166 protein-coding genes and 4 tRNA genes are annotated in these 187,460 nt (G+C 65.5%); 110 read left to right on the forward strand and 60 right to left on the reverse strand.

The genetic code is table 11. The features are described from left to right. Window positions 1-107 (forward strand): IS3 family transposase (locus VM621_RS06785; protein WP_325467336.1); only part of this gene is annotated, 107 nt, incomplete at its 5' end. A gap of 211 nt (window positions 108-318) precedes the next feature. On the opposite strand, the gene VM621_RS06790 is transcribed toward VM621_RS06785, so the two are convergent. The 5 genes from VM621_RS06790 to VM621_RS06810 all read right to left on the reverse strand — a co-directional run bounded on the left by VM621_RS06790 (window position 319) and on the right by VM621_RS06810 (window position 7,117). Beyond that, a complete protein-coding gene (locus VM621_RS06790) occupies window positions 319-1,047 on the reverse strand; it encodes a hypothetical protein (protein WP_325468211.1) in 729 nt (242 codons plus the stop codon). A gap of 19 nt (window positions 1,048-1,066) precedes the next feature. Then, window positions 1,067-2,851, reverse strand: coding sequence for a hypothetical protein (locus VM621_RS06795; RefSeq protein ID WP_325468212.1), 1,785 nt, complete (start codon window positions 2,849-2,851; stop codon window positions 1,067-1,069). Window positions 2,852-2,958: 107 nt separating this feature from the next. After that, the gene (hutI, locus tag VM621_RS06800) at window positions 2,959-4,197 is read right to left on the reverse strand and encodes an imidazolonepropionase (protein WP_325468213.1); all 1,239 of its coding nucleotides are present in this window, start codon (window positions 4,195-4,197) and stop codon (window positions 2,959-2,961) included. Next, window positions 4,194-5,549, reverse strand: coding sequence for a chloride channel protein (locus tag VM621_RS06805; protein ID WP_325468214.1), 1,356 nt, complete (start codon window positions 5,547-5,549; stop codon window positions 4,194-4,196). The genes hutI and VM621_RS06805 overlap by 4 nt, the downstream gene beginning before the upstream one ends. Next, entirely contained in the window at window positions 5,546-7,117 is a 1,572-nt protein-coding gene (locus tag VM621_RS06810) for a GNAT family N-acetyltransferase (RefSeq protein WP_325468215.1), read from the reverse strand. Before VM621_RS06810 ends, VM621_RS06805 begins: the two co-directional genes overlap by 4 nt. Before the next feature lie 54 nt (window positions 7,118-7,171). Between VM621_RS06810 and VM621_RS06815 the strand changes: the two genes are divergently transcribed. Further along, window positions 7,172-8,530: a formimidoylglutamate deiminase gene (locus VM621_RS06815; RefSeq protein ID WP_325468216.1), complete on the forward strand. Its 1,359-nt coding sequence runs from the start codon at window positions 7,172-7,174 to the stop codon at window positions 8,528-8,530. On the opposite strand, the gene VM621_RS06820 is transcribed toward VM621_RS06815, so the two are convergent. Next, complete coding sequence (locus VM621_RS06820; RefSeq protein ID WP_325468217.1) at window positions 8,494-8,922, reverse strand: hypothetical protein; 429 nt, start codon at window positions 8,920-8,922, stop codon at window positions 8,494-8,496. The two genes, VM621_RS06815 and VM621_RS06820, sit on opposite strands and share 37 nt — an antisense overlap. A gap of 267 nt (window positions 8,923-9,189) precedes the next feature. Here VM621_RS06820 and asnB point away from each other — a divergent pair, with 267 nt between their 5' ends. From asnB to treY, 15 genes are all read left to right on the forward strand, one after another. Beyond that, window positions 9,190-10,860, forward strand: coding sequence for an asparagine synthase B (gene asnB / locus VM621_RS06825; RefSeq protein WP_325468218.1), 1,671 nt, complete (start codon window positions 9,190-9,192; stop codon window positions 10,858-10,860). Between the two features lie 308 nt (window positions 10,861-11,168). After that, window positions 11,169-12,294, forward strand: a protein-coding gene (gene prfB, locus VM621_RS06830; RefSeq protein ID WP_325468219.1) for a peptide chain release factor 2 whose coding sequence is annotated in 2 segments (ribosomal slippage) — window positions 11,169-11,243 and window positions 11,245-12,294 — 1,125 coding nt in all. Because the reading frame shifts where the segments join, the coding sequence is not laid out codon by codon here. 57 nt (window positions 12,295-12,351) lie between these two features. Next, window positions 12,352-13,884 carry a lysine--tRNA ligase gene (gene lysS / locus VM621_RS06835; protein WP_325468220.1) on the forward strand — a complete coding sequence of 511 codons (1,533 nt, stop codon included), beginning with the start codon at window positions 12,352-12,354 and terminating at the stop codon, window positions 13,882-13,884. Between the two features lie 10 nt (window positions 13,885-13,894). Beyond that, window positions 13,895-14,194, forward strand: coding sequence for a YciI family protein (locus VM621_RS06840; RefSeq protein WP_325468221.1), 300 nt, complete (start codon window positions 13,895-13,897; stop codon window positions 14,192-14,194). Next, window positions 14,191-14,454, forward strand: a complete 264-nt coding sequence (locus VM621_RS06845) for a BolA family protein (RefSeq protein WP_325468222.1) — start codon at window positions 14,191-14,193, stop codon at window positions 14,452-14,454. Before VM621_RS06840 ends, VM621_RS06845 begins: the two co-directional genes overlap by 4 nt. Before the next feature lie 146 nt (window positions 14,455-14,600). Then, window positions 14,601-18,101, forward strand: a complete 3,501-nt coding sequence (gene smc, locus VM621_RS06850; RefSeq protein WP_325468223.1) for a chromosome segregation protein SMC — start codon at window positions 14,601-14,603, stop codon at window positions 18,099-18,101. Window positions 18,102-18,123: 22 nt separating this feature from the next. Further along, on the forward strand, window positions 18,124-19,194 hold the full coding sequence (gene zipA / locus VM621_RS06855) for a cell division protein ZipA (RefSeq protein WP_325468224.1): 1,071 nt from the start codon (window positions 18,124-18,126) through the stop codon (window positions 19,192-19,194). Next, window positions 19,194-19,832, forward strand: a complete 639-nt coding sequence (locus tag VM621_RS06860) for an FMN-binding negative transcriptional regulator (RefSeq protein ID WP_325468225.1) — start codon at window positions 19,194-19,196, stop codon at window positions 19,830-19,832. Before zipA ends, VM621_RS06860 begins: the two co-directional genes overlap by 1 nt. Before the next feature lie 188 nt (window positions 19,833-20,020). Next, window positions 20,021-23,293, forward strand: a complete 3,273-nt coding sequence (locus tag VM621_RS06865; protein WP_325468226.1) for a maltotransferase domain-containing protein — start codon at window positions 20,021-20,023, stop codon at window positions 23,291-23,293. A 3-nt stretch (window positions 23,294-23,296) separates the two neighbouring features. Continuing rightward, complete coding sequence (gene treS, locus VM621_RS06870; protein WP_325468227.1) at window positions 23,297-26,614, forward strand: maltose alpha-D-glucosyltransferase; 3,318 nt, start codon at window positions 23,297-23,299, stop codon at window positions 26,612-26,614. Then, window positions 26,611-28,797: a 1,4-alpha-glucan branching protein GlgB gene (glgB, locus tag VM621_RS06875; RefSeq protein ID WP_325468228.1), complete on the forward strand. Its 2,187-nt coding sequence runs from the start codon at window positions 26,611-26,613 to the stop codon at window positions 28,795-28,797. Before treS ends, glgB begins: the two co-directional genes overlap by 4 nt. Before the next feature lie 11 nt (window positions 28,798-28,808). Continuing rightward, entirely contained in the window at window positions 28,809-30,917 is a 2,109-nt protein-coding gene (gene glgX / locus VM621_RS06880; RefSeq protein WP_325468229.1) for a glycogen debranching protein GlgX, read from the forward strand. Continuing rightward, a complete protein-coding gene (treZ, locus tag VM621_RS06885; RefSeq protein WP_325468230.1) occupies window positions 30,914-32,665 on the forward strand; it encodes a malto-oligosyltrehalose trehalohydrolase in 1,752 nt (583 codons plus the stop codon). The genes glgX and treZ overlap by 4 nt, the downstream gene beginning before the upstream one ends. 3 nt (window positions 32,666-32,668) lie before the next feature. Further along, complete coding sequence (malQ, locus tag VM621_RS06890; RefSeq protein WP_325468231.1) at window positions 32,669-34,747, forward strand: 4-alpha-glucanotransferase; 2,079 nt, start codon at window positions 32,669-32,671, stop codon at window positions 34,745-34,747. Then, window positions 34,744-37,356 carry a malto-oligosyltrehalose synthase gene (gene treY, locus VM621_RS06895; RefSeq protein ID WP_325468232.1) on the forward strand — a complete coding sequence of 871 codons (2,613 nt, stop codon included), beginning with the start codon at window positions 34,744-34,746 and terminating at the stop codon, window positions 37,354-37,356. The genes malQ and treY overlap by 4 nt, the downstream gene beginning before the upstream one ends. Window positions 37,357-37,374: 18 nt before the next feature. Here treY and VM621_RS06900 read toward each other — a convergent pair whose 3' ends face one another. Then, on the reverse strand, window positions 37,375-37,635 hold the full coding sequence (locus VM621_RS06900; protein ID WP_325468233.1) for an acyl-CoA-binding protein: 261 nt from the start codon (window positions 37,633-37,635) through the stop codon (window positions 37,375-37,377). A gap of 125 nt (window positions 37,636-37,760) precedes the next feature. Here VM621_RS06900 and cmk point away from each other — a divergent pair, with 125 nt between their 5' ends. From cmk to galU, 8 genes are all read left to right on the forward strand, one after another. Beyond that, window positions 37,761-38,441, forward strand: coding sequence for a (d)CMP kinase (cmk, locus tag VM621_RS06905; protein WP_325468234.1), 681 nt, complete (start codon window positions 37,761-37,763; stop codon window positions 38,439-38,441). Window positions 38,442-38,610: 169 nt separating this feature from the next. After that, on the forward strand, window positions 38,611-40,284 hold the full coding sequence (gene rpsA / locus VM621_RS06910; RefSeq protein WP_325468235.1) for a 30S ribosomal protein S1: 1,674 nt from the start codon (window positions 38,611-38,613) through the stop codon (window positions 40,282-40,284). 57 nt (window positions 40,285-40,341) lie between these two features. Further along, window positions 40,342-40,641, forward strand: coding sequence for an integration host factor subunit beta (locus VM621_RS06915; RefSeq protein ID WP_046966709.1), 300 nt, complete (start codon window positions 40,342-40,344; stop codon window positions 40,639-40,641). 273 nt (window positions 40,642-40,914) lie between these two features. After that, a complete protein-coding gene (locus VM621_RS06920; protein WP_325468236.1) occupies window positions 40,915-41,175 on the forward strand; it encodes a LapA family protein in 261 nt (86 codons plus the stop codon). Further along, window positions 41,172-42,344, forward strand: a complete 1,173-nt coding sequence (gene lapB, locus VM621_RS06925; protein ID WP_325468237.1) for a lipopolysaccharide assembly protein LapB — start codon at window positions 41,172-41,174, stop codon at window positions 42,342-42,344. The genes VM621_RS06920 and lapB overlap by 4 nt, the downstream gene beginning before the upstream one ends. Before the next feature lie 5 nt (window positions 42,345-42,349). Continuing rightward, window positions 42,350-43,378: a glycosyl transferase family 4 gene (locus tag VM621_RS06930; protein ID WP_325468238.1), complete on the forward strand. Its 1,029-nt coding sequence runs from the start codon at window positions 42,350-42,352 to the stop codon at window positions 43,376-43,378. Beyond that, entirely contained in the window at window positions 43,365-45,266 is a 1,902-nt protein-coding gene (locus VM621_RS06935) for a nucleoside-diphosphate sugar epimerase/dehydratase (RefSeq protein WP_325468239.1), read from the forward strand. The genes VM621_RS06930 and VM621_RS06935 overlap by 14 nt, the downstream gene beginning before the upstream one ends. Further along, complete coding sequence (galU, locus tag VM621_RS06940) at window positions 45,263-46,138, forward strand: UTP--glucose-1-phosphate uridylyltransferase GalU (protein ID WP_325468240.1); 876 nt, start codon at window positions 45,263-45,265, stop codon at window positions 46,136-46,138. The genes VM621_RS06935 and galU overlap by 4 nt, the downstream gene beginning before the upstream one ends. Window positions 46,139-46,193: 55 nt before the next feature. Here the strand turns inward: galU and VM621_RS06945 are convergent, their stop codons facing one another. Further along, entirely contained in the window at window positions 46,194-47,780 is a 1,587-nt protein-coding gene (locus tag VM621_RS06945; protein ID WP_325468241.1) for an amidase, read from the reverse strand. Window positions 47,781-47,889: 109 nt separating this feature from the next. Between VM621_RS06945 and VM621_RS06950 the strand changes: the two genes are divergently transcribed. Beyond that, window positions 47,890-48,600: a c-type cytochrome gene (locus VM621_RS06950; protein WP_325468242.1), complete on the forward strand. Its 711-nt coding sequence runs from the start codon at window positions 47,890-47,892 to the stop codon at window positions 48,598-48,600. Next, the gene (locus VM621_RS06955; RefSeq protein ID WP_325468243.1) at window positions 48,597-49,817 is read left to right on the forward strand and encodes a cytochrome c; all 1,221 of its coding nucleotides are present in this window, start codon (window positions 48,597-48,599) and stop codon (window positions 49,815-49,817) included. Before VM621_RS06950 ends, VM621_RS06955 begins: the two co-directional genes overlap by 4 nt. On the opposite strand, the gene VM621_RS06960 is transcribed toward VM621_RS06955, so the two are convergent. Both VM621_RS06960 and VM621_RS06965 read right to left on the reverse strand, forming a co-directional pair. Beyond that, complete coding sequence (locus VM621_RS06960) at window positions 49,793-50,311, reverse strand: mismatch-specific DNA-glycosylase (RefSeq protein WP_325468244.1); 519 nt, start codon at window positions 50,309-50,311, stop codon at window positions 49,793-49,795. The two genes, VM621_RS06955 and VM621_RS06960, sit on opposite strands and share 25 nt — an antisense overlap. Further along, window positions 50,304-50,984 carry an ATP-binding protein gene (locus VM621_RS06965; RefSeq protein ID WP_325468245.1) on the reverse strand — a complete coding sequence of 227 codons (681 nt, stop codon included), beginning with the start codon at window positions 50,982-50,984 and terminating at the stop codon, window positions 50,304-50,306. The genes VM621_RS06960 and VM621_RS06965 overlap by 8 nt, the downstream gene beginning before the upstream one ends. Window positions 50,985-51,072: 88 nt before the next feature. Between VM621_RS06965 and VM621_RS06970 the strand changes: the two genes are divergently transcribed. Continuing rightward, window positions 51,073-52,218 (forward strand): mechanosensitive ion channel family protein, encoded by a 1,146-nt coding sequence (locus VM621_RS06970; protein ID WP_414674506.1) that lies wholly within the window; start codon window positions 51,073-51,075, stop codon window positions 52,216-52,218. Window positions 52,219-52,341: 123 nt separating this feature from the next. Here VM621_RS06970 and typA read toward each other — a convergent pair whose 3' ends face one another. Together typA and VM621_RS06980 are read right to left on the reverse strand one after the other, a co-directional pair. Then, a complete protein-coding gene (gene typA / locus VM621_RS06975) occupies window positions 52,342-54,186 on the reverse strand; it encodes a translational GTPase TypA (RefSeq protein WP_325468247.1) in 1,845 nt (614 codons plus the stop codon). A gap of 126 nt (window positions 54,187-54,312) precedes the next feature. Then, a complete protein-coding gene (locus VM621_RS06980) occupies window positions 54,313-56,502 on the reverse strand; it encodes a pilin (RefSeq protein WP_325468248.1) in 2,190 nt (729 codons plus the stop codon). A 125-nt stretch (window positions 56,503-56,627) separates the two neighbouring features. Here VM621_RS06980 and VM621_RS06985 point away from each other — a divergent pair, with 125 nt between their 5' ends. From VM621_RS06985 to VM621_RS07005, 5 genes are all read left to right on the forward strand, one after another. After that, complete coding sequence (locus tag VM621_RS06985; RefSeq protein WP_325468249.1) at window positions 56,628-58,379, forward strand: 3-hydroxybutyrate oligomer hydrolase family protein; 1,752 nt, start codon at window positions 56,628-56,630, stop codon at window positions 58,377-58,379. A 125-nt stretch (window positions 58,380-58,504) separates the two neighbouring features. Further along, window positions 58,505-59,011 (forward strand): peptidylprolyl isomerase, encoded by a 507-nt coding sequence (locus VM621_RS06990; RefSeq protein ID WP_325468250.1) that lies wholly within the window; start codon window positions 58,505-58,507, stop codon window positions 59,009-59,011. Window positions 59,012-59,285: 274 nt separating this feature from the next. Beyond that, window positions 59,286-60,485: a pyridoxal phosphate-dependent aminotransferase gene (locus VM621_RS06995; protein ID WP_325468251.1), complete on the forward strand. Its 1,200-nt coding sequence runs from the start codon at window positions 59,286-59,288 to the stop codon at window positions 60,483-60,485. Between the two features lie 37 nt (window positions 60,486-60,522). Beyond that, complete coding sequence (locus tag VM621_RS07000; RefSeq protein WP_046966726.1) at window positions 60,523-61,506, forward strand: malate dehydrogenase; 984 nt, start codon at window positions 60,523-60,525, stop codon at window positions 61,504-61,506. A gap of 266 nt (window positions 61,507-61,772) precedes the next feature. Further along, window positions 61,773-62,717, forward strand: a complete 945-nt coding sequence (locus VM621_RS07005; protein ID WP_325468252.1) for a cation diffusion facilitator family transporter — start codon at window positions 61,773-61,775, stop codon at window positions 62,715-62,717. 242 nt (window positions 62,718-62,959) lie between these two features. Here VM621_RS07005 and gnd read toward each other — a convergent pair whose 3' ends face one another. After that, window positions 62,960-63,964 (reverse strand): phosphogluconate dehydrogenase (NAD(+)-dependent, decarboxylating), encoded by a 1,005-nt coding sequence (gene gnd / locus VM621_RS07010; RefSeq protein WP_325468253.1) that lies wholly within the window; start codon window positions 63,962-63,964, stop codon window positions 62,960-62,962. Window positions 63,965-64,291: 327 nt separating this feature from the next. Here gnd and VM621_RS07015 point away from each other — a divergent pair, with 327 nt between their 5' ends. The 4 genes from VM621_RS07015 (at window position 64,292) to VM621_RS07030 (ending at window position 70,715) form a co-directional block, all read left to right on the forward strand. Next, the gene (locus VM621_RS07015) at window positions 64,292-66,244 is read left to right on the forward strand and encodes a M1 family metallopeptidase (protein WP_325468254.1); all 1,953 of its coding nucleotides are present in this window, start codon (window positions 64,292-64,294) and stop codon (window positions 66,242-66,244) included. Continuing rightward, a complete protein-coding gene (locus VM621_RS07020) occupies window positions 66,211-66,888 on the forward strand; it encodes a Pr6Pr family membrane protein (RefSeq protein ID WP_325468255.1) in 678 nt (225 codons plus the stop codon). Before VM621_RS07015 ends, VM621_RS07020 begins: the two co-directional genes overlap by 34 nt. Before the next feature lie 80 nt (window positions 66,889-66,968). Next, window positions 66,969-68,828 (forward strand): catalase, encoded by a 1,860-nt coding sequence (locus tag VM621_RS07025; RefSeq protein ID WP_325468256.1) that lies wholly within the window; start codon window positions 66,969-66,971, stop codon window positions 68,826-68,828. Window positions 68,829-68,882: 54 nt separating this feature from the next. Beyond that, window positions 68,883-70,715, forward strand: coding sequence for an ABC transporter ATP-binding protein (locus VM621_RS07030; protein ID WP_325468257.1), 1,833 nt, complete (start codon window positions 68,883-68,885; stop codon window positions 70,713-70,715). Here VM621_RS07030 and VM621_RS07035 read toward each other — a convergent pair. Then, window positions 70,712-71,590 (reverse strand): LysR substrate-binding domain-containing protein, encoded by an 879-nt coding sequence (locus tag VM621_RS07035; RefSeq protein ID WP_325468258.1) that lies wholly within the window; start codon window positions 71,588-71,590, stop codon window positions 70,712-70,714. The genes VM621_RS07030 and VM621_RS07035 overlap by 4 nt on opposite strands. Before the next feature lie 99 nt (window positions 71,591-71,689). Between VM621_RS07035 and VM621_RS07040 the strand changes: the two genes are divergently transcribed. Beyond that, window positions 71,690-72,592, forward strand: coding sequence for a DMT family transporter (locus VM621_RS07040; RefSeq protein ID WP_325468259.1), 903 nt, complete (start codon window positions 71,690-71,692; stop codon window positions 72,590-72,592). Window positions 72,593-72,660: 68 nt separating this feature from the next. Next, window positions 72,661-74,295: a serine hydrolase gene (locus tag VM621_RS07045; RefSeq protein ID WP_325468260.1), complete on the forward strand. Its 1,635-nt coding sequence runs from the start codon at window positions 72,661-72,663 to the stop codon at window positions 74,293-74,295. A 200-nt stretch (window positions 74,296-74,495) separates the two neighbouring features. Here VM621_RS07045 and VM621_RS07050 read toward each other — a convergent pair whose 3' ends face one another. Next, window positions 74,496-76,907 carry a DUF3772 domain-containing protein gene (locus VM621_RS07050; RefSeq protein WP_325468261.1) on the reverse strand — a complete coding sequence of 804 codons (2,412 nt, stop codon included), beginning with the start codon at window positions 76,905-76,907 and terminating at the stop codon, window positions 74,496-74,498. A 161-nt stretch (window positions 76,908-77,068) separates the two neighbouring features. Here VM621_RS07050 and tpiA point away from each other — a divergent pair, with 161 nt between their 5' ends. The 6 genes from tpiA to VM621_RS07080 all read left to right on the forward strand — a co-directional run bounded on the left by tpiA (window position 77,069) and on the right by VM621_RS07080 (window position 81,110). After that, window positions 77,069-77,821 (forward strand): triose-phosphate isomerase, encoded by a 753-nt coding sequence (gene tpiA / locus VM621_RS07055; protein ID WP_325468262.1) that lies wholly within the window; start codon window positions 77,069-77,071, stop codon window positions 77,819-77,821. A gap of 22 nt (window positions 77,822-77,843) precedes the next feature. Next, window positions 77,844-78,275 (forward strand): preprotein translocase subunit SecG, encoded by a 432-nt coding sequence (gene secG / locus VM621_RS07060; RefSeq protein ID WP_325468263.1) that lies wholly within the window; start codon window positions 77,844-77,846, stop codon window positions 78,273-78,275. Between the two features lie 32 nt (window positions 78,276-78,307). Then, window positions 78,308-78,392: transfer RNA gene (locus tag VM621_RS07065), tRNA-Leu, on the forward strand. Between the two features lie 186 nt (window positions 78,393-78,578). Next, complete coding sequence (locus VM621_RS07070; protein ID WP_325468264.1) at window positions 78,579-79,793, forward strand: ATP-binding protein; 1,215 nt, start codon at window positions 78,579-78,581, stop codon at window positions 79,791-79,793. Beyond that, entirely contained in the window at window positions 79,790-80,323 is a 534-nt protein-coding gene (locus VM621_RS07075) for a hypothetical protein (protein WP_325468265.1), read from the forward strand. The genes VM621_RS07070 and VM621_RS07075 overlap by 4 nt, the downstream gene beginning before the upstream one ends. Window positions 80,324-80,831: 508 nt before the next feature. Further along, entirely contained in the window at window positions 80,832-81,110 is a 279-nt protein-coding gene (locus VM621_RS07080) for a hypothetical protein (RefSeq protein ID WP_325468266.1), read from the forward strand. A gap of 54 nt (window positions 81,111-81,164) precedes the next feature. On the opposite strand, the gene VM621_RS07085 is transcribed toward VM621_RS07080, so the two are convergent. Next, complete coding sequence (locus VM621_RS07085) at window positions 81,165-81,944, reverse strand: hypothetical protein (protein WP_325468267.1); 780 nt, start codon at window positions 81,942-81,944, stop codon at window positions 81,165-81,167. Between the two features lie 276 nt (window positions 81,945-82,220). Here VM621_RS07085 and VM621_RS07090 point away from each other — a divergent pair, with 276 nt between their 5' ends. Together VM621_RS07090 and VM621_RS07095 are read left to right on the forward strand one after the other, a co-directional pair. Beyond that, window positions 82,221-82,649: a hypothetical protein gene (locus VM621_RS07090; protein WP_325468268.1), complete on the forward strand. Its 429-nt coding sequence runs from the start codon at window positions 82,221-82,223 to the stop codon at window positions 82,647-82,649. A 220-nt stretch (window positions 82,650-82,869) separates the two neighbouring features. Further along, complete coding sequence (locus VM621_RS07095; RefSeq protein WP_325468269.1) at window positions 82,870-84,723, forward strand: beta-galactosidase family protein; 1,854 nt, start codon at window positions 82,870-82,872, stop codon at window positions 84,721-84,723. Window positions 84,724-84,787: 64 nt separating this feature from the next. Here the strand turns inward: VM621_RS07095 and VM621_RS07100 are convergent, their stop codons facing one another. Genes VM621_RS07100 through VM621_RS07115 form a run of 4 tightly spaced genes read right to left on the reverse strand, consistent with a single transcriptional unit; the run spans window position 84,788 to window position 86,823 of the window. After that, window positions 84,788-85,123, reverse strand: coding sequence for a tRNA-binding protein (locus VM621_RS07100; protein WP_325468270.1), 336 nt, complete (start codon window positions 85,121-85,123; stop codon window positions 84,788-84,790). Window positions 85,124-85,143: 20 nt separating this feature from the next. Then, a complete protein-coding gene (locus tag VM621_RS07105) occupies window positions 85,144-86,124 on the reverse strand; it encodes an NAD(P)H-quinone oxidoreductase (protein ID WP_325468271.1) in 981 nt (326 codons plus the stop codon). Beyond that, window positions 86,121-86,489, reverse strand: a complete 369-nt coding sequence (locus tag VM621_RS07110; RefSeq protein ID WP_325468272.1) for a UBP-type zinc finger domain-containing protein — start codon at window positions 86,487-86,489, stop codon at window positions 86,121-86,123. The genes VM621_RS07105 and VM621_RS07110 overlap by 4 nt, the downstream gene beginning before the upstream one ends. A gap of 58 nt (window positions 86,490-86,547) precedes the next feature. Beyond that, window positions 86,548-86,823, reverse strand: coding sequence for a hypothetical protein (locus VM621_RS07115; RefSeq protein WP_325468273.1), 276 nt, complete (start codon window positions 86,821-86,823; stop codon window positions 86,548-86,550). 99 nt (window positions 86,824-86,922) lie between these two features. Here VM621_RS07115 and VM621_RS07120 point away from each other — a divergent pair, with 99 nt between their 5' ends. From VM621_RS07120 to VM621_RS07135, 4 genes are all read left to right on the forward strand, one after another. Then, a complete protein-coding gene (locus VM621_RS07120) occupies window positions 86,923-87,282 on the forward strand; it encodes a DUF1304 domain-containing protein (protein WP_325468274.1) in 360 nt (119 codons plus the stop codon). Window positions 87,283-87,363: 81 nt separating this feature from the next. Next, a complete protein-coding gene (locus tag VM621_RS07125) occupies window positions 87,364-87,888 on the forward strand; it encodes a tetratricopeptide repeat protein (protein ID WP_325468275.1) in 525 nt (174 codons plus the stop codon). Between the two features lie 169 nt (window positions 87,889-88,057). Then, on the forward strand, window positions 88,058-88,480 hold the full coding sequence (locus VM621_RS07130; RefSeq protein WP_325468276.1) for a hypothetical protein: 423 nt from the start codon (window positions 88,058-88,060) through the stop codon (window positions 88,478-88,480). 155 nt (window positions 88,481-88,635) lie between these two features. Continuing rightward, window positions 88,636-89,049 carry a PAS domain S-box protein gene (locus VM621_RS07135; RefSeq protein WP_325468277.1) on the forward strand — a complete coding sequence of 138 codons (414 nt, stop codon included), beginning with the start codon at window positions 88,636-88,638 and terminating at the stop codon, window positions 89,047-89,049. On the opposite strand, the gene VM621_RS07140 is transcribed toward VM621_RS07135, so the two are convergent. After that, the gene (locus VM621_RS07140) at window positions 89,050-89,748 is read right to left on the reverse strand and encodes an HAD family phosphatase (RefSeq protein WP_325468278.1); all 699 of its coding nucleotides are present in this window, start codon (window positions 89,746-89,748) and stop codon (window positions 89,050-89,052) included. Between the two features lie 160 nt (window positions 89,749-89,908). On the opposite strand from VM621_RS07140, the gene VM621_RS07145 reads away from it, so the two are divergent. Then, window positions 89,909-90,949: a DUF4105 domain-containing protein gene (locus VM621_RS07145; protein ID WP_325468279.1), complete on the forward strand. Its 1,041-nt coding sequence runs from the start codon at window positions 89,909-89,911 to the stop codon at window positions 90,947-90,949. On the opposite strand, the gene VM621_RS07150 is transcribed toward VM621_RS07145, so the two are convergent. Beyond that, window positions 90,916-91,950 carry a TraB/GumN family protein gene (locus VM621_RS07150; protein WP_325468280.1) on the reverse strand — a complete coding sequence of 345 codons (1,035 nt, stop codon included), beginning with the start codon at window positions 91,948-91,950 and terminating at the stop codon, window positions 90,916-90,918. The two genes, VM621_RS07145 and VM621_RS07150, sit on opposite strands and share 34 nt — an antisense overlap. Before the next feature lie 216 nt (window positions 91,951-92,166). On the opposite strand from VM621_RS07150, the gene VM621_RS07155 reads away from it, so the two are divergent. From VM621_RS07155 to VM621_RS07170, 4 genes are all read left to right on the forward strand, one after another. Continuing rightward, window positions 92,167-92,412 carry a hypothetical protein gene (locus tag VM621_RS07155; protein ID WP_325468281.1) on the forward strand — a complete coding sequence of 82 codons (246 nt, stop codon included), beginning with the start codon at window positions 92,167-92,169 and terminating at the stop codon, window positions 92,410-92,412. A 63-nt stretch (window positions 92,413-92,475) separates the two neighbouring features. After that, window positions 92,476-92,712, forward strand: coding sequence for a hypothetical protein (locus tag VM621_RS07160; RefSeq protein WP_325468282.1), 237 nt, complete (start codon window positions 92,476-92,478; stop codon window positions 92,710-92,712). Window positions 92,713-92,729: 17 nt separating this feature from the next. After that, entirely contained in the window at window positions 92,730-92,984 is a 255-nt protein-coding gene (locus VM621_RS07165) for a DUF3820 family protein (protein WP_325468283.1), read from the forward strand. Window positions 92,985-93,168: 184 nt separating this feature from the next. Then, complete coding sequence (locus VM621_RS07170; RefSeq protein WP_325468284.1) at window positions 93,169-96,036, forward strand: TonB-dependent receptor; 2,868 nt, start codon at window positions 93,169-93,171, stop codon at window positions 96,034-96,036. Between the two features lie 3 nt (window positions 96,037-96,039). Here VM621_RS07170 and VM621_RS07175 read toward each other — a convergent pair whose 3' ends face one another. Then, window positions 96,040-96,747, reverse strand: coding sequence for a Crp/Fnr family transcriptional regulator (locus VM621_RS07175; protein ID WP_325468285.1), 708 nt, complete (start codon window positions 96,745-96,747; stop codon window positions 96,040-96,042). Window positions 96,748-96,921: 174 nt separating this feature from the next. On the opposite strand from VM621_RS07175, the gene VM621_RS07180 reads away from it, so the two are divergent. Beyond that, window positions 96,922-97,122: a hypothetical protein gene (locus VM621_RS07180; protein ID WP_325468286.1), complete on the forward strand. Its 201-nt coding sequence runs from the start codon at window positions 96,922-96,924 to the stop codon at window positions 97,120-97,122. On the opposite strand, the gene VM621_RS07185 is transcribed toward VM621_RS07180, so the two are convergent. Genes VM621_RS07185 through VM621_RS07195 form a run of 3 tightly spaced genes read right to left on the reverse strand, consistent with a single transcriptional unit; the run spans window position 97,119 to window position 100,707 of the window. Next, window positions 97,119-97,268, reverse strand: a complete 150-nt coding sequence (locus tag VM621_RS07185; protein WP_325468287.1) for a hypothetical protein — start codon at window positions 97,266-97,268, stop codon at window positions 97,119-97,121. The genes VM621_RS07180 and VM621_RS07185 overlap by 4 nt on opposite strands. Before the next feature lie 46 nt (window positions 97,269-97,314). Beyond that, window positions 97,315-99,333, reverse strand: coding sequence for a hybrid sensor histidine kinase/response regulator (locus tag VM621_RS07190; RefSeq protein ID WP_325468288.1), 2,019 nt, complete (start codon window positions 99,331-99,333; stop codon window positions 97,315-97,317). 9 nt (window positions 99,334-99,342) lie between these two features. Then, window positions 99,343-100,707, reverse strand: a complete 1,365-nt coding sequence (locus VM621_RS07195; RefSeq protein WP_325468289.1) for an amidohydrolase family protein — start codon at window positions 100,705-100,707, stop codon at window positions 99,343-99,345. A gap of 150 nt (window positions 100,708-100,857) precedes the next feature. On the opposite strand from VM621_RS07195, the gene VM621_RS07200 reads away from it, so the two are divergent. Next, window positions 100,858-100,986, forward strand: a complete 129-nt coding sequence (locus VM621_RS07200) for a hypothetical protein (protein ID WP_325468290.1) — start codon at window positions 100,858-100,860, stop codon at window positions 100,984-100,986. 111 nt (window positions 100,987-101,097) lie between these two features. Here VM621_RS07200 and VM621_RS07205 read toward each other — a convergent pair whose 3' ends face one another. After that, complete coding sequence (locus VM621_RS07205) at window positions 101,098-101,988, reverse strand: YihY/virulence factor BrkB family protein (protein WP_325468291.1); 891 nt, start codon at window positions 101,986-101,988, stop codon at window positions 101,098-101,100. Window positions 101,989-102,027: 39 nt separating this feature from the next. Beyond that, window positions 102,028-102,213, reverse strand: a complete 186-nt coding sequence (locus VM621_RS07210; RefSeq protein WP_325468292.1) for a CsbD family protein — start codon at window positions 102,211-102,213, stop codon at window positions 102,028-102,030. 522 nt (window positions 102,214-102,735) lie between these two features. Between VM621_RS07210 and VM621_RS07215 the strand changes: the two genes are divergently transcribed. Further along, window positions 102,736-103,245: a DUF6496 domain-containing protein gene (locus VM621_RS07215; protein ID WP_325468293.1), complete on the forward strand. Its 510-nt coding sequence runs from the start codon at window positions 102,736-102,738 to the stop codon at window positions 103,243-103,245. A gap of 61 nt (window positions 103,246-103,306) precedes the next feature. On the opposite strand, the gene VM621_RS07220 is transcribed toward VM621_RS07215, so the two are convergent. Then, complete coding sequence (locus VM621_RS07220) at window positions 103,307-103,465, reverse strand: hypothetical protein (protein WP_325468294.1); 159 nt, start codon at window positions 103,463-103,465, stop codon at window positions 103,307-103,309. Window positions 103,466-103,960: 495 nt separating this feature from the next. Here VM621_RS07220 and VM621_RS07225 point away from each other — a divergent pair, with 495 nt between their 5' ends. The 4 genes from VM621_RS07225 (at window position 103,961) to VM621_RS07240 (ending at window position 106,825) form a co-directional block, all read left to right on the forward strand. Continuing rightward, a complete protein-coding gene (locus VM621_RS07225) occupies window positions 103,961-105,073 on the forward strand; it encodes an S-(hydroxymethyl)glutathione dehydrogenase/class III alcohol dehydrogenase (RefSeq protein WP_325468295.1) in 1,113 nt (370 codons plus the stop codon). Window positions 105,074-105,081: 8 nt separating this feature from the next. Continuing rightward, window positions 105,082-105,498 (forward strand): ketosteroid isomerase-related protein, encoded by a 417-nt coding sequence (locus VM621_RS07230; RefSeq protein ID WP_325468296.1) that lies wholly within the window; start codon window positions 105,082-105,084, stop codon window positions 105,496-105,498. A 64-nt stretch (window positions 105,499-105,562) separates the two neighbouring features. Then, complete coding sequence (locus tag VM621_RS07235; protein WP_325468297.1) at window positions 105,563-106,549, forward strand: MBL fold metallo-hydrolase; 987 nt, start codon at window positions 105,563-105,565, stop codon at window positions 106,547-106,549. A gap of 33 nt (window positions 106,550-106,582) precedes the next feature. Beyond that, a complete protein-coding gene (locus tag VM621_RS07240; RefSeq protein ID WP_325468367.1) occupies window positions 106,583-106,825 on the forward strand; it encodes an RNA-binding S4 domain-containing protein in 243 nt (80 codons plus the stop codon). Window positions 106,826-106,890: 65 nt separating this feature from the next. Here the strand turns inward: VM621_RS07240 and VM621_RS07245 are convergent, their stop codons facing one another. From VM621_RS07245 to lexA, 5 genes are all read right to left on the reverse strand, one after another. Then, a complete protein-coding gene (locus VM621_RS07245) occupies window positions 106,891-107,187 on the reverse strand; it encodes a hypothetical protein (protein ID WP_325468298.1) in 297 nt (98 codons plus the stop codon). A gap of 219 nt (window positions 107,188-107,406) precedes the next feature. After that, window positions 107,407-110,550 (reverse strand): error-prone DNA polymerase, encoded by a 3,144-nt coding sequence (locus VM621_RS07250; RefSeq protein ID WP_325468299.1) that lies wholly within the window; start codon window positions 110,548-110,550, stop codon window positions 107,407-107,409. A gap of 6 nt (window positions 110,551-110,556) precedes the next feature. Further along, a complete protein-coding gene (locus VM621_RS07255) occupies window positions 110,557-111,966 on the reverse strand; it encodes a DNA polymerase Y family protein (protein WP_325468300.1) in 1,410 nt (469 codons plus the stop codon). Between the two features lie 73 nt (window positions 111,967-112,039). Next, window positions 112,040-112,669 (reverse strand): translesion DNA synthesis-associated protein ImuA, encoded by a 630-nt coding sequence (imuA, locus tag VM621_RS07260; RefSeq protein WP_063571834.1) that lies wholly within the window; start codon window positions 112,667-112,669, stop codon window positions 112,040-112,042. A 2-nt stretch (window positions 112,670-112,671) separates the two neighbouring features. Further along, the gene (lexA, locus tag VM621_RS07265) at window positions 112,672-113,298 is read right to left on the reverse strand and encodes a transcriptional repressor LexA (RefSeq protein WP_325468301.1); all 627 of its coding nucleotides are present in this window, start codon (window positions 113,296-113,298) and stop codon (window positions 112,672-112,674) included. A gap of 295 nt (window positions 113,299-113,593) precedes the next feature. Here lexA and VM621_RS07270 point away from each other — a divergent pair, with 295 nt between their 5' ends. The 4 genes from VM621_RS07270 (at window position 113,594) to VM621_RS07285 (ending at window position 116,538) form a co-directional block, all read left to right on the forward strand. Continuing rightward, window positions 113,594-113,920 (forward strand): hypothetical protein, encoded by a 327-nt coding sequence (locus VM621_RS07270; RefSeq protein WP_325468302.1) that lies wholly within the window; start codon window positions 113,594-113,596, stop codon window positions 113,918-113,920. Window positions 113,921-114,016: 96 nt separating this feature from the next. After that, window positions 114,017-115,138 carry an MFS transporter gene (locus VM621_RS07275; RefSeq protein WP_325468303.1) on the forward strand — a complete coding sequence of 374 codons (1,122 nt, stop codon included), beginning with the start codon at window positions 114,017-114,019 and terminating at the stop codon, window positions 115,136-115,138. Between the two features lie 15 nt (window positions 115,139-115,153). After that, complete coding sequence (locus VM621_RS07280) at window positions 115,154-115,774, forward strand: HAD family phosphatase (RefSeq protein ID WP_325468304.1); 621 nt, start codon at window positions 115,154-115,156, stop codon at window positions 115,772-115,774. After that, window positions 115,771-116,538 carry a DeoR/GlpR family DNA-binding transcription regulator gene (locus tag VM621_RS07285; protein WP_325468305.1) on the forward strand — a complete coding sequence of 256 codons (768 nt, stop codon included), beginning with the start codon at window positions 115,771-115,773 and terminating at the stop codon, window positions 116,536-116,538. Before VM621_RS07280 ends, VM621_RS07285 begins: the two co-directional genes overlap by 4 nt. A gap of 288 nt (window positions 116,539-116,826) precedes the next feature. On the opposite strand, the gene ppsA is transcribed toward VM621_RS07285, so the two are convergent. Beyond that, window positions 116,827-119,199 (reverse strand): phosphoenolpyruvate synthase, encoded by a 2,373-nt coding sequence (gene ppsA, locus VM621_RS07290; protein ID WP_325468306.1) that lies wholly within the window; start codon window positions 119,197-119,199, stop codon window positions 116,827-116,829. Between the two features lie 186 nt (window positions 119,200-119,385). On the opposite strand from ppsA, the gene ppsR reads away from it, so the two are divergent. Further along, the gene (gene ppsR / locus VM621_RS07295) at window positions 119,386-120,201 is read left to right on the forward strand and encodes a posphoenolpyruvate synthetase regulatory kinase/phosphorylase PpsR (RefSeq protein ID WP_046966780.1); all 816 of its coding nucleotides are present in this window, start codon (window positions 119,386-119,388) and stop codon (window positions 120,199-120,201) included. A 27-nt stretch (window positions 120,202-120,228) separates the two neighbouring features. Continuing rightward, window positions 120,229-120,705, forward strand: coding sequence for a DUF1249 domain-containing protein (locus VM621_RS07300; RefSeq protein WP_325468307.1), 477 nt, complete (start codon window positions 120,229-120,231; stop codon window positions 120,703-120,705). 248 nt (window positions 120,706-120,953) lie between these two features. Here the strand turns inward: VM621_RS07300 and VM621_RS07305 are convergent. The 3 genes from VM621_RS07305 to VM621_RS07315 form a co-directional block, all read right to left on the reverse strand. Then, window positions 120,954-121,030: transfer RNA gene (locus VM621_RS07305), tRNA-Asp, on the reverse strand. 68 nt (window positions 121,031-121,098) lie between these two features. Further along, window positions 121,099-121,174: transfer RNA gene (locus VM621_RS07310), tRNA-Glu, on the reverse strand. Between the two features lie 11 nt (window positions 121,175-121,185). Further along, window positions 121,186-121,261 (reverse strand) — tRNA-Ala (locus tag VM621_RS07315). A gap of 204 nt (window positions 121,262-121,465) precedes the next feature. Between VM621_RS07315 and VM621_RS07320 the strand changes: the two genes are divergently transcribed. The 5 genes from VM621_RS07320 to VM621_RS07340 all read left to right on the forward strand — a co-directional run bounded on the left by VM621_RS07320 (window position 121,466) and on the right by VM621_RS07340 (window position 126,613). Continuing rightward, window positions 121,466-123,226 (forward strand): cation:proton antiporter, encoded by a 1,761-nt coding sequence (locus tag VM621_RS07320; RefSeq protein WP_325468308.1) that lies wholly within the window; start codon window positions 121,466-121,468, stop codon window positions 123,224-123,226. 165 nt (window positions 123,227-123,391) lie between these two features. Further along, complete coding sequence (locus tag VM621_RS07325; RefSeq protein ID WP_325468309.1) at window positions 123,392-124,171, forward strand: FKBP-type peptidyl-prolyl cis-trans isomerase; 780 nt, start codon at window positions 123,392-123,394, stop codon at window positions 124,169-124,171. 127 nt (window positions 124,172-124,298) lie between these two features. After that, complete coding sequence (locus VM621_RS07330; RefSeq protein WP_325468310.1) at window positions 124,299-125,648, forward strand: UDP-glucose/GDP-mannose dehydrogenase family protein; 1,350 nt, start codon at window positions 124,299-124,301, stop codon at window positions 125,646-125,648. Between the two features lies 1 nt (window position 125,649). Beyond that, window positions 125,650-125,853 (forward strand): SlyX family protein, encoded by a 204-nt coding sequence (locus VM621_RS07335; RefSeq protein WP_325468311.1) that lies wholly within the window; start codon window positions 125,650-125,652, stop codon window positions 125,851-125,853. Window positions 125,854-125,878: 25 nt separating this feature from the next. Then, window positions 125,879-126,613, forward strand: coding sequence for a DUF2058 family protein (locus VM621_RS07340; RefSeq protein ID WP_325468312.1), 735 nt, complete (start codon window positions 125,879-125,881; stop codon window positions 126,611-126,613). Window positions 126,614-126,889: 276 nt separating this feature from the next. On the opposite strand, the gene VM621_RS07345 is transcribed toward VM621_RS07340, so the two are convergent. Further along, window positions 126,890-128,947, reverse strand: a complete 2,058-nt coding sequence (locus tag VM621_RS07345; protein WP_325468313.1) for a 3-hydroxyacyl-CoA dehydrogenase NAD-binding domain-containing protein — start codon at window positions 128,945-128,947, stop codon at window positions 126,890-126,892. Between the two features lie 147 nt (window positions 128,948-129,094). On the opposite strand from VM621_RS07345, the gene VM621_RS07350 reads away from it, so the two are divergent. The 11 genes from VM621_RS07350 to recO all read left to right on the forward strand — a co-directional run bounded on the left by VM621_RS07350 (window position 129,095) and on the right by recO (window position 140,777). Beyond that, window positions 129,095-129,577: a hypothetical protein gene (locus tag VM621_RS07350; protein WP_325468314.1), complete on the forward strand. Its 483-nt coding sequence runs from the start codon at window positions 129,095-129,097 to the stop codon at window positions 129,575-129,577. An 8-nt stretch (window positions 129,578-129,585) separates the two neighbouring features. Further along, window positions 129,586-132,117 carry a bifunctional diguanylate cyclase/phosphodiesterase gene (locus VM621_RS07355; protein ID WP_325468315.1) on the forward strand — a complete coding sequence of 844 codons (2,532 nt, stop codon included), beginning with the start codon at window positions 129,586-129,588 and terminating at the stop codon, window positions 132,115-132,117. A 146-nt stretch (window positions 132,118-132,263) separates the two neighbouring features. Continuing rightward, entirely contained in the window at window positions 132,264-132,860 is a 597-nt protein-coding gene (rpoE, locus tag VM621_RS07360) for an RNA polymerase sigma factor RpoE (protein ID WP_325468316.1), read from the forward strand. After that, window positions 132,857-133,513, forward strand: coding sequence for a sigma-E factor negative regulatory protein (locus VM621_RS07365; protein ID WP_325468317.1), 657 nt, complete (start codon window positions 132,857-132,859; stop codon window positions 133,511-133,513). The genes rpoE and VM621_RS07365 overlap by 4 nt, the downstream gene beginning before the upstream one ends. 118 nt (window positions 133,514-133,631) lie before the next feature. Next, window positions 133,632-135,053 carry a Do family serine endopeptidase gene (locus VM621_RS07370; RefSeq protein WP_325468318.1) on the forward strand — a complete coding sequence of 474 codons (1,422 nt, stop codon included), beginning with the start codon at window positions 133,632-133,634 and terminating at the stop codon, window positions 135,051-135,053. Between the two features lie 130 nt (window positions 135,054-135,183). Next, window positions 135,184-136,974 (forward strand): translation elongation factor 4, encoded by a 1,791-nt coding sequence (gene lepA, locus VM621_RS07375; RefSeq protein WP_325468319.1) that lies wholly within the window; start codon window positions 135,184-135,186, stop codon window positions 136,972-136,974. A gap of 75 nt (window positions 136,975-137,049) precedes the next feature. Continuing rightward, window positions 137,050-137,952 carry a signal peptidase I gene (gene lepB / locus VM621_RS07380; protein ID WP_325468320.1) on the forward strand — a complete coding sequence of 301 codons (903 nt, stop codon included), beginning with the start codon at window positions 137,050-137,052 and terminating at the stop codon, window positions 137,950-137,952. Window positions 137,953-138,093: 141 nt separating this feature from the next. Then, on the forward strand, window positions 138,094-138,471 hold the full coding sequence (locus VM621_RS07385; RefSeq protein ID WP_325468321.1) for a DUF4845 domain-containing protein: 378 nt from the start codon (window positions 138,094-138,096) through the stop codon (window positions 138,469-138,471). A 6-nt stretch (window positions 138,472-138,477) separates the two neighbouring features. Further along, complete coding sequence (rnc, locus tag VM621_RS07390; protein ID WP_325468322.1) at window positions 138,478-139,131, forward strand: ribonuclease III; 654 nt, start codon at window positions 138,478-138,480, stop codon at window positions 139,129-139,131. Next, window positions 139,128-140,063: a GTPase Era gene (gene era, locus VM621_RS07395; RefSeq protein WP_325468323.1), complete on the forward strand. Its 936-nt coding sequence runs from the start codon at window positions 139,128-139,130 to the stop codon at window positions 140,061-140,063. The genes rnc and era overlap by 4 nt, the downstream gene beginning before the upstream one ends. A 21-nt stretch (window positions 140,064-140,084) precedes the next feature. Further along, a complete protein-coding gene (gene recO, locus VM621_RS07400; protein ID WP_325468324.1) occupies window positions 140,085-140,777 on the forward strand; it encodes a DNA repair protein RecO in 693 nt (230 codons plus the stop codon). Here the strand turns inward: recO and VM621_RS07405 are convergent. Further along, window positions 140,769-141,473 (reverse strand): response regulator, encoded by a 705-nt coding sequence (locus VM621_RS07405; protein WP_325468325.1) that lies wholly within the window; start codon window positions 141,471-141,473, stop codon window positions 140,769-140,771. The genes recO and VM621_RS07405 overlap by 9 nt on opposite strands. A 45-nt stretch (window positions 141,474-141,518) precedes the next feature. Here VM621_RS07405 and VM621_RS07410 point away from each other — a divergent pair, with 45 nt between their 5' ends. The 8 genes from VM621_RS07410 to VM621_RS07445 all read left to right on the forward strand — a co-directional run bounded on the left by VM621_RS07410 (window position 141,519) and on the right by VM621_RS07445 (window position 148,775). Continuing rightward, window positions 141,519-143,546: a hypothetical protein gene (locus VM621_RS07410; protein WP_325468326.1), complete on the forward strand. Its 2,028-nt coding sequence runs from the start codon at window positions 141,519-141,521 to the stop codon at window positions 143,544-143,546. Window positions 143,547-143,568: 22 nt separating this feature from the next. After that, window positions 143,569-144,180 carry a YdbL family protein gene (locus tag VM621_RS07415; protein WP_325468368.1) on the forward strand — a complete coding sequence of 204 codons (612 nt, stop codon included), beginning with the start codon at window positions 143,569-143,571 and terminating at the stop codon, window positions 144,178-144,180. 90 nt (window positions 144,181-144,270) lie between these two features. Further along, window positions 144,271-145,572 (forward strand): 23S rRNA (uracil(1939)-C(5))-methyltransferase RlmD, encoded by a 1,302-nt coding sequence (gene rlmD, locus VM621_RS07420; RefSeq protein ID WP_325468327.1) that lies wholly within the window; start codon window positions 144,271-144,273, stop codon window positions 145,570-145,572. A 16-nt stretch (window positions 145,573-145,588) separates the two neighbouring features. Continuing rightward, window positions 145,589-146,113: a CYTH domain-containing protein gene (locus VM621_RS07425; RefSeq protein ID WP_325468328.1), complete on the forward strand. Its 525-nt coding sequence runs from the start codon at window positions 145,589-145,591 to the stop codon at window positions 146,111-146,113. Beyond that, window positions 146,107-147,108, forward strand: a complete 1,002-nt coding sequence (gene nagZ, locus VM621_RS07430) for a beta-N-acetylhexosaminidase (protein ID WP_325468329.1) — start codon at window positions 146,107-146,109, stop codon at window positions 147,106-147,108. The genes VM621_RS07425 and nagZ overlap by 7 nt, the downstream gene beginning before the upstream one ends. Before the next feature lie 7 nt (window positions 147,109-147,115). After that, window positions 147,116-147,664, forward strand: a complete 549-nt coding sequence (locus tag VM621_RS07435; RefSeq protein ID WP_325468330.1) for a hypoxanthine-guanine phosphoribosyltransferase — start codon at window positions 147,116-147,118, stop codon at window positions 147,662-147,664. Window positions 147,665-147,668: 4 nt separating this feature from the next. Next, window positions 147,669-148,415, forward strand: a complete 747-nt coding sequence (locus tag VM621_RS07440; protein ID WP_325468331.1) for an S-methyl-5'-thioinosine phosphorylase — start codon at window positions 147,669-147,671, stop codon at window positions 148,413-148,415. 153 nt (window positions 148,416-148,568) lie between these two features. Then, on the forward strand, window positions 148,569-148,775 hold the full coding sequence (locus VM621_RS07445; protein ID WP_036117760.1) for a cold-shock protein: 207 nt from the start codon (window positions 148,569-148,571) through the stop codon (window positions 148,773-148,775). A 65-nt stretch (window positions 148,776-148,840) separates the two neighbouring features. On the opposite strand, the gene VM621_RS07450 is transcribed toward VM621_RS07445, so the two are convergent. From VM621_RS07450 to VM621_RS07460, 3 genes are read right to left on the reverse strand one after another with little or no spacing between them, the layout of a single operon-like run. Continuing rightward, window positions 148,841-150,103 (reverse strand): MFS transporter, encoded by a 1,263-nt coding sequence (locus tag VM621_RS07450; protein ID WP_325468332.1) that lies wholly within the window; start codon window positions 150,101-150,103, stop codon window positions 148,841-148,843. Beyond that, the gene (locus tag VM621_RS07455) at window positions 150,100-150,429 is read right to left on the reverse strand and encodes a hypothetical protein (protein WP_325468333.1); all 330 of its coding nucleotides are present in this window, start codon (window positions 150,427-150,429) and stop codon (window positions 150,100-150,102) included. Before VM621_RS07455 ends, VM621_RS07450 begins: the two co-directional genes overlap by 4 nt. Window positions 150,430-150,462: 33 nt before the next feature. Continuing rightward, a complete protein-coding gene (locus tag VM621_RS07460; protein WP_325468334.1) occupies window positions 150,463-150,915 on the reverse strand; it encodes a MarR family winged helix-turn-helix transcriptional regulator in 453 nt (150 codons plus the stop codon). Between the two features lie 217 nt (window positions 150,916-151,132). Between VM621_RS07460 and VM621_RS07465 the strand changes: the two genes are divergently transcribed. The 5 genes from VM621_RS07465 to VM621_RS07485 are packed head-to-tail and all read left to right on the forward strand — an operon-like array spanning window position 151,133 to window position 154,004. Continuing rightward, window positions 151,133-151,543 (forward strand): type IV pilus modification PilV family protein, encoded by a 411-nt coding sequence (locus VM621_RS07465; protein WP_325468335.1) that lies wholly within the window; start codon window positions 151,133-151,135, stop codon window positions 151,541-151,543. Next, window positions 151,525-152,055, forward strand: a complete 531-nt coding sequence (locus VM621_RS07470) for a hypothetical protein (RefSeq protein WP_325468336.1) — start codon at window positions 151,525-151,527, stop codon at window positions 152,053-152,055. Before VM621_RS07465 ends, VM621_RS07470 begins: the two co-directional genes overlap by 19 nt. Then, window positions 152,052-152,249 (forward strand): hypothetical protein, encoded by a 198-nt coding sequence (locus tag VM621_RS07475; protein ID WP_325468337.1) that lies wholly within the window; start codon window positions 152,052-152,054, stop codon window positions 152,247-152,249. The genes VM621_RS07470 and VM621_RS07475 overlap by 4 nt, the downstream gene beginning before the upstream one ends. A gap of 13 nt (window positions 152,250-152,262) precedes the next feature. Continuing rightward, complete coding sequence (locus VM621_RS07480; RefSeq protein WP_325468338.1) at window positions 152,263-153,282, forward strand: N(4)-(beta-N-acetylglucosaminyl)-L-asparaginase; 1,020 nt, start codon at window positions 152,263-152,265, stop codon at window positions 153,280-153,282. 2 nt (window positions 153,283-153,284) lie between these two features. After that, a complete protein-coding gene (locus tag VM621_RS07485; protein WP_325468339.1) occupies window positions 153,285-154,004 on the forward strand; it encodes a copper homeostasis protein CutC in 720 nt (239 codons plus the stop codon). A gap of 159 nt (window positions 154,005-154,163) precedes the next feature. Here the strand turns inward: VM621_RS07485 and pdeM are convergent, their stop codons facing one another. The 12 genes from pdeM to VM621_RS07545 form a co-directional block, all read right to left on the reverse strand. Further along, complete coding sequence (pdeM, locus tag VM621_RS07490; RefSeq protein ID WP_325468340.1) at window positions 154,164-154,820, reverse strand: ligase-associated DNA damage response endonuclease PdeM; 657 nt, start codon at window positions 154,818-154,820, stop codon at window positions 154,164-154,166. Continuing rightward, window positions 154,817-157,258, reverse strand: a complete 2,442-nt coding sequence (locus VM621_RS07495; RefSeq protein ID WP_414674504.1) for a ligase-associated DNA damage response DEXH box helicase — start codon at window positions 157,256-157,258, stop codon at window positions 154,817-154,819. The genes pdeM and VM621_RS07495 overlap by 4 nt, the downstream gene beginning before the upstream one ends. Next, complete coding sequence (locus VM621_RS07500; protein WP_325468342.1) at window positions 157,215-158,810, reverse strand: ATP-dependent DNA ligase; 1,596 nt, start codon at window positions 158,808-158,810, stop codon at window positions 157,215-157,217. Before VM621_RS07500 ends, VM621_RS07495 begins: the two co-directional genes overlap by 44 nt. Continuing rightward, window positions 158,810-159,832 carry a ligase-associated DNA damage response exonuclease gene (locus VM621_RS07505; RefSeq protein ID WP_325468343.1) on the reverse strand — a complete coding sequence of 341 codons (1,023 nt, stop codon included), beginning with the start codon at window positions 159,830-159,832 and terminating at the stop codon, window positions 158,810-158,812. The genes VM621_RS07500 and VM621_RS07505 overlap by 1 nt, the downstream gene beginning before the upstream one ends. Window positions 159,833-159,882: 50 nt before the next feature. Further along, window positions 159,883-161,646, reverse strand: a complete 1,764-nt coding sequence (locus VM621_RS07510) for an ABC transporter transmembrane domain-containing protein (RefSeq protein ID WP_325468344.1) — start codon at window positions 161,644-161,646, stop codon at window positions 159,883-159,885. Between the two features lie 55 nt (window positions 161,647-161,701). Then, on the reverse strand, window positions 161,702-162,298 hold the full coding sequence (locus tag VM621_RS07515) for a YigZ family protein (RefSeq protein ID WP_325468345.1): 597 nt from the start codon (window positions 162,296-162,298) through the stop codon (window positions 161,702-161,704). Beyond that, on the reverse strand, window positions 162,295-163,092 hold the full coding sequence (locus VM621_RS07520; RefSeq protein ID WP_325468346.1) for a hypothetical protein: 798 nt from the start codon (window positions 163,090-163,092) through the stop codon (window positions 162,295-162,297). Before VM621_RS07520 ends, VM621_RS07515 begins: the two co-directional genes overlap by 4 nt. Window position 163,093: 1 nt before the next feature. Further along, window positions 163,094-163,648, reverse strand: a complete 555-nt coding sequence (locus tag VM621_RS07525; protein ID WP_325468369.1) for an RNA polymerase sigma factor — start codon at window positions 163,646-163,648, stop codon at window positions 163,094-163,096. 221 nt (window positions 163,649-163,869) lie between these two features. Then, window positions 163,870-165,666 (reverse strand): VWA domain-containing protein, encoded by a 1,797-nt coding sequence (locus VM621_RS07530; protein ID WP_325468347.1) that lies wholly within the window; start codon window positions 165,664-165,666, stop codon window positions 163,870-163,872. 56 nt (window positions 165,667-165,722) lie between these two features. After that, window positions 165,723-167,207 carry a GGDEF domain-containing protein gene (locus VM621_RS07535; protein WP_325468348.1) on the reverse strand — a complete coding sequence of 495 codons (1,485 nt, stop codon included), beginning with the start codon at window positions 167,205-167,207 and terminating at the stop codon, window positions 165,723-165,725. Window positions 167,208-167,317: 110 nt separating this feature from the next. After that, window positions 167,318-168,052, reverse strand: a complete 735-nt coding sequence (locus VM621_RS07540; RefSeq protein WP_325468349.1) for an anti-sigma factor — start codon at window positions 168,050-168,052, stop codon at window positions 167,318-167,320. Next, window positions 168,049-168,606, reverse strand: a complete 558-nt coding sequence (locus VM621_RS07545; protein ID WP_325468350.1) for a sigma-70 family RNA polymerase sigma factor — start codon at window positions 168,604-168,606, stop codon at window positions 168,049-168,051. Before VM621_RS07545 ends, VM621_RS07540 begins: the two co-directional genes overlap by 4 nt. A 155-nt stretch (window positions 168,607-168,761) precedes the next feature. Here VM621_RS07545 and VM621_RS07550 point away from each other — a divergent pair, with 155 nt between their 5' ends. The 10 genes from VM621_RS07550 (at window position 168,762) to egtB (ending at window position 178,933) form a co-directional block, all read left to right on the forward strand. Then, window positions 168,762-169,523 (forward strand): hypothetical protein, encoded by a 762-nt coding sequence (locus VM621_RS07550; protein ID WP_325468351.1) that lies wholly within the window; start codon window positions 168,762-168,764, stop codon window positions 169,521-169,523. Between the two features lie 65 nt (window positions 169,524-169,588). Then, window positions 169,589-170,548 carry an acyl-CoA desaturase gene (locus tag VM621_RS07555; protein WP_325468352.1) on the forward strand — a complete coding sequence of 320 codons (960 nt, stop codon included), beginning with the start codon at window positions 169,589-169,591 and terminating at the stop codon, window positions 170,546-170,548. Between the two features lie 2 nt (window positions 170,549-170,550). Then, entirely contained in the window at window positions 170,551-171,816 is a 1,266-nt protein-coding gene (locus VM621_RS07560; RefSeq protein WP_325468353.1) for an NAD(P)/FAD-dependent oxidoreductase, read from the forward strand. Beyond that, window positions 171,813-172,577 (forward strand): DUF1365 domain-containing protein, encoded by a 765-nt coding sequence (locus VM621_RS07565; protein WP_325468354.1) that lies wholly within the window; start codon window positions 171,813-171,815, stop codon window positions 172,575-172,577. Before VM621_RS07560 ends, VM621_RS07565 begins: the two co-directional genes overlap by 4 nt. After that, window positions 172,574-173,827 (forward strand): cyclopropane-fatty-acyl-phospholipid synthase family protein, encoded by a 1,254-nt coding sequence (locus VM621_RS07570; protein WP_325468355.1) that lies wholly within the window; start codon window positions 172,574-172,576, stop codon window positions 173,825-173,827. The genes VM621_RS07565 and VM621_RS07570 overlap by 4 nt, the downstream gene beginning before the upstream one ends. Beyond that, on the forward strand, window positions 173,824-174,360 hold the full coding sequence (locus tag VM621_RS07575) for a DUF2878 domain-containing protein (RefSeq protein ID WP_325468356.1): 537 nt from the start codon (window positions 173,824-173,826) through the stop codon (window positions 174,358-174,360). Before VM621_RS07570 ends, VM621_RS07575 begins: the two co-directional genes overlap by 4 nt. Continuing rightward, entirely contained in the window at window positions 174,357-175,145 is a 789-nt protein-coding gene (locus VM621_RS07580; protein WP_414674505.1) for a DUF1295 domain-containing protein, read from the forward strand. Before VM621_RS07575 ends, VM621_RS07580 begins: the two co-directional genes overlap by 4 nt. Beyond that, the gene (locus VM621_RS07585) at window positions 175,142-176,224 is read left to right on the forward strand and encodes a cyclopropane-fatty-acyl-phospholipid synthase family protein (RefSeq protein WP_325468357.1); all 1,083 of its coding nucleotides are present in this window, start codon (window positions 175,142-175,144) and stop codon (window positions 176,222-176,224) included. Before VM621_RS07580 ends, VM621_RS07585 begins: the two co-directional genes overlap by 4 nt. Before the next feature lie 134 nt (window positions 176,225-176,358). Beyond that, a complete protein-coding gene (locus tag VM621_RS07590) occupies window positions 176,359-176,736 on the forward strand; it encodes a DUF427 domain-containing protein (RefSeq protein WP_325468358.1) in 378 nt (125 codons plus the stop codon). A gap of 25 nt (window positions 176,737-176,761) precedes the next feature. Beyond that, the gene (gene egtB, locus VM621_RS07595; protein WP_325468359.1) at window positions 176,762-178,933 is read left to right on the forward strand and encodes an ergothioneine biosynthesis protein EgtB; all 2,172 of its coding nucleotides are present in this window, start codon (window positions 176,762-176,764) and stop codon (window positions 178,931-178,933) included. A 12-nt stretch (window positions 178,934-178,945) separates the two neighbouring features. Here egtB and pgaD read toward each other — a convergent pair whose 3' ends face one another. The 5 genes from pgaD to VM621_RS07620 all read right to left on the reverse strand — a co-directional run bounded on the left by pgaD (window position 178,946) and on the right by VM621_RS07620 (window position 185,265). Beyond that, window positions 178,946-179,389 (reverse strand): poly-beta-1,6-N-acetyl-D-glucosamine biosynthesis protein PgaD, encoded by a 444-nt coding sequence (pgaD, locus tag VM621_RS07600; protein WP_325468360.1) that lies wholly within the window; start codon window positions 179,387-179,389, stop codon window positions 178,946-178,948. Then, window positions 179,386-180,636, reverse strand: coding sequence for a poly-beta-1,6-N-acetyl-D-glucosamine synthase (pgaC, locus tag VM621_RS07605; RefSeq protein WP_325468361.1), 1,251 nt, complete (start codon window positions 180,634-180,636; stop codon window positions 179,386-179,388). Before pgaC ends, pgaD begins: the two co-directional genes overlap by 4 nt. Next, a complete protein-coding gene (gene pgaB / locus VM621_RS07610) occupies window positions 180,633-182,507 on the reverse strand; it encodes a poly-beta-1,6-N-acetyl-D-glucosamine N-deacetylase PgaB (protein ID WP_325468362.1) in 1,875 nt (624 codons plus the stop codon). The genes pgaC and pgaB overlap by 4 nt, the downstream gene beginning before the upstream one ends. Window positions 182,508-182,512: 5 nt before the next feature. Further along, window positions 182,513-184,450, reverse strand: a complete 1,938-nt coding sequence (gene pgaA, locus VM621_RS07615; RefSeq protein ID WP_325468363.1) for a poly-beta-1,6 N-acetyl-D-glucosamine export porin PgaA — start codon at window positions 184,448-184,450, stop codon at window positions 182,513-182,515. 392 nt (window positions 184,451-184,842) lie between these two features. Next, complete coding sequence (locus VM621_RS07620; protein WP_325468364.1) at window positions 184,843-185,265, reverse strand: rhodanese-like domain-containing protein; 423 nt, start codon at window positions 185,263-185,265, stop codon at window positions 184,843-184,845. 89 nt (window positions 185,266-185,354) lie between these two features. On the opposite strand from VM621_RS07620, the gene ftrA reads away from it, so the two are divergent. Together ftrA and VM621_RS07630 are read left to right on the forward strand one after the other, a co-directional pair. Beyond that, a complete protein-coding gene (gene ftrA / locus VM621_RS07625) occupies window positions 185,355-186,326 on the forward strand; it encodes a transcriptional regulator FtrA (protein ID WP_325468365.1) in 972 nt (323 codons plus the stop codon). A gap of 160 nt (window positions 186,327-186,486) precedes the next feature. Next, window positions 186,487-187,203 carry a carboxymuconolactone decarboxylase family protein gene (locus tag VM621_RS07630; RefSeq protein WP_325468366.1) on the forward strand — a complete coding sequence of 239 codons (717 nt, stop codon included), beginning with the start codon at window positions 186,487-186,489 and terminating at the stop codon, window positions 187,201-187,203. The last annotated feature ends 257 nt before the right edge of the window (window positions 187,204-187,460 follow it).

Genomic DNA, 187,460 nt, shown 5'->3' on the forward strand with positions numbered 1-187,460 from the left:
AGCAAGGCATACGCCGTTACATCCACTACTACAATCACGATCGCATCAAGCTCAAACTAAAAGGCCTGAGTCCGGTTCAGTACCGAACCCAGGCCTCGGGTGCCTAGCGCCTAAACTGTCCAACTTCTTGGGGTCAGTTCAGCAGCGGCCTTTCCGGTACGAAACGCGGAGGACCTGTCTGAGCAGCGAGGGTGGGCACCGAAGGCTCTGCGCCGCCACGTCCGCGCTCGCCGCGGCATCAGCCGCTGAGTGAACCGATGCCTTCGGCGTCCCCGGACTTCCGCGATGAACCTTTTTGTTTGCGTCGCGTCCCTGTCCTCAGAGTTCGAGACGGTCGCCGAATTCGAAATGGCTGTCGGCAGGGGCGGCGATCACGTTCTGTTGGACGATGCCGGGGAAGATGTTGTCCTCGATGCCGGCAAAGTTGTCGCTGTTGTAGAGGTAGGGAACGTGCGACCACGCGCGATAGCCCAACGCCTTGATCGCGGCGATCTCTTCCGCGGCCTGCTCCATGCCCGAAAGGCGTACGTAGAGCAGCGGGCGATGCGCGCGCAGGGTCTCGCTGGCACCGGCCAGTGCATTGACCAGGGTGTCGGCAAGGTTGAATTTCATCATGTGCACGGCTTCCAGCTGGAGGCTGTCGATGGTGATCGCGCGGACCGGTTCTTTCGGGCCCAGGTGGTGCTGCCCTGCGCTTCGATCGAGCCAGGCGGGATGAGCGAAGACGTTGTCGAGCTGGTTGAGCGCGACATTCGCACACAACTGCTGGAAGCGCAGGCGGCGCGGTTCGACGACATGGACCTGGCCCAGGGGGCCTACGGCGTGGGCCATCCACAAGGCATGTGCCGCGAAGTCCCCGCCGAACTCGAGGACCGTCTGGCCTTCTTCGACGAGTCCGCTGAGCAGGTCGGTTTCGTGCTCGGCCCATTCCCCATAGAGCTGGAGGGAGCGCGTGACGACGTTGTCGGTAGCGACCGCGGCCGTGATGCCGTAACGCGTGTTCCAGAAAGAGGGCGGGTTGTCGTTGGGGGCGTGGGTAGAGCTCATCGGCGTACGGTGTTCCTGGTTAGAGTGTGGCGCGCGCGATCGCCAGCTGGCGTACGGCCTGGGCGAGCGCATGTCGATCGTGGCCGGTGGTGTCGGCGGTCTGGGTCCAGCCGCGACAGGCATCGCGCCAGAGATTGAGCAGGTGCGGGTCGCCGCCGCCGCTGCGCCATGCGGCCTCGCACAGCGTACTGGCCCCGGCGAAATCGCCTTCGCGCAGGCGTGTCGCTGCCATGGCCATGCGTGCGCCGACGGAATCGGCCTCCATCGATGCGAGCTCCCGCCCCAGCGAGGCGGCGACTTCGCCCTGTACGGCGCGGCCCGGCAGCGACTCGTACGTGAGCTGTACGGCAAGCCGGCATTCGAGGGCGTCCATACGCCATGCGGGATCCTGCTCGGCGAGGAAGGCATGCGTGAGCGCCAGGGCACAGGCGTCGACCGCCTCGTCGGAGGGCGGCAGCGTCATCGCGCGTTGGCGCGCGCAACGCGCCAGAAGCAGCGCGGTGCCGGCGTCGCCGCCCTGCATGTAGGCGTCTTCGAGCAAGGCCTGCGCGCGATCCAGGTTGGCCAGCCGTGTCGATGCTTTCTCGCCTTCGGCGCGTTGCAGGAAGATCTCGGCACGTCGGCGCAGCGCGCGCGTGGATGCCTCGAGGCCCAAGGCGGCAAGGCGGTCGCAAAGGGTTTCCGCTTCCGACTGGCGCGCCGCCGCCCCTCCGCCAAGCAACCAGCCGGCCCACGCCAGCTGCACGTCGATCCATGCATCCAGCACGGGTGCCGCTTCCACTCCGAGGTCGACGGCCTGGCGCGCTTGCAGGGCGCGCAGGGCGAACAATCGCGTGGCCCCGGAAAGGCGCTCGATGCGGGCCAGTTCAACGCGAATGGCGCGAGCGACCCAGTGCGCGCGTTCGTCGTCAGCCGCGCGATTCATGCCATCGCGAGTGCGCAGGGCGGCTTCTTCGAGCAAGGCCTCGGCATCCCGCCGCCGAAGGTCGCGTGAGCGCAACACGAGGACGGCCGGCGCGAGCCAGCGCGCGAGCCGGGCATCGTCTCCTTCCCCTGTGCCGGCCTGTTCGAGGATCGTTTGCCAGGCGTCCGCGCTGGTGGTGCCCTCGCCGACGCGACGGATTTCCGGAAATCGTTCGTCGCCGATGAGGTGAAGGGCTGGGCTGGCGTCGATGGCGTGAAGTTCCCTCAGCAGCGTGTCCTCTCGTGGCGACGCGCCGGATGTATGGGTGGGAGGCGGGCGAGTGTCGTTCGCTGGCACGAGGAGATCGACAGGATCGGGGACCATGTAGAGCGACGGCGTGGTGTACGAGGAGTCTTCATAGACCCACTCGGGTGTCTTGTGGTCGGTGGTCGCGGCAGGCGGTGCGGGGCTGTCGTCGGTGAAGAGGTCCGCGATGGACGGCGGCGGGATGTGCGCAGCGTGACGACGCTTTCGTCGGCGTCGCCACAGCATGCCGCCGACGCCGCTCGCAAGCACGGCGACAGCGCCGGTGGAAATGCCCGCGAGCCAGTCCAGGGAAGGCTTCGGCCCAACGGCTTCGGCCGACGAGGCTTCCAGAAGGCGCTTGCTCGCCGCGGCGACGGCGTTCGGCCCGGGCGCCGTGGCGCCCGGCAATGGCGGCTCCTCCATGGCATCGAGCATGCGTGACACATCCCTCATCTGCCGCGCGCGCGTGGCGCGTTCGGCGGCGGTCTCCTGTGGATCGGCGCAGCCGCCGAGCAGCGACAGGGCAAGCGCGAAGCTTGCGACGCGGCGGGACGTGGCGCGATTCCCGCAGCATGCTGGCGGTGTAGCGTTCAACGGTGTTCCTTACGACGCGCGGCGCGTGCCACGCGAGATCGACGTCGCCGATCTTAGGCGAATGACACTCGCCTATCGATGGAAGGATTCGGAAAATTCGGTCGGATTTAGCTTACGTCGAGACGCTCGCCGCGAAGCCTTACTTCGTGCAGCAGGCTACCGCCGATCCAGTAACAAAGCTCCGGCAGGTGGCGGATGTTCCAGATGGCGAGGTCGGCGCGTCGACCGGGCGCGAGCGTGCCGCGATCGTCCAGGCCAAGCGCATGCGCGGCATGGACGGTCGCGCCGCGCAACGCTTCTTCCGGGGTGAGACGGAACAAGGTGCAGGCCATGCCCATCGCCAGCCGTAACGAGAGCAGGGGCGAGGTGCCGGGATTGAGGTCGGTCGCCACCGCCATGGCCACGCCGTGGCGGCGGAACGCTTCGACCGGTGGCGGCCGTGTGTCGCGCAGGGCGTAGTACGCGCCGGGCAACAACACGGCGACCGTGCCGGCCTGGGCCATGGCGCGGACGCCTTCCTCGCTGGTCCACTCGAGGTGGTCGGCGGAAAGGCCGCCGTAGTGGGCGACCAGTGCGGCGCCGCCCAGGTCGGACAACTGTTCGGCGTGCAGTTTCACCGGCAGGCCGAGCGCGCTGGCTTTGCGGAACAGTCGGTCGGTTTCGGCATGGGTGAAGCCGATGCTTTCGCAGAACGCGTCCACCGCGTCGACCAGGCCTTCGTCGGCTAGCGACGGCAGCATGGTGTCGCAGACGAGGGCGACGTAGTCGTCGCGTCGGCCCGCGTATTCCGGTGGCAGGGCATGCATGCCGAGGAAGGTCGTCCGCACGTCGATGCCGAGTTCGACACCGATACGCCGTGCCACGCGGAGCATGCGGCGCTCCGCGTCGGGTTCCAGTCCGTAGCCGGATTTGATTTCCAGGGTGGTGACGCCGTCGGCCAGCAAGGCTCGCGCGCGGGGCAGGGACACGCGCAGCAACTCGTCTTCGCTGGCCGCGCGCGTGGCACGCACGCTGGAGACGATGCCACCACCCGCCCGCGCGATCTCTTCGTAGGTCGCGCCTTCGAGGCGTTGCTCGAACTCCTGGGCGCGGTCGCCTCCGAAGACGAGATGGGTGTGGCAGTCGATCAGCCCGGGCGTTACCCAGGTTCCCGGCAGGGACTCGACACGGTGCGCCAGGGTGTGGGGCTCTCCGGGCAGGTCGCCGCGTGGACCGGCGAACGTAATGACGCCGTCGCGCCAGCCGATCGCGCCGTCCGCGACGGCCCCGTAGGGCACGCCGTTGTCGACGAGGGTGGCAAGGCCCACGTCCAGTAGCAGGCCGTCCCAGCGGTCGTCGGTCGTCATGGTGTGCTTGTTCCTTCGGTGGTGGGCGATTCCCGGCGAAGGCGCTCCTCCTCGTAGTGGACGATCAGCACATCGGCCAACGCCTTGTAGACGGGTACGCGGCAGACCAGGCCCGAGACGGCCCGGGCCAGCAGGCACGCCGCCATGAGCGGCAGTGCCATCTGGTGGTTGGCCGTGAGCTCCAGCGAAATGACCACGGCGGTGAGCGGCGCCTGCGTGACGCCGGCAAGATAGGCGGCCATGCCCAGCAGCACGACCGCCGAGTTATCGGCGCTCGGCAGGAGCTGCGCGATATTTCCGCCTAGCCCCGCACCCACGGCGAGCGCCGGGGAGAAGATGCCGCCCGGGATACCGGCCCACGACGAGGCGATGTTACCGAGGAACTTCAATACGCCGAACAGCGGGCCGGTTTCACTGTGGCCCTGCAGGATGTCGCGCGCCTGCGCGTAGCCGGTGCCGTAGAGGCCGTTCGCGCTGAGCAGGCTGAGCAGCACCAGTGCGAGCCCACAGGTCGCGGCGAAGACGACGGGCTGACGCGCGCGAAGGCGCCCCATCGCACCGCGGAAGCCCACCGCGGAGGGAATGATCAGGCGTGCGAACAGGCCGCCGGCCAGTCCGCCCACCACCCCGGTCAGCAACACGGCGATCCATGCCCTGCCCAGCGGCAAGGCGGCGGCGACGTCGCCGAAATACGCATAGTTGCCGACGATGCCGAGCGAAACGACGCCGGCGACGACGATGGCGGTGAGCAGGGTGCCGCTCATGCGGTGTTCGAACGTCCCTGACATTTCCTCGATGGCGAAAACGACGCCCGCGAGCGGCGTATTGAAGGCGGCGGCGAGTCCGGCGGCCGAGCCGGCGAGGATGAAGCGTCCTGCGGCCGTGGGGTCGTCGAAGCCGAAGCGGCGGCCCATGGAATACAACAGCCCCGCGCCGACATGCACGGTCGGGCCTTCGCGACCGACCGACGCGCCACCGAGCAGGGCGGCGAGGGTCAGTGCCATCTTGCCCACCGCCACCTTCAGCGAAAGCAGGCGCGTGCGAAAGTCTTCATCCTCGACCTTCAGCGCGGCGATGGCTTGCGGAATGCCGGAGCCGCGGGTGGCCTTCAGCGCTCCCTGCGTCAGCCAGCAGAGCAGGGCGAACATGGCGGGCGTGATCAGCAGCGGGACCCACCAGCCGTGCGCGGCGACGCCGTGGAACACCGCGAAGGCATAATCCGCTGCCTTGGCGAAAAGTACGGCGGCAAGGCCGACCACGATGGCGCCGGTCCAGAACAGGAGACGTCGACGCCACTGCTCGGGGGACAGCCAGTCGTGCTGCCCGAAGGCTCGCAGGCGATCGAAGTTCACTTGCCCTCCGGCATGCGCGACCAGCGCACCTGATAGAGATCGAAGCGGCGGTCCTTCAGGTTGGTCACCGCACCGGAGTTGCGCGCGCGGGCGAGGTTTTCCAGGCGTAGGTCGGCGAACAACACGGTCTCGATGTTCGGTGTGGAGTCCGCGGCGATACCGTCCCTCGCGAAGGGCAGGTCGCTCGGGGTGAGGATGCAGCTCTGCGCGTACTGAATGTCGAAATTGTTTACCCCGGGCAGGTTGCCGACGTTGCCGGACAACACCACGTAGCACTGGTTCTCGATGGCACGGGCCTGTGAGCAGTAGCGCACGCGCAGGTAGCCTTCGCGCACGTCGGTGCAGAACGGCACGAACAGGATCAGCGCGCCCTGGTCCGTGAGGTGACGCGCCACCTCCGGGAACTCGGAGTCGTAGCAGATCATCACGCCGATCGGGCCGCAGTCGGTCTGGATCGTCGCCGCGGTATCGCCGCCGGTGATGTTCCACACGTTGCGCTCGCTCGGCGTGGGGTGCAGCTTCTCGCGTTCGTGGATCGAGCCGTCGCGCAGGCACACGTAACAGACGTTGTGGATATCGCCGTTGGGTTGGCGCGTCGGGTGCGAGCCGCCGATGATATTGATGTTGTAGTGCACCGCCAGGCGATGGAACATCGCCTTGACCTCGTCGGTGTACTCCGAGAGTCGGCGGATGGAATCGACCGGTGACAGCTCGGCGTTTTCGATCGAAAGCAACTGCAGGGTGATAAGCTCGGGAAAGGCGACGAAGTCGGCATCGTAGTCGGCGGCGATATCGACGAAGTATTCGACCTGGGTGGCGAACTCGGCGAAGGAGCCGATCCGTCGCTGCTGGTACTGGACCGAGGCCACGCGCACGGAGTCAGGCAGGCGATGGCTCTGGGAAACCTTGGGCGTATCCGGGTGATCGTGCAGCTGCGGGTTTCGCCAGATCAGGTGTGCCGCATAACCGAGCGACTCATGGTCCGACGGCACGTACTCGCGAAGCAGGCCGATCACTTCGAAGCCATTGCGCAACTGGAAGCTCAGCGTCGCATCGCGGCGGCTGCCGTCGACCACGGCCTGCACGTAGCCTTCCGCGCTGCCGTAACGGCCGATCGCGCGGGCGAGGCCCGGCATGCGGCCGCCGAAGACGATGCCGCGAAGCTTGAGGTCCGTGCATAGCCGCTTGCGGGCCATGTACAGGCGCTGGCCGATGCGCATGCCGCGGTAATCCGGGTGGACCACGATTTCCATGCCGTAGAGCCAGTCGCCCTTGGGGTCGTGGCGCGAGGCGAAGCCGCCGCCGGTGATCTGCATCCACGTGTGTGGCGCAAGCGCCACCGCCTCGTTGATGCGGAACGTGGCGCAGAAGCCGACGATCTTTCCCTCGTATTCGACCACGAACTGGCCTTCGGGAAAGTGGGTCTGCTGGCCCTGGAGCATCTCCGCCGAATGGCCCCACTCGGGCGTGTAGACGCGGGCGGTGAGGGCTACGAGTTCGGGCACGTCGGTCGGGCGGGCCAGACGAAGCAGCAGCTTCGGCGATTGAGCGGCGATGGTCTCGGTCATTCGCGCATTATGCCCGTCGGTTACCATGCCCGCTGGACTCCACAGGACACCCCTATGTCACACGCCACCTTCACCGCGGATTTCCTCTGGCAGGAAGGCAGCTGGCACGAGGGAGGGGCGGGCCTGGCCGTCGCCGGGGCGCGGTTCGCGCCAGCGGCCGATGGCGGTGGCGAGCGTATCGGCCGCTTCGTGCTGCCTGGTATGCCGAATCTGCATTCGCACGCGTTCCAGCGCGCCATGGCCGGCCTGGCCGAGCGTCGCGGTCCCGGCGAGGACAGCTTCTGGACCTGGCGCGAAACCATGTATACCTTCGCCGAGGCCATCGACCCGGACGACCTCAAGGCGATCGCCACCCAGCTCTACATCGAGATGGTGAAGGCGGGCTACACGCAAGTCTGCGAGTTCCACTACCTGCACCACGGCCCGCGGGGCGTCCCGTACGCCGAGCCCGCGGCGATGTCGCTGGCATTGATCGAAGCGGCGAAGGAGGCGGGTATCGGGCTGACCCTGTTGCCGGTGCTCTACATGACCGGCGGCTTCGATGGTCGTCCCTTGAACGAACGCCAGCAGCGCTTCCGTCACGATGTCGGCCAGTACGTGACCCTGCTCGAGCGCCTTGCACCGCTGCAGAACGACATGCTGCGCCTGGGTATCGCGTTGCATTCGTTGCGCGCCGTGCCGGAAGAAGCCATGCGCGCGTTGCTCGCCAGCGGCGTATGTCGCGAGCTGCCGATCCATATCCACATCGCCGAACAGATCGGTGAAGTACAGGACTGTCTCGCCGTGCGCGGCGCGCGTCCGGTGGAATGGCTGCTCGACCACGCGGAGGTGGATTCGCGCTGGACGCTCATCCACGCCACCCATCTCACCCCGCATGAAACCGATCGCCTGGCGAAAAGCGGCGCGGTGGCGGGGCTGTGCCCGACCACGGAAGCCAACCTGGGCGACGGACTGTTCCCGCTGGCCGCTTTCATCGACGCCGGTGGCACGCTAGGCATCGGATCGGATTCGCATATTTCCGTGTCGCCGGTGGAAGAACTGCGCTGGCTCGAATACGGCCAGCGCCTTATGACGCGTCACCGCAACGTGGCCGCGCGTCGACCGGAAGAGAGCGTGGGCACGGCGTTGTGGCAGCGTGCCCTGCAAGGCGGTGCCCTGGCCGCGGCAACGGATGTCGCCCGTCTCGGCGACGGAGCGCGTGCCGATCTCATCATCCTCGACGAACGTTCGCCGCTGCTTGCCGCGCGTGACGAGGCGGACGTGCTCGACAGTTTCCTCTTCGCCGGCAATACGCCGCTGGTACGCGATGTGATGGTGGGCGGAACGTGGCGCGTGCGCGACTTCGCCCATGTGGCCGAGCGCGCCGCGGCCGATGCTTACCGCGTCGTCGTCGAGAGGTTGGCCGCGGCCTGAGCCGCCGGTCCCGACGGACACTTCGACCTGCCGTAGAGACCTTCCGCGGCAGGCTCGTTGCGCTTGACCGCATCGGGCGAGGCGTACACGGTTATGCCGAGGTCGCAGTGATTGTCGCGAAGCGTGAAGCGGATCGTATCCATGCGCGTCGGCGGCGCGTCGTCGAGCGCACAGGTACTGCCCTTGGCCAGACGGATCGTCACCGTGTCGTCGCCGCTGTCGACGACCTCGAAGCCCGCGTTGCTGCAACCCTTCCAGCTGAGCGTGTTCTTGTCGACAGTGAGCATGCGCAGGCCGATGAACGCATTGCTGTACGGCTCCCAATCGCCGGCGAGCCAGGTGGGGGCGGCTTGGGCGGTCGAGAGCAGGGCGAGGGCTATCAGCGGGTGCATGGGGAATCCTCGAGGTCTTTGCTTCGCAGGAATCATCGGCGACAGGTGCTTGCATCGTCCCGCGGATCATGCTCTATTCAAGCCATGACTCGCCTCACCGCCAATAACGCCAATACCAATAATACCCGGAACCTCGGGAGGGTCGGCGTGTAGGCGGTTTCAGCGAAAGCACCCCACACACGAAAGGCCCGCCCTCATCAGGCGGGCCTTTTTCTTTGCGCGTTTCTCTTCATCGGCAACGTTCCAGCTACCAGGAGTGACAAGGCCATGTGTTCGATCTTCGGGATGTTCGGCCTCGCGGCCGGCGACGACCTGATCGCCCTGCGTACGCAGGCGATGGAGCTTTCCCAGCGGCAGCGCCATCGCGGGCCGGACTGGAGCGGCGTCTACGTCGACCAGGGCGCGATTCTCGTCCATGAGCGGCTGGCCATCGTCGATCCCGCCAGCGGCGCCCAGCCCCTGCGCTCGCCGGAAGGCGACCTCGCGCTGGCCGTGAATGGCGAGATCTACAACCATCGCGAACTGCGTGCCGCCAGCGACTATGCGTTTACCACCGCCTCCGACTGCGAAGTCATCAACGCGCTCTACCGCGAACACGGCGCGGACTTCCTCGGTCGGCTCAACGGCATCTTCGCTTTCGCCTTGTGGGACGCCGGTCGCCGACGTTTCCTGATCGCCCGCGACGCTCTGGGCGTTTGCCCGCTCTACTGGGGGCACGACCGGGCGGGGCGCCTCTGCGTCGCCTCGGAAATGAAATCCCTGGTCGGCGTGTGTGCGGACGTCGCGCCGTTTCCGCCGGGCCATGTGTACGACAGCGAGACGGGCCGGACGTTGCGCTACTGGACGCCGGCCTGGCGTGACTACGACGCCACCGTCGGCCACAGGATCGATCCGATGGCCCTCCGGGCCGCCTTCGAAGCGGCCGTGCATCGCCAGATGATGACCGACGTCCCCTACGGCGTGCTGCTTTCCGGTGGCCTCGATTCCTCCCTCGTCGCCGCCGTCGCGGCCAGCTTCGCCCGCCGGCGCATCGAAGAAGACGATCGCGGAGAGGCCTGGTGGCCGCGCCTGCATTCCTTCGCTATCGGCCTGGATGGCTCGCCGGACCTGAAGGCGGCCGACGTCGCCGCCGCGGCGCTCGGCACGGTGCACCACGGTTTCCGCTACACCTTCGAAGAAGGCCTCGATGCGCTGCCGGAAGTCATCCGGCATATCGAAACCTATGACGTCACCACGATCCGCGCGTCCACACCGATGTTCCTGCTCGCCCGGCGGATCAAGGCGATGGGCGTGAAGATGGTGCTCTCCGGCGAGGGCGCGGACGAAATCTTCGGCGGCTACCTGTACTTCCACAAGGCACCCTCGGCGCGCGCGTTCCACGAGGAAACGATCCGCAAGCTGGACGCGTTGCACTATTACGACTGCCTGCGCGCGAACAAGTCCATGTCCGCCTGGGGCGTCGAAGCGCGCGTGCCCTTCCTCGACACCGAATTCCTCGAAACCGCCATGGCCTTCGATGCCGAAGCCAAGATGGTCGCGCGCAAAGGCATCGAGAAGGGTGTCCTGCGCGAGGCCTTCGAAGGGGCGCTGCCGGAGGAGATCCTGTGGCGGCAGAAGGAGCAGTTCAGTGACGGCGTGGGTTACGGCTGGATCGACGGACTCAAGGCCCACGCGGAAGCCATGGTCTCCGATCGCGAGTTCGCGGCGGCGGCCGCCCGTTTCCCGCACAACACCCCGGCCACCAAGGAAGCCTTCTTCTACCGCACGATCTTCGAGAAGCACTTCCCGGGCGAGGCCTGCGCCGCCACGGTGCCGGGCGGCAAGTCGATCGCCTGCTCGTCGCCGGCTGCGCTCGAATGGGATCCCGCCTTCGCCGCAGCCGCCGACCCATCGGGCAGGGCAGTCCGCGGTGTCCACCAGGAGGCCCTGCCGGGCTGAACGGCCCTGCTACGCCACATGCTGGAGTGCCTGCTGTGGGAGCCGTTTCAGCGGCGCTGTGGGGGCGGCGCTGTGGGAGCCGCTTCAGCGGCGAACCCGCGCCAGCGGGCCGGGTGTCGTCGACACCCGTCGACACCCGTCGCCGCTGAAGCGGCTCCCACAAGGAGCGGGGCATCGCTGAGGCGGCTCGCACAAGGAGCGGGGCATCGCTTCAGCGGCTCCCACAGGGAGCAGGGCACCGCTGAATTTGTTACGATCAGCCGCTTTAGCCGGCGTGATCCCGCGCCGCATCAGCAGGCAAGCCAACCATGATCGAGACCAATCCGATCCTCGCGCAGATTGCGGACCTCACGGGCCGCGTCGAGTCGCTTAGGGGGTATCTTTGACTACGCAGTCAAGAAAGAACGCCTCGAAGAAGTAGCCCGCGAGCTGGAGAATCCCAAGGTCTGGGATGACCCCAAGCGCGCCCAGGAGCTGGGCCGCGAACGCTCCCAGCTCGACGGTATCGTCACCGGCATCGACGAGATGTCCGGCTCGCTCGCCGATTCGAAGGAGCTGCTCGAAATGGCCGCCGCCGATGGCGACGACGACACCGTGCAGTCCATTGTCGGCGACCTGGGCAAGATCGACGCTCGCGTGAGCAAGCTGGAATTCCAGCGCATGTTCTCCGGCGAGCTCGACTCCGCAGCCGCCTTCGTCGACGTCCAGGCCGGTGCCGGTGGCACCGAAGCCCAGGACTGGGCGGAAATCCTCCTGCGCATGTACCTGCGCTGGGCGGAATCGCGCGGTTGGAAAACCGAGATGATGGAAGTCAGCGCGGGCGATGTCGCCGGTATCAAGTCGGCCACGTTCCGCGTGGAAGGCGACTATGCCTACGGCTGGCTGAAGACCGAGATCGGCGTGCACCGCCTGGTCCGCAAGAGCCCGTTCGATTCCGATAACCGCCGGCACACCAGCTTCACCTCGGTGTTCGTCTCGCCGGAAGTCGACGACAACATCGAAATCGACATCAATCCAGCCGACCTGCGGACGGACGTCTATCGCTCGTCCGGCGCCGGCGGCCAGCACGTCAACAAGACCGAGTCGGCCGTGCGTATCACGCATATCCCGACGAACACGGTCGTCGCCTGCCAGACCGAGCGCAGCCAGCACGCCAACCGCGACCGCGCGATGAAGATGCTGAAAGCCAAGCTGTACGAGCTGGAAGTGCAGAAGCGCAATGCCGAAAAGGACGCACTGGAAGCGACCAAGTCCGACATCGGCTGGGGCAGCCAGATCCGCAACTACGTGCTCGACCAGTCGCGCATCAAGGACCTGCGTACCGGCGTCGAACGCTCCGACACACAGAAGGTGCTCGATGGCGACCTCGACGAATTCGTCGAAGCCAGCCTGAAATCCGGCCTCGAGGCCGGCTCCAAGCGCATCGATGCCTGATGTTCCCGGGGGCGCGCAGGCGCCCCCGTTCCAATTACACGAAGCCAGAAGCACACCATGACCGACGACACCAGCGCCGATACTCCCGTTACCGCCGCCGAAGAGAACCGCCTCATCGCCGAGCGTCGCGAGAAACTGAAATCGCTGCGTGCGCAGGGCATCGCCTATCCGAACGACTTCAAAGTGGACAGCTTCGCAGGCGACCTGCAGGCCGAGTTCGCCGACAAGGACAGCTGGACGGCCGAGGCCATCGAGGGCACACCGCGTCGGGTGACCGTCGCCGGTCGCATCATCCTGATGCGCGGGCAGGGCAAGGTCAGCTTCGTGCAGATGCAGGACGGCACCGGTCGCATCCAGCTCTTCGTCCACCAGGGCACGCTGGGCGAGGAAGGCTACGATGCGTTCAAGCGCTGGGATCTCGGTGACATCGTCGGCGCCGAAGGTGTCCTGATGCGGACCAAGACCGGCGAGCTGTCGGTCAAGGTCGAGTCGATCCGCCTGCTGACCAAGTCGCTGCGAGGCCTGCCGGACAAACACCACGGCCTGGCCGACGTCGAACAGCGTTATCGCCAGCGCTACGTCGACCTCATCGTCACCGAAGAGTCGCGGCGTACCTTCGCGCTGCGCTCGAAGATCATCAGCCATGTGCGTCGCTGGCTCGAAGCCGAGCCGCGGCGCTTCATGGAAGTCGAAACGCCGATGATGCACGTGATCCCCGGTGGCGCGACGGCACGCCCGTTCACCACGCACCATAACGCGCTCGATATTCCGCTGTTCCTGCGCGTGGCGCCGGAGCTCTACCTCAAGCGCCTGGTCGTCGGCGGTTTCGATCGTGTGTACGAAATCAACCGTAATTTCCGTAACGAGGGCGTGTCCACCCGACACAACCCCGAGTTCACCATGCTCGAGTTGTACCAGGCATACGCCACGTACCACGAGATCATGGACCTGACCGAAGGCATGATCCGTACCGCGGCGGCGGATGTCGTCGGCAACACCGTGATCGAATGGGACGGCGCGACGATCGATGTCGGCCCGGCCTTCCGTCGCTGGCGCATGGAAGACGCCGTGCTCGAACTCAACCCCGAGATCAAGCCGTCCGACTTGCGTGATCGCGATGCGATGGCCGCGCACGCGGCGCGTCTGGGTATCCATGTGAAACCGGGCTACGGCTGGGGCAAGCTTCTGCTGGAAGTGTTCGAGGCGACGGTGGAGCACACGCTCATCCAGCCCACCTTCATCACCGATCACCCCGTCGAAGTCTCGCCGCTGGCGCGCGAGAGCGACACCGACAAGGGCATCACCGACCGCTTCGAGCTGTTCATCAACGGTAAGGAGCTGGCCAACGGCTTCTCCGAGCTCAACGATTCCGAAGATCAGGCGGCGCGTTTCCAGGCCCAGGTGGACGCGAAGGACGCCGGCGACGACGAGGCGATGCATTACGACGCCGACTACATCCGCGCGCTCGAAGTCGGCCTGCCGCCGACCGGCGGTCTCGGTGTCGGCATCGACCGGCTCGTCATGCTGCTGACCGGTTCGTCGTCGATCCGCGACGTTCTGCTGTTCCCGACCATGCGCCCCGAGGCCTGAAGGAGACCCCATGTTCTACGCCATCACCGGTATCGATCACCCGAACTCGCTGGAAAAGCGTCTGTCCGTGCGCCCGGCTCACGTTGCCCGCCTCTCGGCGCTGAAAGAAGAGGGCCGCCTGAAGCTCGCCGGCCCGTTTCCGGCCATCGACGCCGAGGATCCGGGTGAGGCCGGTTTCACCGGCAGCCTGATCGTGGCGGAGTTCGAAAGCCTCCAGGCGGCCCAGGCCTGGGCCGACGCCGACCCGTATATCGGTGCCGGCGTGTACCGCGAGGTCACGGTCCGCCCGTTCAAGGTCGTCCTGCCGTGACCGTCGAGAAGGTCGAGCGCATCCGCCAGCGGTTGACCGAGGCCCTGGCCCCGGTCCAACTGGATGTCATCGACGAGGGTCACAAGCATGCCGGGCACGCAGGCGAGGGCAAGGGCCACTTCTTCGCCCGTATCGTCAGCCCGGCCTTTGCCGGGAAGAACCCGATCGAGCGGCACCGTATGGTCTACGCTGCACTGGGCGACATGATGCCGGACGGCATTCACGCCCTGGCGATCGAGGCAAAAGCTCCCGGCGAGTGATCGTTAGGCCGAAAAACAACGGGTTAGCGCTTTAACCTCATGCTGCTTCGCGTATTGCGCACCCCGCCCCCCTTTGGCAAAGTGACCGATCAGCCAGGGGGTGGCTCCCGAACGGAGCCCTCGGCCGCGTCCCAACGGAAACCATAATGCGTCTGACCACGATCAAGCTGGCGGGATTCAAGTCGTTCGTCGACCCCACCACGCTGCACCTGCCCACCAATATGACCGGCGTCGTCGGCCCTAACGGCTGCGGCAAGTCGAACATCATCGACGCCATCCGTTGGGTCATGGGCGAATCCGCGGCCAGCCGCCTGCGCGGCGACTCGCTCACCGACGTCATCTTCTCCGGCTCCAGCGCGCGCAAGCCGGTCGGCCAGGCGACGGTCGAACTCATCTTCGACAACAGCGACGGTACGATCCAGGGCGAATACGCGAGCTTCGCGGAGATCTCGGTCAAGCGCATCGTCAGCCGCGACGGCCAGTCGTCCTATCACCTCAATGGCGCGCGTTGCCGCCGCCGTGACATCACCGACCTGTTCCTCGGCACGGGCCTGGGCCCGCGCAGCTACTCGATCATCGAGCAGGGCATGATCAGCCAGATCATCGAGGCGGCGCCGGAAGAACTGCGTACCCACCTCGAGGAAGCGGCGGGCATCTCCAAGTACAAGGAGCGCCGCAAGGAAACCGAGAGCCGGATCAAGGCCACCCGCGAGAACCTCGATCGCGTCCGCGACGTACGCGACGAAGTCGAGAAGCAACTCGACCACCTCAATCGCCAGGCCCGCGCGGCCGAACGCTGGAAGGCCTTCAAGGAAGAACATACCCGCCGCGAGGCCGAGCTGCGGGCGCTGGAATACCGCACGTTGCATCGCCAGCACGAAGGCGAGGGCTCGGGCCTGCGCGAGGCCGAACTGGAAATCGACAAGCATCTCGCCGGCCAGCGCCAGATCGAGGCGCAGCTGGAAACCGTGCGCGAACGCCACCAGGGCGCCAGCGAACACCTGAACCAGGTGCAGGGCGAGGTGTACAAGGTCGGTGCCGAGATCGCCCGTGTCGAGCAGCAGGTGCGCCACAACCGTGACCTCAGCGAACGGCTTACCCGTTCGCGCGCCGAGACCGAGCGCGAATACGAAGAACTGCAGGGCCACATCACGGCCGACCGCGAACAGGTGGAAACCCTGCGCATGGCCTTGGCCGAGGGCGAGCCGAAGCTCGAGGCCCTGCAACAGATCCAGGACGAAACCGGCGAAGCACAGCGCGCCACCGAGGCCAAGCTGGCCGATTGGCAGCAGCGCTGGGACGCGCACACGCGCGGGGCCTCGGAATCCAGCCGCGCCGCCGAAGTCGAGCGGACCAAGCTGGCCTACCTCGATCGCCAGACCGTCGATCTCTCCCGCCGCCGCGAAGCGCTCGAAGCCGAACAGCGGGCGACCGATGTCGCCGCGCTCGACGCGGCATCCGAGCAGCTCGATGTCGAGCACGACACCCAGCGCGAGCGCGTCGAGCAGCTCGGCGGCGTGCTCGACCAGCACAAGGTGTCGTACGAGCGGGTGCTCGACGAAGAGCGCCAGGTGCAGTCGGCGCTCAACGAGGCGCGCCAGCAGTTGCAGACCGCGCGCGGCCGCCAGGCCTCGCTCGAGGCCTTGCAGAGCTCCGCCCTGGGCCAGGAGGAAACCGCCGCGAGCGGCTGGCTCTCCCGTCTGGGTCTGGATCGGTCGCGCCGCCTCGGCGAGTCGCTGCAGGTCGATGCGGGCTACGAATCGGCCGTGGAAACCGTGCTCGCCGGCGTACTCGACGGCGTGCTGGTGGATTCGATCGCCGCGCTGACCGCCGAATTCGAGGCGCTCGGCCAGGCGGACGTCGCGCTGTTCGCGAAAGACCAGGGCGGCCCCGGCGCCGCCGGGACGCTGGCCGCATACGTTCGCGGTCCGGTTGCGGCGATGTCGCTGCTGGCCAATGTCTTCGTTGCCGACTCGGTCGAGGATGCCGCCGCCCGCGTTTCCTCGCTTGCCGCGCACCAGTCCGTCATCACTCGCGACGGCGCCTGGATGGGCCCGGGCTGGGCGCGCGTGCTGCGCGCGCAGGGCAACCAGGTCGGCGTCCTCGCCCGCGAGCGCGAGATCCGCCAGCTCGCCGAACAGATCGAAACGCTGGAAGGCTCCAGCGAGGAATGGACCGAGCAGCTCGAGACCCTGCGCACGCGCAAGTTCGAGACCGAGCGCCAGCGCGACGACGCCCAGCGCGATCTCTACGCCGCGCATCGCCGGCTCTCCGAGCTGGCCGGCCAGCTGCAGAGTCATCGCGGCAAGATGGAAACCGCGCGTGCCCGCGCCGAGAAAGTCGGCGGCGAGATCAGCGTCATCCTCGAGCAGATCGACGAACTTGCCGGCCAGACGCGCGATGCGCGCTCGCGGCTGGATGAAGCCGTCGGCCTCATGGGGGATCGCGAAGACGAGCGTCGTGGCCTCGAGAACGAGCGCCGCGAACTGCTCGAAGCGCGCGAAGAAGCGCGCATCAACGCGCGCGAAGCGGCCGACCAGTCGCATCAGCTGGCCCTGGGTATGGAGTCCAAGCGTGCGGCGCTGACTTCGCTGGAGCAGGCACTGGCCCGTCTCGACACGCAGCTGCGCCAGGTCACCGCGCGCCGCGACGAAATCGACCAGCAGCTTGCCGCCGGCTCCGACCCTATCGCCGAACTGGAAGAAGAGCGCCAGACCTACCTCGACCAGCGCCTGTTGGTCGACAAGCAACTCGTCGAGGCGCGCCGTGCCCTGGAAGACTGCGACGCCGAGTTCCGTCGTCTGGAGCAGGAACGCCAGCGCACCGAACACGTCTTGAACCAGGTGCGCGAGAGCGTATCGGAGAAGCGCCTCGCCGCGCAGGCCCTGCAGCTTCGCGCCGAGCAACTGGCCCAGGCGATCAAGGCCTCGGGCCTCGAACTCGAAGCCCTGCTCACCGAACTGGCCGAAGACGCCGAGCCCGACCACTGGCAGCGTCAGCTGGTCGATCTGGCGCAGAAGATCGCCCGCCTGGAGCCGGTCAACCTGGCCGCGATCCAGGAACACGCCGAGCAGTCGCAGCGCAAGGAGTACCTCGACGCGCAGCTGGCCGACCTGGTCAGTGCCATGGAGACCCTGGAAGGCGCGATCAAGAAAATCGATCGCGAGACCCGGCAGCGCTTCAAGGAAACCTTCGACCGCGTCAACGCGGGCGTCCAGGAACTGTTCCCGCGCCTGTTCGGCGGCGGGCACGCTTACCTGGAACTCACCGGCGAAGACCTGCTCGATACCGGTGTGGCGATCATGGCGCGCCCTCCGGGCAAGCGTGTCAGCAACATCACGTTGCTCTCCGGCGGCGAGAAGGCGCTCACCGCGGTGTCGCTGGTGTTCGCGATCTTCGGCCTCAATCCGGCCCCGTTCTGCCTCCTCGACGAGGTGGACGCGCCACTGGACGAAGCCAACGTCGGTCGCTTCTCGGCCATGGTCCGTGAGATGAGCGAGAAGGTGCAGTTCATTTTTGTCAGCCACAACAAGGCCACCATGGAGGCCGCATATCAGCTGTGCGGCGTTACCATGCGCGAGCCGGGTGTGTCCCGCCTGGTTCAGGTCGACCTCGCCGAAGCGTCCAAGCTCGTCGGCGCGGCTTAAGCACTAAACAAGGAATCGAAGCATGAATCCCGCCATCGGCCTCGCCTGGAATCCCGCAGTAGGCATCCCGATGCTTTTCGTCGGTATCGTCGTCCTTGTGCTGATCTGGCTGTTCGGCCAGCCGCGCAAGGAACAGCAGGGTCGCCGCAAGCCGGCGCCGGAGGCGCAGGAGCGTTCGCGCGAGCGCCGCGAGCCCGTTTTCAACGATGACGGCGAGGAAGTCGGCGGGGCCGGCGGCGAATCGTTCAGCGCCCGCGACGATCGGGCGTTCGACACCCGCGACGACCGCGAATTCAGTGCCCGCGACGACGATGCCAACGATCCGCTGTTCCGTCCGTCGCCCAAGCAGGGCGAACTGGACGTGGACCTGCGCGCCGAACTGGAGCGCCTCGGCGCTTCGCTGTCCGGGGACCGCGCGGCCGTTCGACCGCCGGAGGCTCGCGACGAGCCGGTCTCGCCGCCGCCTGCACAGCATTCGCCCCAGCAACGCGTCGAACCGCGATTCGACCTGCCGTTCGACCTCGACGAGCCCGTCGCGGCCGCACCGGCTCGCCCGCCGGCGCCGGCGCCCGTTCCTGTTCCGGCGCCCGCACCCCCTCCGAAGGCTCCGCCGCGCTCCGACCTCGGGCGCCGTCCGGCGCATGCGCCGGTGGAGCGCATCGTCAGCCTCTACGTGGTCGCCCGCGAAGGCAGCAAGTTCCATGGCTCCGACCTGGTCGTCGCCGCGGAAAAGGCCGGCCTCGAATTCGGCGACATGGGCATCTATCACCGTCTCGTCGACGGTCATCCGGAGCAGGGCCCGATCTTCAGCGTGGCCAACCTGACCAAGCCGGGCAACTTCGACATGGGCCGTATCGCCACCTTGCAGACATCCGGCCTGTCGTTCTTCATGGCCCTGCCGGGTCCGGCCCCGGCACTGGACGCGTGGGACGCCATGCTGCCCACGGCACAGCGTCTGGCCGAACTGCTCGACGGCCTGGTCCTGGATGAGGAGCGCAACGCGCTCGGTCGCCAGCGCATCGCGCATATCCGCGATGAACTGCGCGGTTGGGATCGCGGCCATGAAGGCGAAGAGATCAAGTTCGGCCAGTAATGTACACGCCGACGTCTTTCGTCGAATCCCGTCTCCCCGTGCTGCACGAGGCGATTCGCTCGATCGCCTTCGGCACCCTGGTCACGGCGGGTGAGGGCGGCATCGAGGCCAGCCACCTGCCGTTCGTGCTGGTGCCGGACGAAGGTCCATGGGGCACGCTTTACGCCCATGTGGCCCGGCCGAACAATCACGTGAGCCGCCACGGCGGCGAGGTGCTGGCGATCTTTGCCGGCGCCCAGGCATACATCTCGCCGAACGGCTATCCGGGCAAGGCCACGCATCACCGCGAGGTGCCGACCTGGAACTATATCGCCGTGCATGCGTATGGTCGCGTCGAAACCTACGACGACCCGGCGCGGCTGCGCGCCCATCTGGTAAGCCTCACCGATCAATCCGAGCACGCGGCCAGGCAACCGGTTCCCTGGCAGGTCGACGACGCTCCCGACGATTACGTCGCCGCCAACCTCCGCGCCATCGTCGGCATCCGCCTGCCGATCGACCGCATCGAAGGCAAGTGGAAGCTTGGTCAGAACCGGCCCATCGGCGATCGCCTCGGCGCCGCGACCTTGCTCGGCGAACGGCCCGGTGACGACGAGCAGGCGATCGCACGGGCCATGATCGACAGCACCAAGAGCTGAGCGGATGGCTCGCGTCGCGAGCTCATGCCTGCACCGCCCCAGCGCCCACCCCGCAAAAACACACGTATTCACACTGCGGAAACACCCGTCTGCGTCACTGTGAATGCCTTCGCGTGTCCGGGTCGATTGGCACGACGCATACATCCGACCCGGCATGCTTGTTCCAAATTCCGAGGAACACGAGAGACATGTCGGCAAGCATGCGTGCGCCCCTTTGTATCTATTACCTGCATCCGCTGCTCGCGGGGCCGATGACCGCGTGGAACCCCTGGATCGAGCATGCGGCCTCGCTGGGCTTTCGACAGCTGTTGATCGCGCCGCCGTTCGAGGCCTCCGCGTGTGGGGACGTCTTCGTCACACGCGACTTCGATCGGCTCAACCCCGCACTGGCCGCCGATGGCGACGCCACGACCCGGCTCGGCCAGATCGCCAAGGCCTGCCGGGCGCAACACATGGAGCTGTGGCTGGACCTGCCGCTGGACGAGCTGGCCGCGGATTCGCCGGTGCGCATCGAGCATCCCGACTGGTTTCGCGCCATCGCCGCCGAGCACGGTACGCCGGATCCCCGCTGGACGCCCAGCGAGAGCGACAGCGCCCGCTGGCGCCTGAACGATCCAGCCGTCGCGGACGCTGCCACCCGGTGGTGGATCGACCGTCTTCGACGCTGGACGGCCGCCGGTGTGGCGGGCTTTCGCCTGATGCACCCGCAACGCTTGCCCGCGTCGCTGTGGAGGACCCTGATCGATGCCGTGCACGAGACCACGCCTGACGTAGGTTTTCTGGCCTGGACGCCAGGCAGCACGCCGGACGATCTGGCTGCGATGCGTGGCGCGGGTTTCGACGCCGTGGTGTCTTCCGCAGGCTGGTGGGATTTCCGCGCGCCCTGGTTTGCCGAGGAAGCGGCCCGCTTGCGGTCGATCGCCCCGGCGCTGGCCTGCCCGGAAGAGCCGTTCGCCACACGCCTGGGCGACGAACTCGGCGAAGAAAACCAGCTCGACCATGCTTACCGCCGTGCTATCGCCTTTGCCGCCACCGCGCCCGCCGGCTGGATGATGCCGGTCGGTTTCGAGTATGCGGTGCACGATGCGCTCGATCCGCGACGCGGTGCTGCGATCGCTCCCGCGGACCTGGCCGCCCACGCCGTTCTCGATGTGACCGCGACGGTGAAAGCGGCGAACGCCGCGATCGGCGAACACATCGGTAGTGTTCCGACCATCGTGACGCGCAAGGGTATCGCCGCTTTCCTCACGGTGGATGGTCCGGATCCGCGCACGGCCGCGGGTGCCACCTTGACCCTGGTCAACGCCTCGCTCGACCGCGAAGTTCCCGTGACCGCCGACGACGCCCTCATCGGCGACGCGTCCCATTTCGGTCCCTGGACCACTCCCGACGGCCGCAAGGTCTTCGACGAAGGCAATGGCGTCGTCATGCATCCCGGTGCCGTGCTGACGCTGACCGCCAGCACCGGCGTGCCGGTGAAACGCAAGATCGGCGCCTCCGCCCATAAGGAATTCATGCAGTCTGCTACCAAAGCTCCCCGCGTCGTCATCGAAGCTGTCCAGCCCAGCGTGGACGGCGGTCGTTTTCCCGCCAAACGCATCGTCGGCCAGGCCATCGACGTGACCGCCGATATCTTCATGGATGGTCACGAGGTCCTCGCCGCGCGCCTGCGCTATCGCGCGCTGGACGAGAAAGCCTGGCGTGAGGTCGTGCTCGAGCCGGTCAACAACGATATCCACACCGCCCGCTTCACGCCGACGCGCATGGGGCGCTACGAGTTCCAGATCGAAGCCTGGCGCGATCCGTTCGGCACCTACCGCCACGAGCTGGAGGTGAAGCACGAGGCGAAGGTGCCGGTCGCGCTGGAACTGGAAGAGGGCAGGCTGCTGGTCGAAGCGCGCGCGAAGGACGCCTCCGGCGCCAAGGCCAAGGGCCTGCGTGCGCTCGCCGCCGCGGTAGCCAAGGCCGAAGGTGACGACCGTCTGGAACTCCTCCTCGCCCAGAGCACGCTCGAACTCATGACGGCCACCGACCCACGCCTTCGTTCGACGGTCACCGAGTCGTTCCAGCTCGAGGTCGATCGCCGCGAGGCCGGTTTCGCCAGCTGGTACGAGTTGTTCCCGCGTTCGATGACCGACGACAAGGCGAAGCACGGGACGTTCCGCAACACCATCGCGCGCCTGCCGGCCGTGCGCGACATGGGTTTCGACGTGCTGTATTTCCCGCCGATCCACCCGATCGGTACGGCGTTTCGCAAGGGGCCGAACAATACCTTGACGCCGGGTCCGGACGATCCGGGCAGCCCCTATGCCATCGGCTCCGCGGATGGCGGCCATACGGCGATCCATCCACAGCTTGGCACGCTGGACGACTTCCGTGCTCTGCGCGACGCGGCGCACGAGCACGGGCTCGAAATCGCGCTCGATTTCGCCATCCAGTGTTCACAGGATCACCCGTGGCTGAAAGAGCACCCGGAATGGTTCGACTGGCGTCCGGACGGCAGCATCCGCTATGCGGAGAATCCGCCGAAGAAGTACCAGGATATCGTCAATGTCGACTTCTATGCCGACGGGGCGGTGCCTTCGCTCTGGCAGGCGCTCTGCGACGTGGTCTTGTTCTGGGCCAACGAAGGTGTCCGCACGTTCCGTGTCGACAATCCGCACACCAAGCCGTTTCCCTTCTGGGAATGGATGATTGCGCGCGTCCGTGCGAAGTATCCCGACGCGCTGTTCCTGTCCGAGGCGTTCACCCGGCCCAAGCCGATGTACCGGTTGGCCAAGGTGGGTTTCAGCCAGTCGTACACGTACTTCACCTGGCGTAACTCCAAGCAGGAGTTCATCGATTACCTGACCGAGCTGACCACCACGCCGCCGAAGGACTTCTTCCGGCCGAATTTCTTCGTCAACACGCCGGATATCGATCCGTACTTCCTGCAGACCTCGGGACGCCCGGGCTTCCTGATTCGCGCGGCGCTGGCGACGACGCTGTCCGGCCTATGGGGCATGTACTCCGGGTTCGAGATCTGCGAGGCGGCGCCTATACCAGGGAAGGAGGAATATCTGGATTCGGAGAAGTACGAGATCCGGGTCCGCGACTTCGACGCACCGGGCAACATCGTCGCCGAGATCACCCAGCTGAACGCCATTCGCCGCGCGCACCCCGCGTTGCAGAGCCACCTGGGCGTGCGTTTCCTGCCGGCGAACAATCCACAGGTGCTGTTCTTCGAAAAGCGCTCGGGCGACGACGTGGTGCTGGTGGCGATCAGCATGGACCCGCACAACGCCCAGGCCGCCGATCTTTCCTTGCCACTGGACGACTGGGGCTACGCCACAGACGCCCAGCTCGATATACACGACCTGCTTCATAACCAACCCATCGCCTGGCGCGGCGCCAATCAGCATGTGTGGCTCGGCCTCGGCCAGCCCTATGCGATCTGGCACGTGCGGCTACCCGGAGTCTGATCCATGGCTACACGCGCCAAAGCAAAAAAGCAGGCGACCGCACCCGACTTCTCGAGCGACCCGCTCTGGTACAAGGACGCGATCATCTACCAGGTGCACCTGAAGTCCTATTTCGACTCCAACGACGACGGCGTCGGCGACTTCCAGGGCCTGATCGAAAAACTCGATTACATCGCGGAGCTGGGTGTGAACACGCTCTGGCTGCTGCCGTTCTATCCCAGCCCGCGACGCGACGACGGTTACGACATCGCCGAGTACAAGGCGGTGCACGAGGACTACGGCAAGCTCGCCGACGTCAAGCGCTTCATCCATGAAGCGCACGCCCGTGGCCTGCGCGTGATCACCGAACTGGTCATCAACCATACGTCGGACCAGCACCCCTGGTTCCAGCGCGCACGCGCGGCGAAAGCCGGCTCGGCGGCCCGCAATTTCTATGTATGGTCCGATACCGACCAGGCTTACGACGGCACGCGGATCATCTTCCTCGACACCGAGAAGTCGAACTGGACCTGGGATCCGGTAGCCGGCCAGTACTTCTGGCACCGCTTCTTTTCCCATCAGCCCGACCTGAACTTCGATAATCCGGCCGTGCTCAAGGCCGTGCTCGATGTGATGCGCTTCTGGCTCGACATGGGCGTGGACGGTCTCCGGCTCGATGCCGTGCCGTACCTGATCGAGCGGGAAGGGACGAACAACGAAAACCTTCCCGAGACGCATGACATCCTCAAGATCATGCGCGCGGAGATCGACCAGCATTATCCCGATCGCATGCTGCTGGCGGAAGCCAACCAGTGGCCGGAAGACACCCAGGACTACTTCGGAAACGGCGACGAATGCCATATGGCATTCCACTTTCCGCTGATGCCGCGCATGTACATGGCGATCGCGCGCGAAGACCGCTTCCCGATCACCGACATCATGCGGCAGACACCGGCCATCCCGGAAAACTGCCAATGGGCGATCTTCCTGCGCAACCATGACGAGCTCACGCTCGAGATGGTGACCGACAACGAGCGCGATTACCTGTGGCAGACCTATGCCGCCGACAAGCGAGCGCGCATCAACCTGGGCATCCGTCGGCGCCTGGCGCCACTGCTCGAGCGCGATCGCCGTCGTATCGAACTGATGAACGCCTTGCTGCTGTCGATGCCGGGCACGCCGGTGCTCTACTACGGCGACGAAATCGGCATGGGCGACAACATCCATCTCGGCGACCGCGACGGCGTGCGTACGCCGATGCAATGGTCGGTGGATCGCAATGGCGGCTTTTCTCGTGCCGATCCGGCCAGCCTCGTGCTGCCGCCGATCATGGATCCGCTGTACGGCTACCAGGCGATCAATGTCGAGGCGCAGTCACGCGACCCGCATTCGCTGCTCAACTGGACGCGGCGCATGCTTGCCGTGCGCAAGCGTTACAAGGCGTTCGGTCGCGGCACGCTCAAGTTCCTGTATCCCGGCAATCGCAAGGTGCTCGCGTACCTGCGCGAATTCGATGGCGAACACGTGCTCTGCGTGGCGAACATGTCGCGCTCCCTGCAGGCGGTCGAACTCGACCTGGCGGCCTTCGACGGCCAGGTGCCGATCGAGATCATGGGTGGCTCCTCGTTCCCGCCGGTTGGCCAGCTGCCGTATCTGTTGACCGTGCCGCCGTATGGCTTTTACGCGTTCCAGATCTGCCCGAACGCGCAGATGCCGGAATGGCACGAGATTCCCGCCGAGCCCATGCCGGATTACGAGACCCTGGTCGTTCGCGGCGCGCTGGTCGAGGGGCCGGTGATGGCGCATCACCGCGGCGTCATCGAGAAGCAGGTGCTGCCGACCTACCTGGGCGTGCGCCGCTGGTTCGCGGCGAAGGACCGTGGCATCGAATCGGTGCGGATTCTCTACGCCGTGCCGTGGCCCGATCGCGGCGACGACCTGGTCTTCACCGAAATCGAAGCGACCCTGGCCGATGGCGGCAAGGAGCGCTACAGCCTGCCCGTGGGTATCGTCTGGGAGGACGAAAGCCCAACCGCACGCGCGCAACAGCTCACCCTTGCTCGTGTGCGCCGTGGCCGTCGTATCGGTCTGCTCACCGATGGGTTTTCGCTGGAAGCGTTCGCCTCGGGCCTGCTGATCGGTCTGCGCAATGAAGTGGAGCTGCCGGTCAATAACGGATTCGTCCGCTTCGAGCGCACCGACGCGTTCGACCCGGACGCATTCTCGACCGAGATCGAGAACCGCTGGATGACCGCCGAGCAGTCGAACAGTTCGATGATCCTGCACGACCAGGGCGTACTGAAGCTGTTCCGCCGCACCTCGGCCGGGATCAATCCGGAAGTCGAGATGGGCCGCTTCCTCACCGAGAACGGCTACGCCAATACGTCGCCGCTGCTGGGCGAGGTGGTTCGCGTGGACGAACATGGCGATCGCACGACCATCGCCGTGCTGCAAGGCTTCCTGCGCAACCAGGGCGACGCCTGGCGCTGGACGCTGGACTTCCTGCGCCGCAGCTACGACGAATACAGCCACTCCAACGACGACGAGCGCCGTGCCGAGATCGAAGGCGGTTACGACGCCTTCGCGGCCGCCGTGGGGACGCGCCTGGGCGAGTTGCATGCCTTGCTGGCCCGGCCGTCGGAGTTCCCGGCATTCGATCCGGAAACGGCGACCGAGTCCGTGGCCAATGCCTGGCGCGACGGCATCTGCGCGCAGGTTCGCCGCGCCATAGCGTCGCTCGACCACGCCACGGAGGTGTCCGAGTCCGTGCACGCCGAGATCGAAGCGGTGCATGGATTCGCCTCCGCGCTCGAGAAGCACATCGGCGATCTCGCGAGCTCGGGCAAGGGGGCGCTGCTGACCCGTACCCATGGCGATTTCCACCTGGGCCAGATCCTGGTGGTCCAGGACGATGCCTACATCATCGACTTCGAAGGCGAGCCCGCCCGCTCGCTGGAGGAACGTCGTGGAAAGCACACGCCGCTGCGTGATGTCGCAGGTTTCCTGCGTTCGCTCCACTACGCGGCGGCCATGGCGCGCCGGGGCGAGGATGGGCTGGCGCCGGTCGAGGACGAAGGCTTCGGCGACTATCTCGCCCGGTTCCGCGCCCGCTCGTCCAAGGTTTTCCTTGACGCTTATCGGAGGGTGCTCGACGCCGCGCCCGTGCGCTGGGTCGAGGCGGGCGCCCTCGCGCCCTTGCTGGAACTCTTCATCATCGAGAAGGCGGCGTATGAAGTCAGCTATGAGGCGGCGAACCGTCCCGGCTGGCTCGACGTACCGCTGCGCGGCCTGCTTCATGCGGCCCGCGGCGACACCGCCGCCGAGCTGAAGGAGGGTACGTGACCGACGCACGCAGCTACGGATTGAACGATGCCGCTGCGGTCGCCGCGCTGGTGGAGGGCCGCCATGGCGATCCGTTCGCCTTGCTGGGACCGCATACGGTGAACGGACGGCGCACGGTGCGCACCTTGCAGCCGGGCGCACTCGGCGTCGAGCTCATCGATGCCGCCGGCCGGCCGATCGCGGAGCTGAAGCGCGTCCACGACGATGGGCTCTTCGCCGGGTTCGCGCCCGACGAGGCGAGGTATCGCCTGCGTGTGCGCTGGCCCGGCGCAAGCCACGACACGCACGACCCCTATGCGTTCGGAACCCTGCTGGCCGACGAGGATCTCGGTCGCATGGCGGCCGGCACCCACGTCGAACTCTTTCGTGTGCTCGGCGCGCATCCGATCACGCTCGACGGAGTGCTGGGCGTGCGCTTCGCGGTATGGGCGCCGAATGCGCAGCGCGTGAGCGTGGTCGGCGACTTCGACAGCTGGGACGGCCGCCGTCACCCGATGCGCAAGCGCGTGCCCTCCGGCGTCTGGGAACTCTTCGTACCGGGCCTGCTCGCAGGGGCTCGATACAAATACGAGATCTGGGGTGCCGATGGTTCGCTCACCCAGCGTGCGGATCCGGTGGCGCTGGCGGCGGAACTGCCGCCTGCCACCGCGTCCATCGTCGCCGACCCGACCGCCTTCCACTGGACGGACGGCGAATGGCTGCGCAGGCGCGGCGCGCTTCATCACGCCGGCTCACCGCTGTCGATCTACGAGCTGCATGCCGGCTCCTGGCTGCGCGGCAAGGACAACGCCGAGCTGCACTGGGACGATATCGGCGAGCGCCTGATTCCGTACGTGGCCGGCATGGGCTTCACGCACATCGAATTGTTGCCGATTTCCGAGCATCCGTTCGGCGGCTCCTGGGGTTACCAGCCGTTGGGCCAGTTTGCGCCGACCTCGCGCTTCGGCACACCCGAGGCCTTTGCGCGCTTCGTCGACCGCTGCCACGAGGCGGGGATCGGTGTCATCGTCGACTGGGTGCCCGCGCATTTTCCGACCGACATCCACGGACTGGCGCACTTCGACGGGACGCCACTGTACGAGCACGCCGATCCGCGCGAAGGGTTCCACCAGGACTGGAACACCCTGATCTTCAACCTCGGTCGCAACGAGGTCTCGGGTTTCCTCGTGGCCAGCGCGCTGGCATGGCTTGAACGCTTCCATGTGGACGGCCTGCGCGTCGACGCCGTGGCCTCGATGCTCTACCGCGACTACAGCCGCAAACACGGCGAATGGGTACCGAACAAGTACGGCGGGCGCGAGAACCTCGAATCGATCGACTTCCTGCGCCGTGTAAACCAGCTCGTCGCCGAGCGCCACCCGGACTGCATGACCATTGCCGAGGAATCCACGGCGTGGCCGGGTGTGACCCAGCCGGTGGAGCAGGGCGGGCTGGGTTTCACCTTCAAGTGGAACATGGGCTGGATGCACGATTCGCTGGATTACATGACCCACGATCCGGTCCATCGTCGCTGGCACCACGGCGAAATGACCTTCAGCATGGTCTATGCGTATTCCGAGAAGTTCGTGCTGCCGCTGTCGCACGATGAAGTCGTACATGGCAAACGCTCGCTGCTGGGCCGCATGCCAGGCGACGAGTGGCAGAAATTCGCCAACCTGCGCGCCTACTACGGTTTCATGTGGGGCCACCCCGGCAAGAAGCTGTTGTTCACCGGGGGCGAGATTGCCCAGCACCGGGAGTGGAACCACGACGCGCAGATCGCATGGGAGCTACTCGATCATCCGATGCACCTCGGCGTGCAGAAGCTGGTTCGCGACCTCAACCATCTGTACGCGGCGACGCCGGCGCTGCATGCATGGGATTCGGATCCACGCGGTTTCCGCTGGGTCATCGGCGACGACGCGGAGCAGAGCGTCTTCGCCTGGCTGCGCATGGCCGAGGGTGGGCGCCCTGTCCTGGTCGTGAGCAACATGACGCCGACCCCGCGGCATGGCTTCCGCATCGGCGTTCCCGAAGGCGGGCGCTGGCGTGAAGCGCTCAATTCCGACGCCAGCGAATACGGCGGCTCCGGCATAGGCAACGAAGGCGAGCGTCACACCCAGGCGGTGCCTGCGCACGGCTTCGACCAGTCGCTGGTGCTGAGCCTGCCGCCGCTTGCCACCGTCGTCTTCGTGGCCGACTGACGAGGATACCGATGCCCGCACTACCCGAGCGCATGCAGTCCGGAATGCCGTATCCCCTGGGGGCGACCTGCGACGGCATGGGTACCAACTTCGCCGTGTTCTCCGCCCATGCGGAGCGCATCGAGTTGTGCCTGTTCGACCCCTCCGGCAAGCGAGAGATCGCGCGCTATGATCTGCCCGAATGCACGGACGAGATCTGGCACGGCTATCTGCCGCGGGTCCGCGGCGGGACGCTTTACGGATTCCGTGCGTACGGTCCCTACCAGCCCGAGGAAGGGCACCGGTTCAATCCGAACAAGCTGCTGCTCGATCCCTATGCGCGCCTGCTCCACGGGCAGGTGCGCTGGTCGGATGCCCTGCACGGGTACCGCGTGTCATCGCCGCGTGCCGATCTTTCCTTCGATCGGCGCGACAGTGCCGCCGCCATGCCGAAGGCCGTCGTCGTCGACGAGCCCATGCACTGGACGGGCGGTAACCGGCCGCATACGCCATGGAACGAGACGATCATCTACGAGACGCATCTGCGCGGTTTCACCCGCACGCTCAAGCGTATCCGTCAGAACGAGCGCGGCACCTTCATCGCGCTCGCCGATCCCTACGTCATCGACTACCTGGTCAAGCTTGGCATTACCGCGGTGGAACTGTTGCCGGTGCATGCCTTCGTGCAGGATCGTCGCCTCACCGAACTGAAACTTCGCAATTACTGGGGCTACAACACGCTGGCCTTCTTCGCGCCCGAACCGGGTTATCTGGCGGAGGGCGCGCTCAACGAGATCCGCGCGACGGTGCAGGCGCTGCATGCGGCGGGCATCGAAGTGATCCTGGATGTGGTCTATAACCACACCTGCGAGGGCAGCGAACTCGGCACCACGATGTCGTTCCGCGGCCTGGACAACAAGAGTTATTACCGGCTGATGCCGGACAATCCGCGTTACTGCATCAACGACACCGGCACCGGCAACACGGTCAATACGGCGCATCCGCGGGTGATCCAGCTGGTGATGGACTCGCTGCGCTATTGGGTGCAGACCTTCCATATCGACGGTTTTCGTTTCGACCTCGGCGTGAGCCTGGGTCGCGAGGAGCATGGCTTCGACCCGTGCTGTGGCCTGTTCGATGCCATGCGCCAGGATCCGGTGCTGGCCAACGTGAAGCTGATCTCGGAACCCTGGGATATCGGCCCCGGCGGCTACCAGCTGGGCAACCATCCGCCTGGCTTCGCCGAGTGGAACGGCAAGTTCCGCGACGATATCCGCAAGTTCTGGAAAGGCGATTCGAATATGCGCGGCACGCTTGCCGGTCGGCTCCAGGCCTCGGGCGAACTGTTCGATCATCAACGGCGCAAGCCGTGGGCTTCGGTGAACTTCGTGACCGCGCACGACGGCTTCACGCTGGAAGATCTGGTCAGCTACAACGACAAGCATAACGACGCCAACGGTGAAGAGAACCGCGATGGCGGCAACGATAACGAAAGCTACAACTACGGTGTCGAAGGCCCCACCGACGACCCGGCGATCCGGGTACAGCGCGATCGGGTGAAACGGGCGATGCTGGCCACGATGTTCTTCTCGCACGGCACACCGATGCTGCTCGGCGGCGATGAGTTCGGTCGCACGCAGCAGGGCAACAACAACGCGTACTGCCAGGACAACGAACTGTCCTGGTACGACTGGAAACTCGCTACGTCGGAGCAGGGCAGGGAGCTGACCGACTTCGTGGCCAGGCTGTCGCGTCTGCGCGAACAGCATCCCACCTTGCGCGCCGCCCACTTTCTCCGCGGCGACACCGAGGTCGCTCCCGGGATGCGCGAGGTCGCCTGGTTCGACGAAAGCGGTGCCGAGATGACCCAGGCCACGTGGGGCTACACCGAGGGGCGTCTTCTCGCCCTCCGCAGGGCCCAGGCTTATGGGGAGAAACGGGCCGACGTCACCCTTGTCCTGATCAATGCCACCCCTGAAACCCATGTCTTCCATCTGCCTCAACCGACCGTCGGCTGGCGAATGCGCTGCAACAGCGCCTCACCTAGTGCGACCGAAGTCGCCTGGACGGACCCGACGATCGCGGTGGCCGGACGAAGCGTGATCCTGCTCGGTGCGATCGTCCGGACCGAACCGGCATGAGCGCAGGCTACGTACATGCGATGCCCTACGGCGCCAGATCGCTGGGCGATGGGCGTACCCGCTTCCGCTTATGGGCGCCGGATCTGGACGCCGTAGCGCTGGAATGCGACACGGGTCATACGGCCGCCATGCGTTCCCTCGACGACGGCTGGTTCGAGTGCATTTGCCCGGCCGAGGTCGGCGTAGGCTATCGGTTTCGCATCGATGCATCGCTGGCCGTGCCGGACCCCGCCTCGCGCCGTCAGCGAGGTGGCGACGTTCACGGCTACAGCGTGGTCACCGATCCGCTTTCTTTCGCATGGCGCAACACCGAGTGGAAGGGCCGACCCTGGCGTGAAGCGGTCGTCTACGAACTTCACGTCGGCTTGCTCGGTGGTTTCCATGGCGTCGAGATGATCCTGCCGCACCTGGCCTCGCTCGGGGTCACGGCGATCGAGCTGATGCCGATCGCGCAGTTCCCGGGAGAGCGGAACTGGGGTTACGACGGTGTGCTGCCGTACGCACCGGCCGCTGCCTATGGCTCGCCGGAAGACCTCAAGGCGATGATCGACACGGCGCACGATCTCGGCTTGATGGTGTTTCTGGACGTGGTCTACAACCATTTCGGTCCGGATGGCAATTACCTCGGCGCGTATGCGTCGCGGTTCTTCGATGAGAGCGTGCATACGCCGTGGGGCGCGGCCATCGGCGTGTCGGCGCCGCAGGTGGGCGACTACTTCGTCCACAATGCGCTGTACTGGATCCAGGAGTTCCGCTTCGACGGTCTGCGTTTCGACGCCGTCCATGCCATCGGCAACCCCGGTTGGCTGGCATCACTGGCCAGTCGCGTCCACGCGGCGGTGGGGCCGGACCGGCATGTCCACCTGATCCTCGAGAACGAAGCCAACCAGGCGAACCTGCTCGGCCGGGGACGCTTCGACGCACAATGGAACGACGACTTCCACAACGCACTCCACGTCCTTCTCACGGGCGAGAAAGAGGGTTATTACGCGCACTACGAGCCCGCGATGGAGAAGCTGTTGCGCACGCTTCGCGAGGGCTTCGCCTTCCAGGGTGACATGATGGGCTCGCGCCGCCGCGGCGAACCCAGTGGCCATCTCGCCCCGTCGCGTTTCGTCAACTTCCTGCAGAACCACGACCAGGTCGGCAACCGCGCGTTCGGCGATCGGCTGACGACGCTGGTCGACGCCGCTACCATGCAGGCCGCCCTGGCCCTGTTGCTCCTCGCACCATTCGTGCCGATGCTGTTCATGGGCGAGGAGTGGGCGAGCCGTACGCCCTTCCTGTTTTTCACCGACTTCACCGACGACGACCTTCGCGATGCGGTGCGCGACGGCCGTCGCAAGGAGTTCGCCGCGTTTGCCAGCTTCGCCGGGGAAGAGATTCCCGATCCGAACGAGTACGACACCTTTACCGCTTCGATCCCCAGGCGCGACAGCGCCGAAGGCGAGCACCGGCGCCTTTTCATTCGTGACCTGATCGCGCTGCGCCACAAGTACGTGGCGCCCTATATCGACGACGCGCGCAGCCTTGGCGCGGAGTCTCTCGGGGAGCGTGCGTTCAGGGCGTCCTGGTCGCTCGGCGGTCAGGCGCTGACCTTGTTCGTCAATCTCGGCGACGCCGACGTCACCATCGCGCAGCCACCATCGCCTTCGGCGGCGTGGCTTCATGGCGATGCCGCCGAGATTGCCTCCGTATCGCGCGGCCTGCTTCCCGCACGCCGCACCGTCGCCTGCCTGGAGTCCTGAGCCGTGAACGCCCCCCTCGACGATCGTCTCGCCCTGCTAGCGGAACAGGCCGGCGTGGACGTGTATTGGCGCGACGCGCTGGATCGTCCGCAGGCCACGCCGGCCGACACGTTGCGCGCCGTCCTGCGCGCCCTGGATCTTCCGGCGGATAACGCCGACGATATCGAAGCCAGCCTGCGGCGCATCGAACAGGAGCGCAGTGGCCGGCAGCCGCCGCGTCTGCTCACAGCCGATGCGGGCGAGCATGTCATCTTGCCCGCCGCGCCGCGCGGTCGTGTATGGAAGCTGCTCGCGGACGACGGCACGCGGGTCAGCGAAGGCCAGTTGCCCTCCGGCGAAGGGCAGCTCGATGCGCCGTCGATTCCCGGCTATTACACGCTGCTGGTGGACGATGACGAGGTGACGCTCGCCGTCGCGCCAGCGCGCACCTTCGGGATCGGCGACATCGCCGGCGCGCGCCGGCCCTGGGGCATGGCGGTACAGATGTCGGGCCTGCGCCGCCCGGGCGACGGCGGCATCGGCGACTTCACCGCACTCGAGACCTGCGCCAAAGCCGCCGCGGAGAAGGGGGCTGATGCGCTTGCGATCAGTCCGTTGCACGCCTTGTTCGCCGCGGCGCCCGAGCGGTACAGCCCTTATGCGCCGTCGAGTCGGCTCTTTCTCAACGGGCTCTACATCGACCCGGTGAGGACCAGCGGGGAGCAGACCGTGCGCGCGGTGATCGACACGCACAACTTGCGCCAGGAGCTCGCCGAACTCGAATGGCTGGATCTGATCGACTGGCCGCGCGCCGCGCGAGCGCGCATGACGATCCTGCGCTCGCTCTTCGAATCGGCCTCGGTGGATCTTGCCCATTCCGAACGCTTTGGTGCTTTTCGTCGCGAGCAGGGCGAACCCCTGGAACGCCACGCTCGGTTCGAGGCGTTGCACGCGGACTTCAGCGCCCACGGTCGCCCGGGTGGCTGGCAGGGCTGGCCCACGGAATTCCACGACCCGGGAAGTCGCGAGGTCGTATCGTTCGCTCGGGAGCATTCGCGCGAGGTCGGTTTCCACGCCTGGCTGCAGTGGCTCGCCGTTCGGGGACTGGAGGGCGCGCAGAAGGCGGCGCGCGATGCCGGCATGGCGATCGGCCTGGTCGCGGACCTCGCTGTAGGTGCCGACGCCGGCGGCAGTCACGCGTGGGCTCACCAGGCCGAAATGCTCAAGGGGCTCTCCGTCGGTGCGCCGCCGGATGCGCTCAACCGGCTGGGCCAGGACTGGGGGCTCACCACGTTCTCGCCGCGCGGGCTGCGCGAGACCGGCTTCAAGGGTTTCATCGGCATGCTGCGCGCCGCGCTCGCCCATGCCGGTGGTGTACGCATCGATCACGTGCTCGGGCTGAAACGTCTGTGGATGGTTCCGCATGGTGCCGGTGCGACGGAAGGCGCGTATGTGCGTTATCCGCTGGCCGACATGCTGCGCCTGATCGCGCTCGAATCGCATCTGCATCGCGCGATCGTCATCGGTGAGGATCTGGGCACGGTGCCCGGCGATTTCCGCCAGGTCATCGGCGAGAAGGGCGTGTTGGGTATCCGCGTGCTCTGGTTCGAGCGCGGCGCCGATGGTGGCTTCGTTTCGCCGCGCGAGTGGTCGGACAAGGCGATGGCTACGACCAGTACGCACGATGTACCGACCGTCGCCGGCTGGTGGAGCGGACGCGACGTGGAGTGGCGCAAGAAGACCGGTCTGGACGATCCCGCCGTGGACGAGAGCGTTCAACGCCAGCATGACCGCATCCTGCTCTGGCGTGCGATGTGTGCCTCGGGCTCGGCGTGGAACGAAGATGCGCCGCCGGCTCCGGACGATATTTCGCCTGTGGTTGTCGCCGCGGCCAAGCACGTCGCCCAGGCACCCGCACCGCTCGCGATCTACCCGGTCGAGGACATTCTCGGCCTGCACGAGCAACCCAATCTTCCCGGCCCGACCGATGCCATCCACCCGAACTGGCGGCGGCGCATGCCCGACTCGTCGTCCCGCCTGTTCGATGGCCCGATCGCCCATGCGGTCTGCGATGTCATCGACAAGACACGGAACCGTACGTGAGCCCGCCGCGCGCCCTCGCACGCCTGCAGTTCCATGCGGGCTTCACGCTCGACGACGCCGTGCCCATCGTCGGCTATTACGCGCGGCTCGGCGTCAGTCATATCTACGCTTCGCCGATCCTGCGCGCGCGTGCCGGCTCGACGCACGGCTACGACGTGGTCGATTGCCATGAGGTCAACCCCGAACTTGGCGGTGAAGATGCGCTGCGCCGCCTGATCGCCGCCCTGCGCACGCACGGCATGAGCCTGGTCGTCGATATCGTGCCCAATCACATGGGCGTGGGTACGCAGAACGCCTGGTGGATGGATGTGCTGCGCAACGGGCGCGACAGTCGCTACGCGAACTATTTCGACATCGACTGGCAGGCGCCGGATCCGTTGCTGCGCGGCCGCGTGCTGTTGCCGATCCTCGGTGCGGGTTACGACGAGACCCTGCGCGCAGGCCATCTGCGTCTCGCCCGGCGCAAGGAAACGTGGGTGTTGCGGCTGTACGACGATTACCTTCCGTTGTCGCCGACGTCGGTCGCGGGTCTGGGCGAGGATGCCGCGGCGAAGCACGACCCGACCAACGACGAGGGCAGGGCGGCCTTGCATGCGCTGATCGAGCGCCAGCACTATCGGCTGGCGTTCTGGAAGCTGGCCAGCGACATGGTCAACTACCGTCGCTTCTTCGACATCAACGAACTCGCCGGCCTGCGCATCGAGCGGACGGCCGTTTTCGAAGACACGCACAAGACCATCTTCCGGCTCTATGCGGAAGGTCTCATCGACGGGCTGCGTTGCGATCACGTCGACGGTCTCGCCGACCCGCGGCGCTATTGTCGGCAGTTGCGCCATCGGCTGGACAAGCTTCGCCTTCAGCGTCCGCCGGGCGCACCGCGCGACGGCGCCTACCTCGTCGTCGAAAAAATCCTGGCCGAAGACGAATCGTTGCGCCTGGACTGGCGCACGGACGGCACCACGGGCTATGAGTTCATGGACCAGGTGTCCGCCGTGCTGCACGACGCTGCCGGCGAGGCGCCGCTGACCGAACTCTGGCGCAATCTCACCGGCGAGTCGGCCGACTTCGCGACGCAGGCCGTCCGTGCCCGGCGCCAGATCCTCGTCGACAGTTTCGAAGCCGAGCTGGACCGGACCGCACGCGCGTTGTTCGCCTCGGCGCGTGCCGACGTCGCCACACGCGACGTCTCGCTGGCCGCCATCCGTCGCGTGCTGGTCGAGCTGCTCGTGCACTTCCCCGTCTACCGGACATACGCGGGCGGGGCGGGGCGCGATGCCTATGACGAAGCGATCTTCGCGCGGGCCGTCGAAGGCGCGCTGCGTACGATCCGGATCGAGGACGCCGACCTGCTGCACATGGTCGCCATGTGGCTCGGTGGCATCGCGCCGCGCAGCCTGCCGCCCGGCCCGGTGCGACGTGCACGGGAGCGGGCGATCGCGATCTTCCAGCAGGCCACCTCGCCGGTCGCCGCCAAGGCGGTGGAGGACACCGCTGGCTATCGCTACGGGCGCCTGCTCTCGCGCAACGAGGTCGGCGTGGACGCGGCCCACCTCTCGATGACGCCCGAGGCTTTCCACGCACGCTGCATGGATCGCGCCGCTACCTTGCCGCACAACCTGCTGGCGACGGCAACGCACGACCACAAGCGCGGCGAAGACCTGCGCGCGCGTCTGGCCGTGCTCTCCGAAGTGGCCGAGCGCTGGGTGATTACAGTGGAGCGCTGGCGGCTCCGCCACGCCGACCTCCGCCAGCGCGCGGAAGGCAGGATGGCGCCATCGGCCGGCGACGAACTGATGCTCTACCAGATGCTCGTCGGCGCCTGGCCATTGCACCTGGCTGCGGACGATGTCGATGGCCTGGAGCAGTTCGCCACGCGTATCGCCGCATGGCAACGCAAGGCCCTGCGCGAAGCCAAGCGCTGGACGCGCTGGACCTCGCCGAACGAACCCTACGAGGACGCCTGCGAGGATTTCCTCCGCGCCGTGCTATCCAGTGACGCCGCGGCCGAGTTGGCCGCCTTCGCCGCATACATCGCGACGCCGGGCGCCGCCAACGGTCTGGCCCAAACGGTGCTGCGCCTGACGACGCCCGGGGTGCCGGACCTTTACCAGGGCACCGACTATTGGGATTTCAGCCTGGTCGACCCGGACAACAGGCGTCCGGTCGATTTCGTGCAGCGGGCGGCGTCGCTCGATCGCGCGCCCTCGCCGCGGGACGCGCTCGCGAACTGGCGCGACGGCAACATCAAGCAGGCCGTCATCGCCCGGCTGCTCTGGGCCCGGCGCGAGCACCCCGAGTTATTCGCCCGCGGCAGTTATCGGCCGCTGGATGTCGACGGTCCCGCGGCAGGACATGTGCTTGCCTTCGTCCGTGAGCATCGGGGGCAGCGTCTGGTCGTCGCGGTGGCCAGGCATACCGCTGCGTGGTTGGCCGGCGCGTCGGCCCCGGCGATCGCTGCCGGGCACTGGGCCGGAACGACGGTCGACCTGCCTGGAGGGCGGTGGACGGGGGTGTTGGCGGAAGGGGAGCTGCTGGGTGGGACGGTGGCGACGGCCGACGTGTTCGGCGAGTTGCCGGTGGCCGCCTGGCTATCCCATGGCGCCTCCTAGGCGCCCGGAACGGTCGGTTCACCCGCCGATCGAGCGCACCAGATCGATGTACAGGCGCATCGCCGTGTCCCGGGGCGTGCCGGCCAGTTTCGCCCAGGCCTCGTACTTCGCCGTGCCGACGAAATCGAAGAATCCGGGCTTATCGCCATGAAAGTCACCCTCGGAGCCCTGCTTGTACAGGGCATAGATCCGCAGGAGGGTGTCGTTGTCCGGTCGGTGGCCCAGGCGGGTTATGTCCAGGGAAGCCTGTTCGAACTGGCTCTGGAGGTCGTCGGACATGGAGCTGCTAACCCGCGGGTGTGGAACGTTGGGGGCTTGTAGCACGCTGCCGCGAAAGCTGTCCATGGGACCAATTCGCCTGCCGTGACGCGATATCATGCCCGTTTCGCGAGAGAGCTATCCCCATGCCCCATTCGGCTGTCGCCCCTGTCCTGACCATCGACGGCCCTTCGGGCTCCGGCAAGGGCACCATCAGCCGCCTGGTCGCCGAGAAGCTGGGCTGGCACCTGTTGGATTCGGGCGCGCTGTACCGCGCCGTGGGCTATGCGGCCGCGGAAGAGGGCATCGACCTGTCCGATGTGGACGCCGTGACCCGTTGCGCGCAGACCGTGAAGATTCGCTTCCGCGCCAGTCCAGACCACAGTGAGACGCATATCCTGGTCAACGGGCACGACGCGACCGACGAACTGCGTACGGAGACCGCCGGTGCCGCGGCGTCGGCCATCGCCGTGATCCCCTCGGTTCGGCAGGCCCTGGTGGAAATGCAGCTGGGCTTTCGCAAGGGGCCGGGCCTGGTCGCCGACGGCCGGGACATGGGGACGGTGATTTTCCCCGACGCCGCCCACAAGGTATTCCTTACCGCCAGCGCCTCCGAGCGTGCGAAAAGGCGCTATAAGCAGTTGAAGGATAAGGGTCTGAGCGTTACACTTGCAGGCCTCCAGCGAGAAATCGAGGCGCGCGACGAGCGGGATGCGTCGCGCCCCGTCGCCCCGTTGAAGCCCGCCGAAGGCGCCGTGGTCATCGATACCACTGGCATGCCGATCGAGGTGGTGGTGGCAAAAGTATTCGCCGTGGTGCGTCCGTAAGGGGCATCCGGCACAACGCTCGCGCAGTGTGCGCGGGTTCTTGGCAACGGCACGGGGCGCTCCCATCTGGGTGTGCTCGATGTGCCCACAACCGGTGGGTCCCCTGTCCGCACGCGTTAAAGAATGTACGCAAGCGCCTGGTACGACCTTTCATAACCCTGGAATCAACATGACTGAAAGTTTTGCCGAACTGTTTGAACAGAGCCAGCAGGCTATTTCCAAGCTGAAGCCCGGCTCCATCGTCACCGGTATCGTTGTGGAAATCCGCAACGACGTGGTGGTGATCAACGCCGGCCTGAAGAGCGAAGGCATCGTCCCCATCGAGCAGTTCAAGGACGAGTCCGGCGCGCTGGAAGTGGAAGTGGGCGACGAGGTCAAGGTCGCGCTCGACGCGCTCGAAGACGGCTTCGGCGAGACCAAGCTCTCCCGTGAGAAGGCCAAGCGTTCGATGGTGTGGGACGACCTCGAGCAGGCGTTCGACAAGGAAGAGACCATCACCGGCAAGATCTCCGGCAAGGTCAAGGGCGGCTTCACCGTCGACATCAAGGACGTCCGCGCATTCCTGCCGGGCTCCCTGGTCGACGTGCGTCCGGTCCGTGACCCGGTCTACCTCGAGGGCAAGGACCTCGAGTTCAAGATCATCAAGCTCGATCGCAAGCGCAACAACGTCGTCGTCAGCCGCCGCGCGGTTGTCGAGACCGAGTTCTCCGAAGAGCGCGAGAAGCTGCTCGAGCGCCTGACCGAAGGCGCGGTCGTCAAGGGTGTCGTCAAGAACCTGACCGATTACGGCGCATTCGTCGACCTCGGCGGCATCGATGGCCTGCTGCACATCACCGACATGGCGTGGAAGCGCGTGCGTCACCCGTCCGAAGTCGTCAACGTCGGCGACGAGCTGGACGTCCGCGTGCTCAAGTACGACCGCGAGCGCAACCGCGTTTCGCTCGGCCTCAAGCAGCTCGGCGACGACCCGTGGGTCGCCATCGCCCGCCGCTACCCGGTCGGCAGCCGTCTGTTCGGCAAGGTCTCCAACGTGACCGATTACGGTTGCTTCGTCGAGATCGAGCCGGGCGTCGAAGGCCTGGTGCACGTGTCGGAAATGGATTGGACCAACAAGAACGTCAACCCGGCCAAGGTCGTGCAGGTCGGTGACGAGACGGAAGTCATGGTCCTCGACGTGGATGAAGAGCGTCGTCGTATCTCCCTCGGTATCAAGCAGACCCGCTCGAACCCGTGGGAAGCGTTCGCCGCCATGCACAAGAAGGGCGACAAGGTTTCCGGTCAGATCAAGTCGATCACCGATTTCGGTATCTTCATCGGTCTGGACGGCGGCATCGATGGTCTCGTCCACCTGTCCGACATCTCGTGGCAGGCCTCGGGTGAAGACCTCGTCCGCAACTTCAAGAAGGGCGACGAAGTCGAAGCCGTGGTTCTTGCGGTCGACCCGGAGCGTGAGCGCATCTCCCTCGGCATCAAGCAGATGGAGCAGGATCCGTTCGGTCAGTTCATGGCCACGAATCCGCGCGGCACGATCCTCAACGGTACCGTCCGCGAAGTCGACGCCAAGGGTGCGGTGATCGATCTCGGCGAAGGTGTCGAGGGTTACATCCGTGCGAACGACATCGCCAAGGAACGCGTCGACGACGCCACGCAGTACCTGAAGGTTGGCGACGCCGTCGAGGCGAAGTTCACCGGCATGGACCGCAAGGGCCGTCAGCTGCAGTTGTCCATCCGTGCCAAGGACGAGGAAGACGTGGCCGATGCCATGGCTGACTACGCTTCGGCTGCCGGTGGCACGACCAAGCTCGGCGCGCTCCTCAAAGAGCAGATGAACAAGGCCGACTAACCGTCGGGCGAGGGGCGGTTCGCCGCCCCTCGCTACGTATAGAAAAACAGGGGACCCATGACAAAGTCGGAATTGATCGAGGCGCTGGCGCGGCGTCAGACCCACCTTGCCTTCAGCGATGTGGAACTAGCCGTCAAGAGCGTGCTCGAACAGATGAGCCAGGCCCTTTCAACGGGCGAGCGCATCGAGATTCGTGGGTTCGGAAGCTTTGCGCTGCACTTCCGTCCGCCGCGCATGGGGCGCAACCCCAAGACCGGTGAGGCTGTTGCCCTGCCGGGTAAGCACGTACCGCACTTCAAGCCTGGCAAGGAATTACGCGAACGCGTGAACCTGGCCGAGGAAGACGCCGCGCTTTGACGCGGCGTTTTTTTGCCTTCAAAGCCCGGTCACGCCGGGCTTTTTTTATGGCACGTGCCTGAGCCCTGGCGAGACTTGGCGCTATGTGGGAGCCGATTCATCGGCGATCCCGCGGCAGCGGGCACGCTCGACGCAACCTCCAGTCGCGCGGCGAGCACCTATTGCCGATGAATCGGCTCCTACATAGAGCACATCCCAAGGGGGCCGGCGAACCTGTACGGATCGCCAACCGCGCCGCACCATCGTGTTCAGGATTCGGGTACAGTCGCGGCTATGCGTCTAATTGCCATCCTCTTTCTCCTATTGTTCGTGGCCGCCGGCATCGTCTTCGGTGCGCTGAATGCCGATCTCGTGCCGTTCGACCTGGGCTTTGCACGGATGTCCCTGCCCAAGGGTGGCGCGATGCTGGCCGCGGTCCTGGTGGGTTGGGTTCTCGGCGGCATCACCGCCTGGCTCGGCACCTCGTTCGCCCAGCGGCGCAAGCGTCGTGGCGAACGCGGCGATCGCAAGGTAAACAACGCGACGACCGCATGAATCCGATCTGGTTGCTGGCGCTCGTACCCCCGTTGGCGTTTGCCTGCGGCTGGTGGTTGGCCCGTCGCACGCACACGCGGCGTTCCGGCGAACGGGTGAACGCGCTTTCCTCCGACTACTTCCGGGGCCTCAACTACCTCCTCAACGAGGAGCAGGACAAGGCGCTCGAGGTGTTTCTGCGTCTGGCCGAATACAACCGGGATACGGTCGAGACCCATCTCGCCCTGGGCAACCTGTTTCGCAAGCGCGGCGAGGTGGATCGGGCCATCCGCCTGCACCAGCACCTGGTGTCCCGCCAGGGCCTGTCCGATGAAATGAAGACGGTCGCCCTGCTCGAGCTGGGTGAGGACTACATGCGCGCCGGTCTGCTGGACCGCGCCGAGACGCTGTTCTCCGACCTCGTCGCCATGGACGCGCTGGCGCCTTCCGCGCTGCGCCATCTCATCTCGATCTACCAGCACGAACGTGAATGGCATAAGGCCATCGACCACGCGCGCCGACTCGAAGCGATGAACAGCGAAGACGAGTCACCGATGATCGCGCAGTTCTATTGCGAGCTGGCCGAGCAGTCGCGACAGCACGGCGCCCGCACCGAAGCGCGCGACTATGTCCGCGAAGCCTTCGTATGCCAGCAGGACTGTGTACGCGCGCATATGATTGCCGGACGTCTGTCTGCCGAAGACGACGACATGGCCGCGGCCATCGACTCCTACGAAGCGGCCATTGCCGCCGACATCGCCTTCGTGCCGGAAATCCTTCCGCCCCTGCTCAATTGCTACGCCCGTTCGCAACAGATGGATCGCGCCGAAACCTTCCTGCGCGAGATCATGGAGCGCTATCACGGTATTTCGCCCGTACTGGCCCTGACCCGGCTGTACGAAGGCAGGGACGGCGAGCGCACGGCCATCGACTTCCTGACAGGGCAGCTGCGCAAGCGGCCGTCGGTGCGCGGCCTCATGGCGCTCATCGACGCCACCATGGACAAGGTCTCGGGCGAGGCGCGCGAGAACTACCTGATCCTGCGTGACCTGACCCGCAAGCTCCTCGAGGGGCAGGCCATGTACCGCTGCAGCCGTTGCGGTTTCGGCGCCAAGGCGCATCACTGGCAGTGCCCGAGCTGCAAGAACTGGGGCACGGTGCGGCCGATCCACGGTGTCGCCAACGAATGACGCCCATGCTCGCCAGCCCCGCTTCCCTGATCGTCGGCAGCGCCGTGCTGTCGTTCGTCGTTTCCTTCGCCAGCGTGCGTGTGGCGATGGCTTACGCGCAGCGACGAGGGATGCTCGACGCCCCCGGACACCGCCGCTCGCATAGCATGCCCACGCCACGCGGCGGCGGCATCGGCATCGTGATCGGGATGCTGGTGGGAGCGCCTTCGGCGTTGCTGCTTCTTCCTGTCTCACCTGGCGCTGCGACGACGGCGGCCTTCAGCCTCGCGGTCATCGCGGTGGCGGCGATCGGCTGGCTCGACGACCACGGATCGCTGCCGATCCGGCCCCGTCTGCTCATCCAGGTGGGCGCGACCTTTCTGTTGTGCCTCGCCGTGGCGGCGCTCACCTCGAGCCTGCTCTGGGCCATGCCCTTATTGGTCGCCGGTGTCTGGTGCATCAACCTGCACAATTTCATGGATGGCATCGACGCCCTGGCCGCCCAGCAGGCCATGTTCTTCGGCGCGGCTTACGCGGCCCTGGCCTGGTCCGCCGGCAGCCCGGCCCTCGCCGGTGCGGGCCTGGCGCTGCTGGGTGCGGCCGCAGGATTCTGGTGGTTCAACCGGTCGCCGGCGCGGATCTTCATGGGCGACGTGGGCAGCGCCACCGTCGGTCTGATCGTTTTCGCCCTGTCGGCGATGTTGTGGGCATTTCGCACGAACTTGCTGTGGCCTGCGCTGATTTTCTCGTCGGCCTTCGTCGTCGACGCAACCTTGACGCTGCTCGTGCGAATGCTGCGTGGTGCACGCTGGTACACTCCGCATCGCGAGCATCTGTACCAGTGGCTCGTGAGGCGGGGTGCATCGCACCGAAGGGTAGCCCTGGGGTACTTCGCATGGAACGTGGTCGTCTGCGTTCCTGTCGCATGGATGGCGTTCCGCTGGCCGGCGGCAGCACCCGTGTGCTTCGGGGCGACCTACCTGCTGGGGGCAGCGGTCTGGCGTACTGGCAAGCGTTACGGCTTGCGTCGAAGGGAGCGACATGTTTCTGCGTAAGTTCATCGGCATCATCCATCCACGTACGGCGGTCGTCGCGCACGATCTCGCCATGGCGGCTCTCGCGTGGTGGATAGCCAAGACGCTCCGTTACGCGCTCATGCCGGACCTCGCACCGGTGACCTACCTGCCGATGGAGTTCCCCATCGTCCTGCTGGTGCAGGGCGCGGTGTTCAACTGGACCGGCCTGTACAAGGGCGTCTGGCGCTTCGCCAGCCTTCCCGATCTCTGGAACATCATTCGCGCCACGGTCATCGGCGCACTGATCATCGGCCTGGCCATGGTCATGTATGCGCGACTGGACGGCGTACCCCGGTCGGTCCTGCTGGTCTACCCGGTGGTGTTGGTGGTGTTGCTCGGCCTGCCGCGTCTTAGCTACCGGTTCTGGAAGGACAGCCGCATCGACCTGTTCCAGTCGGCGCCGACCAAGCGCGTGCTGATCGTCGGCGCCGACCGCGCCGGCGAAGCCCTTTCGCGCGACCTTCGCCGCGACAGCCGCTACAGCGTCATCGGTTTCGTCGACGACAACATGGCCTTGCGTGGCGCGCAGATCGGCGGCATTCCCGTGCTTGGTACCGTGGACCAGCTGGCCGAACTGTCCAAGGCCGTGGCGGTGCAGATGTTGCTCATCGCCGTGCCGGGTGCCACGACCGCGCAGATGCGCCGCATCGTCGCCTTCTGCGAAAGCACGGGGCTGCCTTTCCGCACTGTGCCGCGCCTGGAAGATGTCGTCGCCGGACGCGCCCAGTTCAACGAGATCAAGGAAGTGGCGATCGAGGACCTTCTCGGCCGCGACGCGGTGGAACTCGATTGGACCGCCATCCGCGAAAACATCAGCGGCCGCCGCGTGCTGGTCACCGGCGGTGGCGGTTCGATCGGTTCGGAGCTTTGCCGTCAGGTCGCGCGCCTCGGCGCGAGTTCGCTGACCGTGGTGGAGATGTCCGAGTACAACCTGTACCGCATCGGCCAGGAGCTGACTTCGGCCTATCCGGAGCTGATCTTCAACGGCGTGCTCGCCGATGCGCGCGAGACGGTGGCGGTCAACCGCCTGTTCGAGGAAACCCAGCCGCAGATCGTCTTCCACGCTTCCGCGTACAAGCACGTGCCGATGCTTCAGGGCCAGCTGCGCGAAGCGTTCCGCAACAACGTCATGGGCACGCGCGTGGTCGCCAACGCGGCCGTGCGCTGCGGTGTCGAGTCCTTCGTTCTGATTTCAACCGACAAGGCCGTCAACCCGACCTCGGTCATGGGGGCCTGCAAGCGCATGGCCGAGATCTGGTGCCAGAACCTCGCCGCGCATACGTCTACACGTTTCATCACCGTTCGTTTCGGTAATGTGCTCGACTCCGCCGGCTCGGTGGTCCCCTTGTTCCGCCGGCAGATCCGTCAGGGCGGTCCATTGACGATCACCCATCCGGAAATTTCGCGCTACTTCATGACCATTCCCGAGGCCTGCCAGTTGATCCTGCAGGCGGCGAGCCTGGGCAAGGGTGGCGAGATCTTTGCGCTGGACATGGGCGACCCGGTCAAGATCCGCGACCTTGCCGAGCAGATGATCCGTCTGGCTGGCAAGCGTCCGGGTTCGGACATCCAGATCGTCTACACCGGCCTGCGCTCCGGCGAGAAATTGTTCGAAGAACTGTTCCACCCGTTGGAAAACTACACGAGCACCACCCACGCCAAGATCTTCCAGGCTCAGCATCGCCAGGTGTCGTGGGAAATGCTGCAGACCCAGCTGGCTCGCGCCGAAGAGGCCGCGGCCACGTTCGATGAAGACACCCTGCGTCGCTGCGTGTCGCAACTGCTGCCGTCGTTCCGCTGGACCGACGCGCAGGCCGACAACGTCGTGCCGCTACGCCGAAACGAAAACGGAGACATCGCATCATGACCCAACCCCTGCGCAAGGTCGTATTTCCCGTCGCTGGCCTCGGTACGCGCTTCCTTCCGGCGACCAAGGTGGTGGCGAAGGAAATGCTGCCCGTGCTCGATCGTCCGCTCATCCAGTACGCCGTGGACGAAGCCGTCGACGCGGGTGCCGACACGCTGGTGTTCGTCACCAATCGCTACAAGCACGCCATTGCCGATTACTTCGACAAGGCCTACGAGCTGGAAGAAAAACTGGCCGAGAAGAACAAGGAAGAGTTGCTCTCGATCCTGCGTGGCATCCTGCCGCGTCACGTGCGCTGCGTTTTCGTCACCCAGCCCGAAGCCCTCGGCCTCGGCGACGCCGTGTTGCGTGCGGCGCCGGTGATCGGCGACGAGCGCTTCGGCGTCATGCTTCCGGATGACCTGATCTGGAACAAGGGCAAGGGCGCGCTGCGCCAGATGAACGAAGTGGCGGACAAGTACAGCGCCGGCGTCATCGCCGTCGAGGAAGTACCCGAGAAGGACACCGACAAGTACGGCATCGTCGATGCGAAGGACACGCTGGACGATCGCACCTCGGTCATCACCCACATGGTCGAGAAGCCGAAACCGGCCGATGCGCCTTCGACGCTCGCCGTCGTGGGTCGCTATGTGCTGCCATGCGAGATCTTCAACTACCTGCGCAACACGCGCGAAGGCGCCGGCGGCGAGATCCAGCTGACCGACGCTATCGAAGACCTGCTCAAGGACAAGGGCAAGGTGCTGGCCTATCGCTTCGAAGGCACGCGCTTCGATTGCGGCAACAAGGCCGGGCTCGTCCGCGCGACCATGGCGATGGCCATGGAAGATCCGAAGCTCGCCCCGATCGTCCGCGAGTTCGCCAACAAGGCGTAAGGGTAGGCGGCTCCACAGGAAGCAAAGAGGGTCCGCATGTGTGCGGACCCTTTCTTTATCGACGAACCGGGAGCGTCGGCAGGAACGTTGGCCGCCGGTAGGCGTTGGCTTTTTGCTCGACACCATACGCGATCGCGATCAACGTGGGTTCGCTCCACTTCGCACTGAAGAACACGACGCCCACCGGCAGCTCATGGGCGAAGTCCACCGGCAGGGTGATCGATGGATAGCCGGAGATCGCCGCCGGCGCGGAGACGCCGCCGACGGTTGGATCGCCGCTGACCACGTGATCGCCCAGCACCAGGTCGTTGACGAACGCGGGTCCCCAACTGGGGGCGAGCAGGGCGTCGAGGTGATCCCTGGCCAGCGCCGCGTCGATACCCTCGGGCCCGGCGAGCCGCTGATTGCGATCGCGGATCTCGATGTATGTCGGATCGGCGAGATCGGCTTTCGCCTGCGCCTGCAAGAACAGCTCCTGGCCGAACCAGGGCATCTCCTTCGAAGCTTCGCGCGTGTTGAAGGCGATGAGGTCGGCGAGCGTCTTCATCGGCTGATCGGGGCGGCCCGCCAGGTAGGCGTCGATATCGTGCTTGAACTCGTACAGCAGCACGTCGAGCTCGTGCTCGCCCAGTTCCTTCAAATGCGGAATCTCCACCGGATCGACGACGGTCGCACCCTGGGCCTTGAGGATCGCGATCGTCTTTTCCAGTGCGCGATCCGCATTGGGTTCGATGCCGGCGAGCGCTCTCACCACTCCGATACGCTTGCCGCGCAGGGCATTCGGATCGAGGAACTTCGTGTAATCGGTGGCGTGCTTGTCCGCGTCTTTGGTCGCCGGATCGCGAGGATCACTGCCGGCGATCGCGCTGAGCACGGTCGCCGCATCGGCGACACTGCGCGCCATGGGGCCTGCGGTGTCCTGGCTGTGCGAGATGGGGATGATGCCCGTACGGCTGACCAGTCCGACCGTGGGCTTGATGCCGACCAGCCCCGTCATCGAGGCAGGGCAGATGATCGATCCATCGGTCTCGCTGCCGATCGCCACGGTGGCGAGGCCGGCGGCGACCGCCGAACCGGAGCCGGCGCTGGAACCGCAGGCGTTGCGGTCGAGCACATAGGGATTCACGGTGAGCCCGCCGCGTCCTGTCCAACCACTCGTCGCGTGGTTGCTGCGCATGTTGGCCCATTCGCTGAGGTTGGTCTTGCCGAGGATCACGGCGCCGGCCTTGCGCAGCTTCGCGGCGACCGTCGAGTCGCGTGGCGCGGGCTTGCCGACGAGCGCGAGCGAACCTGCCGTCGTCTGCATGCGGTCGCCGGTGTCGATATTGTCCTTGAGCAGGATGGGGATGCCGGCGAGCGACCCGGTCTTGCCTGCCTTGCGTGCGATGGCGAGGGCGTCGGGATTGGTTTCGAGCACCGCGTTGACTGTCGGCCCTGCCTTGTCGATCCTGGCGATGCGCGAGAGGAAGAGGGTGGTCAGGCCTTCGGGCGTCAGTGCACCCGACGCGTATGCCTGACGAATCGTCGCAATCGATGCGAAGGCATCGTCGTCGTTCGCATCGCGCGCCTGCACGACGCCAGTGGACAACGTGGCGGCGAGGGCCAGCGTCAGTGCGGCCGGCTTGATCCATACATGCTGCATATGTCTTTTCCCCCTGGCGGTGTCGTAGCGACTGCATGCAATCTACCGCATACCCGCGCGTGGCTATACTGTCCGCAAGCCTCGCCCACGAAACGCCAGGGAGTGCCACATGCGTCGTCTCTTCCGCCGGCTGGCCGTCATCGCCGCCGCGTTCTGTGCCATGCAGGCCCTGGCCGCGGATACGCCTCCGGTTCCCGACACGTTGTTGCAGCGCATCGCGGCCTGCACCAGCTGCCACGGTGAGCATGGCGAAGGCGGGAGCAACGGCTTCAATCCGCGGCTGGCCGGCAAGCCGGCGGGTTATCTCCACCGACAGATGCAGGACTTCCAGCGCGGCCTGCGGCACTACCCGATCATGGAATACACGGTGGGACCGCTCACCGACGACTACATGCGGGAGATCGCCGAGTACTTCTCCTCGCAAGACGTCCCCTACACCCTGCACGATGTCCCCGCGACCTCGCCGGCGGCGATGACCCGCGCCGAGCAACTGGTCAGCAAGGGTGACGCGGCACGTGGCATTCCGCCTTGCATGGCGTGTCATGGTTCGAACCTCACCGGAGTCCAGCCCGACATCCCCGGACTGGTCGGCCTGCCGTACGACTACATCAGCGCACAGCTCGGTTCCTGGCGCACGAATACGCGCAACACCGTCGCGCCGGATTGCATGAAAACCATTGTCGGTCGCCTCAGCGATGCCGACATCAGCGCCGTCTCGGCGTGGCTCGCCCAGCGGCCGGTACCCGCCGATGCGCATGCGGAGCCGGAGGGCAGCCTCAAGCCGCCCCTGCATTGCGGCGTACTGGGGAGCGGCACATGAAGCGTCTCCTTCGTTTCTTCGGCATGCTGGCACTGGCCGGCATGGCTTGCGCCGCCCATGCCGACGAGCTGGTCGCCCGCGGGCGCTATCTCACCCTTGCCGGCGATTGCGCCTCCTGCCATACCGCGCGCAATGGGCAGTCGTTCGCGGGCGGTCACGTGGTGCCGACACCGTTCGGCGCGATCATGGCGCCCAACCTCACCGCCGACCGCGAGACCGGTCTGGGCGGCTGGACGGCCGACGATTTCTACCGCGCCATGCATTCGGGCAAGAGCCACGACGACACGTCGCTGTATCCGGCCTTTCCGTTCACCTCGTACACCAAGGTCACGCGGGCGGATACCGATGCGATCTTCGCGTATTTGAAGACCCTTCCGCCGGTGAAGCTTGCCAACACGGAGCCAGCGCTGCGCTGGCCCTACAGCATGCGCTCGCTGCTGGGGTCCTGGCGGATGCTCTACTTCGACGAAGGCGAGTACCGGCCGGATCCGAAGCGGTCGCCCGCATGGAACCGCGGTGCCTACCTGGTCCAGGGCCTGGGCCATTGCAACGAGTGCCACTCCGGTCGCAATACCTTCGGCGCGATGGTCACCGAGCCATTTCTTCCCGGCGGGCTCATACCGGTGCAGAACTGGTACGCGCCCGATCTCTCCATGGGCCCGAACGGTGGACTCAGCGGATGGAGCGAGGCCGATGTCGTCGCATTGTTGAAGACCGGCCGCTCGCGCAAGGGCAGCGCTTTCGGCCCGATGGCCGACGTGGTGATCCAGAGCACGCAGCATCTCGACGACAGCGACCTGGCCGCCATGGCCACGTACCTGAAGTCGCTGCCCGAGCGTCCACCGCCGCGCCAGCGTGAATCCGCCGCCGACGCCGCCGATCTCGCCAAGACGGGGCAGAAGGTCTACGCGGACCAGTGCGCCGGCTGTCATGCCGCCGATGGCCGCGGCAAGGGCGAGGCGTATCCACCGCTGGACGGTAACTCCTCCGTCGTCGAGCCGACCGGCATCAATGCCATTCGCATCGTGCTGTCCGGAGGCTTTGCGCCGGCGACGGCGGGTAACCCGCGTCCTTATTCGATGCCACCGTTCTCGCAGACCTTGTCGGACGACGATGCGGCTGCGGTGGTCACCTATATTCGCCAGGCCTGGTCGAACAAGGCGCCCTCGGTGTCGCCGAACGACGTGCGCGCTTACCGCTCGATTCCGGGCGGCTGAGCGCGAACTAGGTCGGCCAGTTCCTGCCATATGCCGAGGTTCCACGAGCGCCGTGCCTGGCCGGAAGGCGAGGGCAGCACGAACAGTTGCGTGTTGCCGAACGTGGCTTGCTGCAAGCCATAGGCAAGAGGCTTGCCCAGTGCCGATGACGCACCGTGCTTGCTGGTGAAGGCGAGGATGCGGGGTGCGAAGGTCTCCACTTTCGCGCGCAGCGCGGCAACGTCGAAGGCATCCACGGGTAGTTCGTTGTCGTTGCCGTAGTGGAACTTGGACAGATCGGTGAGGCCGAGGCCGAAGGCCGGCATCGACGGAAATTCCGCGGGTGCGAGCAGGCGCGGCGTGAGGCCGACCGTGAATACCGTGCGCCAGAACATGTTGCCCGGATGCGCGTAGTACGCGTGTTCCCGCGCGGAGCGTGTGCCTGCCGCCGTGCCGCAAAAGACCACCGACAAGCCCGGTTCGAGCACATCGGGCAGGACGAAGGGCTCAGTCATCGAGAAGGAAGTCGGTGTACTGGAAACGTCCGTCGCGCAGCAGCGACTCGCCACGTGCAAGGCGCATGTCGTGTGCGAACAGCGGGCCGCCAAAGCTCAGCGTGTGAAACTCGCCGTTCTCGCCGCACGGATCGACGCCTTGCGGCAAGGCGTCGAGCAGGGCGCCGTCGTAATCGCGGCCGCAGAAACCGGCGTCGAGCTGTGTCGTATCCACACAGCAAAGCGCCGCGCGGTGACCTGCGGTTACGAAGTGGCGCCCAAGGGATGCGGTGTCTTCGCCCCAGAGCGGGTACACCCCGGTCCATCCGCCGATACGCGCAAGCTGTGCGTCCCGGTAAGCCCGTACATCGGCGAGGAAGAGATCGCCAAAAGCGATATGGGCCAGATCCGTCCAGCAGCCCCTTGCCGCGGCGAGGGCGGTCGAGAAGGCTTCCTCGTAGGCGTCGTTGTGGCTCGGCCAGGTCAACACGGCCTCGATCACGGGCAGCCCCAGGGCGGCGCCCTGCGCGGCCAGCACGGAGCGGCGTACGCCGTGCATGGCGATGCGGTCGTGGTTGGCGGTGACCGTGGTCAGCAGGCCGACGACGTGCCACGCCGGGTCGGCACGGAGCCTGCCCAGGGTCATCAGGCAGTCCTTGCCGCCACTCCAGGAAACGATGATCGGGGTTGGCATAGGTGGACTTTACCTCTCTATTGCTGCGCCACAACATAACGTGGACATCCCGGCCGTTAGGCTGGGAACCATGACACCTTCCGACTGGATGCCAGATTTCGCGCATCCGTGGACGCGTTTTGCGTTGATCGTGGTGATCGCGCTGGCCGTCGCGGGTCTCCTTCGCCGTGTGGTGAAGTTCTTGCTGCGCCGCTTCGCCGTGGGACACCCGGCCGGAGCGAGCATGATCGCCCGGGCGAACGCTCCCATGGAAGCCATCGTGCCTTTGGCGATGCTGCTGATCGCGTTCCGCGCGGCGCCGGACGAGCCTGCGACACTCATCGACGCACTCGAACATGCCGTCAGCCTGGGGTTGATCGGCGCCTGTACCTGGTTTGTCGTTCGTTGCATCGGTGCACTCGATGCCACGGTCTCGCGGTTCAACCCGATCGACCTGGAAGACAACCTGCGTGCGCGTCGCGTGCAGACGCAGGCGCGTGTCCTGAGCCGTACCGGCAGCGTCGTCGCGGTGGTGCTCGGCATCGGCGTGGCGCTGATGACGTTTCCGACGGTCCGGCAGTTCGGCGCCAGCCTGCTCGCGTCGGCGGGGTTGGCGGGCCTCGCGGTCGGTCTGGCTGCGAAACCCGTCCTTGGCAATCTCATCGCGGGGCTGCAGATCGCGCTCACCCAGCCGATCCGCCTCGACGACGTCGTCGTGATCGAAGGCGAGTGGGGCAAGATCGAAGAGATCACCAGTACCTACGTCGTCGTACGCATCTGGGACGAGCGGCGCCTCGTCGTGCCACTGCAGTACTTCATCGAGCATCCGTTCCAGAACTGGACGCGCACGAATTCGCAGGTGCTCGGCTCGGCCATGTTGTGGTTCGACTATGGGCTGCCGCTCGATCCGCTGCGCACCGAACTGGAACGACTGTGCAAGCAGGCGCCGGAATGGGACGGCCGCGTCTGCGTGCTGCAGGTGGTCGACACCAACGACAAGGCGATGCAGTTGCGCGCGCTGGTGAGTTCGTCCAACTCGAGCAAGTCGTGGGATCTTCGCTGCAAGGTGCGCGAAGGGCTGATCGCCTTTGTGCAGCGCGAATACGGCGGTTTCCTGCCGCGATTGCGTGGCCGCTTCGAATACGACGTCGATTCACCGGCTGTGGGAGCCGATTCACCGGCTGTGAAGGCTGATTCATCGGCTGTGGGAGCCGATTCATCGGCGATCCCGCGGCAGCGGGCCAGGTCGCTGTAAACGCCTGTCGCCGCTGAAGCGGCTCCCACACAAGGCGGAAACATCCAACCCGCAGATCATAAAAAAAAGGGTCCGGCGTGAGCCGGACCCTTTTTTGCTAGCGCCTAACGCTACCTGGACAAATCAACCGCGCGAAGCCTTCTTGCGGTCGTTTTCGGTCAGGTGCTTCTTGCGCATGCGGATTTCCTTCGGGGTGACTTCGACCAGCTCGTCGTCGTCGATGAAGTCCAGGGCCTGCTCCAGCGTGAACTTGGTGGCCGGGGTCAGCTGGATCGCATCGTCCTTACCGGAGGCGCGCATGTTGGTCAGCGGCTTCGGCTTGATCGCGTTGACGGTGAGGTCGTTGTCCTTCGCGTGAATGCCGATGAGCTGGCCTTCATACACGGAGTCGCCTTCGGCGGCGAACAGCTTGCCGCGGTCCTGGAGGGGCCCGAGAGAGTAGGCCGGGGTGGTGCCGCCGGCGTTCGCGATCATGACGCCGTTCTGGCGCTTGGCGATCGGCGCCGGGGTGTACGGACCGTATTGCTTGAACACGTGGAACAGCAGGCCCGAACCCTGGGTCAGGGTCTTGAACTGGTTCTGGAAGCCGATGAGGCCACGTGCCGGGATCTCGTACTCGAGCCGCACGCGACCGTTGCCGTCGGACACCATGTTCTTCAGGTCGCCCTTGCGGATGCCGAGGCGCTCCATGACGCCACCCTGGTGGACTTCCTCGATATCGATCACCAGTTCTTCGATCGGCTCCATCTTCTGGCCGTCGATTTCCTTGAGGATGACTTCCGGGCGCGACACGGCCAGCTCGTAGCCTTCGCGGCGCATATTCTCGATCAGCACCGACAGGTGCAGCTCGCCGCGGCCCGAGACCAGGAACTTGTCGGCATCGGAACCGTCTTCGACGCGAAGGGCGACGTTGTGCACCTTCTCGCGGTCGAGACGCTCGCGCAGCTGACGGCTGGTGAGGAACTTGCCGCCCGACAGGTCCTTGTTGCCGACGAACGGCGAATTGTTGACCTGGAAGGTCATGCTGATCATCGGCTCGTCGACGCTCAGCGCTGGCAGCGCTTCCGGCGTATCCGGCGAGGTGAGGGTATCGGAGATGGTCAGGTCGGGGATACCCGAGATGGCGACGATGTCACCTGCCTCGGCGGAGTCCTGCTCGATGCGCTCGAGGCCGAGGAAGCCGAGCACCTGCGCGACCTTGCCCTGGCGCTTCTTGCCTTCACGGTCGATCACGGCGACCTGCATGCCCTTCTTCAGGGTGCCGCGCTGCACGCGGCCGATGCCGATGACGCCGACGAAGTTGTTGTAGTCCAGCTGGCTGATGCGCATCTGGAAGGGGCCTTCCGGATCGACGTCCGGTTTCGGCGCGTGCTTCATGATCGCTTCGTAGAGCGGGGTCATGTCGCCTTCGCGGACGCTATCCTCGAGCGAGGCGTAGCCACCGAGGGCCGATGCGTAAACGATGGGGAAATCGAGTTGCTCGTTGGTCGCACCGAGCTTGTCGAAGAGGTCGAACACCGCGTCGACGACCCACTGGGGGCGTGCAGCTGGACGGTCGATCTTGTTGATGACCACGATCGGCCTGAAGCCCATCGCGAACGCCTTCTGGGTCACGAAGCGCGTCTGCGGCATCGGGCCGTCCATCGCGTCGACCAGGATCAGCACGGTGTCGACCATCGACAGCACGCGCTCGACTTCGCCACCGAAGTCGGCATGTCCCGGGGTGTCGACGATGTTGATGCGGTTCTTCACACCCGTCTTCTTGTCTTCCCAGGTGATGGCCGTGTTCTTGGCCAGGATCGTGATGCCACGCTCCTTTTCCTGGTCGTTCGAATCCATGACGCGCTCGGCGAGCACGGTGCGCTCATTGAGCGTGCCGGACTGCTTCAGAAGCTGGTCGACGAGGGTGGTCTTGCCATGGTCGACGTGAGCGACGATGGCGATATTGCGCAGGAATTCGATCGACATGCGGTATGCGCCGGCGTAAAGCCGGATCGCCTCTTTGGTTTGGGAAGCCGCCGATTATAAAGGAAAAGAACGACTTTCGCATGACGGGCGAGGTCCGCCTCGATCGGACCCCGCCCGTAGCGCTTTTCAGGGCGAGATCGGCTCGTCCCGGCAGCTCTGGGGCAGGTTCTTGGCGTCGATGCCGTCGGCCGAACAGGTCCAGGTGATGGTCTTGCCATCCACTTTCGGGGTCAGGATCAACTGGCCGGAATCCAGCTTGGGGTCGGTCTTGTGCGGCGGCGTGGTATCGAGGGTCACCACGATCTCGCCGCCCTGGCCGACCTCGACCGAGCCCGCGTACTCGTTGCCCAGCGTCTCCGGCTTGCCCAGTCCGGCCGCCGCATTGTTCGCCGGGAACTTGCCCGTCGCCAGGCGGCGCTCGGTCACGGCAACCTTGGCGGGGTCGGCTGCCATCAAGGCGGACGAGACCTGGCTGCGGAGGACGTACTGCTGGTATTGGGGGATGGCGATGGCGGCCAGGATCGCGGTCGTGCCGAGCGCACCGGCCGAACCCATCTGGCCCACGAGCTCCATCGGGCTCTGCTCGTAGGTGAAGGAGATGGACAGGGTGTCGGTGTCCGCTTCGATCGCCGCGCCGACCACGCCTTTCTCGGGCAAGCCGAGCGTATGGGCCGCCGGGAGGCGGGCGATGTCGAGATCGGTCCCGGCCATGCCACCCATCATCTGCAGGATTTCGATGTACGTGTAGTAGGCGTCTCGCTGGGCGTCCCGGCTGTTGGCCGTGTACCCCATCAACACCTGCGAGCCTGGATAGGCGCGGCCCTTGAACCAGTCCTCGAGCGAGGTATCCGGCTTGGCGGCGGCGCGGTCGGCCAGCGCCTGGGGAATCTTGGCCAGGACGATCCAGTCGCCTTCCTCGACCCAATACATGCGGCTGCCGAAACGCCGCATCAGGGTCATGAAGGGGACCAGGGCCTGTTGTTCGGGATGGTCGACGTCCGGCTCGTACGGCGCGCCTGGCATGAACAGCCAGTGCACCTTCGCGTCGTCGACGGTCATCTCGCCGGTGCGCCAGCGACCCGCCTTGGTCATCTCGTCGATACGCGCATGCCAGGCTTTGAGGTCGCGGGCGCGAATGGCGACGAACTGGCCGGCGTCATCGGCGAAGACGATGGATTCGGGACCCATCCACTTCGTGTAGTCGGCGACGTCGAAACCGTACGTCGCCCGCATCTTCGCCAGGCCGTCGCGAATCGTCTTCGCGCGGTCGGCGCCGAAGTCGAGGTTGAGGTTGTCCTCGAACGCTTTGTATCCCTCGGCGTTGGGCAGTGCAAAGGTCATCGCCCAGCGCGGCTCGCCCGCGCTCTTGACGGTCGGCGCGAACGAGCGCGGCGCCGCGTACTGGAGCACCCGGGCCTGCGGCGAATGCACGACCATGCGGAACTGGCCGTGGCCGTCCACCGTGCCACTGCCGAAGGCGAAGGCATCGGCCTTCGACGCGAAGTCCGTGGGCAGTTTGCCCAGCGGCGATTCCCCTGCCTGGTTCGCGGCGACCGCGCCAATGCCACGGATGGTCGCCCAGCCGAACAGGCCTTCACCCGAGGTATCGATATGCGCTTCGAGCGCGCTGAGCGTGGCCGGTGCGGTGGTCACGGAAGACTTGGCGAACGTCGCAATCAGTTCGTCGATCGTGTGCCCGTCGCTGGGCTGCTGCATCGACTGGGTGACCCACAGGCGATGCTCGGCCACGACGTAGCGGACGCTACCGCCGGAGGCGAGCTTGCCATTGCCCTGCGCATCGAGCGGCGCCACCAGCAGCGGCGCGTCGAGCGACGCCAGGCGCGCGTTGAACGCGGCGACGGAATCGAACGAAAAGGCGCCGGTCGCTACCAGCCGCGAGGTCGGCGACGGGATACCCAGTGGATCGAGGAGGACGACCTCGAGCGGCGAACGCAGGTCGCCCAGCAAGAGGTTCAGGGCCGGACCGATCTTCGCGTCGGCCAGCACTTTGTCCTTGGCGATGGTCTCGCGCAGCTTCGCCACGGCATCGAGGTTCGCCTTCGCGGAGAGGGCGGTATCGAGCGGTCGGCCACTCGGCACGCCACCGATCACGGCCCAGGGCGATGGCAACCGCAGGTAGGCCACGGCCTGGGCGGGCAGGTGCTGGCGCAGCCATGCCGGCGACGAAATCGCGGCTTGCGCGGCGGCGACGGCCTTCGGATCGGCGGTGGGCGCTTCGTCTTTCTTGTGGCAGGCGGCGAGTCCGAGGGCCGCGGCGATCGCGGCGGACAGCAGTACGGTACGGCGGGCAATCATTGCTCTATATCCCCTTGGGTTCCTCCGGCTCCTGCCGGGAATCGGAGGATAGCAGCGCCCGCGAACCGCCGATCACCGTGAGGACCGACTTGCCATCGGCCATCCATTCACGCATGGTCTGCCGCATGCCAGTCAACGACACTTTCGGCGACGTACGCATCACCACGCACCGCGACAACGACGACCTGCTGAGTGCCGGACTCGGGCTGCGTGGCCTGGCGGGCACCGCGACGCGCTTCGTCCAGCCAGCCTCGCCGACGCCCGAAGAACTGCGCCGGCGCGCCATCCAGTCCAGCTGGAAGGGCATCGCGGACCTGGGTCCGCGCGGCGGCTTCGGTAGCGTTTACGGCAGCATCCCGCACGTTCCCGGTCGGGAATTCACCAGCTTTGCCTACTTGCCGGGTGCGCGCGCCTCGCATCGCGTTCTGCTGCAGGTGCCCGACGAGTTCGATCACGAGCGACGCTGCCTCGTAGTGACTGCTTCGTCCGGTTCGCGTGGCATCTACGGTTCCATCGCCGTGGCGGGCGGCTGGGGCCTGCCGCGTGGCTGCGCCGTCGCCTATACGGACAAGGCCGGGGGCGCCGGCTATTTCGACCCCGCCGACCGGACGGGCGTGCAGCTCGACGGAACACGCGTCAGGGCGGGATCGGCACCCCTCGAGTTCGAACCGCAAGGTCTGGCGGCGGATGCCGGTATCGCAGTGAAGCACGCGCATTCGGGCGATAACCCCGAGGCGGACTGGGGGCGCCACGTCCTGCAGGCGGCGCGCTTCGGCCTGGCGATGCTCGATCGCGCCTTTCCCCACGAGGCACCCTTCACCGCACAGAACACGACGATCATCGCCACAGGGCTTTCTAACGGCGGTGGCGCGGTGTTACGTGCCGCGGGAGACGACAAGGACGGCATGCTCGCCGCCGTCGTCGCGATGGAGCCCAATATCCATGTCCGCGGGGGCCGTTCGTTTTACGACTACGCCACCGAGGCAGCCCTGTGGCTGCCGGCCGCCTTATCGGCGCGCCAGTTCGATGACGTGCCTTTCGCCCGGGTCGGCGCCGCCTCGCCGCCGGCCTGGATGCTGCGCGGGGCGGCGCTGCGAGCGCACGGCCGGCTTACCTCCCTGATGCCGGGGGCGCAGGCCGAGGAGGCGCTGGCCATGCTCAGGGCAGGGGGCTGGACCGACGAGGTACTGGCGACGGCCGCGTCGTCGACGTCGCTGGACCTTTGGCGCGCGGTCGCGGTCGCCTACGCGTCGGCTTACCTGAAGCGCGATGCCGCTCATATGCCTGGCGGTTTTTCTTACCGGCTGCAACACGCGGCCGGTGTGGCCGGGCCCATCGATGCCATCGTCCGCGCAGCGTGGTGGGCGGACGGCTCCGGGGTGCCGCCCGGAACGGGCATCTCGCTCGATGGCGGCACGGACCTGTCGCTCGACCCGACGCTCCCGGGCGTGTTGACCTTGCGTGACCTGCAAACCGGCCACGGCGCGGACGCGGATCAATTGCGCGCGGCCGTCGACGCCACGGCGGCGGAGCTCCCTCGCGAAGGCTTGCCGATCCTCATCGTCCACGGCGCCCAGGATGGCCTTATCCCGGTGGCCTTCAGCTCGCAGCCCTATGTGAAGTGGCTGCGCGACGCCGGCCGTACACCGGTGTTCTGGAAGGTGCCCTACGCCCAGCACTTCGACGCCTTCCTGGCGTTTGCCGACTTCGGCGACCGGCATGCGCCGTTGCTGCCCTTCGGTTATGCGGCCCTGGACCGCGCCTGGGCCCATGTCGCCCAGGGCAGGGCGCTGCCCGAGGACGCCGCCGTCCGCGAGACGCGCCCCCGCGGGGCGGGTCCGCTGACCGCCGCAACGCTGTCCCTTCCGCCGAACTGACCGGCCATCACGCTTTCTTGCTTGAACTCTTGGGAAGAGGGCGCCATCTTTGGTGGCCTTGCAGCCCCCCGGAGCCGGTCGCACGAGGCGACTGGACCGAATTTCAACGAGTTACAGGAATTGCGATGACCATCAACGTCACCATGAAGACCAACAAGGGCGATATCCACCTCCGCCTGCACGACGACAAGACCCCGATGACGGTCGCCAACTTCGTGAACCTGGCCAAGCGCGGCTACTACGACGGCAAGACCTTCCACCGCGTGATCGCCGACTTCATGGTCCAGGGCGGCTGCCCCGAGGGTTCGGGCCGTGGCGGTCCGGGCTACAAGTTCGGCGACGAGTTCGACGCCAGCCTCAAGCACGACAAGCCGGGTGTCCTGTCCATGGCCAACGCCGGTCCGGGCACCAACGGCTCGCAGTTCTTCATCACCCATGGTCCGACCCCGTGGCTGGACGGCAAGCACAGCGTGTTCGGCGAAGTAGTGAGCGCGGACGACCAGAAGGTGGTCGACGCCATCCGTCAGGAAGACACCATCGACAAGGTGATCGTCGAGGGCGACGTGGACGCGCTGCTCGAGAAGGAAGCCGCCAACGTCGCCAAGTGGAACGCGGTGCTGGACGCGCGTTAAGCGGCCGGTTTCCCCGCGTTCGAAACGCCGCCTCCGGGCGGCGTTTCCATTTCTGGCCCGCTGCCGCCGGATCGCCGCCGGATCGCCGCCGCATCGCCGCCGCATCGCCGCGGCGTCGCAGCCGGATCGCCGCCGGATCGCCGCCGGATCGCCGCTACCGCGGCCCCCACGAGGCCTGCGCAGGTCTGGTGTGGGAGCCGCTTCAGCGGCGAACTCCCTGCCGCGCCACCGTGTTAAAATAACGGCCTTTGCCCCGTCCCCCTCCGAGGAAACGATGCCGCAGCTCGCCACGCGAATGGGTCGCGCCAAACCCAGTGCGATCATGGTCATTGCCGAAAAGGCCAAGCGCCTGAAAGCCGAGGGGCGTGACATCGTCAGCTTCTCGATCGGTGTCCCCAACTTCCTCCCCGGCGAGCACGTTTACGCCGCCGCCCGCGAAGCCCTGGCGAAGGATTCCGGGCAGTACGGCAGCAACCGCGGTTCCGATGCCTTGGTCGATGCCTTCCTCGGCCACATCGAGGCGTTGGGCCTGACCGGCTACAAGCGCGAAAACGTCTCCACCGGCGTCGGCGCCAAGCAGATCCTCTACAACCTGGCCGAGGCCCTGTTGGACGAGGGTGACGAGATCGCCTTCCCGGCGCCGTACTGGACCAGTTACCTGGATATCGCCGAGATCGTCGGCGCGAAGATCAACATCCTGCCGTGCCCGCCGGAGCAGCACTACAAGCTCACGCCGGCCCAGCTCGACGAAGCGCTCGCTCGCAAGCCGCGCGTCTTCCTGTTCAACAACCCGTCCAATCCCACCGGCATGGTCTACACGCGCGATGAAATCGTCGCGCTGGCCGATGTCATCGCGAAGTATCCGGACACTTGGATCATCACCGACGACATCTACAACACCATGGTCTTCGACGGCGTGGGTTACCACAACTTCGTACACGTGCGTCCGGAGCTGAAGGACCGCGTGATCTTCGTCGATTCCCTGTCGAAGACCTACGGCATGCCTGGCTGGCGCGTCGGTTTCATCGCCGCTCCGGAATCCGTGGCCAAGGCCGTGACCACGCTCAACTCGAACCACATCACCAGCCTGCCGGAAGTGATCACCGCGGCAGCCGTTGCCGCATTGTCGGGCCCGCAGGATGTGCCGGCGGCGAAGTGCGTCGAGTTCGCGGTAAAGCGCGACCGCGTATACAACGCGCTGGTCTCGATCCCGGGCGTGGTCTGTCCGCGCCCGCAGGGTGCGTTCTACGCGTTCCCGGATATCTCGGTGGCCTTCGGTAAGAAGCACAACGGCGTGGAAATCACCTCGGACGTGGACTTCTGCGCGGCGTTGCTCGAGACCAAGGGCGTGGCTTGCGTGCCGGGATCGGCCTTCGGCGAGCCGCGCGCGCTGCGCATCTCCTATTCCTGCCCGGACGAGGCACTCGACAAGGGCATGGCCCGTATCGTCGAGTTCTTCGCCGAGCTCACCTGATCATCAGTCCCAAGCGATATTTCTGAGGAGTCGAAAGATGAAAGCACCCGTTCGCGTTGCCGTGACCGGCGCAGCCGGCCAGATCGGTTATGCCCTCCTGTTCCGTATCGCCGCCGGCGACATGCTGGGTCCTGACCAGCCGGTCATCCTGCACCTGCTCGAAATCACCCCGGCGCTGCCGACCCTGCAGGGCGTGGTGATGGAACTCAACGACTGCGCGTTCCCGACGCTCGCCGGCATCGTCGCCACCGATGATGTCAACGTCGCCTTCAAGGACGTCGACTACGCGCTGCTCGTCGGCGCGCGTCCACGTGGCCCGGGCATGGAGCGCAAGGATCTGCTCGAAGCCAACGGTGCGATCTTCGGTCCGCAGGGCAAGGCCCTGAACGACCACGCCAAGCGCGACGTGCGCGTGCTCGTCGTCGGCAACCCGGCCAACACCAATGCGCTGATCGCGCAGCAGAACGCACCGGATCTCGATCCGAAGTGCTTCACGGCCATGGTTCGCCTCGACCACAACCGCGCGCTGTCGCAGCTGGCCGAGAAGACCGGCACGCATTCGACCGACATCAAGAAGCTCACGATCTGGGGCAACCACAGCTCCACGCAGTACCCCGACCTGCACCAGACCACGGTGAAGGGCAAGGCCGCGCTCGAGCAGGTCGACCAGGCATGGTACGAGAGCGACTTCATCCCGACCGTGCAGCAACGCGGCGCGGCGATCATCAAGGCTCGCGGTGCGTCGTCGGCCGCCTCGGCCGCCTCGGCCGCCATCGACCACATGCGTGACTGGACGCTCGGTACGGCCGAGGGTGACTGGGTCTCCATGGGCATCCCGTCGGACGGTTCGTACGGCGTGGAGAAGGGCGTGATCTTCGGCTACCCGGTCACCGTGAAGAATGGCAAGTACGCCATCGTCCAGGGCCTCGAGATCAACGCGTTCTCGCAGGCTCGCATCGACGCGACCGAAAAGGAACTGCGCGAAGAGCGCGCCGGCGTGGAGCACCTGTTCGCGAAGTAAGTTCGCAGCAGGTTCCTGCAAGAAAAGGCCGCGCTCAAGAAAAGGCCGCGCTGCAGAGCGCGGCCTTTTTTGTTGTTGTGGGAGCCGCTTCAGCGGCGATCGGGTGCTTGCCTCAACCTGGCCCTCTGCCGCGGGATCGCCGCTGAAGCGGCTCCCACAACGAGCGGCTGCTGCAAGGCGCAGCTCCTGTAAGGCACAGCTCCTATAAGGCGCGGGGGTGGCGTGGTTTACTTGGGCGACACATCCTCGAGGTGACGATTGCCCCCATGGCCCATAGTTCCCGACTCGTCGTATTCGTCGCCCTTGCCGCGAACGTCGCCATCGCGGCGGCGAAATTCGTCGCCGCGGCGCTGACCGGCAGTTCCGCCATGCTTTCCGAAGGCGTGCACTCGCTGGTGGACAGTGTCAACGAGGTGCTTCTTCTCTATGGACTGAAGCGCTCGCAAAGGCCGCCGAACCGACAGCACCCGCTGGGCTTCGGCCGCGAACTCTACTTCTGGAGTTTCATCGTCGCGCTGCTGGTGCTCGCGCTGGGCGCGGGCTTCTCATTGTATGAGGGCGTCAACCATATCCTCGCGCCTGAACCGCTGAAGGATCCGACGGCCAACTACATCGTGCTGGCCGTAAGCGCGTTGTTCGAAGGCAGCTCATGGTATCTCTCGCTGAAGAGCGTGCAGCGGAAGAAGGGCAAGTACGGCTACTTCGAAGCCTTTCGCCGAACCAAGGATCCGACCACGTTCTCCGTGCTGTTCGAGGACACCGCCGCCTTGCTTGGCCTGTTGATCGCCGCCACCGGTGTTTTCTTCTCGCACGCGATGAACGATTCGCGCGTCGATGGCTGGGCGTCGGTGGGAATCGCTGTCGTGCTTGCCGCTGCGGCGAGCCTGCTTGCGCGTGAGAGCAAGGCCTTGCTTATCGGCGAACCGGCACAGCCCAGGCTGCTCGCGCAGGTGTGCAGTATCGCCGGCGAGGTGCCGGGGATCGAGGCGGTGAATGGTGTGCTCACCGTGCAGGTCGGGCCGGACCATGTGCTGGTCGCCCTGTCGGCCGCGTTCGACGATGCGTTGACCACGGTGGAGATCGAGGAGTGTGTGCGCGAGATCGAGGCACGGACCAAGGCGGCCAGCCTGCCGATCGTCGCACTCTTCATCAAGCCGCAAACTCCGGAGGGCTGGCGCGAGCGGTTGCGGCAGCTCGATGGTGAAGCTTGAAACAAAGGAGGCCCCGCGTGTGCGGGGCTTGTTCCGTGCTGCTTCTGAGCTCTCTGAGCTCTCTGAGTTCTCTGAGTTCTCTGAGTTCTCTGTGGGAGCCGCTTCAGCGGCGAAAAGGCGGCGCTACGTAGCGCCGCCTTTTCGCCGCTGAAGCGGCTCCCACACAGAAGCGACTCCCACACAGAAGCGGTTCCCACAGGAGCGGCTCCCACAGGAGCTTTTCAGCGCCTGGAGAGCAGCCTTCAGGAGTGCTCGCTTTCCTTCGGCGGCTTGCCGCGGCCTTCGATGTGGCCACCAAAGCCCATGCGCATGGCCGAGAGCAGGCGCTCGGCATAGGTGTGGTCCTGGCGCGAGCGGAAGCGGGCGAACAGGGCGGAGGTGAGCACCTCGGCCGGGACGGCCTCTTCGATCGCGGCGTTGACCGTCCAGCGGCCTTCGCCGGAATCGTCGACATAGCCGGAGTAGTTGTCCAGCTCCGGGCCCTTGGCCAGCGCGCTGGCGGTCAGGTCGAGCAGCCACGAGGAAACCACGCTGCCGCGACGCCAGACTTCGGCGATGTCGGCCATGTCCAGGCTGTAGCGCTCGCGCTCCGGAATCTGCGTGCCGTTACGGTTCTTCAGGATGTCGAAGCCTTCCGCGAAGGCCTGCATCATGCCGTACTCGATGCCGTTGTGGATCATCTTGACGAAGTGGCCCGAACCCGCCGGACCGGCGTGCATGTAGCCGTTCTCGACGCGCGGATCGCGGCCTTCGCGGCTCTCTGTGCGCGGGATGTCACCGGCGCCCGGGGCGAGGGTCTTGAAGATGGGATCGAGGTAGTCGACGGTCTCCTTGTCGCCGCCGATCATCATGCAGTATCCGCGGTCCAGGCCCCACACGCCGCCGGAGGTGCCGACGTCGACGTAATGCTGGCCCTTGGCGGCGAGCTCTTCGGCGCGGCGGGCATCGTCCTTGTAGAAGGTGTTGCCACCGTCGATGACGATGTCGTCCTTGCCGAGCATGCCGCTGAGCGTGGCGATCGTGGTCTCGGTGATCTCGCCCGCCGGAAGCATGACCCAGACGATTTTCGGCGAGGGCAGGGCCTTCACCATGGCCTCGAGGGACTCGACGGCTTCACCGCCGTCCTTGGCCAGCGCGGCGCGCGCGTCGGCATTGTTGTCGTACACCACGGTCTGGTGACCGTCCCTCATAAGGCGGCGGGCGATGTTGCCGCCCATGCGGCCCAGTCCGATCAAACCGATTTTCATGCGTGGGGTCCTCGATGAGTTCAACGTGGGGAATATGCGGATACCGTGGCGCGATGCAAGGTATACCTAGGGATGAGGCGCTCGATAGGCGCCCCGAAGAAGAAGGCAGGTCCCCATGGTAAACCGCATGTGCGTCCGGCGTCTTCCCGGATGGCCCGAAGGTGGCCGACGTGGAGCGGCGATCGTCGAGGATCGCGCTGCCATCGACGCGCACCGGAACGAATGGATCGAGACCCGCTTTCCCGGCGGCAAGGTCTGACTTTCGGCACGGTAGAGGCGGGCTTCGTTTGCCGGTTACGCTGAGGGATCGTCCCCAAGGTGCTACCGATGAAAAACGCTGCCCGCCTGTCGATCGCCAGCCTTACCCTAGCGGGGGCTCTGGGCGCTTCGGCCGCGACCTTCGACCCGCGCGAGACCTTCGCGCCGTTCGCTTACCCACAGCAGGCCACGGCGTATCGCTCGGGCAGCGGCATGCCCGGCCCCCTGTTCTGGCAGAACCGCGCCGACTACGAGCTCGCGGCCACACTGGATCCGGTGAAAAACACCATGGTGGGCAAGGCGACCATCCACTACACCAACAACAGCCCGGACGCGCTCGACGTGCTCTGGCTGCAGATGGACCAGAACCGCTACACCGCCGACGCGCGCGGCAACTTCACCTCCGGTCCCACGCCCAGCCAGCACACCGACGGTTATCGCGTCGCCGCGGTGACCCTCGAGCAGGGCGGCAAGACGATCCAGGCCAGCTATGTGGTGGCCGACACGCGCATGCAGGTGCGTTTGCCCCAGCCGCTCGCCGCCCGCGGCGGGAAGATCAGCCTGACGATCGAATATTCTTACGATCTGCCCGGTGACTTCGGTGGCCGTACCGGCTTCGCCCCGTCGAAGAACGGCAACATCTACGAGATGGCACAGTGGTATCCGCGCATGTGCGTCTACGACGATCTGCGTGGATGGGACACCGCGCCCTTCCTCAACAGCGAGTTCTACCTCGAATACGGCGACTTCGATTACGCGATCACCGTGCCGGCGAACATGATCGTTGCCGGCTCCGGTGAACTGGTCAATCCGCAGGACGTACTCACCGCCACGCAACGCGAGCGCCTTGCCAAGGCGCGCGACAGCGACGCCACGGTAATGATCCGCACGCCCGGGGAAGTGACCGACCCGGCCAGCCGTCCGGCCCGGACGGGCACGCTGACCTGGAAATTCCGCATGAAAAACAGCCGTGACGTCGCCTTCGGCGCCTCGACGGCCTACGTGTGGGACGCCGCGCGGATCAATCTTCCCGAGGGTAAGAAGGCCCTGGCGATGTCCGTCTACCCCGTGGAGAGCGTGGGCGATCAATCCTGGGGTCGGTCGACCGAGTACCTGAAGGCGTCCGTCGAACACTTCTCGTCGAAGTGGTATCCGTACCCTTACCCGGTGGCGATCAACGAGGCCGGCTCCGCGGCCAGCGGCATGGAGTACCCGGGCATCGTCTTCGATCCGATGAAGGCACCGGCCAAACCGCTGCATATGGTGACCGCACACGAGATCGGCCACACCTGGTTCCCGATGATCGTCGGTACGGACGAACGCCGTAACGCCTGGATGGACGAGGGATTCAACACCTTCATCGACGTGTATGAGGCGGACGCCTTCCACCATGGCGAATTCGCACCCAAGCGCGACAGCGAGTACGCGCCGAAGGGCGGCAACCCGGTCGACGAAATCCTGCCGCTCCTGGCCGATCCGGAGGCGCCGAACCTGCTGATCGGCGCGGATATGGTCAAGGAGAAGTATCGCCATCCGGCGACCTACTTCAAGGCGGCCCTCGGCCTGGTGCTGCTACGCGAGCAGATCATCGGGCCGGAGCGTTTCGATCCGGCATTCCGCAAGTACATCGCGACCTGGGCGTATCGCCATCCCTCGCCGTCGGACTTCTTCCGCCTGATGGAAAGCGAAGCGGGCGAGGATCTCTCGTGGTTCTGGCGAGGCTGGTATGCGAACAACTGGCAACTGGACATCGCGATCGCCAAGGTCGACGGCTCGGTGGTGACCATCGAGAATCGCGATCAGCTGGTCGTGCCGGCCACGCTGCGCGTGACCTTCGACGACAAGAGCACGGTCGATATCCGCGTGCCGGTCGAAACCTGGCAGCAGCACAAGAGGTTCGAGCTGACCGTGCCTGGCACGCGCAAGATCGTCGCCGCGACCATCGACCCGGACCACGTGATTCCCGACCGCGACCGCTCGAACAACAGTTGGCCGGTCGTCGCTGCCGGCAAGGGCGGCTGATCGCCATGTCGCCACGGAAAACCGCGATATCGAACGTTTATGCCGTCGTCGTCGCGGCCGTCGCGTGGTCGGGGTTGTTGTTGCAGTACTGGCTGATCCTTTGGTCGGGGACCCTCGTCTACGCCACGGTTCGTTATTTCAGTTTCTTTACCATCTTGTCCAACCTGCTCGTCGCGATGGTGGCGACATCCGCGGCCACGGGCGGCGATTGGGCGCCGCTGCGCTTCTGGCGCAGACCGCGCGTGCGTGGCCTTGCGGCGCTGTCCATCGCCGTGACATGCCTGATCTATGCCACGGTCCTTGCGGGGCAGTGGCATCCGCAGGGACCGCAGCTCGTCGCCGATCGCACCGTGCATTACGTCGTGCCTTTTCTCTACCTGTTCTGGTGGGTGGCACTGCTGCCCCACGGTTCCCTGCGATGGCGCGATGCGCTTCACTGGCTGCTGTTCCCCCTGGTGTTTCTCGTGTGGACACTGTTGCGTGGTGCCGTGGTGCACGAGTATCCCTATCCGTTCCTGGACGTCGATACCCTGGGCTACGCGAGGGTTCTGATCGACTCGCTTGGGGTGGGCGTGGTGTTTGTCGTGCTTGGCCTGGGGCTTGTCACCCTTGACCGCGCCATGGCCAAACATATCGACACATAGCGTTATTCTTGCTTTGCCTTGACCGTCGATTCACGAAGCCGCTGCGATAACCGACCTGCTGCCATCGCATAAGGTTCGTCATGAGCAAGCTGCCGTTCGACGCTTCTGCGCTGCATGAGAGGTTCGACCGGTTCGATCACGCGCGTCTTCCCGAGCGCGTCGTCAATGCCCGCGGCGCGGGAGCGCACGGTTACTTCGAAGCCTACGAATCGATGGCCTCGCTCACGCGCGCCGACTTCCTTAGCGAGAAGGGCCGGTGCACTCCGGTCTTCGTTCGTTTCTCCACGGTCGCGGGTTTTCGCGGGTCCACCGACCTTGCGCGCGACGTGCGTGGCTTCGCCGTCAGGTTCTACACGGACGAGGGTAACTACGACCTGGTCGGCAACAACATGCCGGTGTTCTTCATCCAGGACGCCATGGCATTTCCCGACCTGATCCAGGCCGCAAAAGCCGAACTGCATGACGGTATGCCGCGGGCGGCGACGGCGCAGGATGCGTACTGGGAGTTCATTTCCCGCTTGCCCGAGTCGATGCACATGATCATGTGGGCGATGTCGGACCGGGCCATCCCCCGTAGCTATCGCATGATGGAGGGCTTCGGCGTGCACACCTTCCGTCTGGTCAACGCGGCCGGCGAGGGGCGTTTCGTCAAGTTTCACTGGAAGCCCGCACTCGGCTTGCACGCGGTAACCTGGGATGAAGCGATCCGGATCTCCGGCAACGATCCGGATTTTCATCGTCGCGATCTCTTCGACGCGATCCAGGCCGGTAACTTCCCGGAATGGGAGTTCGGTGTGCAGGTGGTCGACGAGAAAGACCGGCACGCCTTCGACTTCGACCTGTTCGACCCCACCAAGCTGATTCCCGAGGAAGTGGTTCCGGTTCGTCCCGTCGGCAAGCTGGTGCTCGATCGCAATCCGCGCAATCCTTTCGCCGAAACGGAACAGGTGGCTTTCCATCCCGGGCACGTGGTTCCCGGTATCGATCTTTCCGGGGATCCCTTGCTGCAAGGCCGCGTGGCGACTTACGCGCATGCTCAGGCCGCTCGACTTGGCGCTACCGCTGCCCACGCCTTGCCGATCAATCGTGGCAGTTCGTCCCCGCCCGGCGGTAACGGCCACGCGGTACGCACCGACGCTTTCCTTGATCACTTCACGCAGGCGCGCATGTTCCTGCATAGCCAGTCCGAGCCTGAGTACAACCACATCTGCCATGCCCTGGAGTTCGAGTTGGGCAAGGTCGGCTCGGTATCGGTGCGCGAACGCATGCTGTACATGCTTGCCCAGGTGGACGCGGACATGGCGGCCAGTGTCGGCAAGGGCTTGGGCATGCCGGTACCGCGCAAGAGCGCCGGCCTTCTCAACGGCCGCGTGCCCGACGGCGCGGATCCACGGAAGGTCCAGCCGCCACCCGCGCGGGATGTGCCGGTATCGCCGGCCCTCAGCATGGCGAGCAGCCGCAAGCGCGGCATCGCCACGCGCAAGGTGGCCGTGCTCCTCGCCGACGGATACGACCGCGGCGACCTGGCCACGATGCGCAAGGCGCTCGAATCCGCCGGTGCCTGGGTGAGGATCGTCGCGCCTCAACTGGGCGCGATTCCATCGCATCACGATGCGGTGCAGGCCGATTTCAGTTTCCGCACCGGCGATTCCGTCCTTTTCGACGCGATTTACATACCGGGCGGCCGAAAGAGCGTGGATGTCCTGAAGCGTCATGTCGAAGTCGGCGATTTCGTTCGCGACAGCTGGCGTCACTGCAAGCCGATCGCCGCCAGTGGTGCCGGCGCGGAACTGCTATCGGGCTTGCCGAGGGGCAGTGTCGGGCCGAAGGCCGTGCATGGTGTCGTGGTCGCCCCCGGCAAGGCCAGCCACGCTCTGGCGGAGGCTTTCGTGCAGGCGATCGCCAGCGGTCGTCATTGGGCCCGGGAAACCCTGGCCTGACGGCGCGCGGGGCGGGCACATGCCGGTGACGGTCAACGGGATTAGAATGCCGGCATGATATTTCGCTGGTTCGAATCCCTGATCGACATCTTCCGCGAGGCGCCGGACCGTGCGCCGCCGAAGGGTGTCGTGCGTTTCTACATCTATTACCTGCGCCAGGTGTGGAAGATCTTCGCCACCGCGCTGATCGTCGGCCTCGCCGTGGCCCTTATCGAAGTCGCGCTGTTCGACTTCCTCGGTCGCGTGGTCGACATGGCGCAGAAAACGCCTGCCGCCGTGTTCTTCCAGACGCATGGGCGGTCCTTGCTCTGGATGGGCTTCGTGGTGGTGATCCTGCGCCCGCTGTCGATCGGACTGCACGACCTTCTGGTGAACCAGACGCTCAATCCGGGCATGACCAACATGGTGCGCTGGCAGCATCATCGCTACGTGCTGAAGCAGAGCCTTTCGTTTTTCCAGAACGACTTCGCCGGCCGCATCGCCAACCGCATCATGCAGACCGCGCCGTCGTTGCGCGAATCCGCCGTCCAGGTGGTCGATGCGATGTGGTATGTCACGGTATACGCCGGTACCTCGGTGTACCTGTTCGCCAAGGCCGACGTGCTGCTGGCGCTGCCGCTGGTGCTCTGGATCGCCTGCTATATCGGCATGCTGGTGTTCTTCGTCCCACGGGTCAAAGAACGTTCGTGGAAGGCATCCGAGGCCCGTTCGAAGTTGATGGGACGTATCGTCGACGGTTACAGCAACATCATGACGCTGAAGCTGTTTGCTCATACCAACCGCGAAGAAGCCTATGCCCGTGAGGCCATGCTCGAGCAGACCGACAAGGTCCGCTCGTCCAATCGCATGATCACCTCGATGGACGTGTCGATCACCTCGCTCAACGGGCTGCTCATCGCCGGGACCAGCGCTCTCGCGCTGTGGCTCTGGTCGCGCGGTACGGTGTCGACCGGTCAGGTCGCCCTGGCCGTGGGCCTGGTCATCCGCATCAACAACATGTCCGGCTGGATCATGTGGGTGGTCAACGGCATCTTCGACAATGTCGGTACCGTGCAGGACGGCATCACCACGCTGGCCCAGGAGCGCACCGTGCTCGACCGCGACGATGCGAAGCCGCTCGTGGTGACCAAGGGCGAGGTCCGGTTCGACGATATCCACTTTCATTACGGCAAGGCCGGCGGCGTCATCAGTGGTCTGGACCTGATCGTGCGCGCCGGCGAGAAGATCGGCCTGGTCGGTCCCTCCGGCGCCGGCAAGTCCACGCTGATGAACGTGATGCTGCGCCTGTACGACCTTGAAGACGGTCACATTTTCATCGACGGGCAGGACATCGCCAGGGTTCAGCAGGAGTCGCTCCGCTCGAACATCGGCGTGGTCACCCAGGACACCTCGCTGCTGCACCGTTCGATTCGCGACAACCTGCTCTATGGCCGCCCCGGGGCGACCGAGGCGGAGATGTTCGAAGCCGTACGCAAGGCGCGTGCCGATGAGTTCGTGCCTTTGCTTTCGGACGGCGAGGGCCGAACCGGCTACGACGCCCATGCCGGCGAGCGCGGGGTCAAGTTGTCGGGCGGCCAGCGCCAGCGCATCGCCATCGCGCGCGTGCTGTTGAAAGACGCGCCGATTCTCGTGCTCGACGAAGCCACCTCCGCGCTGGATTCGGAGGCCGAAGCCGCGATCCAGGAAAGTCTGGAAACGCTGATGCAGGGCAAGACGGTGATCGCTATCGCGCATCGTCTTTCCACCATCGCGCGGATGGACCGCCTGGTGGTGATGGAGCACGGCGCTATCGTCGAAACGGGCACACACGCGGAGCTGATTGCCCGCGGCGGTCTGTATGCGCGCTTGTGGGCGCATCAGACCGGCGGCTTTGTCGGCGTCGCCTAGCCGCGTGGCTCCAGCGTCTCGCGCTCGACCCAGGCGATAAAGGCCAGGGCCGCGGCGGTCGGCGGCCGGTGCGCCGAATGCACCAGGTAATACGCGTAACGCGTGGGCAGCTCCGGCCCCGGCAGGCGAACCAGGCGGCCGTCGGCCAGATGCGCCGACGACAACCGCGTGCGTGCGAGTACCGCGCCCAGGCCCGAAGCCGCCGCGTTCAGGCCATCGGCCGAGTCGCTCAGCGTATGCATCGTGCCGCCGCGCGGGTAGCGCACGCCCGCCGCCTTGAACCACTCACGCCAGCCTTCCGGCGCGATGTCGGTCAGCAGGGGGAGCGTGGCGACATCCTCGGGCGAGGCGATTCGCGCCGCCAGTTCCGGCGAGGCCAGCGGCTGCAGCGAATCGTCCATGAGGAAACGCGTGGTCAGTCCCGGCCATTGGCCCAGGCCGTAGCGAATGCCAAGGTCCGGACCGCCCTCGTCGAAGCGGACGAGCGAGCGATCGGTGTCGATCGACAGGCGCACCGTGGGGTGCGCATCGATGAAGCGTCGCAGCCGCGGGGTCAGCCAGTTCGCAGCCAGCGAGGGCAGCACGCTCAGGCGCAGGCCGTTGTCGCGTCGATGCTGGCGCAGGCTGTCGAGCACGGCTTCGACCTCGGCAAGCGCCGAACCGGCCGCGTCGGCGAGCAAGCGACCCTCCGGAGTGAGCGCCACGCCACGGGCATGGCGCTGGAACAGGCTGACCCCCAGGGCGGTTTCGAGCTTGCGCACGTGGTGGCTCACCGCGCTGGCGGTGAGATGTAACTCCTCGGCGGCATGAGCGAAATTCTGGTGCCGGGCGGCTGAGGCGAAGGCGGCGAGAGCGGGGAGCAGGGCGGATCGCATGGCGAGGGCTGAATCAAATGAGAGGCTGGCTTGCAAAGAATGCGCTTGTCCGGCGCTCCATTCCAGCGAAAATAGGGTCCAGCCACAAGCGAGGTTCATATGTCGACCGCCATCAATCCACCCGCCGATTCGTTAGGCCCGGTTGCCGAACGTGACTGGCGTACGCCGGTCGAGCTCGTGTCGCTGGGTGCCATCTGGGGAGGCTCCTTCCTCTTCATGCGTATCGCAGCGAAGGACTTCGGTCCCTTTCCCATGGTCGCCACGCGCCTGCTTTTCGGCTCGGTGATCCTGCTGCCGCTGCTATGGCGCGCCCGTAAGGCCGTCCGCCTTGCGCATCTGTGGAAGATGCTGCTCCTGGGCGCGCTGAGCGCCGCCGTGCCCTTCACCTTGTTCGCCTGGGGCGCGGAACGCGCGCCGGCCGGCATCGGTGCCATCGCCAACAGCATGACCGTGCTCTTCGCCGCCCTGGTCGCCTTCGTCGGTTTCGGCGAGAAGATCGGCACGCGCAAGGCGATCTCCCTGGTCGCCGGCTTCGTCGGTGTGGTGATTCTCGCCAGCGGGAGAACCGCCGGCGAGAACGTGGCGCCCGCCGCCCTGGCCGGCGCCGCCGCGGCGTTCTGCTACGGCCTCGCTGCCAACCTCATCAAACGCTACCTGTCCGACCTGCCGCCCACCGCGGTGGCGGCTGGCTGCCTGTTGGGCGCGACGATCCTCATGGCCCCACTGGCCGCATTGACCTGGCCGGAAGCACCGATCCCGCTGAAGTCGTGGGTCGCCGTCATCGCGCTCGGCGTGCTCTCGACGGGTCTGGCGTATGCCTTCTACTTTCGCCTTATCCAGCGCATCGGCGCGCCGCGTGCGGCGACCTCGACCTACCTGGTCCCGCTTTTCGGTGTGGCCTGGGCCTGGATGTTCCTCGGCGAGGCGCTCACCCCGACGATGGCGCTGGCCGGCGCGATCATTCTCGGCAGTGTTCTCTTCAGCCAGAAAAGCAAGGCCTGACAGGGGTCTTTCGCGGAACCTCGCGGCATGGAATAGTCCCGGCACGTTCTTTCCTGCCGGGACTCTCCATGCCGCGTCTTCGCCATCTTCTCGCCTTCGGCGTCACCAGCTTCGTCTTTGCGCTCGCCGCGCATGCGCAGGAAGCGCAGCCCGCCGCGATTCCCGCAGGCACCGTGGCGCGGCCGATGGATCTGGCCGACTTCGATGCTTACGTCGATGCCACGCGCAAGCAGTTCGACGTTCCCGGCATCGCGGTCGCCATCGTCAAGGATGGCAAGATCGTGCTCGAAATGGGTTCCGGCGTCCGCAGGCTCGGTGACCCGGCCAAGGTGGATGCCCATACGCAGTTCGCCATCGCCTCGAACACCAAGGCCTTTACGGCGGCCTCGTTGTCGATCCTGGCCGACGAGAAGAAGCTGGACATGAACGATCGCGTGGTCGACCGGCTGCCCTGGTTCCAGATGTCCGACCCGTACGTGACGCGCGAGATGCGCATCCGCGACCTGCTCGCGCATCGCAGTGGCCTCAGCCTCGGTGCCGGCGATCTGCTTTACTGGCCGGCCACGACGTATACGACGCAGGAAGTGGTGCAGCGTCTTCGCTACGTGCCGCTGACTAACAGTTTCCGCGCCGAGTACAACTACGACAACATCCTCTTTGCAGTCGCCGGCCTCGTGATCGAGCAGGTCTCGGGCAAGCCCTGGGCCGACTTCATCACCCAGCGCATCTTCACGCCGTTGGGCATGACCGAATCGCAGACGCATGCGCCCGACCACATCGGCGCGGGTGACGACATCGCCACGGGCCACGCCAAATTCGACTTCAAGGACCTGAAGCCGGTCGAACCGATGTCCTGGAACAACAACCAGGCGGCAGGCGGCATCTACTCCAGCGTGCACGACCTCGCCAAGTGGATGACCATGCAGCTCGACGGCGGTGTCTATAAGGACAGCGCAGGCAAGGAGCAACGTCTGTTCAGCGAGGCGCGGCAGAAGGAGATGTGGTCGCTGCTCACGCCGATCCGCATCGCCGAGCCGAGCGTGCCGGAACTGAAGGGTGCGAAGCCAAACTTCTCGGGTTACGGCGAAGGCTGGTTCGTCTCCGATTACCACGGGCACAAGCTGGTCTGGCACACCGGCGGCTGGCCCGGCATGGTCTCGCGCGTCACCCTTGTGCCCGATCTGAAGCTGGGCATCGTGGTGCTGACCAACCAGGAATCCGGCGCCGCCTTCCAGGCCGTGACCATGCGCGCGCTCGATGCGTATATGGACGTGCCGAAGACGGACTGGATCGCCGCGTACGCGGCCGGCGTGCGCAAGTCGGAGGGGAATGCCGACGACAGCATGAAGAAGCACGAAGCTGCCCGCGCCAAGGGATCGAAGCCTTCGTTGCCGCTCGATGGCTACGTCGGCACGTATCGCGATCCGTGGTACGGCGACGTCAAGGTAAGCAAGCAGGGTGGCAAGCTGGTCATGAGCTTCACCAAGACCGCCCAGCTCACCGGCACCCTGGACCCGTGGCAGCACGACACCTTCATCGCCCACTGGAAGGATCGCTCGCTCAACGGCGATGCGTTCGTCAATTTCAACCTGGACCAGGACGGCAAGGTGCGCGAGGTCCGGATGGAACCGGTATCCCCGTTGACGGATTTCAGCTTCGATTTCCAGGATCTGCGGTTGGCGCCGGTCGAGGCGGCCAAGTAAGAGCTTCGCCGCTGAAGCGGCTCCCACATAGAGCGAGACGACTCTCACATGGAGCGAAGCAACTCCCACATGGAGCGAAGCAACTCCCGGATGCAGCGCATCGCTCGTGTGGGAGCCGCTTCAGCGGCGATAGGGTGCTAGCGATGGATAGGGTGCTAGCGATGGATAGGGTGCCAGCGATGGCGCTATGGCGCTAGCGATCAGCTAGACGGATCGTCGGTAGACGCCTTGGGCGCCGATTCCGCCGCCGGTCCCACCACATCCGACATATTCCCGCCGCCGCGCAACACCAGATCCTGCGGCCGCAGCAACGGAATATCCGACTTGCGCAATCGAGCGATGATGTCGAACAGCAGGTCGCTCTTCACACTGCCCACGTCGCGTGGCCCACCCACATAGCAAGTCACCGCGAACGTCATCGCCGCACGGTCGATGTTATCCAGCGTGACCGACGGTCCCGGCGTCTCCAGCACCTGCTTGTGCGCCTGCATCGCTTCGAGCATGTGCTCGCGCGCTTCCATCGGGTCGGTATCCAGTGGCATGGGCAGCTTGATCAGGACGCGCCCCTGCGGGTTCGCCATCGTCATGTTGCGCACCGGCTTGGTGATGAACGACGAGTTCGGCACGATGATCGTCGAGCGATCCGCCACCTGGATCTCCGTGGCGCGCACATTGATTCGCCGGATATCGCCTTCGGCATCGTCCAGCACCACCCAATCGCCGACTTTCACCGGCCGCTCCGCCAGCAGGATCAGGCCCGAGATGAAGTTCGACACGATCGCCTGCAGGCCGAAACCGATACCCACCGATAGCGCCGAGGCGACCCATGCCACGTTCTGTACGGACAGGCCCATCGCCAGCAGGGCGATGGCGACGACGATCACGACGCCCACGTAACCCAATAGCGTGGTCAGAGAGCTGCGCATGCCGGGATCGAGGTTCGTCCGCGGCAGGTACTGCTCGGACAACCAGTTCTTGATCACGCGCACGGCCAGCAGGCCGAGGAAGAACAGGCCGATCGCGGTGAGGATCTGGTCCGGCTTGAATTCGAAGTCGTAGATCTTCAGCGTCTGCAGCTTGGTGCCCAGCGTCAGGATGTCCGACGCGCCGGCACCGAAGCCGGAGATCACGGCCACCAGTCCGAACATGAAAAGCGCCAGGCGCACGATGCCCGAGAGCAGCACGCCGGCCTGATCGAGCAAGCGCGGGTGCGTGCCGAAGACCGCCTGCGCGCGCGCGCTCATCGGGCCCTTCTCGGACAACAGCGTCTCGAACAGATCGTCGACCAGGCGCATCGCAAGATACGTGGTGGACAGCACGATCACCGTCCACACCACCTGGCCGGCGAGGAACGAGGCGAAGGCCACGAAGCCGGTCAGCAGTCCGATCCATGACGCGACGATGGCGATCCACGCCGCCGCGATGAACAGGCTGGCCCAGATCGGACGGGGCGCCGGAGTCTCGCCGTCTTCGTCGATCTTGTGCGAGCGGCTCAGGCGAACCAGGCCGATCGCGGTAAGCGTGGTCAGCACCAGCGCCTGCAGGCTGCTGGTCATCACCGTGGCGGCAAGGCTCGTGCCGATCGTGCGGTTCAGCTCCTTGAGGAAGTAGAACAGCACCACGGCCAGCGAGAACAGCATCGGGAAGCGGCGCAGGCTGAGCGCTGTTTCGTCGGATAGGGCGGGCAGGCGCCACGACGGTCGCTTCGCCGAAATGAGAGCCCGGCCCAGGCCGGCGATGAAAGCGCCGAAGAAGACGATGCGGACGAGAGCCTTGGCCATCGTGTCGGTCTCGTCGCTGAACGTCTCCTCCCAGTTGAAACCCAGATAGAGCAACTGGGTACCCAGGCCGGTGGTCAGCGCGGAGGTCAGCGTGATACCCAGAATCAGCGCCGAGCGGCGCAGGCGGCCCGGTGGCATGCGGTTCGCCGTGAGGCTGCGGGCGCGCTGCTCCAGATAGAAGCGGACGACCGTCATCAACAACACACCGAACAGGCTGCAAAGGATCAGGGCCACGCGGTTGCCGTCGGTCCAGCTCTTGACCAGATCGGCCTTCACCCCACCCGCAAAGTCGCTCAGGTTGGCCGAGTCGCGCGGAAACGCTTTCGCCGGCTCCGACCAGAAGGGACGCGACAAGGGGGACGCGGTGCGTCGGGAGAGGAACTGCTGGAAGCGGATACGCCGCAGGTCGGCGAGCTGGCTGTTGGTCTGCTGCGCCTCGAGGGTGATGCCATCGGCCTGCTTGATCTGCGCGTCGACCGCGTCGAAGGCCTTCTGGGCGTCCTTGCGAGTGGCGGCCAGTTCCGGCGCTTCCTTGGTGCCGGCGGCGGGAGCGGGGCCGAGCTGGTCGAGGCGGGCCTTGGCCGCGTCGCGGTTGGGCGACAGGGCGCTGGACACTTTCTGCGATTTGGTCGCGACATCCGCGGCCTGGCCGCGCAGGTCGTCGATCGCCGAATCGGTGATGTTGTCGTCCTTCATGCCCTTCTCGATCTGGTCGAGTTGGCCGCGGAGATCGCCGATCTGCTTGCCAGGGTCGTCGTCCGGCGCTTGCGCGAAGGCGGCGACCGAGACGGTCAAAAGGAGGGCGGTAAAGAAAATTCTCAGGGTTCGCATGAGGGGATCATCGAAGGCGGGACGGGGCAGGTCAATTCCGAGGGTTATGCGATACCCTCGGTGAACGTCGTGTTCGGCGGTCTTTATGCGGCGTTGCAGCTTTTGCCGCCGGGGGAGCCGCCGCTATCCTGCCGCCCCCTGGCCCTGACCGGAAGCAACCCATGCGCAAGAAGCTCGTCGCCGGTAACTGGAAGATGCACGGATCGCGCAAGATGGCCGACGCCCTGGTCCGCGAGATCGTCGAGGGCCTGGAAGACGGCGTCGACGTGCTGGTCATTCCACCGACCATCTATCTCGCCGACCTGGTCCATAAATACGGCGACCGCGGCCTTGCCTTCGGTGCGCAGACGATTTCCGAGCACCCGGAGCAGGGCGCCTACACCGGTGAGATCTCCGGCTCGATGGTCCGCGACGTCGGTGCCAAATGGACCCTCGTCGGGCATTCCGAGCGCCGCCAGTACTACCACGAGACCGACGCGCTGCTGGCGAAGAAGTTCCGGACCGCATGCGATGCCGGACTCACGCCCATCTACTGCCTGGGCGAGACGAAGGAGGAGCACGAGGCGGGCAGGGCCGAAGAAGTCATCGGCCGCCAGCTGGCCGCGGTGATCGACATCTATGGCGTAGAGGCTTTCCGGACCGGCGTGATCGCCTATGAGCCGGTTTGGGCCATTGGAACGGGCCTTACCGCCACCCCGGACAAGGTGCAAAAAATTCATGCGTTCATCCGTAGCCAAGTGGCAAAAAAGGATGTTAATATCTCGCTCCTGACCCGGGTGCTTTACGGTGGCAGCGTGAAGCCGGCCAATGCGGCCGACCTTTTCGCCCAGCCTGATGTGGACGGGGGATTGATCGGCGGAGCCGCTCTCGTAGCCTCCGATTTCCTGGATATTTGCGCCGCGGCGCGTCGATAACGCGACACGGCAAACAGAAGATATGTTCATCCTCTTCAGTGTTTTTTATATCCTGATCGCCGCGGCGATGATCGTGCTGATTCTCATGCAGCGCGGCGCCGGTGCGGATGCAGGTTCCGGCTTCGGTGGCGGCGCGTCCGCGACCGTGTTCGGTGCACGTGGTTCGTCGAGCTTCATGACGCGAGCCACGGCAGTCCTGGCGGCACTGTTCTTCGTGCTTAGCCTGGGCATGGGCATTTACCTCGGTCGCTCGGGTGCTCCCCAGCCGGCCGCGGATCTTGGTGTGATGTCCGGTGCTACCGTGCCGGCCGCTCCCGCCAACAACGCTCCGGTGAAGCCGGTCGCGTCGGACGTGCCCCAGGCACCCGTCGCCACCGTCCCGGCAGCGAACACCGATGTTCCGGCCGCGAAGCAGGAAGCCAAGCAGGCTCCCGCCGAGCCGGCCAAGAAGTAATCAGCAACACCGCAACACGTTGTAAAAGTTATGCCCAGGTGGCGGAATTGGTAGACGCACTACCTTGAGGTGGTAGCGGTTTAGGCTGTGGGGGTTCGAGTCCCCCCTTGGGCACCAACACAGATCCGGAGACCTCACCGGATCGCAAAGAAACCCGCGAAAGCGGGTTTTTTTGTGGGCGATCGATTTTGGCGCTGATAGTGAAAAGATAGAAATATGATCAATATCTATAAATATCGACAAAATTTTGTCGTAAACTGAGTTTAACGGCCAGCAAGGGCTGCTTATCAGTGAGATGCGATCATGCTTCATTCCTACGCGATCACGAACTCGCAGAGCTTCATAACGCGTGCCGAAGTCTCATTCAGGCTGACGCAGAAGGCCAGCTCGCGGGGCTGGGATGAAGAGTCGAGCACAGGTCACCGACTGGCCACGGCGATGGCTGTCGTAGGCCCGAACGGTGCGGGTAAGACGTCGTTGATAAAGCCGCTCGCCTTCCTGAACTGGTTCACCGCGCATTCTTTCCAGAGCCAGCCAACCGAGCTGATTCCGATCAGGCCGCACTTCTCCGCTCCGAACGAGCCAGTGGAATTCGAACTTGAGGCGGACGACGCTGACGGCGTGCTATGGAGGTATGTCTTGAAAGCTACTCCGGAGCGAGTGCTTCACGAGTCCCTTCATAAGAAGCCCAATAAGAAGGGCGCAAAGTTTTCCTACGTCTTTGTTCGTGATTGGAACGACGAAGAGGAGCACTACTCGATCAAGCAGGATGGATTCGGTTTGAATGCGGCCGAGGCGAAGAAGGTCCGTCAGAACGCTTCGCTTATTTCGACCGCCGCACAGTACGGCGTTGAGTTGGCACAGCAGATGGCGGCGGTTAGCGTTTCGAGCAACATCATGCAGATAGGTCGTTTGAATACGGATGCCGCTTTCGGTTCTGCCACCCGATTCTTCCACGGCAACGACGTGCTGAGAGAGAAGATGGAGGCACTGCTACGTGCATGGGATCTTGGCCTTTCCGGCGTTTCCATTCGAAAGATCGACTTCCCGTTCAATCCGGAGCTAAAACTTCCGGAGGGTGTAAGCCCTGCATCGCAGTACATACCGTTTGGTGTTCATACGTTAAAGGATGGTTCTAAGATCGAGCTTCCGCTGATGGAAGAGTCCAGTGGCACGAAGACGGCGTTCGTGACACTTTGGTATGTTCTTAGCGTGCTCTCTACGGGCGGTATCGCCGTCGTCGATGAGCTTGAAAGCGACATGCACCCTCACATGATCGAGCCGCTCCTGGAGCTGTTCGCAAGCCGAGTCACCAACCCACACAATGCGCAGATCATCTTTACCAGCCACTCCGTGGAGGTCATGAATCTGCTCGGGAAATCGCAGGTGGTTCTTGTGGAGAAGAATCACTGCGAGAGCGCGTCTTGGCGACTTGACTCCATGGAAGGTGTTCGCAGTCAGGACAATCTGTACGCGAAGTACATGAGCGGCGCCTACGGTGCTATTCCTCAACTATGACGATAAAACGAGTTGTCAAAGAGACCCTTCTCGTCGTCGCCGAGGGAGATGCCGAGGTCGCCTTGGTCCGCCACATCAAAGCCCTGTATCGGGATTCCCTCGGGCGGTCTGTGCAGGAAGCGAATGCGCGTGGGAAGGGTGGAAAGCACGTCCTTGACGTCGCAATTCGGCTGTCCAACAACCGAGACCACGATAAGGTGATCCTGCTACTCGACATCGATACGGATTGGACCGATGCAGAGCGCGCTAAGGCACGACGAAGCCGTATCGGTCGAAGAGGGCGACTCGATGTCATCGAATCAAGCCCGTGCTTGGAAGCTTGGGTCCTGAGAATTCTTGGCATCCGAGCAGAAGGCGACACTAGGCACCTTAAGAGACTTCTGAAAGATCGGATTGGATGTGAGGCGCACGACGTTGGCTGGATGGAGAGGCAACTAACGATGGAAACGCTCGATCGAGCCAGGGAAACGGTGGATCAGCTCGCAGAGCTCATGAATCACATGGGCATCCCGAGAGTGCGAGCCGTCTGACGCAAGTTTCGCCTACAGACAACCGAATGTTGTTTTGCTACGGTCACTCCGTTGCCTGCGTAGTCGGTCTCTACGCGTCGCAGGCAACCATCGCTCGATGCGGCGATAAACGCGAGACAGGAGTGCAGCAACACTCCTGCCTCGCTGACCACAACCAACTAGCAAGGAGTCGATCTGTGGCTACCCACGATCATACGGCACCCGCCCGCCCGCCGAATCCCCTCGGCGACAAACCGCCCGGTTACCGAGGCGCCTGCCTACAGCGCAGACGCGGTTGACGAACCGCAGCGGCAGCGCCTTTCCATAAGATTTTTCTTGGCCGAGCCACCCGGCGGGTAGCGGTGTGGGCCGGTGCCCAGGGTCTGACGCTGCGATCCACTTCATCAATACGCCGCCCGGCGCCCGGTCACGGGTAGCCGTCGAAACCGCGAGTCCGAATGATCCGCGGCACGTCTGGCAGTGCCTGGCGTGCCGCAACTCGGCGGCGGGAAAATGTAAGGAGCGACCTATGGAAACATCTGAAAACGTCTACGCGAACCGCAACCCAAAGTACGATTTCGAGCCGGGCGCCACGGCACACCAGCTGTTGAATGAAGCGACGGAATGGCTTCAGTACGCCTGTGGACTCTCCGAGCTTCTCGCCGAGCTTGTCCATGAGTCCGACAGCGTGGACTGCCAGCGCATGGCGCTTGCGCTCGAGGCGATCGGGAAGATCACCCGCGCTGGCGTGCAATGCACGGCACAGGCGCACGCCGCGTTGCATTGGAAGGCGGCGAACGCGGCGTGACCACGCGCGGCTCCAGATTGGGGAGAAGCCCGGCGGGGGAGCCGGGCTTGGTACCTACTGCTTCATGGCGACCAGGGTTATGTCGCGCTTGCTCGGTTCGTAGCGGATGACGGTGGTCATGGTCTTACCGTCTGGCGAAACGGTCGACGTTGCGACCGACGTCGTCTTCCCGCCCATCGTGGTGGTCTCTTCGAGGGCGTTGCCGACCATCTTGACCGAGATCGTCTCCGTACCCGGATCGCCCTTATAAGGCACAGGCTTGCCGTCGAGCTTTGCGGTGTACGACTCACCGCGCATGTCGTTCATGCTGATCGTGTCGCCGTCGACCTTATACGTGTAGCCGGTCATGTTGTCCGACGCGCTCTGGTAGCTGCTCGTCACCCATGAGCCGGCGGCGGCATGCGAGCCGGGTGCGGGGGCGGCCGTGCGCGTCAGGGTACCTTTGACGGTAGCTGTGCCGCTTTCGCGGGTACTGACCGATGCGAAGGTCGCTGTCTTGCCGTCAGGGGCGACGGTGGTGGTTCTGGTGTTGACCACGGCACCGTTTTTCTTCGTGGTTTCGACGATCGTGTGTTTGTCGACGATTTTCACCGAGTCGGTATCGATACGCGGATGACCCGTCACCGGATGGTCGGCACCGTCGGCCTTGATCTTGATGGGCGGTGTGCAGTCGCACGAGTACTCGCCGTCTTTCAAGGTAATGATCATGGGCTTGTTGGACGACTTCACCTTACTGATGTCGACCTTCCAGGTGCCATCGAAGGCACTTTGCGCCATGACTTGGAACGGAAGCAGGAGTGTCAGGAGCACTCCACCGATAAGCATCTTCTTCATCGCCAATCTCCGACTGCGGTGTGCGTCGCCAAGATCTGCCCGGATAGCTCAGATGGCCCCACGGTGCCGGAACCGTCCTCTTCTCCGAGTCCCAGCCAGGCCAGCCTACTCTGCGTGCCGACGAGGTAAAGGGTGCTTCGCCGTGTCCTCCGGGCCGAAATGCGCGCTATAGCCCTATATTTCAGGTTCGGCGACAGTTACTTAGATTGGAAGTCTTAGACCGTCCGATATACGATGCTTCCACCTGTCGCCGATCGACGCGCTCGAGGAATTCGTATGGATGTCACGCAGGAACGGCTCAACCAGCTACTCACCTTTTCGATGGATTTTGCGAAGGAGATGCTGGAGGAAAACGGCGACTTCTATCCGTTCGGCGCCACAGTGTCGGAAGAGGGCAAGCTGGCCGCCGATCCCGGTCATGAGGGTGACGGCGAGCCGGAGGCGCAAGACGTCTATCGCGTGATCTTCGAGCGCTTCTCGACTGGCCGACCCGCGGAGGCACTCGCCGCGGCGCTGGTGGCGAACGTGACGATTCCCGACGAGTTCGAAGCGCCGGCGAAGGATGGCGTTCGCGTCCATCTGGAGTCGAAGGGATATGCGCGTTTTATCTACGTACCCTATGAAATCGTCTCGGCGGACGCCCGCGAAGTGCGCCTGCACGACCCGTTCGCGGTCGAGATTTCGCCGAGCTTTTTTACCGCGTGAGCGCCGGCGGATCGCCCTCGTGATCTCGCTCGCACGGCTTCGTGGATCATCGAGCGGTGACTGGCGCATGGCGTATCACCAGGGCACGCCTACCCAGGCTTTTGATATTGTATGAGTTTATCGGCGTCCGCCAGGGAAGGGGCGCGCCGTGTGACGGACGTCCTTGCTCTCTATGGGCTGCGTAGGTAAGTTCTGACGCTTCACACCTGCGGAAGACACGATGAAGCGCCTGAGTCTGCTCCTGTCGACCTGCCTGCTAGCGGGCGCGGCTACTCCTTCCTTGGCCGCGCCTGTCGCTGCCACGCCGCCGCACTTCGCGGTCGATCACGGCCAGTTCCTGCTCGACGGCAAGCCTTACGTGATCCGCTCGGGTGAAATGCACTATCCGCGCATTCCCCGCGCGGACTGGCGCGATCGCCTGCGCAAAGCCAAGGCGATGGGGCTCAACACGATCACCACGTACGCGTTCTGGAACGAGAGCGAGCCCGAGCCGGGCAAGTTCGATTTCAGCGGCGACCGCGACATCGCGGCGTTCGTGCGGACAGCGAAGGAAGAGGGCCTCAACGTCATCGTGCGTCCGGGCCCCTTCGTCTGCGCGGAGTGGGAGTTCGGTGGCTTTCCGGCGTGGTTGCTGCGCACGCCCGGCCTGCGCATCCGTTCGTTCGATCCGCGTTTCCTCAAGGCGAGTGCCGAGTGGTTCAAGCGGCTCAACCAGGAGTTGGCGCCGCTGCTGAGCAGTCGTGGTGGCCCGGTCCTCATGGTCCAGGTGGAGAACGAATACGGCTACGTCGGTAACGATCACGACTACCTCGAAGCGATCCACCAGCAGATGATCGATGCCGGCTTCGACATCCCGATGTTCACCTCCAACGGCCCCGGGCCGACGTGGATGCCGCGCGGCTCCTTGCCTGGCCTGGTCTCGGTCATCAACTTCACCGGTGATGGCAAGCAGACCGAGCGTGCGTTTCGCCGCTCGGCCCCGTTGATGGAAGGCATGCCGCGCATGGCCGGTGAGTATTGGACCGGCTGGTACGATCGCTGGGGCCAGGCGCACAAGACGCGCGACGTCGCCGACGTGACCAGCGCGGTCTCGTGGATGATGGATAACGGTATCTCGTTCAATCTGTACATGGTCGACGGCGGGACCAACTTCGGCTGGATGAACGGCGCGAACAACGAGGATTCGCACTACCTCCCGGTCACGACAAGCTACGACTACGACTCCCCGATCGACGAGGCCGGGCGCCTCACTCCGAAGTACGAGGCGTTGCGCAAGGTCATCGCCGCGCACTTGCCCAAGGGCGAGACGCTGCCCAAGCCGCCGGCCTCGTCGCCGACCGTGGCCATCCCGCGCTTCACCCTCGATACCTCGGTGAGCCTGCTCGACGCGCTGCCCGGCCTGTCGAAAGCGCAGACCACGCGCACGCCGCATGGCATGGAGACCTTCGGCCAGAACTACGGCCTGATCCTCTATCGCAAGGTGCTCGACGCCGACGCGAAGGGCAAGCTCGACGTGAACGACGTGCGCGATTACGCCACCGTGCTCGCCGACGGCAAGCCGCTCGGTACGCTCGACCGGCGCCTGGATCAGCACGAGATGCCGGTGGACGTGAAAGCCGGCAGCACGCTGGACCTCGTCGTCGAGAACATGGGCCGCATCAATATCGACCCCGACATGGCCGACGAGTACAAGGGCATCACCTATTCGGTGCAGGTCGGCGGCGAAGACGTGCTCGACTGGTCGGTCTACCCGCTACCGCTGGACGACCTCTCCGGCCTGCATTTCGCGCCGGGCGGCGCAGGGCAGGGACCTGCGTTCTGGCACGGCAGCTTCACCATGGCGAAGCCGGACGGCAGCTTCCTGGATATGCGCGGCTGGAACAAGGGCAACGTCTGGGTCAACGGCCATCACCTGGGCCGGTTCTGGAATATCGGACCGCAGCAGTCGCTTTATGTCCCGGCCTCCTGGTTGAAGAAGGGGCGAAACGACATCGTGGTGCTCGAGATGCAAGCGGGCGGTTCGCACACGATCGCGGGACTCAAGGATCCGGTGTTCGCTACGCCTGCCAAGTAAACCCACCTGCGCCGTCGGATGCTTCCCGCGTCGGCGGCGCAGCGGGTGTTGACTGCGAGGGCTTTCAGGCCATCCGCGTGCCGTTGGGCACGGGCCGCTCCACGGTCGTGATCACCACGCCTTCGTCCGTGTGGAACCCCGTCAGCAGGAACTGCGAGCGTACCGGCCCGATCTGCTTCTCGGGAAAGTTGATCACGCCGACGATCTGCCGGCCGACGAGGTCCTCCGGTCGATACACGCCAGTGACCTGCGCGCTGGTCTTGCGTTCGCCATGCGGGCCGAAGTCTACCCAGATCAGGTAGGCGGGACGTTTCGCTTCGGGAAAAACCTCGGCGCGGACGACGGTTCCCGCGACCAGCATCACTTTCTCGAAATCGGCCCAGTTAATCGTCTCACTCATCGTCAAGCTCGTCTTTGCAGCTACATGGTAAGGATGATCTTACCGATACTGGACGAAGACTCCATGCGTCGATGCGCTTGCGCCGCTTCGGCGAGAGGGAAGCGGGTGTCGATGACCGGCACCAGCGTGCCATCGGCGAAGGCGTGCAGCCAGCGATCGCGAAAGCGCTGTGTCATGGCCTGCTTGACCCCCTGCGGTCGCGACTTCATCACCGTGCCGATGATCTGCAGGTGGCGATAGAGCAGGCGGTCCAGCGGCAGGGAGGCGCCCTTCGCGCCGCCGAGCAGACCGACCTCGACCAGACGCCCACCGAAGTCGAGCGAAGCCAGGTTACGTTCGAAATAGGGCGCGCCGATGAAGTCCACGATCACGTCGACGCCCTTGCCGGCGGTCTCGCGCTCGATCGCCTTGGCGAAGTCGTCGGTCTTGTAATCGATGGCGACGTCCGCGCCGAGCTGACGCACGCGTTCGACTTTTCCGGTGCTCACCGTACCGAACACCCGCGCGCCTGCCGCATGGGCGAGTTGCACGGCCGCCGAACCGACGCCGCTGGCCGCGGCATGGATGAGGATGCTCTCGCCGGCGTCGAGCCGGCCGAGGTGGAAGGCCGCTTCGTGGGCGGTGACGAAGGCCTCCGGGATGCCGGCCGCCTGGACATAGTCGATGCCCTCGGGGATCGGCATTGCCATGCGATAGTCGATCCGGGCAAGTTCGGCATAGCCACCGCCACCGACGATGCCCATGACGCGGTCGCCCTTGGCGAAACCGCGGACGTCCTTGCCCATCGCGATGACCTCCCCGGCGATCTCCAGGCCCATGATCGCCGAGTCGCCGAAGCTGTCCTTACCGTAGCCACCGGTGCGCTGGATGATGTCGGCGCGATTTACGCCGGCCGCATGGTTGCGTACGAGCAGATCGGTATCGCGCAGTTCGGGTTCCGGGACGTCGTGCAGATGGAGAACGTCGGCGGCCCCGAATTCCTCGAAGACGATCGCCTTCATGCGCCTTCCTCGCCGCGCGCCAGCACGGCCTGCCAGTGGCGTGGCACGAGGCCCTCCGGTCCGGGTGTCGGTTGGTCGCGGGGATGGCTGTGCGGTGGCTTCAGCGAGGGGCCGTCGAACATGTCGCCGGTACGATAATCGTAGAACCAGTCCTCGCCGGGCTCGAAGCTCTGGATCACCGGGTGGCCGGTGGCATGGGCATGCTTGCTGGCATGCTTGTGCAGCGAATCGTCGCAGCAGCCGATGTGGCCACACTCGGCGCAGCGGCGCAGGTGAAACCACCACGTGCCGGCGGCAAGGCATTCCACGCAGCCTGTGCCGCTGGGTTCGGCGGCCGGGTTGATTCCGTCGTTCTCGCTGGTCATGGGCACCTCCGTAAGGGATGCCCCGATCCTACCCGACGACCGCCGCCGCCTGTCTAGGTCAAAGAAGGCGCCCGGCGCGGTCCAGCGCGATCAGCTGCATGCTGTCGACCGACGCGGCGAGAATGCGCAGGGCGATACGCAACTCCACGCTGTTCGGGCAGCCACTTTCCAGCAACCCCTCGATCCGCTCGGCCGCGTCGGCCACGGGCAGGTGCTCGTGCTCGAGGGCGTGCCGGGCCACGTGGTTGGCACGGAACTGCGCCTCGAAGTAGTCGTGGTGCAACAGGGCCTGGAGCAGCCCGAGGGCTTCCAGTGAGATCTCCTGCGCTGCCATGACGTTACCCATCCGCTAATGAAAGCGTCGGCGGCGGGCCCCTGCAATCCGCCATCCGGCCTAAGTAGAATCCCCGTCACTCTCAAGGAAAGGATCGCCATGGCCGTCGCCGCTACCGTACTCACCGTCCTGGTGATCCTCATCCACCTCTATATCGTCCTGCTGGAAATGGCGCTGTGGCGCACCCGCGGGCCGAAGGTCTTCGGCATCACGGCCCAATTCGCGCGCGACAGCGCGGCGCTGGCGTCGAACCAGGGCCTCTACAACGGCTTTCTGGTGGTCGCGTTGGTCCTCGGCCTGGCCTTGCGCGAACCGTTCGCCACGGCCTTCGTGTTCTACGGGCTGGGCTGCGTCGTGGTCGCGGGCCTGTGGGGGACACTCACCGCAAGCCGCCGGATCCTCTACGTGCAGGCCTTGCCGGCCGCCCTCGCACTGGCCGCCCAGTGGCTCGCGCGCTGACCGGTCGCGCGCGGCTTATTTGACGGATCGCGCTCGTGAGGGGCAAGGTGGTGTCTGCCCTGTCCCAGAGGAGTTGCAAACGTGACGACACGTGGAACCTCCCGACTGTCCCTGGTCGCTGCGTTTGCCGCCCTTGCCGGATGTGCCGGGCATGCCACGCTCGCTCCGCCGGATCGCGCCGCGGACGCGGCGGGGGATGAGCAGGCCGCCAACCAGGCCTATGCCGCCGGGGATATCCACCGTGCGGCCGATCTGTATGCGTCCGTGGTCGCCGCCATGCCCGACGATGCGGATGCGTGGTACCGCCTGGGCAATGCCCGCTTCCGCCTGCAAAAACTCGACGATGCCGGGCTGGCCTACGAACATGCGATCAGGATCAGGCCCGATCATGCGCAGGCGCTGTACAACCTCGGCGTGGTGCGGCTGAAACAGGCGCAGGCCGCGCTGGTGGCCAGCGCACAGGCCGGCGAACCCGGCGACCGGCTGAGGCGCGACAGCGGACGTATCGTGCAACGCCTTGCCAGGGTAGGGGACGACATCGGGGCGAAGAATAAAGGAGAGGGTGGCGCACCTCCGTTTATCGTGGAACCCGACGACGTACGTTGATCCGACATGACGGCTTGGCGATTCAATCGAGCTAATGAACCGCATGCTTCTACGTTCGTGAAATTGCGGATCGAAAGGGGTAAAAATCTACCTGTTGGTCTATGTTCAACGTGCAAATTCGGTAGTAGCTTGGTCCACAGCTTCCCCCAAAGCCGAGATCGAGGCTTTCATGAGCATTGAACTTGCCACGCCGCGCGCGATCATTTTCGAAGACCATTCCGGGTTGGCCGCGGCGCTGACGGATCTGCTCGTCGGACGGCTGGGCTACGAGGTGGTCGCCTGTGCGGGATGCATCGAAGACGCGATCCGCGTCGCGCACGTGGAGCGCTGCGATGTCGCCGTCGTGGACCTCGATCTACAGGGCGTCATGGCTTACCCCGCACTGGACGAGCTGATCCGTCGCGGTATTCCGTATGTGCTTGCCACCGGTGCCATGCCGCCGGATATCCCCGTCCGTTACTTCGCACCGCTGGTCTGCAAGCCGTACAGCGCGCAGCAACTCGAACACGCGATCCGGGAAGCCTGCGGACGCGCCACCGTGCACGCGAAGGCGCCGGCCAGCATCGGCGTGTCGGCGACCGGCAGGGCCTGACTTTCTCCCCTTTCAACAGACGCCCGTCTTCGCTGGTGTCCACGCAGGGCGGGTGGACGCGACGTCGTTCCCTTGTGGCAGCCGGCGCTTTTCTCCACTATGGCCGACATATCGTCGGAAGCCGACGATTCGCCTGGCATCGTAACGGGGGTGAGATGTCGCGTATCAGTTTCGACGAGCCGTGGACCTTCGGGGGCCACCCGTGGCGCAGCCTAAAGGATACGTCGTTCGGCGTGATCGTCGCCGATGCACGAGGCGACATCGTCCACGTGAACGAGCGCGCGGCCGAGCTGCACGGATGGGTTCGGCTGGCGGTAGGTCCGGACGACTACAGTCGGATGTACAGCATCTTCACCGAAGAGGGGCGGCCCTATCCGTCCGAGGACCTGCCGCTGTCCCGTGCCGTCCTCAAGGGTGAGACCAGCAAGCATGCGCGTTGGGTGGTCCGCCGGCCGGATGGTTCGCGGCAGACGATGCAGGGCTCGGCTTATCCCGTGGTCGACGACGAGGGCGACCAGGTCGCTGCCGTGCTGGTGCACGACGCTATCGGCGGGTCCAGTCCGGAGTGATCAATGGATCGGGACGTCGCGACTGGCGGCACCGCAGGCCTGGCGCAGCCAGTCGTTGACGACGTCCAGGTCGGGCACGATGCCGGCGCACAGCCGGCGGAGCTCGGCCGAGGGCTGTTGCAGGTCGGGCACCATGATCGTCGGCAACCCCGCCGCCACGGCGGAGCGGACACCGGCCTGCGAGTCTTCGAGGGCGAGGCAGCAGTTGGCCGGCTTGTTGAGGATGCGCGCCGCGCGCAAGTAGGGGTCGGGGTAGGGCTTGCAGCGCTCGCAGTCGCCCGCCGCGACGAGGGCGTCGAAACGATCGCGCAGGCCGAACGCTTCCAGGTGGTGAATGGCCGTGCCGTGCGGCGAGGAGGTAGCGATGGCGCGAGGCAGGCCGAATTCGTCGAGGGTGTCGAGCAGGGCGGTGACCCCGGGTTTCAGCCGGAGATCGGTCTCGAACATCGCGTGATAACGCTCGGAGGCGCCCGCCCAGACGGCGTCGAGGTCGACTTCGTCGCCGACGTATTCGCGAAGCAGCATGCGTGCCGCGTGTCCGTGCAGGCCGACCATGCGCTGGCAGAGGGATAGCGGGATGTGGATGCCGACGTCCGCTGCCGCAGCGAGCAGGGCGTCACGGTAGAGCGCTTCGGTATCGAAGAGCACGCCGTCGAGGTCGAAGACGATCGCCTGCGGTATCGCCGGAAAACGGACCATGCCAGATCCCCTCGAAAACAGCGCTTGCCATGGCCGACTGCCCGGCTTCGTACCGAAAATAACCCGCTTTGTCGCGGTGCGCCATAGTCCGAATAGGTGATTTCGGCCATGCTTGCCCCATGAGCCATCCGGAAGCCCTTTACCCATGAGAAAACGCAGGATGCTCGCCCGCACTGTGGCGGGAGCCGTGGCCGGCGTGCTGCTGTTCGTATCCGGTGCCTGGGGAGCGATCGCCTTGTTCTACCAGTTGCCCGGCCCGGTCCCGGCGCGCGCGACAGGCGCGGTGCTCTGGAGCGTGCTGTATGTCGGCCTGTTGCTGGCCCTGTTCGGCTGGCGGGCGTGGTGGGCGCCGATCGGCCTGGCTGTGGCCTTGGCTCTGCTCATCGGCTGGTGGACCACGATCCGGCCGCGTAACGACCGCGTCTGGTCCGACGACGTCGCCCGGCTGCTTTCCGGCGAGGTCCATGGTTCCCGGGTCACCCTGCACAACGTGCGCGACTTCGACTGGCGCAGCGACGACGACTACGATGCCCGCTGGGAGACGCGCGATTACGATCTGGACCACCTCGTCTCGGCCGACGCGATCCTTTCTTACTGGTCGAGCGAGGCGATCGCGCACGCCATGTTGTCGTTTGGCTTCGACGATGGCCGGCACGTGGTCTTTTCGATGGAGATCCGCCGTGAGAAGGGCGAGGCGTTCTCGGAAGTCGGCGGTTTCTTCAAGCAGTTCGAACTGGTGCTGATCGCCGCCGACGAGCATGACATCGTGCGGGTGCGGACCAATGTGCGTGGCGAGGACGATTACATCTTTCCACTGCGCATGCCGAAGGAAGCCATGCGGTCCCTGTTCCTGTCCTACGTCGATGCGGCGAACGACCTGGTCGAGCGCCCCCGCTTCTACAACACGGTGACCTCGAACTGCACGACGATCGTCTATCGCATGGCGCGGCGCATCGACAGCGGCCTGCCGTTCGATATCCGCCTGCTGCTCACCGGCTACCTGCCTGGCTACCTGCGCGACAACGGTGCGCTGGACGCTCGGCTGTCGGTGGACGAATGGCGACGCCTCGGCCGGATCACCGACCAGGCCAGGTCGACGAAACCCGGTGACGACTTCTCGGCGATCATCCGTAAGGACGTGCCGCCGGCACGGGTTCCGACGTCGGCTCAGTCGCCGTCGTCGGGCGCCTCGACGCTATAGCCCCTGGCCTTGAGCGCGGCCAGGTAGCCGTCGTCGCCGAGCAGATCCTCGATCGGTACGATCGCGACGGCCTGGGTGTCGTGGGCCATGGCGGTGTCCACCACGGCGAGCCACGCGTTCTTTACCGCCTTGGGAATGTCGGTGAGACCGATCCGTTGCGCCACGCCGCCGTCGGTGACGGCATCCAGGCAGGCCGCGCGCTGCTTCGCCGTGCGGTCGTCGCGGAGCGCGGCGATATCGCCGGTGGCCCACGCGTTGCCGCGTCGGGTCATGTCGGCGAGCTGCGCATCGATGTTGTCGACGCTGAGCGTGAAGCAGGAGAGATCGTCCAACGTCGAACGCTTGAATTCCTTCACGGCCTTGCGTGGATCGTCGACCATCAACGTGTACTGCACGGGGGTCTGCTTGACGTTGTACTTGGTGGCGATGGCGGCGACCGTGCGTGTGATGACGCCTGCCTTGCCCAGGCCGCTCTTCTTGACGGCGTTCTTGTACAGCTCGACCACGGCGAAGATGGGGCGATATCGCTCCACGGAACGGTCGTCGCCGATGTAACGGGCCTTTACCGTCAGCCAGCGCGCGTAGACATCCGCCGGCACCGTGTCCTTCAGCGTCGCGCCGTCGGGCGCGTTACGGACGCCCACGAGTGACGGCAGCAGCACGAGTTTGCCGAAGAAACCGACGTTGGGCTTGATCTCCACCTTCGGCGGGAGGATCAGCTCGTTGGAATGGGCGAGGGCGTCGTCGATCTCGTCCGACTTCCAGGTCATGTTCTGCGGCAGGGGTGCCAGGCTGCCGAGGATGAGCAAGGTGTGCTCGCCCTTGGTGGCCTTCCACAGGCCAGGACCGGGCTGCACGCCGCTGACGGTCACCGCCTCGAGCGTGGGAACGCTGCTCGCTCCGGCGGGAACGGGCGGGCTTGTCGGGGCGGTCTGAGCGCCGGCCATACCGGCCAGGCCGAACAAGAGGGGCAGTGCGAACAGGAGGCGAGGTGTCGTCATCGGCAAAGTCTAGACGAACGCCACGCCGCGGCACCGGCCATCGGTCACGCCTGCTGGTCTATCGTTCACGTCCGGGAACGCCTTCCGTCGTGAGTTCGGCGTGAAGAAAACAGTGCGTCATCCTTCCATTGTGGGGGCATTCGCGAACGGATAATCTTCGCCATCCGCAGCGTTTCTCGAGCCTTCGTACGACTTTTCAGGGTTACCCACCGATCCATGGCACTGGTGATCTACGACATTCCGTTCCACCCCGATCTCGCGGGGCTCTGGCACGTTCAGATGAATGGCGTGCCCATGGAAAATTTCGAAACGCGCGTGGGCGCGATCGCGTATGCCGTGCAGCAGTCAAAGCTGCTGGGCGCCCAGAACGGCTTGCAAGTACTGGTATCGGTCGAAGGCGCCGACGGCATCTGGCGTGAATTCGAGTCGAATGCCAAGCGTCCGGTGAGCGGCCTCCAATAGGGCTGCACATCACCTTGATGCGCGATGCATACGATGGGGTGAGAAAGGAGGAACATCCCACCCATGACGCATCGAAAGATCGGTTACTTCGACGTGGAAGGCACGTGCTACGTCGCCAAACCCGGGCGCTGGCGCGGTAAGTACGTGATAAGCGAGGACGGCGAGGAAATCGCCGAGAAGCTCTGCGTCACCTTGCACGAAAACGAAGAAGAGGCCTGCGCCGAAGGCATGACCCTCGGCGTGGCGGCGGCACGCAAGCTGATGAAGGAGAGAGAGGGGTTCGATCCCGGCGACGAGTAGGCAGTTAACATGGCGGCATGACCGATCCCCATACCGATCCCCATGACGCCTTCCGCCAGGATCTGGCCAAGCTGGCCACGGCCGTGATGCCGTTCGGCAAGTTCAAGGGCAGGGCCATCGCCGACTTGCCCGGAAACTACCTCGCGTGGTTCGCCCGCGAGGGGTTTCCTCCGGGAGAGCTGGGTCGCCTCCTGGCGATCATGCTCGAGCTGGATCACAACGGCTTGCGCCGGTTGCTCGACCCCCTGCGCAAGGCGTCCAAACCAGGCTGATGGTCCGCGTCGCCACTGCATAGCCCGTGCCAGTTCGGGGCTTGCAAGTTATTCCGAATGGCCGATGGTGCAACGTGTTTACACGGCGTAAGTTTTCCTTGCGTCCCTGTGAATGTCTCGTTGCGTTCTCATTCTCCGGGTCGTCAGGTCCCAGCCCAACTCCCCTAAGGCCCGGAGACTCACAATGAAAACGAAAAAAGACATGGCGCTTCGGCGTCAAGGCCTCGCTTTGTCCATCGCCGCCGCACTGGCCTGCGCCTGTGCCCAGGCCTCGGCGCAGACACCGCCCGCGCCACCCGCCACGCCTGCGCCCGCGGCGACGCCCGCGCAAACCCCGCCGCCGGACGGCCAGCAGAAGACCACGGAGCTGACCGCGATCACGGTCACCGGCTCGGCCTTGCCACGTATCGATGTGGAGACGCCGTCGCCCGTGACGACCATCACCGCCGAGCAGATCCAGAAGAGCGGACTGACCACCGTATCGGACGTTGTCCGCTCCATCTCGGCCGACAACAGCGGTTCCATCCCGGCCTCGTTCACCGCCGGCTTCGCCGTCGGTTCGACGGGCGTTGCGTTGCGCGGCCTGACGGTGAACTCGACGCTCGTCCTGATCGATGGCCGGCGTGCGGCGAATTACCCGGTGACCGATGACGGCCAGCGATCCTTTGTCGATCTGAACACGATTCCTTCGAACGCGATCGACCGTATCGAAGTGCTGAAGGATGGTGCGTCGTCGCTGTACGGTGCCGACGCCATCGCCGGCGTGGTCAATATCATCCTCAAGCCCTCGTTCAAGGGGGCGGAGTTCACTGCCGATGTGGGAACCTCCCAGCATGGCGGTGGGACGACGAAACGCGGCACCGTGTTGTTCGGTGGCGGCGATCTGAGGAAGGACGGCTGGAACGCCTACTTCAGCGCCGAGTACCAGAAGGACGACGCGATCATGACCCGCGATCGCGGCTATCCGTACAACACGGCGGATCTGCGGCGTAGCGGCGGCAACAACCTCATCGGCGGCCAGCCCTCGCAGAATTCCGGTTCGATCTACGGCACGGTGACGCCGGGTACGCTGTCACGGCCGGGCGACGTGACCTCCGGCGTGGCCGACCCCGGCGCCCTTGCGCAGCCGCTGCAAGCATGCGGTTCGCTCGGCACGCTGGTGACGGACGATCCGGCGAATCCGGGCAGCTACTGTGCCCAGAACCGTGCGCTGTACACCGCCATCCAACCGACCACGGAGCGGGGCGGTTTATATGGCCGCTTCACCATCAAGTTATCGGATACGGTGCAGGCCTATATCGGCGCGAGCTACTACGAGGTGAAGACGACGTTCCCGGGTACCCCGGCGCAGATCCAGGCCAGTACGCCGAACAACACCAACGCGATCGCCTTGCCGGCGACCCTGCCCGACGGCTCGCTCAATCCGAACAACCCGTTCGCGGCCCAGGGTAGCGCGGCGTTGATCAACTATTCGTTCCCCAGTGCCCTGGCCAGCGGCCAGACCGACAACCACAATCTGAGGCTGGTGGGCGGGCTCACCGGGCAGTGGGGCGAGTGGAACTACGACACGGCGCTGGTGATCAACCACGATTCGCTGGATACGCGCCTGAACGGGCTGCTCAACTACGGCGCCCTGATTTCCGCGGTCACCAATGGCACGTACAACTTCGTCAACCCCTCGGCGAACTCGCGCGAACTGCTTGCTGCGCTATCGCCGACCCTGCAGAAGACATCGACCAGCGACCTGCAATCGCTCGACTTCCATGTGACGCGTCCCCTGATGGACATGGGCGGCGGATCGCTGGGCCTGGCCACGGGCGTGGATGTGCGCCACGAGCAGCAGAACGACCCAGATCTCAACGCGAACCTGCAGGCGCAGGGTCTGGGTGTCGCGCGCACGCGCGGCCAACGGACGGTGGGCGGCGTCTATGTCGAACTGGATGCGCCGTTCACGGAGTCCTTCGAGGTGGATGCTTCCAGTCGCTTCGACCACTACTCGGATTTCGGCAACAACTTCTCGCCGAAGATCGGCTTCAAGTGGAAGCCGTTCGAACAGCTGGCCGTGCGCGGCACGTTCTCGAAAGGCTACCGTGCACCGGGTTTCTCCGAGAGCGGCAACAGCCAGAGCGAGGGCTTCGCGACATTCACGCCACCGGTGGATTTCCAGAATGCGCACGGCAACAGCGGCTACGTGCAGCCGTATCCGCTCGCCTTCCTCACCACCTCCAATCCGAAGATCCAGCCGGAGCGATCGAAGAGCTATACGTTCGGCTTGCTCTACCAGCCAACCCAGGACCTCAGTGCTTCGCTGGATTTCTACCGGATCAAGAAAACCGGGGTGATCGCGCAGCAGGATCCGAACGCCGTTCTCGACGCGTACTTCGCCGGCCAGCCGCTGCCGGCCGGTTCGGCGATCGTGCCGGACGTTCCGGATCCGGCGGCGCCCGGCGCGCTTCCACGGCCCCTGGTCGTCGCGGCGCCATGGGTGAACCAGAACTCGCTGAAGACCCAGGGCTTCGACCTCGACCTCAAGGCGGGCCACGACTTCAGTGAGAACGTGCGCTTCACCAGCGAAATCAACCTGACCAAGATCATCAGCTGGAAGCTGACCCTGGAGGACGGTACGCAGCTGGAATTCGTCGGCACCCATGGGCCCTACGGGGTATCGTCGGGGGCGGGTACGCCGCGTTACCGTGGCTCGTGGGCAAACAGCATCTCGTTCGGCAAGGCGACCATCACCGGCACGGTGTACTACACGAGCGGCCTCAAGCTGACCGCGCCGGACGTCACCTCGGGCTGTTTCTCGACCAATACGGACACCGGTGCGAACGTCCCTGCAAACTGCCGGATGGCCTCGTTCACGGACGTCGACCTTACCGGTCGTTACGACCTCACGGACAAGGTAGCGATCACCGGCTCGATCATGAATGCGTTCGACAAGAAGGCCCCGTTCGACCCGCTCAACTATGCCGCGCTGAACTACAACCCGACCTACGCGCAGAACGGCGTGGTCGGTCGGTTCTTTACCGTCGGCGTGCGGGTGAAGCTGTAGCGATCAGCCGCGCAGGGATGCTTCATGGAGTACATCCACGCCATCCGCACGGATGGCGATGGATCCCTGGCTTCGCAATTTCGCCAGCATGCGGGTGACCGTGGCCGCACTCATGTCCAGGTACGAACCGATATCGTCGCGGGACATCGGCAGCGGGACGAAGCTGCTGCCGGAACCCTCCACGCGACGACGACGATCGAGCAATTCAAGCAGGAACGAGGTCACGCGCTCGGCGGCGTTGCCGTCGGCGGCGCGGCGGGTAAAGGCACGCTCGCGGCGGCGCAGGGTACGCAGATGGACGGCAACGGCTTCACTGTGTTCGCACAGTGCGTCGGTGGCGGTGCGGGGAAATCGGCAGAACCATGTCTTGCCGACGGCCACCACCGACGCGCTGTGCGTCCCGGTGCGTGGCACGTCGAGCGCAAACAGCTCGCCGGGCAGATGAAAGGCGATCACGCGCCCCTCGCCGACGGTCTTTGCCAGGCCGCTGAGCACGGCGAAGGACGCGCGGTGGGGGGCATCGGGCTGGACGAGCCGGTCCCCTTCGGAGAAGGGTCCCACGCGCTCGACCAGATCGCGCATCTCGAGCAGCGCGGGGTCGCCGCCACGGGTAGCCTCGCACGCGGCAGCATGCCGGCATGAATCGTTGCAGCAGATGGATGGTCGTCGAGTGGCGTTGGCGTGGCTGGCGATGGCTGATGCAGTCGACACGGTTAACCTCCGGCACTCACGGAGTGCATGTCGATTCTAGGCCCGGCGCGAGGGGGCGACAGGCGCAGTCATCCCACCGCGCTCTTTTGTCGCAGAGGGTCGACCCATTGACCTTGCCCCTGTTTTGCCTTAGTAAGAGCGATGGGGGAACACCAAAAGGGGGCCGTCAAGGCCATGGCACGTCGAGTCACGCAAGTCAGTACACCCGTAGTGGAAGACACCGATACCGCCGCCATGCCGTGGCCCGATGGCTTCATGCCCGGCACGGTGGCGCCGTTCGTCATGCGTTACGGCGTCGATTTCCTGGTCGCCATGCAACGCTCCGCCGCGTCCCACGACGCCGCCCTGGCGCCGGGCGAGGTAGAACCCGCTTAACGTTCCGACGGGTGCGAGCGTGGTGCCCGCGCGCCGTCGTCGGGCGTATCGCCGGCCGGACCGCCCTTCATGATGCCGCCGACCACGACGATCGCTATCGTCGCCGCGATGAGGGCTAGCAGGGCGTAATAGCGCATTCGGTTCATGTGCGCAGTGTCCGTGGGCATGGGTCAACGAAATGGATGGCTGGCGTTACGTCGCCGTCCCGGCCAACAGATCCGCGACGGCGTCGATCAGGGCGTGGACCGAGAACGGCTTGCTCAGCATAGCCGTTCGCTCGGGCAGCGACGGCGACTGCGCGAAGGCGTCCCACGCATAGCCGGTCACAAAGAGGATCGGCAGGTTCGGCAAGGTTTCGCGGACCGCCAGCGCCAGCTGGCGGCCATCCATGCCCGGCAGGCCGATATCGGTCAACATCAGGTCCGGGGGCGGTCCGCTATCGATCTGGCGCAACGCCTCGTAGGCTTCGGCACAATCGCTGACCCGGTAGCCTGCTTCTTCCAGCACCTCGCGGGCAATCGAACGCAGTATCTCCTCGTCTTCGACCAGAAGGACATGCTGTCCTTGTCCGCGCGCGACCGCGGCATCGATGTGGGCGTGCCCGGCCGCGCTTTCGCCGACATGCCGAGGCAGCCAGAGGCTCACTGTCGTGCCTTGGCCGGGCGTCGAATCGATGATCGCGCGACCGCCGGTCTGTCGTGCGAACCCATCGACCATGGACAGCCCGAGGCCGGTGCCCTGGCCGATGGGCTTGGTGGTGAAGAACGGATCGAAGGCCTTTTCGATCACGCTGGACGACATGCCGGTGCCGGTATCGCTGACGGCGATCACCACATAGTCGCGGCGCCCCCTGCCGATGTCGGCATGGGCGACGTTGCGCGTATGGATGGCCAGGGTACCGCCGTTCGGCATGGCGTCCCGCGCGTTGATCGCCAGGTTGAGGATGGCGCTTTCGAGCTGGCTGGCATCCGACAAGGTGCGCCAAAGCCCTTCGTGCATCTGCAAGTCGAGGGTTATCCGCTCACCGATCAGCGGGCGAAGCAGGAGTTCGAGTTCGCCGACCAGCGTGTTCGCATCCACGTCGGACAGCGAGAGGGCTTGCTGGCGGGCATACGCGAGCAGCCGATGGGTCAGGCCGGCGGCGCGCTTGACCGCACCGCCGGCGGCGTCGAGCAACCGACGCGTACCGTCGACGCGGCCGTTGTCCAGGCGTTCGGCGACGACTTCGATCGCGCCGCCGATGCCGCCAAGGATGTTGTTGAAATCGTGTGCGATGCCACCGGTCAGGCGGCCGAGGGCTTCCAGTTTCTGTGCATGGCGTTGCTGCTCGTCGATATCGCGGCGGCGCTGGGTGTCGCGACCCATGCCGTAGACGACGTCGCCATCGGGAACGCAGGTCCACGCGAACCAGCGGTAGCTTCCATCTTTCGCGCGCAGGCGCAGCTCGAGGTCTTCGACCACCTCGCCGTCGAACATCTGGCTCACCGCATCGCGTGCCCGATCGAGGTCGTCGGGATGGACCAGCTCCTCGAAGCCGAGCCCGACCAGCTCGCTGACTTCATACCCGAGCTCGTTACGCCAGGCCGGATTCGTGTTGCGGTAGTGCCCGTCTCGCGCGAGCACTACGTAGAGATCGCGCGATATCGCCCATATCTGGTCGCGCTCGCGCGTGCGCATGTCGATCTCGACCTCGAGCGATGCATTCAGCTCGCGCAGGGCGAGCGCGGAGCGCACGCCGCGCGTCGTCTCGTTGGTCACCGCGTACATGCCGATGATCTCGCCACGCTCGTCGCGTAGCGGTGCATATGAGAACGTCCACCAGGTTTCTTCGGGCGCTCCGTGTCGCGTCATGATCAGCCGCATGTCGCGATGAACCGAGCCGTGACCCGCCAGCGCGCTGCGCACATGACTTTCCACTTCCGGCCAGACATCGTGCCAGAGCGTCTCGAACGGGCGTCCGATCGCACCGGTCAGACGATCGCCCAGCATGGGGCGGTAAGCGTCGTTGAAGAAGAACGTAAACGCCGGCCCGAAGGACAGGAACATGGGCTGGGGAATGGAAAGCATCGTCGACAACATGCTGCGCAGCGCGGCGGGCCATCCTTCCGGCGCACCCATGGGCGTCGACGACCAGTCCAACGCACGTATCTCGTTCGCCGTCGCCGACTCGGCTGGCAGGAAGGCGAACGGGTCGGAGGCGGTCGGGGTCATTGCATCGGCTCAGGGATGGAACGCGTCGACGCGGCCGGACACCTGTTTGCCGCGTTGCCATACGGCATCGATGGTCGTCGTCGCTTCGATGTTGTCCGCGGGATTGCCATCGAGGACGACGAAGTCGGCTCGCTTGCCGTTTGCAAGCACGCCGCGGTCGTCGAGGCCGAGCAACTGCGCGGCGCCCTGGGTGGCGATGTGAATGGCCTGCAACGGGGTCAGGCCGGCATCGACCATCAACGCGAGTTCACGATGTTCGGCAAAGCCCGGAATCCGCAACGGCATGGCGCCCGCGTCCGTGCCGAAACCGATCTTCACGCCGGCGTCGAAGAGCGTCTTGAGGTTCTTCAGGTTGACCTGCAAGGCTTCCTCGCTCACAGGCGTCGAGCCGTCGTTGTTGACCTTGTCGCGCCATGCACCGTCGGCGAACTGCTTGGCGAGTTCCGGCTGCACGGCGTGGAGGAAGAAGGGCTGGTCCATCCATCCGGGATGACGCGCATAGACGAAGGCGGCCTCGTTGAGGTCGAGCGTCGGGACATACCAGGTGCCATGCTGTTTCATCGCCTCGATGAAACCCGGGTCGACCGGCTTGTCGCGCACGCCGTGGGCGAGGATGTCCACGCCGGCGTCGACCAGTTGCCGTGCATCGTCCAGGTAATAGACGTGGGCGGCGACGCGGAGATGCTTCGCATGTGCCTGGTCGATGACCGCTTGCCAGATCTCCGGCTTCATCTTGACGGGCAGGCTGCCGTTGAAATCGTCCAGCCAGATCTTGATCAGGTCGGTGCCGCGAGCCGCCGCGGCATCCACGTCCGCGCGCGCTTCGTCGGCGGTCGTCGGGCGGTCGAGCTGGTTGGGGCCGGCCTGCATCATCTTTGCGGGAGGTGCCCCGTTGGGCACCCCGATACCGCGATCGGCACCGAACAGGTCCGCGCCGTCCGCCTTGCCGGCGTGCAGGTCGGTCCGCAGGGGATAGAAGACATCCGGGTTGTTCACGCCCAGCGAGGTGACCGTGGTGACGCCGTAGGCGCGCCACTGGCGCAACTGACGCAGCGCATTGTCGCGGGTATACAGCGTCGGCAGCCCGCTTTTCGTGCCATCGACCAATCCGATGTGGCCGTGGTCGGAGACCAGCCCGGGAATGATCGTCTTGCCGGTGTAGTCGACGACTTGGGTTCCAGCAGGCATTTTCACGCGCAGCCCCGAGCCGATGAGGGAGATATGGTCGCCATCGATCACCAGCGTGACGTCCTCGCGCGGCGGCGCGCCGGTGCCGTCGATCAGGCGCGCGCCGCGGATCATGGTGGCGGCGCTGGCGGCGCTGGCGGCGGTAGCCAGGGCGAGGGCGAGCAGGGTGGGGCGGAGCAGGGTCATGAACGTCCTTCCTGGTAAGTGCCCGTCACGAATAATGCACGAGGTGCGAAGGCTTTGTCGTTGCGAAAACGTCCGTGGCGTCGCTGTCACATACGGTGCACGGCCGTCGGCCGAATCTCCCTACCCACATCCACCGCGGAGCATCGAGCAATGGAAGAGAAAGACATCACCCCCGTAGCGGACAAGCAGCGCGGCGGTATCGGTTACATCCTGCTTTGGGTGCTGGGTGTGCCGATTCCGGTCCTTATCCTGATCTTCCTGGTCCGCGGTTGCACCTGAGCAGTTAACGAAACATAGCCAAGGGGAAGCTTCCGTGCACGTCGCGGAAGCTTTTTTTGCACTGTGGATGCGCAGCGGGAGCCGCGTCGGCGGCGATTCGCGCCAACCCGCTCAGCGGGTGGGGGTCACTTCGTCGGCAAAGCTTTCGGCGTGCTCCGCCGGCCGGATTTTCGCCCCGCGTGCCACGGCGAGCCCACGGGTGAGCTCGGCGCCGAGCAGCACGATGATCGAGGCGTAATAGACCCAGGTGAGCAGGACGACGATGGCGCCGGCTGGGCCATACGCTCCACCGACGGAGGCGCGTTCGATATACAGGCCGATCACGAACTTGCCGGCGGCGAACAACACGGCGGTGAGGATGCCTCCGCGGGTGGCGTCTTTCCAGGCGATCTGCGCGTCGGGAAGCACGCGGTACATGGCGCCGAAGGCAACGGCGAAGACAACGAAGGAGACACTCGCCTCGGTGACCTGCCAGGCGGTCGTGTCGCCGGGAATCATCGCCTTGATGAGTCCGTTGATGACGAACGAGACGATCAGAAGGAAGGCGATGCCGACCAGTAGCCCGAAGGCCCTGGCGCGTGTGCGCAGCCAGCCGACGACGGCTTCGCCCGGCTTGGCGCGCAGCTTCCACACACGATTCAACGTGGACTGCAGCTGGGTGAAAACCGCGGAGGCGCTGAACAACGTGATGCCCAGGCCGATGAGTCCCACGATGTTACCCAGGTGGGGTCGCCGCTGCGCATTGTCGATCACCAGCCTGACTGCGCCCGCGCCCTGGATCCCGATCACACTGGTGAGACTGTCGACGAGCTCGTTCTGCCATTCGGGCCGGAGTGCGGCCAGCACCCACAGCAACAGGACCAGCAACGGCGCGAAAGACAATGCGGAATAGAAAGAAAGGGCCGCGGCCCGGGTCATCAATTCGTCGTCCGTAAACCCGTCGATAGCGGTACGGACGGATTTACTTGCGAGATCGAACCAGCGACGTAGTGACATGGTCATGGGGCGCGGGAGCCCGGAGAGGGCTCCCGCGCAGCCAGATCAATGATGACGGTCCGTATCACGCGCCTTGTCCGCCGCCTTGCCGACTTCCTTCTGGATCTTGCCGGCGTTCTTCTCGATGTTGCCAGCGGCTTCCTTGGCGTGATTGCCGGTGACCTTGCCGGCCACTTCTTTCACGGCACCCTTGACTTCGTGTTTCATGCCTTCGGTACGATTCTTGTCCATACGGAGATCCTCACCTGGCTCTGCGTCATTCGCAGCGGGATCGATTTACGCCGTTACGGCATTACAGACACGTGAAACGTATGTGCGCTGATATTCACTCTGTCCGTCGTCTTCAGGTGCATACGAGGCGCTCGTACTTGCTCGACGTTTACCGCCACCATCGCCGGGCAGGCGATCATGGGCGGCTTCCTCGATATTCGACTTTGGCATGACGCAGGGCTGACATACGCATCACGCCGTGCCGCGCAGTCTCGGCCTCCGATGACATCACCGGTGCCTGAAGCGATGCAGAGTCCCTACGTTCCCGAGACACCCGGCACCTCACCGGTCATTCCGGAAGGGAAGCCGAACGCACCCAGGCCCGAGATGCCCGGTACCGACCCGGCGCGCGATCGTCCGCAAGAATCTCCCCCGCATCCCGACGACCCCGAAGGCGATGGCGTCCCCAAACCGCCGGCGCCAGAGGCGCTGGCGATTCGGATCCCATGAGGTCCAAGCACCCGAACCGGAGGAATTCCGCTCATGCCTGAGAAAAAAACCACTGCCAGGGCACGGAAGGACAGCCGCGAAGGCAAGTCGGCATCGACGCAGGCCGGCGAGTACGTGCGCGAAGAGATCGACCATGTGCGCGAAGGCAGGCACGGGGTACGTTCGGCGAAACAGGCGATCGCGATCGGTCTTTCCAAGGCACGCAGGGACGGCGTGAAGGCCAAGCCATCGAAGACAGCCAGCGCCGCGACGAAGAAGAAGGCTGCCCAGGATATGGAGGCGGCTACACGCAAGCGCTCGTCCGGTACGGCAACGAAGAAGTCCACGGCTCGCAAGCGGGCCACGACGAAGGCGCTCAAGCGTGAAGGCACCACGGCGGTATCGAAGCGGTCGCTGTCGGCGCAGGCAAAGAAAAGCGCATCCAAGCGCACGGCGAGCAGCCGTTCGGCGGCCGCAAGGAAGGCGGCGCATACCAAGGGTGCAGCGGGAAGGAAGACCGCCGCCAAGAAGGCGGCTCGGACCAGGGCACGGAAGGCTTCCTGATCGTTAGCGGGCCCGCGTTGAGCGGGCCCGTTGCTTTCGCTCGTCTAACAGCAGCGAGGGATCAGAGCGTATCGCCGCTCAGACGGCTGGCGACTTCGCCCAACCAGTCGTAACCGTCCATTTCGCCACCGAACAGGTCCATGCCAGCGGTTTCAGCGGCGCGGAAGCCGTTCGAAAATTCGAAGGTCGAAATGCCGTAATCGTTGCGAAGCTCGTTCATATGGGTTCTCCCAGTCTTATCGGGACCGGTTATCAATCGTCTGACGCCACACCGCCGGTCTCTGGCGTGGCGGGGACCTGACGCTGCTGCAGGCCGGAGTAGAAGGGCGCTGAACAACTGGTCCGTTTCGTTTGGTGAACAATAGGCTCGTTAGTCTTTCGTCATGCCGCTTTCGGGCTTAATTTCTGTACCAACCAGTTTCCTATGCACCCCTTTGTATGGGCGCCTTCTGGCTTTACAAGGGCTCTCAAGCGTTAAAAACTTCGACAGCATGTGTAAGCAAAAGGTTCAAAAATTTCTCGAACCGACGTGTCGCGGCAGTGTGGCCGATTCCTTGCCGTGGCCTTTCGTTCGCCGTTTCGACCCGATCCGTTAACCCCAGTTTAACTCAATCGCGGTGAGGTCGCCACCGTGGGGGGCCGGAGACCGTTCAGTTAGAATCGTCCATCCCCCGGCCCAGGGCCGGTTTGACCGCTTTTGTACGAGGAGTTCCCCATGAAATCTCGCGCCGCCGTGGCCTGGGAGGCCGGTAAGCCGCTTTCCATCGAAGAAATCGACGTTCAGGGGCCGAAGGCTGGCGAAGTCCTGGTGCGCATCGTGGCCACGGGTGTGTGCCATACCGACGCCTACACGCTGTCCGGCGACGACCCGGAGGGGGCCTTCCCCGTCATCCTCGGCCACGAGGGTGGCGGTATCGTCGAGGAAGTGGGCGAGGGCGTGACTTCGCTCAAGCCGGGCGACCACGTCATTCCGCTCTATACGCCCGAATGCGGGGAGTGCAAGTTCTGCCTGTCCGGTAAGACCAACCTCTGCCAGAAGATCCGCCTCACCCAGGGCAAGGGCCTGATGCCGGACGGCACCTCCCGGTTCTCGATGGGCGGTAAGCCGTTGCTGCATTACATGGGCACCAGCACCTTCAGCGAATACACCGTGCTGCCGGAGATCTCGCTGGCGAAGATCAGCAAGGAAGCGCCGCTGGAGAAGGTCTGCCTGCTGGGTTGCGGGATCACCACCGGCATCGGCGCGGTCCTGAACACAGCCAAGGTCGAGCCGGGCTCGACGGTGGCCGTGTTCGGCATGGGCGGCATCGGCTTGTCGGTGGTGCAGGGTGCGGTGATGGCCAAGGCCTCGCGCATCATCGTGGTCGATACCAATCCGTCGAAGTTCGAGATGGCCAGGATGCTCGGCGCCACCGACTGCATCAATCCGCGCGACTACCCGGATACCCCGATCCAGCAGGTCATCGTCGACCTGACCGACGGTGGCGTCGACTATTCCTTCGAGTGCATCGGCAGCGTCGATGTGATGCGCGCCGCGCTCGAGTGCTGTCACAAGGGTTGGGGCGAGTCGATCATCATCGGCGTGGCGGGTGCGGGGCAGGAAATCCGCACGCGCCCGTTCCAGTTGGTGACCGGGCGCGTCTGGCGCGGTTCGGCATTCGGCGGTGTGAAGGGGCGTAGCCAGTTGCCCGGTTACGTCGATCGCTACATGGGTGGCGAAATCAAGATCGACCCGATGATCACGTATACGATGGGGCTGGAAGACATCAATCGCGCCTTCGACCTCATGCATGAGGGCAAGGCCATCCGCTCCGTCATTATTTACTGAGCTTGCCGATGAATGCATCGATCGACCTGATCCGCCGCTACCACGAGGCGTTCAACCATGCCGACTGGCCAGGCATGCTGGCCCTGCTGGACGAGCATGTCATTCACGATCTGAACCAGAGTGGCCGTGAAGTCGGCCGCGAGCGATTCGCTGCGTTCCTCCAGCGCAGCACCGCCAGCTACGACGAGCAGCTGAGGAACGTGGTCGTGATGGCAAACGAAACCGGCAGCCGCGCGTCGGCGGAATACATGATCCACGGCGTGTACAAAGCGACCGACGAAGGGCTCCCGCTTGCGCAGGGGCAGTCGTATGCACTACCCGGCGGCGCGTTCTTCGAGATTGCCGACGGCAGGATCCTGCGGGTCAGCAATTATTACAATCTGGAAGACTGGCTCTCGCAGATCCGGCGTATCGATGTCGACTGAGCCTTGAACCGACGGGAGGCGGGCCGCAGGTCTTCTGCGACCCGTTTCCCATTCAAGGTTGAGCATGGCCTGGACGAACCCGTACTTCGATCGCTCCAAGGAGCATCACACCGCGGAAGGATTCCGCAACCTCGAACCGGATATCCGGCCACCTGGTGGTCTGAAGCGCTGGCGGAAAGAACGCAAGGAGCAGCAGTTGCCTCGGCCGCCCGAGGCTGGCTACGAGGCTTTCGCCCGTCGCTGGTGGCAGGCGCCCGAGTTCGCCGGGAGTCAGGACGCCGCCTGGTGGCTGGGCCACGCCACGGTCCTCGTACGGCACCACGGTCTTACGGTCATCACCGATCCCGTACTGGGGCTGCGTGCCTCCCCGCTCTCGTTCGCCGGTCCTGTCCGCCGCACGGTGGCTCCCGTGGATGTGAACGGCTTGCCGTCCATCGACGTGGTCGCCATCTCGCACAACCACTACGACCATCTCGACAAGGCGACGGTGCATGCGTTGGCCCGGCGTTTCCCCCAGGTGGTGTTTCTCGTGCCGTTGGGGTTGAAGCGGTGGTTCGACAAGGCGGGCATCGGCAACGTTCGGGAGCTGGACTGGTGGGCGAGCACCGAGGTGCGTGGCGCCACGTTCACCTTCGTACCGGCGCGGCATTGGAGTGCGCGGACCCTGTGGGATCGCAATCGCTCGCTGTGGGGCGGCTGGGTCATGGCCCATGAAGGCTTCCGCTTCTGGTTCGCCGGCGATACGGGTTACTCCGACAAGCTCGCCGAGATCGGGCGGCGCGCAGGGCCGATCGACCTCGCCGCGATTCCCATCGGCGCGTATGCCCCGCGCTGGTTCATGCAGGGGCAGCATGTGGACCCGGCACAGGCGGTGCAATTGCACCGCGACGTCGGGTGCAAGCGGTCCATCGCCATCCATTGGGGAGTGTTCGAGTTGGCCGACGACCAGTTGGACGAGCCTCCCAGGCTACTCGGCGAGGCGCTGGCCGAGACCGGCCTGACGGATGCCGACTTCACGCTCCTCAACATCGGCGGCCGAATTGCGCTCTAATGGCAGGCCCGGATCATGCGAAAGCCCCCCACCATGTCGTTTCATGAATTTCGCCTCGAAGGCGAGTATGTCGAGCTCAACCTGTTGCTGAAGCTCACCGGTCTTGCCGCGAGCGGCGGCGAAGGCAAGCATTTCGTGGCCGACGGCCTGGTGTCGGTCGATGGTACGGTCGAACTGCGCAAGACGTACAAGGTGCGCGCAGGGCAGGTCGTGAAGTTCGTCGACCCGGGTCGGTCCGTGGACGAAGAGATCAGCGTGCTGCCTGAAATCGACTGAGCCACGGCAACGCGCATAAAAAAACCCGGCGCCGCGAGGCGCCGGGTTTTTCTATGCGTTGGGAATTACATGCCCGACGAGGACGACTTGGCCGGAGCCGAGGTGTCACTCTTGGTAGCCTTCTTGTGCGCTTTCTTGTGCGTGGACTTCATCGTGCCGGCGCCCTCGGACTTGGAGTCGGACGACATCATGGAGGAGTCGGAGGAGCCGGACTTCATCGAATCGCTGCTGGTCTGTGTGGGGGTGGCGCTCTTGGTGGCGGGGGTCGGATCCGCCTTCTGCGAGGCATCCTGAGCGAAGGCCGCGCCAGTCATTACCGTACAACCAACCAGCATCGCGAGGATCAGTTTCGTGTTGCGCATGACGTAGCTCCTGGAACTTGTGGCGCCGATAGAAACATTGCGATACCCGGCGCAAAGGCATCGCTCACCGGTGACCCGGACTAAGTGCGTGGTGCAGACGCTATCCCTTTTTCGATGAACGTTGCTCTTGCAACGCAACATTTCCTAGGCGTTCGTTCAGGAGAAAATTAGCTCCCATTAAGTGACGGCGTGGGACGCGTTGTGTGAGCGTGGCGTGGACTAATGAAAGTCCCGCGATACCGAGCCCAAAGCGGGAAGCAGATCACTGAAATCGTGAAGACGATTCGCTACCAGATGGCGCACGCCCTCGATCGATTGCCATTGTCCGTCGACCGCAAGCAACACCGCGTCGAGCAGCGCCTGCCGGCAGGCTTCGGCCACTTTGGGCCGGACAATGACGTTGACCTGTCCGGTTTCGTCCTCAAGCGTGACGAAGGTGATGCCGCTGGCGGTCTGTGGGCGCTGGCGCACGGTGACCAGGCCGGCATGGCGTAGCCAGGCGCCATTGCGCATGTGCTCCATCTCGCTGGCGCGACGTACCCGCCGGGCCTGCAAGTTCTTGCGAATCAGGACGAGCGGATGCGCTGCAAGGGAGAGACCGTGGGTGGCGTAATCGGCGAAGACATTTTCCGCGAGCGTGGGTGGTCGCAGGGCCGGCCGTTCCTCGGTCACGTTATCGAGCAGGGGCAGGGTGCGTTCGATGCCCGAACTCTCCCAGCGTGCGCGGTGGCGATGCCCACTGAGGACGCGTAAAGCGCCGGCATCGGCAAGGCGCTCGCGTTCGAACCGATTCATGCCGGCACGACGGGCGAGATCGGCCAGGTCATGGAAAGGCATGGTGGCACGCGCAGCGACGATGCGCGTGCCGAGATCGGCGGAAAGGCCGCCGATCAGGCGCAATCCGAGGCGCAGGGCGAAGGTGCCGGTTTTCTTCGCCACAGGTTCAAGGGTGCAATCCCAGTCACTGGCCGTGACATCCGGCGGGCGCACTTCCACGCCATGCCGGCGCAGGTCGGCCACCAGTTGCGCCGGTGCGTAGAAACCCATCGGCTGGCTATTGAGCAGCGCGCAGGTGAAGACTTCCGGGTGGTGGCATTTCATGTAGGAAGACGCGTAGGCGATGAGGGCGAACCCGGCCGCATGCGATTCGGGAAAGCCGTAACTGCCGAAGCCCTGGATCTGGTCGATGATCTGCTGGGTGAATTCGGGCGTGTAGTTGTTTATCGCCATGTTGCGACGGATCTTCGGTTCGAACTTCTGCAGGCCGCCCCGACGCTTCCATGCCGCCATGGAACGACGCAACTCGTCCGACTCGCCGGCGCTGAAACCCGCGACCACCTGCAGGATCGCCATGACCTGCTCCTGGAAAATCGGTACGCCGAGGGTGCGTTCGAGCACCGGCCGCACACCGTGTTCGTAGACGATCTCGTCGGGAGGAAGTTTTCGCCGCTGCAGGTAGGGATGGACCATGCCGCCCTGGATGGGGCCAGGGCGGACGATCGCCACCTGGATGACCAGGTCGTAATAGCACGCCGGTTTCAGCCGCGGCAGCATCGACATCTGCGCGCGCGATTCGATCTGGAAGACCCCGACGGTGTCGGCCTTCTGAATCATTTCGTAAGTCGCCGGATCGTCCATGGGAATGTCGGCAAGGCGCCGGTAATCCTTGCCGCCGAGCTTGCGCAAGAGGTCGACCGCCTTGCGCATGCAGGTGAGCATGCCCAGTGCCAGGCAGTCCACCTTGAGCAACTTCATGGTTTCGAGATCGTCCTTGTCCCATTGGATGATCGTGCGATCGTCCATTGCCGCGTTCTCCACCGGCACGAGGTGATGCAGTGGCGTGTCGGAAATCACGAAGCCTCCCACATGCTGCGAGAGGTGCCGGGGCATGCCGTTGATTTCCTCCACCAGCACGACCAGTTGGCGGATAGTCCGGCTGGCGATATCGAAACCGCGTTCCTGCAGCCGCACAGTGATCGGTACATCGTTATGCGCATGCGAGTAGGCATGGCTTAGCTGGTCGAGCTGGTCTTCGGACAGGCCGAGTGCCCGCCCGACGTCGCGTGCGGCGCTCTTGCGCCGGTAGCTGATCACGGTGGCGGCGAGCGCGGCGCGTTCGCGTCCGTATTTGTTGAAGACGTACTGCAACACCTCCTCGCGGCGTTCGTGCTCGAAGTCGACATCGATGTCCGGGGGCTCGTCGCGTTCGATGGAAATGAAGCGCTCGAACAAGGTGGATATCTGCTCTGGATTGACCTCGGTAATGCCCAGGCAGAAGCAAACCACCGAGTTCGCCGCCGAGCCGCGGCCCTGACAGAGGATCTGGCGTGAGCGGGCGAAGTGCACGATGTCCTGGACGGTGAGGAAGAAGGCCTCGTACTGCATCTGACCGACGAGCGTCAGCTCTTTCTCGATGCGTTCGACCCACTGTTCGGGAATGCCTTCGGGCCAGCGTGTGGCGGCACCGGCATAGGTGAGCTGGCGCAGGTACGTCGGCGCATCCATGCCATCGGGAACCAGCTCGCACGGGTAGACGTAGTTGATGCCGCGGATGTCGAAACCCGTGCAGCGCGCGGCCACCGCGAGCGTCTCGTCGATGAGGTCGCCGGGGTAGATGCGTGCGAGGGTTTCGCGTCGGCGCAGGTGACGCTCGCCATTGGGAAACAGCGCATGGCCCGCCTCGGCGATGGGGAGGTTGAGCCGGATCGCCGTCATCACGTCCTGCAGGGCACGGCGACGGCGCAGGTGCATGTGGACATCGCCGGCGGCGACACAAGGCAGGGCATGGCGTGCGCCCAACCCGCGCAGGGCGATCAGTTCGGCATCGTCGTGCTGGCCACGATGAAGTTCCACGGCAAGCCACGCGCGGCCGCTGAAATGCTTCGCCACCCAGTGGGCGCGATCGTCGTGCAGCGCGGCGTCGGTGGCGGCAAGGGGGCCGGGGATCCACAACACGCAGAGGCCCTCGGCCAGGGGCTCGAAGTCCGCGCGATGCAATTCGTAGCGGCCCTTCGGCGCGCGTCGACGACCCAGGGTGATGAGTCGGCACAGTTCGGTATACCCGGCCTGGTTCTCCACCAGCAGGACCAGCGCGGTGCCGTCCTCGAGGTGGAATTCGCTGCCGACGATGAGGGGCAGTTCGCTTTCCAGCGAAGCTTCCAGCGCACGCACGATGCCGGAGAGCGAGCACTCGTCGGTGATGGCCAGGGCACTGTAGCCGATGTCCTTCGCGCGCTCGAACAGCTCGCGCGCATTGGATGCCCCGCGCTGGAAACTGAAATCACTCAGTGCATGCAGTTCGGCATAGGCGGGGGCAGGAGCGTCCCCGTCGTTGGCGGGAGCTGGCAGTTCGTCGGGAAGCATGGGCGCTCAGGCGAACCAGCCGTGCAGCATCCAGCCGTCGAGTGTGCCGGGCGGCAGGTAGGCCCAGGCCTGCTGTCCCTCCGCCGTGCGCACGATGTAGTAATCGCGACGTGCATCGGCGCCATCCCACCAGCCGCTTTCGATGCGTTCGGGGCCGGCGAGGACGGCGACGGGATCCGGCCGCATGGGCATCGGGCGAGGCAGCAACCAGAGCGGACGGCGTCGACGTGGCAGGGAAACGACGGGGCCCGGGGTGCCATAGCGCATGGCGCGCTCGGGTCGGTGATCGGCGACCAGGGCGATCTGTCGCAACGCCGCGTCGCCCAGGCGTGCGCGCAGCCGTTCGTCCAGCGTGGGCCAGTCGAGTCCGTCACCGCGAACCGGCTCGAACAGATCGCGTAGGGGCGGCCGAAACACCGGCAGTTCGTCGGCGATGAGTTCGATCGCGCGCGCCGGTGCCGGCAGCGTCGTTCGTTCAAGGCGTGTGCGGGCCAGTTCGAAAAGGCGCTCGGCCTCGCGCTGCGGCGCCGCCATGGCGACGACGATACGGGTGCTCTGCCCATGCGCGTGTTCGAGTGTCAGGGTGAAGCGCTGCACACCGCCATCGCGTGCGGCAAGCAGGTTGGCCAGTTCGCGGGTCAGGCGCCGCAACGGGAACAGTAGGGGCTGGCTGCCGTCGAGTTCGCTGTCGAACTCGATCTTCTGCAGAAAACTCGCCGGTGGTTGCCAGGCGGGCAGGGCATGTGCCGACTGGCCACGGATGCGATCGAGCCAGGCCACGCCATCGCGGCCGATGCGTCGGGTCAGTTCGGGACGGGGCAGGCGGAAAATATCTTCCAGGCGGCGAAAACCCATGGCCTGCAGGGACTTCACCATGCTGGCGGAAAGACCGCTCTGGGTCAGTGGCAAGGCGGCGAGCATGCGCAGCACGCCTTCCCGTTCCGGCAACACCATGCCATCCGCGCTCGCGGCAAAAATCCACGATGCCGAGGCGAAAGGCGTGGCCGCCATGGTGTGCGGGTGACCTTGTTCGAGCAGCCCGCTACGCAGACGTTCGGCGAGTACCGGCCAGCCGTCGAACAGGCGCAGGCTGGCTCCGACTTCCATCAGGATCGCCTGGGGTGGCGCCAGGCTGACATGGCCGCTGAACTGGTAGCACCACGCGGCAATGCCGGCGAGCAGACGGGTTTCGGCATCGCGGTCGCGTGGACGTACATCCAGGGCCGGGCAGAGTGCTCGTGCGGCAGCGACACTCTGTCCACGGCGGACGCCGAAGACGGCGGCTTCTTCGTTGGCGGCGGCGATCAGGCGCTGACGCGCGTGGCCGTCGAGGAGAGCGGAGGGGCCTGCCTCCGGTGTCGCGGCGAAGGCGGCGGAGAACGCCAGGCCGGGAAAACGGAGACAGGCCCAAAGCATGGCTGCGTAGGAGTGGCGACGACGGAGCGTCCGTCACGACGGCGTGTGGAACGCGGCGTCATGACGGAATCCATCAGGCCCGCATGCGCAGCAGCGGAGCGGTGGTGGTCAGCAGACCGCGCGATTTGAGGACATCCACGTAAGTGGCTTCATCGCTGTTGCTGACCTTCAGGCGGAGCGCGGCCGGACTGTTCTGAGCGGCATGCGTGGCCGGGCGGAAGAGCATCGCGCAGGCGTCGCCGGTTTCGGCGGCCAGTTGCAGGCGACGCAGGCTGCGATAGTCGATGTCGGGCAACCAGCCGACCACGGCGCCACAGCAACCCGAGCGCAGGCACTGTTCCATACTCCATGCGGCCTCGGTGCTGCCCGCATGGATTTCGTGCAGGAAGCGCAGGTCGACACCGGCCGCGGCCAGCGCGGGCGCGTAAGGAAGGTAAGGCGGCGCGACGAAGATCACCCGGCGGTGCTCCTGGGTCAGCGCGGCCAGTGCAGGCATGACCAGGTCGAGTTCGCCCAGGCCGTCGTGCTCGAACAGGATTTCGCTGAGAGCGCCTTGCGGCCAGCCGCCGCCAGGCAGCTTCGCGTCGAGCGAGGTCCAGCCTGTCGACAGCGCGCGGACGCGCGGCTGGCGATCGGCGGAACGCCGCCAGATACCGGGATGGTCGAGCACCTGAGCGAGATTCGGGGAAGCGATGGCGTTCATGGTCAGGTCCTGCGGATGATGCCGACGTAACGCCCTTCGATGGCGAACGCGTGGCGACGGGGGTCGACTTCGATCGGCTCGAAGTCGGGATTTTCAGGCAGCAACAGGACACGGTTGCGGTCGTGCTTGAGGCGCTTCACGGTGACTTCGTCGTCCAGCCGGGCGACTACGATCTGACCGTCGCTGGCAACGGCCGTCTTGTGGACGGCGAGCAGGTCGCCGTCGAGGATGCCGACATCGCGCATGCTCAGGCCGACGACACGCAGCAGGTAGTCGGCGCGTGGGCGGAACAGCGCGGGATCGACTTCCAGTTGCGATTCGATGTTTTCCTCGGCGAGGATGGGCGAACCGGCGGCGACGCGGCCGATCAGCGGTAGTTCGTTGGCTGCCGGGGCTTGCAGGCTGGCGGCCAGGCCGGCAGGCAGGCGCAGGCCGCGGTGTTGCGGGGACCGCTCCAGTACACCTTTGCGTACCAGTGACTCGACGCAGGCCTGCGCCGAACTGTGGCTGGAGAAGCCCAGGGCATCGGCGATTTCGCGCAGAGTCGGCGGGAGCCCCTGCGTCTGCAGATATTCCTGCAGGAAGGAGAGGGTCTTTTGCTGACGCTCGGTAAGGGTAGGAGTCGACATGCGTACATTTGTACACATGCCGGGCGAGTGGCGCAAGGGGGAGCTTCGATTGCGAGATGTCTCAAGGGTTGCCGGCGCGCGCCCTTTTGGGCTTTTGCCTACACGAAGGCCAGGGCGAAGGCCTCTGGAGGGCGCTTCCGGAAGCGTCAACGATAGACAAGCCCCCCGGATAAGCCGCATGTGCGGCCTGCTGATTGCCATGAGCTCATCTCCCGTTTCCCAAGAGACGCCAGCTTCGCCGTCAACGGGGTGCGCACGGCTTGCTTGCTCCACGCCACTCCCGCAGGATGCCCTCATGGAACATAGACTCACCCGCCTGGAAGCGACTACCCAGCATATTCAGGATGACCTTCGCGGCTTACGTGCCGAAGTCGGTGATTTCAAGGGTGAAATGCGCGAATTCAAAGGCGAGATGCGTGAGTTCAAGGGCGAGATGCGTGAGTTCAAGAATGAAATGCGCGAGTTCAAGAATGAAATGCGCGACTTTCAGAAAGAAGCCCGATCCGAGTTCCGTGATGTCCGCCATCAGGCACGCATGGATTTCCGTCTTCTATTCGGTGCGCTGATCAGCGGCGCCCTGGCTATGGCCACCCTTATGGCCAAAGGCTTTCACTGGATCTGACCTGCTTCGCGCAAGCGAGGCGTGCATGGCATCGGCTATTGCACGTTTATGCACGTTTGCGTACATTGATGCGCATTCCTCGCCCCCGGAAGCTGCATGAATCCCGTACGCGCCACCCGTTTGATCTTTTTACTCTCCGGTATCGGCATGGCCAGCTGGGCGCCGATGGTGCCTTATGCAAAAGCGCGCCTGGCTCTGGACGACGCCACCCTGGGCCTCGTATTGCTGTGCATGGGTTTTGGCGCCGTGATAGCGATGCCTCTCGCCGGCTTCCTGAGTCATCGCTTCGGCCATCGCGACGTGATCGGTGTCAGTGGTCTGCTGGTCTGCCTGGCCTTGCCCTTGCTGACCCTGGCGCCGAGCGTGTGGTGGCTGGGCGCGGCCTTGCTGTTCTTCGGTGCCTCGATCGGCGTGGTCGACGTGGCGATGAATGCGCACGCGGTCGATGTCGAGAAGCAGCAGGGGAGGCCGATGATGTCGGGTTTCCACGGTCTGTTCAGCGTGGGCGGTCTCGCTGGCTCTGCGGGAATGGCGGCACTGCTGCATGCGGGCTCGCCGTTGACCGGCAGCGCGATCGCCGTATCGATCCTGTTGCTGGCCATCGTGACCACGCAGTGGCGTCACTTCCTCGTCCGTCACGACGATGGCTCCGGTGAGCCGCACACGCATTTCCGCCTGCCGGGTGGGGCAGTGTTCCTTCTCGGTTTCCTCTGCATGGTGGTCTTCCTCGCCGAGGGCGCCATGCTCGACTGGAGTGCCGTGTTCCTGCGTTTCTCGCGTGGCTTCGATCCGTCGGTGGCTGGCCTGGGCTACGCAGCGTTCTCGGTGGCCATGGCGGTAGGGCGCCTGCTCGGCGACCGCATCACTGCCGCACTGGGCCCGGTCAGCATCGTGCGCTTCGGCAGTCTGATCGCCGCCGTCGGCTTCTTCCTTGCCACGACGCTGCCCTGGGGGCCGGCCGCCCTGCTGGGATTTGCGCTGGTCGGCATCGGTGCCTCCAATATCGTCCCCGTGCTGTTCAGCGCCGCCGGCCGGCAAACGCGTACCTCACCGGGCATCGGCATCGCCACGGTGACCACACTCGGTTACGCGGGCATGCTCGCCGGACCAGCCGTCATCGGCTTCGTTGCCAACGCCAGCACACTGTCGATCGCCCTGGGCGGCGTCGCCAGCCTGCTCCTCGTGGTATCCCTTTGCGCGTCTATCGCGCGCCGCTGATCCAAGGAGTCTTCCATGCATTCCAAACGCAATGTGGTCATCTTCGATTTCGGTGGCGTGCTCGTCGACTGGAATCCCCGCTATCTGTACAGCAAGTTGTTTGGCGACGACGAAGCAGGCATGGAGCGTTTCCTTGCCGAGGTGACCACGCCCGAGTGGAACCTGCAGCAGGATGCTGGCCGACCCTGGGATGAAGCCGTCCGTTTGTTGGCTGCGGAACATCCCACCCAGGCCGACCTGATCGCGGCTTATCAGCACCGTTGGGAAGAAACCCTGGGAGGTCCCATCGACGACAGCCTGCACATCCTGCGCGAGCTGAAGGAAGCAGGGCATCCGCTTTACGGCCTGACCAACTGGTCGCACGAGACCTTTCCTATCGCACGCCAGCGTTATGCCTTTTTCGACTGCTTCGACGGCATCGTGGTGTCGGGCGAGGAAGGCATGATCAAGCCCAACCCGAAACTCTACGAAACCCTGCTCGAGCGCTACGACATCGACCCGACGTGCGCCATCTTCATCGACGACAACAAGGTCAACGTGGAGGCGGCGGAGGCTCTCGGTATCTACGGCATCCATTTCCATAGCCCGGCCCAGTTGCGCGCGGAACTGATCGAGCTCGGATTCCTGCCGAAATGAACGTACCGGATACCACGCTACCGCGCGAGCGGCAGCAACTGATCCTCGAGCGCCTGCAACGCGATGGCAAGGTCATCGCGGCGGATCTCGCCCTGGAGTTCCGTGTATCGGAAGATTCGATCCGTCGTGACCTGCGCGATCTCGCGGCGCAGGGCCTGTGTCGCCGTGTTTATGGCGGCGCATTGCTCGCCGTGAACATACCCCCCTTGGGCGAGCGCCACGCCGAACGCACCGAGCTGAAACGTGCGTTGGCGCGTACGGCACTTGGCCTTGTGGGCACGGGTCAGATCCTTTTCATCGATGCAGGTTCCACCAACACGGTGCTGGCGAAGATGCTGCCCGACCACAACGACCTGACCGTGGTGACCAATGCGCCCGACGTAGCGTTGGCTGTATTGGGGCGACCGGGTTTCGACGTGATCATGCTCGGCGGCAAGCTCGATCCCGCGATCGGGGGGGCGATCGGCTCGCGTACCGTGCGCCAGGCGCAGGATATTCGTGCGGACCTGTGTTTTCCGGGCGTTTGCGCGATCGATCCCCAGCGTGGGTTATGGACCTACGACGAGGAAGAGACGGTGTTCAAGCAAGCGATCATCGAGGCGAGTGGCGAGACGGTCGCCATCGCCACGCCGGACAAGCTGGTGGCATCGGCGACGCATCACACGGCGCCGATCACCGGCATTTCGCACTTGGTCGTCGCAGCGGATACGGATGCAGGCGTTGTGGCGCGCTATCGCGCCGCCGGCGTCACCGTTCACATGTAACGGTGCCGGCGATGCCGCGGCAGTGGAGAGTTTGCTGCGAGCACCCATCGCCGCTGAAGCGGCTCCCACGGATTCGCTGGGGGCCATCGCCGCTGAAGCGGCTCCCACACACAGGTTCGCTGGGGGCTATCGCCGCTGAAGCGGCTCCCACATACAGGTTCGCTGGGGGCATCGCCGCTGAAGCGGCTCCTACAGGTTCGCTGGCGTCCATGCCGATACATCGGCTCCTACCGAGCGTGGCCCGGTAGGAGTCTTGTCTCTGCCAGCCTTCTCTCAGCCGGCCTTCTCTCAGCCGGCCTTTTTCTTCGCCAGGCGTAGCCAGGTATCGACGACGGTATCCGGGTTGAGCGATACCGATTCGATGCCTTGTTCCATCAGCCACTCGGCAAGATCCGGGTGGTCGGACGGGCCCTGGCCACAGATGCCGATGTACTTGCCCTTGGCGCGGGCCGTGCTGATCGCCATCGAGAGCAGCTTCTTCACCGCGGGGTCGCGCTCGTCGAAGAGGTTGGCGACGATGCTCGAATCGCGATCCAGGCCAAGGGTGAGCTGGGTGAGGTCGTTCGAGCCGATCGAGAAGCCGTCGAAGATATCGAGGAACTCGTCGGCCATCAGGGCGTTGGAGGGAACCTCGCACATCATGATGACCTTCAGGTCGTTCTCGCCCTGAACGAGGCCGTTCTTGCGCAGTACCTCGATGACCTTGCGGCCTTCGTCCAGCGTGCGCACGAAGGGGATCATGATCCATACGTTGGTCATGCCCATCGTTTCACGCACATACTTGGCCGCCTTGCACTCGAGCGCGAAGGAATCGGCGAAGCCCGGGTCGACGTAACGGCTGGCGCCGCGGTAGCCGATCATCGGGTTCTCTTCGTGCGGCTCGTAGCGCGAACCGCCAAGGAGGCCGGCGTACTCGTTCGACTTGAAGTCGGACAGGCGCACGATCACCGGCTTGGGGTACACCGAGGCAGCGATAGTGGAAATGCCTTCGGCGAGACGGTCGACATAGAACGACACGGGGTCCTTGTAGCCCTGGATACGCGCGTCGATGCGGGCCTTGGTTTCCGGGTCCTGCTTGGCGTATTCCAGCAGCGCCTTCGGATGTACGCCGATGTGGCTGGCGATGATCATTTCCAGGCGGGCAAGGCCGATGCCGGCATTGGGCAGCATGCCGAAGTCGAATGCCCGCTCCGGGTTGGCCACGTTCATCATGATCTTGAGCGGTGCTTCGGGCATCGCGCCGAGGTCGGCCGTGATGCGGTCGAACTTGAGCAGACCCTCGTAGATCGTGCCGGTATCGCCTTCGGCGCAGGACACGGTGACTTCGGCCCCGTCCGGAATGGTCTCCAGCGCGTTACCGCAGCCGACGACCGCCGGCACCCCAAGCTCGCGGGCGATGATCGCCGCGTGGCAGGTGCGCCCGCCTCGGTTGGTGACGATCGCCGCGGCACGCTTCATCACCGGCTCCCAGTCGGGATCGGTCATGTCGGCCACGAGAACGTCGCCGGGCTGCACCTTGTTCATGTCGGCCAGCGAGCGGATCACGCGCGCCTTGCCCGAGCCGATCTTCTGGCCGATGGCGCGGCCTTCGGTGAGCACCTTGCCTTTCTCGTTGAGCTGGAAGCGCTCGAGCGTGGTCGTCGTGGCGCGCGACTTCACCGTTTCCGGGCGTGCCTGCACGATATAGAGCTTGCCGGTATGGCCGTCCTTCGCCCACTCGATGTCCATCGGGCGGCCGTAGTGCTTCTCGATGATCAACGCCTGGCGGGACAGTTCCTCGACATCGGCGTCGACGACACAGAAGCGGTGACGCAGTTCGACGGGCGTTTCCTCGATACGCACACGCTCACCGGGTTGGTCCGAATAGACCATGCGCTGCTGCTTGGCGCCGAGGCTGCGGCGAAGCACGGCCGGCTTGCCTTCGCGCAGGGTCGGCTTGAATACGTAGAACTCGTCCGGATTCACGGCGCCCTGGACCACCATTTCGCCCAGGCCGTACGAACCGGTTACGAAGACGACATCGCGGAAGCCGGATTCGGTGTCCAGGGTGAACAGCACGCCCGATGCGCCCACGTCCGAACGGACCATCAGCTGCACGCCGGCGGACAGGAAGACGTCCTCGTGCTTGAAGCCCTGGTGGACGCGATAGGCAATGGCGCGGTCGTTGTAGAGGGAGGCGAAAACCTCCTTCACCTTGTGCAACACGTCGTCGATGCCGACCACGTTGAGGAAGGTTTCCTGCTGGCCGGCAAACGAGGCGTCCGGAAGGTCTTCCGCCGTAGCGGATGAGCGCACGGCCACGGCGATATCGTCGGCGCCGGCGTCCTTGCAAAGCTTGATGTAAGCGTCGCGGATGGCCTGTTCGAGGTCGGCGGGCAGGGCGGTATCGACGATCCAGCCGCGGATCTCCTTGCCGCCGCGGACCAGTTCGTCCACATCGTCCACGTCCAGCGTGGCCAGGCGTTCCTGGATGCGCTTGGCAAGGCCGCTCTTTTCAAGATAGGTCTGGAAGGCGTCGGCCGTGGTGGCAAAGCCACCCGGAACGGACACGCCCAGTTTCGCCAGGTTGCCGATCATTTCGCCAAGGGAGGCATTCTTGCCGCCTACCTTGCCCAGATCGGTCATGCGCAGCGCGTCGAGCCAAAGTACCAGGTCGCTCAAAGGAAAGTCCTCACATCGGTTCGTCGGTGGCGGCGGGCCGCGCTAGAAAATCCGCGCATTGTCGTGTCCCTGCTATCGCGGAACAAGGCGCGATGCACAAACGTTCAGGGATCATGAGGGGTCGCTTGTTATGCCGGCGTCTTGCGCTAAGGTTTGCCCATGGACCACCCGCTGGGAAAACCCCCGATGCGCCGCACCGTCTTCTTCATTTCCGATTCCACCGGCATTACCGCCGAAACCATCGGAAACAGCATGCTGGCCCAGTTCGAAGGGGTCCAGTTCGATACCCACCGCCTGCCGTTCATCGACAACCCGCAGAAGGCCGAGGCGGCCTCCCTGCGTATCAAGACCAAGTACGCCCAGGACGGCCAACGGCCGATCGTGGTCAACACCATGACCTCCCGGGCCCTGTGCGACATCGTTGCCGGCAGCGGTGCACTGATGCTGGACGTGTTCGCGCCCTTCATCGACCCGCTCGAAGCCGAACTCGGTACGAAGCAGTCCGGCGCGGTCAATCGTTCGCACGGCCTGGTGGACTTCGAGCGCTACGAAGCTCGGATCAACGCCACCAATTACGCCCTGGCGCATGACGACGGCCTGGATGTCGATTACAACGAATCGGACCTGGTCCTGGTCGGCGTTTCGCGCTCCGGGAAGACCCCCACCTGCCTGTACATGGCCTTGCATTACGGTGTCTGTGCCGCCAACTATCCGCTCACGGACGACGACCTGGACAAGCTGGAGCTGCCAACCCGTCTCCGCCCCTATCGAAGCCGGCTGTTCGGCCTGACCATCGACCCGAACCGCCTTGCGCAGATACGCGAGCAGCGTCGCCCAGGCAGCAGATATGCGACCCTGAAGCAGTGCCGCTGGGAACTGGAGCAAGCCGACCGGCTCATGCGACGGGAGAATATCCCCGTCCTCAATACCACGCATACGTCGATCGAGGAGATTTCGAGCAAGATTTTCGAGTACCTCGGCATCGAACGTCACATGTACTAGACAGCCCTACGGAGAACCTCGCCCGACATGACCGCCGTCATCGAACGCCCATCCGCTTTCCTCCCAGGACGCTTCGGCTTCCTGATGGGGCTGTATGCGGAGAACTATCACCGGCTGGCACGGCTGTTCGCGCCGCAGCGGCTGGCGCCGGGCCGCTACATCTCCGATGTCGACGACGGCCTGAAAGTGCGCCTGGATGTGCAGGAAAAGCACCCGTACACGCTGGAACTCGAGCTTACCTACGACTTCGTCGACGAGACCACGGGGCAGCCGTCGCCGTCGGCCCAATTGCGCATGTACACCGATGCGCACGTCGCCGAGGCCATGCATTGCCATCCCGGACGCAAGCTTTGGCAGGTGCTTGGCCCTTTTCCGCCGGCCAATACGGTGCTCCAGCATCGCCTGCGCATGAACGGCTTCCTCAGTCGCTGGCTGGAATTCCTGGCCGAGCAAGGGCATTCGATCGGGACGCTCGAGCGCCTCGAAGACACCAAGCCCGATTGATCCGGGAGCCGGCCATGCCGGCAATGGTGGGGGCCGGTCATGCCGGCGATGGTGGGAGCCGGTCATGCCGGCTTCGTGTGGGAGCCGCTTCAGCGGCGATCCCGCGGCAGCGGGCCGGTTTGAGGTGGTCGCCCATTCGCCGCTGAAGCGGCTCCCACACGAAGCCGGCTCTCAGGTGACAGCGGGCTTCGGGGCCAAATTCGGGGCAAAAAAAACCCGCCAGCCGGCGGGATTCTTTTTGGAAGTAATGGCGGAGCGGACGGGACTCGAACCCGCGACCTCCGGCGTGACAGGCCAGCATTCTAACCGACTGAACTACCGCTCCACACTTACATTCCAGCTTTCCAACTTTCCAACTTCTTCGTCCTTAACACTCTCTGGCGGACCAGAAAGTGGCGTCCCCACGGGGATTCGAACCCCGGTCGCCACCGTGAAAGGGTGATGTCCTAGGCCTCTAGACGATGGGGACGTCTTAGAAGTTGGTGGAGCCAGCCGGGATCGAACCGGCGACCTCCTGCATGCCATGCAGGCGCTCTCCCAGCTGAGCTATGGCCCCCTGCTGGAAGCCGCAAAGATTACGTCCGACCCGGTAATTCGTCAAGCATTCGTTACATTTTTTTTGAAATTATTTTTGCGAATTCGAGAATGACGAACGCTGGCGCGCACTTGCGTGACGACGGTGCACGCGCATCGGCGCGCATTCCGTACGCATGTTCCTGTGCACGCGCTAACCTGTCCCTTCGCATTGGCAGGGGCACGCATGCACGGCATCGTTTTCATCCAGGATCTGGCGACGGTGATGCTCGTTGCCGGGCTGACCACCGTGATCTTCCAGCGGCTGAGGCAGCCGGTGGTGCTCGGCTACATCATCGCGGGCCTGTTGATCGGGCCGCATACGTTGCCGGTGATCTTCATCCACGACGAAGAAACGATTCGTACGCTGTCCGAACTGGGCATGATCCTGCTGCTGTTCGCGCTCGGTCTCGAGTTCAGCCTGAAGAAGCTGCGTGCCGTCGGCGGCGCGGCGCTGGTCGCCGCATTCGCCGAAATCGTGCTTATGGTGTGGATCGGCTACGAGATCGGCCGCTTCTTCGACTGGTCCGCCATGGACGCGATCTTCCTCGGCGCGATGCTGTCGATCTCCTCGACCACGATCATCATGAAAGCGCTCGAGGACCTGGGTCTCAAGCGCGAGCGTTTCGCCCAGCTCATGTTCGGCATCCTCATCGTGGAGGATCTGCTCGCCATCGTCCTGATGGCCCTGCTCACCGGCATCGCCAGCACGGGTGGCGTGGAAGCGGGCCAGGCTTTCGCGGCGATCGGCCGGCTCGGCCTGTTCATGGCCGTGTCGCTGGTGGTGGGGCTTCTGCTGGTCCCGCGGGTGGTCGACTACATCGCGCGCGTCAGCCGCAACGACGTCCTGCTGATCGCGGTACTGGGCATCTGCTTCGGTTTTTGCCTGCTGGTGACCGAGATGGGCTACAGCGTGGCGCTGGGCGCGTTCATGATCGGGGCGATCGTCGCCGAGTCGGAAAGCGTGGCGCGCATCGAACGCATCATCATGCCGGTGCGCGACATGTTCAGCGCGATCTTCTTCGTCGCCATCGGCATGCTGATCGACCCTGCGCTGCTCGTGGAGTACGCCTGGCCGATCACCATCGTGACCATCGCCGTGGTCCTGGGTAAGGTGGTCACCTGCAGTTTCGGCAGTTTCGTCGCCGGCAACGACGGCCGTACCTCGCTGCGGGTAGGCATGGGCCTGGCCCAGATCGGCGAATTTTCCTTCGTCATCGCATCGTTGGGGCTCACGCTCAAGGTGACCAGCAATTTCCTCTATCCGGTGGCGGTCGCGGTGTCGGCGATCACCACCTTTCTCACCCCATACCTGATCCGCTCCTCCGATCCGCTTGCGAGCTTCCTCGGGCGGGTCTTGCCCGCACGCGTCACCGGCGTCTTCGGCGCCTATACGGAGTGGATGGGCAGCCTGGGCCTGCAGGGGCAGGGCGCCATCGTGATGAAGATGATCCGCCGGCTGGTCTGGCATGTGCTCATCAACATGATGCTGGTGATCGCGGTATTCATCATCGTCGCATTCGCTTACCGCCGTGGCTTCCTGCATGTCGACCTGCTCAGCGACGACCCCACGGTGCGCCGCAGCCTGGCATGGTCGCTTGCCGCGTTGCTGTCCCTGCCGATGGTGGTCGCGACGTACCGGAAGGCTGGCGCACTGGGCATGTTGCTGGCCGAACTGAGCATTCCGGATCGTTTCGGCAGCCGCACGTACCGGATCCGCTCCGTGCTGGGGCGGATCATTCCGGTGGTGGCGATGCTGATCCTCGGCCTCCTGGTGGCGGCTCTGGCGTCCACCATCCTGCCCCCTCGCGAGGTCGCCGGGGTGTTGATCCTTATAGGAATCGGCCTGACTTGGCTGCTCTGGCGGGTGCTGGTTCAGGTGCATGCCCGCCTGCAGGCGGCCCTCCGGGACACCCTGGAAAAACCCGGTCCTGGCCACGACGAGTGACCGAATCGTCATCCCGGTGAAAGGCTGCTGAACTTTTGATGTGAAACCTTGTCTCTCGCCACGTCATTGCAAGCAGGGCGCGAACCACCGCACAATGGCGTTTCCGCCTCCACATGGAGGTGTACCGGCGGCGTCGCCGAATCTTTCCAAGAGAGGGAATACCGAATGAAGCAATTTTTGCGTCCCACGATGACGGCCGTCGCCCTGGCGGTTGCGCTGGGTACCGCCGCGGGCGCATCCGCCCAGGCAGCCAAGCCGGCTGCCGCTGGTGCGGGCACCGTTGACAAGCAGAAGGCCAGCTACGTCGTGGGTTGGGACCTTGCCAGCTCCCTGCCGCCGCTCGTCGCGAAGGAAGTGGACGCTGCCACGGTCGCCAAGGCCCTGCAGGCAGCCCTGTCCGGCCAGAAGCCGACCATGAGCGAAGCCGAAGCCAAGTCCGTCCGCGAAGCCTTCGTGGCCCAGCTGAAGGTCAAGGCCGAAGCCGAGTACAACAAGGTCGCGGCCCAGAACAAGCAGGAAGGCGATGCGTTCCTGGCCAAGAACAAGACCGCCCCCGGCGTGAAGGTCACGGCTTCGGGCCTGCAGTACACGGTCGTCCAGGCAGGTACCGGCGCGCGCCCGGGCCCGAACGACATGGTCTCGATCAACTACACCGGTACGTTCGTGAACGGCGAGAAGTTCGATGCCTCGGCCGATCATCAGCCGGCCGGCCCAGCCTCGATCCCGCTCCAGGCGGTCATCCCGGGCTTCCGCGAAGGCCTGCAGCTGATGCAGACCGGCGGCAAGTACAAGCTGTTCATCCCGTCGAACATCGCGTACGGCGCCAAGCCGGAAAACGGCTTCCCGCCGAACGCGACGATCATCTTCGACGTCGAGCTGCTCAAGACCGGTCCGGCTCCGGCCGGTGGTCCCGGCGGCCCGGGTGCTGCTCCGGGCGGCAAGTAAGCCCTCGCACCACCTGTAGGAAAATAGAAGGGCGCGGAGCGATCCGCGCCCTTTTTCTTTGCCTGGGCGCCGGCCGGGACTACAATCGACCGTTACGACGGCAGGTCTTGATGCCCCCGGGAGTTCCATGAAAATCACGATCTTCGGCACCGGCTACGTCGGTCTCGTCACCGGCACCTGCCTTGCCGAAATGGGTAACCACGTGGTGTGCGTGGACGTCGACGCGAGCAAGGTCGGCCGCCTGAAGGCCGGCGATATCCCCATCTACGAGCCCGGCCTGAAACCGATGGTGGTTCGCAACTTTGCGGAAGGCCGGCTGGACTTCACCACCGACGCGGTCCCCGCGGTCGGCCATGGCGAGGTCGTTTTCATTGCCGTCGGCACGCCGCCGGACGAAGACGGAAGCGCCGATCTCCAGTACGTGCTCGCTGTGGCGAAAACCATCGGCGACAACATCGACCGCTATACCGTCGTGGTCAACAAGTCGACCGTTCCGGTCGGCACCGCCGACCGCGTGCGCGAAGCCGTCCTCGCGCGCTTGCAGGTGCGCGGCGTCGACGTTCCCTTCGACGTGGTTTCCAATCCCGAATTCCTCAAAGAGGGCGATGCCGTCGAGGATTGCATGCGTCCGGACCGGATCATCGTCGGTGCGTCCAGCCCGAAGGCGATCGCCATCTTGCGCAAGCTGTATTCGCCGTTCAATCGCAACCACGATCGCATGGTCGTCATGGACGAGCGTTCCGCCGAGCTGACCAAGTACGCGGCCAATGCGATGCTCGCGACCAAGATCAGCTTCATGAACGAGATCGCGAACATCGCCGAGCACGTCGGCGCGGACGTGGAGCTCGTGCGCCAGGGGATCGGCGCGGACCCGCGCATCGGGTATCACTTTATCTATCCGGGCGCGGGCTACGGCGGTTCGTGCTTCCCGAAGGACGTTCAGGCACTGGCGCGCACCGCGCATGGGGTTGGCTACGACGCCCGCCTGCTCGATGCCGTGGAAGCGGTGAACGACTCGCAGAAGTCGCGCCTGTTCGCGCTGCTGTCGCGTCACTTCCGTGGTGAGCTGAAGGGGCGGACCATCGCACTTTGGGGCCTGGCCTTCAAGCCGAATACCGATGACATGCGCGAAGCATCGAGCCGTCGCCTGATGGAGCAGCTGTGGGACGCCGGCGCGATCGTCAAGGCGTTCGATCCCGAGGCGGCTGACGAAACTCGTCGCATCTATGGGGAGCGGGCCGACCTGCAGCTGGTCGAGCGCCCGTACGACGCAATCGACGGCGCGGATGCGTTGATGATCGTCACCGAATGGAAAGCGTTTCGTGCCCCGGACTTCGCGCGCGTCAGGTCGCTGTTGAAGACTCCGGCGATCTTCGACGGCCGCAATCTCTACGATCCGATAACGGTCGAGGAAGCGGGCATCGCCTATTACGGCATCGGCCGCGGCCGCAGCCTGGCAGGCCGCCACGGTGACTGATATGGACGAACGCGTGATGGAGCTCGAGATGCGTCTCGCCTTCATCGACGACACGGTCAATGGGCTGTCATCGGCGGATACCGAGATATCCCGACGACTGGATCGACTGGAGAGGGCGGTGCGCGATTTGCGTTCCGACCTCATGAACATGCGTGCGGGACTCGGCAGCGATACTGCCAACGAGCCACCGCCGCCGCATTACTGAAACGACCGAACGAGCCTTACCGATCATGGCAGAGTCCCTGCGCGACCAGTTGTTGAAGAGCGGCCTCGTCAAGGAGATCCGCGAAGAGAAAAGGACGTCCACACCGCCGCGTCAGGGTGGAAGCGACGGCAGCAAGGGCGGGCGACCGTCCGCGGGTAGTGGCCAGCCTTACGCGGGCAACAATCCGCGCCAGGGTGCCAAGCCGTCGCAAGGCGGCAGGCCCCAGCAAGGCGGCCGTCCCCAGCAAGGCAATCGCCCCCAGGGCGCGGGTCGACCCCAGCAAGGTGCCGGGCGTCCCCAGCAGGGTGGCAAGCCCGGGGCGGGCGGGCCACCGCGGCCGCCGCGCAAGGACGGCGAGATCGATCTGGCCAAGGCCTATGCAATCCGCGCACAGACCGATGCGACCGAGCGTCGCCGTCTCGAAGCCGAGGCGGCGGAGCAGGCGCGGCTGCGCAAGGAGAAGAAGCGCAAGGTAGAGGAGTTGCTCAAGGGCAAGGCCCTGAACCTTGCCGACGCCGATCAGGTTCGCCATTTTCCGTACGGCGAGAAGATCCGTCGCGTCCATGTCGACGCCGCCCAACTGGCCGCGATCAATGCGGGCGAGCTTGGTGTGGTACAGCAGGGCGGGCGCTACCTGATCGTCGACAAGACCGTGATCGTAGAACTGCAGGCGCTGGCGCCGGAGTTTGTCGCCTTGCTTGTCGATCCGAACGCGGTCAGCGAGTCGGACGACGGGGTGCCCGACGATCTGATGTGGTGACGTTGCCGCGCTGGCGCGCGGATCGCCGATGAATCGGCTCCCACAGGGCAGGTGAGTCGGCTCCTGCCCGGCTAGTGGGTCGGCTCCCACAGGGCAGGAGAGTCGGCTCCTGCCCGGCTAGTGGGTCGGCTCCTGCCGGCAGGAGAGTCGGCTCCTGCCGAACTAGTGGGTCGGCTCCCACAGAGCAGGAGAGTCGGCTTCTGCCGGGCTGGTCGCAACCTGCTCGGTGGGAGCCGCTTCAGCGGCGATGGTCTGGTCAGCGGCGATGCTTCCGGGTCAGGCCGGTGGCGAAGTCAGCTCGGGATTGTCCCAGCCTTCCTTCTTGGCGAAGCGCGCGCCGTGCTTGGCTTCCAGCTTGGCCAGGCGTTCGCGCACCACGGCCAGGCCTTCCGTGCGCACGTACTGGATCGGGCCGCCGCGGAACGGGGCGAAGCCGGTGCCGAAGATGACGCCCGCATCGAGCAGGTCGGCATCGTCGACCACGCCTTCGGCGAGGCAGGCGATGGCCTCGTTGACCATCGGCAGGATCATGCGGTCCTGGATGTCGGCCGGAGGTACGTAGTCGGGGTCGACGTCGGGTTTATCCGGTTTGCCTTCCTTCCACACGTAAAGGCCTTCGCCGTCCTTCTTGCCGCGCTTGTTCGCCGCGATCTTTTCTTCCAGGCCGTGCGGAATCTCCAGGCCCAGGAAGGGCGCTAGCTCCTTGCCGACCGAGGCGCAGACGTCGAGACCGACCGTATCGGCCAGTTCGATCGGGCCCATCGGCATGCCGAACTTCTTCGCTTCACGATCGAGAACGGGGCCGGGCACGCCTTCGTTGTAAAGACGCATCGCTTCCATCAGGTAGGGCATCAGGATGCGGTTGACCAGGAAGCCTGGCGTTCCCTTGACCGGCACCGGCAGTTTGCCGATGGCTTTGCAGAAGGCCAGGGCCCGCTTTTCGATCGCGGGGTCGAGCGTGTCGTGGCGGACGACTTCGACCAGAGGCATCTGCGCCACCGGGTTGAAGAAGTGCAGGCCGAGGAAACGCTGCGGTGCCTTCAGGCCCTGGCGCAGTTCGTCCAGGGGAATCGAGGACGTGTTGCTGGCCAGGATCTCGTCCGCCTGGAACTGCGGTTCGATCGCGGCATATAGGGCGTGCTTGGCTTCCGGATTCTCGAAGATGGCTTCGATGGCGAGGTCGGCATCGGCCACGCCCTTGCCGTCGACGTCCGCACGCAGGCGGGCCACGGCGGCATCGACCTTGGCCGGTGCCTTGAGCTTCTTCTCGAACAGCGTCCGTGCGCGCTGGATCGCGGGCTCGATGAAACGCAGTTCCCGATCCTGCAACGTGACATCGAACCCCTTGAGCGCCGACCAGGCGGCGATGTCGCCACCCATGGTGCCCGCGCCGACCACATGCACGTGCTTGATGCCGTGATCGGTGCCACCGCCGAGACCTTTCAGGCGCTCCTGCAGGAAGAAAATGCGGATGAGGTTGCGCGCGGTGGGTGTCGTGGCGAGTTTGGCCACCGACTTCGCTTCGAGTTTCAGCCGTTGCTGGATGCTGGCGCCGCCACGTGCCCAGGTGTCGATCAGGGCGAACGGCGCCGGGTAATGTTCCTTGCGCACCTTGGCGGCGGTCTGTTTGCGGACCATGGGCGCGAGGATCGCGCGCGCCGGCAGGGTGTTGGTGGCCCAGGCCTTGGCGCGCTGTGCGAAGGGACGCTGGTGGGGACGCTTGATGAGGTGACGGGCTTCGGCGAGCAATTCGTCCGCGCGGGCAAGACGGTCGACCAGGCCGACAGCCTTGGCACGCCGGGCATTGAACGGCTTGCCGGTGAGCATGGCGGGCAGGGCGTCCGGCGCGCCGATCAGGCGCGGCAGGCGGGCCGTGCCGCCCCAGCCGGGATGGATGCCGAGCATCACTTCGGGAAGGCCGATCTTCGTCGCGTCATCGTCCACCGCGATGCGCTGGCGGCAGGCCAGGGCGAGTTCCGTGCCACCGCCCATGCAGGCACCATGAATGGCGGCCACGGTGGGGCACGGCAGGCGGGCGAGGTTCTCGAACACCCGCTGGCCGTTCTCGATGTTGGCGAGGACGGTGCCGGTGTGGGCGTACTCGACGAATTCGCGAATATCCGCGCCCACGGCGAAGCCCGAGGGTTTCGCCGAGTGGATGACGACACCACGGGGGTTCTCGATAGCCAGGCGCTCGACGATCGTATCGAGTTCGTCGAGCACCTCTCGCGACAGCGCGTTGGCGCTGGCGCCCTCGCGGTCGAAGGTGAGCACGACGATACCGTCGTCGCCCACGTTGGTCTTCCAGTGCTTGAATCGGAGTCCTTCGAACATGGCGGGTCGTACGCTGGCGAATAAGCGCATCACCATACCTTCCCACAGGGCCGAATGCGAGATACCTCCGCGTATGGTGCGGCAATCGCTAGCGTACGCCCCCGTATTGGGCCGATACTTCGCGCCACTGCCGCCGATGTGTCGCCCATGCCTGCCGACTCCCATGTAGGAACCGATGTCTTCGACCGCATTCTGTCCGCGTCGGGGCCCTTGGTCGCTTTGCAGACGGGTGAAACCAATGCGTTGATCGAGCAGTTTCGCCTGGTCGCGCGGCGGACGGGCCAGGCGGTCTACCTGTGGCGCCACGCCGAGGGGCTGGCCAGCCTTCGCGACGCGCAGATGCGGGTGCCTGGCTGTACCCGGCTGGGCGACGCGCTGCGCTACATCTCGCAGAGTCTGCACTTCGGCGTATACCTGCTGGACATGCCGCCTGGCCCACCGAGCGCCACCGACGGTGCACTTTTACGGCAACTCGCCCGCGCCCAGACCGGCCACATACGTCGCGTGGTGCTGATGGGGGCAAGTCCCAGCCTGCTGGCTACGTTCGAGGACGACATCATCCGGGTCGATGCCGACTGGCACGCGCGCTCCGCCGCGCCGCGCCTGCGTGACGGCCGGTGGGTCGTTTGAGCGCGCGCATGTCGATCTCGGAACCGACCGGCGTACTTATCTTCACCCCGCGCCGCGATGTCCGGCGGGCGGTATTCGACGCGCTCGATGCGGACGGCGATTTCGTTCTGCTGAGCGCTCGCGACGCGGCGCAGCTCGAAGCCCTGCTGGCCGATGCGCCGCCCCTGCATGTGGCTGTCATCGGCGCGGATGGCACGGCGGACATGGCGCAGGGGTTGCGCATCCTGCGTGGCTCGAAAGTCTACTCACAGCTCCCGGTGGTTTATGTGGTCGGCGAGGCGCCGGGCGTCGCGCCGGACGACAGCACCGACTGGCTGCGCGAGGGAGCCATCCCGGTCGAACTCGCCCAGCGGGTGCGCGCAGCGATCCATAGCGAACCCGCCTTGGCCGCCAGTGAGCCGACCGGGCTGGATTATCGCTTTGCTTTCGAAGCCGGGGCGGCCTGGGTAGTGGCCTCGACGCCGGATGGCTGCGTCATCGAAAGCGGCGCCGCGATGAATCGGCTCATGAAGGGAGACGGTCCCGTGCACGGCCGCCTGCTCGCCGACCTGTTCAAGATCGACAGCGGCGCCCTCTGGCCGGTGCCCGACAGCGACGGCGTGCCTTGCACGCTGCGTCGGCTCGACGGTGCCGATATCGGCGGCGAGGTCGACGTGCGTCACATCACCGATCGCGGCGCCCACCGGATCGCCGTGGCGTTTCGCGACCTTCGCGCCGTCGACATGGCGGGCAGGGCACTGTCGCTGCTGTCCGTGCTGGATGCCTGCCCCAGCGATGACGAAGGCATGGGTGAGGCGGCGGCCATGCTCGCCGACGCACTCGAACTCGACGTGGTCGCGGTGTGGTCGGCGCTGCCGGAGAGCGAATTCGGGCCCGAGGTACTCACGCGGATCTGGAACGGCCCGGGCTCGGTGGAGTGGCCTGAAGCCAACGACCTGCCGTTGCTGAAGATCTGCCTGGGCGGGGAAACGCTTTCGCATCTTGGCGAGGGTCATGGCGCCCCGCAGGCCGATCCACTGGTGGAGGCGCTGGGCCTGCGTTCCTTCGCGTTTCTTCCCCTGCTCGATGAACGCCGCAACGTGCTCGGCGCGCTGTTGGCAGGTCGCCGTCGCGTCGGCAGCGATGCCCGTGTGCTCGAGCCCGCCTTGCGTGCGGCCGCCGCCCGTTTCGCCTCGGCTTTGGAATTGCGCCGCGCGCGCGACCAGGGACGCGCGCGCGGCCTGGTCGACACGCTGACGAACCTGCCCAATCGACTCCTGTTCAACGACCGCCTGGATACCACCATTCGCGAGGCCGAGCGGACCGGCGAATGCTTCGCCACTCTGTTGGTCGACCTCGATCGCTTCAAGGGCATCAACGACACCCTTGGCCACGCCGTCGGCGATCAGGTTCTGACCGCGGTGGCAAAGCGGCTGCGCGCCAGCGTTCGCGCTTCGGACACGGTCGCGCGTTACGCCGGCGACGAATTCACGATGATCCTGCGCCATATCATCAAGCGCGACGATGTGCTGCGCATCGCCGAGAAAGTCGTGCAGGCGATGGAAATTCCCCTCGGGCTCGATGATGGGTCGGAACTTCAGGCCACGGTGTCCGTCGGCATTTCCTTCTTTCCGGACGACGCGACGGAGGGCGAGCTGCTGCTGCGCCATGCCGACGAGGCGATGTACGGGGCGAAGAGTCTCGGCCGGAACAATTACCAGATATACGCCGCCAACCCGGATGCCTCGCAACAGCAGCACGTCGCCTTGAAGGCCCGCCTGCGCCACGCGGTGAAGAACGACGAACTGCGCGTGTTCTACCAGCCCCAGGTCAATGCGATCACCGAAGATATCGTCGGCATGGAGGCACTGGTGCGTTGGGAGCACCCCGAGCTGGGCATGATCAGCCCGGCCTTCTTCATTCCGCTTGCCGAAGCCAGTGGTCTCATCGTGCCTATCGGCGAGTGGGTGCTGCGCACGGCCTGTGCCCAGGCCAAGGCATGGGAAGACACCTACGGCCTGCAACTGCGCCTGGGCGTCAACCTCTCGGCCGTGCAGCTGATGCAACAGAACCTGGCCGAGGTGGTGGCCAGTGCCCTGCGCGATACCGGCCTTAACCCGGACAGCCTCGAACTCGAGGTGACCGAAAGCATCAGCGTGAAGACGGTTCCACATCTGGTCGAAACCCTCGATGCGTTGCACGCCATGGGCTGCCACATCGCCATCGACGACTTCGGCACGGGCGCCGCCTCGCTCGATTACCTGCGCCGGCTGCCGGCCGACCGGATCAAGATCGACCAGAGCTTCGTGCGCAATATCGGCGTGGACCCGGACGACGAAGCCATTGTCCGCGCGACGATCGACATGGCCCATCGGCTCAAGCGCGGCGTGGTGGCCGAAGGGGTGGAGATCGAGCAACACCTGCACTTCCTGCGCGCGAACGGTTGCGACGAGCTCCAGGGCTACCTCTTCTGCCGACCGTTGCCCGTCGCGACTTTCGACAAGCTGCTGGCCGAGCGCGAACGCGTGATCGGTGAAGGAAGGACCCCGGTCAGTGCCTGATCGCCCGGGCCTCCAACTTGAGGTTCAGGCCGGTATGCGCATATTTTCACGGGATGACCGGTGGGCCGGGCGGTGAACTTGCTCGGCCCGCGCTTGTCTCAGCTGCGCCCGCGACTGGCCCCGAATGATGTGAGGAGACGGCCCGGATGGGCGAAAACGAACTGGATCAAGCACTTGTCGAGCGTGTGCAGCAAGGAGACCGCCGCGCGTTCGACCTGCTTGTGCGGAAGTACCGGCACAAGGTTATCGCGTTGATCTCCCGCTACGTGCACGACTGGACCGAATGCGAGGACATCGCCCAGGAAGCCTTTGTGCGCGCCTGGCGCGCCCTCGGGTCGTTCCGTGGCGAAAGCGCGTTCTACACGTGGCTCTACAAGATCGCCGTGAACACGGCGAAGAACCACCTGGTGGCCATGGGCCGCCGCCCGCCCACCGGAGATATCGACGTGGAGGATGCCGTTTACGTGCCCGGCGCCACACGGATGCACGAAAGCGCCACCCCGGAACGCGAGTTAATGCGGGAACAGGTGGAACAAACGGTGTTTTCCACTGTCCAAGCCTTGCCCGAAGAACTCCGGGTCGCGATTACCCTGCGTGAAGTGGACGGCAAGAGCTACGACGAGATCGCCGCCATCATGAACTGTCCTATCGGTACCGTTCGTTCGCGTATTTTCAGGGCTCGTGAAGCCATCGACGAAAAACTGCGGCCACTTCTTTCCGACCGCGAGGATCACCATCCATGAGTGACACCAATCGTGAAATTCTCTCCGCCGGCATGGACGGAGAGCTGTCGCGGGAGGAAATCCGCTTCCTGTTACGTCGACTCGAGGCCGACCGGGGTCTGGCGGACGTCTGGTCGCGGTATCACGCGGGTCGTGACGGACTGCGCCGCGAGGCCATGCCTCCGGTATCGCACGACTTCGTCGATCGGGTCATGGCCGCCATCGAGGCCGAGGCCGGCGTGTCCGTGGTGACGGGCGCCGTTCCGCGTCGCCGCTGGCTGCACTGGTCGGCCGGTGGCGCGATTGCCGCAAGCGTGGCTGTCGCCGCGCTGATGCTCTCGCAGCCGGCGGGCAACCGTTCCGGTGTGCCCGAAATCGCCCATCAGGCACCGGTCTCGGGCGATGTCCAGGTGGCGGAGGCGTCCCCGGAGCCCGCGGCCGCGCCGGTGGCGCCGCAGTGGCTCGCAGGCAGCAACATGGCGTCCCAGTTCACCCAGAAGGCGGCCTTCGACAGCTCCAGCGATGCGGGAGCCCCCTACCTGCCGCGTTCCACGCCTTACCAGATTCATCGCGCCCGGGCCGCGGAAGCACCGGAAGGCAATGGCTACATGCTGCTGACCCGTCCCGACGGCAGCCGTTATGTGCAGCCGGTCGCCGCGCCGCAGGCTCGCTGAGCCAGGGCGTCACCCTGGCGCGCCGCACGTCCCCGGCGCGCCTTACCCCTTATTCGTATCCAGCCGTGCGGTCGTCTCGACGTACGGGCAACCGTGGCTTTGACAAGGAGGAAAGAGGATGGGTTGGTTGAACACACGCGCCGTGCTGGGCGGCGCATTGGTGCTGGCGACCGCTGGCGTGCAGGCGCAGAGCTTGCCCGACTTTACCGGCGTCGTCGAAAAGAATGCCCCGGCCGTCGTGCACGTCGAGGCGAAAACGACCGGCGCGCACAAGAAGGCGAAGGGCGGCCGGGACAACGCGCAGGACGACCAGGAAGAACTGCTGCGTCGCTTCTTCGGCATGCCAGGCGTGCCGGCCCAGCCCCCCGAGCAGACGTCCCTGGGGTCGGGCTTCATCATTTCCGCCGACGGATACATCCTCACCAACGACCATGTCGTCGACGACGCCGACGAGGTCAAGGTGCGCCTGCAGGACCGCCGCAGTTTCACCGCGAAGGTCGTCGGCAAGGATCCGCAGTACGACATCGCCCTGCTGAAGATCGATGCCGGCGCCTTGCCGGCCGTGACCATCGGCGATTCGCGTACGGTCAAGCGCGGCCAGTGGGCGCTGGCGATCGGCTCGCCGTTCGGGCTCGATGCCACGGTGACCCACGGCATCATCAGTGCGGTCGGCCGCAACCTCGGCAGTCGCGACCAGCCCTATACCTCCTTCATCCAGACTGACGTCCCGATCAATCGCGGCAATTCGGGCGGCCCCCTGTTCAACCTGCAGGGCCAGGTCATCGGCGTGAATTCGCAGATCTATTCCACGTCCGGCGGCTACCAGGGGTTGTCGTTCTCCATTCCCATCGACGTGGCGATGAACGTGGTCGACCAGATCAAGGCGAAGGGCTATGTCTCGCGGGGCATGCTCGGCGTCACCGTGCAGCCGGTGGATCCCTTCGTCAAGAACCTGGATCTTGCCGATTCCAATGGCGCCCTCGTTGCCCAGGTCACCCCTGGCAGTGGCGCCGACAAGGCGGGGTTGAAGCAGGGCGACGTGATCCTGTCCTTCAACGGGACGCCGATCACGCAGGCGCCGGACCTGCCGCCCCTGGTGGCCATCACCCGGCCCGGGTCGACGGCAAAGGTCGAACTCCTTCGAGACCACAAGAAGCAGACGGTCGAGGTCAAGGTCGGCGAGCTGCCGCGCGACAAGTCGGCGCTCGCTTCGGCGGCGACCGCCGAGGAAGGGGCGGCCGGCGGGTCCGCGGCGGCCCTCGGCGTGGCCGTGCAGGACATCGATGCTTCGACGCGGACCGAACTGGGCCTGAAGGCCGGCGAAGGGGTCGTGGTGAGCAGGGTTTCCGGTCCGGCGGCGGCCAACACCGGGCTACAGGCTGGCGACGTGATCCTGATGGTCAATCAGAAACGTGTCGGCAGCGCGGCCGCTTTCCGCGACGCGGCCAAGGGAATCAAGGCCGGCGATACCGCCATGCTGCTCGTCCGGCGCGACGACTCGACCCGGTTCGTCGGTGTCACGGTCCCCAGCGAGCGCTGACGAACGCGAAGCCACCCGCCGGTCGGCGGTGGGTGGCCTTCCATGCGATAATGCTTGATTCGCGCTGGCCCCTAGGGCTGGCGCGCGTCGTTCGCGCCGCGAGCGATGGTGAACGTGACCACGGCGCTCCATGGAACTCATCCGCAACTTCTCCATCATTGCCCATATCGACCATGGCAAGTCGACCCTGGCCGACCGCATCATCCAGTTGTGCGGCGGTCTGACCGAGCGCGAAATGGAAGCGCAGGTCCTCGACAACAACCCGATCGAGCGGGAACGTGGCATCACCATCAAGGCTCAGTCGGTCTCGCTGCCGTACACGGCGAGGGACGGCAAGACCTACCAGCTCAACTTCATCGATACCCCTGGGCATGTCGACTTCTCCTACGAGGTGAGCCGCTCGCTGTCCGCCTGCGAGGGTGCGCTGCTGGTCGTCGACGCCGCTCAGGGCGTCGAGGCCCAGTCGGTGGCCAACTGCTATACGGCGATCGAGCAGGGCCTGGAAGTCATCCCGGTGATCAACAAGATCGACCTGCCCACGGCCGACGTCGAAAAGGCCAAGGCCGAGATCGAGGCCGTGATCGGCCTCGACGCCAGCGACGCGATTCCGGTCAGCGCCAAGACCGGCCAGAACGTGATCGAAGTGCTCGAGGCGATCATCCATCGCATTCCCGCACCGAAGGCGGGTGACACCGACAAGCTGCAGGCGCTGATCATCGACTCCTGGTTCGACAACTACCTGGGCGTGGTGTCGCTGGTGCGCGTGATGCAGGGCGAAGTCCGTCCGGGCGACAAGATCCTCGTCATGTCGACCGGCCGCACCCACCTGGTCGACGACGTCGGCGTCTTCACCCCCAAGCGCAAGAAGCTCGATCACCTGGGCGCGGGCGAGGTGGGCTGGATCAACGCGTCGATCAAGGACGTTCATGGCGCCCCCGTGGGCGACACGCTGACCCACGCGGGCAAGCCGGCCGCCGAGCCGCTGGCGGGCTTCCAGGTCATGCAGCCGCGCGTGTTCGCCGGCCTGTTCCCGGTGTCGGCCGATGATTACCCGGCGCTGCGCGAGGCACTGGACAAGCTGCGCCTCAACGACGCGGCCATGTTCTTCGAGCCGGAAAGCTCCGAGGCGATGGGCTTCGGCTTCCGCTGCGGCTTCCTCGGCATGCTGCACATGGAGATCGTGCAGGAGCGCCTCGAGCGCGAATACGATCTCAACCTCATCACCACGGCGCCGACCGTGGTCTACGAGGTGGCAAAGACCGACGGTACCGTGCTGCAGATGGACAACCCGGCCAAGCTTCCGCCGCCGCAGCAGATCGTGGAGATCCGTGAGCCGATCATCGTCGCGACCATCCTTACGCCCGGCGACTACGTCGGCAACGTAATCAAGCTGTGCGAGGAGAAGCGCGGCGTGCAGCGCTCCATCCAGTATCTGGCCACCCAGGTGCAGGTGACCTACGAATTGCCGCTGGCCGAGGTGGTGCTGGACTTCTTCGATCGCCTGAAGTCGGTTTCCCGCGGCTATGCCTCGATGGACTACCACCTGGAGCGGTTCGACCCGGGCCCGTTCGTCCGCGTCGACGTGCTGATCAACGGCGACCGCGTGGACGCGCTGAGCCTGATCGTGCATCGCTCGCACGCCGACCGACGTGGCCGGGAACTTGTCGAGCGCATGAAGGATCTCATTCCCCGTCAGCAGTTCGATGTCGCCATCCAGGCTGCCATCGGTGCGGCGGTGATCGCCCGCTCGACGGTGAAGGCCCTGCGCAAGAATGTCCTCGCCAAGTGTTATGGCGGCGACGTCTCGCGAAAGAAGAAGCTCCTCGAGAAGCAGAAGGAAGGCAAGAAGCGCATGAAGCAGGTCGGCAGCGTGGAGATTCCCCAGGAAGCCTTCCTTGCCGTGCTCAGGCAGGATAAGTAAGCGAGACATGGATAGCCGGCGCCGGACGCGCCGGACCGGGCCGAAGGGCCCTTCGACACGACTGATGGAGATGGTATGGCGGCATTCGATTTTTCGGCGATTCTTCTCGGCCTGACCGTGCTGTTCGGTGTGGTCTGGTTGTTCGATCGCCTTTTTCTGGTCAAGGCGCGCCGCGCCCGCGCCGAGGCCTCGGGTACCGAGCAACCCGAGCCGTGGCCTGTCGACTGGGCCCGTTCGTTGTTCCCGGTGATTCTGGTCGTGCTCCTGCTGCGCTCGTTCGTGGCCGAGCCGTTCCGCATCCCGTCGGGCTCGATGATGCCGACGCTGGACGTGGGTGACTTCATCCTGGTCAACAAATTCGCTTATGGCCTGCGTATGCCGGCTTTCAACAATAAGCTGGTCGAAAATGGCGAGCCGCGCCGTGGCGACGTGATCGTGTTCCGCTTCCCGGGCTACGTGTGCCAGGACGAAAACGGCAAGACAATCCGTAGTGGCGACATGACCTGCCAGGATCCCCATGCCCCCGTGCCCAGCGAAAACTGGATCAAGCGCGTCATCGGCCTGCCGGGCGATCGCATCGAAACGCGCGGTAGCGAGCTCTATATCAACGGCGAGCGCGTGGGTGCCGACGAGATCGGACCGTTCAAGGGCAGCATGAACCGGCCCGAGGACCGTCTGCTGATGACCTACGGTTCGAAGCTCTACACCGAGCATCTGGGCAGCATCAACCATACGATTGCGTTGACCCCGGCCTATAACATGCCGCAGGACATCCCCAATGCGGCGGTGCCGTCGGAAGTGCCCAAGGGCTGCTACATCGTCATGGGCGACAACCGGATGAACAGCACGGACAGCCGCTGGTGGGGCTGCATGCCCGAGGCGAACCTGGTCGGCAAGGCCTTCTTCGTCTGGCTTGCCTGGCGCGGGTTCGACAATGGCGTATTCGACTTTTCCAAGATGGGCAAGGTCATCCACTGACGGAACGGTGGCGCCCGTCACGCTGGAAGGCGTTGCGGGACGCCCCGGACAAGGTAATCTCCGCTGCGGGGCGCCTTGCGCGCCCCGTCGGCATTTTAAGTCTTGAACAGGGGAGCCGCTTCGCGCGGCGGAGACCGAAACATGAAATCCAGGCAGTCGGGTATTACCCTTATCGGGTTCGTCATCATGCTGGCCATCGTTGGTTTCTTTGCCTTCATGGCGATGAAACTGGTGCCGTCCTATATCGAGTACATGGGCGTGGTCAAGGCGCTCAACCAGATGTCGACCGAGGGCGGTAACGACGATATCGAGCAGGCCCGTCGCCAGCTCGCGTTCAAGATGAGTTTTCAGTATGTCGACGATTCGACGATCAAGCCGAAGGACGTCACCATCCAGCGTTCGGGTAACGGCTCGGTTCTGCGCGTCGCCTACGACAAAGTGATCCCGTTCATTTACAACATCGACTTCCTGCTCCATTTCGAGAAGTCGGTGCCGCTCAAAAGTGCCGTCGGGCAATGAGGTTTCGTGGAATTTCCTTACCGCTTTCGTGATCCCGGTCTCGCGACCCTGGCCCTGACCCACCGCAGCGCCGGGAAGCCGAATAACGAGCGGATGGAATTCCTGGGCGACGCCCTGCTGGGCGCCCTCGTCGCCGAGTTGTTGTTCGAGGCGCATCCCAACGCCAGCGAAGGCGAGCTCTCGCGCCTGCGTGCCCAGTTGGTCAACGGCCAGGCCCTCGCGGTCATCGGGCGCGAGCTCGAGCTCGGCGACGACCTGAAGCTGGGGCCGGGCGAACTCAAGAGCGGCGGCTTCCGCCGCGATTCGATCCTCGCCGATGCCTTCGAGGCCCTGGTCGCGGCGGTCTACTTCGACGACGGCTACGACGCCTGCCGCCAGGTGGTGCGCCGGCTGTTCACGCCTCGCGTGGCGGAGATCAAGCGCTCCAGCAAGGATGCCAAGACGCGGTTGCAGGAATGGCTGCAGGGCAGGGGGCTTCCCCTGCCCACATACGAATTAACCGACAGCTACGGCGAAGATCACGCCAAGATCTTCGACGTCAGCTGTACGATCGACGAACCGGAACCGATTCGCGTCGAAGGACGCGGGGGCAGCCGGCGCGCCGCCGAACAGGACGCTGCCGAAACGGTGCTGCGCCGCTTGCTGGAAAAGAAATCATGAACGACATCGATATTCCCGAAGAAAACGACACCATCGTCGACGACGACTTTCGCTGCGGCTACGTCGCCCTGCTGGGCCGCCCCAACGTGGGCAAGTCCACCTTGCTCAACGCGATGATCGGCGTGCGCCTGAGCATTGTCAGTCATCGGCCGCAGACCACCCGGCACCGCATTCTCGGCATTTCCACCAAGCCGGAAGGCCAGATCCTCTACGTCGACACGCCGGGCCTGCATCGGGGCGGCAAGCGTGCGATGAATCGCAGCCTCAACCGCGCAGCGCGCGCGGCCATCTCCGAGGTGAACCTGGCCGTGCAGGTGATCGAGGCCGGGCGCTGGACCGACGAAGATGCCGCCATGTATGCGGCGCTGGCCGAACAGCCCGACGTGCCGAAGCTGCTGGCCATCAACAAGGTGGACCTGCAGAAGGACAAGACGGCCATGCTGCCCTTCGTCGCCGACCTGATGCAGAAGCATCCGTTCGACGACGTCTATTACGTCAGCGCGCTGAAGTCCAAGGGCCTCGCCGGCCTGGAAAAAGGCATCCTCAAGCGCCTGCCAGAGCAGCCGGCCATGTACGCCGAGGACGAGATCACCGATCGCAGCGAGCGCTTCCTCGCCTCCGAAATGGTCCGCGAGCAGCTCATGCTGCGCCTGGACCAGGAGCTGCCGTACGCCACCACCGTGGAGATCGAAGCGTTCCAGGATCGCCCCGACGGCATTGCCGAAGTGCACGCCGTGATCTGGGTGGAGCGCGACGGCCAGAAGGCCATCGTCATCGGTGAGGGCGGCGCCCAGCTCAAGGCCATCGGCACATCGGCACGCAAGGCGATGGAACACATGTTCGAGCGCAAGGTGTTCCTCAAGCTCTGGGTCAAGGTCCGCGAAGGCTGGGCCGACGATGAGAACCTGCTCAAGCGTTTCGGATACGAATAAGCCCTGCGGGCGCGAGCCACGATGCGCGTCGAACAACAGCCCGCCTTCATCCTGCATGCCCGGCCTTACCGGGAAACGTCGATGCTGGCCGAATGCCTCACCCGCGATCACGGCCGTATCGGCGTGGTCGCCCGGGGTGTCCGGCGCGAAGGCGCGCGCACGCAGCGTGCCCAGCTCGAGCCCTTCCAGCGGGTCGAACTCGACCTGATAATGAAGGGTGAGCTCGCCACGTTGCGTAGCGCGGAGCCTTCTGGCGCGGTACTCCGGCTGACCGGCGATGCCGGCCTTGCCGGGCTCTACCTCAATGAACTGGTCGTCCGGCTCACCGGGCGGCAGGATGCCAACCCGGAACTGTTCGCCTCCTACGACGCCACCTTGCAGAGGATGGCCGCGGGCGAGCCCCTGGCCTGGACCTTGCGGCGCTTCGAGCGTGACATGCTCGATGCCCTCGGCTATGGATTGCAGCTCGACATCGACGCCATCGACGGCTCCCCGGTGGAGCCTGGCCTGGTCTATTTCTACGATCCCGAGTCGGGCGTGGTGCCTGGACGTCTCGGCGATCAGCGCGCCATCCGTGGCGTGGATCTGCTGGCCCTGGCGGCGGACGCGCCGCCGGACCCCGCTGGTCTTTCGTCGCTTCGCCGCATGATGCGCCAGGTGATCGCCTTCCATCTCGGTGGCGGCGAACTCAAGGCCTGGCGCGTTCTACGCTAGGGCGTCGAGGGTCCGTTCCACTTCGGAGCGAAAACGATGCAGGGCGGCGGGCGATGCCCAGCGGACTTCCAGCACGTGGTTCTGCAAGACTTTTGCCTGGGCGGCCAGGCGTGCCGCACCGCAGAACCCGCAGGCCGAGCGCAGCCGATGCATCCGATCGATGAGGGTGGCGGGATCGGTGGCCAGGGATTCCAGCTCCGGCACCAGATGCTGTAACTCGTCGCGGAACAGGCTGCGCAACGCATGCATGGTCGATGCGTCGCCGGCGGCCAGGAGTGCTTCCTCGTCGTCGAGCAGTGGCGCGTCGTCCTCGATGCCCAGCGTTGCCCGAAGCGCATTGGCGAGCGAAGCGATCCGGCACGGCTTTTCGATGACGCAGGCGAAGCCCGCGTCGATCAAGGTTTTCCTCAGATCGGCGGGTACCTCGGCGCTGGTGGCCATGCTCACCGCGTCATGCGACAGGGCCGCCGGATCGCCCCGCAAAGCGACAAGGACGTCGATCGCGCCGCCCGCCGGCATGCGGCAATCGAGCAAGAGGGCCTCGAATCGCGTGCGGCGAGCCAGGTCGAGCGCTTGCGCGCCATCGTCGGCAAGCGTGACGGCATAGCCCATGGCGGCGAGCGCGCCGCGAAGGAACTCGCGCGTCGAGGGGTCGTCGTCGGCGACGAGAACCTGGGTAAACAGGCGGTCCGGCATGCAACGTTCCGTGTTGTTCATCTGAGTTTGGCAGAATGGCCGAGCATGCTCGCCGTATCAACCCGCACGCTCACGCTCATCTTCGTCGCCTGCGCCTCGCTCGCCGGGGCGGGGGGCGCTCGTGCGGGCGTTTCGGTCGGGGCGGACAGCCTCGCTGTCCCTGGCGTGGATATGTCCGGGATGCAGGCCGACATAAACTCGGCGCCGGACGGACAAGGATTGCAGCTCAAGCTGTCGGCCGATCGGGCGGACATCCCCGCGATGGGTTGGCGAAAGCTGGGTGTCGCCCTCGACGGCTCGCTCGACCGCGACGAACTCGGGCGTTGGGTCTTCGACGGCTCGCTCCGCTTGAAAGGCGCGCCCGGCGCAGCGCTGACCGATGCACGCCTGCGCATGGTCGCCGACGAATCGGCAAACACACTCGAACTCTCGGTGACCCAGGACAAGGCCAGTGCCAGGATCGCCTTGCCGATCGATCAGACCACCCACGCCCAGATAACCCTCAAAGGTTTGCCGGCGGGGTGGCTCAACGGCCTGCTCTCCACGGTATGGGCCGGACGCACGACGACCGGTCGCGTCGATGCCGACCTCGCCCTGGACCTTCTCGACAACGGCGTGCAGGCCAGTGGGCAATTCGCCCTGGACGGCGCTGGCTTCGATAGTCCGGGCGGCAAGCTCGCCGGGCAGAAGCTCTCCGGCGCTGGCCGGCTTGGCCTGGACAGTCGCGCGGGAAGCACGTCGATCGACCTGGATGCCAGCCTGAAGGGCGGCGAAGTCCTGATCGGTCCGCTCTACGCCGCCCTGCCGGGTCATGCGGTACAGCTGGCCGTGACGACGCGATCGCAGAAGGGCGTCCTGTCGATACCTCGCCTGCGCCTGACCGATCCCGACGCGTTGCAGTTGGAGGGGGAGCTCGCTTTCAACGCGAATGGCGACCTGACCCAACTCCAGATGGATCGCTTCAACGCCCGTCTGCCTGCCGCCTACGATCGCTACGGTACGGGCTGGCTGCGCAGCATGGGCATCGACGGACTCGTTGGTTCCGGCGAAGTGAGCGGGCAGGTCACGGTCGACGCGAGCGGGCCCACCGCCTTTGCCTTACAGACCGGTAGCCTCGATCTGTCGCTCGCCCAGGGCCGCCTGGGGGTCAAGGGCCTGCATGGATCGCTCGACTGGAGTGCCACGGGTGACCGCCCGGCGACGAAGCTGGGCTGGCGCGCCTTGCAGGTCTACAAGATTCCCAATGGGGCTGCGGAGGGTAGCTGGCGCAGTCGCGGGGGCTCGCTGGCACTGGAGAAGCCGCTGGCCATTCCCGTCCTCGACGGTCAGTTCAGAGTGCAGAGCCTGGCCTGGAAACCGGCTGCGGCAAGCGGTGAGCGCCTGCAGACCTCCCTCGCCTTGACCCAGGTCGACATGGCGGCCCTGTGCCGCGCGCTGGGCTGGCCCGAGTTCAAAGGCACCATCGGTGGCGCTGTGCCCTCGATGCGTTACGTGGACGACCACCTGGAAATGGGCGGCGGTCTTTCGCTCAGCGTGTTCGATGGCTTTGTTGACATCACGCGCATGACATTGTCGCAACCCTTTGGCAACGCACCGGTTCTCACGGGAAATATTGCCCTCCGCCAGCTTGATCTGGGCCTGCTGACCTCGGTCTTCGACTTCGGCAGCATGACCGGGCGGCTCGACGGCTCGCTTGACGAACTGCGCCTGGTTGCGTGGGTTCCGGCCGCGTTCAAGGCCAGCTTCGTGGCGAACGACGGCGGCCGGATCAGCCAGAAGGCGGTCAATAACCTGACCGCCGTCGGAGGTGGCGGCATCGCCGGCGGCCTGCAGGGGACGGTGCTGAAGATCTTCAAGACCTTCGGTTACAAGCGCATTGGCCTGACCTGCGTACTCAAGGGCGACGTCTGTTCCATGGGCGGGCTGGGCAATACGAAGGATGGCTACACTATCGTCGAGGGCAGTGGCTTGCCGCGCCTGACGGTCGTCGGCCATCAACGCGAGGTGGATTGGCCGACCCTGGTGAGACGCTTGCAGGCGGCCACGGAAGGTGGCGGGCCGGTCGTAAGGTAATCAAGAAAGGAATTTATCAATGATGCGTAAAGCACTGATCGGCCTCTTCACCTCCGCGGCGATCGCCTTGGTGGGGTGCGTCACTATCAATGTCTACTTTCCCGAAGCCGCGGCGCAGAAAGCGGCCGACCAGTTCATCGGCAACGTGCTCGACGAAAGCGGAGTCGCCAAGCCCAGCCAGGGTGGCGCGCCGACGACACCGGCCAAGCCGGCTGCCGGCAAGCAGCCATCGGCATCGCTGCTCGATCTCGTGATTCCGGCTGCCCAGGCGGCGGACGCGCCCGATATCCAGATTCGCACGCCGCAGACGGATGCGATCAGTGCGCGGATGAAGGACCGCTTCCGTGGTCAGCTCAAGGCCCTGTTCGACAGCGGTGCGGTGGGCTTCACGGCCAATGGCCAGGTAGCCGTGCGCGATGCCGGCGCGCTGCCACTCGACCAGCGTGCGCAGGCCAACGCCATCGTCGGTCAGGAGAACAGCGACCGCGATGCGCTCTATCGCGAGATCGCCCGTGCCAACGGTCATCCGGAATGGGAGGCGCAGATCCGCAAGACCTTCGCCGATGGCTGGGTCCAGCGCGCGCCGTCGGGCTGGTATTATCAGAACGCCTCGGGCGCCTGGCAGCGCAAGTAGGCAGCCGCCAGGCGGTCGCCGCGGATCCACGCGGCGCGTCCTCCCAGCCAGCCCGGACCCTCGTCGTCCGGGCTTTACGTTTTTGAGCGCATGACCGAATTCGAAGCCACCATCACCGACCTCAGCCACGACGGCCGGGGTGTCGCCCGCATCGACAACAAGGCTACCTTCGTCGCCGGCGCCCTGCTGGGCGAGCGCGTGGTGTTGAGATACCTCAAGCGCCACCGCAGCTACGACGATGCCGAGATCGTGAGCGTGATCGATGCCTCGCCCGATCGTGTCGAGCCGAAGTGCCGCCACTTCGGCCAGTGCAGCGGCTGCTCGCTGCAGCACATGGAGCCCGCCGCGCAGATCGTGGCCAAGCAGCGCGTACTGGCCGATAACTTCGAGCGCATTGGCAAGGTTGCGCCGGCGTCCTGGTTACCGCCGCTTTCCGACCAGCCGTGGGCGTACCGACGCAAGGGCCGATTCTCGGTGCGCTACGTCGCTAAAAAGGAGCGCGTGCTGGTCGGCTTCCGCGAGGAATCCAACGCCCGCTTCGTCGCCGATATCGAGCATTGCGAGGTGATCCACCCCGCGCTGGGACCGAAGGTCGGCCTGCTGGCCAACCTTGTCGGCGGCATGGACGCGGCGCGGGATATCCCGCAGATCGAGTTCGCGGCGGGCGACGACACCGTGGCCCTGGTGTTTCGCCATCTCTGTCCGTTGTCGGAGCGAGACCGCGATGCCCTCGTGGCGTTCGGTCGCGAGCACGGCTTCGCCATATACCTTCAGCCGGGCAACCAGAGCAGCGTGCATCCGATCTGGCCCGAGGCGCCTCGCCTCGCCTTCGCCGTGCCGGCGGACGACGTGGAGCTGGAGTTCCTGCCGCTGGACTTCGTCCAGGTCAACGCAGGCATGAACCAGCGCATGCTGGCGCGGACGCTGGACCTGCTCGACCTGAAACCGACCGACCGCGTACTCGATCTGTTCTGCGGTCTGGGCAACTTCACCCTGCCTATCGCGCGTCATGCGGGCGAAGTGGTCGGCGTGGAAGGCGAACACGGTCTGGTCGAGCGCGCCGCCGCCAACGCCGCACGCAACGGCCTGGGCAATGCGTCGTTCCGCGTGGCGAACCTCTTCGACGACCAGCGCTCGGCGCCGTGGGCCAGCCAGCCGTGGGACAAGATCCTGCTCGATCCACCGCGCGCCGGCGCGGACAAGGTCCTGGAATACCTGCCGCGCAAGGGCACGAACCGAATCGTCTACGTATCCTGCCATCCGGGTTCGCTGGCGCGCGATGCGGGTATCCTCGTCCAGAAGCACGGCTTCAAACTGGTGTCGGCTGGCGTGATGGACATGTTTCCGCACACCGCGCACGTGGAATCCATCGCGCTTTTCGAGCGCGGCTGAGCCGTCGGGAGACCCCATGGGTATCGAGATCGAACGCAAGTTCCTGCTCGCCAGTGACGACTGGCGCGCCATCGTGGTCCGCAGCGAGCGCATCGCCCAGGGCTATCTTTCCGGATCGGCGGCAATCCGGGCCGGCGTGGTGAAGTGTTCGGTGCGCGTGCGGATATCGGGCGAGCTAGCCTGGCTGAATATCAAGTCGGCCACCCTGGGTATTTCGCGGCAGGAATTCGAGTACCCGATCCCCGTGACCGACGCCGAACAGTTGCTCGCCAACCTCTCGGATGGCGCGCTGGAGAAGATTCGTCATCATGTCATGCTCGGCGGTACACACTTCGAGATCGACGAATTCCTCGGCGCGAACGCGGGGCTGATCGTCGCCGAGGTGGAGCTTCCGCATGCCGATGCGGCGTACCCGAGGCCGGACTGGCTCGGGCTCGAGGTGAGCGAGCAGGTGCGCTATTTCAACGTCAACCTGATCGACCGGCCTTATGCGCTCTGGTCGTTGGCCGAACGGGAAGGGAAGGAGGGCACAGCATGCTGATCATCGGTTTGTCCGGCACCGAACTGGCGCCCCACGAGCACGGGCGGCTTACCGCGCACGGCGTGGTCGGCGTCATCCTCTTCTCGCGTAACTTCGCCTCACGCGAGCAGGTCACCGCGCTGATCGATTCGATCCGCGCGGTTGCCGGCGAGGACTTCCTCGTCTGCGTCGACCAGGAGGGCGGGCGAGTGCAGCGTTTTCGCAACGGCTTCACGCGTCTGCCGCCGCTGGCCTCGATCGGCAGGCTCTACGACACTGTCCCCTACGAGGCGATCCAGCGCGCGGAGGAGCATGCCTGGATCATGGCCAGCGAAATGCGCGCGATCGGCGTCGATTTCAGCTTCGCGCCGGTCGCCGATCTGGAGCGCGGCAGTGCCGCGATCGGCGATCGCGCCTTTCACGCCGATCCGGTCATCGCCGCCGAACTGACCCAGGCCTACGTTCGCGGCATGCATCTTGGCGGCATGGCCGCGGTGCTCAAGCATTTCCCGGGGCACGGTTCGGTCAGGGAAGACACCCACGAATCCCTGGCCGTCGACCCACGCAGCAAGAACGATATCCTCAGCACGGACCTGCTGCCCTTCGTCGCCGGCATCGAAGCACGCGCGGAAGCCGTGATGGCCGCCCACGTGACGTACACCGCCGTCGACGACCAACCGGCCGGTTACTCGCATGTGTGGATCGAAGAGATCCTCCGCGGCGAACTCGGTTTTCGCGGCTGCGTGTTCGGCGACGACATCAGCATGGCCGCGGCCGGCAGCGTCGGCGGCATCGCCGCGCGTGTCGGCGCCAACCTGGACGCGGGCTGTGACCTCGTGCTGGCCTGTTTTCCCGACGCCGTTGCCGAGGCGATCGCGGCGGTCAAGGACCGCCGCCTGCCCCAGGTCGAGCGGATCGCCCCTTTGCGTGGGTCGATCGGCTCGACCTGGGAAGGACTCGTCGACAATCCCCAGCGCGATCGATTCATCGCGCGCGTGACCGCTTTGGAGCCGTAACCTACCCATGACCGCCACCGCTTCGCTCGACTACGCGCTTGCGCATTCCGACGTGCTGTTCACCCGCGAACAGTTGGAAACCGAGATCGCCCGGATGGGGCGAGAGATCGACGCCGCCCTCGATGGCGAGCGTCCGGTCTTCCTCACCGTGATGCACGGTGCGCTGATCTTCGCCGGCCAGCTGGCCTTCGCGATCCGCACCGACCTCGAGTTCGACTATGTCCACGCCACCCGCTATCGCGGCGAGACCAGTGGCAGCGAGCTGCACTGGCTGCGCCGCCCGGAAGTGCCGCTGAAGGAGCGCACCGTTGTCCTCGTCGACGATATCCTCGACGAAGGTCACACGCTGAAGGCCGTGCGCGATGCCTGCCTGGAGATGGGAGCGAAACGTGTCCTTCTTGCCGTCCTGTGCACCAAGCTGCACGACCGTCGCGCCCACGGTATCGAGGCCGACTTCAATGGTGTCGATCTGCCGGACCGCTACGTTTTCGGCTACGGCATGGACTATCACGAGCAGGCTCGAAACCTGCCGGCCATCCACGCGCTGAAGGACTGATCCCATGTCGATCGATCTGGCTGTCATCGGCGGCAGCGGCCTGTATCAGTTCGACGGGCTGGAGAATGCCCAACGGCATTCGGTAGAGACACCGTTCGGGCCGGCCTCGGGCGACATCGTCACCGGGGACTTTCGTGGCAAGCGCCTGGCCTTCCTGGCGCGCCATGGCGAGAGCCATACGGTGCCGCCGCACCGCGTGAACTACCGGGCCAACCTGTGGGCGCTGCATTCGCTGGGTGCACGCCGCGTGGTCGCGGTCAACGCCGTCGGCGGCATTCGCGACGACATGGGTCCGCGGGCCCTGGTCGTGCCGGACCAGATCATCGATTACACGCATGGCCGCTACACCAGTTTCAACGACGTCGACGGGGCGGAAGTGCGCCACATCGACTTCAGCGAGCCTTATACGGAAAGCCTGCGCCAGTCGATCCTGGCGGCGGCCCGTGCCGAGGGCCTGCCGGTGATCGATGGCGGCTGCCACGGCATCACCCAGGGACCGCGCCTGGAGACGCGGGCCGAGATCGCACGGATGAAGCGCGACGGTTGCGACCTGGTCGGGATGACCGGCATGCCCGAAGCGGTGCTTGCACGCGAGCTGGACCTGGAGTTTGCCTGCCTTGCGCTGGTCGCCAATTACGCCGCGGGTGCGGGCGACGAAGCGGAAATCAGCATCGAGGAGATCTTCGCCCACCTCGCGGCAGCGACGGCCAACGTCCCGCCGATCCTTGGCCGGTTGCTCGCCGGGGGCTGATCTTCGGCGATCGACCGGGAAATCGTCGTAGTTGCGCTTTGCCTGCAAACATGTCGATACTTCGCCTGCGCCGCGGGGGCAGGCCAAGGGGATCCATGGGGAAGCCTCGCCATCGCAGGGGCGCGCTTCCAATCCATGTCCAGAGGTTTCCGCATGCGTTTCGGTACGGTCAAGTGGTTCAACGACGCCAAGGGTTTCGGTTTCATCGCGCCTGAGGACGGTGGGGAGGACGTGTTCGTCCACTTTTCTGCGATCAATTCCAAGGGCTTCCGCAGCCTGCAGGAAGGCCAGCGTGTAAAATTCGAAGTCACCACGGGCCCGAAGGGCGCGCAGGCTTCAGGCGTCGAAATCGCGGCGTAATCGCCACGACAGTGTTGCCAAGAAACCCCGCATTCTCATGCGGGGTTTTTTTGTGGCCCGGCAGCTCAGCGCGGCGATTCCACAGTCGTGCTTGCTGGCGGCACAACGGCGCTCGAGTGGCGCCCGCGGGCCATGGTCAGTATCGCGACGCCCGCCGCCGCGGCGCCTGCCGAAGCACCCACGCCCAGCGCCCAGCGTGGGCCCAGGTGGTCGGCTACCCAGCCGACGATCGGCGCGCCGATAGGCGTTCCGCCAAGTGCCACCCCCACGCGTAGGGCCATCACACGTCCCCGCATGGCGGGTGCCGTCGACAGCTGCATGAGACTGTTGGTGGTGTTGGTGAGCGTCAGGGCGGCCACGCCGATGATCACGAGTGCTCCGCCAAACCACCAGTAGCCCGGCGCGAAGGCAGCCAGCGTGCAACCGAGTCCAAAGGTCGCCGAGCCTGCCGCCAGCGAGGCGAACCTTGGTCGGTCGCGACCGGCCGCTAACAGCGCGCCTGAGATCGTGCCGATGGCCATGATCGACGAGAGGAGCCCGAACCCACGGGCGTCGCTATGAAAGACGCTGACCGCCATGGTCGAGATGAAGATCGGAAAGTTCAGGCCGAACGTGCCGATCAGGAACAGCATGATCAGCATGGCCTGAAGATCCGGTCGCGACCACACGTAACGCAAACCTTCTCCAAGGCTGCCCTTGGTCCGCTGTGCTCGCGTATGGGGCCGAAGGCCGGCGACGCGTAGCAAGAGGAGGGAGGCGAGTACGGCGATGAAGCTGGCGCCGTTGAGCAGGAACGCCCAGCCGATGCCAACCGAGCCGATGGTCAGGCCGGCCACGGCGGGGCCGATCATGCGTGCGGCGTTGAACGACGTGGAGTTGAGCGCGACCGCGTTGGGCAGGTCCGTATCGCCGACCAGCTCCGACACGAAGGTTTGTCGCACGGGCGCATCGAAGGCTGCTGCGGAGCCGGAGAGAAAGGCAAACACATACACGTGCCAGAGCTGGACGAGGCCGGAGACCGTCAGGACGCCGAGCGCAACGGCGAGCAGACCCATGATCGCCTGGGTGGCCATCAGGAGCCTGCGCTGGTTGTAGTGATCGGCCGCGAATCCCGTCCAGGGCAGCAGCAGGAGCTGCGGTCCGAACTGCAGCGCCATGACGGTGCCGACAGCCGAGGCGTTGTGGTGCGTGAGTCGGGTGAGCACCAGCCAGTCCTGGGCGGTGCGCTGCATCCACGTCCCCACGTTGGAGACCAGCGCGCCGGCGGCCCAGATGCGGTAGTTCGGATTCCTTAGCGAGCGGAACATGCCGGTGGCGTTCGGGCTCACAAGGGCGTCGACCTGTCACCGCCGTGGAAGCGGCCGAAGAGCCGCGCGCAGATAAGGCCGAGGGTCAGGACACCGAGGCCGAAGGCAGCGGCATGACTCGTGACATTCCAGTCGAAACCGCCGCCGTGGCGGACGAGCGCGTAGCTGGCCACAAGGTTGAAGAAGCCCCAAAGCACATTGATGGTCGACGAGGAAAGACCTTTTCCCGATGGTTTCGCAAACGGGCTCTGGAATGCTCTTCCGGTGACGCCGCTGATGAAGTGGGGCACGGCGTTGGTGAAGAAGAGACCGCCGAAGAAGTACGACACGAGAGGGAGCCATGCCATGGTTGTGGTTTCCTGGAGCGGGCCGCGATGGGCTCAGAAATCGGTGAGTCGCTGGAGCAGTTTCAACGCGGCAGCGAGTTCGCGTTGTTCGTCGGGCGAAAGTTGCTTTTGCAAGGCGCGGACCAGCCAGTCTTCCTTGGCGGCCCGACTTGCCTTGATCGTCTTGCGAAACCCGGGTGTCAGGTCGACGAGCGTTTGCCGCCCATCGCTGGGATCGGGCTTGCCGGCGACGGCCCGCATGGACTCCAGGCCAGCCACCGTGACGCGCATGGACTGTGGTCGAACGCCTTCGGCTCGGGCCAGGGCCGATACCGTTGCCGGCCCATCGCGATCCAGGCGGAGGAGGACCGACTTCTGTGAGGAGGTGAAGTCGCCCGGATGGGATTGTTCCCGTAGGCGCCGGACCAGCTTGCCGCCGGTGATGCGCAATTCGGCGGCCAGTGCGGCCAGTGAGGGTGCGTCGGATGTGGGTTGAGACTTGACCATGGGCGGACCATAGCATGAAGACAGAAAAACTGTACAGGTAAACTGTATGTATAGCCAGTGTGCCGGAGCGGTTGGCGTGGGTTATCGCTGGAGCGGCGGACCGCGCCTCGCCGACACGCGAGCTTTGCAGGCGCGGGCGGACCGCCCGGTAACAGGCTTACGAAGGCTGCCGAATGTCCGGGCATCACCGGACGCTTCGCCGGGCGAACGTGGACGCATGAATCGTCGCGGCTCATCCCTGGTCGAATCGCTCGTCGCCATGTCGGTCTTTTCGATCGGCAGCGCGGCGACGGGTGCGTGGATCGCGCACGTCCTGATGACCGACGCACGTGCTTCGCGGCTGCTCGCCGCAGACGCGATCGCCGCCAGCCTGGATGCGCGGATGCGGTCCAACGGGGCGGGTGTGGCGGCGGGTTCCTACATGGCGGCACCGCAAGCAACGTCCTGCGTCCAGGCCTGTGATGCCGCTGCCTTGGCTGCCGACGATATCCGGCGCTTCCGTCAGGCCCTCGCGGCAAACCTCGGTCCCGCAGCGGATGGCGTCGTGGCCTGCGAGACGACGGGAGCGTGCGCTATCCGCATCACCTGGCAGCACAAGGCGTTGCTCGCATGGCCGCCGACGCCGTGAGGCCGCGTGGTCATACGCTGGTCGAGCTGGCGATCGGTCTGTGCGTGGCGTCGATCGTCGCGCTCATGGCGACGACATCGCTGATGACGGCGGGTCTGGTGCTGCGGCATCACCTGACAACGCGCCGTACCGAGGACGACGCGTGGCTGGCGCTCGCCGCCATCGCGCGGGATCTGGAAGCCGCGAAAACCTGGGGCATGTGCAGCGAGGCCCGCGACTGCCCGCGAAAAAGCTTGTCGCACGAGTACAACGTACCCGCTCTGCTTGCCGGCGAGGTCGGCTGGTTGGTGGCGGATGAGCTGCGCCGCTGTACCCGATCCTGCACAACCTTCGTCGCTGGCGTGGCTTCGCTCGAGGTGATGGCCGATCTCCGGGGCGCCGATGGGCTCACTGATCGCAGGCCGTTCCTGCAGTGGCATGGCGATCGGGCGCATGCCCTCGAGGTCATCGTGACCATGCGCGATCGGCGGCGATTCAGTCGCGTGGTATCGCGGCCGACGGACGACCAATGACGTCCCGTCGCCACTCACGCCGCGGATCGATCCTCATTCTCGTCCTCGCCGTGCTGGCGATGCTCGCCATCCTCGGCGCCGCCTTGTCGAGGTTCGTCCACACCCGCGCTCTTTCGGTGCAGGATTCCGTGCGCGGTGGCACGGCACACGCGTCGCGTGCGACCATCGGGAAGGGCGCAAACGGCGCGCCGTAGAACGAGGATGTCCATGGACCGCAGACGATTCCTGCAGGGGGCGACGATCGCCTCCGGCGTGGCACTGACCGCCAAGGGCTTTGCCAAGGGCGAGCCGCCGATGGCATCGGGCGGGATGATTCCGCGCGTGTGCTCCACCTGGGACTTCGGCGTCGCTGCGAACCAGGCCGCGTGGAAGGTGCTGTCCGGCGGTGGTCGTGCGCTCGATGCGGTGGAGCAGGGCGCGCGCGTTCCCGAAGCGGATCTGCGCAACCACAGCGTCGGCCGTGCCGGTTATCCGGACCGGGACGGCAAGGTCACGCTGGACGCCAGCATCATGGACGAGCACGGCAATTGTGGTGCCGTCGCCGCGATGGAACACATCGCCCATCCGATTTCCGTGGCGCGCCGGGTGATGGAGCGCACGCCGCATGTGTTGCTCGTCGGCGACGGCGCCACGCAGTTCGCCATCGAACAGGGCTTTCCGCGTGAAGAACTGTTGACCCCCGACTCGGACAAGGCCTGGCACGAATGGCTGAAGACGGCCAAGTACAAGCCATCGGCGAACAGCGAGGTCAAGACCTATAACGCCGGGCCGGGCGGCACGCCAGGGGATGCAAGCAATCACGACACCATCGGCATGCTGGCCATCGATGCGCAGGGCAATCTTTCCGGCGCCTGCACGACGAGCGGCATGGCCTGGAAGATCCACGGGCGCGTCGGCGACAGCCCGATCATCGGCGCAGGCCTGTACGTCGACAACGAGATCGGTGGGGCCACGTCGACCGGCGTCGGCGAGGAAGTCATCCGCAACGTCGGCAGCTTCCTCGTGGTCGAACTCATGCGCCAGGGCCGATCGCCACAGGACGCCTGTCGCGAAGCGGTCGAGCGCATTCTCCGCCGCAAGCCGGAGGCGAAAGATCTTCAGGTCGGTTTCCTTGCCATGGACAAGAAAGGAAATGTCGGCGCCTGGGCGATCCAATCGGGCTTCTCGTACGCGGTCTGCGATGCGAAGAAGCAGGACACCTTGATCCCTGGCAAGAGCACGTATTGACCATGGCCCTGCTCGAAGTCGCCGCGAACTCGATTGCGTCCGCGTTCGCCGCGCAGGCCGGCGGCGCCGGTCGCGTGGAGCTATGCGCAAGCCTGGACGAAGGCGGCGTGACGCCGTCACACGGCACCATCGCGCTGGCTCGCGAGGGTCTCGATATTCCCCTCTACGTACTGGTCCGCCCACGTTCGGGCAACTTTCTCTACGAAAACGCCGAGATCGAGGCAATGCTCGATGACATCGCTCACTGTGCCGACCTCGGTTGCGATGGGGTGGTCGTCGGCGCGTTGACCGCCGAGGGCGAGGTGGATACCGAAGCCTGCCAATTGTTCCTGGAGGCGGCAGGGTCGATGGGCGTGACCTTCCACCGTGCGTTCGACCTCGTGGCCGATCGCGTGGCGGCGCTGGAGACGGTGATCGCGCTTGGCTTCGAGCGCGTTCTCACGTCAGGTGGCATGCACAGCGCCGTGGCGGGCGCCTCGTCCATCGCGCGCCTCGTGGCGCAGGCGGGTGGTCGCATCGTCGTCATGCCGGGCGCGGGTATCGAACCCGATAACGTCGCCGCCTTGCGAGACATGACGCGTGCGCGCGAGTTCCATGCTTCGGCCAAACGCCGGCTCCCGTCGGGGATGCGTCGCACGCCCTCCGACGATCTCGGCATGGGCGGCGGTGAAATTCGTACCGACGAAGACACGGTCCGTGCGCTCGTCGCGGCACTGAGCTGACCTGCTTTCGCCGCTGAAGCGGCTCCCACACAGAGCGAATCGGCTCTCGCACGGAGCGAATCGGCTCTCACAGAGAGCCAGGAACAGGCCAGTACTTCAGCGCGGGTGGCTCCCAGACTGGGCCGGGGCCTCGTCGATACGTCTAATGTGGGAGCCGCTTCAGCGGCGATGCTCTCCCACCATGACGAGACCTGCCGGGGTGACCGCGATGATCTCGCGACCGGGCGCAGCGGCCACTTCATAGAGTCCGGTCAGCGTACCGAAGGCTGGCAACATGCCGACATCGCGGTCGAACACGAAGGCGGGTAGACGGTGCTTGCGCCAACCGTCCCGGACGACGACACCTGGGTGCACGTGGCCGGCCAGCGTGTAGCCGGCGGCCTGCGGATGCGGGTGATGCGACAACACGAAGGGTGCGACGTCGACACGGTCCGGGACGACCTCGATACCGAGCGAGCGTACGTCGAAGTGCCGGTCGTGATTGCCGGCGATCAGCGATACATCCACACCTGCATGGGACCGACGCCACGCGCGCACGCGTTCCACCCAGGCGCTACGCTCGGTCGCGGCGCCATGTACGAGATCGCCGAGCACGACAAGGCGCTCCGGGGAAAACTCCGCGATCAAGGCATCGAGCCGCGCCAGGTCGTCGTCGGTATCGCCGCTGGGAACGGCGATCCCCGCGCGACGGAACACCGCACCCTTGCCGAAATGCACATCGGACACGAGCAACGTGCGCCGAGCCACCCAGTAAGCCGCACGTTGCGCATGCAGCGTGAGGCGTTCACCGGCAACGACGATATCGCGCGTCATCATGCGTCGGCATCCGCTTCCAGGGTGGCCCGCATGCGTTCGACACGACTCTTCCAGTCGTCGGTGGCGATACCGCCGCGGAGGCGCTCGACCCACAGCGGGAAGGCCAGCGGGCTCAGGCGTTTCGGCTCGCGCCAGAGCAGCCGCGAGCGGGCGACACGAAGCAGGCAGGCGCGTAACCGCGTGTAATCGAGTTGCTGGTCGAGCACCTCGCGCTCGGCTTGCCAGAGCAAGGGGTGAGTCGGGTCGTGACGTCGCAGTACGTCGAACAGCAGCCCGCTCGATACCTGCAGTTGCCGTAATGTCTTACCGGCCGCGGGATAACCGTTGAACACCAGGCCGGCGACGCGCGCGATTTCACGAAACTGACGCCGCGCCAGTTCGGTCAGGTTGACGCTCGCCAGGATATCCGTGCGCAGATGGGCGGGGTGCAGCAGTTGCCGCATCGACCCGGCGTCCAGCGACGGCATGTGCGCGGCGGTGATCGTCAGGCCATAGTCGTTCACGGCGTAACCATAATCGCCGGGATGGATGCGGGCGAGGCGGTAGGCCAGCACGGCGGCGAGGCCTTCATGGGCGAGACGGCCGGCAAAGGGAAACACGAACAGGTAGTCACCCTCGCGCGTCCGGGTGCGTTCGCAAAGCGTTTCGTCGACGGCGGGAACCGCGGATCGCCCGCGCTGAATCGCGAGCAGGGGACCGAGTGTGCGCATTTCCGCGCTGTGCGGCGCGCCCTCGGCCAATGTGCGGCGCAGTTCGTCGGAGAGCTCCCCGGACAAGGGAAGCTTACCGCCCATCCAGCGCGGCACGCCGCCGCGACGGTTCGGCGCGGCGCGCACATAGGCGGTCATGTCGCGTATGCGCACGAGCTCGAGATTCCGACCTGCGAAAAGGAAGCGATCGCCCGGACGAAGACGGGACAGGAAGCTTTCTTCGACCGTGCCAAGCCGTGCACCCTTCATGTAACGCACCTGCAGGCTGCCGTCGGAGGTGATCGTGCCGATCGACAAGCGGTGCATGCGGGCGATCCTTCCGCTGTCGACATGGAAACGACCGTCGGTCTCGACGAGCTTCTGGTATTCGGGATAACTCGCCAGCGCCGTGCCACCGGTGCGCAGATAGGCGAGCACGGCGTCGAACCGCTCGCGCGGTAGCTGCGCATACGCCAGCGACGAGGTGATCTCCTCATAGGCGTCGTCCGCGGTGAAGCCACCACCCAGGGCCATCGTCAGCAAGTGCTGGGCGAGGACGTCCAGACAGCCGCGCATCGGGCGCCGCGGTTCGAGATGGTCTTCCGCCAGTGCACGTCGTGCCGCGGCGATCTCGGCCAGTTCGAGCAGGTGGGTGGGCACGCAGAGGATCCGCGACGGCATCCCTGGCTGGTGTCCGCTTCGCCCTGCGCGTTGCAACAGGCGCGCGATGCTCTTCGGACTGCCGACCTGGAGCACCTGCTCCACGCTGGAGAAGTCGACGCCCAGGTCGAGGCTCGAGGTAGCGACGACACAGCGCAGCGTGCCCAGGCGCAGACCTTCCTCGGTGGCCAAGCGCAGCTTCGGATCGATGGAGCCGTGATGCAAGGCGAGGGTCTCGGGCGGCCTGGGCCACACCGACGCCAGCGCCTCGTGCCATAGCTCGGCCTGGGAACGCGTATTGGCGAAGACGAGGCTGGTTTTCGCCGCCAGCACCGCATCGAGTACGCGTGGCAGTTGCGACAGGCCGAGATGACCGGCCCAGGGGAAACGCTCGCCCCCTTCGGGCAGCGCCGTATCGATATGCGTTTTCTTGCGCGAACTGCCGCCGATGAGTACGCCATCGCCGGCCAGTGCGTGCAAGGCTTCGTCGAGGTTGCCCAGGGTGGCCGACAGGCCCCAGGTACGCAGCCCCGGTAGCCAGCGATGCAGCCGTGCCAGTCCGAGCTGGAGCAGGGTGCCGCGTTTGTTGCCGATGAGCTCATGCCATTCGTCGACGACGATGCCGCGTAGGTGGGCGAAGCGTTCGCGGGCATCCGGGTAGCTGAGCAGCAGCGCCAGGCTTTCCGGTGTGGTCACCAGAAGCTCGCATGCCCCACGGCGTAGCTTGGCGCGCTCGGCACTACCGCTGTCACCCGTGCGACGCAGGACGCGCCAGGGCAGGCCCATCGCTTCGACGGCCGCCGTGAGGTGTTGCGCGGTGTCGGTAGCGAGCGAGCGCAGCGGCGTTATCCAGATCAACTGCAGACCCATCTGCGGGCGCAGCGCGGCGTCGATCAATGGTCCGCCTGCGGCAGCGAGCGTCTTGCCGGTCCCGGTAGGGGCATGGATCAGGCCATTCCTTCCCTCTGCCCAGGCGCGCCATGCCGCCCGCTGAAACGCCGCGGGCCGCCGTTCCTGGGCGGCGAACCACGCCATGAGGCGGGCCTCAGCCCGTCGCCAGGCGGCGGAGGTCGTCGAGCTTGTCGGCATCGCGGATCGCGAGGTCGGTACGCCAGCGGAGGATGCGCGGGAAACGCACGGCCACGCCGGCCTTGTGTCGGCCCGAGGCCTGGATCGCCTCGAAGGCGAGTTCGAAGACGTGGGTCGGCTCCACCGAGCGGACGGGGCCGAAACGGTCGATGGTATGCGCGCGGATCCAGCGGTCGAGGCGGCCGATCTCCTCGTCGTCCAGGCCGGAATAGGCCTTGGCGACGGGGACCAGCGTCTCGCCATCCCATACGCCGAAGGTGTAATCGGTAAAGAGTCCGGAGCGGCGCCCGTGTCCCGGCTGGGCGTAGAGAAGCACGGCATCCACCGTGTACGGCTCCACCTTCCACTTCCACCAGTCGCCGCGTTTGCGGCCGACACGATAGGGCGAGTCCAGGCGCTTCAGCATCAGGCCTTCGGTCTGGCGCTCACGCGACTCGCTACGAATCGCCGTCAATGCATCCCAATGGTTCGCCGCGACGGCCGGGGACAACATCAGCGTCGGGCCATGCCCGTCGACGATCGCTTCGAGCGAAGCGCGCCTGACATGCAACGGCTGCTCACGCAGGTCGATGCCATCGCGTTCCAGCAGGTCGTAGACCATCAGCCGCACGGGTGTACTGGCGAGCAATGTCGGGCCCGGCTTGAGCTTGCCGATGCGTTTCTGCAAGGCGGCGAAGGGCAAGGGCCGATCGCTATCCGGTGCCCACGCGAGAATCTCGCCGTCGAGAACGCAGCCGTCGGCAAGTGCGAGGGCGGCCTGCTCGATTTCGGGGAAACGACCATCGAGCCGTTCCTCGCCACGCGACCAGATCAGCACGCCGCCCTCGCGCCGCATCAGCTGCGCGCGGATTCCGTCCCATTTCCATTCGGCCAGCCATTCCCTTGCCTCGCCGAGGCTGGCAATGTCGTGCTCCAGCGGCGAGGCAAGGAAGAACGGATAGGGGCGCTCGCCCGCATGCTCGTCGGCACGCTCGGGGCCCGTAAGCGCCTCGAAGGCGGCTGCGCCGGGCTTCCACGTACCGCTCAGGCGATGGGCGATGAGATCGGTCGGCAACGACGACCCATGCGCGATGGCCTGCACGACCAGTCGGTGCGATACGCCAACGCGCAGCGAACCGGTCAACAACTTGTTGACGAGGAAGAGCTGGTCGCGGGGTAATGTGCGCCACCACTCGCGCAGGACATCCATCCGCTCGGCGGCCTCCCGCTTGCCCAATGAGGGTAGCCGCGCTTCCATCCACACGTGCAGCGGGGTGTCGTCGATGGTTTCGTCCGCCGTGGGAAGCATCAGCGCGACGGTTTCGGCGAGATCGCCGACGTGCGCATAGCAATCGTCGATCAACCAGTCGGCGTAACCGGTCTCCGCCGCCAGCGCGAGCCGAAGTTCGGTCGATGAAGCGGTACGTTTCAGCTTGCTGCCGCCGAGCACATAGACCGCCCACGCCGCGTCTTCGGGCGGCGCATCCCGAAAATAAGCGGCCATCGCATCGCGCTTGGCCGTCGTCGAGGCAGTGCGGTCGAGCGCCTCGAACAGCGCGGCGAAACGGCGCATCAGTCGCCTTCCTCGCGATCGCGTGCATCGGCGACGATGCCGCCGAGCGAGCGCAGCGGTCGTGCGTCGTGGCCGGTCTCGCGCAGGTGACGGATGAGGGCTTCACCGTCGCCATGGGTGACGTAGATACGCTTCGCGCCGCAGTCGCGCACGCTCTGCAGCAGGCCGGGCCAGTCGGCATGATCGGAGACGACGAAGCCCCGGTCGTATCCGCGGCGGCGTCGCGCGCCACGCACCTGCATCCAACCCGAGGCGAATCCCGTGGAGGCCTTGGCGAAGCGACGCATCCACGGCGACCCCGCCGCCGAGGGTGGCGCCATGATCAGTTCGCCGGCGAAATCCTTGCCGCGCGCCGACTCGCTTACCGCCTGGGTGGGCAGCATGCGCACGCCCGCCTCGCGATAGGCCTCGACCAGTCGCAGCATCGCGCCATGCAGATGCACGGTGCGCTCCGTTCGCCTGGCGAGCTCGGCGAGGATGCGCTGTGCCTTGCCGAGCGCGTAGCAGAACAGCACGGCCGGCACGGCGCGCTCGGCGCATTCGTCCAGCCAGGCGAGCATGTCGTCGACCACCGCATGCATCGACGGCCAGCGGTAGATCGGTAGGCCGAACGTGGATTCGGTGACGAACACATCGCAGGGCACGGGCTCGAAGGGAACGCAGGTAGGGTCGGGATCGCGCTTGTAGTCGCCGGAGACGACGGCAACCAGGCCGCGCCCTTCGATCCGTACCTGCGCCGAGCCAAGCACATGACCCGATGGATGGAGCGACAGACGCGTGTCGCCGAGCGTGAAGGACTCCCCGTAGGCGTAATCGCGAATTGTCGCTGTGGCACCAAGCCGTTCCCGCATCAACCCCAGGCCGGCACGGGCGACGTGGTACAGCGCACTTCCCGAACGTGCATGGTCGCCGTGGGCGTGGGTGACCACGGCACGAGGCACCGGGAGCATGGGGTCGATGAAGAAGTCACCCGCCGGGCAGTACAGGCCTTCGGGGCGAGGGAGAAGCAGGTCGCTGTCCATCGCCGCACGTTAGGCGGCGACTCGTCAACGCGGCGAAAACGAATCGCCGCTCAGGCGACGAACTGCAACCTCGCCAGTTCGGCGTAGAGGCCGCCTTCACGCAGCAAGGCCTCGTGCGTGCCCTGGGCGACGATCCTGCCGCCGTCCATCACGACGATCCTGTCGGCGCGTTGTACGGTGGCCAGGCGATGGGCGATCACCAGGGTGGTCCGGCCTTTCTCGAGCCGCTCCAGGGCATGCTGGATGGCCGCTTCCGACTGCGCGTCGAGAGCCGAGGTTGCCTCGTCGAGTAGGAGCAACGGGGCATCGCGCAGGATCGCCCGGGCTATCGCGATGCGCTGCTTCTGGCCGCCGGAAAGGCGCACGCCCCGTTCGCCCAGCGTGGCCTCGTAGCCTTCCGGCAAGGCCTGGATGAAGCCGTCGGCTTCGGCCAGGCGCGCGGCATCGCGTACCTCGGCGTCGCTGGCGTCCTCGCGACCGAAACGGATGTTGTCCGCGGCGCTGCCGCCGAAGATCACGGTTTCCTGCGGCACCAGGGCGATCGCGCCGCGCAACTCGGGTAGCGCCAGCGCGCGCAGTTCGACACCGTCGAAGCGGATCGAACCGCCGACGGGATCGTGGAAACGCAGCAGCAGGCTGAATACGGTGCTCTTGCCGGCGCCGGAGGGTCCGACCAGGGCGACGGTTTCGCCGGGCGCGATCTCGAGGTCGAAGTCGGACAGCGCGGCCACGTCCGGTCGCGAGGGATAGCGGAATTCCACATGGTCGAAGCGCAGTGCGCCGGTCACCGGCTGCGGCAACGGATCGGGAGCGTCCGGTGTGGCGATGGTCGCTTTCTCCGCGAACAGCTCGCCGATACGCTCCATCGCACCCGCAGCCTGCAACACGTCGCCCCACACTTCCGACAGGCCGGCAACGGAGCCGGCGGCGAAAATGGCATAGACCACGAACTGGGTGAGGATGCCAGGCGCGAGTTCGCCGGCGATGACGTCGCGGGCACCGGCCCAGAGCACCAGGGTGATCGCGCCGAAAATCAGGACGATCACCGCGGCGGTCAGCATGGAGCGCATGCCGATGCGCCGGCGCGCCGTGGCCAGTGCGAGGGCGATGGCATTCGCATAGCGGCGGCTCTCGATCGGCTCGCGTGCATAGGCTTTCACGGTCTGCGCGGCATTGAGCGTTTCGTTGGCGACGGCGGCGGCATCGGCGAGACGATCCTGGCTGCTGCGCGACAGCTTCTGCACGCGGCGGCCGAAGATGAGGATCGGCAGCATCACCGCAGGAATGACCAGGGCAGTGAGCCCGGCGAGGCGCGGGCTGGTCCAGGCCATCGCCGCCGCCGAGCCGATCAGCATGACGGTGCTGCGCAGCGCCACCGAGATCCCGGAGCCGACCAGGGTCTGGACCAGTTCGGTGTCGGTGCCCAGGCGCGAGGTGAGCTCGCCCACACGGGTGCTTTCGTAAAAGCCTACGTCGAGGTTGATCACGTGCCGATACAGCGAGCTCCGCAGCGCGGCGAGCGAACGTTCGCCGAGCAGGGCGATGAAGAAGTAGCGCGCGGCGGTGGCGAGGGCGAGCACCACGGCGAGGCCGAACAGGGCAAGGAAGGTCCCGTTGATCGTCGCCAGGTTCGAGGCGAGAAAACCCTTGTCGATGATGTGGCGCAACGCCACAGGCAGCAACAGCGAGGCGCCGGACGAAATGCCGAGGAAGACCAGCCAGCCGATGGCCAGGGCCTTATGCGGCTTGAGGAAGGGCCAGAGGTTGCGCAGTGCACCGATGTTCCGTGACTTCTCCCTGCGTTCGGTGGTCATGCGCCGCTCATTGCTGTGGTCATTCGCCAACGGATGGGGCCGCCCGGTGCAGTATTCAATCGACCCGGCGCGGCCGGATGCGCCCCCGGCTGAGATCGACCACGCGGGCGGCGATGGTATCGAGGCGGGCCAAGGGGGCGAGTACGGTCAGTTCGGCGCCATCGGCAACGAAGGTTTCCCGTTCGATCGCGCCGTCCATCTCGCGGATCCGCGCGGTGAGCAGTGCGAGTTCGGCGAAGTCGCAGTGGATAAGCAACCGCCCCATGGGGACGATCGCTACGCGCGGCGCAAGGCGCAGGCATTCCGCCGCCGTGCCGCCATAGGCCCGGGCCAGACCGCCCGCACCCAGCTTGATGCCGCCGTACCAGCGCGTGACCACGACGACCACGCGGTCACAGCCCTGGCCGTCGATCGCCTGCAGCATAGGGCGGCCAGCGGTACCACCGGGCTCGCCGTCGTCGTTGAAACGGTAGGCGTCGCCGATCCGGTAGGCCCAGCAGTTGTGCGTGGCTGTCGCATCGCCGGCGGCAGCGACGAAGGCAAGCGCTTCCGTCGTCGTGCCTACCGGTGCCGCTTGGGCGAGGAAGCGGCTCTTGCGAATGTCTTCCTCGTGCCGCCACGGCGCGGCGAGCGTTTCCAGCGCCACGCTCAAGGAGTCAGGTCACGCAGGTCTTGGGGCAGGTCGTAGCGCGGATAACGCCGACGAAGATCCTCAAGCTCACGTATCGCCTGGGCACGCTCGCCGCGACCGAGCAGGCGGCGGATCTCGCCGACGCGGTCGTCGGGGGCGAGGCTGGCTGGAACCGCGGCGTCGGCGGACACGGGAGCGGCGACCTTCTGCCGCAGCATGCCGGAAGGCCCAGGTCGGGCACGCTCGAACGGCGGCGCCGGAGAAAGCGCCGCGGATGCGTCGGCTTCCGCCGCATCGGGTGGGCCCACCGGCGGTGCCGGGGCAGGGATGGGTGCCTGGACAGGGGCCGGTGCGGCGGCTGGTGCCGTTAGCTTGGGGGACGCCGTCGGGGTCAGGCGGCGGACGGGGGCGCGAGACGAAGGCATCGCCGCTGAAGCGGCTCCCACATCAGGCATCGCCGCACCCCTTGAGGGAGCGGCTCCCACACCCGGCATCGCCGCACCTTTTGAGGGAGCGGATTTGGCTGTTGTGGGAGCCGCTTCAGCGGCGATGCCGTTGACGTCCTGCTGGGACGGACCCGGCTGCCCCTCACGCACCTGCCAGGCGACGCCGACAGCGAGGACCAGCACGGCCGCGGACGCGAAGGCGACAGGCCAGCGCGGGCGACGACTCACCGGCATCGCCCGCGCGGCGGCGAGCACCGTTGCATCGAGTGATGCGTCGGGCTCGGCCTTCGGCAGGCGCGCATAGAGCGCGGCGAATTCGCGCTCGTCGGGCAAGTCGTCGTCGCTGGGCGGGGGCGTGATCTGGGTCATGTCATTCGGTTACGAGTTCGCGGATCCGGGCCATGGCGTAACGAAGCCGCGATTTCGCGGTTTCGCGTCCTACGCCGGTGACAGCGGCGATGTCCTCCAGGGAAAGTTCGTTCTCCATGCGCAACACGAAGGCGGTGCGCTGTTCGTCGGGCAGACTCTCGATGGCACGCTGCATACGTCGGCGCTGCTCGAAATCCGATAACGCGTGTTCGGGCTGCTCTCGCTCGGGAGCGGCCTGCGCGGCGAACACGGCTTCGGCTTCCTCGGAGCCGGCTTGTGGGCGTTGCTTGCGGAAGCTGTCGATGGCCAGGTTATGGGCGATCTGCAGCAGCCACGTGCTGAACTTCGCTTCGGCACGATAGCGCTCGCGGGCGGCGATCACACGACTCCAGGTTTCTTGGAACAACTCGTCGGCGACCGCGCGATCCTTCACCGTTCGCAGGAGGAACCGGTAGAGCGGACCCTTGTGCCGGGCGTACAGCTCGGTGAAGGCGGCCGCATCCCCGCTCGCCCAGGCGAGCATCAGTCCGCCATCGTCGGCCAGGGGAGCATCCATGGCCGGGGAGGGTACGTCATCCGGGTGGTATTCGGCGATGGGCAGGGTCGTGGTTCCGTTCAATCGCCGATGAATCGGCTCCCACACAAGGCTGACCTCGTCGCGAGGCCACCGGCTGCCACACAGGGCGGACCTCGTCGCGAGGGCCACCGGCTGCCACACAAGACGGACCTCGTCATGAGGGCCGCCGGCTTCCTGTGGGGCCGATTCAGCGGCGGTGGTTACTTGCCTCGGCGAACGAACGTTCCGGCCACCGGTTGCTCGGTCTGCATGCCACCGGCCAACGCTGCCAACCTTGCCATTGCCGCTCGATAGCCACCCTCGTCCTTACCCAACGAGCCGCGCGCCAGCGCAGCTACCTTGTCGTAACCGAAGCCTTCGACATATTTGCCGCCACGCAGGTTCTCGGCGAACGCGGCCACCGAGGCGGCGAAGCGCAGCCGTTCGCTGGGCGCGACCGCTACCTGTGCCGACAGCGGTTGTTCGATCAGTTTGCTCGCGCCACCTTCCGCGGCCTTGTAGCGAAGCCGGAGGAAGGCCAGTTCGTTGCCCTTCGCCACGACCGCGGGTTCGCCGCCGTAGCGCAGTGGATCGACCTGCGCGCCCGGCGCACCCTTGAGGGTGATTTCATAGAGAGCGGTGACGTTCGCGCCGGCACCGATCTCCCCCGCATCGACGGCGTCGTTATTGAAGTCCTCGCGAGCCAGCACGCGCTTCTCGTAACCGATCAGGCGGTACTCGGCGACGACACCGGGATTGAATTCGACCTGGATCTTCACGTCCCTGGCGATCGTCATCAGCGTGGCCGACATCTCGTCGACCAGAACGCGGCGGCCCTCGTCCAGGCTGTCGATGTAGTGATGGCTGCCATTGCCGACGTCAGCCAGTTCCACGGCCATTTCGTCGTTGTAATTGCCTTCGCCGAAGCCCAGCGTGGTGAGCGCTACGCCGCTCTTTCGCTTCTCGGCGATGCGGTCCTTGAGCGACTGCACGCCGGTCGTGCCGACGTTGAAGTCACCATCCGTGGCGAGGATGACGCGATTGACGCCGCCCTCGATGTAGCCCTTCGCCGCCTGCGCATACGCGAGGTCGATGCCGGCGGCCCCGTTGGTGGAACCGCCGGCGGCCAGGGCGTCGATCGCCGCGGTGATCGTGGCGTGCCGGTCGCCGGGCGTGGAGGGAAGCGCGACGCAGGTGGCGCCGGCGTAGGTCACCAGCGAAACACGATCCTGCGCGCGAAGCCTGGGCACGATCTGCTTCAGCGAGGCCTTCAGCAACGGCAGCTTGTCCGGCTCATCCATCGATCCGGAGACGTCGACGAGGAAGACCAGGTTGGCCGCGGGAATCTCGCTGGCCGGCACCTTGTATCCCTGGATGCCGACCATCAGCAACTGGCGGTGGCTGTTCCACGGCGCGGGCGCCAGTTCGGTGGTCACGCTGAAGGGGCGCGAGCGGTCCGTCGGCGGCGCATAGCCGTAGTCGAAGTAGTTGATGAACTCCTCCGTGCGGACGGCATCGGCGGGTGGCAGACGTCCTTCGTCGAGCATGTGGCGCACGTTGGTGTACGAACCCGTGTCGACGTCGATACCGAACGTCGACACCGGATCGCTGGCGGCCAGGTGTACCGCGTTGGCTTCCCTGTGTTTGTAGTTGTCTCGATCGATCGGCTGGGATGGGGCGAAGCCGTACATCGACATGCCGCCCGCCACTTTCCGCAGACGCGAGGCAACGACCCCATTCGCCGCATCCGCTTCCGCCATGACCGGAGATGCGGCCGGCTCGGCAGGCTGCGGCACGGCAGCTGGCGCCGGTACCGATGCGGCTCGCCGCGCCATCATGGGAATGGGCATGGGCCGCCCGGGCCCATAGCCATGCACGGCTTGCTCGCAGGGAGCGTCGTTGAATACAGGCGGGATGGGCGCCACGCGCTGGCGGGGGGAAGTGTCGGTAGCGACGCTTCCCGCCGCGGCGACGAGGCCGGCGAACAGCAGGGGCAGGGTGATGCGGAACGTATTCATCGTGCACGGCCTCGTGGGGGACATACAGATGAAACGTCGGCACCTGCGAAAAGGGGTTAAGCGCGCTCCAGTCGGGCGTCGCCCTGCGCGCCGATGCGGTTGCGGCCGGCGTTCTTCGCCCGGTAGAGCGCACGGTCGGCGGCGTTGAGCAGGTCCAGCGGGCCACCGTTGGCATTGGCCAGCAAGGTGGCTACGCCGATGGTGATCGTCAGCACGCCGAACGGGCTGAGCGGATGCACGATACCTTGCGCTTCCACCTGGGCGCGCAAGTCTTCGGCCAACGCCACGGCGTCGGACAGTCGCGTACCGGGCGCGACCACGGCGAACTCCTCGCCACCGAAACGGGCGATGAAGTCGCCCGCCCGCAGGCTGCGACCCGAGAGCACGGAGGCGAGCGCGCGCAGGCAGTCGTCCCCGGCGAGGTGGCCGTAGCGGTCGTTGTATTCCTTGAAGAAGTCCACGTCGATCATCAGCAAGGCGATCGGCTCGCGCTGCGCGGGACGGTGCCATTCCCGCAGGAGACGCTCGTCGAGGGCACGGCGATTGGCCAGCCCGGTGAGACTGTCGGTGAAGACCAGGCCTTGCAGCTCGTCGCGGCTGAGCGACAGGCGGTATTCCTCCTCGACCAGGTCCACCTGGGCCAGGGTGCCGCGAAGGCCGATCCCGATCACCGCGGCGATCGCGCCGCCGATACCGAGCGACGGATAGACCGGGATCACCATCAGGCCGAAGCCCAGCACGCTCATGGCGAGGAAGGTGGGACTCGCACTCTGCACGAAGCGGATCAGGTACACCGGCGGGTGCCAGTGACGCTGCGGTTGTCGCGTCATGGTGACGACGAAAAGCGCCAGGAAGGGCAGGTCGAGCAGGACGTCGAACACCGACGTACCGAAGTCGGGGTGACCGTTGAGCGCGACGTAGTGGTTGTACGAGAAGCCGGAGACCGCGTAAACGACGAAGAAAGCCATCACCGCCCGGAAAAACGCGTGATCGTCGGCGCGGTCCGTGGCGACGAAGCGCAGCAGCGCGGCGACGGCCAGGCACACGTTCTCGAAATCGAGCATGTAGGCGACGTCGACCGCCTGCTGCGGACCGATCGCGCCTTGCAGCGTCACGATGGAGAACGTGCGGATGTAGAAGAGCACGCCAAGCAGGCCGGCCAGGACCAGATCGATCGCCATCGCCCATTTCTTGCGTGCGGCGACAGGAGCGGACGACACCGCGACGAGTACCGGCAGCACGTACAGGATGTAGAAGAACATGCTGTCGCCGGGGGCGGGGTTGGAATTGTCGAGCACGTAGTTCTGTCGCGCCGACAGCGACATGCCGACGGTCCACAGGCCGAGGCTGGCCAGGAGCAGCCACCAGCGGTGGTCACGTGGCGTGCCCGAACGCGTCCAGGCCCGGTACGCGCTGAACATGGCGAGCGCGGCCACCGAGAAGAAGAACGTGTACGAGATCGCCATGCCGCTATCGGGCAGGACCGCCAGCGCGGCTGCGTGAGCCCCAACGATGGCCGCTGCGGCGATGAGTGCTTTCATGGCGTGCCTCCCCCGACCTGCAACGCACTCATCTTATCGGCCGCGGGGGCGGGAAGTTGAGCGGCATCCCGCTGAATTCTACGTACTACCCCACGGCAAATGTGAAGATTTCAGGCAGCGCGGATGGCACCCTTGGCGATGACCGGGCCAGTGGGCTGCCCGGTCGGGGAGCCACCGACCGGCTCCAGCGAGACGGCGAGGGCGGCCGTCGGGCCGAGGCGATCCAGGAGGTCCTTGTCCAGGTGGAACCGTTTCGGATCGCCCGGTGGGAAGACGCCGACCGAGATCGGAGCGCCCCCGGCGGGAATCAGCCACAGCTGCGTGTTGCGGTCGGTCGCGACGTTGGCCGGGCTCGCCGGCACGACGAGCAGCTCGGAGCGGTCGATATCCATGGTGGCCGTCCACCCGGCGACGCCGTTGTCACCGGCGATGGTCGAGACCATCAGCACGGATGCGTGCGCCGCGGTCGGCGGTGCCAGTGGTCGGGTCACGGTGATGACGAGCAGGCAGGCGGCTACGGCCGTCGCGCCGACGCCGATCCAGCGCCACAGCCCGAGGCTGTCCCAGATACTGCTGCCCGTGCGCGCCGCCGCCGGCGACGGCGGCGCGGCATCGAAGGCGAGGCGACGCCGGATGCCGGCCCAGACATGCGCCGGTGGCGCGACATCGGTGACTTCCATCGCCAGGGGGGTGAAATGACGCTGCCACAGCGCGACCGCGGCGGCTGCTTCCGGGCTGGTCTCGACTTCGTGGGCCACCGCGGCGCGCGCGTCGGCATCCAGCAGGCCGAGCACGTACTCCGCGTAGCGCAGGTTGTCTTTATCGGATTCGAAGGTGCTGTTCATGGATTGAGGCACGCCCTGAGTTGCAGGAGACCGCGACGAATCCAGCTTTTCATGGTGCCGAGGGGCACCTTTGCGCGTTCCGCCAACTCGTTATACGTAGCGCCGCCGAAAAAGGCTTCACGGATCGAGCGACGCTGCTGGATTTCCAGTTCGGCCAGGCAGGCCTGCAGGTTGCGATAGTCCTCGTCGCTTTCGGCGCCATGCGCGGGACCGGGGCCTTCATCGACCAGGGTTTCCCAGTCCACTTCCACCGGACGCAGATCGGGCCGCTGGCGCAGGCGGTCGATCGCCTTGTTGCGGGCGACGGTAACCAGCCAGGTAAGGGCACTGGAGAGCTTCGCGTCGAAACTGCGAGCCCGCTTCCACACCGTGACAAAGGCTTCCTGGAGCACTTCCTCGGCCTCGTCACGGTCGCCCATCAGCCGCACGCAGACGCCGAAAAGGCGCGACGAGGTGCGCCGGTAGAGCTCCTCGAAGGCACGCTGGTCTGCGTCCGCGGTGCGTAGCAACAGTCGATTCAGCTCGTCGCGTTCGGCGGGGCTGGTGGCTGGCATGCGTGGGTCCTTGTCCTTGTACGGGCTGGCGGCGATCGGTCGATCTATGCGGAGCGATCTATAACATGACCGTGGTCGGGGCGTCGCGATCCGCATCCGCCCTTCACGCCGACTCGTATCCACTGTCACGTATCCCTTTCGAGGACGAGCATTCCGTGAGGCTTCTTTCTTCCGCCCCGATCGTCCCGCTCGCCGCTGTCGCCTGCCTGGCCGCCGCCGCCCCTGCCGCCGCCGCCGAACGCTTCGTCGGCGATGCCTATGCGCCCGATAACGGCCAGTTGCTCTATCGCGAAGTCCACACCGTGGGCACCGGTCGCCAGGTGGTGCAGTACCAATGCCCCGACGGGAAGGCATTTGCGCGGAAGGTGCTGGAGGGCGGTGGCACGGCGATCGGGCCGGACTTCAGCTTCGTCGATGCGCGCAATGGCGACGCCGAAGGGGTGCGCTCCAGGGAAGGCACCCGCAGTGTCTACGCCAAGCGCGGTGCCGCCGCCGAAGTGGCCAAACCGCTCCCCGCGAAGAAGGACGGGGTGATCGATGCCGGGTTCGACGTCTATGTGCGTACGCATTGGGACGCCATCGGCAAGCGCGGCGACGGTATTCCATTCCTGCTGCCGGGGCGCTTCGCCTTCTACAACGTACGCCTGGTGGACGGCGAAACGGCCGGTGGCCTGCGGCGCATGACGATGAAACTGGATGCCTGGTACGCCTTCGCGGCACCCACGGTCGTACTCAGCTACAGCGTCAACGACCGTACGCTGCGCCGTTTCGAGGGCATGGGCTCGATTCGCGGCGAGAACGGCAAGTTGCGCGCCGTGCGTATCGAGTTCATGCCGGACAAGCGAGAGGGCAAGGTCGCCGATGCCGCCGTCGACGAGGCGCTGTCGACGAAGCTGGACGGTCGCTGCACCATCTAGGCCAGGTTCGTGCATCCGTGACCCGTGGCGCCCCGTATAGGTAAGGGAACGCCAAGGGAGTCCACATGAACGTCCGCCCCACCGCCACTTACGAAGCGCCTCCGGTGGCACGCCGTGTCGGCACGATACGCCGTTGGTTCGATACCTCGAACGCGGCTCCGGTCGATCCGTCGAAGGGCGACCGCATCGACTGGCTCCGCGCCTCGCCTTTCGTGGTCATGCACCTGGCGTGCTTCGGCGCTTTCCGGACCGGCGTCTCCCCGGTCGCGGTGTGGGTTGCGGTGGCGCTCTATGCGGTGCGCATGTTCGCCCTGACCGCGTTCTACCACCGCTACTTCTCGCATCGGACGTTCCGCACCTCGCGTCCGGTACAGTTCGTCTTTGCCCTGATCGGCGCGAGCTGCGTGCAACGGGGGCCCTTGTGGTGGGCCGCCCATCATCGCCACCACCATCGTCATACCGACACGGCGCTGGACCCGCACTCGCCGGGCGTGCATGGCTTCCTCTGGAGCCATGTGGGCTGGTTCCTCACCCCGAACGGCTTCCGCACCGAGATCGAGCGCGTGCCGGACCTGGCGAAATATCCGGAGCTGCGTTGGCTGGACCGCTACGACACGGCCATCCCCGTGCTTCTCGCCATCGCCCTGTTCGGCCTGGGCAAGCTCCTGCAACACGTCGCGCCAGGTCTCGGCACCACCGGCTGGCAGATGCTGGTCTGGGGCTTCTTCATCTCCACCACGGTGTTGTTCCATGCCACGGTGACGATCAATTCGCTGGCCCATCGTTTCGGCCGCCGTCGTTTCGACACGGCCGACGACAGTCGCAACAACGTGTGGCTGGCACTGCTCACGTTCGGCGAAGGCTGGCACAACAACCATCACTTCTTTCCTGGCACCGTTCGGCAGGGCTTCCGCTGGTGGGAAATCGACCTGACGTATTACGGCCTGCGCGCGATGTCGTGGCTGGGCCTGGTGCACGACCTCAAGCCGATCCCGGCCTGGGTCGCGGCCAAGGCGAGGCGCTGAGCATGCGCGTCGCCGTCGTCGGTTCGGGTATCGCGGGGTTGGCCTCGGCATGGCTGCTGTCCCGCACGCACGCCGTGACGCTGTTCGAAGCCAACGGATATCCTGGCGGCCACACGCACACGCACGACATCCGCCTGGACGGTCGCGAATACACCGTCGACACCGGCTTCATCGTGCACAACCGCGCGCATTACCCCCTGTTGTCGGGCCTGTTCGACGAACTCGGCGTGGCGACCCAGCCGACGACCATGAGTTTCTCGGTGCGTAACCAGGCCAGCGGCCTCGAGTACAACGCGGCCAACCTGGATACGTTGTTCTGCCAGCGCCGTAACCTGGTATCGCCACGTTTCTACGGCATGCTCCGTGACCTGATGCGCTTCTATCGCGACGCACCGGCCTTGCTCGACGAGGCCGGCGAAGGTCCCTCCCTCGGCGAGTATCTGGAGCGCGGCGGCTACGGCGAAGCCTTCCGTGAGGAGCACCTCGTGCCGATGGCCTCCGCGCTGTGGTCGTCGCCTTCGGCCACCATTCTGCGGTTCCCCGCACGTTACCTCGTGCGGTTCATGGCCAATCACCAGATGCTGAGCCTGTCGGGACGGCCGGAATGGCGCGTGGTCACGGGTGGGTCGCGGCGCTACGTGGATGCGCTGCGCGCGCGCTGGTCGGTGGAAGAACGCCTGCACACGACCGTCGTCGGCGTGCGCCGCTATGAGGACAGCGTGGATGTCGTGACGCATGCCGGCACGTACGCCTTCGACGAGGTAGTACTTGCCTGCCACAGCGACCAGGCGCTGGCGCTGCTGGCCGATGCCGATGGGGTGGAGCGCTCGATCCTCGGGGCGATGACCTATCAGTCCAACGACACCGTGCTGCATACGGATGCGTCCTTGCTGCCACGCTCACGCAAGGCCTGGGCGGCATGGAACGCCTTCATTCCCGCCGATGCCGGCGATGCCTGCACGGTCAGTTACTGCATGAACCTGCTGCAGGGATTTTCCTCGCCCGATCCCTTCGTCGTCACGCTCAACCGCAGCGAGGCCATCGATCCGCGGCGGATCCTGCGGCGCATGCATTACCGGCACCCCGTGTATACGCATGCTTCCGTCGCCGCGCAGGCGCGCAAATGCGAGATCCAGGGGCTTCGCCGCACATGGTTCGCCGGCGCGTACTGGGGCTGGGGTTTCCACGAGGACGGCATGCGCAGCGCCGTCGAGCTGGCGCGGGACTTCGAGCGCGCGATGGCCACACGGGGCAGGGCGACCGCATGAGCGACCGCTTCGCCAGCGCCGTGTACGAGGGCATCGTGACGCATCGCCGGCATGCCCCGCACGAGCATGCTTTCACCTATCGCATGGCCCAGATCTATCTGGATCTGGACGAAGTGGATCGCGTGTTCGCCGATCGCTGGTTGTGGTCGGCAAGCGGTCGGAACGTAGCCGAGTTCCGGCGCTCGGACTATCTCGGTGCGCCGGACGTGCCGCTGGCCGAGGCCGTGCGGGAGCGGGCGAGGGTGTCGCTGGGATATCGCCCGGCCGGCCCCGTGCGTGTGCTCACCCACCTTCGCTACGCGGGCGTCGTATTCAATCCGGTGACTTTCTATTACTGCTTCCGGGTGGATGGCGTCACGCTCGATTGCGTCGTCGCCGAGATCACCAATACCCCGTGGCGCGAAAGGCACAGCTATGTGCTCGCGGTGGACGAAGGCGCTGAAGGCCATGTCGTCGACGCGACCTTTCCCAAGGCCTTTCATGTGTCGCCGTTCATGCCGATGGAGCGCGAGTATCGCTGGCGCTTCACCCGCCCCGACGAGCGAATTCGCGTGCATATGGACGTGCTGCGTGACGGTGTGCGCGAGTTCGACGCGCATCTGTCGCTTCAACGGCGGGAGCTCGGCGGCGCCTCGCTGGCGCGCGTTCTGTGGCGCTATCCGCTGATGACGGCGAAGGTCGTCGGCGCGATCCACTTCGAAGCGCTACGCCTCTGGCTGAAGCGCAATCCCGTTCACGACCATCCGGTGAGAACCCCATGAATGCCATCGTCACTCGCGAACGTGCCGCGCCGGCGCCTCGAACGCTTCGTCTCCTCCGCCACATGCTGCTGTCGAGGATGCGCGGCATGCGCCATGGCCGGCTGGTCATCGACGACCCGCTCGGGCGGGTCGAACTCGGCGAGTCGACGGCGTCGCAACCGGACCTCGTCGCGCACATCCAGGTGAACGACCTCGCGTTCTATCGCGCCGTTGCCGCCCATGGCAGCGTCGGCGCGGGCGAGGCCTTCATGGATGGCTTGTGGCATTGCGACGACCTGGTGGGTCTTATTCGCCTGCTGGTGCGCAACCGCGACCGCCTCGACAGCATGGAATCGGGTCTGGCACGCCTGGGCGGCCTGGCGATGAAGGGTTGGCACGCCCTGCGCCGAAACACGCGCGACGGCAGCCGCCGCAACATCGCCGCGCATTACGACCTGGGTAACGATTTCTTCGGTCTGTTTCTTTCGGCGGACCTGATGTATTCGTCCGCGCTTTGGGAAGCCGACGACGACACGCTGGAGACGGCTTCCACGCGCAAGCTCGATCGCGTCTGCCAATGGCTGGACCTCAAGCCCGGCGACCGGGTGATCGAGATCGGCACGGGGTGGGGCGGGTTTGCTGTGCACGCCGCACGCCGATACGGTTGTCATGTAACGACCACCACGATCTCCCGCGAGCAGCACGCGCTGGCCGCCGAGCGTGTGAGGGAGGCCGGCCTCGACGATCGCGTGACCCTGCTCCTGGAGGATTACCGCGACCTCACCGGTACCTACGACAAGCTGGTGTCGATCGAGATGATCGAGGCCATCGGCGCCCCTTATCTCGACACCTACTTCGCCAAGCTCGGCAGCCTGGTGCGACCGGGTGGCCGGGCGCTCATCCAGGCGATCACCATCGAGGATCATCGTTACGCACAGGCGCTGGCGTCGGTCGACTTCATCAAGCGCCACGTCTTCCCGGGCAGCTTCATTCCGTCGATCCACGCCATGCTGGCGGCGAAGACGCGCGTCACCGACCTTGCGCTGGTGCGGCTGCAGGACTTCGGCCTGTCGTATGCGCGGACCCTCGCGGCCTGGCGGAAACGTTTCCTCGACAGTCTTGGCCAGGTGCGTGGGCAGGGCTTCGACGAGCGCTTCATCCGCTCTTGGGAGTTCTACCTCGCTTATTGCGAAGGAGGCTTTCTCGAGCGCTCGATCGGCGTCTCGCACGTGTTGATGGAGAAGCCGATGCATGGGAGCAGGGCGGGATGATCGCTTCCTGGAGCAGCGTCATCGGCTATCAGTTGGTCTGGTTCGTCGCGGTGATCTTTGCCGGGCGTGGCGAGCCTTGGCCGGGTGTGATCGCAGCGCTGGCGTTCGTCGGCTGGCAGCTCGGCGTGTCGGCGCGACCCCGCGCGGCCTTGCGGATCGTGACGATCGCCGTGCTGTGCGGCGTGACGATCGACGGCCTCGTCCGGGGATGGCATCTGGCCGACTACGCCGCGGCCATGCCGGCGCTGCCGACGGCGGGTGCGCCGCTGTGGATCCTCGGCCTGTGGGCGTGTTTCTCGCTGACCCTGGGCGGCCCGTTGCGGGCTCTGGGGACACGACCGGTGCTCGCCGTCCTCATCGGCGGCATCGGTGGGCCGCTGGCCTATGCGGGCGCCGCGAGCGGCTGGGCCGCGCTGACCTTCGAGGCTCCGGCGTGGCGCGCCCTTGCCGTGCTCGCCGCCGGTTGGGCCATGGCGATGCCCTTGCTGGCGGCGCTGAGCCATCGATGGCTCCTGGTGAGGGCGCCCGCATGAGCACGGTGAATACCTTGCTGGTGATCTGGCTGGCCTCGGCCTGGCTGATGACGGCGGGATGGGCATGGCAGCGCCGCCACCGCAATGCGGGCATCGTCGACGTGCTGTGGTCGGTGGCGGTGGGAGCGGCGGCCGTGCTGGCTGCTCTGGTCGGTTCGGGTGCGCCGGTCACGCGTGTTGTCACGGCCGTGCTCGGCGGTCTCTGGGCCTGTCGTCTTGCCTGGCATCTCTGGCGACGTGTGTCCGCTGAAGAAGAGGATGGCCGCTACCGTGCGCTGCGCGAACACTGGCATGGCAGCCAGGGCAAGTTCTTCGGTTTCTTCCAATTCCAGGCCTTCCTCGTCGGTCTGTTCGCCGTGCCATTCATCGCGGTGGCCGCTAATCCGGTGTCCTCGATGGCCGCCATGACCGTGGCGATCGCTATCTGGCTGGCCAGTGTCGGCGGCGAAGCCCTGGCGGATCGCCAGCTTGCCGCGTTTCGCGCCGATCCGGCGAACAAGGGCAAGACCTGCCGCGACGGGCTCTGGCGCTACTCGCGCCATCCCAACTACTTCTTCGAGTGGCTGCACTGGTTCGTCTACGTGGTGTTGGCCATCGGCTCCCCGCTGTGGTGGCTGGCATGGAGCGGTCCCGTGGTGATGTTCCTGTTCCTGCGCTTCGTCAGTGGCGTGCCGTACACCGAGACCCAGGCCTTGCGCTCGCGTGGCGACGCCTATCGTCGCTACCAGCGCGACACGCCGATGTTCTTTCCGTGGTTTCCGAAACATGAGAGCGATAACGCATGAACACCGCCGTCAGCAATGCCTTGTACGCCCGTGAAGATCGTGCCGGCTCCGGCTTGCTCGGCCTGGCCGAGCGTGGACTGCTTCCCGACGCCCTGCTGCGCGCGGGCATTCGCCGGCTGTGCGCGAAGCGCCTCGCCGAAGAGGGCGCGGGTGGTCTCGACGCCGTGGCCGAGCGCTTTCAGAAGCGCATCGACGGACTGAAACACAGCGAGGTTGCGATCCACACCGACGCCGCCAACGGCCAGCACTACGAGCTTCCGCCACGTTTCTTCGAGCTGTGCCTCGGGCCCCGCCTGAAGTATTCGGGTTGCTACTACCCGACCGGTAACGAATCGCTAGCCGAGGCCGAAGAGGCGATGCTCGCGCTCTACGCGCAACGCGCCGAACTGGCCGACGACCAGTCGATCCTCGAACTGGGCTGTGGCTGGGGATCGCTCACCTTGTGGATGGCCCAGCGCTATCCGCGGTCGCGCATCACGGCGGTGTCCAACTCGGCGGGCCAGCGCCGGCATATCGAAGCGAACTGTGCCGCGCGCGGCATCCATAACGTGAACGTGATCACCGCGGACGCCAACACGCTGGAACTGGGCCCGACCCAATTCGACCGTTGCGTGTCGGTGGAGATGTTCGAGCACATGCGCAATTACGAGACGTTGCTCTCGCGTATCTCGCACTGGCTGCGTCCGGGCGGCAAGCTGTTCGTGCACATTTTCGCCCATCGGACCCTGATGTATCCCTTCGAAACCGAAGGCGAGGACGACTGGATGGGCAAGCACTTCTTCACCGGCGGCCTGATGCCCGCCTCGGACACCCTGCTGTGGTTCCAGCAGGACCTGGCCATCGAACGCCGGTGGCATGTCGACGGCACCCACTACCAGCGCACCGCCAATCACTGGCTCGCGAATCAGGACATGGCCCGTGAAGAAATCATGAAGGTCCTCCAGGGGGCCTACGGCGACGCGGCGGGACTATGGTTCCAGCGCTGGCGCATGTTCTGGATGGCCTGTGCCGAATTGTTCGGCTATGCGGGCGGGCAGGAGTGGCTGGTGGCGCATTATCGGTTCGCCAAACCCGGCTAAGGCGGTCAGAAACGTCCAATCCGGCCAGCTTTGCCTGCGGGTAATGTCACCTGTTCCGGATTGTCGCCTTGGAAACGGCAGCCCGTGGTCGCACGATGTGTGACTTGCACCGCAGCCGCATGAAGGAGAGCGCCATGTCCTCCCGTCCCGTTCGCATTCCCGGGCCCGACCATCCGATCACCGTCACCCCGTCGGGCGGCCGCGTGGTCGTGCGCGACGGCGACCGCGTGATCGCCGATACCCGTAACGCGTTGACCCTGAAGGAGTCGACGTATCCGGCGGTGTTCTACATTCCCCGCGCCGATGCCGATATGGCCTCGCTGACGAAGACCGAACACCACTCGTACTGCCCCTATAAGGGCGAGGCATCGTATTTCAGCCTGCCGGGTAACGCCGAGAAGGCGATCAACGCCATCTGGACTTACGAGGCGCCGTACGACGCCGTGGCGCCGATTCGCGAACATCTCGCCTTCTACGCCGATCGCGTCAGCATCGAGCACACGCCGGGCTGATCGGCCAGGGCAGGGAACCACACACATGCAAGCCATTGTCGATACCACCTGGGCGCCTGGCGCCGCCGCGGCGCCGCGATGTCAGGCCGGCCAGTCGCTTCTTGCCCGCTACGACGCCGTTCGTGCGCGTACCGAAGCGCTGGTCGAATCGCTCGACGCCGAGGACATGGTCGTCCAGTCCATGCCCGATGCGAGCCCCGCGAAGTGGCATCTCGCGCACACCACCTGGTTCTTCGAAACCTTCGTGCTAGGGCCCAACGTGCCGGGCTACAGGGTGTTCGATACCGACTTCGGCTACCTCTTCAATTCGTACTACGAAGCCGTCGGCCCACGGCATCCGCGTCCTTTGCGCGGTCTGCTCACGCGCCCCTCCGTGGCACAGGTGTTCGCTTACCGCCACCATGTCGATTCGCATATGCGGGCCTTTCTGCAGGAGCATCCTTCGGCGGAGTTGGAAGCACTGCTACGCCTGGGCTTCGCTCACGAGGAACAGCACCAGGAACTGCTGGTGATGGACGTGCAGCACCTGTTCGCCCAGTCGCCGCTCAAGCCGGCCCTGGCGCCGGCGTGGTCCACGCAGGCCCCTGGTCCCGGCGGGCGGTTCCGTCGTGTCGGTGGCGGCCCCGTGCGCATCGGTGCCGTGGATGCGCTATTCGCCTTCGATAACGAAGGTCCGCCGCATACCGTATGGCTGGAGCCTTTCGAGATCTCGGACCGCCTGGTGACCAATGGGCAGTGGTTGGCTTTCATGGCGCTCGGCGGCTATCGACGTGCCGATCTGTGGCTTTCCGATGGTTGGGCACAGCGTCAGGAGGAAGGCTGGGAAGCACCGCTGTATTGGCGCCGCGAGGACGATGTCTGGTCGCACATGACGCCGGCCGGCTGGAAGCCGGTCGACCCCGATGCCGCCGTCACGCACGTCAGCTACTACGAGGCTGACGCGTTTGCCCGCTGGGCCGGCGCACGCCTGCCGACGGAAGCGGAATGGGAACACGCCGTGCGCACGCGTCGCGACCTCGACCAGGTGGCCGATGTGGCATGGCAGTGGACCGCCAGCGCGTATTCGCCGTACCCCGGCTTCCGTGCGACGGACGATGCCGTGGGCGAATACAACGGCAAGTTCATGAGCGGCCAGATGGTGTTGCGTGGCGGTGCCAGCGTGACGCCCCCCGATCACGTTCGCCCTTCGTACCGCAATTTCTACCGTCCGGGTCAGCGCTGGATGTTCTCCGGCCTGCGCCTCGCGCGGGATGTCGGTAGCTCGCCCGACGACGACAGGCTCACCTTCCTGCGTGACACGCTCGCCGGTCTGTCCGCCTCGCCGAAGGCTTTCTCGCCGAAGTACTTTTACGATGCCGCCGGATCGACCTTGTTCGAAGCGATCTGCGTGACACCGGAGTACTACCCGACGCGTACCGAAACCGCGCTCCTGCACGACATTGCGCCAGCGCTGGCGACAACCATCCCGGACGGTGCCGTGCTGCTCGAGCTGGGCAGCGGGGCAAGCGACAAGACACGCGTGCTGCTGGATGCGGTACCGCAGATTTCGGCCTATGTCCCAGTCGACATCAGCGTCGATGCGCTCAACGGCGCGGTGGAACGGCTGCGTTCGGCGTATCCCGCGCTGGAAGTTCACCCGGTGGTGGGCGATTTCACTCGTGCCATCGAGGTGCCCGAGGCGCTCGCCGGGCGGCCTGTCGTGGCGTTCTTCCCCGGTTCGACGATCGGCAACTTCGTTCCGGACGAGGCAATCGCCCTGCTGCGATCGGTCCGCGAACGCCTCGGTCCGGATGCCCATTTCATCGTCGGCGCCGACCAGGTCAAATCGGTCGACACGCTGATCGCCGCTTACGACGATGCCGAAGGCGTCACCGCGGCGTTCAATCGCAATGTGCTGGTGCGCGTCAATCGCGAGCTGGGTGGCGATTTCCATCCGGACGCCTTCGAGCATCGGGCCGTGTGGAATGCGCAACGCGAACGCATCGAGATGCACCTGGTGAGCCGCCTGGCGCAGCAGGTGACGGTGGCTGGCCAGCACTTCGCCTTCGCCGCCGGCGAGTCGATCCACACCGAGAACTCGCACAAGTTCACGCCGGCATCCTTTGCCCGCCTGGCCGAAGCCGGCGGCTGGCGGATCGATCGGGAGTGGATTTCGCCGGATCCCGCATTCGGGGTGTTCGCGCTGGTGGTCGCTTGACGAATTCGCCTTCTAGCGGACCTCGTCCACGGTCATGTAGCCGGCCTCGCTCACGCTGACGACGGCGCGGCGATGCGCCTGGATACTCAGGGCATCCTCGGTGGTCGCGCCGATCACACGCGCCGTGGCTTCGACGCCCACCGGGTCGTTGCCGCGGCGTTTCTGCTTTCCGGCGAAACGTGCGTGGTTGTAGGCCGACCAGGCAGAGAAGACCAGAGCGCAAACGATGGCCGCGATCAGCACGACGTTGATGTCGCCTCCCTTGCGTGCCGGCTCGAGCACGTGTAGCTGCAGCCAGGCATTGCGCAGGCCGAAGGCCCAGGCGCCCAAGGTGAGCAGGGGGAGCCAAAGGAAGGCCCAGAACAACCACGCCACGATGGTGACGACGCCGAACATGGCCTTCTGTACGGACGACTGGCGCTCGGGGCGCTGGATCAGGATGGCTTCGGCTTTCATCGCAGTCCCCGGTCCGGGCTGATCCATACCGCACGCGTACCCTTGCGCTTGAGCAGCGCCTTGGGCATCGCGACGATGGAGGTTGCCGTGTTGAGGGTCCAGTACACCAGCGGGTACCAGATCATCCAGTAATAATTGCGCCCGATGCGCGTTTCGTAGCGCCGGTCCACCAGCAGGCTGATCAGGAACTGCAGCAGGCAGATCGCGCCAAGCACGACGCCATGCCATTGCGGCAACAGGGTTTCGATGTACAGCGAGGGCGGCAGCACGACGATGCGCCCGAGCACCCATAGCGTGACGATGATCGCCATGGTGTAGGACCAGACCAGGCTCGTCACGTATTCGATGGCCACCGGCCACATACGACGCTGCCGCCACGCGAAAAGCTGCTTCGTGTAGCGCAGCAGTACCTCCGAGCCGCCCTGGGCCCAGCGCAGGCGCTGCTTCCACAAGCCGCGGATCGTTTCGGGCATCAGGATCCAGCACAGGGCGTTCGGCTCGTAGCGGATCTCCCAGTGGCGCATCTGCAGGCGCCAGCTGATGTCGATATCCTCGGTGACCATATCGGTATTCCAGTAGCCGACATCGTGCAACGCGCTCTTGCGAAAGCCGGCAATCACGCCGGATACGGTGAAAATGCGGCCGTAGACACGCTGCGCGCGCTTTATCAGGCCGATGATCGAGGAGAACTCACCCACCTGGAGCTTGCCCAGCAGGGTGGATCGATTGCGGATACGGGGATTGCCGGTGACCGCGGCCACTCGCGGGCTCTCCAGCATGTGCGAAAGCAGCCAGTGCGTGGCGTAATCGTCGAGCAGCGCGTCGCCGTCGACGCAAACCAGGAAATCCGCGTTGGACGCCAGCGCGGCGGCACGCAGACCCATCGCCTTGCCCTGGTTGCTCGCCATGTGGATGACGCGTAGCGCAGGGTATTGGTCGAGCAATTGATCGAGCTGGGCGCCGGTGTCGTCGGTCGAGCCGTCGTTGATCGCGATGATTTCGAAGTTCGGGTACTGCTGCGAGGCGAGGTGGGCGATGGTCTCGCGGACCTGCTCTCCTTCGTTGTGGCAGGGCACGACCAGGGTGACCATCGGATACGACGGTAGTTCGGGAGGCTTGACGCGTACCGGCTCGTTGCGCTCCCAACGCATGAAATAAATCACGCCGCCCGTCATCCACATGAGCGACATCACCGGCGGATAGAAGAACGCAAACTCGAGCAGGGCGTGAAGCATGCCACCGTTCATCGCGTCGGCTCCGGATAGGGGTAGTCGGACGCCGAGATAGCGGGGCGGATCGTCTCCCGTCCCGGATGGTCGCGCAGGAAGTCGTCCGGGTAGTAACCGATGTGTCGCGCGCCCGCGGCCTGTACGGTGCGCATGCGCAACGCAAGGTCACGGTCGCCGATAGGCGTGTGCGTGCGCCAGTCCTGCGTGGCGAATTCGAACAGCGTGCGGTCGAACCCGTCCGGAACGGCGCCGACCGCCGTGGCCAGGTGCCTGTACCAACCCAGGCGATCCGATTGCTGGTCCAGCTGCGGCATCGCCATCACGGCGGTCGTGTCATAAGCCTTGATGAAGGCCGGCAGGCTTTGCGCCGTCCATGCCTCTGCATTCGGCTGCAGGATGGGGCGGGCGAACATGTTGCGAGCCGTGAGCAGTTGCGGGCGCCATTTGCGCATGCGCTCGGAAAGTTCCAGCGTGAAGTCGATCAGGGCCTGGGTGTTCTGCGCCGGGGTGTTCTTTGCCCACGGGCCGAGGTTATCGGTATCGCGGATATAGGCGTCGTCCGAGAACAGCACGCCGGCGGTGTCGGCATGCATGGCGAGGTCTTCGTAGATGTCGCCGATCATCGCGCGCACCTTGGGGTCGTACGGCGCCAGGCGGAAGTGATCGCCGCCGGGCTTGGGTTCGCCGGCGAGGGAGGGCAGGTCCTTGCCATCCGGGAAGCGGAAGGCGAGGACCGGCATCCACGCGTAGACGCGAACACCCGCGCGCGTGCGCAACTGCCAGGACACACGCGAGAACAGGTCGGCGCGCATCGGCAGGTGGCGATTGGGGAAATAGACCGCGTCCGCCACGCCGTCGCCGTCGGGATCCGCATAGGCCTGCAACCAGACCTGGCTGGGATGCAGGCGCTTGATGCGGTCGAGCAGTCTCGACAGATTCCGGTCCTGTTGCGCGGGATCGGGGTCGTAAACGTAGTCGAGATCCACCTGTACGGCGCGTGCGGGATCGATACGGTCCTGATGACGCATGAGCCAGCCCAGGCGGTTGGCGGTGACGTTGCCACTGACCAGGAGACGGGGAATGGTCTTGCCGACTTCGAGCGTGGGCAGGCGGTCGCCGAGACTGAAGGTCACCGGCATGCCGTGCTCGGCGGCTACTTCGCGGCCCACCCGCGTATAGGCACCGTAAGGCCAGGCGACCGCGCGCGGACGGACGCCGGTGTGCTCGGCGATCTCATCGGCGCTGTGTTGGAGATCGGCGCCGACACGCACGCGGTACTGCGCTTCGTCTTCGTAGGCCTGGGTCTTGTCGTCGTAGCGCAACGAGGCGGCCGCCGGCAACAGGTTGCCTTGCGGATTGCCGTTGGTACCTTCATGCAGTGCCCAGGAGTGGGAGGCGAATTCCACCAGCCCGCCCTTGTGCATCTCCTCGACCTGGTTCCAGGTGAGGAAGCAGTCGCGGTCGCAGTCGGAACCGTTGTACGGCATGCGCTTGCCGGCGGGCATGTCCATCCACGAGCCAACGAGGGCGGCGACGGCGGGATAGTCGTATGCACGTAACAGCGGATACACGCGGGTGTAGAAGCTCTCCAGACCGTCGTCGAACGTGAGCAGCACGGCATTCGGCGGCAGGGCGGCACCGCCATGGCTGGCGTCGACGACCTGCTGCAGGCTGACGACGTTGTATCCGTTGGCCTTGAGCCAATCGAAATGCGAGATGAGGTGATCGGTACTGGTCGCATCGGGATCGCGATCGGCCTTCACCCCGACATCGTCGCGGACGTCGTGATAGGCGAGCACGATCAGCGAGGGCCGTACCGGGGCGATGGCCTGCGCAAACGCGGGAAGCGCGAGCCCGCACAGGGCCAGCAGGAACAACAGGGGACGCATGACTCTCATTCTCCCCAATGCAGGGTCAGATCGAGGACGACGCGATGTTCGCGGCGGCCGTCGTAGGGTTGGTTGTGCCAGCCGATGCCCCAGCCCAGGCGAATGCCCGCGCGCGGCTGGAAGATCTGGCCGTAGCGCACGCTGGCCATCCAGTCGCTGGCATAACCCTTTTCGTCGTACTCGCCGACGGCGACGTCGATGCGCTGGGTGACCTGGCGCTCGTAGAACTGGCCGAGCAGGTTTTCCAGGCGGCCGGTGAGCGCATAGCTGTTGTCGCGACGGGGGTTGAAGTAGGGTCGATCGGTCTGCGTATTCATCGATCCGCCCAGTTCGACGCCACCATCGAGCGTGAGGTTCGGTGCCGTGTAGACGCGCTGGGTGAACGCCGCCAGCCAGCTCGTGCGCTTGTTGCCGTCACTGAAGTTGTCGCGTGCGACGCCGAGGCGGGCTTGCGTGAGTTCGCTCGCCCGCCAGGTCACTGCGGTTTCAAGGGTCTTGGCCGAGATGCCGTAGTACTGGGCGCGTAGCGGTGTGTCTTCGCCTGCCGTGCTGAAGTCGGCGGCGAGGGCCCAGTGGTCGTTGAGCGACCAGTTCACGCCGGCTTCCAGAGCCGTCTTGCCCACATAACGGTCGGCTGCGGGCAGCGCCTGCACGTACGCTTCCAGACCACGCGCGTAACCGCGGATACCGAGGCCCATACGCGTGCGGCGGACGTCGCCTTCCGGCAGGGCGGCGGTGGCATAGCGGCCCAGCGCGACGACCCGCCAGTGATCGTCGATCAACGGACTTGCGATCGTCGCCAGAGTGGCGCTGTCCCGGTCGCCGTAGTCGGGACTGGAGCCTTTGCCGTTTTCCTGGCTGATGTCGAACTGCCAGCCCCGCTCGCGCTCCCACGATTGCACGGCGCGATCGACACGCTCCGTGCGACTGCCCAGCACCTTGGCCTCGGCGAGGTGCTCGTCGATACCTTCGTAGTCGGTGAGGGCGCGTTGCGTGTCGACCTCATCGAGGTAGGAGTCGACGTCGCGCGGGTTCAGCGTATCGGCGATGGCGAGGTCGTCCTGTGCACGCCGTGGCCAGCCGCGGGCCAGTTCCACGGTTCCCAGCTGGCGGCGGATCTCCGAGTCGGCCGGTGCCTCGCGGCTAAGCGGCTCGATGCGCGCATAAGCATCGGCAGGCATATTCACGATCGTGCGTAACGAGACCGCCGCGGACTCGGCGTCGTACTTGCGTGGATTCTGGATCGGTAGGCGGATACCGGACACGCGAACCCATGGCGGTTCTTTGGACGCGAGGCCGTCGATCGTAGCGATCGCCTTGTTCGTCTGACCCGACTCCGCGTACGCATACATGAGGCCGATGCGCGGATCGAGATCGGCGGCGTCGTATGGACCGGGATCCTTCGCGATGCTGTCTTCGTACACCTGTGCGGCTTCCGCCGGCCGACGTTTCGCCAGGAGGGCATCGGCCGCATTGCGTTCGGCGTAGGCGGGCAGGGCCACGCCTTGCTTGTGCAGGGCATCGTAACGCTGCACGGCTTCGTCCATGAGGCCGGCCTGGTCGAGGGCGACGATGAGGTCGAACTGTTCCCGAAGCCGCATGTCCGCCGGAAGCAGGGGATCGTCGGCCAGGCGTCGGGCGTCGACGGCCGCGCGATCCGCTTCGGCGTAGGGCGCACGCGGATCCGCCGGGGCACCTTCGGCCCAGCGGGTCTCGCGGGCCACGTGGTCGGCTTCGAGCCGGGCCCTGTCGGCGGTACTCTGCGGTGGCTGCAGAGTCGACGCCAGTTCTCTGGCGCGAGTGGTGGCGCCTATTTCCGTCAACAAAGCGACGTTGAGCGCCTGCGCCTCGCGGTCATCCGGCCACCGGTCAAGGATCGACTGAACCTGCGCCAGTGCGTCCACGCGGTGACCACGGTCGCGCTCCTGGCGCACCTTCGCCATCAGTACATCCCGTTCCGCAGGCGCCGCGGCCCAGGCCACCGGCCCGTGCAAGGCCAGGAGTAACGCCAGGCACAGCCGCGCGCGTGGCGGACGGCTGTCTCGCCGAAACATCGTCAAAGTCGATCCCATGCCTACAACATGACCTGTATCTGTCGCGCCGGATGTCCATTCCCGGCAACGGAGTGAGAAAAGCGTGCCATCTTAGAGGCAAGTTAGAAGCAAGCATCGTGCCGCCTGACATGGGATTCCCCGGTTGGGACCGAACCACGTGGCGCTGGCCTGGCGACGCATGGCGGCACGTGGAAGGGCGACGCTCGACGTCGTCGTCCTGTCGATCGATATGCTCATAATCGGCAAGTTTGGCTATTTCGCGTTGACGTTTTGTGTAGGACTTATTGCGTCGGTTCAGATTGCGCTGGCTCCGCGTGCGCGAGTTCGAAACCTTCGTCGAGCCACCCCGTGATACCGCCTGCCATGACCTTCACCGGCCGGCCGAGGCTGGCCAATCGTGCCGCACCGCGTGCCGCACCGTTGCAATGAGGGCCGGCGCAATAGGTGACGAAGAGTGTCGATGCGGGCCATGCGGCCATGCGCGAGGCAACGATTTTGCCGTGCGGCAGGTTGATCGCGCCCGGGACATGCCCCTGCGCGAACAGGCTGGCGCTGCGGACATCGAGCAGGACGAAGTCGGGCTCGTCGTGAGCCAGCGCATCGTGGGTGTCCCAACAGTCGGTTTCGAAGCGGAACTGCGCCTCGAAATGAGCGAGAGCGACATCGGAAGCGGCGGCGGGTACGCGGGTGACTGCGCTGGGCATGGGGGGGCTCGTGGTGGTGAACATGCAAGCCATTGTCCCGATGGCGGTTGCACGTCATAGTGGCTTAAACGCCATCATGCGATCAGATCATGCCAACCTTTCGTGAGCCGCCGAATTCTCTGGTCGTCGCCCTCGTCTACGAAGGTCTGTGCATGTTCGAGTTCGCCAGCGCCGCCGAAGTGTTCGGCCTGGCGCGGCCGGAGTTCGGCGAGGACTGGTACCGCTTCGAAACCTGCGCAGCCGAACCTGGACCGATCCGCGGCCAGTACGGCACGCGGATCCAGCCCGATGGCGGTCTGCAACGGCTTGCCGAGGCCGGGACGATCATCGTGCCGGGCTGGCAGGGCATCGATGCGCCGGTGCCTGCGTGTGTCGTGGCTGCGCTTCGCCTTGCACATGCGCGTGGCGCAAGGCTGCTCTCGATCTGCTCGGGGTCGTTCGTGCTGGGCGCGACCGGCCTGCTGGACGGGCGCCGCGCCACGACGCACTGGCGTTACGCCGACGCGATGCGCACGCGTTTTCCTGCCATCGAGGTCGATCCCGCGGTGCTGTATGTCGATGAAGGCCAACTGCTCACCTCGGCGGGTAGCGCGGCGGGGCTGGATCTGTGCCTGCACCTGATCCGGCGTGATCACGGCCCGGACATCGCCAACCACGTGGCGCGACGCCTGGTTATTCCGCCGCACCGGGACGGCGGGCAGGCCCAGTACGTCGAACGTCCCATGGCGAAGCGCGAGCGCGACCCGTTGGCCGCGGTAATGGAGACCATGCGTCGTCGCCTCGCCGATGACCTGCCACTCCCCACGTTGGCCGCCATGGCGGCGATGAGCGAAAGGTCCTTTATTCGTCGCTTCAAGGCGTCTACCGGAACGACGCCGGCGGAATGGCTGACGACGCTGCGCGTCGACCGCGCCCGCGAGCTGCTCGAAGCGTCCACGTTGTCGATCGACCTGATCGCCGGCCAGACCGGACTTGGCACGGCGACCACGATGCGCCACCACTTCCGGCGCAAGCTCGGTACCAGTCCGGGCGCTTACCGACAGCGGTTCGCCACTCGGTAGCCAGACGGGCTGGCCACTCTCGCGGTTCCTGTCTTCGTTCAGGCGATCGATGCGCAGTGCGGCATTTATGATGTCCGCTCATAGGACTATGCCAACACCTGACCTGTTGCCCTGACGGGCCGGGCCATAGGATGGCAACGATATTCACCAAGGAGAACCCATGTCGATCCCCTCCCTCACGTCGCTGCCTTCCATGGACGATGTCGCCGCGGTAGCGCCAGCCCTGGCGGCTTACACCGCCGAGGCACTCGACGCGGACGTGTGGACGCGTCCGGGTCTCTCGGTGCGCGACAGATGCATCGTTACCGTGTCGGTCCTGATTGCAAAGGCGCAGCTGCCTGGCTTGCCTCACTACTTCGCCAAAGCGCTCGACAGCGGTGTCACTCCTTCGGAGCTGTCGGAAATCATCACTCATCTCGCCTTCTACACGGGCTGGATGAATGCGTACGCCGCGGTGGCGCCGCTCGCCGCGAGCCTGGCCGAGCGCGGCATGTCGCCCATGCCCTTGCCAGCGACACCGTCGAGGCTGCTTCCACTGGACGAAGAGACCGAGGCAAGACGGGCTGCGATGGTCGAGCAGAACCTGGGCGATGTCGCTCCCGGCGTGGTGCGCTACACGACCGAGCTGATTTTCCGCGATCTCTGGCTTCGCCCGGATCTGGCGCCGCGCGATCGTAGCCTCGTCACGGTGTGTGCGCTCACGGCGACCGCGCAGGTCGCGCAGATCTCGTTCCATCTCGACCGTGCCATGGATAACGGGTTGACGCGGGCCGAAGCTTCCGAGGTGTTCACCCACCTGGCGTTCTACACGGGCTGGCCGGCGGTGATGTCGGCGCTGCCGGTGGTGAAGGACGTCTTCGCGTCGCGACGCAAGTAAAGGCAAAAAAAAGGTTCTTCGCGGAAGTCCGGGGACGCCGACGCCGAAGGCATTGGTTCACTCAGCGGCGGAAGCCGCGGCGGCGGACTCGGACGTGGCGGCGCAGAGCCTTCGGTGCCCTGAAGTGGTCAAGTATTTCTAGACACCCGATAGGGCGTTTTTCGGACCGACAGCATTTCGTGGATGGCTGGCGGGATCTGTCCGTTGGCCGCATGCAGGCGCCGATAGTTGTAGTACGACGTCAGGAAGATCGTGGC

This window comes from Luteibacter sp. (assembly GCF_035539195.1).
GTDB lineage: Bacteria > Pseudomonadota > Gammaproteobacteria > Xanthomonadales > Rhodanobacteraceae > Luteibacter.

Coding starts and splice junctions, on each gene's coding strand:
- VM621_RS06790 (WP_325468211.1), bottom strand. CDS start 1,047: ATGAGCTCTACCCACGCCCCCAACGACAACCCGCCCTCTTTCTGGAAC.
- hutI (WP_325468213.1), bottom strand. CDS start 4,197: ATGACGACCGACGACCGCTGGGACGGCCTGCTACTGGACGTGGGCCTT.
- VM621_RS06810 (WP_325468215.1), bottom strand. CDS start 7,117: ATGACCGAGACCATCGCCGCTCAATCGCCGAAGCTGCTGCTTCGTCTG.
- VM621_RS06815 (WP_325468216.1), top strand. CDS start 7,172: ATGTCACACGCCACCTTCACCGCGGATTTCCTCTGGCAGGAAGGCAGC.
- VM621_RS06820 (WP_325468217.1), bottom strand. CDS start 8,922: ATGCACCCGCTGATAGCCCTCGCCCTGCTCTCGACCGCCCAAGCCGCC.
- asnB (WP_325468218.1), top strand. CDS start 9,190: ATGTGTTCGATCTTCGGGATGTTCGGCCTCGCGGCCGGCGACGACCTG.
- lysS (WP_325468220.1), top strand. CDS start 12,352: ATGACCGACGACACCAGCGCCGATACTCCCGTTACCGCCGCCGAAGAG.
- VM621_RS06840 (WP_325468221.1), top strand. CDS start 13,895: ATGTTCTACGCCATCACCGGTATCGATCACCCGAACTCGCTGGAAAAG.
- smc (WP_325468223.1), top strand. CDS start 14,601: ATGCGTCTGACCACGATCAAGCTGGCGGGATTCAAGTCGTTCGTCGAC.
- zipA (WP_325468224.1), top strand. CDS start 18,124: ATGAATCCCGCCATCGGCCTCGCCTGGAATCCCGCAGTAGGCATCCCG.
- VM621_RS06860 (WP_325468225.1), top strand. CDS start 19,194: ATGTACACGCCGACGTCTTTCGTCGAATCCCGTCTCCCCGTGCTGCAC.
- VM621_RS06865 (WP_325468226.1), top strand. CDS start 20,021: ATGTCGGCAAGCATGCGTGCGCCCCTTTGTATCTATTACCTGCATCCG.
- treS (WP_325468227.1), top strand. CDS start 23,297: ATGGCTACACGCGCCAAAGCAAAAAAGCAGGCGACCGCACCCGACTTC.
- glgX (WP_325468229.1), top strand. CDS start 28,809: ATGCCCGCACTACCCGAGCGCATGCAGTCCGGAATGCCGTATCCCCTG.
- treZ (WP_325468230.1), top strand. CDS start 30,914: ATGAGCGCAGGCTACGTACATGCGATGCCCTACGGCGCCAGATCGCTG.
- VM621_RS06900 (WP_325468233.1), bottom strand. CDS start 37,635: ATGTCCGACGACCTCCAGAGCCAGTTCGAACAGGCTTCCCTGGACATA.
- cmk (WP_325468234.1), top strand. CDS start 37,761: ATGCCCCATTCGGCTGTCGCCCCTGTCCTGACCATCGACGGCCCTTCG.
- rpsA (WP_325468235.1), top strand. CDS start 38,611: ATGACTGAAAGTTTTGCCGAACTGTTTGAACAGAGCCAGCAGGCTATT.
- VM621_RS06915 (WP_046966709.1), top strand. CDS start 40,342: ATGACAAAGTCGGAATTGATCGAGGCGCTGGCGCGGCGTCAGACCCAC.
- VM621_RS06920 (WP_325468236.1), top strand. CDS start 40,915: ATGCGTCTAATTGCCATCCTCTTTCTCCTATTGTTCGTGGCCGCCGGC.
- lapB (WP_325468237.1), top strand. CDS start 41,172: ATGAATCCGATCTGGTTGCTGGCGCTCGTACCCCCGTTGGCGTTTGCC.
- VM621_RS06930 (WP_325468238.1), top strand. CDS start 42,350: ATGCTCGCCAGCCCCGCTTCCCTGATCGTCGGCAGCGCCGTGCTGTCG.
- VM621_RS06935 (WP_325468239.1), top strand. CDS start 43,365: ATGTTTCTGCGTAAGTTCATCGGCATCATCCATCCACGTACGGCGGTC.
- galU (WP_325468240.1), top strand. CDS start 45,263: ATGACCCAACCCCTGCGCAAGGTCGTATTTCCCGTCGCTGGCCTCGGT.
- VM621_RS06945 (WP_325468241.1), bottom strand. CDS start 47,780: ATGCAGCATGTATGGATCAAGCCGGCCGCACTGACGCTGGCCCTCGCC.
- VM621_RS06950 (WP_325468242.1), top strand. CDS start 47,890: ATGCGTCGTCTCTTCCGCCGGCTGGCCGTCATCGCCGCCGCGTTCTGT.
- VM621_RS06955 (WP_325468243.1), top strand. CDS start 48,597: ATGAAGCGTCTCCTTCGTTTCTTCGGCATGCTGGCACTGGCCGGCATG.
- VM621_RS06960 (WP_325468244.1), bottom strand. CDS start 50,311: ATGACTGAGCCCTTCGTCCTGCCCGATGTGCTCGAACCGGGCTTGTCG.
- VM621_RS06965 (WP_325468245.1), bottom strand. CDS start 50,984: ATGCCAACCCCGATCATCGTTTCCTGGAGTGGCGGCAAGGACTGCCTG.
- VM621_RS06970 (WP_414674506.1), top strand. CDS start 51,073: ATGCCAGATTTCGCGCATCCGTGGACGCGTTTTGCGTTGATCGTGGTG.
- typA (WP_325468247.1), bottom strand. CDS start 54,186: ATGTCGATCGAATTCCTGCGCAATATCGCCATCGTCGCTCACGTCGAC.
- VM621_RS06980 (WP_325468248.1), bottom strand. CDS start 56,502: ATGATTGCCCGCCGTACCGTACTGCTGTCCGCCGCGATCGCCGCGGCC.
- VM621_RS06985 (WP_325468249.1), top strand. CDS start 56,628: ATGCCAGTCAACGACACTTTCGGCGACGTACGCATCACCACGCACCGC.
- VM621_RS06990 (WP_325468250.1), top strand. CDS start 58,505: ATGACCATCAACGTCACCATGAAGACCAACAAGGGCGATATCCACCTC.
- VM621_RS06995 (WP_325468251.1), top strand. CDS start 59,286: ATGCCGCAGCTCGCCACGCGAATGGGTCGCGCCAAACCCAGTGCGATC.
- VM621_RS07000 (WP_046966726.1), top strand. CDS start 60,523: ATGAAAGCACCCGTTCGCGTTGCCGTGACCGGCGCAGCCGGCCAGATC.
- VM621_RS07005 (WP_325468252.1), top strand. CDS start 61,773: ATGGCCCATAGTTCCCGACTCGTCGTATTCGTCGCCCTTGCCGCGAAC.
- gnd (WP_325468253.1), bottom strand. CDS start 63,964: ATGAAAATCGGTTTGATCGGACTGGGCCGCATGGGCGGCAACATCGCC.
- VM621_RS07015 (WP_325468254.1), top strand. CDS start 64,292: ATGAAAAACGCTGCCCGCCTGTCGATCGCCAGCCTTACCCTAGCGGGG.
- VM621_RS07025 (WP_325468256.1), top strand. CDS start 66,969: ATGAGCAAGCTGCCGTTCGACGCTTCTGCGCTGCATGAGAGGTTCGAC.
- VM621_RS07030 (WP_325468257.1), top strand. CDS start 68,883: ATGATATTTCGCTGGTTCGAATCCCTGATCGACATCTTCCGCGAGGCG.
- VM621_RS07035 (WP_325468258.1), bottom strand. CDS start 71,590: ATGCGATCCGCCCTGCTCCCCGCTCTCGCCGCCTTCGCCTCAGCCGCC.
- VM621_RS07040 (WP_325468259.1), top strand. CDS start 71,690: ATGTCGACCGCCATCAATCCACCCGCCGATTCGTTAGGCCCGGTTGCC.
- VM621_RS07045 (WP_325468260.1), top strand. CDS start 72,661: ATGCCGCGTCTTCGCCATCTTCTCGCCTTCGGCGTCACCAGCTTCGTC.
- VM621_RS07050 (WP_325468261.1), bottom strand. CDS start 76,907: ATGCGAACCCTGAGAATTTTCTTTACCGCCCTCCTTTTGACCGTCTCG.
- tpiA (WP_325468262.1), top strand. CDS start 77,069: ATGCGCAAGAAGCTCGTCGCCGGTAACTGGAAGATGCACGGATCGCGC.
- secG (WP_325468263.1), top strand. CDS start 77,844: ATGTTCATCCTCTTCAGTGTTTTTTATATCCTGATCGCCGCGGCGATG.
- VM621_RS07070 (WP_325468264.1), top strand. CDS start 78,579: ATGCTTCATTCCTACGCGATCACGAACTCGCAGAGCTTCATAACGCGT.
- VM621_RS07075 (WP_325468265.1), top strand. CDS start 79,790: ATGACGATAAAACGAGTTGTCAAAGAGACCCTTCTCGTCGTCGCCGAG.
- VM621_RS07080 (WP_325468266.1), top strand. CDS start 80,832: ATGGAAACATCTGAAAACGTCTACGCGAACCGCAACCCAAAGTACGAT.
- VM621_RS07085 (WP_325468267.1), bottom strand. CDS start 81,944: ATGAAGAAGATGCTTATCGGTGGAGTGCTCCTGACACTCCTGCTTCCG.
- VM621_RS07090 (WP_325468268.1), top strand. CDS start 82,221: ATGGATGTCACGCAGGAACGGCTCAACCAGCTACTCACCTTTTCGATG.
- VM621_RS07095 (WP_325468269.1), top strand. CDS start 82,870: ATGAAGCGCCTGAGTCTGCTCCTGTCGACCTGCCTGCTAGCGGGCGCG.
- VM621_RS07100 (WP_325468270.1), bottom strand. CDS start 85,123: ATGAGTGAGACGATTAACTGGGCCGATTTCGAGAAAGTGATGCTGGTC.
- VM621_RS07105 (WP_325468271.1), bottom strand. CDS start 86,124: ATGAAGGCGATCGTCTTCGAGGAATTCGGGGCCGCCGACGTTCTCCAT.
- VM621_RS07110 (WP_325468272.1), bottom strand. CDS start 86,489: ATGACCAGCGAGAACGACGGAATCAACCCGGCCGCCGAACCCAGCGGC.
- VM621_RS07115 (WP_325468273.1), bottom strand. CDS start 86,823: ATGGCAGCGCAGGAGATCTCACTGGAAGCCCTCGGGCTGCTCCAGGCC.
- VM621_RS07120 (WP_325468274.1), top strand. CDS start 86,923: ATGGCCGTCGCCGCTACCGTACTCACCGTCCTGGTGATCCTCATCCAC.
- VM621_RS07130 (WP_325468276.1), top strand. CDS start 88,058: ATGAGCATTGAACTTGCCACGCCGCGCGCGATCATTTTCGAAGACCAT.
- VM621_RS07135 (WP_325468277.1), top strand. CDS start 88,636: ATGTCGCGTATCAGTTTCGACGAGCCGTGGACCTTCGGGGGCCACCCG.
- VM621_RS07140 (WP_325468278.1), bottom strand. CDS start 89,748: ATGGTCCGTTTTCCGGCGATACCGCAGGCGATCGTCTTCGACCTCGAC.
- VM621_RS07145 (WP_325468279.1), top strand. CDS start 89,909: ATGCTCGCCCGCACTGTGGCGGGAGCCGTGGCCGGCGTGCTGCTGTTC.
- VM621_RS07150 (WP_325468280.1), bottom strand. CDS start 91,950: ATGACGACACCTCGCCTCCTGTTCGCACTGCCCCTCTTGTTCGGCCTG.
- VM621_RS07155 (WP_325468281.1), top strand. CDS start 92,167: ATGGCACTGGTGATCTACGACATTCCGTTCCACCCCGATCTCGCGGGG.
- VM621_RS07160 (WP_325468282.1), top strand. CDS start 92,476: ATGACGCATCGAAAGATCGGTTACTTCGACGTGGAAGGCACGTGCTAC.
- VM621_RS07165 (WP_325468283.1), top strand. CDS start 92,730: ATGACCGATCCCCATACCGATCCCCATGACGCCTTCCGCCAGGATCTG.
- VM621_RS07170 (WP_325468284.1), top strand. CDS start 93,169: ATGAAAACGAAAAAAGACATGGCGCTTCGGCGTCAAGGCCTCGCTTTG.
- VM621_RS07180 (WP_325468286.1), top strand. CDS start 96,922: ATGGCACGTCGAGTCACGCAAGTCAGTACACCCGTAGTGGAAGACACC.
- VM621_RS07185 (WP_325468287.1), bottom strand. CDS start 97,268: ATGAACCGAATGCGCTATTACGCCCTGCTAGCCCTCATCGCGGCGACG.
- VM621_RS07190 (WP_325468288.1), bottom strand. CDS start 99,333: ATGACCCCGACCGCCTCCGACCCGTTCGCCTTCCTGCCAGCCGAGTCG.
- VM621_RS07195 (WP_325468289.1), bottom strand. CDS start 100,707: ATGACCCTGCTCCGCCCCACCCTGCTCGCCCTCGCCCTGGCTACCGCC.
- VM621_RS07200 (WP_325468290.1), top strand. CDS start 100,858: ATGGAAGAGAAAGACATCACCCCCGTAGCGGACAAGCAGCGCGGCGGT.
- VM621_RS07205 (WP_325468291.1), bottom strand. CDS start 101,988: ATGACCATGTCACTACGTCGCTGGTTCGATCTCGCAAGTAAATCCGTC.
- VM621_RS07210 (WP_325468292.1), bottom strand. CDS start 102,213: ATGGACAAGAATCGTACCGAAGGCATGAAACACGAAGTCAAGGGTGCC.
- VM621_RS07215 (WP_325468293.1), top strand. CDS start 102,736: ATGCCTGAGAAAAAAACCACTGCCAGGGCACGGAAGGACAGCCGCGAA.
- VM621_RS07220 (WP_325468294.1), bottom strand. CDS start 103,465: ATGAACGAGCTTCGCAACGATTACGGCATTTCGACCTTCGAATTTTCG.
- VM621_RS07225 (WP_325468295.1), top strand. CDS start 103,961: ATGAAATCTCGCGCCGCCGTGGCCTGGGAGGCCGGTAAGCCGCTTTCC.
- VM621_RS07230 (WP_325468296.1), top strand. CDS start 105,082: ATGAATGCATCGATCGACCTGATCCGCCGCTACCACGAGGCGTTCAAC.
- VM621_RS07235 (WP_325468297.1), top strand. CDS start 105,563: ATGGCCTGGACGAACCCGTACTTCGATCGCTCCAAGGAGCATCACACC.
- VM621_RS07240 (WP_325468367.1), top strand. CDS start 106,583: ATGTCGTTTCATGAATTTCGCCTCGAAGGCGAGTATGTCGAGCTCAAC.
- VM621_RS07245 (WP_325468298.1), bottom strand. CDS start 107,187: ATGCGCAACACGAAACTGATCCTCGCGATGCTGGTTGGTTGTACGGTA.
- VM621_RS07250 (WP_325468299.1), bottom strand. CDS start 110,550: ATGCTTCCCGACGAACTGCCAGCTCCCGCCAACGACGGGGACGCTCCT.
- VM621_RS07255 (WP_325468300.1), bottom strand. CDS start 111,966: ATGCTTTGGGCCTGTCTCCGTTTTCCCGGCCTGGCGTTCTCCGCCGCC.
- imuA (WP_063571834.1), bottom strand. CDS start 112,669: ATGAACGCCATCGCTTCCCCGAATCTCGCTCAGGTGCTCGACCATCCC.
- lexA (WP_325468301.1), bottom strand. CDS start 113,298: ATGTCGACTCCTACCCTTACCGAGCGTCAGCAAAAGACCCTCTCCTTC.
- VM621_RS07270 (WP_325468302.1), top strand. CDS start 113,594: ATGGAACATAGACTCACCCGCCTGGAAGCGACTACCCAGCATATTCAG.
- VM621_RS07275 (WP_325468303.1), top strand. CDS start 114,017: ATGAATCCCGTACGCGCCACCCGTTTGATCTTTTTACTCTCCGGTATC.
- VM621_RS07280 (WP_325468304.1), top strand. CDS start 115,154: ATGCATTCCAAACGCAATGTGGTCATCTTCGATTTCGGTGGCGTGCTC.
- VM621_RS07285 (WP_325468305.1), top strand. CDS start 115,771: ATGAACGTACCGGATACCACGCTACCGCGCGAGCGGCAGCAACTGATC.
- ppsR (WP_046966780.1), top strand. CDS start 119,386: ATGCGCCGCACCGTCTTCTTCATTTCCGATTCCACCGGCATTACCGCC.
- VM621_RS07300 (WP_325468307.1), top strand. CDS start 120,229: ATGACCGCCGTCATCGAACGCCCATCCGCTTTCCTCCCAGGACGCTTC.
- VM621_RS07320 (WP_325468308.1), top strand. CDS start 121,466: ATGCACGGCATCGTTTTCATCCAGGATCTGGCGACGGTGATGCTCGTT.
- VM621_RS07325 (WP_325468309.1), top strand. CDS start 123,392: ATGAAGCAATTTTTGCGTCCCACGATGACGGCCGTCGCCCTGGCGGTT.
- VM621_RS07330 (WP_325468310.1), top strand. CDS start 124,299: ATGAAAATCACGATCTTCGGCACCGGCTACGTCGGTCTCGTCACCGGC.
- VM621_RS07335 (WP_325468311.1), top strand. CDS start 125,650: ATGGACGAACGCGTGATGGAGCTCGAGATGCGTCTCGCCTTCATCGAC.
- VM621_RS07340 (WP_325468312.1), top strand. CDS start 125,879: ATGGCAGAGTCCCTGCGCGACCAGTTGTTGAAGAGCGGCCTCGTCAAG.
- VM621_RS07345 (WP_325468313.1), bottom strand. CDS start 128,947: ATGTTCGAAGGACTCCGATTCAAGCACTGGAAGACCAACGTGGGCGAC.
- VM621_RS07350 (WP_325468314.1), top strand. CDS start 129,095: ATGCCTGCCGACTCCCATGTAGGAACCGATGTCTTCGACCGCATTCTG.
- VM621_RS07355 (WP_325468315.1), top strand. CDS start 129,586: ATGTCGATCTCGGAACCGACCGGCGTACTTATCTTCACCCCGCGCCGC.
- rpoE (WP_325468316.1), top strand. CDS start 132,264: ATGGGCGAAAACGAACTGGATCAAGCACTTGTCGAGCGTGTGCAGCAA.
- VM621_RS07365 (WP_325468317.1), top strand. CDS start 132,857: ATGAGTGACACCAATCGTGAAATTCTCTCCGCCGGCATGGACGGAGAG.
- VM621_RS07370 (WP_325468318.1), top strand. CDS start 133,632: ATGGGTTGGTTGAACACACGCGCCGTGCTGGGCGGCGCATTGGTGCTG.
- lepA (WP_325468319.1), top strand. CDS start 135,184: ATGGAACTCATCCGCAACTTCTCCATCATTGCCCATATCGACCATGGC.
- lepB (WP_325468320.1), top strand. CDS start 137,050: ATGGCGGCATTCGATTTTTCGGCGATTCTTCTCGGCCTGACCGTGCTG.
- VM621_RS07385 (WP_325468321.1), top strand. CDS start 138,094: ATGAAATCCAGGCAGTCGGGTATTACCCTTATCGGGTTCGTCATCATG.
- era (WP_325468323.1), top strand. CDS start 139,128: ATGAACGACATCGATATTCCCGAAGAAAACGACACCATCGTCGACGAC.
- recO (WP_325468324.1), top strand. CDS start 140,085: ATGCGCGTCGAACAACAGCCCGCCTTCATCCTGCATGCCCGGCCTTAC.
- VM621_RS07405 (WP_325468325.1), bottom strand. CDS start 141,473: ATGCCGGACCGCCTGTTTACCCAGGTTCTCGTCGCCGACGACGACCCC.
- VM621_RS07410 (WP_325468326.1), top strand. CDS start 141,519: ATGCTCGCCGTATCAACCCGCACGCTCACGCTCATCTTCGTCGCCTGC.
- VM621_RS07415 (WP_325468368.1), top strand. CDS start 143,569: ATGCGTAAAGCACTGATCGGCCTCTTCACCTCCGCGGCGATCGCCTTG.
- rlmD (WP_325468327.1), top strand. CDS start 144,271: ATGACCGAATTCGAAGCCACCATCACCGACCTCAGCCACGACGGCCGG.
- VM621_RS07425 (WP_325468328.1), top strand. CDS start 145,589: ATGGGTATCGAGATCGAACGCAAGTTCCTGCTCGCCAGTGACGACTGG.
- nagZ (WP_325468329.1), top strand. CDS start 146,107: ATGCTGATCATCGGTTTGTCCGGCACCGAACTGGCGCCCCACGAGCAC.
- VM621_RS07435 (WP_325468330.1), top strand. CDS start 147,116: ATGACCGCCACCGCTTCGCTCGACTACGCGCTTGCGCATTCCGACGTG.
- VM621_RS07440 (WP_325468331.1), top strand. CDS start 147,669: ATGTCGATCGATCTGGCTGTCATCGGCGGCAGCGGCCTGTATCAGTTC.
- VM621_RS07445 (WP_036117760.1), top strand. CDS start 148,569: ATGCGTTTCGGTACGGTCAAGTGGTTCAACGACGCCAAGGGTTTCGGT.
- VM621_RS07455 (WP_325468333.1), bottom strand. CDS start 150,429: ATGGCATGGCTCCCTCTCGTGTCGTACTTCTTCGGCGGTCTCTTCTTC.
- VM621_RS07460 (WP_325468334.1), bottom strand. CDS start 150,915: ATGGTCAAGTCTCAACCCACATCCGACGCACCCTCACTGGCCGCACTG.
- VM621_RS07465 (WP_325468335.1), top strand. CDS start 151,133: ATGAATCGTCGCGGCTCATCCCTGGTCGAATCGCTCGTCGCCATGTCG.
- VM621_RS07470 (WP_325468336.1), top strand. CDS start 151,525: ATGGCCGCCGACGCCGTGAGGCCGCGTGGTCATACGCTGGTCGAGCTG.
- VM621_RS07475 (WP_325468337.1), top strand. CDS start 152,052: ATGACGTCCCGTCGCCACTCACGCCGCGGATCGATCCTCATTCTCGTC.
- VM621_RS07480 (WP_325468338.1), top strand. CDS start 152,263: ATGGACCGCAGACGATTCCTGCAGGGGGCGACGATCGCCTCCGGCGTG.
- VM621_RS07485 (WP_325468339.1), top strand. CDS start 153,285: ATGGCCCTGCTCGAAGTCGCCGCGAACTCGATTGCGTCCGCGTTCGCC.
- pdeM (WP_325468340.1), bottom strand. CDS start 154,820: ATGATGACGCGCGATATCGTCGTTGCCGGTGAACGCCTCACGCTGCAT.
- VM621_RS07495 (WP_414674504.1), bottom strand. CDS start 157,258: ATGCCGACAAGCTCGACGACCTCCGCCGCCTGGCGACGGGCTGAGGCC.
- VM621_RS07500 (WP_325468342.1), bottom strand. CDS start 158,810: ATGCGCCGTTTCGCCGCGCTGTTCGAGGCGCTCGACCGCACTGCCTCG.
- VM621_RS07505 (WP_325468343.1), bottom strand. CDS start 159,832: ATGGACAGCGACCTGCTTCTCCCTCGCCCCGAAGGCCTGTACTGCCCG.
- VM621_RS07510 (WP_325468344.1), bottom strand. CDS start 161,646: ATGACCACCGAACGCAGGGAGAAGTCACGGAACATCGGTGCACTGCGC.
- VM621_RS07520 (WP_325468346.1), bottom strand. CDS start 163,092: ATGACCCAGATCACGCCCCCGCCCAGCGACGACGACTTGCCCGACGAG.
- VM621_RS07525 (WP_325468369.1), bottom strand. CDS start 163,648: ATGGATGCTCCCCTGGCCGACGATGGCGGACTGATGCTCGCCTGGGCG.
- VM621_RS07530 (WP_325468347.1), bottom strand. CDS start 165,666: ATGAATACGTTCCGCATCACCCTGCCCCTGCTGTTCGCCGGCCTCGTC.
- VM621_RS07535 (WP_325468348.1), bottom strand. CDS start 167,207: ATGAAAGCACTCATCGCCGCAGCGGCCATCGTTGGGGCTCACGCAGCC.
- VM621_RS07540 (WP_325468349.1), bottom strand. CDS start 168,052: ATGAACAGCACCTTCGAATCCGATAAAGACAACCTGCGCTACGCGGAG.
- VM621_RS07545 (WP_325468350.1), bottom strand. CDS start 168,606: ATGCCAGCCACCAGCCCCGCCGAACGCGACGAGCTGAATCGACTGTTG.
- VM621_RS07555 (WP_325468352.1), top strand. CDS start 169,589: ATGAACGTCCGCCCCACCGCCACTTACGAAGCGCCTCCGGTGGCACGC.
- VM621_RS07560 (WP_325468353.1), top strand. CDS start 170,551: ATGCGCGTCGCCGTCGTCGGTTCGGGTATCGCGGGGTTGGCCTCGGCA.
- VM621_RS07565 (WP_325468354.1), top strand. CDS start 171,813: ATGAGCGACCGCTTCGCCAGCGCCGTGTACGAGGGCATCGTGACGCAT.
- VM621_RS07570 (WP_325468355.1), top strand. CDS start 172,574: ATGAATGCCATCGTCACTCGCGAACGTGCCGCGCCGGCGCCTCGAACG.
- VM621_RS07575 (WP_325468356.1), top strand. CDS start 173,824: ATGATCGCTTCCTGGAGCAGCGTCATCGGCTATCAGTTGGTCTGGTTC.
- VM621_RS07580 (WP_414674505.1), top strand. CDS start 174,357: ATGAGCACGGTGAATACCTTGCTGGTGATCTGGCTGGCCTCGGCCTGG.
- VM621_RS07585 (WP_325468357.1), top strand. CDS start 175,142: ATGAACACCGCCGTCAGCAATGCCTTGTACGCCCGTGAAGATCGTGCC.
- VM621_RS07590 (WP_325468358.1), top strand. CDS start 176,359: ATGTCCTCCCGTCCCGTTCGCATTCCCGGGCCCGACCATCCGATCACC.
- egtB (WP_325468359.1), top strand. CDS start 176,762: ATGCAAGCCATTGTCGATACCACCTGGGCGCCTGGCGCCGCCGCGGCG.
- pgaD (WP_325468360.1), bottom strand. CDS start 179,389: ATGAAAGCCGAAGCCATCCTGATCCAGCGCCCCGAGCGCCAGTCGTCC.
- pgaC (WP_325468361.1), bottom strand. CDS start 180,636: ATGAACGGTGGCATGCTTCACGCCCTGCTCGAGTTTGCGTTCTTCTAT.
- pgaB (WP_325468362.1), bottom strand. CDS start 182,507: ATGCGTCCCCTGTTGTTCCTGCTGGCCCTGTGCGGGCTCGCGCTTCCC.
- pgaA (WP_325468363.1), bottom strand. CDS start 184,450: ATGGCGAAGGTGCGCCAGGAGCGCGACCGTGGTCACCGCGTGGACGCA.
- VM621_RS07620 (WP_325468364.1), bottom strand. CDS start 185,265: ATGCCCAGCGCAGTCACCCGCGTACCCGCCGCCGCTTCCGATGTCGCT.
- ftrA (WP_325468365.1), top strand. CDS start 185,355: ATGCCAACCTTTCGTGAGCCGCCGAATTCTCTGGTCGTCGCCCTCGTC.
- VM621_RS07630 (WP_325468366.1), top strand. CDS start 186,487: ATGTCGATCCCCTCCCTCACGTCGCTGCCTTCCATGGACGATGTCGCC.